This is a genomic window from Herbaspirillum sp. GW103, assembly GCF_000261365.1.
Classification (GTDB): Bacteria; Pseudomonadota; Gammaproteobacteria; order Burkholderiales; family Burkholderiaceae_D; genus Herbaspirillum.
Window position 1 is genome coordinate 55,125 of the sequence record NZ_AJVC01000005.1, and the last position, 226,371, is coordinate 281,495.

Genomic DNA, 226,371 nt, shown 5'->3' on the forward strand with positions numbered 1-226,371 from the left:
GGCCTTGATGGCTTCAGTCAGGGCCTGCATGCGCATGTCGGCGCTGGCATCAAAACGGAAATGCCAGAAGCTGCATTTCTCATTGGTCAGCGCCGGATCGACGGCGGAGTAATTGAGGAACAGGACACGATGATCCGGCTCGCGCTGGTTGTGCTTGTTGACCGCATCGATGAGCGCGGCCGCCACCGCCGAGCTGTTGCCCTCGATCAGAAAGGGGATACGTTCGTCGGTAAGCTGGCGGAACTGTATCAGCGAGTCTTCCACGCCCAGCTTGTTGTCGAAGGTGGAGAGTTGCAGCAAATGCTTGCCATCGGGCAGGCTCACGCCGCCGCGCGCATTGACGCGCTCGATGGCGTAGTTGATGTTGCGCACCACCGCCTCGCCGGCATTGGCGAAGGGACCGGAGAGCCCGTCGATCATGCCGATGCGCACCGGTGGCAAGGGTGCAGCGAAGGTGGAGGCGGTGACCAGCGCCATCAGGGCGGCGACCGGGAACACACGCAGAAGCAAGCGGGAGGACAGGGACAGGTTCATCGGTGAGCAAAGGACAGCAAAAAAAAAACGCATTGTACGTGGTTTGAAATGCCCCTCTCCGGCCAGTTGCCCCCACGACGCCCTGCAACTGATCCGATACACTGGCGGTCATGAGCGAAGTTTCCCGTCCCGCCCGGCGCTGGCCGCGCCTGCTGATCCTGATCGCATCGAGCCTGGCACTGCATGTCGCGCTGGTGGACTGGGGGCGGCGTCACATCATCGTACCGGGCCAGACGCAGGCACCGACCATGACGGTGGAACTGCGCCCGGTCCCACCGCCCGCGCAGCCGGTGGCACTGCCGGCGGCCAAGCCAACACGGCCGAGCTCGGCCAGACCCGCGAACGCTGTCAGGCGCCCGGCTCCCCGCCGCGTACCGGAACCCGCCATCGACCCGCCCGACGAACCCATCCGCGAGACCGTCGAACGCATCCCCATGCCCGCACCGCAAGACCCGCCAGCGGCCTCCCTCCCCACTTCCGCCAGTGGAGCGGGCCAAACAGGTCGAGGGGAGGGAGAGGGAAGCGCAAGCGCCGACCACGGCAACAACGGCAACGGCGAAGCCCCTGATGCCGCCCCCGGCAAGGTCTACCAGACCAGCGCCCCGCCCAGCGCCCTGCTGGAGTACGACGTCACCGGCACCAAGGACCAGCAGCCGGCTTACGGTCGCGGCAGCATCGCCTGGCACAACGAGGGCGACCACTACAAGGTGGAAGGCAAGGCCAAGGCGCTGTTCTTCACACTGCTCAATTTCACCAGCGTAGGCGCACTCGATGCCTGGGGCGTCTCGCCGGAGCTCTACACCGAACAGAAGGGCTTCAAATCGGCCACCAACACCCATTTCAACCGCGAACGCAACGTGGTCAGCTTTTCCGCGTCCACCACGAGTTATCCGCGCCGTGGCGGCGAGCAGGACCGTGCCAGCCTGATCTGGCAGCTGGCCGCCATCGGCCGGGGTGATGCCGGGCAGATGCAGGCTGGTGCGGTGATCGACCTGTTCGTGGCCGGCGTGCGCGACGGCGAAATCTGGCGCGTGCAGGTATTGGGCCAGGAACGCCTCACCCTGCCTGTGGGCGCGCTACAGACCTGGCACCTGGTGCGCATGCCCAAGCCCGGTTCCTATGATGACCGCGTCGATATCTGGCTGGCGCCGCAGCACGAATGGTATCCGGTGCGGGTGCGCTATACCGACCTGCGGCCCAACGGTGACTATACCCAGCTGGACTTGTCCGGCCTCAAACCCGCGGGTCAGTGAGACCAGATCCTGCATGCCCTGTCAAAATCGGAAACAATTGCGCACAATTACGCGCCCGGACGGCAGAACCGTGCCCCGGCATTCTGGTCGTATTCCTTCATATGGCTCGGCCTTGCCTCATCGCCAAGCCCCACAGAGACCAACACGAAGAGCTCGCCATGAAAAAACTTTCACATCGCCTCCAAACCACCCTCGTTGCACTGCCGCTGGCCGCGCTGCTGGCCAGCGGCCCCGTCCTGGCCGCCGACGGTCCGCATCCGGTGGAAAAACGTCCCTACAACCTGCCGCCCTCGGCCGAGCTGCATTACACCATCAGCGCCAAGCAGAGCGGGCTCGACCTCAAGGGCGAGGGGTTGGTGAAGTGGACGCAGAGCAAGACTGCCTACAGCGTCAACACCGAAACCCGCGCCATGCTGCTGGGCAAGATCCTGGAAACCAGCAGTGAGGGCAGTATCGACGCCTACGGCCTGGCGCCGGCGCGCTTCGTGGAGAAGCGTCTGCGCCGCGAACCGACCACCACCACCTTCAACCGTGAGCAGAACAAGATCACTTTCACCGAGTCTGCGGAAAGCTTCCCGCTGCAAGGCGGCGAGCAGGACCGCACTGGTATCACCTGGCAGTTCGTGGCCATCGCGCGGGCCAATGCCGCCCGGATGAAGCCGGGCTCGGAATGGAATTTCTTCGTGGCTGGTCCGCGCGATGCCGAGCAATGGACCTTCAAGGTGATCGGCCGCGAGAAGATCAAGACCGCCCAGGGCGAGACCGAAGCCCTGCACCTGTTCCGCAATCCTCCGCCGAATGACCAGGCCCAGAAGCTCGACATCTGGCTGGCGCCCAAGATGGAGTGGTATCCGGTACGCCTGAAGTTCACCGATCCCAATGGGGACTATATCGAGCAGGTGCTGGATTCGGTCAGGAAAACCAACTAAGCTAGCCGCTGTTGAACGCGCGGGGCCTGGGCCGGCAGCGATGCCGCCAGGCCCCGCGTTGATTCTTGTCAGTCAATTCCCCCTTACGTGTTGAGCCCGCCCATGTCCGCTGCCCCCGCCATCGCCCCGACCCTGAACACCCAGAGCGCCCTGGTGCTCTTCTCCGGCGGCCAGGATTCCACCACCTGCCTGGCCTGGGCGCTGTCGCGCTATCAGCGGGTGGAAACCATTGGCTTCGACTACGGCCAGCGCCATGCCATTGAACTGGAAGTACGCCCGGCCCTGCTGGAGAAGATGAAAGGTTTCTCGCCTCAATGGCAGACGCGCCTGGGGGAGGATCACATGATCGACCTGTCGCTCATCGGCAAGATCTCTGACACGGCATTGACGCGCGATGTCGAAATCGCCATGCAGGACAATGGCCTGCCCAATACCTTCGTTCCCGGACGCAACCTGCTGTTCATGACCGTGGCCGCCACGCTGGCCTATCGCCGGGGCCTGAACGTACTGGTCGGCGGCATGTGCGAGACCGATTTCTCCGGCTATCCCGATTGCCGCGACGACACCATGAAAGCCCTGCAGGTGGCGCTGAATCTGGGCATGGCCACGCAATTGAAGGTGGAAACACCGCTGATGTGGATCGACAAGGCCCAGACCTGGGCCCTGGCCGAATCGCTGGGCGGTGTGCCGCTGGTGGACCTGATCCGGGCCGATACCCACACCTGCTACCTGGGCGAACGCGGCCAACTGCATGACTGGGGCCATGGCTGCGGCAAGTGCCCGGCGTGCGAACTGCGGGCGCGCGGCTATCAACAGTACGCGGCCAGCCAAAGCCCGGGCTGATCGGGCACAATAGGCTCACCACCCCAGGAACGAGCCCCATGCCCCGCACCCGCACCACCACCCTGCTCGCCCGCGGCGCCGCCGCGCTGCTGCTATTGCTGGCCGGCGCCGAGATCGGTCGGCGCATTGCCGACCTGCCCGGCCTGCCAACCTTGATCGATCTGCAGTTCGACCTGACCCCGCACAGCCAGAGCTACAAGGTGTTCGAGGCCAATCCGATTGCGCGCTCCAGCCATCCGCAAGCGCTACCCACGGCGCTGCGCACGCTCGATCTGGAGCTGCCCTGGAAGGACGGCAAGCGACTGCCGTTGATCGACTTCATCAAGGGCACGGCCACCCAGGCCTTCGTGGTGATCCAGGATGGCATTGTGATTTACGAGCACTACCTCGATGGCTATGATGCCAAATCGCGCTTTGCCTCGTTCTCGGTGGCCAAGTCCTTCGTCTCGGCGCTGACCGGCGTGGCCCTGAAACAGGGCAGGATCAAGTCCCTGAACGAACCGATCGGTCGCTATCTCAAGCCCGACGAGATTGCGCCGGCCTACGCCAACATCACCATCGCTCAGTTGCTGGACATGCGCTCGGGCATCGATGTCGAAGAGAACTACGGTGGCTCGCTCGCTTCGCCGGTGGTGCGCATGTACGTCAGCACCGACCTGCAACGATTCATCGCCCGCCGCGACGGCCTGCGCTTTGCGCCCGGCTCACGCTTCGAATACCGCAGCATCGATACGCTGGTGCTCTCGCGCGTACTGGCGCGCGCTACCGGCATGCGGCTGTCCGACTTCGCCCGGCAGGCGCTGTGGGAACCGCTGGGCATGGAACAGGATGCCAGTTGGAGCGTCGACAGCGCCCGCCATGGCGTGGAGAAGGCCTTTTGCTGTCTCAATACCACGGCGCGCGACTTCGCCCGTCTTGGCTTGCTGTACCTGGATGGCGGACGCATCGGTGAACAACAGATCGTCAGCCCCGCCTGGGCTGCCGCACCGCGCCAGCCGGTCAACAACGGCAATGCCCTGGACTACCGCGATGGATGGTGGATCCCGCCGGGCAACGCCGATGATCGCGACTTCTCGGCCATTGGCGTCTTCGGCCAGTACATCTACGTCAACCCGGCCACGCGCACGGTGATCGTCAAACTCAGCGACTACGGCACCGAGCAGGATGAAGTGCTGACCCTGCTGGCCATGCGCAGCATCAGCCATGCGGTGTCCGGAAAGGATTGATCCTGCTGGCACAATATTGATGCCCATGAAAAAACCGCCTGTCTTGCAACAGGCGGTTTTCATTTGGAGCGACGATCAGCGGAAAAATTTTAAATGATATAAATCGTTTATATTTTTTATCCGAACATCGGAAATCAAAAACCGGAAATCAGACATCAGAACAGCTCGTTCTTCATCTGCGTCTTGGCCTTTTCTTCTTCCGGCGTCATCCCACCGCGATCGCCCATGCCCAGATCACGCACCATGGCGCTGGGCGGGAACTCCGCATAGTAGTACTCGCCGCCCGATTCGATCACGCCATCCGGCACCTTGCGGTCCACATTGGGCACGTCCTTGAGGGCCTTGGACATGTAGCTGATCCATACCGGCAGAGCCAGGCCGCCACCGGTTTCGCGGTCGCCCAGGCTCTTGGGCTGGTCGTAGCCGATCCAGGCAATGGCGGTCAGGCCGGGTTGATAGCCGGCGAACCAGGCATCCATGGAATCGTTGGTGGTACCGGTCTTGCCGGCCAGATCGGTGCGCTTCAACGACAGTGCCTTGACGGCCGTGCCATGACGTACCACGTCGCGCAACATGCTGTCCATGATGAAGGCATTGCGGGCATCGATGACGCGGTTGGATTCATCGTCGGCAGTGGCCGGCTTGGCCTGGGAGAGCACCTCGCCGTTGTTGTCGGTGACCTTGGTGATCAGGTAGGGATTGATCTTGTAGCCGCCGTTGGCAAACACCGAGTACGCGCCCACCATCTGCAAGGGCGTGACGTTGCCCGCCCCCAGCGCCAGGGTCAGGTAGGGCGGATTCTTGTCGGCATCGAAGCCGAAGCGGGTGATGTATTCCTGCGCATACTTCACACCCACCCGCTCGAGGATGCGGATGGAGACCAGGTTGATCGACTTCTGCAAGGCGCGGCGCATGGAGATCGGACCTTCGAACTTGCCACCGTAGTTCTTCGGTTGCCATACCTGGCCGCCGGTCTGGGTGAAGGTCAGCGGCGCATCATTGATGATGGTGGCCGGCGACAAGCCCTTTTCCAGCGAGGAGGAATAGATGAAGGGCTTGAAGGACGAACCCGGCTGGCGCCAGGCCTGCGTGACGTGGTTGAACTTGTTGCGGTTGAAGTCGAAGCCGCCCACCAGCGAACGGATCGCACCATCATGCGAATTCACCGAGACGAAGGCCGATTCCACTTCCGGCATCTGGGTGATGATCCAGTTGCTGCCATCCTGGAACACCCGGATGATGGCGCCACGACGAATCTTCTTCTGCGGCGGTGCCTTGTCCGACAGCAGGTTGGCGCCAAAGCCCAGACCGGCGCCGGAGATGCTGATCTCCTCGCCGGTGGCCAGCATGGCGGTGATTTCCTTGGGCTTGGCTTCCAGCACCACGGCCGAGACCATGTCGTCACTGTCGGGGTGATCGGCAAGTTCCACGGCCACCGCATCTTCCACGACCTCCTTGGTGGCCTTCTCGGGCAGGTCCATGTAGCCTTCCGGACCCCGATAGCCATGACGGCGCTCGTAGTCGATGATGCCACGGCGCAGGGCGATGTAGGCGGCGTCCTGGTCGGCCTTGGTGATGGTGGTGAAGACGTTCAGGCCGCGCGTGTAGGTCTCGTCCTTGTACTGCGCGTAGACCAGCTGGCGCGCCATTTCGGCCACGTATTCGGCGTGCATGCCGAAGGCCGAGCTGTCGCCCTTGACGTGCAACTCCTCATCCTTGGCTTGCTGGTATTGCGCATCGGTGATGTAACCCAGCTGGCGCATGCGCAAGAGGATGTACTGCTGGCGCGCATGTGCACGCTTGGGATTGACCACCGGATTGTAGGCCGAGGGCGCCTTGGGCAGGCCGGCCAGCATGGCCGCCTCGGCGATGGTGAGATCCTTGAGCTGCTTGCCGAAATAGATCTGGGCGGCCGAGGCGAAGCCGTAGGCGCGCTGGCCCAGATAGATCTGGTTCATGTAGACCTCGAGGATCTGGTCCTTGGTGAGGTTGTTCTCGATCTTCCAGGCCAGCGGGATCTCGTAGAAGAACTTGCGCACCGCCTTCTGCAGGAAGGTCGGCTCGTTGCTGGTCAGGAAGAAGTTGCGTGCCACCTGCTGGGTAATGGTGGAAGCACCGCCACCGCCGCCGGAGAGGTTGGAGAAGGTGGCGCGCACAATGCCCTGGTAGTCGACGCCGCCGTGTTCATAGAAACGGTCATCCTCGATGGCCAGCACGGCCTTCTTCATGATGTCCGGGATGTCCTTGAAGTGGACCAGGTTGCGCCGCTCCTCGCCGAATTCGCCGATCAGCACGCCATCGGCGGAGAAGATGCGCAGCGGGATCTTGGGACGATAGTCGGTCAGCGTATCGAGGTCGGGCAGCTTGGGATAGGTCAGGGCGACGACGAAGGTCGCGCCCAGGATCACCATCACCACCAGACCCAGCACGGTACCGAACAAACCCAGGATGATGCGCAGCGACCAGTGCAGGCGCTTGCGGGGCGCCTTTTCTGCGGGGGCATCCGCCGATGCCGGTTTGCGTTGATCGCCGCCGTTGGAAGAGGAAGACATTCGAATTAAGCGTTAAAGCAGGCCGAAGCTGCGGGCCGGAGCCGGGTGAAAGAAACAAGCCCGCATTATAGCGGCTCGCCCTGACGGGCCGCGTGGCGAGGTGTTGCAAATAGACCAAAGGACAACGGGCCGGTTCCGGGCAGGATGCGGGGAAGTGCGGCATTGGGGGCAAATTGCTGAAAATTGGCGGGCATTCCTCAAGTTTTCGCTATTCCCACCCTGCCGAACAGGCCGGAGAATCCGAAGCTTCCCTTTGCATGAGAATGGCATATGGCAGGCTTCTCCCTCTTCTTTGGTCGCAGCAACCCACGCCTGTGCGCTGGCCTCGACATCGCGCCCGACCGTGTGCGACTGGCGCTGCTGCGCCGCATCGGCCAGCGCGCGCAACTGCTCAAGCTCACCCAGCGGCTGACCGGCGGGGTGATCTGCCAGGACGGGCAGATCACCGATTTCGAGGCGCTGACGCTGATCTGTCGCTCCCTGCTGGACGAACCCGGTTGCGAGGGCGCTGCCGTCGCGCTGGCGGTACCGGCGCGCTGCCTCACCGGCCAGCGCCTGGTGCTGCCGGCCGACGCCCATCCGCTGCAACGGCAGCAGCAGGTCCACGCCGAGATGGCCGCCTACGGCATCAGTGCCGAGGACCATGCACTGGATTACCGCGAGCTCGGCCCGCAGCCGGGCTCGCCGCTGGACCGGCAGGTACTGGCGGTGGCCGCTTCGCGCCTGGCCATCGAGGACCGCCTGTCGCTGGCCGCGGCCATCGCCCGCCCGCTGGCCACGCTGGCGCCGGAAGACCTGTGTCTGGCGGCCTGGCTGCGTGAGGACAGACGTACCGACCAGACCGCCATACTGCGACTGGATCGCGACGCGCGCTGGCTGCTGCATGGTGATGGGCCCAGCCATGCCCTGCCCGAGGTCAGCGCGCGTGGCGCTCACCTGGCGCTGCTGGCCTGCGCTGCGCCCCTGCTGAAGCCCTTGCCACGCCGGCTGCTGTTGAGCGGCGACCATCCCGCCCTGGGGCCGATCGCCCGCGCCTTCGCCAAATACGGCGGGCTCGATGCCCAGATAGCCGCCCCGCCTTCCGCGTTGATGCTGGCTCCGCAGATCGCCGCGCAGATGCCGCCCGATTATCAGCTTGCCCTGGCCCTGGCATGGGAGGGACTGGCATGAGATGCGGAATGGATTTTTCGCGCTCCCCGGCGCAGCGGCGGCGCGCGCGCGAGCGCGGCTTTTATCGGATGCTCGCCTGCGCCCTGCTACTGGGCGCTGCGCTGGCAGCCCTGCCCGGCTGGCGCGTTCGCCTGCACACGGCGTCGCTGCAAGAGGCCAATGCGCTGCTGACCGGACAGTTGCACACCCTGACTCCCCAGGCCCGGCAAAGCGCCGCGTTGCGCAACCAGATTGCGGCGCTGGAAAAGCAGGTCACCGCGCACCAGCAGTTGACCCGACGTCGTCAGCAGGCTCCCCACCTGATGCGAATCGCGGCGCAGGCGGCCCAGTCCACCCCCGGGCAAATCCGGCTGCACCGGCTTCTGTTGCAAGGGGAGCGCGGCGAGTTGCGCGGGCAGGCCGCCAGCGCCCAGGCGGTGCGCGACTTTGTCGTCGCCCTCGACGCCGCCGGACTGGACGGCACCGCCCTGCATGACCTGCAGGCTGAGGACGGTGCCTATGCCTTCACCCTGGCCATCCCCTTGCAGCCCTCCCCGTCGCCCGCGCAAGGAGCTGTCCGGTGAGCCAGGTCCGCTGGCGCACGCATCCGGCGCACTGGCCCCGGTTGGCGCGCCTGGCCCTGTGCTTGCTGGTGGCGCTGTCATGCGCCGGCAGTGGACTGCTGCTGGCCGTGAGCGATCTGGAAGACAGCCGCCAGGCAGCGCGCCAGCGCCAGCAGGATTTGCGTGCGCAGTATCAGGCGGCACTGACGCAGCGGGCGCAGCAGCCTGCCCTGCGATCACGTGAAAGCGCGCTGCTCATGCAGCTGACCGCACAACAGGCGCAGTTATGGTCGGCCGACCAGTTGCAGCCGGATCTGCTGCACACCAAGCTGGCCCGTCGCGCCAGTGAATGCGGACTGACACTGGAATCCTTCAAACCGCTCAGCGGCAAGCTGGCCGCCACCATCGCACTGCGCGGCAGCCACGCCGGCCTGCTGCGTTTCGTCGAACTGGTCAGCAGCCTCCCCCTCCCGGTGCTGTTCGAGCGGCTCGACATCAACGTGAGCGAACAGGACGACCAGGCAATACTGCAGCTACATGCCACCGTGAGCGCCCCCGGGGCTGCTCTCGTTTCCGGAGGTGACACGAAGGAGTCCGCACCATGAGCCTGCCCTGGCTGGTCTTGCTGCCGCTGTCGCTGGCGGGGATCGTGGGGGGCGTGTTGCTGACCATCGATCCTCCCGATGAAGTGCAGGCCACGCGGGCCTGGATCGCGCAACTGCAGGCGCGGCCCGCGTCCCCCCTGCCCCTTCCGGCTGCTGCCGGACTGTCCGGACCGGCGACGGATGACGCACAGCCTGCCGAGCATGCGGACTTGCCCGATCCCTTTGCGCTGAGAGAAGCCCCACCCGCCAGCCCGCACCGGCAGACCATCTCCCATGTTGACGCCCGCGACGATGAAGACGAGGAGCAACACAGCGGGCACCAGGCCGCGGCCGGCACCGCCACTCCACCCGTCCCGACGCCGGCACCCGAGCTGCGACTGCTGGGCACGCTGCGGCGCGACCAGCAATGGATCGCCATCGTCGAACTGCAGGGGAGCACCCGGCAGTTGCAAACCGGCGACGAGCTGCCCGGCAGCCTGGGCCGGGTGCTGGCGGTGCGTGAAGAGGAAATCGATATGGGCCGGGAAGACGGTGCCCGCCAGACCATGACCATGGCCAGCCTGCCGACGGCCAGTGCGCCAACGATGGCGGCGACGCGCCTGGCCCCGACCCGCGGGCCGATGCGCAGCGTCCGGCGCCGCCTGATCCGACCCGGAGTATCCCCATGAAGATGATCCTGCTCCTGCTCGCCCTGCTGGTGAGCCAGCTTGCCAGCGCAGAGAACCGACTGCTGTCCCTGCACCTGCATCCGGGTGCCTACGGCACGATGCTGGAACTGCGGCTGCAGGCACCGATGGACCCGGCACAAATCGGGACCTTCCATCTGATCAATCCACCGCAACTGGTGCTGGACCTGCCACGGACCAGCGCCGTCGACACGCTTGCCCGCACTCTGGCCGGCAGCGGTCTGGTCAGGCGCATCCAGCTCGCCGCCGATGATGAGCGGCTGCGCCTTCAGGTTTCGCTCAAGCAGGCCGTCACCTATCAACTGCGCGCCGATGGGGATCGTCTGATGGTGGAACTGGCGCAGCGTCCTGCGGCGGATCCGGTCGCGCTGCAATCGATTGAGCTGCGCCGTGGCCCACTGGGCGAGGCGCGCATGACAGTGGAACTGGGCGGCAACGAACACACCGTGCAGGTACGCCAGCTGGGCTCACGCCTGATCGTCGACATCGCCGGAGCCAAGGTACCGCTGGCCTTGCGGCGGCAGGTGGAGACCGGCCAGTTGGGTACGCCGGTCCAGCAATACCGGGTACTTGGCCATCAGGACGGCGCCCGCCTGGTGCTGGAGATGCAGGGCGCGTGGCGCTACCAGGCTTACCAGACCCGGCGGCAGCTGATGATCGATGTCCTGCCGGTCAGTCCGGGCGCTGGCGGCAGGAGCGCGGAGACGGGCTTGCAGGAGGGCAAGACCTATGGCGGGCAGCGGCTCTCGTTGAACTTCCAGAACATTGACGTGCGCACCGCCCTGCAAGTGCTGGCCGAGCAGGGCGGTGTGAACATCATGGCCAGTGACACGGTCACGGGACAGTTGAGCCTGCGCCTCAAGGATCTGCCCTGGGACCAGGTGCTGGATCTGATCCTGCAGGCCAGGGGGCTGGAAATGCGACGCCACGGCGAGGTCCTCTGGGTTGCGCCACGCGACGAGATGCTCGCGCGCGAACGCCTGGAGCTGGAGCAGAAGGCCAGCATCGCCGACCTCGAACCACTGCACGCCGAAAGCTTCCAGCTCAATTACCAGCGCGCCGATACCTTGCGCAAGGCGCTGGGCATCGGCGAAGACGGCAGCACCCAGGCCAATCGCCGCAACGCCCTGCTCTCGCGACGGGGCAGCGCCATGATCGACGGCCATACAAACCAGTTGCTGGTCACCGATACCCTGGCCGTGCTGGCCAACGTACGCAAGCTGATCGAGCGCATCGACGTGGCCTCCCGCCAGGTCCTGATCGAAGCCCGCATCGTGGAAGCCGATGACAGTTTCTCGCGCAACCTGGGCGTCAAGCTCGGGCTGGCCGCCACCACCCGCGGGGCCGCCGTGGGCAATGGCTACGCCGCCATCGGCGAGCGCAGCGGCCAGACACCCGCCACACCTGATCTGTACCTGCGCGAACCGGCCCTGAACTTGCCTGCCGATGGACTCAGCGGTGCCGCCCCCGGCAGCTTCGCCTTCACCCTCTTCAATGCCGCCGCGCAGCGCTTTCTCAACATCGAATTGTCGGCGCTGGAGGCCGAAGGCCGCGGCAAGATCGTCTCCAGCCCGCGCCTGGTCACCGCCGACCAGCAGGCCGCGCTGATCGAACAGGGCGAAGAAATTCCCTACCAGCAAGCCGCCGGTAACGGCAGCACCGCCACCGCCTTCAAGAAAGCCAACCTGAAGCTGGAGGTCACCCCCCAGATCACGCCGGATGGCAACGTCATCCTCGATGTGGACGTCAACAAGGACAGCCGGGGCAGCGTCACGCCCGGCGGACTGGCCATCAACACCAAGCACATCAAGACCAAGGTCCAGGTGGAGGATGGCGGCACGGTCGTCATCGGCGGCATCTATACCCAGACCGACAATGACCATGAGACGCGGGTGCCGCTGCTGGGCGACATCCCGGTGCTGGGGGCGCTGTTTCGCAGCCAGAGCAAGGTGCGGGACAAGACTGAACTGCTGATCTTCCTGACCCCACGCATCGTCGCCGCGCCGCGCCCGTATTGAGCCGCAAGGCCCTGACCACGGGATTTTTCCCCGGTGGCGGGGCAAAGAACGGTAAAATCGCTGTTCCAGGCCCGTGGCGCCGGGCGCGAGCCCGCCAGCAGCGGGCAACACAGCCGTCCACCGGGCGGCAGGCGACCGTGCCGGCAGACGTGCGGCGCCATGACATTGGCCAGTAGCGCAAAGCGCAGAATTCTTAGATATGACGGGAAGCATCTTCCTTGTCGGCCTGATGGGAGCCGGCAAGACCACCATAGGCCGGGCCCTGGCCAAAAAGCTGAACAAGCGTTTCGTCGATTCGGACCACGAGATCGAAGCGCGGACCGGCGCCACCATCCCGGTGATCTTCGAGATCGAGGGCGAGGAGAACTTCCGTCGCCGCGAAGCCGAGGTCATCCGCGAGCTCGCAGCCCAGCCCGACATCGTGCTGGCCACGGGCGGCGGTGCGATCCTGCGTGCCGAGAATCGCGAGAATCTCAAGAAAGGCGGCACCGTCGTCTACCTGCGTGCCAGCATCAACCAGATCCTGCAACGCACCGGGCGCGACAAGAACCGTCCGCTGCTGCAAACCGCCGACCCGCGCCGCAAGCTCGAAGAGCTGTCGCGCCAGCGCGATCCGCTGTATCGCGAAGTGGCCGACTTCGTGGTCGAGACCAACCGGCCCAATGTGCAGTTCCTGGTACAGACCATCATCAGCCACCTGGAACTCTCGCCCAAGGAAGGTGCCTGGCAAGCGGTACCGGCACCTGAGGAAACCATCGTCCTGGAAACCGCCAGCGCAGTCCTGACCCAGGCTGCCGATGGCACCACCACACTCTCGCGCAGTCATTCCACCCAGATCCTTCATGGCGCTGCCAGCGCCGAACCCAGCCTTCGCAGCATGAACCAGAACATCGCCTCCGCCGCCACCACGATCGCCTCCCTGACCCTCAACGTCGACCTGGGCGAGCGCAGCTATCCCATCCACATCGGCCGCGGGCTGCTGGACGACCCCACCCTGCTGCCGCAATACGTCAAGGGCAAGCGCGTGGCCATCGTTACCAATGACAAGGTCGGCCCGCTCTACCTGGACAAGGTAGCGCAGGCCCTGCGCGCAGCCGGCAAGCAGGTCACCGAAATCGTGCTGCCCGATGGCGAAGAGGAGAAGAACTGGGCCAGCCTGATGAAGATCTTTGATCGTCTGCTGGCCGACAAGTGTGATCGCAAGACCACTCTGGTCGCGCTGGGTGGCGGCGTGATCGGCGACCTCACCGGCTTTGCCGCGGCCTCCTACATGCGCGGCGTGCCCTTCGTGCAAGTGCCCACGACCTTGCTCTCGCAGGTGGATTCGTCGGTCGGCGGCAAGACCGGCATCAATCATCCGCTGGGCAAGAACATGATCGGGGCCTTCTACCAGCCGCAGGCCGTCATCGCCGATACCGCCACCCTGCACACCCTGCCTCCGCGCGAGCTGGCGGCCGGCATAGCCGAAGTCATCAAGCACGGCGCCATCATCGATGCGCCCTTCTTCGACTGGATCGAAACCAATATGGCGCGCCTGGTCTCCAAGGATGACGCCGCCCTGGCCTATGCCATCCAGCGCTCCTGCGAGATCAAGGCCGAGGTGGTGCGCCAGGACGAGCGCGAAGGTGGCCTGCGCGCCATCCTCAACTTCGGCCACACCTTCGGCCACGCCATCGAGAATGGCCTTGGTTATGGTCAGTGGCTGCATGGTGAAGCGGTGGGCTGTGGCATGGTGATGGCGGCGGACCTGTCGCAGCGCCTGGGCTACATCGATGCCGCCACGTGCGAACGCATTCGTGCCGTGACCGCCGCCGCCGGCCTGCCCACCGTGGCTCCCGACCTGGGCACGGAACGCTGGCTGGACCTCATGGAAGTGGACAAAAAGAATGAAGGTGGCGCGATCAAGTTCATCCTGATCAAGCCGCTGGGCAGTCCTCTGATTACCAACGCGCCGCAGGAGTTGCTCTTGCAAACCCTGGCGGCCTGCACCGGAGCATGAACATGCACACTGAAGCGCCTGACCATCTCGCCCCCTATGCCGCCCACTCGGCAAGTTCGCGAGGTCGGCGCTACAGTGAAACCCCGCCCGGATCGCGCAGCGAGTTCCAGCGCGACCGTGACCGCATCGTCCACTCCACCGCCTTCCGCCGTCTCGAATACAAGACGCAGGTCTTCGTCAATCATGAGGGCGACCTTTTCCGTACGCGCCTGACCCACAGCATCGAAGTCGCACAGATCGCCCGTTCGTGCGCGCGCAACCTGCAACTGAACGAAGACCTGGTGGAAGCCATCTCGCTGGCACACGACCTGGGCCACACTCCCTTCGGTCATGCCGGGCAGGACGAGCTGAACCACTGCATGAAGCATCACGGCGGCTTCGAGCACAACCTGCAGAGCCTGCGCGTGGTCGATGAACTGGAGCAGCACTACGCTGCCTTCGATGGCCTGAACCTCACCTTCGAGACGCGCGAGGGCATCCTCAAGCACTGCTCCCTGCACAATGCCCGGCAGCTGGGCGAGATCGGCGTGCGTTTCCTGGAAAAGAAACAGCCTTCGCTGGAAGCGCAACTGGCCAACCTGGCCGACGAGATCGCCTACAACAATCACGACATCGACGATGGCCTGCGTTCCGGACTGCTGACCATGGAACTGATGAGCGAAGTCGATTTCTTCGCGCGCCATCTGCGCGAGGTCGAACAGACCTACCCCGGCATCACTGGCCGTCGCGTCATTCATGAGACGGTGCGTCGCATGATCAATGCACTCATCATCGATCTGAACCAGACCTCGCGCAGCCGCATCGCCGAGATCGCACCGCGCGACATCGAAGATGTACGCAATGCACCGCAGTTGATCGCCTTCTCCGATGCCATGGCTGCCGAAGCCGCCATCCTGAAGAAATTCCTGCGCGAGAAGCTCTACCGCCATTACCAGGTCAACCGCATGACCGCCAAGGCACGCCGCATCATCGCCGAGATGTTCGACACCTTCATCGGCCAGCCCAACCTGCTGCCGCCGGATTATCAGGTCAAGGGCATCGTCGATGAAACCCAACGGCTGGACAAGCAGGCGCGCAAGGTGGCCGACTACATCGCGGGCATGACGGATCGCTATGCCATCCGCGAACATCGACGCCTGTTCGTGATGGAGTGAGGCGTGAGCGAGTGGGTGCAAAGCCCACGTTGAACGCAGTGTCTCGAGACGTTGCGTTTTCGTTCAGCTCATCCGTGCGCGCTCATTGTCTTGCTGCCAGCACGATTTCATTACCTCACTGCAATTGAAATCCCGCTGCCAGCAACTTGCGCACATTTCGTTACATTTTTTCTTGATTGCCTGTGCCCATCTCAGGCCGCCCGACGGCACGCACGGTATCGCCGCAAATCCTTTTCCAGCAAGGCTCTTCGAAAGATTGCGCGAATGCAATGCAGACTTGTCAACGAACTGCCCCAGAAACTGAAGGATGTAAATTTCTGTCAACATCAAGTCCGCTTTGAACGGGCCGTTATGCAGCAATGGAGTGGATGCGCATGGTGCGCAGTTTCGCTTCCGTGGATCCGTCTCCCCCTTGATGCCCGGATCCCCTTTCTTTTTCAGGAGACCGTCATGGCAATCGGCAACACCACCGGCGTGGACACCAAGTCCCTGCTGCCCACCACCTCCGCTTCCCCCTCGTCGAGCTCTGCAGGGGCGTCTGGCAACGACCAGCTGTCCGCGACCTCGGACGACAGCGCCAGCAGCGACAAGATCGCCCAGGCCAAGCAAGCCAACCTGCTCACCGTGAGTGGTGCCAAGGCCCAGTTCAACCTGTCCATCGTGCAATCATCGCTGGAGGTGTCGCTGCAGACGCAGAACGATCCGCTGTCACTGGTCTACAAGACGGCCATCGAGAACATCAACGACATCCTGCGCCCGCAGCTGGGCGACAACGCAATCCAGACGGCGGCAACGCAAGACAATTCGCCCGAGGCCACGGCCGGGCGTATCGTTTCCTTCATCACCAACATGTTCGACCTCTTCAAGCAGAACAACCCGGACAAGGAAGACGCCAGCAACATCGATGACTACATGAATCTCATCTTCAAGGGCGTCGACCAGGGCTTCAAGGAAGCCCGCGGCATTCTCGATAGTCTCAACGTGCTGCAGGGTGACATCGCCGGCAACATCGACAAGACCTACGACCTGGTTCAAAAGGCGCTGGGCGACTTCATCAACAAGGTCAAGGGCGGCAAGCAGGAGGGTGAGGATGGCACCGGCAGCCATGGCAATGCGGATGGACAGGGCGGCACGCTGGTGGCCAGCGAGACGACGGTGAGCATTTCCGTCTCGGTGAGCCAGACGCGGATCAGTACCAGCGCGTGATGCGATCCGGCGCCAAGCTGGACATCACCCTGCTGACGGTCGCCAACGTGCGGCCGTTTTTTTTATCGGTCTTTGGAGAGGCCATCGAGCCATTCGGCTGTCTCGTCAAAGCCGCTGTTCTGCGCATGGACGTTGACGGCCCTGAACAACAGACAGTGAAAGACCAGGGAGAGAATCTGGGCCGCGAAGAAGAACAGCCATTTTCCGGGGCCACCGGAAAATTGGAATTCCGGCTCGAAGATGAGAAAGAGCTCAACCGCGCTGGCCGCGGCCTGGATCACGCACAGTATCTTCATCACCACGGCGCCGATCCGGCTGGGATGGAGGTAATGAATCCACGGTATGGCGGCGATCACAAGGAGCAGCAGAACATCGAAACCGATCGGCGGACCGAACCGCCTCATGATCAGGCGCAAGATGGTATTGAAAGTACCGAAGGCGATGAAGGCAAGCAAGGCCTTCAGCAGACGGGGATGATCGAGTTGATACACGGACCTTGATTCCAAATCACGCTCCTTGACATATTGAAGCGCATGGTCTGGATGAGAGGATGCAACGCTGTGTCATCTCATCGACAGACTGCGCATAGGCGGGCAGCCATAGTAATGAAAGAGGAGATGAGCCCTAGCAGAAGCGATGCTTTACCTTCCAAAACTAAAAATAGTTGGAGAAGATGAACACGCTGAAGTGCACATGGTGAACAGCCGCAAAAAAAACTGCTCCCGTCAGGAGCAGCCATCTTCCCTACCTAGCAGCACGGTACGGCAGGTATGGGCATGAACATCCACAAACGCGGAGGCCGATCACACGCCCATCAATCGATCACATCACCCACGCAACTTGGCAAACGCCGCCGCCATCGCATTGTTGGCCGGTGCCTGCTCACGCCCGCGCTGGTTCTGGTGTTGCGACAGACGGCGCGAATCGGTGCGATCACCGCGCTGTTCGTTGCGCGCGCCCGGGGCAGGCGCGGTGTCGTTCAGGCGCATGGTCAGGGCGATGCGCTTGCGCTTCTCGTCCACTTCCAGCACCTTGACCTTGACCACCTGGCCCGCCTTGACCACGGTGTGCGGGTCCTTCACGTAGCTGTTGGACAGCGCCGAGATGTGGACCAGGCCATCCTGATGCACGCCGATGTCGACGAAGGCACCGAAGGCCGCCACGTTGGTGACCACGCCTTCCAGGATCATGTCCACGCGCAGGTCCTTGATCTCTTCCACGCCTTCCTTGAAGGTCGCGGTGGTGAATTCAGGACGCGGGTCGCGGCCCGGCTTGTCGAGCTCCTTCAGGATGTCGGTGACGGTGGGCACACCGAACTTCTCGTCGGCATACTTGGCCGGAGACAAGCCCTTGAGCAGCGAGGTCTGGCCCAACACGCTCTTCACATCCTTCTTGATGTCGGCCAGGATCTTTTCCACCAGCGGATAGGATTCCGGGTGGACTGCCGAGGCATCCAGCGGGTTCTCCCCATTCATCACGCGCAGGAAGCCGGCCGCCTGCTCGAAGGTCTTCTCGCCCAGGCGCGGCACCTCGCGCAGGGCTGCGCGCGAATTGAACATACCCTTCATATCCCGATAAGACACGATGCTCTGTGCCACGCTGGCGTTCAGTCCTGAGACGCGCGCCAGCAGCGGCGCGGAAGCGGTGTTCACATCGACCCCAACCGCGTTGACGCAGTCCTCGACCACGGCATCCAGCGAGCGCGCCAGTTGCGACTGGCTCACGTCGTGCTGGTACTGGCCCACGCCGATGGACTTGGGATCGATCTTGACCAGCTCGGCCAGCGGATCCTGCAGGCGGCGCGCAATCGAGACCGCGCCACGCAGCGACACGTCCAGGTCAGGCAATTCCTTGGAGGCGAATTCGGAGGCCGAATACACGGATGCGCCCGCTTCGGATACCACGATCTTGGTGAGCTTGAGCTCCGGGCGCAGCTTGATGAGGTCCTGGGCCAGCTTGTCGGTTTCACGCGAGGCGGTGCCGTTGCCGATCGAGATCAGCGAGACATTGTGCTTCTCGGCCAGTTGCGACAGGGTGTGCAGCGAACCGTTCCAGTCATTGCGCGGCTGGTGCGGATAGATGGTGTCGGTGGCCACGACCTTGCCGGTGGCGTCCACGATGGCGACCTTCACGCCGGTACGCAGGCCGGGGTCCAGACCCATGGTCGAACGCGGGCCGGCCGGTGCAGCCAGCAGCAGATCCTTCAGGTTGCGGGCGAAGACGTTGATGGCTTCGGCCTCGGCCTTCTCGCGCAGATTGGTCATCAGCTCGGTTTCGAGGTGCATGAAGACTTTCACGCGCCAGGCCCAGCGCACCGTGTCGGAGAGCCACTTGTCGGCCGGACGGCCCTTGTTGGACACACCGAAACGTGAAGCAATGCGACCTTCGCAGGGATTGTGCGGGGCATCCCACTTCGGCTTCTCTTCTTCGGTATCCAGGCGCAGGATGACGTTCAACATCTCTTCGCGGCGGCCACGGAACAGCGCCAGCGCACGGTGCGAGGGGATGGTGGAATAGGTCTCGGAGTAATCGAAATAGTCGGCGAATTTTTCACCGGCATCCTGCTTGCCCTCGATCACCTTGGATTCGACCACGCCATGCTCGGTGAGGTATTCGCGCAGGCTTTGCAGCAGCTCGGCATCTTCCGAGAAGCGCTCCATGAGGATCTGGCGCGCGCCATCCAGGGCAGCCTTGGTATCAGGCACGCCGGGGTTGTCGCCGTTGTCGGTGGTGAAGGCGGGCTTGATGAACTTGGCCGCTTCTTCTTCCGGATTCAGGGTCGGGTCATTCAGGAGCGCATCGGCCAGGTCGGTCAGGCCGGCTTCGGCGGCGATCTGGGCCTTGGTGCGGCGCTTGGGCTTGTAGGGCAGGTAGAGGTCTTCCAGGCGGGTCTTGTCTTCCGCGTGGGTGATGGCGTCCAGCAGCACGGGCGTCATCTTGCCCTGCTCTTCGATGGAGGCGATGATCGCGGCGCGGCGGCTTTCCAGCTCGCGCAGATAACGCAGACGTTCTTCCAGCAGACGCAGTTGGACATCGTCCAGTCCGCCGGTGACTTCCTTGCGATAGCGGGCGATGAAGGGAACGGTGGCACCTTCGTCCAGCAAGGCGATGGCGGCAGCGACCTGAACCGGCTTGGCGGCGAGTTCAAGGGCGAGTCGTTGTTCGATAGAAGGCAGCATGGTGAAACCCAGTCAACAGTTGAGCAATTAAGCAGTTAAGCGTTTATGCAGTAAGGAAAAACAAGCGTTGGATGATACGCAATTCGGCCAGCCAAGCCAATCTTGACATTGCCCGATGGCACTCCGAAGCGAGGCCGCATGGGCTTCATGGGGTCATACCCGGCCACGCGCGGATTGGACGCGCGGCCGCAAAGCCGGGATAATCGACGCTTTCGCACTGCGCGTCCTCGTCTTTTTGCACAATGTCCATCCGCCTCATCGTCGGTCTCGGCAACCCCGGCCCGGAATACGAACAAACCCGCCACAATGCCGGCTTCTGGCTGGTCGACAACCTCGCCGGCCCGGTGCGCCTGGCGCGCGAGCAGCGCTTCAACGCGCTGGCGGGCAAGACCAGCATCGCCGGCAACGAAGTCTGGCTGCTGGAACCACAGACCTACATGAACCGATCGGGCCAGTCGGTGGGCGCACTGGCGCGTTTCTACAAGATCAATCCGGACGAAGTGCTGGTGGTGCATGATGAACTGGATCTGCCACCGGGCGTGGCCAAGATCAAGAAAGGCGGTTCCTCGGGCGGGCACAATGGCTTGAAGGACATCACCGCCGCCCTCGGCACCCAGGACTACTGGCGGCTGCGCCTGGGCATCGGTCACCCGCGTACGCTGGGGCTGCAACAACCAGTGGCCGACTTCGTGCTGCATCGGCCGCGCAAAGAAGAACAGGCGCTGATCAACGAGGCGCTGGACAAGAGTCTGAACGTCATCCCTCTACTGGTGCAGGGCAAGTTCGAACAGGCCATGATGGAACTGCATACCGGGAAGTAAGCCCCTGCAGAGCAAAGCACGGATGAACGAAGGGCGCCCGCCATGCGAGCGCCCTTTGCTTTATCTGCTTACTTCAGCGAGGACAGCTTCTGTTCCAGTCCCTTGGCATCGACTGCACCCGGGATGCGCGAGCCATCGGTGAAGAAGATGGTCGGTGTACCGGTGACCTTGAGCTTCTTGCCCAGCGCCAGCACTTCTTCATGCGGTGCATTGCAGGAGGCCGGGGCCGCCGGAACTTCCTTGCCGTTGAGCATCCATTCGTTCCATGCCTTGCTCGGATTGGGCGCGCACCAGATGTTACGCGACTTCACGATGGAGTCCGGCGAGAGGATGTTGTACTGGAAGGTGTAGTAGGTGATGTTGTCCACTTCCTGCAGGGTCTTGTGCAGGCGCTTGCAGTAGATGCAGTTGGGATCTTCGAAGATGGCGATGACGCGCTTGCCATTGCCCTTGACGGTCTTGATGGCCTTGTCCAGCGGCAGCGCCGAGAACGGCACCTGGTTCAGCGAATCGATCTTTTCCTTGGTGTAGTCGCGATAGGTCTGCGAATCGACCACGCGGCCGATGAAGAGGTACTGGGCCTTGGCATCGGTATAGATGACGTCGCCGTCGACCTGGATTTCATACAGGCCGGCGTAGGGGGTCTTGGTGACGGACTCGACCTTGGCATCCTTGCCCAGGCGCGGTTCAATCAGTTTCTTGATGGTGGCCTCGGTGCTGTCGGCGGCCCCGGTTTGCGCATGGGCGGTCACGCCCACGAGGGTGGATGCCAGCAGACATGCTGCCATGCTCAGATGGCGCAAGGAGCTCGCACCTGCGGTCAAAAAATTTTTCATACTCATCCTGATTCAAATCAAACGCGCTTCCAATCTTCGGAACATCGGCCGCAAAGCCGCGCCGGAACTGGGGTTGCACATGTCTATCAACAAAGTCGGGGGAAGCTGTCTTGCTGGCAAAGACGCGCATCGATGCTGTCGTGCTTCACCAGAGGCCCTACCTTACCTGAAATCGCCCTCTCTTACTGCCCCAGCGCGTGGGCAATCAGGCGGCGTTTCAGGAGGGGCAGATGGTTGACCAGGCTCATGCCGATGTTGCGCACCAGGCGCACCGGCTCGGCCTCGGTGGAGAAGAGGCGATGCAGGCCGTCGGTAGCGATCTGCATGAGCAGCACTTCTTCCTTGCGGGCGCGGGCATAGCGTCGCAATACGCGCTCGTGGCCACAGTCGTACTGCGGCTCGCGCTTGAGCAGGATATCGATCAGTGCGGCCACATCGCCGAAGCCCAGGTTCATGCCATGGCCGGCCATGGGGTGCACCACATGGGCGGCGTCGCCGATCAAGGCCACGCGCGGGGCGATCATCGCGTGCGGCTTGATCAGGCGCAGCGGGAAGGCCTTGGCCACTTCCGGCTGTAGCGGGGCAAGCGCCCCCAGCACCGGTGCGGCCCACTGGGCCAGGCGTTCGGCCAGGGCCGACAGCGGCAGCTGCAACAGCTGGTCAGCCAGCGCCTGCGGTGCGGACCAGACCAGCGAGACGCGTTGGCCGGGAAGTGGCAACAGTGCGATCACGCCGTCGGTAGGGCTGAACCATTGATAGGCCACACCGCGATGGGGCAGTTCGCAGGAGAAGTTGGTGACGATGGCGTTCTGTCCGTAGGCGCGGTAATCGAGTCCGATATCGCACTGGCCGCGCACCCAGGAGTTGGCGCCATCGGCGCCGACCACCAGCGCGGCCGACAGGGGCTGACCGGACTCCAGCGTCAGGGTGGCGGACTGCTCGGACACGGTCAGCGCGGTGGCGCGGCCTTGCGCCAAGCGCACATTGGGCGCGAAGCGCAGGGCCGCGTCCAGCGCCTGGTCCAGATTGCGATCCTCGACGATCCAGGCCAGGGCATCGGTGCGGGCCGCGTAGGCATCGAAGGAGAGCAGGCCGGGACTGGCCTTTTCGGGCAGGCCGTCGCCTTGCACGGTCATGTTGTCCACGGGCGCGATGCGTGCGCCATCCATGGCATCCCAGACGCGCAGGGAAGACAGCAGGCGGTGCGCGGTATGGTTGAGTGCGTAGACACGCACGTCCCAGCTGGCTGGATCGGGGGCAGCGGACTTGGCCGGAGGGGCGAGCAGGGTCACCTTGAAGCCCGCCTGGGCCAGCCCCAGCGCCGCCGTCTTGCCGACCGCGCCGTCGCCGACGATGCAGATGTCAGTGCCAGCCGCGGCCGGCGAAGAGGAATGGGTGTGTGCTTGGGTAGTCATGCTGGCGATTATAAACGGGGTGGCGGAAACTATTTTTCAAAAAGGACTTGCATAATTTCTTAAAGTGTCTATACTTGTCCGTCTTGGCCTGGTAGCTCAGTTGGTAGAGCAGAGGATTGAAAATCCTTGTGTCGGTGGTTCGATTCCGCCCCGGGCCACCAAGTTATAGAAAACGCCAACCTTCGGGTTGGCGTTTTTCGTTTCTGCTGCAGAAACCCGTCTGCTCGCGGCTGCTGGTTCCGATTAGCCTTATCCCCTCCTCGAATCGCATAAGCGCTAATTCACGAACTCCCCGAACATCTTTCCGATATGGCTGCTTTCAGCCTTGCCATCGACCCGCGAATAACATACGTTACCGGCATCGAATGGTCACGTGTGGATATGTGTCGACAAGTTGGGTGGGGCCACTATGATGAAATTAATCATCGTCGTGCCCTGGCTGTGCCTTAAATCAGGGGGCGCCAGCAATTCTGGCGTCGAGACTAAATACCAACCACAATTCGTCTTCACGAGATCGACTTTGAGGATACTTGCCTGCCTCTTGATGCAGGTTTTGGAACTCAGCAGTTAGCAGTCAGTCTGATCGCGGTTTGATGAGCAATCCCGCCTTATAACAAGCGAAGACTACGAAATCGTTGAGTGGCATTTGCTGCTTAACAGTCGCCGTGTTCACATCGGCCGTCATCATGCTGACACTCACTGAAGATCAATATAAAAAATTCCTCGCTAGCGATATTCAGAATTTCATCGCTGCTGTTGCCGATGAATTTCTTTCTGAACGTGAAGATATGCTCGGCAATCCAGGGCGTAGCGAGGTTATCTTGCGTATGCAATCTGCATACGACAATGGCCTTAATCTCGGATTCACGTCTACAGGACACCTCATTTACATGATGTACGTGTCTGCTGACTACCCAAAGTTATTTGAACGCCCAGAGACACAACGCTATCTGAATAAATCCGGTGGCTCCCCTGAACAGCGTCTGGATGAAATGAAATCCGTGTTGCGGCATTTAGGCAGTACGGTTAAGCAACGAGAAGAGAGGAGCCGAGAATGGTAGCCTTACCAGCGATTCCATTAGTTGGGGAAGTCCTCACGTGGCTCGGTTTGGGTGCGGCTGGTGTTGGAACCGCTGCCATCCTAGAACGCAATAAACGTGCAGAGCAAGCTCAAAACTCGGAATTATCAAAAGCGGAGGTTACAACGCTGTCGAAAGAGAAGTGCAGAGACTGTCCTCCGATGAATGGTTTCCTGTCACATCCAAATTACAGTATGTCTGATGTCTCGCGGGAGTATCAGGCTAGGGTTACGGGTTATGCGCCGGGAACTGAATGGAATTATGAAAACCGAGATTTTGATGGCTTTCAACCAGAAAAATGCTTGCTCCAAGAAGCCAAAGCGCAGTACACAAACTTCTTTGATGAGAAGACTCTACGACCCAAAGTCTGGTACGTACTGAGTGGAAAATATGAAAAATTGATGGAACAAGCTAGAGCACAACATCGTATCGTTAGCGTAAGTTTTCCTGCCGCGTTGAACTGGTATTTCATGGAAAAGACTATGTACCTCAGCATGAAGAGCGCATTTACAGATGATGGTCTTATTCGCATCAATTCAATCTATATGCCCTAACACTCATGGACATTAAGTTTACTTATCGTTACGACCAAAACGTGCTTCCGGATGTTGCTGGGCAGTTGAATCCGCTATGGCGCACGGCTATTTTATTGGATCAAGTTGGCTTGCCTATAGCTGATTGGTGCCCTCCGGCAGATAGTCCAGAAAACGCATTAAGAAATCACGCGTTCGAGGATGATGGCCCGTCTAACGCTGCTATCGCAATTTTCAAAGAGAAAGATAAGGAGCGGGAGGAGAAGGATGTTAGGTCAATGGTCATCTGGAATGGAGTCTTGGAAGAGGGCTCTATTTTGATGAATCACACTTTGGCCGTGCGTGAATATCCTTCGAAATCTTCTTTTAGCCTGCAATCTACGTCTGTACCGGTTCTAATGGATAAGTCGAGAATGGTTCAGGTAATCAAGGGATTATTAGCAATATGGCCTGCACCGTTCATTTCCATCACCGATCCTCCGTACGATGTCATACATAAGGTATTTGATGATCGACCAGGTGTCGGTTGGATGCTTTATCTTCCCAAAGTAATTAAAGCTTCTCAGGTTCCTGAAGCGCAGGAATTGATTCCCGTTGAGGACAGCACTGGGAAGCAAAAAGGGACTATCGTCGTCAGTATCTTGGATGAGCCCTTTTCGGTTCAAAACGAGGAGCACATCAAGGTGGCTACCTCCATTGAAATAAGGCTCGTTGAGCAGGATTTGCTTCCTCGCCGTAGTGAAATGTGATTTGGGCAAAGTGCTCACTTGCTTTTGACTTTAAGCAGTGTGCGTTTTCAAAAATTAAAAAAATGCCCCGATGAAAATTCGGGGCATTGCGCTTCTGGAAACGTCAGGTGAAGACTAGTGAGCATATCTGCAATTCAGGGTATTTTTACGGCGTTGCTGATAGGAAATAGAGTATCGGATTGAAAATCCTTGTGTCGGTGGTTCGATTCCGCCCCGGGCCACCAAGAATGTTTCAGCAAAAACGCCAGCCCTCACCGGCTGGCGTTTTTCATTTCCGAGACTGGAATCCGTGGCTTGATGCACTCCGCACTTCATAAGCGTGCTGCGGCCACCAAAACTTGCGAGGCCCGAGAGCCGCTGCTTACAACGCGCAGCACTCTGAGCGCCTCGCCGTCTCTTCCTTCCCGACATGCCCACCCGCAAGCTCAGGCGCACAACACTTCATTGACGGAATTGCTTTTCGTGCACCCATCCTTTGTTGGTCAATAAAACGGTATCCATCGCCTTGAGCGGCTTGTCCCTGGATCCCGCATCAGCCTTCAGCTCCTTGAATTGCGCTTGAACCTGCTCGCTTTGTGCCCAATCAGGCAGGTCACTGACGCTGTACTCGTAGTTCACACGCGAGAGTTTGTGCCCGAGAATATCACCCGGCTCGCTGAACTGCTTCACCGCTGTGACCGTCGCCTTGCCGAAGCAGAATCCCCCGTGAGAATCACCAGAGAGTCCCTTGACGGCATCTTGCTTGTAGAACTTCCGGCCGAGTTCGGTGAGCTCATAGGTTTTTTCCTTGTTACCTGCATCCGTCGCACTCACCACGCCGACGCTGACCAGTGCATCCAATTGCCTGGAGGTATTCAACCAATCACTTCGCGATGAAAACGGGAATTTGACCGTTAGATAGCAACGCGGATAAACCACATCCAGATGCTGCTGAATCGCCACCTTGAAATTGCTTTCGTTGGCCGTCTTCGGATCGCTACATCCGGCAACAGCAGCTACCAGCACCAACAACATCAAACCTCTGCGCATATTCGCCCCTTGAACAATGAAGAGGGCACAGAAGTTAACAGCTTGAAACTGCAGTGCACATCGCGGAAGTTTGAGATTGTTCATCTATAACGCAATGAGAAGCGGATGCGCTCACGATGAGCTGATCAGCTCAATTCTTCTCCCCCCCATTGACGAACCGCACCTCCACCCTCCTGTTGCGCTCATCACTGGCCGGCAATCCCGGCAGCGGCTGTGAATCCCCATACCCCGCCACGATCACCCGGCGCGCCGCTTCCGGTGCACTGCGTCCGATCAGCAGCAAGCGTGCCTCGCGCGCACGCGCCGCCGAGAGCGTGAAGTTGTCATCGTAGACCGTGCAATACGCACGCACATCGGTCACCGGTGCCTTCACCGGCTTGTCGTCCGTATGCCCTTCCACATAGATGCGCCCCGCCGGATGCTGCTGCAGATACTCCGCAATGCGCTCCTCGACCTGCGCAAAAGCCGCCCGCGCTTCAGGTTCCACGCATGCACTGCCACGACGGAACGCTCCTTCCTTCAAGGTGATCTTGCCAGCCTCGGTATCCACCGCTACCAGCCTGGACGCCCCCTGCTGCGCAAACACGGTCTGCACCTGGCGCAGGACGACCGTCAACCCGGGACCGTCAGCTTCGCGCCGGGCAGCCACCGTGGGTGCAGCCGGCGGCGCAACGGGTTCAGCCCCCGCAGCAGGCGCAGACGGGATGGCCGCAGCGGCCGGCAAAGGTGCCGGGGGCGCTGGAGATGCCGGAGATGCCGCCACCGGCGTCGCCTCGGCCCGCACCTGTGCAAGCGTCGGCCCACCTGCCCGGCTCACCGCCAGCAGCACGATCAATACCCCCGCCAGCGCCGCCATCAGGCCCGTGGCGGCAATCCACTCGTGATCGGATTCCCTCATCACAACCTCAGGAAGAACGCCCGGACTGGCGCTGCAGCGCCTCCATCCACTCGCCATGACGCAGATGCGCCCGTTGCGCCTCGGCCTGTTGTGCAGCCAGCAGAGCCTGTCCGCTCTGCGTGATGGCCTCGACCAGGCGCTGCAGATCTGCCGCCTGCTGACGCACCTGCTCTTGCTCCGCCGTAGCCGCCACCTCCTTGAGCTTGGCCATGCACCACGCCAGACGTGCCTGCTCGTGCGCACGCAGCGTCATCCATGACTTCAGGATCAGAAACGCCAGCATGCTCCACGCCGCAATCTTGAACTTGCTGCCCAGCGCATCGATGACGGCCGCCAGTGCGCCCGGCGCAGCTTGCGCACTGAGTATATCCGCGGTGGCAGTCAGCGCCAGCCCCAGCCCCACGAAAGTGCCCAGCAATCCCAGCATCAGGATCAGCCCCGGCATCACGGCGGCCCAGCGTTCCGGGGCGGTGGCCACGGCCTGGCTCAATTGCTCCGGAGTGGTGGTCGGCGGCAAAAGCCCTCGCTCGCCCGTGAGCCCGGCCAGGCGCGCTTGCCAGTGCAATGGACGGGCATTGCGCGCCAGCAGCAGCGGCAGCACGATCACGACCACCAGCAATAGCAACGCAAACAGCCATTGCAGCCCGCCATAGGCCGAACCGTCCCATTGCGGCAGCAGGAAGCCCCATACCGACTTATCCATGGCCAGCCCCCGCCTGCATGACGAAGCTTTTCATTCTTGTTCTCCCCTTGTTCTTTACATGGTCAGCGTCTTGTTAGGACTGGAGATTATCAGAAAGACCACACCGAGGGACAAAAAGCCCCGTTCACTCCGGATTACCCTGGCACCTCACCCATCCAGGAGCGCGCTGATACACCAGCTCACCGCCCGCGCAGGCTGGCTGTTCTGATACCGCATCCCCCCCTGCCGCATGAGACCCGGCCCGCAGCGAAGGCTTGCGGGCCGATTCCAGTCCGGCGACAATCGCGCGATGCGCCTCCCATCCCTGCTCCGGTTCCGACACCTTGTCCTCACCCTCACCAGCATCGCCCTGCTGACCGGCTGCGCCACCGACCTGGTGCAGCGCGCCGATGCACTGGCTGCGCCCGCCGGCCTGCAACGCGAGCAGGTTCAGGGTGGTCCTTTCCTGCTGACGGCCTATGTCCACGCCCGCCCCAACGCGCCCCTGCTGCGCGTCTATCTGGAGGGCGACGGCCGCGCCTGGATCACCCGCAACCAGGTCTCGCCCGATCCGACCCCGCACACGGCCATGGGGCTGCGGCTGGCCGCCAGCGATGGTGGTGATGTGGTGTACCTGGCGCGCCCCTGCCAGTTCACGCCGATGGCGCGCAATCCCGCATGCCAGCCGGCCTACTGGACCGGCCTGCGCTATTCCCCGGAAGTGGTCAGTGCCATGGATGAGGCTCTGAGCCACTATGTCACGCGCCTGCAACCGGCGCGGCTGGAACTGGTGGGATATTCGGGAGGCGGCGCCCTCGCCGTACTGCTGGCGGCGCGACGCAAGGATGTCAGCGCCATTCGCACCGTGGCCGGCAATCTCGATCATGTGGCCGTCAATCGCTGGCATGCCGTCTCGCAGATGCCCGGCTCGCTCAATGCCATCGATGTCGCATCCCGGGTGGCAGGCATCCCGCAACGACATGTGAGCGGTGCCGACGATACCGTCGTCCCCACCGCCATCACGCGCAGCTATGTCGACCGGGTGGGACGCTGCGCCGCACTGACGATCGTGCCGGACATGGCGCACGAAAGCGACTGGGACCGCGCCTGGCCCAGCCTGCTGGCGCTGCCGCTACCCTGTACTGCCCAGCGGCCATGAGCCATGGATGGACCGGCTTGCACCGGCTCCCGGTTTTTCCAACAAAACTTCATATTCGCATGACCAAAAGAACAGCTGAAACCGCCGTCAGGGCCTGCTGACGGGCAGTGCCCTGTCTTTTGGCCTGACGATGCTGCCACCGGGCCCATGCAGGCCGGTTTCCGGATAGGGAATTCCCCGATATCGGCACCACCATGCCTGGCTGACAATGCAGGAACAATCAACACTCACCGTCCCTCACCGGGACGCGGAGAAAATCCATCAGGGGCCCGCATGCAGACCGTCATCAACAAGCCGGAGAATTTCGCGTCGTATCGGTATCACGACCGGGCCTTCAATTGCGACACCGCCAAGATCCTGCCGGGCGAATATTTCTATACCGGCGAGGACATGATGATCGTGACCGTGCTGGGCTCGTGCGTGTCGGCCTGCCTGCGTGATCGCGTCACCGGTGTGGGCGGGATGAATCACTTCATGCTGCCCGATGGCGGCGGCGAGGCCGACAGCCCGGTTTCGGCCTCCATGCGCTATGGCACCTATGCCATGGAAGTCTTGATCAACGACGTCCTCAAGGCCGGTGCCCGGCGCGAGAACCTGGAATGCAAGGTCTTCGGCGGCGGCGCGGTGCTGCGCGGCATGAACGCCATGAACGTGGGCGAGCGCAATGCCGCCTTCGTCAAGAACTATCTCTCGGCCGAGAAGATCCGCGTGGTGGCCGAGGACCTCAACGACATCTGGCCGCGCAAGGTGCATTTCTTTCCGCGCACGGGCAAGGTGCTGGTCAAGAAGATCAAGGATGCCGCTGCCGATCTGGCCAGCCGTGAACGTGAATATGCGTCCAAGCTGCAGGCCAAGCCGGTGGGTGGGGAAATTGATTTGTTCTGACCTTTTCGGAACGCTTTCAACGCCACTCATCTTCCGCACATAAGTCCTTCCATCGCATGCAGGAAGGCTCGTCAATTCACGATATTGAACGCAATAAAAGAGAGTGATTCGGGCCTATTGTATCCAAGTGGATACAATCCTGAGCGATATCGCATACAATGCTTCCATCGCTCCCCATGTACATCATCAAGGAAACAGGCAAGTTTCAGTCGTGGCTGACCCGCCTGAAGGATCCGCAGGCGCGAGCGCGTATCCTGGCTCGTATCTGGCGTGCCAGCCAGGGCAATTTCGGTGACTGCGAACCAGTTGGCGATGGCGTCAGCGAAATGCGGATAAATTACGGACCCGGATATCGCGTCTATTTTGCAAGAGAGGCCGAAGTGACCTATCTCTTGCTATGCGGGGGGAACAAATCCACCCAGGCGCGCGATATCGCGGCCGCAAGGGAATTATGGAATCAATTGAAGAAATCATGACATTGACCGGGATATCAAGGGAGTCACCATGACCAGCCGAAAACTTAGCAACAAGGATCTGCACGTTTCTACCTTTGATCCTGCCAACTATCTCGACAGCAAAGAGACCATGGCAGCCTATCTGCAGACTGCGCTCGAAGAGAACGATCCTGACTTCCTGATGGCCGCACTCAATGACGTCATCCGCGCGCAGGGTATCGCGGAGGTAGCTGGAAAAGCAGGCTTGGGGCGTGAAAGCCTCTACAAGACCCTCAAGCCGGGTGCGGAGCCCAGGCTGGGCACCGTCCTTCGCTTACTCGGGGCACTCGACCTGCGCTTGAGCATTGCCGCACCTCAAGGGGCGCGCAAAACCAAACGATCCGGCACCGCAGAGAAATCGTCAGGCCAATCTCCTGCGACAAAGAAACCGACACCGCGACGCGCCGCCATCACCAAGAGGGCACCGGTGAACAAGCCCGGCACGACGCGCGCCACCAAGAGCCGAAAACAAGGCAACCAGATCTGCGCTTGAGTCCTGCCCCATCAAAGAAAATGCCGTCCGGCGCAACACCGGACGGCATTCTCACATCTCAGGCAGCTCCGGTTCCGGAGCCGTCCAGCCTTCACTTCTTGAGCGTGGTCAGGCCTTGCTCAGCCAGCGCCTTCAACCATCCCAATCCCGCAGAGGTCGCCCCCGCCGGGTTGTATTCGCAACCGATCCAGCCCTGGTAACCCAAGCTATCGATCAGCTTGAGCAGATACGGATAGTTCAGCTCGCCCACATCCGGCTCGTGGCGCTCGGGCACACCGGCAATCTGGATGTGACCGATGCCGGGCATGTCGCGCTTCAACTTCACGGCCACGTCGCCTTCGACGATCTGGCAGTGGTAGCAGTCGAACTGCACCTTCAAATTGGGCGCGCCCACTTCGGCGCAGATGGCTTGCGCATCGTCCTGGCGATTGAGGAAGAAGCCGGGAATGTTGCGCGTGTTGATCGGCTCGATCACCACGGTCAGGCCAGCCGATTCGGCCTGGTGCGCGGCATAGGACAGGTTGTCCAGATACACGGCGCGGTGGCGTGCACGGTCCTGCTCGGGCTTGATCAGGCCGGCCATCACGTGCAAGGTCTTGTTGCCGATGACGGAGGCGTACTTCAGCGCAGTCTCGATGCTGCGCTTGAATTCGTCCTCGCGGCCCGGCAGCGAGGCGATGCCGCGCTCACCGGCGGCCCAGTCGCCCGGGGGCGCGTTGAACAGCGCCTGGGTCAGGCCATTGGCCTCCAGGCGGGACTTGATCTCTTCAGGCTGGTAGTCGTAGGGGAACAGGAACTCGACGCCGGAGAAGCCATCCTTGGCGGCGGCGGCGAAGCGATCCAGGAAATCGTGTTCCACATACATCATGCTCAGGTTGGCGGCAAAACGCAGCATCGGATTCTCCTTGGTAACGAGGGAGCCAGTGTAGCGCGAACACGCTTGCGCGCGCCCACACCGGCAGAAGGTGCAGAAAACGTCAAAGCCCGCAGGCACAGGCATGCGGGCTTTGAACGGGACATCACATTACTTGTTGACCATGCCCGGCTTGGTAGCCAGGGTGGCAATCGAACCCACCACCAGCATCACCGCCAGCATGTACATGCCGGTAGCGTTGTTGTGGGTCAGGTCCTTCAGGTAACCGATCAGGTAGGGACTGACGAAACCGGCCAGGTTGCCCACCGAGTTGATGGCGGCAATACCGACGGCCGCCGCCGCACCCGACAGGAAGGCGGTCGGCAGCGACCAGAACAGCGGTGCGCAGGTCAGCACGCCGGCTGCGGCCAGCGACAGCGAAGCGATCGAGATGGCGGTGTTGTCGGCGAACAGTGCTGCACCGACGAAGCCCACGCCGCCCATCAAGGCCGGAATCACCAGGTGCCAGCGACGCTCACGCATGCGGTCGGCGCTGCGGCCGATCAGGTTCATCGCCACGATGGCGCAGCCAAACGGAATGGCCGACAGCAAGCCGATTTCCAGGTTGCCCTTCACGCCGGTGGCCTTGACCAGGGTCGGCATCCACAGTGTCAGGCCGTATTGGCCCATGACGAAGGAGAAGTAGATCAGGCACATCAGCCAGACACGCGCATCCTTGACGATGGCGCCGAAGCCGTGCTTGCTTTCCTTGCCCTTGGCGTCGCCATCGATATCGGCTTGCAGGCTGGCCTTTTCTTCGTCGGAGAGCCACTTGGCGCTCTTGACGTCGTTGTCCAGATACAGGATCGTGGCCACGCCGATCAGCACGGCCGGGATCGCTTCGATCAGGAACATCCACTGCCAGCCTTCCAGTCCACCATTGTGATGGAAGGCATCCATGATCCAGCCCGACAGCGGGTTGCCCAGGATGCCGGCCACCGGAATGCCGGACATGAAGACCGCGATCACCTTGGCACGACGGTGCGAAGGGAACCAGTAGGTCAGGTAGAGGATGATGCCAGGATAAAAACCGGCTTCAGCCAGGCCCAGCAGGAAGCGCAGGATGTAGAACTGCGTGGCGTTCTGCACGAACATGAAGACCGCCGACAGGATGCCCCAGGTGATCATGATGCGGGCGATCCAGATGCGCGCGCCGACCTTGTGCATGAGGATGTTGCTGGGCACTTCGAAGAGGAAGTAGCCGATGAAGAACAGACCTGCCCCCAGACCGAAGACGGTCTCGGAGAAGCCCAGGTCCTGCGACATCTGCAGCTTGGCGAAGCCGACGTTGACGCGATCCAGATAAGCGATCACGTAGCACAGCATGAGGAACGGCATGATGCGCCAGAAGACTTTCTTGTACAGTCCGTCCTTGGATTTGTCATTGACGTCGAGTCCGACGCCGGTAGTGCTTGCGGTGGTCATGGTGTTACATCTCCCGAAGAGTGTCGCGGCTGTCTATGCACGGCCGCTGGTTGCTTGGTGCCCGTGGTCTGACGGGCAATTTATGGATTCAATCGGACCCGCGTACCGCTCTTTTCGGAACGATACGAAGGCCGGCATTGATTGGCCGGTCTGGTGCCGGCTTGGCTGCACCCACCACCTTCCGTTGGGCGCAAGCGGGGCATGGCGGGCCAACATCGGCCGCCATGACGCGTTGTTGCTATGGGTTGCTGAAGCTGCCTGAGCGCTATCGCTACTGCTACCAGCGCGCCTTGAAGGTGTCGCGCAGATCCTGCAGCGCGGGCTCTTCCAGCGGCGTGGCACGGCCACCGGCCAGGTGCCACAGTTTGGCGGTTTCTTCCAGCTCTTCGAGTGCGAAAGCGGCCTTGGAGACCGAGCTTTCCCACACCACCGGACCGAGCCGCTCCAGCAGCACGCCGCGCACCTGCGTGGCGATCTTTGCCACCTGCTCGGCCACTTCCGGCGCACCCGGACGGGCATAGCGGATCAGCGGGATGTGACCGACCTTCATCACGTAATACGGCGTGATGGGCGGCAATACATCCTGCTCGCTGTAGACGCCATTGATGGTCAGCGACACCAGATGTGTGGAGTGCGTATGTACCACCGCGTGCATCTCGGGATTGTTGTCGTAGATGGCGCGATGCAGGACCAGGGTCTTGGAAGGCTTGTCGCCCGAGACCCATTCGCCGGCCGCGTTGACCTTGGCGATGGCCGCCGGATCGAGGAAGCCGAGGCAGGCATCAGTCGGCGTGATCAGCCAGCCGTCATCCAGGCGCGCACTGATGTTGCCGGCCGAACCGACGGTATAGCCGCGCTGGTAGAGAGAAGCGCCGATGCGGCAGATCTCTTCGCGCAGGGCGCTTTCGTTGGTGTTGCGGCTCATGCCGTCTTCCCGTCGAGATAGCGCAGTGCCTTCTCGAAGAAATCGACGCTGCCGAAATTGCCCGACTTCAGGGCCAGCGCCACCGGTTGCTCATCCAGCGTGGCGGTCGCCGGCACGCCCGGATCGATCTGCGGGCCGATGCGCAGGGCGCGCACGTCCAGCGCCTGCACCACCGCACCGGAAGTCTCGCCACCGGCCACCACGAACTGGCGCACGCCACGTTGCTTGAGACCTGCGGCAATCGATGCCAGTGCCTGTTCGACCAGGTGACCGGCCTTGGCCACGCCCAGCTCCTTTTGCACCGCCTTGACTTCGTCGGGGGTGGCGGTCGCGTAGATCAGCACCGGCTCGTTCTTGATGTGCTCATCAGCGAAGGCCAGCGCCTGTGCCACCACGTCTTCACCACGGGCCAGGGCCAGCGGATCGATGCGGAAGGCGGGACGCTTGGCTTTCCATTCGGCCACTTGCGCATTGGTCGCCTTGGAGGCGGAACCGGCCAGCACCACCGACAGGCCATCGACCTTGGGCAGTTGCGCGGCTTCACCGGCGGCAGTGAGCAGGCCGGCGCGGCGGAAGTTCTCGGGCAGGCCCAGGGCCACGCCGGAACCACCGGTGATGAGCTTCAGTTCCGCGCAGGCTTCGCCCAGGGTGAACAGGTCCTTGTCGGAGACGGCATCGGCAATGGCCATCTTCACGCCTTCGCCGCGCAGCGCAGTGAAGCGCTCCTGCGTGGCCGCCGCACCGCGCGCCACGGTGTCGTAGCGCACCAGCCCGACCTTGGAGTCGGTCTGGCGCTGCAATACACGGACCAGGTTGGCATCGGTCATCGGAGTCAGCGGATGGTTCTCCATGCCCGATTCATTCAACAGCGCATCGGCCACGAACAGGTAGCCGCGATAGAGGGTGCGGCCGTTTTCCGGGAAGGCCGGGCAGGCAATGGTGAAGTCCACGCCCAGCTCCTTCATCAGCGCATCGGTCACCGGACCGATGTTGCCTTCGTCGGTGGAGTCGAAGGTGGAGCAGTACTTGAAGAAGAACTGCGTGCAGCCCTGCTGCTGCAGCCAGCGCAGTGCTGCCAGCGATTGCTCGATGGCCTCAGTAGCGGCAATGGTGCGCGACTTGAGCGCGATCACCAGCGCATCGGCCGCCACGGCCGGCATTTCACTGGGCACGCCGATGGTCTGCACGGTGCGCATGCCGCCACGGACCAGCATGTTGGCCAGGTCGGTGGCACCGGTGAAGTCATCGGCGATACAACCGAGCAAGGGACGGGATGTGGACATGAAAACTCCTCGATTCAGATGCAGGGACGACGCTGGATCACTTGGACTTGGCCGGCGGCAGGTCGATGCCGGGGAAGATCTTGATGACGGCCGAATCATCCTCGCCGCCATGACCGGCGGTGGAAGCCATCATGAACATCTGGTGTGCAGCAGCCGACAGCGGCAGCGGGAATTTGCTGCGGCGGGCGGTATCGAGCACCAGGCCCAGGTCCTTGACGAAGATGTCCACGGCCGACAGCGGGGTGTAGTCGCCGTTCAAGATGTGCGGCACGCGGTTTTCGAACATCCACGAATTGCCCGCGCTGTGGGTGATGACGTCATACAGTGCATCCGGATTGACGCCTTCGCGCAGGCCCAGTGCCATGGCTTCAGCGGAGGCAGCGATGTGGACGCCCGCCAGCAGCTGGTTGATGATCTTGACCTTGGAGCCGATGCCGTGCGTGTCGCCCAGGCGATAGACCTTGCCGGCCATGCCGGCCAGCACGTCTTCGATCTTGGCGTAAACCTCGGCGGGGCCGGAGGTCATCATGGTCATCTCGCCGGAAGCGGCGCGGGCAGCGCCACCGGAAACGGGCGCGTCCAGCAGCAGCAGGCCCTTGTCGGCCAGGCGCTTGCCCAGTTCGACGGCGAAGTCCGGCGCCACGGTAGCACTGGAGATGACCACGCTGCCCGGCTTCATGGCGGAGACGGCACCGTTCTCACCGAAGAGCACCATCTCGGTCTGGGCGGCATTGACCACCAGGGTGATGACCACATCGACCTTGCCGGCCAGCTCGGCCGGATTGGCGCAGGCCACGCCACCGGCGGCGGCGAACTTGTCCAGGACTTCCTTGCGCACGTCGCAGGCATGCACATTGAAACCGGCACGCAACAGCGAGCTGGCCACGCCATAACCCATGGCTCCCAAACCGATCACACCTACATTCCTGGACATAATTGCCTCCGCATTGATGACGCCGCTGCCGCTCTTGACGGGCAGAACATTGCGCCGGGTTGATGATGCAACGCCGGCAGAGGCCGGCGTCAGAATTTCAAAATTTCGTAAAACTTATAAATCGTTTAAATCGTTTAGAACATTTAAATCATTTGCTGCCGTTCAAGCCGGGACACTCTCTTCAGGACTGTCCCTGGCTCAAGCGCCGTGCCGCATTGAACATGTGGGTCTGGGCGGCATTGCGGGCCGCCATTTCATCACCGGCGCGAATGGCCGCGACGATGGCCTCATGTTCTTCGCGCACCTGGCGCGAGAAATCCTCATACCGCGCTTCATTGCCACGCGTCACCGCCGTGGCCGCCTCCAGATACTGGGACAGGAACTCCAGCGTCTTGATGAAGTACGGATTGCGCGTGGCCTGTGCCAGTGCGCGATGGAAGGCCACATCGGCGGCCACGCCATCACCGCCTGCGGCGACATCCACACCGATCTGCATCAGCGCCGCCTCGATGGCCTGCAAGTCGTCGTCGTTGCGGCGCTTGGCCGCCTGCGCGGCGACCTCGGCTTCGATGGCGCGGCGCAGCTCGACGATCTGCAGCACCGCGTCGGGCGAACTGACCTCGGTGTAATCGATACGCAGCGGCTTGATCCCCGCCTGCTCGGTCACGAAAACACCGCTACCCTGACGCGGCTCGACCACGCCCTCATGCTTCAGGCGCGCAATGGCTTCACGCACCACCGTGCGGCTCACACCGAACTGTTGCGCCAGCACCGCCTCGGTGGGCAGCTTGCTGCCCCGGGGGAAGGCCCCGGCGTCGATGTTTTCCAGCAATTGCCTGGCCACAGTGTCGCTGAGCGCCTGGGCGGGGATCTTCTGAAACATGCTGTCTCGCGGTCGTTGTCGTAAAGTTATCCGGTCATCATACAAATTTATTTTGAGCTGGGCAATCCGATTTTTTCTCTTTACGCGGAGTAACAGCCTCGTTTGGCAAATTTTGTCGACTGATGACGGAAATTGAGGTGATATATGCAGCAGTTCGCTCCAGACATCAAGAATACGAATATCTGCGCGAAAGCTGCGTGGGCGGGCCGGGGGCTCTACAATCAGGGCTTTCCTGCCACGGATGTGTGCCGCATGCCTTACGATCTCTCGGACAAGCTCGTTATCGGAATTTCTTCGCGCGCCCTCTTCGATCTCGAAGTGGAGAACGCCATCTACGACGAGCAGGGCGTGGATGCCTATGCGCAATACCAGCGCGACCACGAGAACGATCCGTTGCAACCCGGCACGGCCTTCCCGCTGGTCAAGGCGCTGCTGCAACTCAACGAACTGATCCCGGAACGTCGTCTGGTGGAGGTGGTGGTCATCTCGCGCAATACGCCCGACACCGGCCTGCGCGCCTTCAACGCCATTGCCGCCCACAAGCTCGACATCAGCCGCGCCGCCTTCACCGGGGGCGGGCCGACTGCGCCCTATCTGCAAGCCTTCAAGATCGACCTGTTCCTCTCGCGCGACACCGGCGACGTACAGGAAGCCATTGATGCCGGGGTAGCGGCTGCCCAGCTGTATGCCGCCCCGCTGGACTACAGCGCGCCGGACAAGCAGATCCGCATCGCCTTCGATGGGGATGCCGTGCTGTTCTCGGCGGAGTCCGAACGCATCTTTGCGGAGAAGGGGCTGGAGGCTTTTGCGCGGCACGAGCAGCGCCATCGCAAGAAGGCCATGAAGGAAGGTCCGTTTGCCAAGCTGCTGCTGGCCTTGTCGGCGATCCAGAAACAGTTTCCGCCCAAACAGTGTCCGGTGCGCATCGCCATCGTCACCGCGCGCAACAGCCCGGCGCACCAGCGCGTGATCCATACCCTGCGCACCTGGAACGTGACGGTCGATGAGGCCTTCTTCCTGGGCGGGCTGAACAAGGCCGAGGTCTTGCAGGCCTTCGGCGCGCACATGTTCTTTGACGACCAGGAAGGACATGTGCAGAAGGCGGCCGTGGTGGTGCCGTCGGGGCGGGTGCCTTACAAGGGGGGATCGCTCAAAGGGAGAGCACGCCCCTAGGGTCGAGGGACCGCATCCGTATTGCTCATGAATGCCCGCGTGCTCAGATACAGCACGAGCCCATTCAACACATGCCAGAACATGTGCGTCCCGATGCTCATGGTCGGGCACACCGCCATATCCATGGACCGCAATACCAGCGACAGCGTGAACAAGCTCGCCGCCAGCAACAGGCTCATGGGCTCATGCCTGCCCGTGCGCCAGTGATACAGACCGAGTCCGCCGATGAACAGCCAGGCCGATCCATAGGACGCCACCGATCCATTGAGCCACTGTTGCGGCAGCATGCCGACGCCATAGGTGAGCACAAGGAAAAACAGCACCCAGCCCATCGTCACAGCCCAATTGCAGCGCGCCACCTTGCGCACGTAGAAGGCCAGGAACAACACCTGATAAATGGAAATGGGAATGACATCGGCAAACAAGGCCCAGCGCTGTGCAAAGGTGTGGAAAAGAAAACTGCCCACACCGATCACGGCCACCATCAGCGTGAGTAGCCGCGACATCACCATCGTGCTGCGGTCCTGCGGCAGCGGCAGGCACCACAGGAAATACGCCGCCAGCAGGAAGGCAATATTGGAAATCGCGTTCACGGGTTCCGCCCAGAAAGCAGTACCGATCCGTTCGCAATACAGGTCTACCGGAGAAAATAAAGAATCAATCATGGTGGGCATTACCAGCAAGTCGTCGCAGATCAGGAAGGCCAGGAACCAGCGACCATCAGGTCACCCGTTCACGATGCAGCCGCCATCATCGGCGAAGCCGCCGACTTTTTCCAGTCGCGTAGCGACCCTCTACACCTGCGCCCCGATCACCCTCCCCGGCCGCCCCGCCAGCCAGCCCAGCACGCCCATGCACACCGCCCCGCCGGCGCACAGGGCCAGCACCGGCGTCCATCCCCCGCTGGCATCATGCAGCCGCCCCATGAGAATGGGCCCGGCTGCTGCCAGCAGATAGCCTACACTCTGCGCCATGGCCGACAGCGCGGCGGCCTGCGGCGGCGTCGATACCCGCGTGCCGACGAAGGCCAGCCCCAGGATCAGCACCGCCCCCGTGCCGAATCCGAACAGCGGTACCCACACGATGGACGCCTGCGGCCAGGCCATCAGGCCGACCAGGCTGAGGACGGTGGCGGCAGACATGCCGACGGCGACCGGACGATGATCGCGGATGCGCGGCCCCAGCGGGACCAGCAACACTCCCGGCAACGCCGACGCCAGCTGCATCAGGCCGTGCAGGTTGCCCGCTTCCACCGCACTGTGGCCGTTGGCCGCGAGAATGGAGGGCAGCCACGCCGTCACCACGTAATACACCAGCGAATTGCTGCCCAGAAAGAACGTGACCTGCCACGCCAGCGGCTGGCGCCACATCGACGCGCTTCGCATCGAAGCGGTGGCCGGGCGCGTATCACGCCGCAATTGCGGCAGCCAGACCAGTATCGCCAGTGCGGGCAGCGCGATGAACGCGGCCAGTGCCCACGCCCAGCCCAGACCGGCTGCCAGCGGTACTGCGCAGACCGAGCCCAGCGCCGAGGCAGCGCCCATGGTCAGCGCATAGATGGCCGTCATCCGGGTAAGGTCATCGGGGAAGTCACGCTTGAGCAGGCTGGGCAAGAGCACATTGCCACCCGCAATGCCGCAACCGATGATGCAGGTGCCCGCCAGCAGGGCCAACAGCGATCCGGAAGAACGCAGCACGATGCCGCCCGCGATCAGCAGCAGGGCCAGTAACAGCGTGCGTTCCAGTCCCAGGGCGCGCGCCACGCGGGCAGCCATGGGCGACACCAGGGCGAAACACAGCAGCGGCAGGGTCAGCATCAGCCCTGCCGCACCCGCTGAAAGGGCAAAGGTCTGCTGCAGCAATCCCATCACCGGCCCGACGGCAGTGACCGGGGCGCGCAGGTTGGCGGCGATGAGCAGGATGCCGGCAATGAGCCAGAGACCACGATGAACGGGGCGAACGTGAGGGGGGTGCGTAGCGTGCATGGCCGGCCTGAAGAAAGCAGAAAGAGTGATCGAAAGCAGGGAGCACCCAGCTTAGCCAATCGCCGCTTGCACGTATTTGGCTACAATGCCAGCTTATTGCTAAAAACGGTCAACCCCCGCTCACCATGGCCACTCTCTACGCCAGCCTGATCGACCATGATCCGGACCGTCTCGATGCGCCGGTCACGGCTCTGCGCGTGCATACCTGCCAGCATGAGCGCGAGACGCCCTTCCACAGTCATCGCAAGGGCCAGCTGGTGGTGGCCCTGCATGGTGCGGTCACCTGCGAGACGGCCCTGGGCCTGTGGATCGTGCCGCCGCAATCGGCGGTCTGGATTCCGCCGGGCATGCCGCACAGCAACCGGGTCACCCTGGACGGGCAGCTGTGCTTCCTCTTCATCGCGCCCCAGGCGGCCAGCATGCCGGACCAGTGCTGTACTCTGGCACTCACGCCCCTGCTGGTGCAGATGATCTGTCACCTGGCCGAGCAGCGCCAGGACTACGCCCCGCACGAACGCACCGCCCGCCTGGCGGCGGTGCTGGTGGAAGAACTGGAACACAGCCAGCGTCACGCCCTGCCCCTGCATCTGCCGGTGCCACAGCATTCGCGCCTGCGCGCCATTGCGCGTCACCTGGCCGAGCATCCGGCCGATCGCAGCACGGTGGCCGAATGGGGCCAGCGCCATGCGATGAGCGAGCGCAGCTTCGCGCGTTTCGTACAGGCCGAGACCGGCATGAGCTTTGGCCGCTGGCGGCGCCAGATCCACCTGATGCTGGCCCTGCAATGGCTGGCCTCGGGCCGCTCGGTGCAGCGTGTTTCGCAGGATCTCGGCTATGACTCGGTGAGCGCTTTCATCACCATGTTCCGGAAAACCCTGGGCAAACCACCCGCGCGCTACATGGCGCAACGCCAGGTGCCACTTGCCCGCTCAAACGCTGTGCCGCCACTCAGTCCGACGGCGCCCTACTTCCAACCGATACGGCAAGCCTCATGGAAACCGAACTGAAACTCTTGCTCGCCCCCGAGCACACCAAGGCCTTCATCCGTCATCCGCTGATCAAGCGCCATGCCCAGGCCGCACCACGCATCAAGGACCAGACCGGTACCTACTTCGATACGCCGGACCTGCTGCTGCGCCAGAACGAGGCCGGCCTGCGGGTGCGCCGGACCGGAAATGAATTTGTTCAAACCCTCAAGGCCGGCGGTGGCGTCCATGGCGGCCTGCACCAGCGCAATGAATGGGAGTCGTTGGTGGAAGGTGACGCGCCTGACCTTCCGGTGCTGCGCGACCTGGTCGCCTCCGACGACGACTGGGCCAGGAAGATCTTCTCCGAGCGCACCGCCGCGCAACTCACGCCCATCTTCAGTACCCGCATCCAGCGCATGGTGTGGGACCTGGTGCTGGACGAGGGCACGCAGGTCGAATGCGTGCTCGACCAGGGTACGGTGGAACACGGCGACCTCAAGGCGCAGGTCTGCGAGATCGAACTCGAACTCAAAGAGGGCAATGCCAGCGCCCTGTTCGACTTCGCCCTGCAACTGCTGCAGGACCTGCCGCTGCGCATCGGCATCCAGAGCAAGGCGCAGCGCGGCTATGGCCTGTTCCACCAGGCGATCCGAAAACAGAACGGCCTTGCCGCCGTTTCCTCCGCCAGCCACGCCAGGCCGCTGCGACTGGCGCGCAAGATGACGGTGGAGCAGGCCTTCCTGGCCGTGCTCGGCAATTGTGTGGAGCAGATCCAGGCCAACGACATCGCCGACCAGGACAGCCACGATATCGAACGCCTGCACCAGATGCGCGTGGGCCTGCGCCGCCTGCGTTCGGCCTTCACCCTGTTTGATGAGGTGATCGCTCTGCCGGCCTCCCTGGCGACCGAATTCGAGTGGGTGTCGCAAGCCATCGGCCACGCGCGCGACTGGGATGTGCTGGCGACCCAGACGCTGGGCAAGCTGCCCCCGCAGGCCATCGGCGCCATCGATCTGGAAAGGGTGCGCCACGCGGCGCTGGTGGAGGCCGGCAAGGAACATGCGCATGCCGTACAAGCCGTAGCCTCCCCGCGCTATACCGCACTGGTCTTGCAGTTCAGCCGCTGGCTGCTGCTGGCGGGCTGGCGTGATGGTCGCGATGAGGACGCCCAGGAAGCCCTGGCACAAACACTCTCGCGTTTTGCGCGGCAGATGCTGCGACGGGATGAAAAGCGACTCAACAAGCGCGGCGCACATCTTGAAGAAAACGACCGTGCCCGGCACCGCACCCGCATCGCGGCCAAGAAGATGCGCTATGACATCGAATTCTTCCAGGCCCTGTATGGGGAGAAGAGCAGTCGGCCCTACCTGAAGGCCCTGTCGCGCCTGCAGGAACAGTTGGGACTACAGAACGACCTGGTGGTGGCCGATGCCCTGCTGCAGCAACTGCAGCAGAAGCAGGCGCGCCTGGCACCCAGCATCGCCTACGCGCGGGGCTACCTGGCCGGCCAGGTCAAGGACGGGCATGCGCGCATGCACCGCCGGTGGAAAAAATGGCAGGCCCGGGAACTGCCGCGATGACCGGGCCACCATTCACTGCCAAAAACAGACAACTTCCTTCATATCAGCTAACGCGCTGCACAAAAGCGGGGCAGCCAGCGCCCGCCTGAAATGGGGTCAGGCGCACCAAAAGCAGGCAATAGCGATGCCTGAACCTTCATTTGAGTGTTGCCGCACCGCATCAGCGCTGTCGATGCCACCGTGACCACGCTGCCACACCCGCCGCAAACCCTTGCCACATCGGCCTCTGGCCGCCAATAATCGTCGCGGCTTGTTGTATGCCAATCTTGTATATCAGCGTGGCACACAACTTGCTGATGAGAGCTCATGAGCATCGATCCTTCCGCCAAGTCGTCGTCGCAGATTGCGGTCCGCATCACCGAGGCCATCCTCGCCAAGCAACTGGCGCCGGGGACCCGGTTGGGCGAACAGCAACTGGCCGACCTGTTCAGCGTCTCGCGCACCCAGGTACGCGAAGCGCTGACCCGGCTCATGGCGCGCGGCATCGTCACCGTCAGTGCGCGGCGCGGCTGGTTCGTCATCGAGCCGACTGCCGAACAAGCGCGTGAAGCCTTCGAGGCGCGCCGCGTGATCGAGCTGGGCCTGCTGCGCCAGGCGCGTGTGCGACCCATCAGTGCCCAGGCCATCGGCCAGCTGCGCGATCACATTGCACGCGAGGAGGCCGCCATTGCCGGGGCCGACGTGGGAGCACGCAGTTATCTGCTGGGCGACTTCCATGTCTGCCTGTGCGAATGCCTGGGCAACTCGCTGCTGTCGGAGACGCTGCGCGACCTGACCGCACGCACCACGCTCACGGCCATGCTGCACCAGTCGTCGGAACAGGCCGAGGATTCGTGTTCGGAACATGTATTGATCGTCCAGGCGCTGGAGCGCGGCGATCTGGAACAGGCGGAGCAACTGATGCAGGACCACCTGCAACACGTGGAATCAGGGCTCACCCAGGTGCGCAGCAGCGATCCGCTGGAACCGCTGCGGCAGGCGCTGGCGTCCGTCTCGCGGCAGGGGGCCGCCGGCGAGAGCGGACCAACGCGTCAGGAAAACAAACGGCCTTAGCCAGCGCATCGCACGGGCCACTCATCAACGTAGTCAACCAAGGGAAACTGCTATGAAACTGACCAAACTCCTGCTCGGCCTGATGGCCGGCGCCATGATGTTCTCCGCTTCGGCCGCCCGTGCCGACGCCCTGGACGATATCCAGAAGCACGGCACGCTGCGCGTGGCGGTGCCGGCCGACTTCCCGCCGTTCGGCTCGGTTGACAGCGACCTCAAGCCGCAGGGCCTCGACATTGACGTGGCCACCCTGATCGCCAAGAAGATGGGCGTGAAGGTCGAACTGATCCCGGTCTCCAGCGCCAACCGCATTCCCTACCTGACCACCAAAAAGGTCGACCTGGTCATCTCCAGCATGGGCAAGAATGCCGAGCGTGAAAAGGTGATCGACTTCAGCACTGCCTATGCTCCCTTCTTCAATGGTGTCTTCGGCCCGGCCGACCTGCCCGTCAAGAGTGCAGCCGATCTGGCCGGCAAGACCATTGCGGTGACCCGTGGCTCGGTGGAAGACCTGGAACTGACCAAGATCGTGCCCGCCTCGGCCACCGTGAAGCGCTACGAGGACAACAACAGCACCATCAGTTCCTTCCTCTCCGGTCAGGTGCAGCTGGTGGCCACCGGCAACGTGGTGGCTGCCGCCATCATCGCCAAGAACCCGCCCAAGAAGCCCGAGACCAAGTTCCTGATCAAGGATTCGCCTTGCTTCATCGGTCTGAACAAGGGTGAGAAGAAGCTGCAGGACAAGGTCGATGCCATCCTGGCCGAAGCCAAGAAGGATGGCAGCCTCAACGCCATCTCGCAGAAGTGGCTGGGCCTGCCCCTGCCGGCTGGCCTGTAATTTGCTGTATTGCCGTATTGCTGTATTGCTGCACACCTCAGGGGGTGCAGCAATACAGTGGCCAAAGAGCTCCGGTACAGTCTCGACACGACAGCAATACAGTAGCAGTACAGTAAAAATATAGTAGCGATACCTCCGCAATACAGCAGCAATACAGCAGCAATACAGTTTGATCCAGGCAGCAGGCAGGCGGACAACCCGGCAAACGCAGCATTTTCGAGGCAGGGCAGACACGACATCATGGCTTATCAATTCGATTTTCTTTCCACGCTCGACTACACCGACGTCATCGTCAAGGGTGTGGCGACCACCATCGAGCTCATCGCCATCGGCGGCGTGCTGGGCGTGGCCGTGGGCATCTTCGGTGCCTGGGCGCGCACGCAGGGGCCGGGCTGGCTCAAACCCATCGTCAGCGGCTATGTGGAGATCATCCGCAATACGCCCTTCCTGGTGCAGTTGTTCTTCATCTTCTTCGGTCTGCCTTCGCTGGACATCCACATCAGTGAAATCACGGCGGCGATCCTGGCCATGGTGATCAACCTGGGTGCCTACAGCACCGAAATCATTCGTGCCGGGGTGCAGGCGATTCCGCGCGGACAGATCGAGGCGGCGCAATCGCTGTCGATGTCGCGCGGGCAGATCTTCCGTCACATCATCCTGCGTCCGGCGCTGCAGAAGATCTGGCCGGCACTGTCTTCGCAGGTGGTCATCGTCATGCTGGGCTCGGCGGTGTGTTCGCAGATCGCGGTGGAAGAATTGTCCTTCGCGGCCAACTACATCCAGGGCCGCAACTTCCGCGCCTTCGAAGCCTACATCGTCGCCACCGCCCTCTACCTGGTGCTGGCCATCCTGCTGCGCCAGCTGCTGCGCCTGATCGGCAACTACTTCATCACTGCCCGGAGGTCCGCATGATCTCGTTTACCACCTGGGACATCGTCCGCAACCTGATGCTGGCGTGGCGCTGGACCATTCTCCTGTCACTGGTCACCTTCCTGCTCGGCGGGACGCTGGGCCTGATCATCCTGTTCATGCGCACCTCGCGCCAGAGCTGGCTGCGCATGACGGCGCGGCTCTACATCGAACTGTTCCAGGGTACGCCGCTGCTGATGCAGTTGTTCCTGGTGTTCTTCGGCATCGCGTTGTTCGGTCTCGAAGTGCCTGCCTGGCTGGCGGCGGGACTGGCGCTGATGTGCTGGAGCGCCTCCTATCTGGCCGAGATCTGGCGCGGCTGCGTGGAAGCCATTCCCAAGGGGCAGTGGGAAGCCTCCTCGGTGCTGGCCATGGGTTACTTCCAGCAGATGCGCTACATCGTGCTGCCGCAGGCTTTCCGCATTGCGATTGCACCGACGGTGGGATTTGGCGTGCAAATCATCAAGTCCACTGCGGTGACCTCCATCATCGGCTTCATCGAATTGTCCAAGGCCGGCACCGTCATCACCAACGCCACCTTCCGCCCCTTCACGGTGTTTGCCATCGTGGGTGCCTTCTACTTCGTGCTTTGCTGGCCGCTGTCCAAGTACAGCCAGTCTTTAGAAAGGAAATACAATGCCGCTCATCGCCATTGACAACGTCAAGAAACGCTTCGGCGACAACGAAGTCCTCAAAGGCATCAGCCTGGACGTCGAACCGGGTGAAGTGATCGCCATCATCGGCAAGAGCGGCTCGGGCAAGTCCACCCTCCTGCGCTGCATCAACGGCCTGGAGAGCATCGACGAAGGCAACATCAGCGTGGCCGGTGCCAAGCTGGGGGCGAGTGAACTGGAACTGCGCAACCTGCGCCTGAAGGTCGGCATGATCTTCCAGCAGTTCAACCTGTTCCCGCACCTCTCGGTGGGTCGCAACGTGATGATTGCGCCGATGATCGTCAAGGGCACGACCGAAGCCGAGGCCATGGCCATTGCCAAGGCCAATCTGGAGAAGGTCGGACTGGGTCACAAGTTCGATGCCTATCCGGATCAACTCTCCGGCGGCCAGCAGCAGCGCGTGGCGATTGCGCGTGCGCTGTCGATGAATCCTCAGGCGCTGCTATGTGACGAGATCACTTCGGCGCTGGATCCGGAACTGGTCAACGAAGTGCTCACCGTCATGCGCGGCCTGGCCAAGGAAGGCATGACGCTGCTGATGGTGACGCACGAGATGCGTTTTGCACGCGAGGTGTGCAACCGCCTGGTGTTCATGCACCAGGGCAAGGTGCATGAAATCGGACCGCCGGAAGAATTGTTCGGCAATCCCAAGACGCCGGAATTGCAGCAGTTCATCGGGATGACGCAGGGGGCTTGAAGCGGCAGCCGAAAGATCGTCAGAAAAAAGCCGAAGGCATGTTTTGCCTTCGGCTTTTTCATTCTTGGTCGGGGAGCATGCAGCCTCCCCCTGGAGAAGAGCCGGGATATCACCGTGCCACTTCACACACCTTGCTGTCATTCTCATAAAACACCACCGGCCCCGTGGTGAACCGGTCCTTGGGAATGGACACCATCAGATAGTCCTTGACGCGGTACGAGGCGCCCGAAGCAGGTGCGCGGTAGAGATAGTTCAGGCGCAGGGAGCCATCGCGCAAACGCACCGACAGCGGGGTGAAGATGTGTGGACGCTCGGCCGCATCCGGAGCGGTCATGCTGCGCGCCACCACCAGATATTGCTTGCGTTCGAAATGATCGGCCGAGGGACCGAAGGGGCGCTTGTCCTCCATCACCGGTGCCGGCTGCATCCAGCGATCCCAGTCGGCGCGGCTGCGGATGAGGGCGCAGAAGACCGGCTGGCGCTGCTCATCCCAGTTCTTCAGGAACCCCTGATACGAACCGCTCAGGACAGTCTTGTAAGGCACGACCGTCGGGTCCTCGGGCTCCGTCCACGGCATCATGGAACAGCCCGCCATGGCCGCCAGTACGGTGCCACCCAAGACCCACTGCATGCTTTGCGTGATCGACTTGCGCATTCGTTTCCCCCAAGAAGCTTAGCATTTAAACATGGCTGGCCCGATGCTGGCGAGATTTAGTTGCATCCCGGCCAAAGTCCCGCCCCGCGGGAGGCACAGCACTGCTGCTCAGAGCCCATGGCACCTCATTTGGTTCAGTGACCTGACGGCCTTTGGCTTTGTGGAGCCAGGTATGCGATTTGCGTGATAATGCGGGGTCCGGAAGGCGGCTATGCTGGCGCGGCGAGGTGTCGCGCGGTGCCAAGGAACACTCTCCCTGCGCACGCCTTCCCTGTTTCTGCCATTTTTGAAGGGTCGTTTCCATGAGCTCAGCTGTCATTTCTTCCTCCGCTACCGGCGCCGCGCTGGACGGTTTCATCGCCGGTCTGCCGAAAACCGAACTGCACCTGCACATCGAAGGCACGCTGGAACCCGAGCTGATGTTCGCCCTGGCCCAGCGCAACAACGTCGCCCTGCCCTACGCCTCGGTAGAGGACCTGCGTGCGGCCTACAACTTCAGCGACCTGCAGTCCTTTCTCGATCTGTACTACGCTGGTGCCAACGTGCTGCGCACCGAGCAGGACTTCTACGACATGACCGCCGCCTACATCGCACGTGCGCAAGCCGACAACGTGCGCCATGCCGAGATCTTCTTCGATCCGCAAACCCATACCGAGCGCGGCATTCCCATTGCCACCGTATTCGCCGGCATCGCCGCCGCCCTGCGCGATGCGCGCCGCCGCGATGGTTTCGGTAGCGTCATGATCATGTCGTTCCTGCGCCACCTGTCCGAAGAAGACGCCTTCGCCACGCTGGACGCAGCCCTGCCGCTGCGTGAGCAATACGCCGACCTGTGGCTGGGCATCGGCCTGGATTCTTCCGAACGCGGCAACCCGCCGGAGAAGTTCGAACGCGTCTACGCGCGCTGCCGCGAACTGGGCTTGCGCCTGGTGGCCCATGCCGGTGAAGAAGGTCCGGCCGCCTACGTGATCGGCGCACTCGACGTGCTGCACGTCGAACGCATCGACCACGGCGTGCGCAGCGAGGAAGATCCGGCCCTGATGCAGCGCCTGGCGCAACAGCGCACCCCACTGACGGTGTGCCCGCTGTCCAACCTCAAGCTGTGCGTGGTCAAGGACATGGCCGAACACAACCTGGCACGCCTGCTCGATGCCGGCCTGGCCGTAACCGTCAACTCCGACGATCCGGCCTACTTCGGCGGCTACATGAACGCCAATTACCACGCCGTCACCCGCGCGCTGAACCTCTCGCGCGAGCAGGTGCTGCAACTGGCCCGCAATGGCATCGATGCCTGCTTCCTCTCCGACGAAGACAAGACCACCCTGCATCAGGAGCTGGAACAGTACGCCGCCAGCCACTGAGCAAGCCACGTCGTCAATCACCACGCCCGGCCCTGCGCCGGGCGTTTTCGCATCCCCGACGGTCAAGCACACTTCTTGCATGAGTGTGCGTGGGGATTGGCAACGGTCCGGACGCCGTTTTGCGGCGCACCTCCTGCGCCATTGACCACACATTTTTGCCGCAATCGAACACACAGATTGACAACAATTTCTGAAATAAAGATTACGCCATGCAGCATGGGCTCCACTATTGGCTACAAGGGAAGATTGCGTTATCGGCGCTGCGCTGCAGCATCGAAAGTCTTGCCTGCGCTGACCCAAAGCGGGTCACACGCCTCTCTTTTTGGTGCAGAATGAGCCCCATTTTGTTGCAAATATTTTTTCAGATTGTTGACGATCCATGCGCCTCGTTGTTGACCGGCAAGACCCTCCCGACAGTCATTCCAGCCAGAGCATGAGCATCATGAACAAAGCCAGCAAAACCGCACGCTCCCCTGCCGCCCCGGCGCGTGCCAGTGCGCGCGAGCGCGAAAGTACGGGCGCGGTGGAGGAAAGGATGTACCAGGACATCTACGACGCCATCATGGAACATCGGCTGCCGCCGCGAACCAAGTTGACCGAGCAGACCCTGTGCCAGATCTACGATACGGCCCGCCACACGGTGCGCAAGGTGCTCTCGCGCCTGGCCTCGGAGGGCATGGTCGATCTGGAGGCCAACCGTGGCGCCTTCATCGCCAGTCCTTCGCATGCCGAGGTGCGCGACATGTTCGAGCTGCGCAACATCCTCGAACACGCAGTGCTGGAGAAGGTCGGGCGCGAGGCCGGTACGCGCCAGATTGCCGGCTTGCGGCGCATGGTGGAAGAGGAGCGGGATTGTTACCTCAACGGTGACCGGCCGCGCTGGATCCGGCTTTCCGCCCAGTTCCACCTGGCGCTGGCGGAGCTGACCGGCAATGCGCTGCTGGTGGAGACGCTGCGCAAGCTGGTCTCGCGCACCACGCTGATGATCGCCAAGACGGAGGCACCGGGCCACAACGCCTGCTCCTTCGATGAACACGAGACCGTGCTGGAAGCGCTGGAAAAAGGTGACGTTGCCGCTGCCCAGTCGCATATGGCACATCACTTGCATTTGTGCGAGGACCGGGTGCGGCCGGATGCGGATGATCAGTTCGATCTGCGCGCCGTGCTCGGCAAGGGACTGTGACCCACGGGCCGGCGCGCACACCCTGACCTTTCCGACAGGAAGCGTCAGGAAGATGGAAGAAGGAAGTGAGAAACAGAACAGGGCCACGTCGCGCGGCTCGATACAGACCGTGTGACCACCACCATGCCGACAAGAGCATGCAGGAAGTCCGTTGAACAGCCCGGCTGAGGCCGGGCGTGATTCGTTTCGCCCCACCCTTTCTCTTTGATGGAGACCGGCCATGACTACCGATGCTTCCCCCTCCGCTGCACCCGGCGCCTATATCGCCGGCGCCGACGACGCGCGCCTGATCAATGAAGACCTTGCCCCGCTGAAGAAGCAGACCTGGGGTTCCTACAACATCTTTGCCTTCTGGATGTCCGACGTGCACAGCGTCGGCGGCTACGTCTTTGCCGGCAGCCTGTTCGCGCTGGGCCTGACCAGCTGGCAGGTGCTGATCTCGCTGCTCATCGGCATCAGCATCGTCTATCTGCTGTGCAACCTGGTGGCGCGTCCCAGCCAGGCGCATGGCGTGCCCTATCCGGTGATGAGCCGGCTGTCCTTTGGCGTCCTGGGTGCCAACGTCCCGGCCATGATCCGCGGCCTGATCGCGGTGGCCTGGTACGGCATCCAGACCTACCTGGCCTCGGCCGCCTTCGTGGTGGTGGTGCTGAAGTTCTTCCCTGAACTGAAGCCCTATGCCGATGTTCACGTGCATTCCTTCGCCGGTCTCTCTACGCTGGGCTGGGGCGGCTTCCTGCTGCTGTGGGTGCTGCAGGCACTGGTGTTCTGGAACGGCATGGAAACCATCAAGAAGTTCATCGACTTTGCCGGTCCGGCGGTCTATGTGGTCATGTTCATCCTGGCCGGCTGGATGATCTACAAGGCTGGCTGGCAGAACGTGGGCCTGAACCTGGGCGAGATCAAGTACAGCGGCTGGGCGGCCGTCTCGGTGATGATTACGGCCATCTCGCTGGTGGTGTCCTATTTCTCGGGGCCGATGCTCAACTTCGGCGACTTCTCCCGCTACTGCCATACTTTCGCCGATGTGAAGCGCGGCAACTTCTGGGGCCTGCCGGTCAACTTCCTGGCGTTCTCGATAGTAACGGTGGTGACGACTTCGGCCACCATTGCCGTGTTCGGAGAACTGATCACCGACCCGGTGGAAACGGTCTCGCGCATCGACAGCACCACAGCTGCGGTGATTGGCGCGCTGACCTTCCTGACGGCCACCATTGGCATCAACATCGTGGCCAATTTCGTCTCTGCGGCGTTCGACTTTTCCAATCTCTCGCCCAGCCGCATCAGCTGGCGTGCCGGCGGCATGATCGCGGCCACCGCGTCGATCTTCATCACGCCCTGGAACCTGTTCGGCAATCCGGAAGTGATCCATTACACGCTCGATGTGCTGGGGGGCTTCATTGGCCCGCTGTACGGCATCCTGCTGTCGGACTACTACCTGGTCAAGCAGCGCCAGGTAAAGGTCGAGGACCTCTACACCATGCGTCCCGAAGGCCGCTACTGGTACACCAATGGCGTCAACCGTGATGCGGTCAAGGCGCTGGTGCTGGCCGCTGCCGTCTGCGTGGCCTGCGTGATGCTGCCGCAGCTGCGAAAAGCAGCGGACTTCTCCTGGTTCATCGGTGCGGCGCTGGGCGCGGTGTTTTACCTGATGTTCGCGCGCAAGCGCTGAGCGTCGCTGACCTGGACTTCATTGCATCGAGGAACAAGCATGCGCATCAAGCTGATCAATCCCAACACCACCATGAGCATGACCGAGGCCATGACGGCCTGTGCCCGCCAGGTGGCGGCCCCCGGCACCGAGATCACGGGCGTGAGTCCGCAGATGGGACCGGCCTCGATCGAGAGCCACTATGACGAGGCGCTGGCCGTGCCGGGGCTGCTGGAGGAAATCGAGCGGGGTGAGCGCGAGGGCGTGGATGCCTACGTGATTGCCTGTTTCGGCGATCCTGGTTTGTCAGCGGCGCGTGAGCTGGCGCGGGGACCGGTGATCGGGATTGCGGAAGCGGCGATGCACATGGCCAGCCTGGTCGCCCCCTCCTTCTCGGTGGTGACCACGCTGGCGCGCACCAGCGGCATGGCCTGGCATCTGGCCGAACGTTACGGCATGCAGCGTTTTTGTCGTAACGTGCGGGCCTGCGAGATTGCGGTGCTGGAGCTGGAGAATCCGGCGTCCGATGCGCGGGCGCGCATTACCGAGGAGTGCCGGCGGGCGCTGGCCGAGGACGGGGCCGAGGCCATCGTGCTGGGCTGTGCCGGCATGGCCGACCTGTGTGCGGCCATTGGCCGCGACATTGGTGCGCCGGTGATCGATGGCGTGACCGCAGCGGTCAAGCTGGCGGAGTCGCTGGTGGCGCTGGGGCTGGGCACGGCCAAGGGTGGTGAATGGGCGCGGCCCTTGCCCAAGGCTTATCATGGATTGCTCAGCGGTTTTGCCCGTGTCTGATTTCCCATGCGGTGCTGTTGTCCGGCGCTGCGATTTCTTTTCTTGACAGCCAAACGAAGAACTTATGTCACAGCAACAAACTTATCCTCGCGACCTGGCCGGTTATGGCCGCAACCCGCCGCATGCGCGCTGGCCTGGCCAGGCGCGGGTGGCTTTGCAATTCGTGCTCAATTATGAAGAAGGCGGCGAGAATTGCGTCTTGCATGGCGATCCTGCGTCGGAGCAATTCCTTTCCGAGATCGTGGGCGCGGCGGCTTATCCGGCGCGGCACATGTCGATGGAATCGATTTACGAATATGGGTCGCGGGTGGGGGTGTGGCGCATCCTGCGCGAGTTCGAGAAGCGTGGTCTGCCGATGACGATCTTTGGCGTGGCCACGGCCTTGCAGCGTTCGCCTGATGTGACCCAGGCGTTCCAGGAATTGGGGCATGAGATCGCTTGCCATGGCTTGAAGTGGATTCATTATCAGAACATGGATATCGAGACCGAGCGGGCGCATATGCAGGAGGCGGTGCAGATTTTCCGTGAGCTCACCGGGAGCGCGCCGCTGGGCTGGTATACGGGGCGGGATTCGCCCAATACGCGGCAGCTGGTGGTGGAACACGGTGGCTTTGCGTATGACTCGGATTATTACGGGGATGATCTGCCGTTCTGGATGGAGGTGGAAACCAGTGCCGACGTGAAGGTGCCGCATCTGGTGGTGCCTTATACGCTGGACTCCAATGACATGCGGTTTGCTACGCCGCAAGGGTTCAACACCAGCGAGCACTTCTACCAGTACCTGAAGGATAGTTTCGACGTGCTCTATGAAGAGGGTGAAGAGGCTCCGAAGATGCTATCCATCGGGATGCACTGCCGCCTGCTCGGACGGCCCGGACGATTCCGTGCTCTCCAACGCTTCCTCGATTACGTGCAGTCACACGACAAGGTCTGGATTTGCCGACGCATCGATATTGCTGAACATTGGAAGAAGACGCATCCTTTTTCGGAGCGCTGATTTATTCTTTTTTGGAATGAGTCTGTACCGCCTGGGGGTTTATCCTTGGGCGGTATTTTTTTGGTTCAGCGGTGGTTTTCAGGTTTGGGGTAGTCTGCACGGAATTTCTTCCTGCGCTCTAGCTTAATTCTTATCTCTCTCCGGTCGGGAGGACGCGCCGGGGGCGGCCCGGCAGCCGCTCACTTTTCTTGTCTCGCCAAGAAAAGTAAGCAAAAGAAGGCGACCGCAACTGCACCGCCCTCCTTCGGAGGGTCCCCGCTTCAGAGACCAATAAAACGGGAAAAATAGAGTCGCTTCGCTCCGACTATTTTTCTGATCCGTTTTATTGGTCTCTGAAGCGGCGGCGCAGATGCGGACGGCCGAGACGGCTCGCCTTCGGCATCGCAATATCTCCGACTCGCCTTCGGCTTTGCCTTGGTGTTCTTTAGCCTTCAATACGTCGCTGCGCGACTACTCAGGACGAACGGACGGAAATTATTTAAACAAAAACCAAAACCAAAAAAACAAAAAAACAAAAGAACAAAAAAGGAAAAACCCAAAACCCAGAGCGGGAGTTGGAAGGATCAAAAGGTCGATGCCGCAGGCGAGCCAACCCAAAGCCGAAGGCGAGTCGGAGACCGGGCGAGGCCGCAGGCGAGCCCGAGTGGACTTTCCCCATAGAGCCAGCCGTCGCAGCGGAGCGAAAAGTGGATCAGAAGGATAGTCGGAGCGAAGCGACTCTATCCTTCCCACTTTTCGCTTCGCTGCGACGGGGACCCTCCGCAGGAGGGCTGGCTCTTTGGGGTCGCCTTCTTTTGCTTACTTTTCTTGGCGAGACAAGAAAAGTGAGCGGCTGCCGGGCCGCCCCCGGCGCGTCCTCCCGACCGGAGAGAGACAAGAATTAAGCTAGAGCGCAGGAAAGCAATCCGTGCAGACTACCCAAAAACAAAAAACAAAAACCAAGCCCGCCAAGCCCCCCCCAAAAAAAACATCACTTAACGGGAGCACCATTTTCAAACCACTTCCCGATGATGGCGCGTTCATCATCGGTGATATGGGTCATGTTCCCGAGAGGCATGGCCTTCTGCACGACGGCCTGTTGATAAATCTGTTGTGCATGCTGGGAGATATGTTCAGGAGAGTCCAGCAAGATGCCTTTGCCGGGAACGGGCATGAGGGTAGGTTGAGCGGCATGGCACTGAATACAGCGTGCCTGGATGACTTGTTGAACCTGAGCGAACGATCCGACGGGTTCATTGCTGGCTGCGCCGGTCGCCGATGTATTGGTCGCTGAAGGAGCCGCTGGCTTGGCCTGCATGGCCGGACTCATCCACAGGATCACTGCCAGCAGCAAGCCCACGGCGATTCCCGGGTACCACCAGTTGTAGACGCCCTTGTGCCGCAACACGAAGAACTGCCGGATCAAGGCACCGGCGGCCATGATGCACAACAAGACCACCCAGTTATGCGGCGCGCTGTAGGTCATGCTGTAGTGATTGGACAGCATGGCAAACAGCACTGGCAAAGTGAAGTAGGTATTGTGGACGCTGCGCTGCTTGCCCCGCTTGCCGTGAATTGGATCAGGCGCCTGCCCGGCCCGCATGGAAGCCACCATCTTGCGCTGCCCCGGAATGATCCACACCAGCACGTTCGCGCTCATGATGGTCGCCAGCGAAGCCCCGCTGATGAGGAAGGCAGCGCGCCCCGAGAACAGATGACAAGCCGCCCACACCGACACGATCACCTGCAAGCCCACCAACAGATTGACCAGACGATCCGCCCCCGGCCGATCCCCGATGGTGCTGCAGATCGCGTCATAGATCAGCCAGTTGAAGACCAGGAAGGCAATCGCCGTTCCACCCGCCATCGACGCCGACATGTCGAACACATTGCGATCCACCAGGAACACGTTCGCATTGAAGAGATACAGCAGCGAGAACAAGGCAAAGCCTGACAGCCACGTACTGTAGGACTCCCAATAGAACCAGTGCAGATGCTCCGGCAACACCTTGGGTGCAAGCAGATACTTCTGCGGATTGTAGAAACCTCCCCCATGCACCGCCCACAACTCGCCCCCCACCCCCTTCTCCTTCAACTCCGGATCGGTCGGTGCCACCAGACTGTTGTCCAGCCAGACGAAGTAGAACGAAGACCCGATCCAGGCAATCGCCGTGATCACATGCAGCCAGCGCAGCAGCAGATTGAGCCAGTCAAGTAGGTATGCTTCCATGATGCTCCGCTCTCAAATCCCTATCGATGACGAAGGCCGCAACACGCGCACCTCCACCCTGTTCAAAACCCAGCAATTAGATATCAGCCCGGCCGATACCATATGCCTGCAAACATATAGACAGCATATGTCTGCACCCATATCAACATGAGCACGCCCGGCCCCACCTGCTGCAATACAGTGTAGCCAATCGCCACCCGACTCACATGTCACTGCCTGCACTGCACCGGACGCCCAACAAAAATGCCGGATCCGAAGACCCGGCATCGCCATGATGCTGCAAGCAGCCGGATCGACCGGACGCTTAGAAGTGGTACTCCGCGCGCACCATCGGGGTCTTGGCCAGCGAACCGGCGACAGTGTTCGGATTGCCGAACTTGTTGCGCCAGTACTGGTACTCCAGACCCACGCGCAGCTTGTTCTTGCCCAAGCCCATCGAGGTACCCAGGTCATACATGACCTGACCATCGAAGTTCACTTCGGGCGAGGTCGGACCACCGAACTCGTTCTTGCCCTTGGCCGCAATATAGTTCATGTAGCCTTCGAAGGCCCAGCCCGAACCACCCAGCGGGATACCCCAGGCCAGGTTCAGCATCGGGTGAGTAGCGTACTCGTAGCGACTCGTCACACCGATGGGCTTGTTGCTCTCGAACAGCGCCAGCACGCTCACGTTCAGGAAACCAGGCACATCCATCATCAGGGTCGGACCGACCACCCACATGCGCTTCTTGGAGGCGTAGCTGTTGTCGTTCTTGGTGTTCCAGTCAAAGCCCAGGGTCAGACCGACACCACGTGCCGGGCCGAAGGAAAGGTCCTTGCCGCTGATCTTGCCGATATCCAGCGTATTGCGATAGACGACGTAGAATTCCGTGGCATTGTCATTCTTGTTGTCCGACAGCAGCATGTCGATGTTGAGGAAATTGGTACCGTACTTGTAACCATCGGAGTGCTGGAGGTTGACGATGTTCTTGCTGATGTCCTTCGAATTGAAGGGCTCGGCAAACTTCGTGCCGTAACGGTAGCCGATCGAGGTGTCCGACCAGTCCAAGGCATGAGCCGACATGCTGATTGCGGACGAAGCAACCACCGCCGCCATCATCCAGTACTTCCCCTTGATACCCTTCTTCATAAGTTTCTCCCTGTATTGCTTGTCTAAAAAAAATGGCTGTTGATCCGGTGCCCGGTTCGCATCCTGCGGCGCACTGCGCTCTCCCCGCCACAGCATCGAGATCCGGACACCTCGTGTGCTTGCCTTCGTCAAATCAGGTCTGGCCCATTGCTGACAGCGCTGCCGACACCCGCACCGACGGCAGCGTTTACGCAAAGCCCGTGCCAGCCCCCAGACCGGCCCCTCCGGCCGGCACGCGGCCATGCCCAACGCGAGTGAACTGCCGCCCCGATGGTCAAGGTCGCGCGCGCGCCGGGGCGCAATCCTAGCCGAGTCCGGCCACTTTCCCAAGCCCTCTCACCACTTTCCCCAGCTTGGCTACTCGCATTGTCGACAATCACAACAAGCCGATGCGATACGACAAAAGCCGCCAGGAGGCGCACACCATCGGCCTTCCAGCCCTGCAAGTCCATTTTTTTTAGTGCATCTTTTTCTACTTAGGTGCAGACAAGCACCAAATTGTTGCAAATGAATTTTTTGATTGTCGACAAAAATAACGGGCGCTGTCGATCATCCGGACCGGCTCTTGCCGACGTCCTTGCGCCTGCAACGGCAGGGCAAGGAGCGCGGACGCGAACTGTCCCCAGGCTTGGCACATTAAATGCTATTGAAGCTGCAGGATCCGACATTCAAACGACCAGGGAAGGAAGTCCACCGTGCAATCCAGCAAGCTCTTCAAACTCGGCATCAGCCTCTTCAGCCTCATGCTGGCCGCCAGCTCCTCGCTGGCCCAGGCGCAGGACACCAAGATCAAGTTCCAGCTGGACTGGCGCTTCGAAGGGCCGGCCGCCCTGTTCCTGGTGGCCAAGTCCAAGGGTTACTTCGCGCAGGAAAAACTGGATGTCACCATCGACGCCGGCAACGGTTCGGGCAACGCCGTCAATCGCGTGGCCTCCGGCACCTATGACATGGGCTTTGCCGACATGGCCGCGCTGATGGAATTCACGGCCAACAACCCCGATGCCCCTGGCAAGCCGGTGGCGGTCATGATGGTCTACAACGACACGCCGGCGGCCGTGTTCTCGCTCAAGAAATCCGGCATCAAGAAACCGGCCGATCTGGCCGGCAAGAAACTGGGCGCACCGGTGTTCGATGCCGGTCGCCGTGCCTATCCCATCTTTGCCAAGGCCAATGGCCTGGACGCCGCCAAGGCACAGTGGACCAGCATGGACCCGCCGCTGCGCGAGACCATGCTGGCGCGCGGCGACGTGGATGCCATCACCGGCTTCTACTTCACCTCGCTGCTGAACCTCAATGCGCGCGGCATCAAGGATGAAGACATCAACGTGATGATGTATCCGGACTACGGCGTGCGCCTGTATGGCAATGCCATCATCGCCTCCGACACCATGATCAGGAACAAGCCGGAAGCCATCAAGGGCTTCCTGCGCGCCTTCGCCAAGGCCAGCCGCGACGTGATGGCCAACCCGGAAGCGGCCATCAAGGTCTTGAAGGAACGTGACGGCCTGATTGACGAGAAACTGGAACTGCGCCGCCTGAAGCTGGCCATCGCCAGCGCCATCGCCACGCCGCACGCAAAATCGGAAGGCTATGGCCAGGTCTACGGCCCGCGCCTGACCCTCATGGCCTCCCAGGTTTCGGACGCCTATGGCACCAAGACCCGCGTCAACGCCGACAAGATCTGGAATGGCAGTTTCCTGCCCTCCAGGACCGAGCTGGACGTGTTCCCCAAGTAAATCATTTATATCGTTTACTCAACCCATCTTCACCCGACTGCATTCATGAGCGAACCCTTCGTCGATTTCCGCCACGTCTACCTGGCCTATGATGGCGCCGCCGACTTTGCGGTGGAAGACATCGACCTGCAGACCCGCGCCGGTGAATTCATCGCCATCGTCGGGCCCTCCGGCTGCGGCAAGTCGACCTTCATGAAACTGGCCACGGGCTTGAAACAACCCAATCGCGGCAGCGTGGTGATCAATGGCCAGACGGTCAGCGGGCCGCTCAAGTTCGTCGGCATGGCCTTTCAGGCGCCCACCCTGTTGCCGTGGCGCACGACACTGGAGAACGTGCTGCTGCCGCTGGAAATCGTCGAGCCCTACCGGCACGACTTCAAGCAGAAGAAGGCCGAATACATCGAGCGTGCAAAGAAGTTGCTCAAGACCGTGGGGCTGGACGGTTATGCCGACAAGTTTCCCTGGCAACTCTCGGGTGGCATGCAGCAGCGTGCCTCGATCTGCCGCGCGCTGATCCATGAACCCAAGATGCTGTTGCTGGACGAGCCCTTCGGCGCGCTCGATGCCTTCACCCGCGAAGAACTGTGGTGCGTGCTGCGCGACCTGTGGGCCGAGCGCCGCTTCAACGTCATCCTGGTCACGCACGACCTGCGCGAGGCGGCCTTCCTGGCCGACACCATCTACGTGATGAGCAAGCGGCCAGGCCGTATCGTGGTTCGACGCGACAATCCGCTGCCGCGCCCCTGCCCGCTGGAAACCACCTATACCGACGGCTTCAACGCGCTGGTACATGAGCTGCGCGAGCACATCGGCCACGTGCGCAATACCTGACCACCCACGGCCCGGCCAAGGAAACTCATGAAAACTCCGTTCAACGGCAAACTCAATCGCGCCGCCACCACGCTGGCGCCCTGGTTCCTGCTCGTCGCCATCCTGGGCGTGTGGCAGTTCATCTGCAGCGTGTGGCAGGTCTCCGACTTCATCTTCCCCAGTCCGGCCTCCATCCTGCAGGCCATGGTGGATTACGCCGGCCCGATTACCGAGCACGCGCTTTCTACCTTTTGGGTCACCATGGTGGGCTTCGCCATCGCCGTGGTGGTCGGTGTGACGCTGGGCCTGGTGATCGGATCTTCACCCATGCTGTATGCCGCCGCCTATCCGCTCATGACGGCCTTCAATGCCTTGCCCAAGGCGGCTTTCGTGCCGGTGCTGGTGGTCTGGTTCGGCATCGGTGCGGGACCGGCGATCCTGACAGCCTTCCTGATTTCCTTCTTCCCGATCATGGTCAACATCGCCACCGGCCTGGCCACGCTGGAACCGGAGCTGGAAGACGTGCTGCGGGTACTGGGTGCGCGCCGCATGGACATCCTGCTCAAGGTCGGCCTGCCGCGCTCCATGCCCTACTTCTTTGCCTCACTGAAGGTGGCCATCACGCTGGCCTTCGTGGGCTCGACCGTCTCTGAAATGAATGCCTCCAACCAGGGCATCGGCTACCTGCTGGTCTCGGCCGGCTCCTCGATGAAGATGCCGCTGGCCTTTGCCGGGCTGGTGGTGATCGGTGCCATGGCCATGGCCATGTACGAGCTCTTTGCCATCATCGAGAAACGCACCACCGGTTGGGCGCATCGCGGAAAATGAGGTAAATCCGGCTTTGCGCTGCTGTCGCGGCGGAAATCCCGGCAAAAGCGGTATGCGGCGCAGCGCAATTTGTCTATGATGTCGCGCGTGCGAGCCGCCGGGGGCGCTCGCGGTGGCCGCAGGCACGCGGACCGCTGCAGTACGACATGACGACAACCATCACCACAGGGAAATCACGTGAGCGCAGTTCCACTCCGTCTTGAAATCAACCAGGTACGCAAGGCCTATCCGGGCGTGCTGGCCAATGACGATGTCAGCCTGGCGGTGGCGCCCGGCGAGATCCACGCCGTGCTGGGGGAGAACGGTGCGGGCAAGTCCACCCTGATGAAGATCATCTTCGGCGCGGTCAAGCCCGATGCCGGCGAAATCCGCTGGAACGGCGAGGCGGTACAGATCGCCAATCCGCAGGTGGCGCGCAAGCTGGGCATTGCGATGGTGTTCCAGCATTTCTCGCTGTTCGACACCCTCACCGTGACCGAGAACATCGCCCTGGGCCTGGACGCCAGGACCGATCTGAAGGAACTGGCCGAACGCATCACCCGCACCGGCGAAAAATACGGCCTGGAGCTGGAACCGCAGCGCCACGTCCATACCTTGTCGGTCGGCGAGCGCCAGCGCGTGGAGATCGTGCGCGCGCTGCTGACCGAACCGCAACTGCTGATCCTGGATGAGCCGACCTCGGTGTTGACGCCGCAGGCGGTGGAGAAACTCTTCGTGACCCTGCGTCGCCTGGCCGATGAGGGTTGCAGCATTCTCTACATCAGCCACAAACTCGACGAAATCCGCGCACTGTGTCACAGCGCTACCGTCATGCGCGGTGGCCGCGTGACCGGCAACTGTGATCCGCGCAATGAAAGCAGCGCCAGCCTCTCGCGCATGATGATCGGTGACGAACTGGTGCGCCTGCAGCGCGAGCGCAATCCCGATTCGCTGCGCAACGAGCGCAAGCTGCACGTGAACCGTCTCTCGCTGCCCAAGGCGCATCTGTTTGCCACCGAACTCAAGGACATCGAATGCGAAGTGCGCGCCGGTGAGATCGTCGGCATCGCCGGGGTCTCGGGCAACGGCCAGCAGGAACTGCTGGCGGCGCTGTCCGGGGAAGACCAGCGCGCCGCCCCCAACATGATCCTGCTCGCCGGCAAGACGGTGGGCAATCTCTCGCCCAATCCGCGCCGCGCGGCGGGTCTGGGCCTGGTGCCGGAAGAACGCCTGGGACGCGGCGCCGTGCCGACTCTGTCGCTGACGGCCAACATGCTGCTATCGCATCAGAAGGCCCCTTACGTGAAGCGCGGCATGATCGATTTCGGCTTCACCCGCCGTGCGGCGGCATCCATCATCGAGCGTTTCAAGGTCAAGGCGGCAGGACCGGATGCGCCGGCCAAGAGCCTCTCGGGCGGCAATCTGCAGAAATTCATCGTCGGCCGCGAAATGGAGCGCAAGCCTGCGGTCTTCGTGGTCGCCCAGCCGACCTGGGGCGTGGATGTGGGCGCGGCGGCCCAGATCCATGGCGAAATCTTGAAACTGAAACAGGAAGGTTGTGCCGTGCTGGTGATCTCGGAAGAACTGGATGAATTGTTCGCCTTGTGCGATCGACTGCACGTCATCGCCAAGGGGCGCCTGTCGCCCTCCATTCCGATTGAACAGGCCACGCGCGAGCAGGTCGGCGTGTGGATGAGCGGCTTGTGGGATGAACCGGCGGCAGCCGCTACGGAGGTGCGTCATGGCTGAACGCTTGAGCTTCCCCCTGCGACTGGAACTGCGCGGTGCGCCGTCCAGGACCATGACCTATCTCTCGCCGGTGATCGCCATCATCGCCACGCTGTTGCTCGGTGCGCTGCTGTTCCTGGCGCTGGGCAAGGATCCGCTGGCCGGGCTGAAGGTGTTCCTGGTCGATCCCTTCAATGGCAAGCGCGCCATCAGCGAACTGCTGTTGAAATCGGTGCCGCTGATCCTGTGCGCACTGGGGCTGGCAGTGTGCTTCCGCGCCAGCATCTGGAATATCGGTGCCGAAGGCCAGTTCACGGTCGGTGCGCTCTGTTCGGGTGCCATGCTGGTGTGGCTGGATGTGCCGGGGCATGGCATCTCCGGCGGCATGGGGCTGGTCCTGATGATCGTGGCCGGCATCATCGGCGGCGCCTTGTGGGCAGCCATCACGGCCTTCCTGCGCGACCAGTTCAATGCCAATGAGATCCTGGTGTCGCTGATGCTGACCTATGTGGCGCAGCTGCTGCTGATGTGGGCCGTGAACGGTCCGCTGAAGGATCCCAATGGCATGAACTTCCCGCAGTCCAAGGTGTTCTCCAGCGAATTCATGTTGCCCATGCTGATATCCGGCACGCGCCTGCACATCGGCTTTGCGGTGGCCATCGTAGCGGCCGTGTTGATGGCGATCTTCATGATGCGCAGCCTGCGCGGCTTCTCGCTCATGGTCGGTGGCGTGGCTCCGCATGCGGCGCGCTATGCGGGCTTCTCGGCGCGCTCGGCCTTGTGGGTGTCGCTGCTGATCTCGGGTGCCTTTGCCGGGCTGGCCGGAGCCTTCGAGATCGCCGGTCCGATCGGCCAGTTGTTGCCCTCGGTGTCGCCGGGCTATGGCTTTGCGGCCATCATCGTGGCCTTCATCGGGCGCCTGCATCCCATCGGGGCAATCCTCGGCGGACTGATCATGTCGCTGCTGTATCTGGGCGGCGAGCTGGCGCAATCGCGTCTGGGGCTGCCCTCGGCCATCACCGGGGTGTTCCAGGGCATGCTGCTGTTCCTGCTGCTGGCCTGCGATACGCTCATCGATTACCGCCTGGCGTGGAAAAAGAAAGTCTAAGGAATCAGGACAGGACATGGAACAACTCGCTCCTCTCATCGCAGCCTCCATCAATGCCGGCACGCCCCTGCTGCTGGCGGCCATCGGGCTGTTGATCAATGAACGCTCCGGCGTGCTCAACCTGGGCGCCGAGGGCATGATGCTGGTGTCGGCCATCGCCGGCTTTGCGGTCGGCTATGCCACCAAGAGCCCGCTGCTGGGATTTGCTGCCGGGGCGGTGTGCGGCATGCTCATGGCCACGCTCTTTGCCTGGCTGGCGCTGCGCCTGGCCACCAACCAGGTGGCCACCGGCCTGGCGCTGTCGATCTTCGGTGCTGGCCTGTCGGCGTTCGTGGGCCAGCGCTTCGTTGGCCTGGCACTGCCGGCGCAACCGAATTCGATTCCGCTGCTGGGCGATATTCCCTTCCTGGGACAGGCGCTGTTCCATCAGCACTGGATGAGCTATGTCGCCTTCGCACTGTGCCTGGCCAGCATCTGGTTCCTTTATCGCACGCGCGCCGGGCTGGTCTTGCGCGCGGTGGGCGAGTCGCCTGAATCGGCGCACGCACTGGGTTATTCGGTGCGCGGCATCCGCTATCTGGCGCTGCTGTTCGGCGGCGCCTGCTGCGGTCTGGCCGGCGCCTACATGTCGCTGGTCTATACCCCGATGTGGGTCGAGGGCCTGGTGGCCGGCCGCGGCTGGATCGCGCTGGCCCTGACCGCCTTCGCCACCTGGCGTCCGGCACGGGTCTTGCTGGGGTCGCTGCTGTTCGGTGGCGTCACCATCGCCCAGTTCTACCTGCAGGGCATGGGGGTGACGGTGCCCTCGCAGATCCTGTCGATGGCACCTTACCTGGCCACCATCGTGGTGCTGGCGCTGATCTCGCGCAACCCTGACTGGATCCGCCTGAACATGCCGGCCTCGCTGGGCAAACCGTTCCGCCCGGGCGCTTCCTAAATTTTTTATATCATTTATATCGTTTATTTCGTTTAGTCGTTTTTGTAGCAGCACCTGCATTTATCCACTGACCTTGAGGGAGAACACAATGAAGATTTCGCGCAGGGCATCCTTGACGATGCTCGCCACCCTGGCGGCGGCAACCCTGATCGGTTGCGGCAAGAAGGAAGAACCCGCTGCCGCCGCGCCCGCTGCTGCGCCGGCTGCAGCTGCTCCGGCGGCTGATCCGCTGAAGGTCGCCTTCGTCTACATCGGCCCGGTCGGTGACGCCGGCTGGACCTTCGCGCATGACAAGGGTCGCAAGGCGGTCGAAGAGAAGTTCGGCGACAAGGTCAAGACCACCTTCGTGGAAAACATTCCTGAATCCGCCGCCGACGCCGAGCGCGTTTTCCGCCAGCTGGCCACCGATGGCAACAAGCTGATCTTCGGCACCACCTTCGGCTACATGGAAGCCATGCTCAAGGTCGCCAAGGAATTCCCGGACGTGAAGTTCGAACACGCCACCGGCTTCAAGACCGCCGACAACCTGGCGCAATACGACGTGCGCACCTATGAAGGCGCGTACCTGGCCGGCGTAGTCGCGGGCAAGATGAGCAAGTCCGGCAAGCTGGGCGTGGTGGCCTCGGTGCCGATTCCGGAAGTGATCCGCAACATCGACTCCTTCACCCTGGGCGCACGTTCGGTCAATCCGAAGGCGACCACTGCCGTGGTGTGGGTCAACAAGTGGTTCGACCCGGGCAAGGAACGTGAAGCGGCCACCACCCTGATCGGTCAGGGCGTGGACGTGCTCATGCAGAACACCGACTCGGCCGCCGTGGTGCAGACCGCGCAGGAAAAGGGTGTGTATGCCTTCGGCTGGGACAGCGACATGACCAGCTTCGGCCCCAAGGCCCACCTGGCCGCCTCGATGATCAACTGGGGCGTGTACTACACCGCCCGCGTGCAGGCCGTGCTGGATGGCACCTGGAAGAGCAGCACCAGCTGGATCGGCCTGAAGGACAACGGCATCGACCTGGCTGCCTTCAATCCTGACCTGCCGGCCGACGTGAAGACGCTGGTCGAAGAGCGCAAGAAGGCCATCATCGACGGCAGCGCGCCGATCTGGAAGGGTCCGATCAAGGACAATACCGGCAAGGAAGTCCTGGGCAAGGATGCCGTGGCGGATGACGGCTTCCTGCATGGCATCAAGTTCTACGTCGAAGGCGTGGACGGCAAGGTACCGGGCTGATCGATGGCCCATGCCGGGCGCTGCCATCCGGCGCCCGGATCGCGTTTGGTGAAGACCGCTGGCATCGTGAGGTGCCGGCGGTTTTGCATTGTCATGCCGTAATGCGTTCTATCACGGGACGCGCCAGCTTGCCGGCTGCATGCAGGTCGTACTGCAATTGCATGCCGGCCCAGAGCTCGGGACTGGTGCCGAAGGCCGCCGCCAGTCGATAGGCCATGTCCGGCGAGATGCCGGCAGCGCCATTGACGATCCGCTGCAGCGTGACACGGGCGACGCCCAGACGCATGGCTGCTTCCGTGACGGTCATCTCACCCAGATATTCCCTCAGGACCTCGCCCGGGTGCGGCGGGTTGAACATGCGCGTCATGACTGAGCTCCGTTGATTTGCATTAGGGCCTGTTCACATTCAATCTGTGAGATGCGTTGCCCCTTCAGAGCACCTTTGAGTGGATGCAGCGCCCATGCAGGCGCTGAGAGATCTTCCGGCCGGATGGCCTGTTCCAGCGCAGCCAGCTGCAACCGCAGCCTGCCCGCATGGGCGGCCTGAATGCCTGCCTTGCTGCCCGTCTCAAAGAAACGTTGCAGCCCTTTGTGTCGGGAACTCTTGATCATGGCGATCGATGTATCTTGTAGCGATACAACTTACAAGACTGGCGTTGCGTGTTCCGGGGCACTGGCTTTTTGCCACAAATATTTGGCAAATCGTCGACACCCACTGCGCCCCATCCTTGCCTGCCGAAAAGCCCCGCTCCACCGCTATCGCAGCCGCATCCAGCCTGTATAATGCACAGCCATCCCGGCTGGGAGGTCTGTATTTTTCTTCACTTTCCGCTGCATTGAACTACTGGATTTATGCAAAAAGCGCGCAAACCGATCGAAATCAAAATTTCCACTGTAGTTGCTATTTCAGCAATCTTGCATGAAACCGATCCGACTTCGCTGGAAAAAGCCCTGAAGGAGATGACTGGCGGCGTCGCCGATTTCTTCGAAGACGAATTCGCGGTGCTCGATATCGGCACCCTGGAGGCGACCGCCGCGGCGGCCATTGACTGGACTGCCGTGGTGGCGCTGTTCAAGCGCTTCCGCTTGAATACGGTGGCCGTGCGCAACGCGCCGGAAGAGTTGCACGGCGGCATCGTTGCCCATGGCCTGGCCATCGACAACTCGGCCGTGGCCGGTGCCGGTGCAGCCAACGCCCGTGCCCATGAAGCGGCCGCGCAGGAAGCCGCGCCGCCGCCCGCACCGGTGACCGCTGCCGCGCCGGCTGCGCCCGCTCAGCCCGCTGCGGTGGCCAACACCATCGTCATCGATACCCCGGTACGCGCCGGCCAGCGCATCTACGCGCGCGGGGCCGACCTGGTGGTGCTGGCCGTGGTCAACAATGGCGCCGAGCTCATCGCCGATGGCTGCATCCACGTCTACGCGCCGCTGCGCGGGCGGGCGCTGGCCGGTGCGTCGGGCAATACGGCTGCGCGCATCTTCGCCGCTTCACTGGAAGCGGAACTGGTTTCCATTGCGGGGGTCTATCGAACCTTCGAGAACGGTCATGCACCGGAGCTGGCCGGCAAGCAGGTGCAGGTGCGCCTGCAGGGCGAACGGATCGACGTGCTGCCGATGTCGGCCGCGTAAGGCGACGGTGTAAATCATATAAACGAATCCAGCCGGAACCGCCGGCGTACTGTTCTTCTTAAGGAGTTTTTCGTGGCAAAAATCATCGTTGTGACTTCGGGTAAGGGCGGCGTCGGCAAAACGACGTCCAGCGCCAGTTTCGCATCGGGCCTGGCCATGCGCGGCCACAAGACGGCCGTGATCGACTTCGACGTCGGTCTGCGCAACCTGGACCTGATCATGGGCTGCGAACGCCGGGTGGTCTACGACCTGATCAACGTGATCAACAAGGAAGCCACGCTGAACCAGGCCCTGATCAAGGACAAGCACTGCGACAACCTGTTCATCCTGCCGGCCTCGCAGACCCGCGACAAGGACGCCCTGACCGAAGAAGGCGTGGAGCGCGTGCTGACCGACCTGGCCAAGATGGACTTCGACTACATCATCTGCGACTCCCCCGCCGGGATCGAGCACGGTGCGGTGATGGCGCTGACCTTCGCCGACGAAGCCATCGTGGTCTCCAACCCGGAAGTGTCTTCGGTGCGCGACTCGGACCGCATCCTCGGCATCATCCAGGCCAAGTCGCGCCGCGCCTCCTCGGGCGGCGAGCCGGTCAAGGAGCACCTGCTCATCACCCGCTACGCGCCCAAGCGCGTGGAAGACGGCGAGATGCTGTCCTATACCGACGTGCAGGAAATCCTGCGCATCCCCTTGATCGGTATCATCCCCGAATCGGAAACCGTGCTGCAGGCTTCCAACCAGGGCTCCCCGGCCATCCACATGAAGGATAGCGACGTAGCCCAGGCCTATCAGGACGTGGTGTCGCGCTTCCTCGGCGAGACCGTCGAGCTGCGTTTCACCAACTATGAAAAGCCGGGCCTCCTGCAGCGCATCTTCGGAGGTAAGTGACATGTCCCTGCTTTCTTTCCTGTTCCCCAGCAAGCCCAAAAGTGCGGTGGCGGCGAAGGAGCGGCTGCAGATCATCATCGCCCGCGAACGTTCCAACGGTCGCCAGGGTCCGGACTTCCTGCCGGCGCTGCACAAGGAACTCATCGAGGTGATTTCCAAGTACACCAAGGTCGACGCCGACGACATCAAGATCTCGCTGGACCGCCAGGGCAACCTGGAAGTGCTGGACGTGAACGTGGTGCTGCCCGACAGCGACGTACCGGCTGCCTGAGCAGGCAGGTGCGCCATCCATGCTGGAAAAGGGCAGCCGCGGCTGCCCTTTTTGCCAATGCGGTCCACCCATCCGGGGCGCTGCGCGTTGACTGCCTTTGACTGCTGCCCCGAACTGATGCGATGAAAATCGGAATTCTTTCCAGAGACGCCGATACCGTGACCCTGGTCACGCAACTGGCCGATCGCCATGACTGCCAGGTCTACAGCGGCGTGGAGGGCTTCGCAGCCGCCTGTGCCGAGCGCGCCAATCTGGTCGTGCTGGACCTGGACGACCTGCAGCGCCATCAACATGCGGTGACCATGCTGGTCCAGCAGCACCGCCCTCCGGCGGCGTCCAAGGCGCGGCCGGTGGTGTTGCTGCTGTGTACGCCGGCCCACCAGCACTGGCTGCGCAATCTGCGCATGGCCGGAGCCGACGACTTCCTGGTCAAGCCGGTGGAGCGCCAGGAACTGGCCCTGCGGCTGGATCTGCTGTTGCTGGCTGCGCAACCCTATGAAGCCCCGCCCAGCGTGGTCGAAGCCGGTGGCTTCATGGTCGACCTGGCGCGCCTGCGCATCACCCATCCCGAGCGCCCCGGCCTGGACGCCACGCTCACCCGCAAGGAAGTCGAACTGGCCCTGCTGTTCATGCAGCACCTGGGCCGCCCGCTGTCGCGCGCCTTCCTGCGCGAACGCATCTGGGGCGCCGAGCCGGATACGCCGACCCGCACCATCGATACCCACGTCTCGCGCATCCGCACCAAACTCAAGCTGCATCCCGGCAACGGCTACCAGCTGGCTACCGTCTATGGCTACGGCTACCAGCTGGAACGCCTGGAAGGGATGGAAGAACCGCACCCGTCGGCATAGGCCCCGGCAGGAAAAGCTCGGCCCAAGCTGTTGCCGCCGTGCACAGCCATCTGTGCCAAGCCTGATCCATGTCAGGGACATATACCGATTATCAGGACACGCCCCAACCCCTCAATGGGCAAAGAGTATAATTATTCCCAAAACCGGGGCCGAATCTGTCTGATTTTGTACGAATTGCATGACATCCTACGTTTTTCATTCAGTTTCGCAGCCATAGAAGTGTATTTTCCCAGCTCATCGGCACTGCTGCCTTACTAGTCGATTCTTTCATGAATTTGCTCGCCGTCGGACTCAACCACACTACCGCGCCGGTCTCGCTGCGCGAAAAAGTGGCTTTCCCTGCTGACCAGATCGGTCAGGCGGTGGCGTCCGCACGCGCATGGTTTGGCGGGCATGACAAGATCGTGGCCTCGGGCGAGGCGGCCATCCTTTCCACCTGCAACCGTACCGAGCTCTATGCCGCAGCGGCTGCCGGCCCGGATGGTGTGGAATTCGCCATCGACCGTACCGCGCAGTTCCTGGCCGAGTACCACCAGATTGCCTACGCCGACCTGCGTCCGTATCTCTACTCGCTGCCGCAGGACAATGCCGTGCGCCATGCCTTCCGCGTCGCCTCCGGGCTGGATTCGATGGTGCTGGGCGAACCGCAGATCCTGGGCCAGATGAAAGATGCGGTGCGCCAGGCCGACGCCGCCGGTGGTCTGGGCACTTACCTGCATCAGCTGTTCCAGCGTACCTTCGCGGTAGCCAAGGAAGTGCGCAGTACCACCGAGATCGGCGCACATAGCGTCTCCATGGCGGCAGCGGCGGTGCGCCTGTCGCAACGCATCTTCGATTCGATCTCCGGCCAGAACGTGCTCTTCATCGGCGCGGGCGAGATGATCGAGCTGTGCGCCACGCACTTTGCGGCCCAGAATCCCAAGACCCTGACGGTGGCCAACCGCACCATGGAGCGCGGTGAAACCCTGGCCCATCGGTTCAGCGGTCGCGCCATCCGCCTGGCCGACCTGCCGGCACAACTGGCCAGCTTCGACATCGTGGTGTCCTGTACCGCCTCGCAGTTGCCCATCATCGGCCTGGGGCTGGTGGAACGGGCCGTCAAGGCACGCCGCCACAAGCCCATCTTCATGGTCGACCTGGCCGTGCCGCGCGATATCGAGGCCGAGGTCGGGCGCCTGGATGACGTCTTCCTTTACACCGTGGACGATCTGGCCTCCGTGGTCCAGAGCGGCGTGGAAAACCGCCAGGCGGCGGTGGCCCAGGCCGAAGCCATCATCGAAACCCGGGTGCAATCCTTCATGCACTGGATCGACAGCCGCGCCATGGTGCCGCTGATCCAGGACCTGCACGAAACCGGCGAGGCGCTGCGCCTGGCCGAACTGGAGCGCGCACGCCGCATGCTGGCCAAGGGCGAGGATGTGGAAGCGGTGCTCGACGCCCTCTCCAAGGGCCTGACCGCCAAGTTCCTGCACGGCCCGCAACAGGCCCTGCATCACGCCCAGGGCGAGCAGCGCAGCCAGCTGGTCTCGCTGCTGCCGCAACTGTTCCGCGCCAAGCGTTAGCGCTTCCCTCCCGCGTCTGACCGCTACCTGCGGCGGGTCATCCTGGGCCGTTCCTGCATGATGGCCGTGGCCTCCCTCATTGCTCACCGTTACCGAATTCCGACTCCATGAAACCCTCGATGCTCGCCAAACTCGACCAGCTCGCCGAACGGCTGGAAGAGCTCAACAGCCTGCTGGCGCAGGAAGATGCCACCGCCAGCATGGACAACTTCCGCAAGATGACCCGCGAACACGCCGAACTGGGCCCGCTGGTGGCGCTGTACCACGACTATGTGCAGGCCAGTGAAGATATCCGCACCGCTGGCGAACTGCTGTCGGACCCCGATATGAAGGCTTTCGCGCAGGAAGAAATCGACGCCGCCAGGGCACGCATGGAGGCGCTGGAGCTGGATCTGCAGAAGATGCTGCTGCCCAAGGATCCCAATGATGAACGAAACATCTTCCTGGAAATCCGCGCCGGAACGGGAGGTGACGAATCGGCCCTGTTTGCCGGCGACCTGCTGCGCATGTACACCCGCTATGCCGAACGCCAGCGCTGGCAGGTGGAAATCGTCTCGGCCTCCGAATCGGAACTGGGCGGTTACAAGGAAGTGATTGCCCGCATCGCCGGCTTCGGGGCCTATTCGCGCCTGAAGTTCGAATCCGGCGGCCACCGCGTGCAGCGCGTGCCGGCCACCGAGACCCAGGGTCGCATCCACACCTCCGCCTGCACGGTGGCGGTCATGCCCGAGGCCGACGAAGTCGAAGATGTGGACATCAACCCGGCCGACCTGCGCATCGATACCTATCGTGCCTCCGGTGCCGGCGGGCAACACATCAACAAGACCGATTCGGCCGTACGCATCACCCACTTGCCTACCGGCATCGTGGTGGAATGCCAGGACGACCGCAGCCAGCACAAGAACAAGGCGCAGGCCATGAAGGTGCTGGCCGCCCGGATCAAGGATGTGCAATTGCGCGAGCAGCAATCCAAGGAGGCCGCCACCCGCAAGTCGCTGATCGGCTCGGGCGACCGCAGCGAGCGCATCCGCACCTACAACTTCCCGCAGGGGCGCATGACCGACCACCGCATCAACCTGACGCTCTACAAGCTCGATTTCATCATGGATGGCGATCTGGATGAGCTGACCAACGCCCTCATCACCGAGCATCAGGCCGAACTGCTGGCGCAACTCGGCGACGACTAGGGCCTGCGCTCAAAATTGCCTGCGCGGGCAGCATGCACGCAGGCAAGGACTTCTCTACAATCGCGTCATGGCGAAAAAGCCGGTCAGGTTTCCGCCTGGCTTTGCGCTCCGAAGGTCCCGATGCCGTATCCCCATTAATGAATCACTGAATCCTCAACCATGAAATCATCCAAAGCGGTTTTCCTGCTGGTAGCGCTGGTCTGCGCCGCCCTGCTGGGCGTTGCCATGTACCTGCAGATCGTCGAAGAAATGCAGCCCTGCCCGCTGTGCGTGATCCAGCGCTACATGTTCATGCTGGTGGGCGCCTTCGCCCTGCTCGGTGCCCTGATGCCGGAAGCGGCCCGCCGCGGCAGCGCCGGTCTGGGCCTGCTGGCCGCACTGGGCGGCGCCGGCACGGCGATCTGGCATCTGTACGTGAAGGCGCATCCGGGAGTCTCCTGCACCACCGATCCGCTGGAAACGGCACTCAACCAGTTGCCCACCGTCAAGCTGTGGCCGCAGATGTTCACCGCCGACGGCTTCTGCTCGGCGCCCTGGCCACCGGTGTGGGGCTTGCAGATTCCGACCTGGTCGCTGATCTGGTTCGGCGTGCTGGCGCTGGTGCTGGCCGTGCAACTGTTCAAGCGCGCACCGCGCACCACGATCTGGAAGTGATGGAGCCGCTCTCCAGCTATGCCGGCTGCACCCTGGCCACCGTACTGAAGACGGCGCCGCTGGATCCGCTGGAGAACCGCATCCTGCTGTGCCACGCGCTGCGCATCACGCGTGTGCAGCTGATCACCCAATCCGAGCGCCGTCTCACCGCCGACGAGTCGGTGCTGCTCACGGCCCTCTACACCCGCCGCCTGCGCGGCGAGCCGATTGCCTACATCGTCGGCCAACGTGAATTCTATGGACTGGATTTGCGCGTCACGCCAGATGTGCTGATCCCCCGCCCCGATACCGAGCTGCTGGTGGAACTGGCGATGGAACGATTGCCGCAGGACGGCGCGCTGCTGGACATGGGCACCGGTTCGGGCGCGATTGCCATCGCCATCGCCCGTACGCGGCCCGATGCGGTGGTAACGGCACTGGACGCGAGTGCTGCTGCCCTGGCCATCGCGCGCGAGAACGCCACGGCCAACCAAGTCCGCGTGACGTTGCTGGAAAGCGACTGGTACGCCGCGCTGCCCCGCGATCAGCGCTTTGCGGTGATTGCCTCCAACCCGCCGTATATTGTCGCAGGCGATGTTCATCTCTCGCGTGGTGACCTGCGTTTTGAGCCGGTTGATGCGCTGACCGACCACGGCGATGGCTTGAGCGATCTGCGCAGCATCATCGATGGCGCGCCGGCGCATCTGCTGCCCGGTGGCTGGCTGCTGATGGAGCATGGCTATGATCAGGCTGCCGCAGTACGCGGACTGCTCTGCGGCACCGGCTTCGCCGAAGTGCAGAGCTGGCGGGATCTGGCCGGTATCGAACGGGTCAGCGGTGGCCGCCTGGCCTGATCCGCTGACCGTTCCTGACCTCACCACAACTTTCTCAGGCGGCCCGCTTGCCGCCTCCTGGCGGCGAATGCGGCTGCTCAGACGATCCCTCTTCCAGCTGTGCCAGCAAGGCGGCCTGTTTCTGCAGAGCCGCTTTCAGATGGCGTTCCTTGACGTGACCGTAGCCGCGAATGTCTTCCGGAATCCGGGCCACGGCAATCACCTGCTCCAGGTTCTCGGGCGTGAGCCGCGCCAGCAGGCGTGAGAGCGTGGCGCGATAGTCGGTGATCAGGGCCCGCTCCTGCTTGCGTTCGTCGGTGTAGCCGAAGGGATCGAAGGCCGTGCCGCGCAAGAAGCGTAATTTCGCCAGTACGCCAAAGGCCGGCATCATCCAGCTGCCGAAAGCCTGCTTGCGCAGATGCCCCTTGTCATCGCGCCTGGCCAGCAGCGGCGGTGCAAGATGGAAGCGCAGCTTGTAATCGCCCTCGAACATGCCGGCGATCTTGGCGCGGAAGGCGGGCTCGGTGTAGAGGCGCGCAACTTCGTACTCATCCTTGTAGGCCATGAGCTTGAAGAGACCGGTCGCTACTGCGCGGCTCAGTTTGAGGCCGCGTCCGGCCTCACCCAGCGCGCTCTCGCGTGCACGCACTTCTTCCACGGCATCGCGATAGCTGCGCGCATAGGCGGCATTCTGGTAATCGGTCAGGAAGGCCACGCGACGTTCCACCAGTTCCTCCAGACTCGGCGTGCGCTTGAATTCGATCACCTGCGCCGTCATGCCGTTGCGGCCCGCAGCGGCCAGTACGAAGTCGACATCGTGCGCGGCCACGCGGCCCCAGGCGAAGGCCTGCTGGTTGAACTCCACCTGCAGCGCATTGAGCTCGATGGCGCGCAACAGCGCCGCTTCGGACAAGGGCACCCAGCCCTTTTGCCAGGCATAGCCGAGCATGAACATGTTGGTCGCGATGGCATCGCCCATGAGCGCCGTGGCGATGCGGCCCGCATCGATCAGGGACAGATTGTCACGACCACAGGCTCTGGCGATCTCGCCTTCGCTGGAGGCGGTGGGGAATTGCCAGTCCGGATTGCGCACGAAGGCAGCAGTCGGCATCTGCGTCGAATTGACCGCTGCATGGGTACGTCCCTCGCCCATCCGAGAGAGCGCATCGCGCCCGGCGGTGACGATGACGTCGCAGCCAATCACCAGATCGGCCATGCCGGTGCCCACGCGGGTGGACTGGATGTGGTCCGGGTCTTCGGCCACGCGCACGTGCGACATCACCGGCCCGCCCTTCTGGGCCAGTCCGCTCATGTCCAGCACGGAACAGGCACGCCCTTCGACATGGGCGGCCATGGCGATGATCTGGCCGATGGTGATCACGCCCGTGCCGCCCACGCCGGTGACCACGATGCCGTAAGGCTGGGCCAGACCCGGCAGCACCGGCTCGGGCAGCGTCGGCAAGGCCGGACCGGATTGTGCCTTGGCGCGCGCGGGCTTCTTCAACTGGCCGCCTTCCACCGTCACGAAGCTGGGGCAGAAACCGTTTACGCAGGAATAGTCCTTGTTGCAGGACGACTGATTGATCTGGCGCTTGCGGCCGAACTCGGTTTCCAGCGGCTCCACTGAGAGGCAGTTGGACTGCACGCTGCAATCGCCGCAACCTTCGCACACTGCCTCATTGATGACGGCACGCCTGGCCGGGTCGGGATAGGCATTGCGTTTGCGACGACGGCGCTTTTCCGATGCGCAGGTCTGGTCATAGATCATGGCCGACACACCCGGCTGCTCGCGCAGTTCGCGCTGTACCGCATCGAGTTCGCTACGGTGACGGATGGTCACGCCCTCGGCCCATTGGGTGCCGGCCGGATACTTGTCGGGCTCGTCGGTGACCACGATGATGGGCCGAACGTTTTCGGCCGCCAGCTGGCGCGAGATCATGGCCGGATCGAGCGGACCATCGAACTCCTGGCCACCGGTCATGGCCACGGCATCGTTATAGAGGATCTTGTAGGTGATGTTGACCTTGGCCGCAACCGAGGCGCGCACCGCCAGCAGACCGGAATGGAAATAGGTGCCATCCCCCAGGTTGGCGAAGACGTGTTTCTCCGTTGTGAACGGCGCCTGCCCGACCCAGGTCACGCCCTCGCCACCCATGTGGGTGAAAAGCTGGGTCTCGCGGTCCATCCAGGTGACCATGTAGTGGCAGCCGATACCGGCCAGGCCACGGCTGCCCTCGGGCAGTTTGGTGGAGGTATTGTGCGGACAGCCCGAGCAGAAATGCGGTATGCGGTCCTTGTCGGGATCGGGCTTGCTGCTGATATTGAGGGCGGCTTCCTTGGCTTCGAGATAGGCCACGCGGGTGCGTACGCGCTGCTCCACCGGATGGCCGGCGAAATAGCGCGAGATGCGCGTGGCAATCGCGCGTGCGATCTGCGCCGGATTGAGTTCATAGGTGGCCGGCAGCAACCAGTTGCCATGGCCTTCGCGCTGCGAACCGCTCCACTCGCCGGTGTCATCGAATTTGCCGACCACACGCGGACGGACATCGTCGCGCCAGTTGTAGAGTTCTTCCTTTAACTGGTATTCAAGAATCTGACGCTTCTCCTCGACCACCAAAATCTCATCCAGACCCTGCGCGAATTCACGCACACCTTCGGCTTCCAGCGGCCAGGTCATGCCGACCTTGTAGAGGCGAATACCGATGTCGGCCGCGACCTGTTCATCAATGCCCAGATCTTCCAGCGCCTGTCGCGTATCGAGATAGGACTTGCCGGCGGTGATGATGCCGATGCGCGCACGCGGGCTGTCCCAGATGATGCGATTCAACTTGTTCACGCGCGCATAGGCCAGCGCGGCATACCACTTGTAGTTGATCATCCGCGCTTCCTGGCCCAGCACGGTGTCGGGCACGCGGATATTGAGGCCATCGGGCGGAAGTTCGAAGTCCGGTAACTGGATCTTCACGCGCTCCGGATCGATCATCACCGACATGCCCGATTCGACCAGGTCGGTCACGCATTTCATCGCCACCCACAAACCGGTGTAGCGGCTCATGGCCCAGCCATGCAGGCCGTAGTCGAGATACTCCTGCACCGAGGACGGATAGAGCACCGGAATGCCGCAAGCCTTGAGGATATGCTCGCTCTGATGTGCAGCGGTGGAGGACTTGGCGGCGTGGTCATCGCCGGCAATCACCAACACACCACCATGCTTTGACGTGCCGGCCATGTTGGCGTGCTTGAAGACGTCACCGCAACGATCCACCCCCGGGCCCTTGCCATACCACAGCGAGAACACGCCATCGTATTGCGCACCCTTGAAGAGATTGACCTGCTGCGTGCCCCACACGCTGGTGGCAGCCAGGTCTTCGTTCATGCCGGGATGGAACCTGATCTGCCTGGCTTGCAGGTATTTGCGCGCCTTCTCGGCGGTCTGGTCCACCGAACCCAAGGGGGAACCGCGATAGCCGGTGATGAAGCCGGCGGTATTCAGTCCGGCGCGTTCATCGTATTGCCGCTGCAGCATCGGCAGGCGGATCAGCGCCTGGATGCCGGTCATGAAGACGCGGCCGCGCTCCAGCGCATATTTGTCATCCAGGGATACATCGTCCAGCAGCAGGCGTTGCCCGGCGGGTAGGGGTGCGTTCATGTGGTCTCCGTGCCAAAAATCTTGTTTTTGCCTTGCACATGCCCCCGTCAGTGACGCGCCATGCAGTGTCGCCGCAGGACTACGCCGGTCTGTCGGGAATCGGGAACACCTCGGTCTTGTGGATCGGGTGTCTTCAAGTTGTAGTGTCAAGTTAGCACAAGGGTGACCGGCCCGCTACGCGCGCCGCAGCAGGGTTTCCGGGCCGTTTTGGCATGCAGGAAACACTTTCCGCAAGTCCTGCGGCGTTTGGCAGGATGCAGAGAAGAAAATGCCGGAAAGCTGAAAACAACAATATTTCCGGCTGAAAAAAAAGGGCGGCAAGCGGCCCAAGTGTTACAAGCAAGACGCGAATGTAACAGCCCGTAAAAGCCATTGGAACGGCCCGGTGGCTGGCGTTTAATAGACCTCACTTGAACAGCGATTGATTGGTATCCGTTACTGTGCAAGGTTCCTCCCCTCTAGTGTTGAAAGCACCACTAGCTCGCGGATCCGGCCTCCCCTGTCGGATCCGCTTTTTTTATGTGTGATTGTTCCGGCCACGAAAAAGCCGGGCGCATGGCCCGGCTGTGCTGGAGGTGTGCTGCACTGTCGTCGTCAGCGGTTGGGGGCGAAGCTGGTCTCGCCCGGCAACAGCGTATTGGCCGGCAAAGCTTCCTGCTGCTTGAGCCTTTCATAGAGCGGCGTGAAGTCCGGCGCGGTATCGTTGAAGAGCTGCTCGAAATCCTTGATGACGAAATAGGTCTCCTGATAGGTATCGATCTTGTAGAGCGTGCGCATGATGCGCTCCACTTCAAACGGCACGCGGCGCGGCTGGTCGCTGGAGAGGCAATACTCGACCTCGCCGCCCGAGGACAGGATGCCGGCGCCATAGATGCGCAAACCCTCCTTGCTCTGGATCAGACCGAACTCGATGGTGTACCAGTACAGGCGCGCCAGGTAGGCCAGGCCGTCGAGCTTGAGGGCCTTCAAGCCACCCTTGCCGTATTCCTGCAGGTGATTGGCGAAGACGGGATTGAACAGCAGCGGCACGTGACCGAAGAAATCATGAAACAGGTCGGGCTCGACGATGTAATCGAACTCGTGCTCTTCACGCAGCCACACCGTGACCGGGAAGCGGCGATTGGCCAGGTGCTCGAAGAAGGTGTGATCCGGCACCAGACCGGGCACAGCCACCAGTTGCCAGCCAGTGGCCTTGTAGAGCGCTTCGGTAGTGCGATCAAAGCGCGGGATGCCTTGCGAGACATCGAGGGCCTTGAGGCTGTCGATGAAGACATCACAGGCGCGGCCGGGAATGAGCCGGGCCTGGCGTTCATAGAGACGACGCCACAGCGCATGCTGGGCCGGCGTGTAGCTGTCCCAGTTCTGGGCCACGACGTAGTTGGCGTCGGCCTGGCTGTAGTCGCCGCGCAAGGCGCCGCTATCGGACTTGGTGGCGACGGTGGCGAAGAAATCATCGGTGTTGGGATTGGTGCTCATGGCATACCCGTTATCAAAGTGAGGCGCATATTATGCGCTCCCTGCAGGGGATGGTCATGTGCGCTTGCGCAAGAAGCGCGTCAGGCAGGGGGCGGTGGCGCGCCGTCGCCTTTCTTCTTCGCGCCGATGCCGGTCACGCGCGCTCCCCATTTCAACAGGGCCTTGAAGTTGGCCTTGACGATGTAATCCAGCATGGCGACCTGCTCTTCCAGCGCTTCCTGAAACACGGTGGCCGAATTGGCGGGCTTGATCTTGAGATAGGCATCGGCCTCGCCGTAGTCGCGGTGGATCTCCATGCCGGCCTTCTTGGCGATGTGCATCATCACCTTGTTCGACGAGAGACAGTGCATGTACAGCGTATCGACGTCGGCATTGCGACAGTGCATCGACGCCCGCATGAACAGGCGCGTGCCAACACCGAGCCCGCGCGCGGCCGCCGTTACCGACACCCCGAACTCGGCTACCACCGGCTTGATGGTGGCACCGCTGATGCGCGTACTCTCCTTGGGCGCAAAGGCCAGGTGGCCCACACCCAGAAGACGCAGGCGGCGATCATACACACCGAAGACGGTATCGCGTTCGAAGTTGATGCCTTCCACGTAGCGCGTGACCATCTCGTCGGAGAGCTTGGAACCGAAACGCAGCAGGCGGTCCTTCTCTTCCAGCGCGAGGAAGTGGCGCAGCAAGTGGCGACGCGCGCGCGGCGAGAGTTCCTTGACGAAGACATTGGGCTTGTCCGGCTTCTCCTCATGCGCTTGCGGTGGCGCCCCATGCCGGCCACGCAGGCGCTGCAGAAACCGGGACAGGGGATGGCTCATGGTGCAGTCTCCCTCAAGGCTGTGCCGGACGATGCTGCTCGACGTAAGTCGCCACCTGCGCCGTACGCGCCGCCAGGATGGCATCGGCAATGCGCTGCGGCTGGGTCTGCTGCTGCGCGATGGCACCGGCATCGATGGCGCTGGCGGCCTGCAACGCGCCTTCCAGATAGGCCGCCTGCGGGAAGGGCTGCAACTCCAGTCCGGTGCGGCCACGATGATCGCATTCCGAGGCGCGCAGCATGTCGAGGAAGCGCTGCGGTTTGCGGAAGGCGTCACAGCGTGCGAAGAACTTGACCAGGGTACCGGGACGCATCTCGAAGCAGCGTCCCACATTGCCATGTTCGCGTGCGGTCATGAGTGCCAGATCGCGGCACTCGCCGGGGACTTTCAGGCGCGCACAGACCTGCTCGACAAGCCGCTCGCTGCGCGCTTCATGACCATGATGGCGCGGCCAGATCTCGGGCGGCGTGGTGCCTTTGCCGAGGTCGTGCAACAGCGCGGCAAAACGGATCGGCAATGAAAAATCCTGCGCGGCGGCCCAGTCGACCACCAGCATCACATGCACACCGGTATCGATTTCCGGATGCCACTTCTCCGGTTGCGGCACACCCCACAAGGCATCGAGTTCGGGCAGGATGCGCTGCAAGGCACCGCAGACGCGCAAGACCTCGAACATGCGCGAAGGCTTGTGCTCCATCAATCCGCGCGACAGTTCCTGCCAGACGCGTTCCGGCACCAGCGCATCGACTTCGCCCTCATCGACCATGCGCTGCATGAGCGCATTGGTTTGCGGCGCCACCGTGAAATCGGCGAAGCGCGCCGCAAAGCGCGCCACACGCAGGATGCGGACCGGGTCTTCGACGAAGGCGTCAGAGACATGGCGAAATACGCGCGCCTCAAGGTCGGCACGACCGTGATACGGATCGACCAGGGTACCATCCTCATCCTGCGCCATCGCATTGATGGTGAGGTCACGGCGCGCAAGATCATCTTCCAGCGTCACATCGGGCGCGGCGTGGAAATCGAAGCCCTTGTAACCGGGCGCGGTCTTGCGCTCGGTGCGGGCCATGGCATATTCCTCGTGGGTCTCGGGATGGAGGAACACCGGGAAGTCCTTGCCCACCGGGCGGAAACCCAGTGCCAGCAACTGCTCCGGCGTAGCACCGACGACCACGTGGTCGCGGTCCTTCACCGGCAGGCCCAGCAAGCCGTCGCGCACTGCGCCGCCGACGGTGTAGGTCTTCATCGGCTGCGCCTCACTGGTGATCCGGAAGGATTTCCTTCTCGGCCAGCGCCTCGGCGATCCAGCGCGCCACCGCCGGGTGCTCGCGCACGCGGTCGGCATAGGCTTGCAGGGCCGGTGCCAGCGGCACCTGGTAGCTGACGAAGCGCATCACCACCGGCGCATAGAAGGCGTCGGCAATGGAGAAGTCACCGAAGAGGAATTGATGATGACCGAATTGCGAGAGGCACTCTTCCCAGATCTCGCATACCCGCGCGATATCGGCCTGCGCCTCGGCGGTACGTCCCTTGCCCGGATGGCGGCCACGAATATCCATGCTCATGGCAGTACGCAGGCCGGTGAAACCGGAGTGCATCTCCGCACAGATGCTGCGCGCGATGGCGCGCGCGTCGGTGCGCGCCGGCCACAGGTGGCGGTCGGGGAATTGCTCGGCCAGGTATTCGCAGATGGAGAGCGAATCCCAGATCGCGATGTCGCCATCGAGCAGCACCGGCACGCGGCCCGAGCCGGTGTAGCGGGCGATTTCGTTGGCGGTCTCGGGCTGGTCCAGCAGCACGCGCACTTCCTTGAAGGGGATGTCGAAGGCCACGGCAGCAACCCAGGGGCGCATCGACCAGGACGAATAATTCTTGTTGGCGATCACCAACGTGGGCATGTGGCGTCCGGCTTTTTGCAGCGTTTCGGACAGGACAGGATCCAGTTCTGTATCTTGCATGAGGGCTCGTTTCTCGAAGATCAAAGGCGCAGCGACTGAACCATTCAGCGCCGCGCGGTGCTACGGAAGAAGTCGAATTGCTGTTGCGGGCTGCGCGGCAGGAGATAACCGGGGACGATATCTTCCAGCGCGCGTGGCGTGAGCTGCAGTTCGGGGGCAACAGGTCCGTGCAGGACGTTGTCCACCTTCATCGAGGCCACATTGTCGCGGCTCATCAGTTTGCCCGGCAGGTGTTCCAGCGCGAAGGCCTGCAGCCAGCCGGCCGCATCGGGCAAGCCGATCACCGGGCGCGGATGACCGCTGTACCAGCCCGACAGGCGCACCAGCTCGCGCAGCGTATATTGCTTGGGTCCGCCCAGTTCAAACACCTTGCCGCCCAGCCGCGGCAGCGCCAGGGCATTGACGAAGGCCTGTGCCACATCACCCACGTAGACCGGCTGGAAGCGCGCATCAGGACTGCCCAGCGGGATCACCGGGAACATGCGGTTCAACCCGGCGAACATGTTGATGAAATTGTCGCCCTCGCCAAACACTACCGAGGGACGGAAGATCGCCACGTCCAGCGCGGGTGAGGCCAGGGCCTCCTGCTCGCCGGCCGCCTTGGAACGCAGATACATCGACGGCGCTTGGGCATCGGCGCACAGTGCGCTCATGTGCAGGTAGCGCGCCACGCCCTGCTGCGCGCAAGCGGCGACGATACGGCGTGGCAGCACCACGTGCTGGCGCTCGAAATCCGGACCGTAGGACGCACCGCCCCGGGCCGGGCGCGACTGCAGGATGCCGACCAGATTGATGACCACATCGGCCTCGGCCACCAGGCGCGCCAGCACGGCATCGTCATGGATATCGGCCTGGACCACGCTGACCACGGGCGAGACCAGCAGATGCTTGGCGCGCTCGTAGCGGCGCGTGGGTACCATGACGCGATAGCCGGTGGTGCTGCCCAGCAGTTCGATCAAGCGGGTGCCGATGAAGCCGGAACCACCGATGACGAGGATCTTCTTGACTGCCATTTATCACTCTCCGATTTCCAGGAACCGCTGGCGGCCGCCTCCGCCGGGGACGTCGGCCGGCGTGATGGGATCAGGGCAGGTCGGTGGCGACGTTGGCATTGGGTGCCACCGTTCCCAGGCGCTGCTTCAGGGATTGCGGGCGGTTCTCGAACATGGCCGCATAGTAGGTCGCATTGGACATCACGTTCTTGACATAGCCCCGGGTTTCATTGAAAGGAATGATCTCGGCAAAGATGGCCCCTTCCACCGGACGCGGCAAGGTCGCGCGCCAGCTGCGCGGACGACCGGGGCCGGCATTGTAGCCGGCGGTGGCCAGGATCTCCGAGCCTTCCAGGTTGTTGAGCACCATGTCCAGATAGCTGGTGCCCAGCAGCAGGTTGGTGTTGATGTCGTTGACCTGATCGGCGGTGAACTCGGTCATGCCGATCTTCTTGGCGACGAACCTGGCAGTGGCGGGCATGAGCTGCATGAGGCCGGAGGCCCCCACGTGCGAACGGGCCGACTTGATGAAGCGCGACTCCTGTCGGATCAGTCCATAGACCCAGGCGTTTTCCATCCCCAACGGGCGCGTGGCCGCATTCATCTCGGGCAGGTGCGGGGCCGGGAAACGCTGGGTGAAATCGAACTCGCTCCTGGTGCGATCGGACGTATTGACCATGCGGTCCAGCACGTCGTTCTGGCGCGCGTATTCGGCCGCGGCCAGCAACTGGCGGTCATTCATGTTGCGCAGTTCCCAGTTCCATTCGCGGATGGCTTCGAAACGCAGGTTCAACTGATAGAACTTGAGCGAACGCTTGAAGCCGGCATTCTGCGAATACAGCGCCACCTCGCCCGCGCCCGGCGGCGTCGGGCCCGGCGGGATGGTAATCTGCTGGCCCAGTTCCTCCTGCGCCAGCTGACCATAGAAACTGAAGTTGGGCGCGATCGATTCGAACAGGCGGCGGGCTGCCTCGTTCTGGCCTTCGGCCTTGAGCGCCCGGCCCAGCCAGTAGACCCAGGTGGTATCGCTGCGCAGCGGGGCCGGCATGGCTTCGATGGTCTTGCGCACGGTCTTCCAGTCGCCGTCGCGCAGGGCCATGCGCACCTTCCATTGCATCGCGTCCTGGGTCAGGGGCGCATCCTTGGCTTTGCGCCAGTACTCCGAGGCTTCCGGCGCCAGCTTGTAGGAGGCCGACAGGGCGATCTGCGCCCAGCCCTGCGCGACTTCCTGCGGGCTCAGGGTGCGCGCGGCATCGCTGAGGTAGGTGGCAGCCTGGGACGGATTGCTCCTGGCGATGCGACCCAGGGCAATGATGTAGAGCTGGTGGTTGGCGGCGCCCCGGCCAGGCCCCTTGGCCAGCATCAGTGCCGGGCGTTCCATCACCCGGGTCACGCTGACATCGCCATTGTCGACCAGCACGGCCGCGCGGCGGGCCACGGTGGCATTGCCATTCTCGGCGGCCTGGCGGATCTGGAACCAGACGTCGGCATCGCTGAACTGGCCATTCTGCGCCAGCGTGGCGATGAGGTCGCTGCAACCCTGGCCGTAGTCCTTGGGATTGGTCAGCAGAGCCCGCGCCTCCTCGGCGACGTTGGCACCCTTGAGCGCGCGCGAGTTCAGGGCGAAGCACTTGACCTGGGTATCGTCGTTGAGCACGAACAGGAGATACTGCTCATCGAAAACGGTCCAGTTGCCGGTCTTGCCCAGGGCCAGCAACCAGTCGTTGCGCAGGCGATCGACGATGGCCTGGCCATCCCAGCGAGCCAGGAAATCGCGGATCTCCTGTTCGCTGGCGCTGTAGTCGCGCACACGGGGCTTGAGGCGATAGTAGTCGACATAGGATGCCAGCTCGTAGCCCGAGAGCCGTGAGGCCAGGTCTTGCGCCAGCGCGGCATTGTCGCTGGCGGCGGCCTGGCGCAGGGCCAGGAAGAGATCGTCAGGGGAGGCGTCCGGCGCCACACGCTTCTGGGCGTGGGCAGCAGGCGCAACACCAAGCATGGCAGCGCTGGCCAGTGCCAGGGGGAGCGCCAGGGAGGCGGCCAGCGCACGCAGGCGCTGGTTGAACGGATGATTCTTCGGACGCATACTCATGCAGGCTTCTTCTTGCAGATTGGTGAAACAGAAAATGAACCCAAGCATAGCACGCGACACGCCGCCTCCACAGACGCAAGAGGAGGCGGCCGCCCTTCACAAACAACGGCTGCGCGCCGAACTGCTGGCGCGCCGCAAGGCACTGACCGAGGAGGACAAGGCCGCCGCCGATGCGCTCATCGGGCAGCGCGTGCTGCACTGGTGCGCCGCACAGGCGATCCACAGCCTGGCGGTCTACCAACCGATCCGGCGTGAACCGGATCTGTCTGCGGCCTATAACGCACTGGCCGCGCGCGGCGTGCACCTGTGCCTGCCGGTGGTGGTGGACAAGCAGGCGGCGCTGGAATTTCGTGCCTGGCATCCCGGCGATGCGCTCGAGAAAGACGCACTGGGCACCCTGGTGCCGCCGGCCGGCACGGCCGTGGTGCGGCCACAGGCTCTGCTGATCCCCTGCCTGGGCGCGAATGCCGCAGGCTTCCGGCTGGGCTATGGGGGCGGGTTCTATGACCGCACGCTGGCAGCCACCCCTCGACCACTGGCCGTGGGGGTCTGCCATGGATTCGGACGGGTCGAGTTCGAGGCGCAACCCCACGACATCGCGCTGGATAGCGTCATTTTCGACGATATATGAAGAAAAAAGCCGGACCACAGTCCGGCTTGGCGGGGCAGGCGCAGCCTACTTCACCAGCTGCTGCCAGATGGCCTCGGTCGGGCCCGCCTGATTCAGTGAATAAAAATGCAAACCTGGGGCACCGCCTGCCAGCAAGCGCTGGCACAGCTGGATGACCACATCCTGGCCAAAGGCGCGGATGGATTCGGTATCGTCGCCATAACTGGCCAGCTTCAGACGGATCCAGCGCGGGATCTCGGTGCCGCACATATCCGAGAAGCGCATCAGCTGGGTGTAGTTGGTGATGGGCATGATGCCGGCGATGACCGGCACGGTCGCGCCCAGTTTGGCGGCCTCGTCCACGAAGCGGAAATAGGCATCGGCATTGTAGAAATACTGGGTGATGGCCGAATTGGCGCCGGCCTTGACCTTGCGCACGAAGTTCTGCACGTCGTCCTGGGGCGAACGGGCTTGCGGGTGCATCTCCGGGTAGGCGGCCACTTCGATGTGGAACCAGTCGCCGGTCTCGGCGCGGACGAACTCGACCAGTTCGTTGGCATGGCGGAACTCGCTGGAGGCCTGGTCCATGGCGCCATAGCCGCTGGGCAGGTCACCACGCAGGGCCACCAGGCGCTTGATGCCGTGGGCGCGATAGTCCTCCAGGATGGCGCGCAGGCTGGCGCGCGAGCTGCCGATGCAGGACAGGTGCGGCGCGGCGTCATGGCCTTCGCCGATGATTTCCAGCACGGTATCGCGCGTGCCTTGTTGCGTCGAACCGCCCGCACCGAAGGTCACCGAGAAATACTTCGGTGCCAGCGCGGCCAGCCGGGCGCGGGTGGCGCGCAGCTTTTCGGTGCCTTCTGCAGTCTTGGGCGGGAAAAATTCGATACTGAAATTATGTGTACTCATTGATTCGAACCCGATTTCAGCAACAGTGTGGACAGGGCCCAGGACACGATGCTGTAGAGCAGTGCGCCGCCCACGGCGGACCAGAAGCCGGCCACGTGGAAGCCACCGACCAGTTGCGCCACGACCCAGAACATGAGGCCATTGATGACCAGGATGAACAGGCCCAGGGTGAGCATGGTCACCGGCAGGGTCAGCACGACCAGCACCGGGCGCACGATGGTATTGACGAACCCCAGGATGAGCGCGGCCAGCAGGGCCGAGCCGAAGCTGTCGACCTGCACCGAGTGCATCAGGTAGGGAACGGCCAGCAAGGCCAGGGCATTGATGAGCCAGGTCAGCAGCAGGCGCATGGATAAACCTTTCGACCCCGTCAGGGAGTCATGAAGATACCCGTGAAGCTTGCATCACCGACAGCAGCGATGCAAGGGTCCGCAGGCGGGAGACGATGCTGGCACTGCCGGGCCAGCCCGCGATGGAGCCAGCCCGGGCAGGGATCAGTAGCGGTAGTGTTCGGGCTTGTAGGGGCCGTCAACTTTCACGCCGATGTAGGCAGCCTGTTCGGCAGTGAGCTCGCTCAGTTGCGCATTGAGCTTCTTCAGCTGCAGTCGGGCGACCTTCTCGTCCAGATGCTTGGGCAGCGTGTAGACGCCGACCGGGTAGTCCTTGGTGTTGACGAACAGTTCGATCTGGGCAATGGTCTGGTTGGCGAAGGACGAGCTCATCACGTAGGACGGGTGACCGGTGGCGCAACCCAGGTTGACCAGGCGGCCTTCGGCCAGCAGGATGAGGCGCTTGCCGTCCGGGAAGATCACGTGGTCGACCTGCGGCTTGATGTTTTCCCAAGTGTACTGCTTCAGGGCGGCGACTTCGATTTCATTGTCGAAGTGGCCGATGTTGCAGACGATGGCCTGGTCTTTCATCTTCTTCATGTGCTCATGGGTGATCACATGGTAGTTGCCGGTGGCGGTGACGAAGATGTCGCCGTGTTCGGCGGCGTAGTCCATGGTGACCACGCGGTAGCCTTCCATGGCGGCCTGCAGGGCGCAGATCGGGTCGATCTCGGTGACCCACACCTGGGCCGACAGGGCACGCAGCGCCTGTGCCGAACCCTTGCCGACGTCACCGTAACCGGCCACGATGGCGACCTTGCCGGCGATCATCACGTCGGTGGCGCGCTTGATGCCGTCCACCAGCGATTCGCGGCAACCGTAGAGGTTGTCGAACTTGGACTTGGTGACCGAGTCGTTGACGTTGATGGCCGGGAAGGCCAGCTTGCCTTCCTTGAACATCTGATACAGACGGTGCACGCCGGTGGTGGTCTCTTCGGTGACGCCCTTGATTTCCTTGATGCGCTTGGAATACCACTGCGGGTCCTTGGCCAGGGTGCGCTTGATGGCGTTGAACAGGCACACGGCTTCTTCCGAATCCGGCTTGTCCAGCACCGAGATGTCGGCTTCGGCACGGGTGCCCAGGTGCAGCAGCACGGTGGCGTCGCCGCCGTCGTCGAGGATCATGTTGGAATAGCCACCGTCGGCCCATTCGAAGATGCGGTGGGTGTATTCCCAGTATTCATCCAGGGTTTCGCCCTTGACGGCGAACACCGGGGTGCCGTTGGCGGCGATGGCGGCGGCAGCGTGATCCTGGGTCGAGTAGATGTTGCAGGAAGCCCAACGCACCTTGGCGCCCAGTGCCTCCAGGGTCTGGATCAGCACGGCGGTCTGGATGGTCATGTGCAGCGAACCGGTGATGCGTGCGCCCTTCAGGGGCTGGGATGCGGCGAATTCCTCGCGGATTGCCATCAGGCCCGGCATTTCGGTTTCGGCGATCTTGATTTCCTTGTGACCCCAGTCGGCCAGCTTGATGTCGGCGACGATGTAGTCTTGCTGATTGGTTTGAGTAGTCATGGCAATGGCGCTGTTCACGCCCTCCTTTCATGAAAAAGCCAGAAAAAAAGTAACGTGAGCGCGGTTGCCAGGCGACATGCGCCTGTTCATCGCTTCAAGCCTGGCAGGGGATGTCCCTGTCGCAACGCTCCTTGCAGCGGTGAGGCATTGTGAGATTTGACTTTCCAGACGCAATGCCGACATCGGAAAAATGGCGCGAATCTTCATTCGCGAGGAACAGCATTGTAGCGCGGGGCCGCCGTTAGTCAATCCTTGGAACAGGCGCGTGAATTGATCTTCACCCGCCCGTTTTCCGGCTTCATTCGCGCCTCACCCGGCCCGCGCCGGGTAGGCTTTCTTACAGACCAGCCGAAGCGCGCAGGGCAGCCACCTTGTCAGTGCGCTCCCAGGTGAATTCCGGCTCTTCACGGCCGAAGTGGCCGTAGGCGGCAGTCTTGGCGTAGATCGGACGCAGCAGGTCCAGCATCTGCACGATGCCCTTGGGGCGCAGGTCGAAGTGTTCCTGCACCAGTTGCGCCAGCTTTTCATCGCTGATCTTGCCGGTACCGAAGGTGGTCACCATCACCGAGGTCGGTTTGGCGATGCCGATGGCATAGGACACCTGGATCTGGCAACGCTCGGCCAGGCCGGCGGCGACGATGTTCTTGGCCACGTAGCGGCCGGCGTAGGCGGCCGAACGGTCGACCTTGGACGGGTCCTTGCCGGAGAAGGCGCCGCCACCATGGGGTGCGGCACCGCCGTAGGTATCGACGATGATCTTGCGGCCGGTCAGGCCGCAGTCGCCTTGCGGGCCACCGATGACGAAGCGGCCGGTCGGGTTGATCAGGTAGCGGGTGTTCTTGAGCCACTCGGCCGGGAGTACCGGCTTGATGATTTCCTCGATGGCGGCTTCGTGAATGTCCTTCTGCTCCATCTCGGGCGCATGCTGGGTCGACAGCACGACGGTATCGATGGCCACCGGCTTGCCATCCACGTACTTCAGCGTGACCTGCGACTTGGCGTCCGGACGCAGCCAGGGCAGGCGGCCATCCTTGCGCAGCTGCGACTGGCGCTCGACGATGCGGTGCGCATAATAGATCGCCGCCGGCATCAGTTCCGGGGTTTCGTTGCAGGCGTAGCCGAACATCAGGCCCTGGTCGCCGGCACCTTGCTCCAGGTCAACGCCGCGACCTTCGTCGACGCCCTGGGCGATGTCGGGGGATTGCTTGTCGTAGGCGACCAACACGGCGCAGCTCTTGTAGTCAATGCCAAAGTCGGCGTTGTCGTAGCCGATGCGCTTGATGGTTTCACGGGCCACATCGATGTAGTCGACGTTGGCGCGCGTGGTGATTTCACCGGCCAGCACCACCAGACCGGTGTTGCACAGGGTCTCGGCGGCAACGCGGGAATAGGGGTCCTGGGTGAAGATCGCGTCCAGGATGGCATCCGAGATCTGGTCGGCGACCTTGTCGGGATGGCCTTCGGAAACGGATTCGGAAGTGAAGAGATATTCTGTGGTCATGCAAGCCTCTGACTGAAAACGATTTACCAATGTCGCGGCCCATCGTTAGTCGTGCCTGCGACGCTTTAGCGAAATTTGTACCCCGTCTCGCAAGTTGTCATTAACTCGACGGCATGTGCTATTTTACGCCTCTTGCATTTTTCTGCAATGTAACGGCGGAGCAACTCCGCCTTTCTGTTATCGGCAAGTATGCTCGTTTCTTTATTCCGCCTGCTCTCTTTCCTGCCGTTACCGGCCTTGCATGCCCTCGGCGTGGGGGTGGGATGGCTGGTGTTCCTGCTCTCGCCGTCCTATCGCCGCCGCCTGACCGACAACATCACCCTGGCCGGTCATCGCGGCAGTCTCTGGAAATCCGTCGGCGAAGCCGGCAAGGGCATGTTCGAGCTGCCCTTCATCTGGTGCGCGAGCCCCAAGCGGGTACTGCGCACGGCGCGCATCGTCAACTGGGAGCTGGTCCAGCAAGCGCTGGATGCCAAGGCCGGCATCGTCTTCCTGACCCCGCACCTGGGCTGTTTCGAGATTTCGGCGCAGTCGGTAGCGCGCCATGACAGCCTGAGCGTACTGTACCGCCCGCCGCGCAAGGCCGCGCTCAAGCCGCTCATCGAAGGTGCCCGTGCCCGCGCCAACCTGCATCTGGCGCCGGCCAACCTGTCCGGCGTGCGTATCCTGCTCAAGGCCTTGAAGAATGGCCAGGCCATCGGCCTGCTGCCGGACCAGGTGCCGCAGAACGGCGAAGGCGTGTGGGCCGACTTCTTCGGCAAGCCGGCCTACACCATGACCCTGCCGGCCAAGCTGCAGCAGATGAGCGGTGCGCCCATCATCCTGGCCTATGCCGAGCGCTTGTCCTGGGGACGGGGTTATGCCATCCACTTCGTGCCCTTCGAGGGAGAACTGGGCCAGACGCCCGAACAGCAAGCCCGCGCCATCAACGCGGCCATGGAAAAGCTGATCGCCCGCTGCCCGGCGCAATACATCTGGAGCTACAACCGCTACAAGACGCCCCCTGGCGTCACCCCGCCGGGAGCTGCGCAATGAGGCTCCTGATCGGGCTGATGTGGCTGCTGCACTGGTTGCCGCTGCCCATCCTCGGGCGGCTGGGCGAGGCGCTGGGCTGGCTGCTCTATCTCTATATGCGGCCGCGCCGCCGTATCACGCTCATCAACCTGCGCCTGTGCTTCCCCGAGAAGACCGAGCAGGAGCGTCGCCTGATCGCCCGCCGCCACTTCCAGGCCTACGCCCGCAGCGCCCTGGAACGCGGCATCCTGTGGTGGGCGCCAGAGTCTCGCTTGAAGCGCCTCATCCAGGTCGAGCCCGGCATTCCTTTCGAGACGCTGAACAAGGGTCCCACCATCCTGCTGTGTCCGCACTTCGTCTGCCTGGAAATTCCCGGTATCGCGCTGGTGCTCAATTCGGATTATTCGGTCTGCACCATCTACGCCCGCCAGCAGAACGAGGTGGTGGATCAGGCCCTGTTAAAGGGCCGCTCGCGCTTTCGACCAGTCACGCTGCTGGCGCGCGAGAAGGGGGTCAAGCCCATCATTCGGGCCATGCGCGAAGGGCTGCCCTTCATCATGCTGCCCGACATGGATTTCGGCACCCGTGATGCCGAATTCGTCCCCTTCTTCGGGGTGCCCGCCGCCACCCTGACGGCCACTGCCCGCATCGCCGCAGCCACCGGGGCCTCGGTGGTACCGGTGATCACGACTTTCCTGCCCGGCTATCGCGGCTGGAAGACCACCTTCCATCCGGCCTGGGAAAACTATCCGGGCGACGATATCGTGGCCGCCACGCGGCGCATGAATGCCTTCATCGAAGAACGCGTATTGGAAGCCCCGGCTGAATATTTCTGGGCGCACAAGCGTTTCAAGAACCGCCCGCCGGGTGAACCAGACCTCTACCGCAAGGGCCAGCACTGACACCGGCCATCCTGCAGCCCTTTGAAAAGGGCCGCACGTACTTATAATGAAGTGATGAAAATCAAATTTACCAAGATGCACGGTGCCGGCAACGATTTCGTCGTGCTTGATGCCGTGAACCAGGCCATTTCGCTCACGCCCGCCCAGTGGCAGTTCATCGCCGATCGTCGCTTCGGCATCGGTGCCGACCAGATGCTGGTGGTGGAAAAGGCGCAAGGCGCCGGTGTGGATTTCCGTTATCGTATCTACAACGCTGATGGCGGCGAGGTCGAGCAATGCGGCAATGGTGCGCGGGCTTTCGTGCGCTTCGTCACCGAAAAGGGGCTCACCGACAAGCGCGCCATCCGCGTGGAAACCATGTCCGGCGTGATTGAGCCGCGCCTGGAAGAAGATGGCCAGATCACCGTGGACATGGGCGCCCCCATCCTCACGCCCGCTGACGTGCCCTTCGACAGCCGCAACCTGCAGTACCGGACTGAAGCCGACGATACGCTGTGGCCACTGGAAGTGGCCGGCAAGACGACGTGGATCTCGGTGGTATCGATGGGCAATCCGCACGCCGTGCAAGTGGTGGAAGACAGCGAAGCCGCCCCGGTACTGGTGGACGGCCCGCTGATCGAACACCATGAACGCTTCCCCAAGCGCGTCAATGCCGGCTTCATGCAGGTCGTGGACCGCCACCACATCAACCTGCGCGTCTACGAACGCGGCGCGGGCGAAACCCTGGCCTGCGGCACCGGTGCCTGTGCGGCGGTGGTGGCGGGTGTGCGCCGTGGCCTGCTGGATTCGCCGGTGGCGGTCCAGACGCATGGCGGCGTGCTCAACATCGCCTGGGCCGGCCCGGGCGAACCGGTGATGATGACCGGGCCGGCGGTGACCGTCTTTGAAGGCGAGATCGAACTGCCCGATTCGCTCTGATCCTGCAGCGACCGCAGGGTGCGACCATGAGAAAACGGCTTGCCGAGCGGCAAGCCGTTTTTCGTTGACCGGGCAGCATCGGATTCAGGCAGCCAAATCCTGCGCCTCGGCTTCCTCGTCTTCCTGCGACTGAGGCAAAAGGGTCTTGAGGCGATACAGCCGCTGGCGGTAGTTGCCTTCAGGGCCGCTAGGCCCGCAGTCCATGTCTTCGAAGAGTCGTCCGATACGGTTGAGCGCACCGCGCTGTTCGCCGGTCTCCACCATGATGAGCCGCCGCTTGCTGCGTGCGTACTGGCTGCGGATGTCGATCATCAGACAGTGGCCGCAATCGGCCTGTTTCAGGTCGACCAGCAGAGCTTCCGGGCGGGTCAGGCCGAACAGCATGGCCAACTCGATGCGCGCGGCCAGGAAAGGATGGGCGTTGACCTGCTCGCGGCTCATCTGCGCGCGCGCCTGGACGGCCCAGGCGGCGGCCTGCGGGCGATCGGCCACCTTGTCCAGCAGGGCCTGGGCTTCTTGCGCGCCTTGGGTGGCGGCCTTTTGCAGCCAGTACAAGGCGCGTACATCGTTGGCAGGATCATCGCGCCGGTTGCGCCAGGCGCCCACGCCACATTCCAGCTGGGCGTCCACATGGCCCATCTCGGCGGCGCGTTCCAGGTAATGCTGCACGTCGGCAAGATTGCGCTGCGAAAATTCGGGCTTCAGATAAATACGCGAGAGCACATACCATGCCGCAGCCATCCCCTGCTCCCCGGCCAGGGTCAGCCAGCGGATCGCCTTCTTGTAATTGGCCGAACCCTGCCCGGCGAAACGCCGCGCGCCGGATTCATCGACCCGGCCATACAGCAGGCCCAGGGCCAGTTGCGCATCGCGATCACAGGCCAGCGCAGCCAGTTCCAGCAATTGCTGCGCCCGCGGCAGGTCGGGACGCTTGTCCTCCAGATGAACCTGCGCCAGGCGACGCAGCAGAAGGATGTTCTGCTGGCCCAAGGCAGCGGCCAGCGCCTCGGACGGTGCATTGAGCTGGGCCATGCCGGATTCGTGTTGACGCAACAGGGCATCGGCCAGCGGTTGGGCGCGCTGCTGGAAGGCGGTCGCGTCGGACTGACGCCAGGCACTGTCAGCCAGCGCATGCTGGGCCTGCTCGATGCCGGCATCGGCGGCCTTTTGCGTCCACTGCTGCAATTGTTCAGGTTTGAGCGCGACGGCGGCCGCTTCCGGGGCCGGCATGCGCTCGCCCTGGCGCGCCAGCAGCCACTGGGCATCGGCATTGCCCTCGCCGGCCACCACTTCCAGCGCACGCAGGGCATGCGCCTTCTGTTCGGCGCTGGCAGCGGCCGTGCCGGACGGATGCTCCAGCACCAGTCGGGCCAGCACCAGGCCGGCCCGGGTGAAACCATCGTCGAACGCACGTTCATACCACTGTGCCGCTTCGTGCGGCCGGGCAAGCTGGAGCACCACTTCATACGGAATATGTTGGGCTATGAGCATCCAGGCATCGGCCTGCCCCTGCCGTGCGGCCCGCTCCAGCCAGTGGTACGCAGTCCCGGGACTTTGCGGCAAACCATTGCCGCCAAACAGATAACGCTTGCCCAGGGTCAGTTGCGCCGCTGCCTCTCCGGCACGTGCTGCGCGGATGATTGCAAGGTCCTCGCGGTTGGCCATCCACCCTCCACATCAGGTCAGAAAGCCAAAATTATGACCCACAATCGACATTTTTTTAAAATTCCCTCGAAAAGTATCTAAATGAATCGTTTTAACAACAGATCGATTGACGAGACGGGACGGATCAAGTTCTCCCCTGCCATGCCGTTAATGAGTGACAAGGTGCAAGCCAAAATTTGCCTGTCCGGCATTGACGGGCAGGAAAGCGTTTGAAAAAAACAACACTCCTCCAGTGGATTGACGCTTTCAACCAAAATTCCGCCCTCCACGTGACCAATCTGCGGCCACGCCAAATGAGAACCCTTAATGTCTCACCATCCGACCAGAAGTACGGATCCTCAAGACTATTTTTATAGAAGGATGTCAAATGAAAAAATCTCTGCTGGCACTGGCCGTCCTCGGCGCGTTCGCAGGTGCTGCTCAAGCACAAAGCTCCGTTACTATCTACGGTATCGTTGATACCGGTCTCGCTTACACCAGCAAGGCTGTCAACACTGCCGGCACCGGCAGCACCGGCAGCAAGTTCGGCGTGAACTCCGGCGTCATCCAAGGTTCGCGTATCGGCTTCAAGGGCGTGGAAGATCTGGGCGGCGGTCTGTCGGCCCTGTTCCAACTGGAAACCGGCTTCAACAATGACAACGGCGCTCTGAACGGTCAAGATGGCACCACCGGTACCACCAACCTGTTCCGCCGCAAGTCGATCGTCGGTCTGTCGGGTGGCTTCGGCTCCGTGACCCTGGGCCGTCAAACCGACTTCGCTGACACCATCTCCGCTTACACCTCCGTGAACGACTTCGGTAGCGTGGTTGGCGCCGTCGGCCACAACCTGGATCGCCTGGAAGGCACCCGTACCAACAACTCGATTGCCTACACCACCGCCAACCTGAGCGGCTTCACCGGCAACCTGATCTACGGCTTCGGCGAAACCGCTGGCAAGACCACCGCTGGTCAGTCCTTCGGCATCGGCGGCAAGTACGACAACGGTCCTCTGGGTCTGGGCGTCACCTACTACCAGTCCAAGCAAGGTGCAACTCCTTCGGATACCGCCCTGCTGTCGACCGCTAGCGCCACTCAAGCTGGCAACAGCGCCCTGAAGGCCCTGAACGTCGTGGCTTCCTACCAGTTCGGCCCGGCCCGCGTGTACGGTAACTACTCGCGCGTCAAGCAAGACCTGAACACCACTTCGCCGACCGCTCTGGCTTCGAAGACCCTGGGCGTGGCCAACAAGGCCGATATCTATGAACTGGGTACCGCCTACTCCCTGAGCCCGTCGCTGAAGCTGCTGGGCGCAGTGACCCACACCCGTGCTGACTTCAACTCGTCCTCCAAGGGCAAGCTGACCCAAGTTAGCCTGGGCGCTGACTACTGGCTGTCCAAGCGTACCGACCTGTACGCATTCGTCGCCAACATCCACGCCAAGGACATGGCCAACACCGGCGTGTTCGGTGATGCAACTGGCACTGCCACCATCGGCAGCGCCGACAACAGCCAAACCGCTGTTGCCGTTGGTATCCGTCACAAGTTCTAATTCATGGAGCTGAGACCGGTGTGAATACATCGGTTTCAACCTGATCTGAACCTGAGTCGTACCGAAAGAGGCCTGCATGAGCAATCATGCAGGCCTCTTTCTTTTTGCTCCCATCCGGCACGATCGCCCCGTGCTTCTGCGGAGAACGGCGCCGATGATTGTCAGTGTGTCCGATAGCGAGGATAATCTCGCGATATTTCCGGCGCACCCTCCCCGCGCGCAGCCGGCACTCCAACACAGACCCCGCGAAGATGACCACCGAACTGGATTCCAGCCTGATTGCCGACTACCTGCTCGACCACCCGCACTTCTTCGAGGAGCATGCGGAACTGCTTTCGACGGTCAAGCTGACCAGCCCGGTCATGGGCCGTGCCGTCTCGCTGCAGGAACGCCAGATGGAAATCCTGCGCGAAAAGATCCGGGTACAGGAACTGCGCATGGCCGACCTGATGCGCATCGCCCAGGAAAACGACGAGATCACCAGCAAGTTCCAGGCATGGAGCCGCGCACTGCTGTTGACGCGTGATGCCGCCGACCTACCGCGCGTGCTGGTGGACCGGCTGCAGGAAATCTTCCACGTGCCGCAAGTGACGGTACGCCTGTGGAACCTGGGCCCCACCCACGCCGACAACTGGGCCACACAGGAAGTCTCGGAGGACGCGCGCATCTTCGCCAATGGCCTGGCTGCGCCCTTCTGCGGCCCCAACAAGGATTTCGAAGCCGCCACCTGGCTGGACGATGCGAGCTCCGTCAAATCGCTCGCCATGCTGCCCCTGCGCGTGGGCGCGGCCCCCGAAGCCTTCGGCCTGCTGGTCCTGGGCTCGCCCGATCCGAATCGCTTCACGGCCGACATGGGGACCGACTTCCTGACCCGCATCGGCGAAACCGGCAGCGCCGCCCTGGCCTGCCTGCTGCGCTGAGCGCTCTCACCCAGGGGGAGTCACGGCATGGATGGCGGCACTTCCCCGGCTTCTTCCCTGATCGCACAGTATCTTTCTTTCCTGCGCAGCCAGCGCAAGCTGTCGCCGCATACGCTGGATGGCTATGCGCGCGACCTGCAGGAGTTGCGCGCCCTGCTGGCGCCTGCGGATGCGCCGCCGGATGCCCCTGAACCTGCGCTGCAGCGCGTGACCCAGGTCCAGATCCGCAAATGCGCCGCGCGCCTGCATGCGCGCGGACTCAATGCGCGGTCCATCTCGCGCAAGCTGTCGGCATGGCGTGGCCTGTTCGCCTGGCTGGCGCAGGAACAGGCGATGCCGGCCAACCCGGTCGATGGCGTCAAGCCTCCCAAGAAAAGCAAACCCCTGCCCAAGGCCCTGCCGGCCGATGACGCCATCCGCCTGGTATCGCAGGCCGATCCGGCGCGCGATCCCGACTCCACCCTGGCCGCCTGCAACCGGGCCATGTTCGAGTTGCTCTATTCGAGCGGATTGCGTGTCTCGGAGCTGGTCGGCATCGATGTGGCCGACCTCCGCGAGGGCAGCTATGAATCCGCTGGCTGGATCGACCTGGACGAGGCCGAGGTCACGGTCACAGGCAAGGGCGGCAAGAAGCGCAAGGTCCCGGTGGGCCAGGCTGCCCTGCAGGCAATCCGCGACTGGCTGCCCTTGCGCGCCGCTCTGGTCAAGGCCGATGGCGGCACGGATGTGCATGCGCTGTTTATCAATGAACGCGGCGCCCGCATGTCGCCCCGGGTCACGCAGCTGCGCCTGAAGGCCCATGGCAAAGGGGTGGACATGCCTGCCGACGTGCATCCGCACATGCTGCGCCACTCCTTCGCCTCGCACGTCCTGCAAAGTTCGGGCGACCTGCGGGCGGTGCAGGAAATGCTGGGCCACGCCTCCATCACCGCGACCCAGGTCTATACCGCACTGGACTTCCAGCGCCTGGCCCAGGTCTATGACCAGGCCCATCCGCGTGCCCGCAAAGGCGGCGGGAAATAGCCGCCGACCGATACCGAACGAGCGCCGGGCCGGCATCGGCTAGAATGGAGGCTTGCGCGTGTCGCGCGCCTCGTTTCTTTAGCTTCTTTCGCCAGTCCCCTGGCCCAGCCCAACCGCCCATGCCGACCATGAAAGCCAAAGCCGCCGTTTCCGCTCCCGCCAGCACCGCCGTCCAGGCCGCGACGGTGACTGCGCTCGCCGAGGCACAGTTGCGCGAGGCCGGGGTGCGCGTGACGCAAGCCCGGGTCAACGTGCTGGGCGCCCTGCTGGAAACCCGCAGCGCTGCCTCTCATCAAGATATCCAGGATCGCTTCGCCGAAATGGACCGGGTCACGCTCTACCGTGCCCTCGATTGCCTGACCGAAGCCGGTCTGGCGCACAAGATCTCCAGCGACGACCGCATCTTCCGCTACAGCGCCGGCGCCGATCATCCTGAGCACGGCCTGCACGACCATCCGCAGGGCAAGCAGCACCAGCACGGCCATTTCAAATGCACCCGCTGCAATCGCGTGTTCTGCCTGGATGCCAGCGATGGCACCGACTTCCTGGCCACCGTCCTGCCCGACGCCGACCGCCACCGCTCCACCGCCGCGCAACTGCAATCGGCCTTGCGCAAGACCCTGGGCAAGGGCTTCCAGAGTCACGAAGTGGAACTGACCATCAAGGGTTGGTGCGCCGATTGCGCTGACTGACTTTTGACAAATCCCTTCACGTCAGCGAGCAGCCCCCAGCGCCGCCAGCCGTCGCGGCAACTGCCGCACTGAACGAACCTTCACATCGACAAAACCCGGCAAGCGACTCAGCGCGCGCTGCCCGCCCATGTGCCCCAGCAGGGCCTGGCTGCCGCGCAGGTACTGGGTCACCCACGCCGTGCGCACACCCAGCTCGCGGGCGCTCTTCAGGTTATCCACCGTATCTTCCACCAGGATGCAGCGATGCGGGGCCACCTTGTGGCGCGCCAGCAGCTTGCGCAGCATGATGCGCGAGGGCTTGGGCCGCAGCTGGCGATGCACGTGCATGGATTCGATGGAGATGTGATGCGAGAAATGCCGGTGCAGTCCCAAATGGCGCACCAGCTCCCGAGAATAACGACGCGGTGCATTGGTCAGCAGGATCTTCTGCCCCGGCAACTGCGCGAGCCAGCGCCCGATGCCACGCTCGGCACGGACCATGCCGGGCAGGTCATCGAAGAGATGGGCTTCGTGCAGAAACTCATCCACGCCCAGGCCATGGTGGCGCACCAGACCCAGGAGGGTGGCGCCGTAGAGCTTCCAGTAATGCCGCCGCAGGTAATTGACCGCCGCCTCGTCGCTCGGCTGCCCATCGTTGTCCAGCACGCGCTTGATGATGCGGTTCATGTTGGTATTGATGGCGGGGAAGATCGCGTGCGAGGCGTTGTGCAGGGTGTTGTCGAGATCGAACAACCAGAGCGGTGTAGTATTGGACGCCATAAAAAGACCGGCGCGCCGCCATGACGGGGGCGCACCTTCAGCAAGCTAGGAAAGAAAGGCCAGCAGTGACCGGATTGATGCAACGCTTGATTATAGTGAGTTTGACCTGGCTGTCCTGCCTGAACTTGCTCTGCCCTGCCCGCGCGGCCACGCCTGCGGAGACCTCCCCACCCGCCCCGCCGCGCGGCGCGCTCTACCAGGTCTCGGATGGCCGCCACACGCTGCTGCTGTTTGGCACCATCCACGTCGGCGCCCCTGATTTCTACCCGCTCGAACCGACGCTGCAACAGGCTTTGGCCACCACCCCCATGCTGGCGCTGGAGCTGGACCCGCAGAACGCCGCTGCCATGCAGAGCGCGGTGCAGCGCCATGCGCTCTATCCCGCCGGACAGCACCTGCTGGATCAGCTCGACCCGGCGCTGCGTCAGCGCACCGAGACCACGCTGCAGCGTTTCGGTCTGTCCCCCGAGAGCGTACAGCAGATGCGCCCATGGATGCTGGCCATGGCCCTGACGGTGCAGGAATATGTGCGCCATGGCTATCGTACCGACCTGGCCGTGGACAGCCACCTGGCCGCGACCGTGCGCGCCCATGGTGGCAAGATCGTGGAACTGGAAAGCGCCGAGCGCCAGATGAGTCTGTTGAGCCAGTTGACCCCGGCCCAGCAGGGGCAATTCCTGGCCGACACCCTGCAGGAACTGGACGATGCCGACCTCACCCGCAAGCTGGACCGCCTGGTCGGCGCCTGGCGTCGCGCCGACAGTGCCGGCTTTGCTGCCGCCTTGCAGGAGATGCAGCAGGATGACAGCTTCACCAGCCGCTTTGCGGTGGACACGCTGCTGCGCAAACGCAATCCGGGCCTGGCCGCAGGCATTGCCGAACTGCTCGGTGAGCACGATCATGCGGTCGCGGCCATCGGTATCCTGCATCTGGTCGGACCTGACAGCGTGCCGGCCTTGCTCGCCAAGAAGGGATTGCAGGTAACGCAACTCTATTAACTCTATTGGAAGCGCTGTGGATAAATAAAAAGGGATGAGCGCAAACTCATCCCTTTTTCGTCACCTCTGCGCTGCAGGGCGATCGATGCGATCAGTGCGAACGGATCATGGTCCCGAAAGCCTGTTCGGTCAGCACTTCCAGCAGCAGCGAGTGTTCGATGCGGCCGTCGATGATGTGCACCGTGTTCACGCCCGACTTGGCCGCATCCAGGGCCGAGGAAATCTTGGGCAGCATGCCGCCGGAGATGGTGCCGTCGGCAAACATCTCGTCGATCTCGCGCGCCGACAGGTCGGTCAGCAGGTTGCCGGCCTTGTCTTGCACGCCGGCGATGTTGGTCATCATGATCAGCTTTTCGGCATGCAGGATCTCGGCGATCTTGCCGGCCACCACATCGGCATTGATGTTGTAGGCCTGGCCATCGTCACCAAACCCGATGGGCGAGATGATGGGGATGAAGGCATCATCCTGCAGCGCCTTGACCACCGCCGGGTTGATCGCCTCGATCTCGCCCACGTAGCCGATGTCCAGGAAGGCACCGGGATGCTCCTTGTCCGGCATCTGCATCTTGCGCGCGCGGATCAGGCCGCCATCCTTGCCGGTCAGGCCCACCGCCTGGCCGCCGTAGTGATTGATCAGCATCACGATGTCCTGCTGCACCTCACCGCCCAGCACCCATTCCACCACTTCCATGGTTTCTTCATCGGTAATGCGCATGCCCTGCACGAAAGTACCCTGCTTGCCGATCTTCTTGAGCGCTGCATCGATCTGCGGGCCACCGCCGTGGACCACCACCGGGTTCATGCCCACCAGCTTCAACAGGATCACGTCGCGGGCGAAGCCGTGCTTCAGGCTTTCTTCCGTCATCGCATTGCCGCCGTACTTGACCACGATGGTCTTGCCGTGGAATTTGCGGATATACGGCAGCGCCTCGGCCAGGATTTCGGCTTTGATCTGGGGGGCTACGTGGGTGAGGTCGGTGGTCATGGCAATGTCCTGTCGATGCGATGAGGAAAAAGTGATGGGTGATGGGGTGATGCGGTTAGGGACGCGATTTTACATGGAAAGCCGCCCGGCTTCGCACTGCAACATGGGACGTGTGCGATCCAGACAACGCCGCCGCGCTCAGGCGCCGCAGGCGCGGATTTCCTGATCCGGGAAGGCGCTCTTGATATTGTCCAGCGCGGTGCGAGCTTCCGGGCTCAGATCACGCAGCTGGAACACCTGTTTGCCGGCCCCCGAACGACGCGCGATGATGCGCGCGCTGCGCACGCCGCGCGAGATCAGCTGGCCGACATACGCCTTGGCCGCCTCTTCGGTACGGAAGATGCCCAGCGAGACGCCGTTACGCAGCGCCGGATTGGGGAAGCTGTCCGGAATGACATAGAAATCGCCGATCCCCAGGCGCCGCAGCTCGGCAATACGCCGCTCGGCACCGTCGCGACCATCCTGAGGCGGGATGAAGACCATATGGCTGGTGACGTCCTGGGTCAGCTTCTGGACCACCTTGTCGCCCAGCTTGAGGCTGGCCAGTTGTTCCGAGAAGCGGCGGGCATCGGCGGCAGTGAAGTTGCCGACTTCGGTACAGGAAGGGGTGACCGCAGCAAGCTGCGGGGTCGCCGCTGTCGGTGCTGTCGGTGCTGTCGGTGCCGTCGTTGCCGCCGTCGCGGCTGTCGCGGCCGGCGTCGGTGCATCGGGGGCCACAGGCGTGGCCGTCGCAGCGGCATCGGTACCGGCGGCGGGCGCCGTCGCAGCTTGCGCGCGCAGTTGCGAAGCCAGCTTCTCGCTATTGGCCGGCAGCAGGCTCAACAGCTCGGGCCGCAATTGTTGGGTCAGGCGCTGCGGTTCACGCCGTTCGGTCGCGCTGGCACCAAAATAACCGCGTGAGAGCCCGAACAGGACCACGTTACCCACCAGCAACAGCCAAAAAAGCAGTTTCAGCTTCATCCGCGCCCAGTCTTCCTTGCCCTGATTGATTTGTCTGCCTGCATGGACAGGCGTTCAGCGTCCATGGTTCATGGCCGTATAGAGGCCAATGAGCACCAGATTATCCACCTTTTCCAGCGGCGTATCGCCCAGCGCCAGGTAAGGCGCCAGCAGTATCCCCGCGCCACCGGCCAGCAGGCAGCGCAAGGCTGCGCCGGGATGCCGGCGGCGGCGCTCGGCCAGCGCGTGCTCGATGGCCCCGACCTGGGCTGCGATGCAGCCGGCGACGATGGCATCGACCGTATTGTCGGCAAACATCCGCTCGGGTGGCGCCGCGCCATCGATGCGGGGCAACTGGGCCGTATTGAGGGCCAGCGAGGTGGCCATGGTGCCAAAGCCCGGCAGGATCATGCCGCCTTCGAACACGCCCTCGGCGCTGATGACGTCGATGGTCGTGGCCGTACCGCATGTGGCTACCAGCAACTGCTCATCGGGAAACAGCGAGCGCGCACCGATGGCTGCGGCAAAGCGGTCACAGCCCAGCTGGCCGGGATGGCGGTAGCCATTGCGTATGCCGGCCCGCTCGGGCGCGGAGGCAAACCATTCGATGATCACACGCGGCCCGAAGACAGCGTACAAGATGGCCTGCAGGCGATCCCGCAAGGCCGGTCCGGCGACATTGGAGACGGCGACCTGCAGGTCCGCATCGCTGGCCATCAGGCCGGTGAGCGCCGCCCAGTCCAGCGCCAGCGCCTCGACCTCGGCACGCTCCACCGCGCCTTGCTGCCGCCACGGCAAGGGCGGGGCGGCGCCACGGTCCGCATCGGCCACCAGCGCCCACTTGATGCGGGTATTGCCGGCATCGACCAGCAGCATCATGCGTCTTGCAGCCGCAACGAGACATCCCCGGCCAGGATCTCGACCTGTCCGCTCCCGGTCTCGATGAGGAAGCGGCCCATCATGTCCACGCCCATCGCGGTGCCTTCCTGCAGGACGCGGCCATTCTCGACGATCTTGACGGCCTGCCCGGCATAGGCGTGGAAGGCTTCCCAGCGCTTGACGAAGGCCCCGAAGCCGCGCGCCTCGAACTCCTCCAGAACGCCGGCGAGGGCGCTGGCGATGATGGCCAGCACGGTCTCGCGCGGCGGCTTCTTCAGTTCGGGCGCAGCCCCGACCGCGCGCTGCAGTTCATCTTCCAGGCCTGGTGGTACCGCCAGGTTCAGGCCGATGCCGATGACGGCCCAGGTGGCCTCGCCCTGGCGGCCGTCGGCGGCGGTCTCGATCAGGATACCGGCCAGCTTGGCGCCATCGCGCAGGACGTCATTGGGCCATTTCAATTGCGGGCGGATACCGAACACTTCCAGCGCCTCGGCCAGGGCCACACCGACGGCCAGCGGCAAGCCCAGCAGCGCGTGCGTGGGCCGCTGCAGGCGCCAGGCCAGTGAGAAGGTCAGCGAATCTTCCGCCGCGGCACGCCAGGGGCGTCCCGCGCGGCCACGACCGGCGCTCTGGCGATCGGCCACCAGCAGCAGCGGGCGCTGCAAGGTGGACAGGCGCTGCATCAGGTCGACATTGGTGGAGCCGGTCACGGCCACGGCTTCGACATCGATACGTTGCTGGCCCTGGGGGTCGGAACCGGCCAGAAGCATGCCGATGCGCTCTGGGCGCACCAGCGGCGCCGATTCAGGCTCGGCGGGCATGGGAAAAGTCAGTGTCATGCGCGCATTGTAACGGCAGAGCGGGCTGACGCGGGATGCCGGATGCCAGACAAACGCAAAGGTAAAGACGATGGCCGGCAGCGACCACCTCTTGCGAAATCGGTTACCCTCTGGCCCATGCCCGTTCCACCCGACTCCCGCTGCGAGCCTCCTGCTGCCCCGGCCAGTGCGCCGGCGGCCTCCTCGTTCGCGCGCGTGAGCCTGCTGGTCTATACGCTGCTGATCGTCTATGCCAGCTGGTATCCCTTCTCCGGCTGGCGTGACATGGGGCTCATGCCCTTTGATTATCTGGGCGCGCGCCTGCCCTACTACTGGACCGTGTTCGATGTCTGGACCAACGTCGCCGGTTACGTGCCGGTGGGCCTGCTGCTGGTACTGGCCCTGCATCCGCACCTGCGTCCCTGGTGGGCGGTGTGGCCGGCCATACTGGCCGGCACGCTCCTGTCGGCCTGCATGGAGGCGGTGCAGACCTATCTGCCGACCCGTGTACCCTCCAACCTCGACCTGTTGACCAACGCGCTGGGCGTGGCCCTGGGCGCCCTGCTGGGAGCGGCCTGCAGCCGTTATTTCCTGCACGAGAGCCGCTTCCTGCTGCTGCGCCGCCGCTGGTTCTCGGGCGAAGCCAGCCGGGGCCTGGTGGTGGCCGGCCTGTGGCCGCTGGCGCTGATCTTTCCACAGAATCACCTGTTCGGTCTGGGCCATCTGGTGCCGCCGCTGTCGGCCTTGTTCTCCGATCTGTTCGATACCCCCATCGACCTGGCCACCACCTGGCTCAACAGCGTGCAGCCGAGTGCCGAACAATACTGGCTGGCCGACGTCATCGTCACCGCCTGCGGCCTGACCGGCGCGGCCCTGCTGGTGCTGCTGCTGATGCGGCGTCAGGCTCCGCGTCGCCGGCTGGTGGCGCTGTACCTGCTGGCCTGCATCGCCACCAAGTCACTGGCCTGCGCCCTCTTCTTCGCACCGCAGAACGCCTTCGTGTGGATCTCGCCCAGCGCCGTGGGTGGCATCATGCTGGGGACCATGATGATCGTCGGGCTGGCCTGGGCACCGCCCACGGCACAGCGTCGGGTGGCCGCACTGGCGCTGATTCTGAGCCTGATGGTGACCAATGCGGTCCCGGCCAATCCCTATTACATCTCCACGCTGGAAACCTGGGTGCAGGGCAAATTCCTCAACTTCGACGGCGCCGCGCAGTTCCTCTCGGTGCTGTGGCCCTTCCTGGCGATCTGGTTCCTGCTCCATCCGGTGCACCGCAGGCCGGCTTGAGCGAGGTGTATCATTGACGCTTTGCCGGCCCGCACCGGCACCGTCGCCACTCTCCACAGGTCATCCCATGAGCGATCAAGAGCAACCCTATTACGAACATCACGTCTTCTTCTGCCTGAACCAGCGCCAGCCGGGCGAACGTACCTGCTGTGCCGACAAGGGCGCGCAGGCCGCCCAGGAACATGCCAAGAAGCGCATCAAGCAACTGGGCCTGTCCGCGCCCGGCAAGGTCCGCATCAACAAGGCCGGATGCCTGGAGCGCTGCGAGGAAGGCCCGGTCGTGGTGATCTACCCGCAAGGCACCTGGTACACCTACGTCGACAATGAAGACATCGACGAGATCATCGACAGCCACATCGTCGGCGGCAAGGTCGTGGATCGCCTGAAAATCTGACGATATGAAACTTTGAGCATGCTGCGGCCCGCCATGCCCGTCGCAGCAAGCTTCCCTCATCCGTTTTCCCGCACGCCATGAACGTACATACCCAACACTTCCAGATCGCCGGTGCCGTCGGCCAGCTCGAATGCGCGCTCGATCTGCCGGACCCCGAGCAATTTGCCGCGCCGGTCGGCCTGGCCCTGGTGGCCCATCCGCATCCGCTCTACGGCGGCACCATGGACAACAAGGTCGCGCAAACCCTGGCCCGCACCTTCCTGGCGCTGGGCTACGTAGCGGTGCGCATGAATTTCCGCGGCGTGGGCAAGTCCGAAGGCGTGCATGACCATGGCGCCGGCGAGACCGACGACATGGCCCTGCTGCTGCAGCACATGCGCACCCAATATCCCGAGCTGCCGTTGGCGCTGGGAGGATTCTCCTTCGGCACCTTCGTCCAGGCGCAATTGCAGCAGCGTCTGCAGCAGCAGGATGCGGCCAGCGCCGCCGAGCGACTGGTACTGGTGGGCACGGCGGCCGGAAAGTGGCCCATGCCACCGGCACCGGCCAATACCATCCTGATCCACGGCGAGCAGGACGACACCATTCCCCTGTCCGCCGTGCTGGACTGGGCGCGCCCTCAAGAGCTGCCGGTCGTAGTGATTCCGGGCTCGGATCACTTTTTTCACCGCAAGCTGCAACATATCAAAAATGTCGTGGTCGAAAGCTGGCATCGCCGCCCGGCGCAGCTTCAGGCCTGAACGTTTCCGACAAGTCCGACGTCCATCCCGAAGCCATGGCGGCGCTGCGCGAGGCGAGCCCAGGGCGCCATGCCGGTATCGTGAGGGGATTTTCGGGGATGAAGATTCATTCAATTGGGAACGATGCCGCATGACGTTTTATAATTCAGTGCGACCAGCCAGTCAGAAGCAGCGAGCCTTTGCCAGGCTGTTCACACTGATTGAACCCGACTGATCCGTCCTGCCTCACCCTCTTTTCAAACCAACAGCTACGATGTCCCCCCGTGCTGGCAATTTTTCTTAGGCACCGATGAAAAAGCTTCTCGCGGCATTCGCCGCAACCGTCCTTTCCCTTTCCGCCGTCACCGCCTCCGCCCAAAGCCTGCCGCCGCCGACCGTGGCGGCCAAGAGCTGGCTGCTGCTCGATGCTTCGGCCAACCAGGTGATCGCCTCCAGTGAGGCCGACACCCGCGTGGAACCGGCCTCGCTGACCAAGCTGATGACCGCCTACCTGGCCTTCGCCGCGCTGCGCGACAAGCGCCTGAGCCTGGAGCAGGAAGTCAATGTCTCGGTCAATGCCTGGAAGGTTGATCCGAGCAGCTCCAAGATGTTCATCGAGCCCAACAAGCCGGTCTCCATCGACAATCTGCTCTATGGCCTGATCTCGGTGTCGGGCAACGATGCCGCCGTGGCCGTGGCCGAAGCGGTCTCCGGTACCGAAGACGCCTTCGTGCAGCTGATGAACCGTGAAGCCCAGCGCCAGGGCCTGACCAACACCCATTTCAGCAACCCGCATGGTCTGCCCAGCCCGGACACCTATACCACGGCGCGCGACCTGTCGATTCTGTGCCGCAACCTGATCAACGACTTCCCCGACTATTACAAGCGCTACTACTCGGTCAAGAAGTTCACCTACAACAACATCACCCAGCCCAACCGCAACCGTCTGCTGTGGCTGGACCCGACGGTGGACGGCATGAAGACCGGTCACACTTCCAGCGCCGGTTATTCGCTGATCACCTCGGCCCATCGCCCGGTGCCCAACGGCGAGCGTCGCCTGATCTCGGTGGTGATCGGTACCGTCTCCGACGCGGTCCGCACTCAGGAAAGCCAGAAGCTGCTCAACTGGGGCTTCCAGAACTTCGATGCCGTCAAGCTCTACGCCAAGGGCCAGGCCGTCGACACGCCTGACGTGTGGAAGGGTTCGCAGAGCAAGATCAAGGTCGGCTTCAAGAACGATGTCTACATCACCATCCCCAAGGGCACGGCCGACAAGGTCAAGACCAAGCTGGAGCGCAATGATCCGCTGATCGCCCCGATCTCGGAAAACGCCAAGGTCGGCACCCTGAAGGTGACCATCGACGACAAGACCGTGGCCGAACTGCCGGTGATCGCACTGGAATCGGTGGGCCCGGCGGGCTTCATCGGTCGTGCCTGGGATTCGCTGCGTCTGATGTTCAAGTAACCGAGCCACAGGCAGTTGCACCATGCAAAACGCCATCGGGAAACCGATGGCGTTTTATCATGCCCTCGTGCGAGCTTCGTCCGCGCAAAAAAACGCCACCGTCTCAGCGGTGGCGTTTCAACTTGTGGACGTCCAGACTGAGCTGGCTCAGGCAGCCACGGCTTCCTTGGCCACTGCCGGAGCCACGTCATCGGCCGACGAACGGATCAGGTGATCGAAGGCCGACAGGGCTGCCGTCGCACCTGCACCCACGGCGATGACGATCTGCTTGTACGGCACGGTGGTCACGTCGCCTGCGGCGAAGACGCCCGGAATCGAGGTCTGTCCCTTGGCATCGATCTCGATCTCGCCGTGTTTGGACAAGGCCAGGGTTCCCTTGAGCCATTCGGTGTTGGGCACCAGGCCGATCTGGACGAACACGCCTTCCAGTTCCACATGCCTGATCTCGCCGCTCTCGCGCTCCTTGTAGCTGATGCCGTTGACGCGCTGGCCATCGCCGGTGATCTCGGTGGTCTGCGCCGAGGTCACGATGGTCACATTGGGCAGGCTCTTCAACTTGCGTACCAGCACGGCATCGGCCTTGAGTTCAGCCGCGAACTCGATCAGGGTCACATGGGCGACGATACCGGCCAGGTCGATGGCCGCTTCCACGCCCGAGTTGCCGCCGCCGATCACCGACACGCGCTTGCCCTTGAACAGCGGACCATCGCAGTGCGGGCAATAGGCCACGCCCTTGTTCTTGTATTCCTGCTCGCCCGGCACGTTGACGTTGCGCCAGCGGGCACCGGTGGAGAGGATCACGGTCTTGCCCTTCAACACGCCGCCATTGGCCAGCTTCACTTCGATCAGCTTGTCGCCCGGCACCAATGCCTCAGCGCGTTGCACGTTCATGATGTCGACGTCATAGGCACGCACGTGCTGTTCCAGCGCGGTCGCGAATTGCGGACCTTCGGTTTCCTGCACCGAGATGAAGTTCTCGATGGCCAGCGTATCGAGCACCTGCCCACCGAAACGCTCGGCCACCACGCCGGTACGGATGCCCTTGCGCGCTGCATAGATGGCAGCGGCTGCACCGGCAGGGCCACCGCCGACGATGAGCACGTCGTACGGCTCCTTGGCGCTCAGTTCTTCACCCTTGCGGGCAGCGGCACCGGTGTCGAGCTTGGCGAGGATCTCTTCCACGCCGGTACGGCCCTGGCCGAAGACTTCACCGTTCATGTAGACGGTCGGCACGGCCATGATCTGGCGTTGCTCGACTTCACCCTGGAACAGCGCGCCGTCGATGGTGACCGACTGGATGCGCGGATTGATGATGGACATCACGTTGAGCGCCTGCACGACTTCCGGGCAGTTCTGGCAGGTCAGCGAGACGTAGGTCTCGAAGCGATAGTCGCCGTCCAGGTTCTTGATCTGCTCGATGACCTTGTCGTCGAGCTTGACCGGGTGGCCGCCGACTTGCAGCAGCGCCAGCACCAGGGAGGTAAATTCGTGGCCCATGGGGATCGCGGCGAATTCGACGCTGATGTGGGTCCCGGGGCGGTTCAGTTTGAAGGACGGGGTACGTCCCTGGGCATCGGCACCGCGTTGCTCGACCAGCTTGATGCGGTCCGACAGCAGCACGATGTCTTGCAGGAGTTCCTGCATCTCACGGGACTTGGCGCCATCATCGAGCGACGCGACGATCTCGATCGGGTGGCTGACCTTTTCCAGATAGGCCTTCAATTGGGTCTTGAGATTGGCATCAAGCATGATGATTACTTCCTCGTTGAGAGATTCTAGGGTCGCCCTGACCACGGCCTCGCCCTTGTGAGGGTCGGCCGCTTGCCCGGGGGGGAGCGGGTCAGGACGGATACTGCGGGATATTCAGTGCAGCGCCAGCCGGAGAACAGCGCTTGGCTGGCGCGATACGGCGGGATGTTGCTTAGATCTTGCCGACCAGGTCCAGCGAAGGCTTCAGGGTGGCGGCGCCTTCTTCCCACTTGGCGGGGCAGACTTCACCCGGGTGCGATGCGACGTACTGGGCGGCCTTGACCTTGCGCAGCAGTTCCGAAGCGTCACGGCCGATGCCGTTGTCATGCACTTCCATGACCTTGATTTCGCCTTCCGGATTGATCACGAAGGTGCCGCGCAGTGCCAGGCCTTCTTCTTCGATCAGCACTTCGAAATTGCGTGCCAGGGTCGCGGTCGGGTCGCCCACCAGCGGGTACTGGACCTTCTTGATGGCTTCCGAGGTGTCGTGCCATGCCTTGTGAGCGAAGTGGGTGTCGGTGGACACGCCGTAGATTTCAACGCCCAGCTTCTTGAATTCAGCGTAGTTGTCGGCCAGATCTTCCAGCTCGGTCGGGCACACGAAAGTGAAGTCGGCCGGGTAGAACACGAACACGGACCACTTGCCCTTCAGGGTGGCTTCGGTGATGTCGACGAACTTGCCATCGTGGTAAGCGGTTGCCTTGAACGGCTTGATAGTGGTGTTGATCAGGGACATTGTCGATTTCCTTTTAAAGGGGGTTGAGTGAAGCGATGGGATGAATAGTAGAACGCCCAACAAAATAGATCAATTTTATTTAATCAATACTTTTGATTGGATTTAACTATCAGTCTTGAGGATCCGGCTATCGGCAGCGCCGGCGAGCGCAAACGGCGCGGTCACCACAAACACATGGCGTCGGCCCGCGCAGATGCAAGCACGACACTGGCCAATTGCCAACCATGATCGCTTAAGATGGAACACTTCCGGCAGCGCCCTGCAGCGGGCACGACCGGAAGTGGAAGCAATGTTACTGCAAGCACGCCATTCTTGTGCAGGTGCACAAGCCGACCAATCCTGACTCTGATGAACCGATGAGCGAGCACCGTCCCCAACCCGGCCGCCGCGCCGATTTCCCGCATTTTCACGCCATTGCGACGCGCTGGATGGACAACGACGTTTATGGCCACGTCAACAATGTCATCTACTACAGCTGGTTCGATACCGCCGTGAACCATTATCTGGTGCAGCAGGGTGTGCTGGATATCGAGCGGGGAGAAGTGATCGGGCTGGTCATTGAAACGCATTGCAACTATTTCGCTTCCGTCGCTTTTCCGGACCTGATCGAAGTGGGTGTTCGGGTGGCGCATCTGGGGCGCAGCAGCGTGCGTTACGAGCTGGGCATCTTCAAGGCGGGTGAAGACACTGCCGCTGCGCAAGGCCACTTCGTGCACGTGTACGTGGATCGTGGCAGCCGCAGGCCGGTGGCGTTGCCGGAGGCATTGCGGGCGGCGCTCATGCCGCTGACCTTGCCCATGGCTGGCTGAACGAACACTCGCGCCAGGTCTGCCCGGCAAAAAGAAAACGCCCGCCGCATCACTGCGGCAGGCGCTTCCTGTCTTCTCCGAACCGGTCAGCTTAGGCTGCCAGCTTCTTCTCCAGCTTGTCCTTGACGCCTTGCAGTTCAGCCGGCAGCTTGTGCTTGAGCTTGTCGAACAGTTCCGCATGCAGCTCCAGTTCCTTGACCCAGGCGGCCTTGTCGATGGAGGTGATGGTGGTGAACTGTTCGGCGCTGAAGTCCAGGCCTTCCCATTGCAGATCCTCGAAACGCGGGGTGATGCCGAAGAGGTGCTCGACACCGCCGGTCTTGACGCCCTGCGGATCCTCGATGCGGTCCAGCATCCACTTCAGCACGCGCATGTTGTCGCCGAAGCCGGGCCAGACGAACTTGCCATCGGCATCGGTGCGGAACCAGTTCACGCAGTAGATCTTGGGCAGCTCGGCGGGCGAAGCAGCGATCTTCTTGCCGATGTCCAGCCAGTGCTGGAAGTATTCGCTCATGTTGTAACCGGCGAACGGCAGCATGGCGAACGGATCGCGGCGCACCACGCCCTGCTGGCCGACGGCCGCAGCGGTGGTTTCCGAACCCATGGTCGCGGCCATGTAGACGCCTTCAACCCAGTTGCGGGCTTCAGTCACCAGCGGCACGGTGGTGGAACGGCGACCACCGAAGATGAAGGCCGAGATCGGTACGCCGGCCGGATCGTCCCAGGCCGGATCGATCACCGGGTTCTGGGTGGCTGCGACGGTGAAGCGGGCGTTCGGGTGCGCTGCCTTGCGGCCGGTTTCCTTGCCGATTTCCGGGGTCCAGTCCTTGCCCTGCCAGTCGATCAGGTGCGCCGGCGCTTCCTTGGTCATTCCTTCCCACCAGACATCGCCATCATCGGTCAGCGCCACGTTGGTGAAGATGGTATTGGCCGACACCGAGGCCATGCAGTTGTAGTTGCTCTTTTCGTTGGTGCCCGGGGCCACGCCGAAATAGCCGGCTTCCGGGTTGATGGCATACAGGCGGCCATCGGCACCCGGCTTGATCCAGGCGATGTCGTCACCGATGGTGGTGACCTTCCAGCCGCCGAAGGCCTTGGGCGGGATCAGCATGGCGAAGTTGGTCTTGCCGCAGGCCGAGGGGAAGGCCGCTGCCACGTAATGCTTCTTGCCTTCGGGCGACTCCACACCCAGGATCAGCATGTGCTCGGCCAGCCAGCCCTGGGCGCGGCCCATGGTGGAGGCGATGCGCAGGGCGAAGCACTTCTTGCCCAACAGCGCGTTGCCGCCGTAGCCCGAACCGTAGGACCAGATCTCGCGGGTTTCCGGATAGTGGACGATGTATTTGGTGGCATTGCACGGCCAGGCCACATCCTTCTGACCAGCCGCCAGCGGCGCGCCCACGGTGTGCACGCAAGGCACGAACTCGCCATCGCTGCCCAGCACGTCGTACACGGCTTTGCCCATGCGGGTCATGATGCGCATGTTCACCGCCACATAGGGCGAGTCCGACAGTTCCACGCCAATGTGCGCGATGGGCGAACCCAGCGGACCCATCGAGAACGGCACCACGTACAGGGTGCGGCCGGCCATGCAACCGTCGAAGAGACCATTCAAGGTCTGGCGCATCTCGGCCGGATCGGTCCAGTTGTTGGTCGGGCCAGCGTCTTCCTTGTTCTTGGAGCAGATGAAGGTGCGGTCTTCCACGCGCGCCACATCCGACGGATCGGAACAGGCCAGGTAGCTGTTGGGACGCTTGGCTTCGTTGAGCTTCTTCATGGTGCCGGCGGCAACCATTTCCGCGCACAGGCGATCGTATTCTTCCTGCGAACCATCGCACCAGTAAATGCGAGCCGGCTTGGTCAGCGCGGCGATTTCGGCGACCCAGTTGATCAGTTTCTGGTGTTTGACGCAGGCGGGCGCATTGACTGCGGGAATGCCTGCCATGAGGGGTTGGTTCATATGCTACCTCCAATGCCACAAGTTGATGAATTCGGTTGGCACGGCAGGATCGTCGTTGCACGGAGCCGGCGGGATGCACACGCCAGTCGGCAGTACGGCGGTCTTGTCGGTGGCGACCGGCTCAGAGAGCCCGGTCACCCTGCCCGCCCCCTTGCTGGCGGCGGGTTTTGCTCACTCTTCGACAGTCGAGAGTGCAGGAAAGTGGCAGCGATTGTACCCCGATAAAACGGAATTTACGCAAATTTGTAGCGAAAAATACCCGACTTATGTAGTAGGTAATTACAAATCAAAAAAATTCTGTTTTTTCATTACTGTGCCGCATAACAGCAATTCCAGGACAATCCGCATGAATACTGGATTTGCGCGGCATTGCGGCAGATCAGCCATTCACACCGTGAATATCTCCTGTAAAAAGGCGACGAAAACTTTCACCTTGGCCGTCTCCCGGCGTGTCGGCTGGTAAAGCGCCACGATGTTCGGACCGGGCACTTGCCATTCGGGCAGCATCGGCACCAGGCTGCCCTCCTGCAGGGCCGGATCGAGGGTCACCGACATCTGCTGGATGATGCCGCCGCCGGCCCCGTGCGGCGGCCCCCGAGGAGCCCCACCCCCTCCTGGTCGGACGTCCCCCATCAATATGCGAGCTTTTTGACGCGCAAGGGCGGCATCAGCAATCCCGCCCGTGCCGAATCTCGGCAATCGCTTTATGATGGACGCCCACGCCAGCCACACCCGTGGCCGACGACCGCCCCTCAAGAGTGCCAGGAGACTTCCCATGAAAATCGCCATCCTCGACGACTACCAGGATGCCGTGCGCCACCTCGATTGCTTTGGCCTGCTCGACGGCCACGACGTCAAGGTCTTCACCAACACCGTGCGCGGCATCGGGCAACTGGCCGCCCGGCTGGCACCGTTTGACGCCGTGGTCCTGATCCGCGAACGCACCGCCCTCACCCAGCCCCTGCTGGAAAAGCTCCCCCTGCTGAAACTGATTTCCCAGACCGGCAAGGTCAGCGGCCATGTGGACGTGGCCGCCGCCACCGCGCGCGGCATCGCCATCGTCGAAGGCGTGGGCGACCCCACCGCACCGGCCGAATTGACCTGGGCCCTCATCATGGCCGCCATGCGCCGCGTGCCGCAATACTGCAGCGCCCTGCGTGCAGGAGCCTGGCAACAGGTCTCGCCGACGCCGCATCACAACCTGATCGGTACCGCCCTGAAGGGGCGCACCCTGGGCATCTGGGGCTACGGCAAGATCGGCAAACTGGTGGCCGGCTATGGCCGCGCCTTCGGCATGCAGGTAGTGGTGTGGGGACGCGAGGCCAGCCGCGAGCAAGCCGTCAAGGATGGCCTGCAGACCGCCGCCAGCAAGGAGGATTTCTTCGCCCAGGCAGACGTGCTGAGCCTGCACCTGCGCTTGAACGACACCACGCGCGGCATCGTCAAGGCCAGCGACCTGGCCCGCATGAAGCCGACCGCCTGCCTCGTCAACACCAGCCGTGCCGAACTGGTCGAGGCCGACGCGCTGGAAGCGGCCCTGCAAGCCGGCCGCCCCGGACTGGCTGCGCTGGACGTCTACGAGCGCGAACCGCTGCCGGTGGATTCAGCGCTGCTGAAGATGGACAACGTGGTAGCCGCCCCGCACCTGGGTTACGTGGAAAAAGACGGATATGAACTTTACTTCCGCGCGGCCTTCCAGAACATCGTCGACTACGCCGCCGGGTCGCCCAGGAACGTCCTCAATCCTGAGGCTCTGGGGTGATACGGTGAATGGTTTTGACCGGCGGGTCATAGGTCAGCTGGGGCATGGCCCCGGCACGCTTCCACAGGTGCCGCCAGCCCGGCGGCCAAGGTAGCGGCGGCCCGGCGTATTCGGGAACATTGCGCCGGATCGGGATCACCGGCAGGTGTTCCGGGATGCTGCCGTTGCTGTGCCAGCCGAGGCTGAAGGCGTAATCCGGCAGGAGCGTGGCGCAGACCAGTTCGAACCAGCTGGCGTGGGCCTCGTCCTCGCCCAGCGCCTGGGCCAGTCCTTGCGGGTCGAACTGGGCCAGCAGGCGCGCCAGTTCCTCGGGTGACGAGGAGGGCCCATCTCCCCAGCCCATCACCGGATTGAAGTTGTAATCGGCCCCAGAGCCATACCAGCCCTCGCGCCAGGGCCGTTCGATCCAGTTGCGCGGGCCGCTGAAGAGATGCCAGCGCCAGTGCAGTCCGGACGGCTTGGGCCAGCTGTACAGATACAGGCGCTGGTAACCGGCACGATGCAGCTCGCGCACCATGGCCATCAGGCGCGCATGCGGCATGCGGTCCGGCGGGGCGCGACGGAACAGGATGGGCGTGCCATCGGCGTGCTGCACTTCGTCCGAGGACAGGTTCAGATCGAGCGTACGCACCTCGCTGCCGAAGCGCGCAGAAATCCAGCCCGTCATCAGGTTGACGAGCACGATCACGCCATAGCCGCGATGGCGGTGGAAGATGACGGTGCCGGGTGCCAGAGGTTTCATATCCGGTCCATTATAAATGTCCTGAGAAAATCGCTCCGGGCCGACCTGTCTCCCGGCATAAATGAAGCTTCCTGCGTGTAAGATAGCGCCTGCCAGCGGCCATTGCGGCGGCTATCCGGGGGGAAGCGGCTGGCACGCGGCGTCCGGGAGCGCATCTTGCTTATCCCGCGATGTGAACATTTTTGACCAGTTGGAAGATAGGAACCCATGAGCCTGCGCATCATCGCCACCGGCGGCACCTTCGACAAGCACTACGACGAAATCGCCGGCCAGCTTGGCTTCAGTGAAAGCCATTTGCCGGACGTCATCGCCCGTGCCCGCATCACCACCGACGTCTCCCTGGAAACCCTGCGCCTGCTGGATTCGCTGGAGATGCAGGACGGCGACCGCCAGCGCGTGCTGCAAGCCTGCCAGGCCTCGACGCAGCAGGCCATCGTCATCATCCACGGCACCGACACCATGCAGCAGACCGCCCAGGTGCTGGGCCCGGCGCTGACCGACAAGACCGTGGTGCTGACCGGCGCCATGATCCCCTACGAGATCGCCAACTCCGACGCCTTCTTCAACTTCGGCTTTGCCTGCGGCGTGGCCCAGGTGCTGCCTCCGGGCGTGTATGTGGCGATGAATGGCCGCATCTTCGCCTGGAACAAGGTCGCCAAGAACCGCAGCGCCGGCGTGTTCGAACCGATCTGATCCCGGCCGTGGGCAGGTTCCGCCCTTCAGCGCGGTGCCTGCCGCTGCGCCCAGTCGCGGCAGAACGACAGCAGCGCCGTCAGGCTGGGCGACGGCGCCCGGTGACGGCTGACCACCATGTAGAAATGCCGGCGCAAGGTCGGCAGGGGCGTGTCCAGTTCGACCAGCTTCCTCGATTCGATCAGGTCTTCCACCACCGAGCGTGACAGGCAGCTGATGCCCAGCCCTTCGGCGGTGGCGCGCTTGATGGCTTCCGAATTGCCGAACTCGAACGACGAGGGCAGGTAATGCAGGTAGGGAATGAGCGCATGCTCGACCGCCTCGCGCGTGCCGGACCCGGCCTCGCGCAGCAGCCAGTCGGCCTGGCGCAGCATCTTCAAGGTGATCTTGCGGCGCGCACGGACAAGGGGATGCCTGGGGGCCGCGACCACGATCAGTTCATCGGTCATCCACGGCTCCACCTGCACATCATCGGCGTGGCAGGGGCCTTCGATCAATCCCGCATCGACCTCGAAATTGACCACCGCCGCCACGATATCGGCCGTATTGGCCACCAGCGCCCGCACCCGCGCACCGGCATGCACCCGCCGGTAGGCGGCGATCATGGCCGGCAGCAGATAGCTGCCGATGGTAGTGGAGGCCCCCAGATGCAGATCGCTGCCGGCCGCCGGATCGCTGAACTGACGCTCGATGGTCTGTGCCGCGTCCAGCATGTGGCGCGCCTGGGGCAGCAACTGACGGCCACTGTCGTTCAACACCAGCCGCTTGCCGACGCGATCAAAGAGCTGCACGCCCAGCAGACTCTCCAGCTCGTTCAATGCGGCACTGGCGGCCGACTGCGACAGCGCCACCAGCCCGGCCGCCGCCGTGGTCGAACCGGACTGGGCCACGGCCAGGAAAATCTGCAATTGCCGCAAGGTGATCCGCATCGATGACTCCTTTCATGATTCCCGACGGCCGGGAGCGCGCAGAGGCCGGCCCGCCATCAACCCATTGAACAGGTAGATATTAGCAAAATAACTCGTTTTTCTTTTAATTGCACGACGCGTACAGTGCACTCCATCGACAGCAACGACCTTTTTGGAGAGCCTCATGCGTACCGCCATCCAGACATCCCCCCTGCATCCCGCCGCCGCCGGGCTGGCGCTTTCGGGCGCCGTGGCCTGGGCCGCCATGCGCCTGGGCGACATCGGCTGGCTGCAGAACCACGGCTTCTCGGCGCTGACGGTGGCCATCGTGCTGGGCATCGTGATCGGCAACACCGTCTATCCACGCCTGGGTGCATACTGCGGCGAGGGCGTGCGCTTCTCCAAGCAGACCCTGTTGCGCGCCGGCATCATCCTCTACGGCTTTCGCCTGACCTTCCAGGACATCGCCCACGTGGGACTGGCCGGTGTGGCGATCGACGCCGTCATGCTGCTGTCCACCTTCGGTCTGGCCTGGCTGGTCGGCACCAAGCTGTTGAAGCTGGATCGCGAGGCCGCGCTGCTCATCGGTGCCGGCAGCTCCATCTGCGGTGCCGCCGCCGTCATGGCCACCGAGCCGGTACTGCGCGCACGCAGCGAGCAGGTCACGGTGGCGGTCTCGACCGTGGTCATCTTCGGGTCACTGGCGATCTTCCTGTATCCGCTGCTCTACACGCTGCAGGGCGAAGCGATGTGGGGATTGCGGCTGCCGGACTTCGGCGTCTACATCGGTTCCACCGTCCATGAAGTGGCACAGGTGCTGGCTGCGGCCCGCTCCATCGACCAGCACACGGCCGACGTGGCCGTCATCACCAAGATGGTCCGCGTGATGATGCTGGCGCCCTTCCTGCTGATGTTGTCGATGAAGGCGGCACCGTCCCTTTCCGGTCACCAGCATCAGCACCGCAAGCTGTCCATTCCGTGGTTCGCCTTTGCCTTCATCGGTGTGGTGGTATTGAACTCCTTCTTCCCGCTGCCGGCCCAGGTCAACCAGTTGGTGCTGCAAGCCGATACGCTGATGCTGGCCATGGCCATGGCGGCCCTGGGATTGTCCACCCACCTCTCGGCACTGCGCAGTGCCGGCATGAAGCCGATGATCCTGGGTGCGATCCTGTTCGCCTGGCTGATCATCGGTGGGGCCCTGGTCAATGGTGCACTGGGACGCCTGCTGGCCTGAACCTGAAGCCCCGATACCGACACCGAAGAAAAAAAGGCGCGGTCCTTGCGGATCGCGCCTCTTTTTTGTGGCTTCAGGAAACCTGATGCAAGCAAGCAATTCGTTCAGTTTCTTCAATGCAGCTCGCCGCGCTGGGTCAGCTCGCGGATGATGCGCACCGTATCGATATCGGCTTCCTGGTAGGCCGAGCGACGGAAGTTGTCGTAGAAGGCTTCTTCGCCGCTCACATCCTCGGGCTTGCCATCGTCATATTCGAAGCGCACGAAGAGTACATCGGTCTGCGGTTCCTCGATGGTCATGCTCATGCGCGAGGCCGCAATCTCGCCCTGCGCGGGCACTTCATAGAGCACCTGGATCTGCGGCAGGTAGGTGACCTTGTCGATGATGACCAGTTCGCCATAACGCAGCTCGCGGCGCACGCTGTCCAGGCTCTTCTCGGAGAGGCGGCAGTCGTCCAGGTGCGGCATGAACAGGCGCGGGGACTCTGCGCGCAGGACCAGGCCGCGCCAGAGCTGCTCGCGGCTCAGAGGATCGATGAGCGCATTGAGCGGATCGTTGATCTGGATGAGATGGTTGAATTTCATGGTTGCTCTCGTGATGTTGTTGCCACCGGCAATGCGGGCATTGTCCCACAGGCACCGCCGGGTGGCTCGGGCGGGCTGCTACAATGGCGCCTCGTTTCTTCTCCTGCCCACGCCGATCGCCTCCGTATGTCCGCCCCCTCCTTCGGCCTGAACAAGCCGCAAAGCGAAGCCGTCCACTACATGGCCGGGCCTTGCCTGGTGCTGGCCGGCGCAGGTTCCGGCAAGACCCGCGTGATCACGCAGAAGATCGCCCACCTGATCGAAAACTGTGGCTACGAATCGCGCAACATCGCCGCGCTCACCTTCACCAACAAGGCCGCGCTGGAAATGCAGGAGCGCATTGCCAAACTGCTCAAGGATCCCAAGCAGGCCAAGCACCTCACGGTGTCGACCTTTCACTCCCTGGGCGTGAAGATCCTGCGGCAGGAGTCCAAGCATCTGGGGCTGAAGGATCGCTTTTCAATCATGGACAGCGACGATTGTTTTTCCCTGGTGCAAGAACTGGCGGTCACTACCGACAAGGCCATCATCCGTGGCATCCAGAATGCCATCTCCTTGTGGAAGAACGGCCTGATCGACCCCGACCTGGCCGAGAAGAATGCCCGCACCGAAGACGAAGCCCAGGCCGCGCGCATCTACCGCAGCTACGTGGCCACGTTGAAGGCTTACCAGGCGGTCGATTTCGATGATCTGATCCGTCTGCCGGTCGAGCTCTTCCGCAGCAACGAGGAAGTGCGCGACCGCTGGCAGCGCAAGCTGCGCTATCTGTTGATCGATGAGTACCAGGACACCAACACCTGCCAGTACGAACTGGTCAAACTGCTGGTGACCGGCGTGGGCAAGAAGCCGATGTTTACCGCCGTGGGCGACGATGACCAGGCCATCTATGCCTGGCGCGGCGCGACCATCGAGAACCTGAAACTGCTGGGCGTGGATTTTCCCAACCTGCACCTGATCAAGCTGGAGCAGAACTATCGTTCGAGCACGCGCATCCTGCAGGCGGCCAACGCGGTGATCTCCAACAATCCCAAGCTGTTCGACAAGACCCTGTGGTCCGAGCACGGGCTGGGCGACCCGATCACGGTCATGGCGATGGATGATGAAGAAGCCGAAGCCGACCAGATCGCCATCACGCTCTCGGCGCATCGCTTCGAGCGGCGCGCCAAGTTTGCCGATTACGCCATCCTGTATCGCGGCAACCACCAGGCGCGCATCCTGGAAAAATCGCTGCGGCGCGAACGCATTCCGTACGTGATGTCGGGCGGCCAGAGTTACTTCGACCGCGCCGAGATCAAGGACATCATTGCCTACCTGCGTCTGATCGCCAACCAGGATGATGACCCGGCCTTCATCCGCGCCGTCACGACGCCGCGCCGAGGCGTGGGCCAGGCCACGCTGGAAGTGCTGGGTACGCTGGCCGGACAGTGGCAGTGTTCCTTGTTCGAAGCGGTCTACAAGGGAGGACTGGAAGACAAGCTGACCGACCGCCAGCTGCTGCCGCTGCGCAAGTTCTGCGACTTCATCAATGCGCTGGAATCCCGCGCCACCCGCCCCGGCCCCTCCGGCAGCGGCGCCGAGGCCGGCAAGGTGCTGGACGACATGATGGAGGCCATCAACTACGAGTTCTACCTCTACGACAGCTTCGAGGAGCGCGCTGCGCAGGCGCGCTGGCAGAACGTGGTCGACTTCATCAATTGGCTCAAGGAACGCGCCTGCGGTGGACGTGATGGCGAGGGCGAAGAGAAGAACCTGCTGGAAATCACCCAGATGGTGGCGCTCATGAGCATGCTCGAAGGGCGCGACGAAGAGCAGGATGCGGTGCGCATGTCGACCCTGCATGCCTCCAAGGGACTGGAGTTTCCGCACGTGTTCCTGGTCGGTGTGGAGGAAGGCATCCTGCCGCACAAGGGCGATCCGGATACCCCACCGGAACAAGCCGCTGCGCGCGTGGAAGAGGAGCGTCGTCTGATGTACGTGGGCATCACGCGCGCGCAGCGCTCGCTGCACGTGTCCTGGTGCAAGCGCCGCAAGCGCGCCAAGGAAGTGATCGATTGCCAGATCTCGCGCTTCGTCAAGGAGATGCGCCTGGACGAAGGCGAGGCGGTGCCGCAGGAGAGCGAGAAGATCACGCCGCAGGCGCGGCTGGCCAATTTGAAGGCCTTGTTGCAGAAGCCGCGCAATACGCCGGAACAAGGTTAGCACCTGCCGTATCGGGGACTGACAGGGCCGGCTCCCTTGTCCAGCTGCATCCATCCGGTTGACAGTCATTGCTTCACAACGGATTGACTGCCAATCAAAACTGCCAAAATGATTTGGCGAAAAAATCGAATTACTTCCATTGAGAAAGTGCCTCGTGCAACGGAGACTGTCGCCTTCGTCGCTCGGGGCCTCAGCTGCATCGATGAGTCCATGGGCATAGGCCGCATCCGGAACTTCCTCATTCAAGCAGAGCGTGTGCTCACTTCGCAAGAGGTGCTGCGATTTTCTCCTGTTTGTTCACTGGCATGTTTCGGAATGCGCGAATTCTCTCTGGAAGCCGCATCGCATGCCCTCCCCCTCGCCGAATCATTCACCACGCTCCCAAGCGCGCATTACGCAGCATCTCACGCAGCATCGTCGGCTGCTCCAACTGGACTCGCCACTCGGGCCAGACGTCCTCTTGCCACAAAGGCTGATCGCCACCGAGCGACTCAATGAAGGCTACGAAGTCACCATCGATCTGCTGAGCACGCACACTGGTCTCGCACTGGAACAGTTGATTGCGCAGCCAGTCACGCTGTGGATCCGACAGCATGAAGGCGACACCCTGCCCTGGCACGGCTACGTGCATACCGCAAAGCGCCTGGGCAGTGACGGCGGACTCGATTTCTGCCAGCTCTCGTTCTCTTCGTGGCTGCATTTCCTGCGCTTTCGCAAGGATGCCCGGATCTGGCAGGACAAGAGGACCGAGGACATTCTCGCCGACGTCTTCAACAACCATCCGCAAGCACGTGGCCATTACCGTTTCGCACTTGAACGAACTTATGTCCCGCGATCCTATTGCACCCAGTACGAAACCGACTGGCATTTCGTCCAGCGCCTGATGGAAGAAGAAGGCTGGTTCGCCCATCACGAACAGCGGGAAGATGGCAACGGCCACGTCCTGGTCATCACCGACAATACGTGGAGCCTGCCCGGCTTGCCCCAGCAAGGCATCGCCTTCCACGGTGCAGCCCCCCGCGATGAGCTGGACAAGATCCTCCATTGGAGCGCCAGCCGCACGCTTTCCTCCAAGACATGGCGGGGCCGCAGCGACAACTACAAATCGCCCCGCATGCAGAAGGAGGCCGAAGAACAGGTGATGCCCGAATACGGCCAGCTGCCCGCGCAGCTGGAGATGTATGAGTACACCGGTGCTTACAGTTTTGCGCAGCAGGCACAAGGCAATCGACAGGCCGACCTGCAAGTGGAGCAGTGGGAATCCTCCATGCAGCGCTACGCTGCCGTCTCGGGTGTACGCAATCTGGCTTGCGGACGCTGGTTCAGGCTGGAAGAACATCCCCTGCACCGGGCCGAGCCCGACAGGGAACGCCAGTTCGTCATCCTGGCCATAGATTGGTTCATCGAGAACAACCTTCCCCTGTCGCATCAGGCACTGGATTTTCCGGGCAGCCTGAGCGCCACGCTGGCAGCATTCAAGGACTCGATCCGGCGCGAACGGCAGGTCGATGAAACGGACAACGAACACACCGGCCATTGCTTCAACCGCTTCGAGGTACAGCGCCGCAAGCTGCCGTTTCGTGCTGCGCGCACGCATGCCAGGCCGGTCATCCACCTGTGGGACAAGGTGATTCGCACACTACGCACACGCCCCGGCGCATTCTGATCCCATCTTTGTCGATGATCATGAATACGAAGCACATAGCACTTGCTCAGTTTGATTCGTCCGTTCGCTTGTTGCTCATTGATCTTGCTGGGTTAGAAAGACAGCTCATTCCCGCTGCGACAATTGATACAAAAAAGATCTGCTTTGGCTTTTATGAGATGGAAAGCGAGTCACCTGCTCTGAATACAGTAGCGCTATTCGCCACGCCAGAAGGTCCAGTAATGCTACTTAACGATCGGCTCTATCCACTCTCTTTAGGAAAAACAAAAATAAAAATATCAGATGACGGAAAACACACTCATTTCCGCGTTCTTCATGAGAACCAACATATCTTTGGAATGTTCATGGAGCCAAAATTCGGGATCGGACTACACCCGTATAGCAACGAGCGCGAAGACATCGATTTCTATTATTGGTTAAGCACGAAGGTAGGAAATCCAGATTTCTATTCAACCTATACAAGAGCGATCGTGTACGCCGATCTGGATGACGAATAAGGTAGTCATGAAAAACACATATCTCCGGCAAGCTGGAATTGTGCTCATATTGATCTTGCTGACATTCTTTGCATGCCAAGCCAAATCACCAGTACTCACGTCGGTGGAAAAAGAGCATATGCGGTCGATCAGCGAAAAAATGACCCCGAGATGTTTTGGACGCTATCTGATTGACTTGCCGGAAAGCTTCGTTCTCAACACCGAGGGCGGACAGGAAATAGACGGTGTCACCATTGATATCAAAGCGCAGTCAGAAACAGAGTTTCGGCAAGCGCTGGAGGCAAGAAAGAGAGTGCTTGAGTCGGAAAGCCACGCATGCCACTACCCATCATCCGTCTCGGCGACTCCACTTCCCATGGCGGCAAAGTGATCTCCGCCGCCCCCACCCACACCCTCCACGGCATCGGCATTGCCCGCGTCGGTGACCTGGTCAGTTGTCCCAAGGATGGGCACGGCACCAATCCGATCATCGAGGGGGCGCCGACCTGGCTGATCGGTGATCGCATGGTCGCCCTGCAAGGGCATCGTGCTGCCTGCGGGTGCAGCCTCGTTTCCAGCCTGGCCACGGCCTCCTATGGCTGACAGCCAGCGCCGCCGGTCCGGAGCAGGGCAACATTTGCGCATATCCGCCCTGAAAATTGCACCGACACCACGCTTTGCGCCATTTCCTGCCCCTTTTTGACGCACCATTGCCCGCCACCACCCCCGGGCGGTTTACAATGCCGCCTGCAAAAAAATCCCCGAGTTTCACACAAGCAACACCGCCCGCCGCGCTACCCGCTCGCCTGCCCCTGTTGCCCCAACCATTCCAGACAAGGAAATCAAGCAATGATCAAGATGTTCTCCCGCCACGCCCGTACGCTGGCGCTGACCGCCGGCTTCGTCGGCATGCTGGGCCTGGCCGCCTGCGGCAAGCAGGAAGACAAGAGCGCCGCTGCCCCTGCACCGCAAGCCGCTGCCGCCCGCGTCTACGTGGTCGGCGTGGAATCGGCCTACGCCCCCTTCTCCTCCGAAAACGAACAGAAGGAAGTGGTCGGCTTCGACATCGACGTCATGAAGGCCCTGGCCAAGAAGATCGGCATCGAAGTCAAGTTCGTGCCCACGCCCTTCGAAGGCTTCTTCAATTTCCTCGCCCAAGGTGACCGCGACCTGCTGATCTCGGCCATCACCATCACCGATGAACGCAAGAAGTCGGTGGCCTTCTCCGATCCCTACTTCGTGGCCACCCAGACCATCGCCCTGCCGGCCGCAGAATCCAAGGTCAGCAAGATGGAAGACCTGAAGCCCCTGACCGTGGGCACCCAGAGCGCCACCTCCGGCGACGAACTGGTGCAGCAGGTGCTGGGCAAGAACAGCGCCAAGATCAAGCGCTTCGACTCCACCCCGCTGGCCCTGAAGGAACTGGAAAACGGCGGCGTCGATGCCGTCGTGGCCGATGAACCGGTGGTCAAGAACTACATCGCCAACAACCCCAACAGCAAGCTGCGTACCGTCACCGATCCGAGCTTCCCCAAGGAAGACTACGGCATCGCCGTGCGCAAGGATGATCCGGAACTGCTGGCCAAGATCAACAAGGGCCTGGCCGAAATGAAGGCCGATGGCAGCTTCGCCGCCATCAGCGCACACTACTTCGGCAAGTAAGCGCCGTCCGCAGACTGTCGGCAGCCCTCCCCCGGTGACGGCGGCAGTTTGCCGCCGTCCTGTCCTTCCAGAAACTGATTTTTCCAATCACCAATCGAGTCCGACATGGATTTCCGCTGGAGCATCATCCAAGGCTACGCGCCGCTGTTCGCCAAGGGCGTTCTCATGACCTTGCAGGTGTCGCTGATCAGTATCCTGATCGGTACCGTGATCGGCTTGCTGGTGGGCATGCTGCGCCTGGCCGAGATGCCGCACGGCCCATGGAAGTGGCCGCTGAAGGTGCTGCGCTGGCTGGCCGGCTTCTACGTCGCCTTCTTCCGGGGCACGCCGCTGTTCGTGCAGATCATGCTGATCCACTTCGCGGTGATGCCACTGCTGGTGCAACAGGAACACGGCCTGCTCATCACCGGGGAACTGGCACGCACCATCAAGCAGGACTACGGTGCCTTCCTCTCGGGCACGGTGGCGCTGTCGCTCAATGCCGGCGCCTACATCTCCGAGATCTTCCGTGCCGGCATCCAGTCCATCGAGCGCGGCCAGTCCTATGCTGCGGCCAGCCTGGGCATGAACTATGGCCTGACCATGCGCTACGTGGTGCTGCCGCAGGCGTTTCGCCGCATGCTGCCGCCGCTGGGCAACGAAGCCATCACGCTGCTCAAGGATTCCTCGCTGGTCTCGGCCATCGGCCTGGCCGAACTGGCCTATGCCGCGCGCACCGTGGCGGGCACCTATGCCCGTTACTGGGAACCGTACATCACCATTTCCATCCTGTATTTCTCCATGACCATCTGCCTGGCACTGGTGGTGGCGCGACTGGAAAACAAATACAGCACCCCGCATCGCCGCTGAAGGCAGGGATGACGTGCGCTAGTGGCAAGCGGGCGGTATCATGCCGCGCATGACATCGATGCACACTCTTCCCCAACTCGCTCCCGGCAGTCGCCGCGTGGCCGTGATCGGCGCCGGTCCGGCCGGCCTGATGGCCGCCGAAGTCCTGGCCGCACAAGGCGCCGCCGTGGACGTCTACGACGCCATGCCCTCGGCCGGTCGCAAATTCCTGCTGGCCGGACGCGGCGGCATGAACATCACGCACTCCGAAGCGCAACCCGACTTCCTGCCACGCTACGGCAATCGCCGTGAACAGGTGGCGCCCTTCGTGCGCCGCTTCGATGCCGACCAGTTGCGCGCATGGATACACGCCCTGGGCATAGAGACCTTCGTGGGCAGCTCCGGCCGCGTCTTCCCGCGCGAGATGAAAGCCGCACCGCTCTTGCGCGCCTGGCTGCATCGCCTGCGCGAGGCCGGCGTGCGCTTCCACATGCGCCATCGCTGGCTGGGCTGGCAGGAAGACGGCGCACTGCGCTTTGCCCATCCTGATGGCCACACCGATGTCCAAGCCGATGCCGTGGTGCTGGCACTGGGCGGGGCCAGCTGGCCGCGCCTGGGTTCGGACGGCAGCTGGGTGCCGCTGCTGCAAACCCGTCAGGTGGAAGTCGCCCCGCTGCTGCCGTCCAACTGCGGCTTCGAGCTGGACTGGAGCGAACATTTCCGCAGCCGGTTCGCCGGCGAACCGGTCAAGCCGGTGGTGGCCAGCACGGCGCTGCCCAGCGGCGGCGTGCAGAATCGTCGCGGCGAATTCATCGTCACCGCCGAGGGCATCGAAGGCAGCCTGGTCTATGCGATGTCCTCGGCCTTGCGCGACACCATTACCGCAGAAGGCTCGGCGCGCCTGTACCTGGACCTGCTGCCCGACTGGCCGCTGGAAAAAGTGGAGGCTGAACTGGCCCATCCGCGCGGTGCGCGTTCGCTCTCCAGCCACCTGCAAAGCCGCCTGCATCTCAAGGGCGTGAAGGCCGGACTGTTGCGCGAGCTGGTGAGCAAGGAGGATTTCGCCGACATGGGCAAGCTGGCGCGCACCATCAAGGCTCTACCGCTGACGGTGCTACGCCCGCGCCCCATCGCCGAAGCCATCAGCAGCGCCGGGGGCGTGAGCTTCGAGGCGCTCGATGATGCGCTGATGCTGCGCGCCCTGCCGGGCGTATTCTGCGCCGGCGAGATGCTGGACTGGGAAGCGCCCACCGGCGGCTACCTGCTCACCGCCTGCTTTGCCACCGGCCGCGCCGCGGCGGCTGGTGTCCTGCACTGGCTCATCAGCGACGACCGTGCCGCCAGTCTGAGCAACACCTCCAAGGAAGAACACAAGTGACCCAAGACGACCGCCTCATCGACCTGGAAATGAAGATCGCCCATCAGGAACACCTGCTGGACGAACTGAACCAGACCGTCTATCGCCAGGAAAAGAAGATCGAGGAGCTGGACATGCTGCTGCATGCCCTGGCCAAGCGCTTCAAGGAATTGTCCGACACCAGCCAGGACCGCGCGGCCGCCAACGAGAAGCCGCCGCATTACTGATCGCACCGCTTACGCTTTCTCTTCGCTGCCCGCACCACCATGGCCCACGAACGCCGCATCGCCCACCTCGACATGGATGCTTTCTATGCCTCGGTGGAACTGCTGCGCTATCCCGACCTGCGCGGCCAGGCTGTGGTCATCGGCGGCGGCTCGGCCACGCGGCCGGTGGAATTGCCCGACGGCTCGCGCCAGTATTTCCGCATGCGCGATTACGCCGGGCGCGGGGTGGTCACCACCTCCACCTATGAGGCGCGCGCGCTGGGCGTGTTCTCTGCCATGGGCATCATGAAGGCGGCCCAGCTGGCACCGGACGCGATCCTGCTGCCGACCGACTTCGAGGCCTATCGCAAGTATTCGCGCCTGTTCAAGGAAGCGGTGCGCAGCATCGCCCCGCTGATCGAGGATCGCGGTATCGATGAGATCTACATCGATCTTTCTGCGTGGCCCGATACCGCGCATGAGGTCGCGCGCCAGATCAAGGATGCGGTGCATGCGGCTACCGCCCTGACCTGCTCCGTCGGTGTGGCCCCTAACAAAATGCTGGCCAAGATCTCTTCCGAACTGGACAAACCCGATGGGCTCACCATCCTCACGCCCGAGGATATCGAGCGCCGCATCTGGCCGCTGCCAGCGCGCAAGATCAATGGCATCGGACCGAAGGCCGCCGAGAAGCTGGCGGCCTTGGGCATCGAGACCGTGGCCGACCTGGCACGTGCCTCGCCTGAATTGCTGCGTGCGCATTTCGGGCGCAGCTATTCGGAGTGGCTGGGACGCGTGGCGCAGGGCGTCGATGATCGCCCGGTGCAGACGTATTCCGAACCCAAATCCATCAGTCGGGAAACCACCTTTGAACGCGACCTGCATGCACGTGCCGACCGCGCGCAACTCTCGGAAATCTTCACGGCCCTGTGCGTGAAGCTGGCCGGCGACCTGGAGCGCAAGGGCTATGTCGGCCGCACCATCGGCATCAAGCTGAAATACGCCGATTTCCAGGGTGTGACGCGCGATGTGACACTGCCCTCGCCCACCGGGGACGCCGCCACCATCCGCCAGGCGGCCGGGGAATGTCTGAAGCGCGTACCACTGGAAAAGAAGCTGCGCCTGCTCGGTGTGCGCGTGGGTGCGCTCTCGCGCAAGGATGAGCTTGCGGCGGCCGCACAGGCGGTGCAGGCGGAATTGCCGTTTGCCGGCTGATCCATTTCCCCGCGAACTTTCTGTGCGTTTTTCCGGCGAGCTCTGCGTCCAGCCCGGCCATGGAAAATTTAACTGCAAGCGTGGACAATCCGACATCGCTTGCGGCAGGACGGGCGTGTAAAATCTCCTCCTTTCCCTCTTTGCCCTGCTCCGGAAACCTATGTGGTTCAAGAATCTCCAGATCTACCGTCTGCCCGCACCGTGGGCGATCCATGCCGACGAACTCGAATCCCATCTCGCGCCGCAGGCCTTCACCGCCTGCTCCAGCCTGGACATGCAGAGCCAGGGCTGGGTGCCGCCGCGCAACAATGAAAAACTGGTGCATGTGGTCAACCGCCAGCTGCTCTTGAAACTCGATACCGAGAAGAAACTGCTGCCCTCGACCGTCATCAACCAGGTCACCAAGGCCCGTGCCGCCGAGCTGGAAGAACAGCAAGGTTTCCCGCCGGGCCGCAAGCAGACCAAGGAATTGAAGGAGCAAGTCACGGATGAGCTGCTGCCGCGCGCCTTCTCGGTGGTGCGCAGCACCTGGGTCTGGATCGATCCGGTCAACGGCTGGCTGCTGGTCGATGCCGGCTCGCCCTCCAAGGCCGAGGAAGTGTTGAAGCTGCTCTTCAAGGCCATCCCCAAGTTCCCGCTGGAAACGCTGCGCACCGTCATGTCGCCGGCAGCGGCCATGACCGACTGGCTGGCCAGCGACGAAGCGCCCAACGGTTTCACCGTGGACCAGGATACCGAGCTGCGCTCCACCGCCGAGAGCAAGGCGACCGTGCGCTACGTGCGCCACACGCTCGAAGCCGACGACATCCGCCGCCACATCGAAGCCGGCAAGCAGTGTACGCGCCTGGCGCTGACCTGGGCCGACAAGGTCTCCTTCGTGCTGACCGAGAACCTGTCGGTCAAGCGCATCGCGCCGCTGGACGTGCTCAAGGAAGACAGCGAGATCGCCGGCAAGAACGACGATGAGCGCTTCGATGGCGACTTCATGCTGATGACCGGTGAGCTGGCCAAGCTGCTCTCGGCGCTGGTCGATGCGCTGGGCGGGCAGTTGAAGGAGAACGAAGGGACGCTGGCGCAGGCTGCCTGAACTCAAGCGGCCCTATTTGCATCACGACAACGGGAGCCCATGGGCTCCCGTTTTTCATGCGCGTCGTTGCGCCTCGGTGATCCTGGCAGGGGGCGCCACGAGCACATTTTCCAGCGGCAGCATCGCATGCGGCAGCGTGGCGGCCAGTCGCGCGCTGGAGACACCATCGCGCGCACCCAGCGCCAGGCCATTGAGAAAGCTGGTGTAGAAATCGCCCAGCGCCGTGACATCGGCATCGGCGCGGATCTCCCCTTCGCGCTGCGCCTGCAGCAGCCGCGCGCGGATTTCATTGCGGCGCTTGTGGCGGCGTTGCGAGAGCGCATCACTGTGCTGGCTGTTCTCGGGCGCACAGTTGATGGCTGAAATCACGACCATACACCCCTTTCCCGCCGGCAAGCCCGGCACCGTCGTCTTGCCCGAATACATGCGCACGCTGGCGCGCAGCATGGCTTGCAGGTCTTCGCGAATACCCTTGCCGGCCTGCAACAGGCGCAGCGGTTCGGCACTGATGGTGCGCGAGTAAACCTCCATGACTTCGCGGAAAAGCGCATCCTTGTCGCCGAAGGCCGAGTAGAGACTGGGAGCCTTCACGCCGATGGCCTCGCACAGATCGGCCATGGTGGTGCCTTCATAGCCCTTGCTCCAGAACACTTGCATGGCCTGCTGCAGCGCCTGGTCGCGGTCGAAGCTGCGCGGACGGCCACGGGTTTTTATCATCGGTTTCCTTTGCGGGGCATTACCCCTTGCGGTAATGGTGTTGCGCAGAAGTGTAGTTTAATTTAGTCGACATTACAAAATTAAATCGCCAGCCCTTGAACTTTGGGGAAGACGTTCCTATTATCTAATGCTCATTACATAAATAAACGGTAATGAGCAACATCATTAATCAAACATTAACCCGGCAGTACTGAATCCAGCATTTGACGGCACCCATCGAAAGGACATGCCATGAGCCGCAAGACCCGAATAGAAAACTACCGCAACATCGGTATCAGCGCGCATATCGACGCGGGCAAGACCACGACCACCGAGCGCATTCTTTTTTATACGGGTGTGAACCACAAGATCGGTGAAGTGCACAACGGTGCGGCCACCATGGACTGGATGGAGCAGGAGCAGGAACGCGGCATCACCATCACCTCGGCGGCCACCACGGCCTTCTGGAAGGGCATGGCCGGCAATTATCCCGAGCATCGCATCAACATCATCGACACCCCCGGTCACGTGGACTTCACCATCGAAGTGGAGCGCTCCATGCGCGTGCTCGATGGCGCGGTGATGGTGTACGACTCGGTGGGCGGCGTGCAGCCGCAGTCCGAGACCGTCTGGCGCCAGGCCAACAAGTACAAGGTGCCCCGCATTGCCTTCGTCAACAAGATGGACCGCATCGGTGCGGACTTCTTCCGCGTGCAGAAACAGATCGAGGAACGCCTCAAAGGTAAAGCCGTCCCCATCCAGATTCCGGTGGGCGCGGAAGACCATTTCTCGGGTGTGATCGACCTGGTCAAGATGAAGGCCATCATCTGGGACGAAGCCAGCCAGGGTGTGCTGTTCAAGTATGAAGACATCCCGCTGGAGCTGGAGGACATCGCACGCCACTGGCGCGACCTGATGGTCGAGCAGGCTGCCGAGGCCAATGAGGAACTGCTGGAGAAGTATCTCTCCGGCAATCCCTTGAGCGAAGACGACATCAAGCGCGGCCTGCGCCTGCGCACGGTGGCCAACGAGATCGTGCCGATGCTGGCTGGCAGCGCCTTCAAGAACAAGGGCGTACAGGCCATGCTGGATGCGGTAATCGACTACCTGCCCTCGCCCGTCGACGTGCCGGCCATCGCCGGGCATGCCGAGGACGACAGCGAGATCGAGCGCCATCCCTCGGACGAGGAACCGTTCTCGGCGCTGGCCTTCAAGATCATGACCGATCCCTTCGTGGGGCAGCTGACCTTTTTCCGCGTGTATTCCGGCATCGTCAATTCGGGCGACACGGTCTACAACCCGGTCAAGGGCAAGAAGGAACGCCTGGGCCGCATCCTGCAGATGCACGCCAACGAGCGCAAGGAAATCAAGGAGGTGTTCGCGGGCGATATCGCGGCCGCCGTGGGCCTGAAGGATGTGACGACCGGTGACACGCTGTCGGATCCGGAACATCCCATCATCCTGGAACGCATGATCTTCCCTGAGCCCGTGATCTCGCAGGCGGTGGAACCGAAGACCAAGGCCGACCAGGAAAAGATGGGCATCGCCTTGAATCGCCTGGCGCAGGAGGATCCGTCCTTCCGCGTGCATACCGATGAGGAATCGGGCCAGACCATCATGTCGGGCATGGGCGAGCTGCACCTGGAAATCCTGGTGGACCGGATGAAGCGCGAATTCAACGTCGAGGCCACGGTGGGCAAGCCGCAGGTGGCTTACCGCGAAGCGATCCGCAAGGGCGTGGAGGATGTGGAAGGCAAGTTCGTCAAGCAGTCCGGTGGACGCGGGCAGTACGGCCACGTGGTGATCAAGCTGGAGCCGCAGCCGGCCGGCAAGGGCTATGAATTCGTCGATGCCATCAAGGGTGGCGTGGTCCCGCGCGAGTTCATCCCGGCGGTCGACAAGGGTATCCAGGAGTCGCTGAAGGCGGGCGTGCTGGCCGGTTACCCGGTGGTTGACGTGAAGGCTACGCTGACCTTCGGTTCGTACCACGATGTGGACTCCAACGAAAACGCCTTCCGCATGGCCGGCTCCATGGCCTTCAAGGAAGCGATGAAGCGTGCCGGTCCGATGCTGCTGGAACCGATGATGCAGGTCGAGGTGGAAACGCCCGAGGAATTCATGGGCAACGTGATGGGCGACCTGTCCTCACGGCGCGGGATGGTGCAGGGCATGGAAGACATGGTGGGCGGCGGCAAGCTGGTGCGTGCTGAAGTCCCGCTGTCGGAAATGTTCGGCTACTCGACCACGCTGCGCTCGCTCTCGCAGGGGCGCGCGACTTACTCGATGGAGTTCAAGCACTATGCCGAAGCGCCGAGGCAGGTGGTGGAGCAGTTGTCGGGGAGCAAGGGCAAGGGTTGATTGGACTTGCTGGCTGCTGGCTGTATGAAGAAGCCGATGCGTCTTGGGGTGCATCGGCTTTTTTCTTATTGCAGATGGCGCAGAAAAAAACGCGCAAAAACAAAAACGCCCCATTCTTGCGAATGAGGCGTTTTATCTGGCGGAGCGGACGGAGCTCTCCTACACAAGCGCAGGCCGCGGAATCGCTTGCAAGCGATTCCCTTCTCGCCCCGCCGGGAGCCGCGCAGGCGGCTCCCTCCACTCCGCAGTTTTTGCTGCGCAAAAACAAAAACGCCCCATTCTTGCGAATGAGGCGTTTTATCTGGCGGAGCGGACGGGGCTCGAACCCGCGACCCCCGGCGTGACAGGCCGGTATTCTAACCAACTGAACTACCACTCCTAAAACCGTTTCAGCTGTCCTTGCTTGCTGAAAGATCGCTATTATAGGAGAGACTTTTTCAAAAAGCCAGGCCTTTTTTAGAAAATTGCGAAATATTTTACGAGCAGGCCTTACGCCTTGAACTTGCCCTCGAATGCCAGCTTGGAGAGCGGCTCACGCGGGCTGGGCACTTCACGTGCCTGCAACCCTTCCGGCAGGACCGACTTGTCACCCAGCTTGCCCACCACCACCATGGCTTCCACCGAGAATTCAGCCGGCACATTCAGTTCAGTGCGGGCGCGGTCCTTGTCGAAACCGGCCATGCCGTGCGCATGCCAGCCCGACAGCGACGCCTGCAAGGCCAGATAACCCCAGGCCGAGCCGGTGTCGAAGGAATGGGTCGGCGCCGGTACCGCGTCGGTGGCACCCGGCGGCACCATCACGGTCCGCGACAACACCACGATCAGCGCCGAAGCATTGGCGCACCAGCTACGGTTGAATTCGTTCAACAGACCCAGCAGGCTGTCCCAGGCCGGCGTGCCACGACGCGCGTAGACGAAGCGCCAAGGCTGCGCATTGTAGGCCGAGGGCGCCCAGCGGGCGGCTTCCAGGAAAGTCAGGACGGTTTCTTCAGAGATCTCGGCACCGTTGTAGGCGCGCGGAGACCAGCGGTTCAGGAATTGCGGATCAATGGGATAGTCAGCGTTGCGCGGATTGGCGGACATGCTCTTTTTCCTATGGTGATGTGAGAGGGATGAATTCAGGCAGCTGGCATCTTAGCAGCGCCGCCCCTTTGCTGCAGAGCCTGGACAGATCGGTATGGATATAAAAAAACCCGCGCACCTTGCGGTGGCGGGTTAAATCCAATTCTCAGGGGTGATGAATTGGAGGGGGAGGAACTTCAGAATAACGATGCCCCTCTTGCGCCTCCAACGTTTTTACACGCTGTAACATCCGTTGCAATTGTGCAGTGGACTGTGAGCTATCTGTCAGGATTGGGTAACTTGTTGTCGCCCTAACACGACATGCTCCGATTTGGGAGCAAGCTCATTTCCCGATACAGAAGCGCGAAAAGATCACCCCCAGCAAATCATCCGGCGTGAACTTGCCGGTGATGCTGGACAAGCGGTCCTGCGCCAGCCGCAGTTCTTCCGCAAACAGATCCAGCGCATGTTCACCGGCCTCATTGTCCAACGCCGCATGCGCCGCCGCATGGGCCAGGTGCTCATCGGCCGCCTTCAACGCCAGCAAGTGACGCTCGCGGGCCAGATAGCGCGACTCCACTGTCTGCTGCCAGCCAGCAATGCGCAGCAATTCGGCCCGCAACAAGTCCACGCCCTGTCCTTCGGCCGCCGAAAGGTAAACGTGCGTGGCATCGGGCATGGAATCCACGGCCGGCTTGTGGCCGGAGCGGTCGATCTTGTTCCAGATGCGGATGATGGGTACGCCTTCGGGGAAGCGCGCAGTGATCTTTTCATCTTCCAGCGTCGGGCCACGGTCAGCGTCCAGCATGTGCAGGATCACATCGGCCTTGGCCACCTCGGCCCAGGTGCGCTCGATGCCGATGCGCTCGACTTCATCCGGGCCGCTGCCATCCTCGCCGGCCTCGCGAATGCCGGCGGTATCGATGATGTTCAGCGGCATGCCCTCGATCTGGATGGTCTGCGTCACCTTGTCGCGCGTGGTGCCCGCGATGGGCGTGACGATGGCCACATCCGATCCGGCCAGTACGTTCAACAGCGAGGACTTGCCCACGTTGGGCTTGCCGGCCAGCACCGCCTTCAATCCATCACGCAGCAAGGCCCCCTGGGCCGCATGCCTGAAGACCTCTTCCAGCGTGGCGCGGATAGTGGCCAGCTGACCGCGGGCGTCACTCTGCTTGAGGAAATCGATTTCTTCCTCGGGGAAATCCAGCGTCGCTTCCACCAGCATGCGCAGGCGCGTGACCTGGTCCACAAGCTCATGAATCACCTTGGAGAAGGCGCCCGAGAGCGATTCGGAGGCCGACTTGGCCGCCGCCTCGGTGGTGGCTTCGATCAGGTCGGCCACGGCCTCGGCCTGGGCCAGGTCGATCTTGTCGTTCAGGAAGGCGCGCTGGGTGAATTCACCCGGCTCGGCCAGGCGCAGACCGATCTCGCTGCCGGCCTGCACACAGCGCGCCAGCAACATCTGCATCACCACCGGGCCGCCGTGCCCCTGCAGCTCCAGCACATCCTCCCCGGTGTAGGAATGCGGGGCCGGGAAATGGATCGCCAGGCCCTGGTCGATCGGACTGCCATCCTCGTTGAGGAAAGGCAGATAGGTGGCATGACGCGGCGACAGGCTGTCGCGACCACATACGGCGCGCATCACCGGCGCCAGGTTCTTGCCGGAAATGCGGACCACGCCAATGCCTCCGCGTCCGGGTGCGGTGGCGATGGCGGCAATGGGAGAAGAATCGAAAGTCATCTGCGAGTACTTGTTGTTGTGTTGAGGTGAGACCGCCGCTGCTCCCCCTCGGAGCAACGACGTAAAGCCATGTTAAACCTGCCTGCCCGGTACGACCGAAAAAAAACCCGTGGATTCCACGGGTTTTTCCTTTGATGGCCTGCAAGAACCGGATTACTTGGTCTTGCCGCTCTCGATGTTGCGGGTGATCACCCATTGCTGCGCGATCGACAGGATGTTGTTCGTCACCCAGTACAGCACCAAGCCGGACGGGAAGAAGAAGAACATGAACGAGAACACCAGCGGCATGAACATCATCACCTTGGCCTGGACCGGGTCCGGCGGGGTCGGGTTCAGCCTGGTCTGCAGGAACATCGATGCCGCCATGATGATCGGCAACAGGCCGATGGGCATGTTGAAGTAAGGGATGGTGCCGAACAGACGGTCAGGTGCGGTCAGGTCATGCACCCAGCCCAGCCACGGCGCGCCGCGCATTTCCACCGATGCCAGCAGCACCGAGTACAGCGAGATGAACACCGGAATCTGGATCACGATGGGCAGGCAGCCCCCCAGCGGATTGATCTTCTCGGTCTTGTAGAGCGCCATCATCTCGCGGTTCATGGCTTGCGGATCACCCTTGTGGCGTTCGCGGATGGCCTGCATCTTCGGCGAGACCGCCTTCATCTTGGCCATGCTGCGATAGCTGGCGGCCGACAGCGGGAAGAACACCAGCTTGATCAGCACCGTCAGCAGGATGATGGTCCAGCCCCAGTTGCCCACCAGGTTGTGGATGTGGGTCATCAGCCAGAAGATGGGCTCGGCGATCACGGTCAGGTGGCCGTAGTCGCGCACCAGATCCAGGCCCGGGGCAATGGCCTGCAGGGTCTTGGAAATGGTCGGGCCGGAATACAGCTGGCTGTCCATGGTCACGCTGGCGTTCGGTGCCACGGTGCCCAGCGGCAGGATGGAACCGACCGCATACAGGTTGTCGCCGACCTTCTTGCTGAAGATGTCGCGCTGCGCCTTCTCGGGCGGGATGAAGGCCGAGACGAAGTAATGCTGCACCATGGCGAACCAGCCATTGTCAGCCTTGTTGACGTGCTGCTGCTTGCCGTTGGCGATCTTCTCGAAGTCCAGCTTCTCGAAATGCTCGGCGTTGCTGTACACCGCAGGACCGGTGAAGGTGCTGTAGAAGTGCGATTCGCCACCGGGCTTGTTGCCGTCGCGCACCAGTTGCAGGTACAGCGAAGGATTGATCGCCGCGCCCGTGGTGTTGGTCACGGTGTGCTTGACGTCGATCAGGTAGCTGTCGCGCTTGAAGGTGTAGGTCTTGGTCAGCTTCACGCCACCCTGCTCGGCCACCAGCACCAGCTGGATTTCATTGCCATTGTCCAGCGTACGCGGACCGGCCTGGGCAGTGAAGAGGGTCTTGTGGTTGGGGAAGGGACCGCCGATCAGGCCCGACTCGGCCAGGTACATGTGGCCCGGTTCGGAATCGAACAGCACCACGTTCTTGGTCGGGTCGACCACGTCCGGTTGCTTCAGCAATTCCAGGCGCTTCAACTCACCGCCCACGGTATCGATGCTGGCCTTGACCAGGTCGGTGGTGATGGTGATGGTTTCGCCCTTGGTGGCGGCAGCCACGTCAGCCCCCGGCACGGCGCCAGGTGCCGGTGCGGGCGTGCCGGCCTGCGGCACGGGGGACCCGGTCGGGCTGGCGGTGGGTGCGGCCGGATTGGCGGCGGCTTGCTCCTGAGTCGGGGTGGCCGACGGGAAGAACATCGACTGATGTCCGTTATGGCGCATCCAGCCATCCCACAGCAGTAGCAGGGAGAAGGAGAATACAACCCACAGGACGGTACGTTTGATATCCATATGCGTATTGATGAGTTCAGGAGTGGCTGCAACCGTCAGCGGCCACAGGGGGAGACAGCCGCGCTACCGAAGACGGCAGCGCAGTGGTCGGGGAATCGGGAACGGCAATCGAAGAAGACGGGCCTCTTGCCTCTGCCTCTGCCTCGGCATGCGCACGTGCCTCGGCCGAACCCGGCACGAAATCCAGGCCGCCGGCATGCCAGGGATGGCACTTGCACAGGCGCTGGCCGGCCAGCAGGCTGCCCTTGAGCGCGCCATGCAGGCGCACCGCCTCGGCGGCATAGTCGGAACAGCTGGGATAGAAACGGCAATTCTGCCCCAGGAAAGGGCTCACTCCCAGCTTGTAGGCACGTAACAGCAGGAGCAGAGGGGTCTTCATCACTTCCTGTTTTCCTGGCTATTTCCTGGCGAACGCGGGGGCGCTCGGCAGGAAGGCGAACAATTGCGTCAGTTCGGCGCGCAGCATGAGCTTGACTGCCACACTGCGGGCAGGATCCTTCCTGGTATTGACCGGGCGCGACAGCCGCACGATGCAGTCCACGGCAGGCAGTTCAGCCTGGCGAAACAGCTCGCGCGTGGCCCGCTTGATCGTGTTGCGGGTGACCGCACGGGGTGCCAGCCGCTTGGCCGCCACCACGCCCAGACGGGCTTGCGACAGGCTGTTGCGGCGTGCGTACAACACGAAATGCTCGGTACGATACACGGGGCGCAAACGAAAAACGGATGAAAACTCATCCGTTTTAACGATTCGCCGATCGCGTGGGAAGTCGCCTGCTTGACGTGCTGGAAGCGATGTACGGACGTCCGTCACACGAAACGGCTGCGCAAGGCCCCGGCTTAAACAGCAGCCAGACGCTTGCGGCCCTTGGCGCGACGGGCGTTGATCACGGCGCGGCCGCCACGGGTGGCCATACGGGCACGGAAACCATGGGTACGCTTGCGACGCACGACGGAAGGTTGGTAAGTACGTTTCATGTTGGACTCGCTAAGTTGGGCTGCCTTGGAGCAAACAGCAAAAATAAATCGGAATTCTGGAACCGCTTTCGGTGTGCCTGTTCCGCATCACCGATGCCCTGCCGCCCAACAAGCCGGCAGCCCCTGCATCGCTGACACCATTAACTCTGTTGGCCTCTGCCGCCTCCCGGTGCAATACCTGGGTAATCGACCGGTGGGCAACTGAAACAGCACTGCGTCGGCACCGCGCGCAATTCTTCAGATGGTGAACCCTGAATTAGACTGCATTTTCCCCTTGGCTGTCAATGACTTATGCGCTTTTGCGCCCTCCCCGCCCCCGCAACGGCCGGCGTCAGAGGCAGAACGTGGCGGAATTGCCGCATCCCCTCGCAATCCCGGCCTCTCCCGGGGCCCCGCCTGCCCGGGAAAAACACGATATGAAGTTGCTTGCAAGACATCTCCCGTGATCCTGCCAATACCTTCATCGGATGGGGAGAAGGCATGAAGAAAACGCAAACAGTCCATGCGCCCGGCGCATGAACAAATCTGTAAATCATCTAAAGCATTTTTTCAGCGGCGCTGGACATCGGTGCGCCGGGGATGCGCACCGGCTGGGGATGAGGCGGATCAGCAACAGAGCAAGAGCGCAATCGTCGCCGTTACAAAAAAGATGGTTCATGCGGGCGGCACCCTGCAATATGACAAACATGCCTGGCACGATTCCAGCTATAAGGGGATATGAAGGAAAGAGATCGGTGCACAAGCATGCGCAAAAGGCACCGGGAGGAGGAGGACCACCGCATCGGCAGGACCAGCCCGTCCGGCCTGCTCTGAATGGCCCCACGGGCATTGTCCGCCTGTTCTCTTGCGTCGGCTATCAGGGATTTCACCATGGTGTCCTGCGCGAAAATAGCGCACCGTATGGTCAACCGCTGACGCGCTGCGCACATTGAAAGAGCATGATGTGAACGAGGCTTCCAATATCCCTGTGTCGGCAAGGGGATCAGAGCGTCAGCTCAACGCACGGGAACATGCAGTGAAAATCCTGGGCCTGGTGAACGAAGCTGCACTAATGGGATCATCAAGAGGAAGCAAAAAAAGGAATAGAATAAAAACACGATCCGAAAAGATCTTCGCATCACGCTGTGGATGCTACGGCTTTCAAAGAACACACCGGCAATGACGCAATACAGAGTCACCGACGCGTTCTTCGATAACCGCAGATGGCAAGTCCAGACATATGAATCTGTTTCGTACTTTTTTGAGAGCGACGGAGGTGGTATGGATATCTACAGCAGCTTTGCAAGCCGGTTCGACAAGACCAGAGAAGAAGAATTATCGCTTGAAGAGTATCTGAATCTTTGCAAGAACGACCCGGCAGTCTACGCATCGGCTGCCGAACGGATGCTGATGGCCATCGGCGAACCGGAGAAGGTCGACACCCGGGAAGATCCGCGCCTCTCGCGCATCTTCGCCAACAAGGTCATCAAGGTCTATCCCGCCTTCAAGGAGTTCTATGGCGCGGAAGAAGTCATCGAGCAGGTTGTTTCGTATTTCCGCCATGCTGCGCAGGGCCTGGAAGAGAAGAAGCAGATCCTTTATCTGCTGGGCCCGGTCGGTGGCGGCAAGTCCTCCATCGCCGAACGCTTGAAGCAATTGATGGAGCAGGTGCCCTTCTATTCCATCAAGGGTTCGCCGGTCAATGAATCGCCGCTGGGCCTGTTCGATTACGACGAAGACGGCCCCATCCTCGAAGAGCAGTACGGCATCCCGCGCCGCTATCTCAAACCCATCCTGAGCCCCTGGGCGGTCAAGCGCCTGCACGAGTACAACGGCGACATCCGCCAGTTCCGTGTGGTCAAGCGCTATCCGTCCATCCTGCGCCAGATCGGCATTTCCAAGACCGAGCCGGGCGATGAAAACAACCAGGACATTTCCACCCTGGTCGGCAAGGTCGACATCCGCAAGCTGGAACAGTATTCGCAGGACGATGCCGACGCCTACAGCTACTCGGGCGGCCTGTGCCTGTCCAACCAGGGCCTGCTGGAGTTCGTGGAAATGTTCAAGGCCCCCATCAAGGTGCTGCACCCGCTGTTGACGGCCACGCAGGAAGGCAACTTCAAGGGCACCGAAGGTTTTGGTGCGATCCCCTTCGATGGCGTCATCCTGGCCCACTCCAACGAATCGGAATGGAAGGCCTTCCGCAACAACAAGAACAATGAAGCGCTGCTGGACCGCATCTTCATCGTCAAGGTGCCTTACTGCCTGCGCGTATCCGAAGAAATCAAGATCTACGAAAAGCTGATCCGCAGCTCTTCGCTGGGCAAGGCCACGTGCGCACCGGGCACGCTGAAGATGATGGCGCAGTTCTCGGTACTGACGCGCCTGAAGGAGCCGGAGAATTCGAGCCTCTTCTCCAAGATGCAGGTCTATGACGGCGAGAACCTCAAGGATACCGATCCGAAAGCCAAGTCCTATCAGGAGTACCGCGACTATGCCGGTGTGGATGAGGGCATGAACGGCATCTCCACGCGCTTCGCCTTCAAGATCCTTTCGCGCGTGTTCAACTTTGATACCACTGAGGTAGCGGCCAATCCGGTGCACCTGATGTACGTGCTGGAGCAGCAGATCGAGCGCGAGCAGTTCCCGCAGGAAGTCGAGCAGAAATATCTCTCCTTCGTGAAGGACACGCTGGCCTCGCGCTATGCCGAATTCATCGGCAAGGAAATCCAGACCGCGTATCTGGAATCGTATTCGGAATATGGCCAGAACGTCTTCGACCGTTACGTGACCTATGCCGACTTCTGGATCCAGGATCAGGAATACCGCGATCACGATACCGGCGAAAGCTTCGACCGCGCGGCCCTGAATGCGGAACTGGAAAAGATCGAGAAGCCGGCCGGCATCAGCAACCCCAAGGACTTCCGCAACGAGATCGTCAACTTCGTGCTGCGTGCGCGGGTCAACAACGGCGGCAAGAATCCGCTGTGGACCAGCTATGAAAAACTGCGCGTGGTGATCGAGAAGAAGATGTTCTCCAACACCGAAGACCTCTTGCCGGTGATTTCCTTCAACGCCAAGGGCTCCACCGAAGAAATGCAGAAACACGAAGACTTCGTCAACCGCATGGTCAGCAAGGGCTACACGCCCAAGCAGGTGCGCCTGCTGTGCGAATGGTACCTGCGCGTGCGCAAGTCCTCGTAAGCGCCGCTGTTGCGCATCGCCCGCAGACCGCGTGGCGATGCGCGCGGCGACCCTTCGGCGCCGTGCGCCTGGCGCACCGCCGACCACTAGCAGGAGAACCGAGTGCTGCATCAGATCATCGACCGCAGGCTGGCTGGCAAGAACAAGAGCATCGCCAACAGGGAGCGCTTCCTGCGGCGCTTCAAGGGGCATATCCAACGTTCGGTGGCGGACGCCGTGCGCGACCGCAGCATCACCGACCTGGAAAAATCGAAGAGCATCAGCATCCCGCGCAAGGATGTCTCGGAGCCCTTCTTCCATCACGGCAAGGGTGGCAAGCGCGAAGCCGTGCATCCCGGCAACCAGGATTACCTGCAGGGTGACCGCATCCCGCGCCAGAACGGCGGCAGTGGCGGCGGTGGCGGCAGCAGTGCCAGCAACGAGGGGGAAGGACAGGACGATTTCACCTTCGAGCTGACCCGCGAAGAATTCATGCACTACTTCTTCGAGGATCTGGAACTGCCGCGTCTGGTGGAAACCAATCTGCTGCAAGTACCCAACTGGAAGAACCAGCGTGCCGGGTATTCGGTCGATGGATCGCCCAACAATATCGACGTGGTGCGTTCGCTGCGCTCTTCGCTGGGCCGCCGCATCGCCCTGGGCGGGCCGCTGCAGCGCCAGCTCGATGCCGCCGAAGAAGCGCTGGCCGAGATGAAGCGCAAGCCTCAGGAGCACAGCGCCGACATCCCGCTGCTGGAAGAGGAAGTGAAGCATTTGCGCGCCCGCATCCTGCGCATCCCCTTCATCGACCCTTTCGATCTGCGCTATGTGAACAGGGTGCGCCAGCCGCAGCCCTCCAGCCGTGCGGTGATGTTCTGCGTGATGGACGTATCGGGCTCGATGGATGAGCAACGCAAGGATTTGTCCAAACGCTTCTTCATCCTGCTGTATCTCTTCCTCACGCGCAATTACGAACACATCGAAGTGGTCTTCATCCGCCATCACACCCGCGCCGATGAAGTCGATGAAAACACCTTCTTCCATTCGCAGGAAAGTGGCGGCACGGTAGTCTCCAGCGCGCTGGAACTGATGCACGACATCATCACCAAACGCTATTCGCCCAGCGAATGGAACATCTACGGGGCGCAAGCCTCGGATGGCGACAACTGGAACGACGATTCCCCCAAGTGCCGTGAACTGCTGGAGTCCGCCATCCTGCCACTGACGCGCTACTTCGCCTACATCCAGGTGGCCGAGCCGGAACAGAACCTGTGGACCGAGTACATGCAGCTGATCGAATCGCATCCGCACTTCGCCATGAAGAAGGTGCAATCGGCCGCCGAGATCTATCCGGTCTTCCGCGAACTCTTTGAAAAGCAGGTGCACGCATGAACAGCCGCTTCAAGCATGACCCGCTGCCTTGCCCCTCGGACTGGAGCTTTGATCTCATCGAGCGCTACAACGAGGAAATCGCACGCGTGGCCAAGGGTTACGAGCTGGACATCTACCCCATCCAGCTGGAGATCATCTCGGCCGAGCAGATGATGGATGCCTATGCCTCGCACGGCATGCCGGTCAACTATCGCCACTGGTCCTACGGCAAGCATTTCATGCTGACCGAGCGCGACTACAAGCGCGGGCAGATGGGCCTGGCCTACGAGATCGTGATCAATTCCGATCCCTGCATCGCCTACCTGATGGAAGAGAACACGATGACCATGCAGGCCCTGGTCATCGCCCATGCGGCCTATGGCCACAACTCCTTCTTCAAGGGCAATTACCTGTTCCAGTTGTGGACGGACGCCAGCGCCATCATCGATTATCTGGTGTATGCGCGCAATTACATCGCCGAGTGCGAGGAACGGCATGGCTTCGAACGCGTGGAGGAATTGCTGGACTCCTGCCATGCGCTGATGAACTACGGCGTGGACCGCTACAAACGTCCGCAACGCCTGTCGCTGGCGCAGGAGAAGGCGCGCCAGCGCGAACGCGAGGCCTATATGCAGTCGCAGGTCAACGAGCTGTGGCGCACCTTGCCGGCAAAAAAGGAAACGGCGGCCGCCGCCGTGGAAGGCCGCTTCCCTTCCGAACCGCAGGAAAACCTGCTGTATTTCGCCGAGAAGAATGCGCCCCTGCTGGAGCCCTGGGAACGCGAGGTGATCCGCATCGTGCGCAAGGTCGGCCAGTATTTCTATCCCCAGCGTCAGACCCAGGTGATGAACGAAGGCTGGGCCACCTTCTGGCATTACACGCTGTTGAATACGCTCTATGACCAGGGCCGCCTGACCGATGGCTTCATGATGGAATTCCTGCACTCGCACAGCAATGTGGTGTTCCAGCCGCCCATCACCAAACCGTATTACAACGGCATCAATCCGTATGCACTGGGCTTCTCGATGATGAGCGACATCCGCCGCATCTGCGAGAATCCCACCAATGAAGACCGCGAGTGGTTCCCCGACATCGCCGGGCGCAACTGGCTCGATACCCTGCAATACGTGATGCGCAACTACAAGGACGAGAGCTTCATTGCGCAATATCTCTCGCCCAAGCTCATGCGCGACATGCGCATGTTCGCCGTGCTCGATGACGAGGCGCGCAGCGAGATCGAGGTCTCGGCCATCCACAACGAGCGCGGTTTCCAGTACGTGCGCCAGGCCCTGTCCCGGCAGTACGACATCAACCATCGCGAACCCAACATCCAGGTCTGGTCGGTCAACACGCGCGGCAATCGCAGCCTCACGCTGCGCCACTTCCGCAGCGATGGCCGCTCGCTGGGCGACAGTACCAACGAGGTGCTGCGCCACATGGCGCGGCTGTGGCAGTTCGACGTCTATCTGGAGAGCGTGGACGACAACGGCTACATCGTGCAGCGCTATGAATGCGTGGCCGAGAACCGGTATGCTCTGCGTTCGTGAGTGACCGCCGCCAGGAGTAACCATGCCCGCCGCCCCCGCTACCCCGCGCCCGCCGATCTCGGCCCAGACCATCCCGCTGTTTCCGCTGGCCAGCACGCTTTTCCCGGAAGGGCGGCTGCCGCTGCAGATCTTCGAGGTGCGCTACCTGGACATGATAGGCAAGTGCATCGCCGAGGGCAGCAGCTTCGGCGTGGTGGCCCTGACGGAAGGATCAGAAGTACGGCGCCCCGGCCAGAGCGAACGCTTCGTCGGCGTGGGCACGCTGGCGCGCATCCAGGAATGGAGCACGCCCTCGCCCGGTCTCATGCGCATCGCCTGTCTGGGTGGCGAACGCTTTCGCATCGTGCAGGCCGAGCAGCAGAAACACGGACTATGGACCGCGCAAGTGGAGATGATGGAAGCGGACCGCGCCGTGACAATCCCCGAGGAGTTGCGCAATACCGCGCAGGCGCTGGAGAATCTGCTGCAATCGGTGTTGCGCCAGGGCCTGCCGGACAGCGAAGTGCCCATCGCCGCGCCTTACCGGCTGGACGATTGCGGCTGGGTGGCCAACCGCTGGGCAGAGATGATGCCCATTTCCGTGAACCTCAAGCAGAGCCTGCTGGCGCTGGACAATCCGCTATTGCGGCTGGAGCTGGTGCAGGATGCACTGGATGAGTTGGGCTGGCTGAAATAGTTAGTTATTTCCATATTGCAACTAACTATCCCGTTTCAGATTTTTTGGCTTTCCCGCATTCCCATCACGGCGCCACGCCACTGATCCCCGCCTCGGCCAGCAGCGCCGACATCCCCGACCAGAAGATCTGGATCCCGATACACAGCAGGATGAAGGCCGACAGGCGCAACACCACCATGGTGCCCAGGCGCCCCATCAGCAGCACCAGCTTGTGCGCATAGTTGTAGCAAAGGAAGATCACCAGCGCCGTGAGCGCCGCGCCCAGGGCGGCACTGCCGACCGAGATGACCCAATCCAGCAGGCGGGTCGGCGTATTGGCGCCCAGCGTGATGGAAGCGGCGATGGTGCCGGGACCGACGGTCAGGGGGAAGCTCATGGGATAGAAGCTGCGCGCCTTGATTTCGTCGTCGGGCAGGTCTTCGTCATAGGACTTGGCCACTTGCGTGGGGATGGAGCTGTCCTGACTGTTGTCGTTGAGCAGTTTCCAGCCCGAGACCGCCACCAGCAGGCCCCCGCCCACACGCACGATGGGCAGCGAGATGCCGAAGAAGGTCAGCACGTGCGAACCGATGAAGATAGCCGCCACCAGCATGAACCAGCAATTGATGGCGACCTGGCGCGCGATGCGCTTTTCGGTGCTGCGGCTGACGTTGCCCAGCAGGTTGGCGAAGACCGGCGCGATGCCCAGGGGATTAAGGATGGGCAAGAGCGTGATCGGGATCAGGACGACCGCCTTGAGGAAGAGGATGAACATGGCGCGATGAGAAAAAACGGCATTGAAGGTTGACCCGGCAGCGTAGCTGAAAGCCGCTACGCTGCCAACCACGGCGCCATCTGCCGTTGCGCCGTTGCGCTCTTTTCTCTCAGGCGGCGCGCAGCTGCATGCCGCGCACCCTTGTCAACAGCAGTACGGCGATACTCAGGTTCAACAGGTTCCAGGCGATGCCGTTGGCAAAGGCGGCGTGGTAATTGCCGGTGAGGTCAAAGATCTTGCCCGACATCCATCCGCCCAGGGCCATGCCGAACATGGTGGCCATGATGACCGCGCCCACGCGCTGACCCGCTTCGGCGGCGGGGAAGTATTCACGCACGATGATGGCATACGAGGGCACGATGCCGCCCTGGAACAGACCGAACAGGGCCGAGATGAGATAGAGCGAGGCCAGGCTGTCGAAGGGGATGAACAGCAGCAGCGACAGGCCCTGCAGCGCCGAGCCCAGCAGCAGCGTGCGCAGGCCGCCGATGCGGTCGCAGATGGCGCCGGAGACCAGACGGCTGACCACGCCGCAGGCCAGCATCAGCGAGAGCATCTGGGCACCGCGCGCCGGGCCGTAGCCGAGGTCGCCGCAGTAGGCGACGATATGGACCTGGGGCATGGCCATGGCGACGCAGCAGGCGACACCCGCCACGCACAGCAGCAGCTGCGCCGAGCCCGGTGCCAGGCCGAAGGGGCGCGGGCCGCCGCCGGGGCGGGCGGTGACAGTCGCGCTGTCCTGCACCGGCGGGCGGGCGCGCATGAGCAGGGCCAGGCTGCACATGATGAGGCTGCAGGCGATGCCCATGCCGATGTAGGTCTGCTGCCAGCCGACGCTATCGACAAAGTGCTGGACGATGGGCGGCCACAGCGCGCCGCCCAGGTAGTTGCCGCTGGCGCACACCGCCACGGCAATGCCGCGCCGCTTGCGGAACCACAGCGAGGTATCGGCCACCAGCGGCGAGAAGGTACAGGCCGTGCCCAGCAAGCCGATCAGCAGGCAATGGGCGGCCATGAAGCACCAGATGTTGGGCGCCAGCGCGGCCGCGATGAAGCCTGCACCCAGGCAGGCCCCGCCTAGCAGCAGCGGGCGCATGATGCCGTAGCGGTCAGCCATGCGGCCCATGAAGAGGCCGCCGACGCCCACGCCCAGCATGGTGAGGGTATAGGGCATGGAGGCCAGTCCGCGATCTACCTGGAAATGCGCCTGCACCGCCGGCAGCACCACGGCCATCACGTACATGCCGCTGGCGCCCACGATCATGAGGACCAGGGTGATGCACAGGCGCAGTACGGCATAGGAGGAATCGACCTGGTAACGGTCAGTGGCAGCGGGCTGCGCGGGCGAGGAAGGGGGCATGGGGGTCTCCGGGTTCATTTTTTTATGTGGTCAACAGTGTGTGCTTGGGCTCGGAGGCAATTTCCAATTGCGCTGCGAGGAACAATGCACAGATGAACTGCCATTACGGTGTCTCTGGCCGATTGCGAACAATGAACTTGATCCGGTCAGCCTTGATTCTCATCTTTTTTATAAGGATAGTAATCGATGCAGATTCCCAGGCTTGCTTCGGCCAGGCGTCGCATCAGCGCTGGTTCCAGCTCAACGACGATATTGAAATCGCTGAAGAGTCCGACAAACAATTCGGCCCTTCCTCCTTCTGCACGAACTTTCCTGAAAAACAAAGCTTGTTGGGAAAACGCTTCGACTTGCCGCACTATCTCCTCTTCTACCCACATGGTATCGGAGAGCACTGTTTTCTTCGTTAGTCTTTCGGTCCAGTAGGAGAAATCATAGGCACCTCCCAAAGGTTTTCCATGAATCGAGAAGCGGGGACTTCCCACAGTCCAACTGCGATTGGGCGTGCGCTCTATCGTTTTTGAAATCTCTTCGTGAGGCATAGCCGGATGCCAAATCCGAAGCGAAATATCGTACTGATAAGAACAGGGATCGGGTTTTTGCATGTTCATGACACCACGTTTTTGTTCAAAGGGTCGGTATCGGACCAAGCCGCTTCAGTCGAAGGAAGATTCAATCTTGCGCAATAATAGTCGCCTTCTTTCGCCTATTTGTTCCAAGAAATTCAACTTCAAGAAGTCGTCGCTTCGAAAACCTGATCAGCAATTCCCCGACGTCTCTGCGACCCAAAGGCAGCTGTTTTACCAAGTGCTGGATGTCATGGCCCGTTGACTATTGCCGCCCCATCTTGCCAGCAAGCCACAGTAGCGGAATCACTGCCATCGAAAACAGGAGCACTGGCTGACTGCGTACCCGTAGTCTTGGTGTTGCTCACAATTGGCCTCGAGTGATTTCATGGATCATCTTTAAATCTCGGGATGGAGCCAAAATCCGCGAGCAACTTCTCCTTCAATTGATTTGCCTTTTCCATATCCGCGTCATCCATTTTGCCAGCCAGCCTCTTTAAATTCGATGCGAGGAATTGTTTTAGCTCTGCTTTTTCTTCATGACTTTCCGCGACAGAGAACCAAGCGTAGGCAAGTGGTAGATTCTTGATCGGAGAGCCTTCGCCATAAGCGAACGCAAGGTCAACTTCAGCTAAACGGAAGCCTTTTTGTGCGGCTTCAAGGAAAAACGGAACAGCTTCCTGGATACTGCGCTCTTTGCGAAGAATGACACCAAGGATATGAATTGCGGGCGGATATCCACTCTCGGCCGACTTGGTTTCCAGCTTGACGCCTTCATCACTATCTTTTCTTCCGCATTGACCCGTCAAAAGCTGAGTGCCCAATAAATATTGGGCCTTGGGATTCCCTTGCTGAACTTCTGCCTCCAGCAACTTTTGTGAGGCATCGCTGCAATCGCGGGGGAGTTGCGCATGAGCGCAGTTCAACAGAAATAACAGTAGAAAAAAAATTGCCGGGTAAATTTTCATTTTGAATCTCCGTGATTACTTGAATTCTTGGTTCCGGATAAATGGGATGTCTGCTTCTGGCCGATACCAGCCACCTTCAGCGATTCACAAGCAGAACGATCGCAGAAAAGATCATTCCCCAAAATACCAACACGCCTGCCAATCCCATCAACATGAGAATCTGGCTCAGATAACGAAGAGCTGACCGGACTTGGTGGAGTTTGTCATTCATCTTTGCCAGGAACAGGATGGCGAGCCCCGAACAAATGGTGAAGAAGATGGTGCCGCCGATACCGGCCGTGACAACCCGATCCCCCGCCTTCAACCACCAGGAATAGGAATGATCCATGAAGCTCACTACTGTCAGCCATTGAATCGCGATAACGATGCCCGCAAGGACCAGTGCGATTTTTGTCTTCATTGAAGATGAGAAGACAGATTTCAAGCCATTTGCCTGCAGTACTTCTACGGCGGCTTCTCGGCGATTTAACTGGGCGATCTCCTGTACAAGAGCTTGCCATGTTGGGAAATTCATGAGTTCTCACGAATGCCCGAACGCGATTCGAGACAACCCCTCTCGCTGACTTTTACATACCGCCGAGATAATGAGCGAGAAGACCGTCAGAACTGCTGATTCCCAAAATATCCATGAGCAATTCAATTTCCATGCCGAAATGCTCACGAGCCTCGGTGTCTTCATACTCCACTGCCTCCAATGAAGGTTGAAATTGTGCCAGCACCCAACGTTTTGATGGGTTTTCCTCGACACCTTCAATCAGACGACCCACTAGACCGTCGAGATTTTTTACAAGTCGTTCACGCTCCTCGGTCACGTCAGTACCTGGCAGGTTCGCAAGCTTCACCGCCAGCCGATAGACTCGCAATTGTTCCGTGACGCCTGCATCTAAGGCAAGCGGTTCATCCATGACTTGTGAGAGAGGATCGTAGGTCATATGGCTTCTTTCGATATGTCGGTTGGGCCGCAGTCCGTTCCGGGCCCATGGTGGGCATCGTGCGCAAGAACAATTCTTGTCACTCGCGCTTGCACAGGACTCCGATTACATCGTTATAGGTACCGATTGGCCAACTCGTGGAGCGCCACCGATAGGTTCCGGGACCGATGAAACGCATCTCCCATTCACGATATTGCTCTGGAATTCCGGTCAGGTCGGCGTTGTATTTGATGATCAAAACATTTGGGCTGCTGCTGATGATGGTCGCCGAATAGCGCTCCAACTCCTGACCATTCGAGGATTTCCATTTTCTGTCATTCTCGAAGAACAAGGTCATGAAGTCGCGCGAGGGAGACAATCTCTGGTGCAGATTATCAGGGCTGCAGCCAAATTTCCCTTGCGCACTTTCTGCCCAAGTTCACTTTAGCAGGGTCCAATCAAATCCTTCGGCATGGGATGTGGAAAGCCCACACCAGATGAGAAAAATCGCAAGATAGCGAATGAGTCGTTGAGTCATCACGGGATAAAAGTTTTAGCTGGTTATTGGTTGGGGCAAGCAGACTATACAGCCACTGAAGCATGATGCCATTTGAGAAGGTGGATGCGCGCTTCTGGCCGAATTTAGCCGTTCACGCCAGCATCGCAAGTTGCTGCGCTGAAAAAAGTTACGGAGACGCGACCGGCGACGATCGACACCAAGCGGACCTACAGCTACAGGCATTTGACGTTTGTCGGAACCGAGCCTGTATGTGAGATCGCGAACGAGCCGCCCGAACTTCGTTGCATCAGTTCTCGCCAACATCTAGGCGCCAGGGAGCAAGTCGAATGCGGGCAATGATGCAAATGTCGCATCGTCTGGAAATCCCACTGTGAGGTATCGGGGAGGATAGCTGTCGTCTTTGAGGAGAAGATTGCCGGCCATGGCCTGCACGTCTTCCCAGAGAACGCTTTTCATGACGGACTCAGCTTCCGTTTGGCCGGACTGGAACAGCGTGATGACGTCCGCCTGGGGAAGCAAGGACTTTACGCCCTTGGACCATGTCGCATGTGAAGTGAGGGCACCGGTAGCCTCGTTTTTAAAAACGACGAACTTTGCAACATGAAGATCTTTGCCTTCCTTCTGGTGAATTTTATCCAACATGTCCTTCTGAGAAGAGTGATCGTCGATGAGATATATCTTCTGAAGATCTGCAGCTGTTTCCCTGACGGTCGGATCGTCAGGTGAATAAACTAGTAAAACGCTATTTTCGATCTTGTACATGAAAGCGGAAACCGGACGCCCGTCTTGCTCCAGGAAATATTTGGCCGTAGACAGCATCAGCAGAAGGCCGTCTGCATTCCTGCCGCTCGCGACAAGAATCCGTCCGCGTGTCGGGATCATGACGATGGGGTCCGAATCTCCGCTCATACGAAAGAGCAGATCAGTGAGAAGAATACGGGATGAGTCATACGAGTCATTCCATGTTCCCAGTGTGACGCCAGAGCCCAGGTCCGAGAAGCTCGAAGACGTGCGGTCGCGCAAATTGTCGACAGCAATCTGTAGTGCCTGGTCAAACGACAAGCCCCATTCGGACAGCTGGGATGCATCGATATGGCGCATGTCCGTATCGCTATCGTACACAATGACCGTGGCGGTATCGCCATCCCATGCACGATGTGCGCTCATAAAGCTCTTGCCAGGATCAGATAGCCGGGCACTTAGGCGAAGGTACTCGATCTGGGACATCCGCCGAATGCTCGGCATCAGGCGGGCTTTAGCGATCTCGATATTCTTGGGAATGGCAGGAACATCGAGGCCCGCAACATAGCGATCCATTACATCACTACGTCCTTTTTTCGGAGCATTGCAATACTCTCTATAGGCGTTGTGGAGATTAAATACATGATTTTTCCCCAGCAGTACTTGGAATTCTTCCTTGTTGAACTGCATAGGCGGCGGAAAACCTTTCTCCATCGCGCGCTGGATGAACAATCTTGCAAATTTCGCCGGACTTGGCTTTTCCCGAAAAAGATCCAACAACCCCATACCACTCCCTTTACGTTATTTTTGATTGAGCTGAAGTGTAACTGAACTACTTGGCAAAGGCGGCTCCTGGCCGATCACCGACTTGGATAAGACTAGAACCCATTTCATAAATAGGCGTGAGTGCGAGCGAATCCCGTTTGGGATGAAGTGCAAGGCGCGAATTTGGGTCAAGACTGGACGTCTTGACCCAAATTCGTAACGCAGCAATTCGCCCAAACGGGCCGCTCCCTCCGGGTTCTGTCCAGAAAGGGCGCTGGCCGCGTTGCGCTCCTTGCGTGTGGCACCGCCACACGACGCGTCACGCGCCTTGCCAGCGCCCTTTCTGGACAGAACGCATCTCACGCCTATTTATGAAATGAGTTCTAGTTTCAGGCCCTAGCCTTTCCAAAACCGCCACCAATGCCTCTTCTTTTCCATGGCTTTTAAGCAGTAGTAGCTTGGTTCAAGATTAGTGTCCCAAGGACAGACGCCGAAGTTTTTAACCATACTTTCTTCCAGAATGCGTTTGGTAAGGAAGTATTCGGGCACTTCAATTTCTCGATTGCCTTGAAAATATATTTTCTGCCACTCTTCCCTGGGACAGTCGTCCTCTTCGAGGTAGAAGTTAGCCGACAGCCAGTTACGTTCAAAGTCCTTTGCTGCGCCGTACTCAATGAGTGGCTGTCGATGTGCACTACCGACAGTTTGTAATCGAGAGCGCGTTCTTTTACCGTTTCAAAGAAGGCATATCCATAGCTGCCACCGGAATTGTAATGACAGAAGGCCATGAACATTTGAGGAGAGCCGAGTCTCCAGGCTCACCGGCAAGATTGTCCCGCCACAGATGATTGGCAGCGGCAAGGCCGTGGCGATGCAGCGCTGGGCGGACCAACGTGGCACTCAACTCAAGCGTTGTGCTGGGTGCGGCGACCATATTTCCGACCTCCAAATGTTGGAGAGCGTCGGAAGTGCCTGGGTGGTAGCGGACGATCCGGACCCCTCCGCTGGGCCGTCGATGGTCAACGCCCGCAATGGTGGGTCTGGATCGCAGCCTGCCTTGCATTGACTGGGGTGAGCTTCGTAGCCGGAGTGTGGACGCTACAGGACCGTGGAACGCTCAAGGGTGACTTGATGGCATGGCTCGGTACGGTGGGCTGGATCTTGTACACCCGCGGTCAAGCAAAGTTGCCACATATTTCGGTGCTGGAGTTCACAGCGTATACGGCCTTGCTAGCCTTTCCTGGTCTGATCTTCATCGCTGTACTCGCCACCGGGCTTGGTTTCGCGCATTATCCGAGCGCTCAGGCAATGTCGGAGGTTGCGCCCGCCGCAATCTACATCATCGCCGTGGGCACTGTGCTGGCCGCGCTGGCCTACAACCTGGGGATACGACTCCTTGGAATCACCACCGGAATTCTGTTCATCAACTGGGTACCCGTTTCAGCGATGGCAATTGGGGCGGCCTTGGGCCACCTGCCGCAACCGACGGAATTATTGGGGACAGGGCTCGTGATCGGAGCGCTTGTATTGGTGGCGACGATGATGGGTAACAGGCAAAGACGCGGCGCATGACCAAAAGGTTCAGGAAGCGAGCATCCTGTCGTGAGCACGCTACTATCTGCTGCGCGGCGTTGACGTAGTAGGCCTGCGAGCTGAAACCGACCTCGGCATCCGTTTGATCGCTGGTGACGAACATGCCGAAGCCGTGCATGGGGCGCACACGGCCAAGCTGTTCCACCGGGTCCCAGATCTCGGCCATCGACTTTCCGGTGTAGTCGCTGTTACGCCCCGCCGCCAGGATCCGATGCTTGACGGCAGTCGCACCCGAGGAGGAAACCGCGCACAGCACCTCACTGCGCTCGGCGATCAAGGCGGCAACCAATCCACCGCCGCCGGATTGACAGACCGGACCATACTCTTTGATGTCGTACCTTTTCTTGCCGCCGGCCTGTGTCCCACGCTGCTGATGTGCCAATGATTCATTTGACCGGAACGATGACGACGGGCTGGATATCGCGGATTGTCGTTCTGCCACCTTCCCATGTTCCGAGTGGCAGCAGCCTGATTTCCATGCGGTCGGCAAATTGTGGATACTTCTTTTTGATGATAGGCAAGTCTCGGTCCTGGCGATCCCGGATCTCAGGAGAAGCGTCTGCCACCATCCTAAGGCCAAGCATGTTTTTTCCCTCGACGAGGTTCAGATGCAGGTTGCCAATGTATTGGACCTTGCCGGCTGCCACATGAAATTCAAGCGGGGGCATCTTCTCTGATGGCGAAAGGCTATATGCGGCGCTCCGAACCAGGCGCCATGACGAAATAGTATGTCTGCCAGCGGGTAGTGAGATGGCAAGGACCTGCCCATAACTATCCTTGAACTGACTTCCCATGCGAATCGTCGCGTGTTCAGGGAGCGCCTCCAGACGCCTGGCCGGAACAGGTGCGCCGGGGATGCCTTCGTCAAGGTAAAACATGGCCTGAGAATTTCGGGATCCGGCGCGATCAAATGAAACGGAGGCGATAACGATACCTTGATCCGGATTGTTCTCCAGCGAAAAGTCGCGATCAACGTTCGATGCGGCACAAGCCGTCAGCAACAGGACAAGCAGGCATATAAAGGTGCTTCTGCAAGACATGTTTCTTTTCCTCCTGAATTTTTGTTGGGGAACTGTAGCAGAAAATTAGAACCCATTTCATAAATAGGCGTGAGATGCGTTCTGTCCAGAAAGGGCGCTGGCCGCGTTGCGCTCCTTGCGTGTGGCACCAGGACAGAACGCATCTCACGCCTATTTATGAAATGGGTTCTAGAAATGCCTGGGAACGGCGAGCAGGAAGGAACGCGGGCAGCCTCAGCCCACGTGATAAAGATGCACCGGCCGAAACCCCAACCGCTCCTTGTGCCGCGCAATCTTCTGCAGCATCCGCAAGCCCTCCTCATGCCCGGCCACCACCACCCGGCGCACCGCGCTGCGGCCTTCGATGCCGTCCCAGGCTTGCGTGAGCACCCAGTCGCCCAACAGATCCTGCACCAGGTCGACGGTGAAGATGGCGCGCGTGTTGCCATCGGTGAAGTGCAGGCGCGTAGCCACGGTCACGGGCAGTGCATGGGTGACGTGGTCAGCAGAATCAATCATGGAAAAAACGAGGCGACGGAACGGCGGGCGTGGATGATAGCAGGACGACGGCGCAATACAAGAACCAGCGAGAAAGGTTCAGGAATGAAACAAACCGTCCGGCACAGGGGCCGGACGGTTTGCTTCATTCCGTAAATCATTTACAGATTAGGGGCCAGCCAGCGTTCCACGTCTTGCTTGGGCACATGGCGGCGCTCTGCCATGTCGACCACCTGATCCTCGCCGATCTTGCCGACCACGAAGTACTTCGACTGCGGATGCGCGAAGTAGAAGCCCGACACCGAGGCACCGGGGAACATGGCGTAAGACTCGGTCAACTGCATGCCGATCTCGTCGCACTGCATGACGCGGAAAGCGTCCGCCTTGACGGTGTGCTCCGGGCAGGCCGGATAGCCGGGCGCGGGACGGATGCCGAGATATTTTTCCTTGATGAGATCGGTGCTGCTCAGGTTCTCGTCAGCCGCATAGCCCCACAGGTCCTTGCGTACGCGCTCATGCAGGTATTCGGCGAAGGCTTCGGCCAGGCGGTCGGCCAGGGCCTTGAGCATGATGGACGAGTAATCGTCATGCGCATCCTCGAAACGCTTTTCGTATTTCTCGATACCGAGGCCAGCGGTCACGGCAAACATGCCGATGTAATCCTGCACGCCAGACTCCTTGGGTGCGATGAAGTCCGACAGGCACTGGTTGGGGCGCGCCACGCCATCGACCACCGGCTTCTCGGTCTGCTGGCGCAGGCCGTAATAGGTGAAGGCGACCTGGCTGCGGCTGTCGTCGGTGTAGATCTCGATGTCGTCATCGTTGACGGTGTTGGCCGGCAAGAGCGAGATGACGCCGTTGGCGGTGAGCCAGCGGCCATCGATGATCTTCTTCAGCATCGCCTGGGCTTCCTGGAAGACCTTGGTCGCGGCTTCGCCCACGACTTCATCGGTGAGGATGGCAGGGTAAGGACCGGCCAGGTCCCAGGTCTGGAAGAACGGACCCCAGTCGATGTAGTTGGCCAGCAAACCCAGGTCCACATTCTTGAACAGGCGACGGCCGATGAACTTGGGCTTGACCGGGGCGAATTCCAGCTTGGTCTTGTTGGCACGGGCTGCGGCCAGCGACAGCATGGGCGCGGCCTTCTTGCTGGCGTGCTGTTCGCGGATGCGTTCGTAGTCAGCATTGAGGTCGGCCACGTACTGCGTCTTCTGCTCGTCGGCCAGCAGCGATTGCGCCACCGATACGGCGCGCGAGGCGTCCGGCACGTAGACCACCGGGCCTTCATAGTTGGGGGCGATCTTGACGGCCGTGTGGGCGCGCGAGGTCGTGGCACCACCGATCATCAGCGGCATCTTCAATCCGGCGAAATACGGATCGCGCTGCATTTCCTTGGCGACATACGCCATCTCTTCCAGCGAGGGCGTGATCAGGCCGGAGAGTCCGATGATGTCGGCCTTCTCTTCCTTGGCCTTGGCCAGGATCTCGGCGCAGGGCACCATCACGCCCATGTTGACCACTTCGAAGTTGTTGCACTGGAGGACGACGGTGACGATGTTCTTGCCGATGTCGTGCACGTCGCCCTTGACGGTGGCAATGACGATCTTGCCCTTGGGCTTGGCGACTTCACCGGTGGCGATTTCGAGCTGGCGCTTCTCTTCTTCGATGAAAGGGATCAGGTGCGCCACGGCCTGCTTCATCACCCGCGCCGACTTGACCACCTGCGGCAGGAACATCTTGCCCTGGCCGAAGAGGTCACCGACCACGTTCATGCCGTCCATCAGCGGACCTTCGATCACGTGGATAGGACGACCACCATCGGCAGCGACCTGCTGGCGCACCTCTTCGGTGTCTTCCACGATCCACTGCGTAATGCCGTGTACCAGCGCATGCGAGAGGCGCTTGGCCACCGGCAGGTTGCGCCATTCCAGGGTGGCTTCTTCCTTCTTGTCGCCAGCCTTGAGCGTGGCGGCGTACTCGATCATGCGCTCGGTAGCGTCTTCGCGGCGGTTCAGGACCACGTCTTCGACGCGCTCGCGCAGCTCGGCCGGCAGGTCGTCATAGACGCCGATCATGCCGGCGTTGACGATGCCCATGGTCATGCCGGCCTTGATGGCGTGATACAGGAAGACGGTGTGGATCGCTTCGCGCGCCGGGTCATTGCCGCGGAAGCTGAAGGACACGTTGGAGACACCGCCGCTGATCTTGGCGTAGGGCAGGTTCTGGTGGATCCAGCGGGTGGCTTCGATGAAGTCGACCGCGTAGTTGTTGTGTTCCTCGATACCGGTGGCGACCGCAAAGATGTTGGGGTCGAAGATGATGTCTTCGGGTGGGAAGTCCAGCTTGTCCACCAGCAGGCGATAGGCGCGTTCGCAGATCTCGATCTTGCGGGCGAAGGTATCGGCCTGGCCCACTTCGTCGAAGGCCATGACGATGACGGCGGCGCCATAGCGACGGCACAGCTTGGCTTCGCGCAGGAATTTTTCCTCGCCTTCCTTCATCGAGATGGAGTTGACGATGGACTTGCCCTGCACGCACTTCAGGCCCGCTTCGATCACTTCCCACTTGGAGGAGTCGATCATGATGGGCACGCGCGCGATATCGGGCTCGGAGGCGATCAGGTTGAGGAAGCGCGTCATGGCGGCGACCGAATCGAGCATCGCCTCATCCATGTTGATGTCGATGATCTGCGCACCGTTTTCGACCTGCTGGCGCGCCACGGCCAGGGCTTCATCGTACTGTTCGTTCAGGATCAGGCGGGCAAAAGCCTTGGAACCGGTGACGTTGGTGCGCTCGCCGACATTGACATACAGCGAATCGTCATTGATGGTGAAGGGCTCCAGGCCCGACAGGCGCATCTCGTGCGTGGGCTCGGGGAGCTTGCGCGGCGCAATCGTGGCGACCGTCTCGGCAATGGCCTTGATGTGCGGCGGCGTGGTGCCGCAGCAGCCACCGGCGACGTTGACGAAACCGCTTTCGGCGAATTCCTTCAACAGGGCCGAGGTGACATCGGGGGTTTCATCGAAACCGGTGTCGCTCATCGGATTGGGCAGGCCGGCATTGGGATAGATGCAGACGAAGGTGTCGGCGATCTTGGAAAGCTCTTCCGCATAGGGACGCATCAGCGCCGCACCCAGCGCGCAGTTCAGGCCCACGGTGAGCGGACGCGCGTGGCGGATGGAGTTCCAGAAGGCGGTCACGGTCTGGCCCGAGAGGATGCGGCCGGAGGCGTCGGTGACGGTGCCCGAGATCATGATGGGCAGGCGCTTGCCGCTCTCTTCGAAGAAAGTATCAATGGCGAACAAAGCCGCCTTGCAGTTGAGCGTGTCGAAGATGGTCTCCACCAGCAGCACGTCGGCACCGCCTTCGACCAGCGCGCGGGTCTGCTCCAGGTAGGCGGTGACCAGTTGATCAAACGTGACGTTGCGGGCAGCCGGGTCGTTGACGTCCGGCGAGATGGAAGCGGTCTTGGGCGTGGGGCCCAGGGCACCGGCCACGAAGCGCGGCTTGTCCGGGGTCGAGTACTTGTCGCAGGCGGCGCGTGCCAGACGGGCCGATTCCACGTTCATCTCGTAGACCAGATGCGCCATGTGGTAGTCGTCCTGGGCCACGCTGGTGGCGCCGAAGGTATTGGTCTCGATCAGGTCGGCACCGGCGGCCAGGTATTGCTCGTGGATTTCCTGGATGATGTGCGGTTGGGTCAGCGAGAGCAGTTCATTGTTGCCCTTGACGAACATCTCCTTGCCGGGAACGCTGAAGTCGGCGAAACGCTGGCCGCGATAATCCTCTTCAGTCAGCTTGTAGCGCTGGATCATGGTGCCCATGGCGCCATCGAGGATGAGGATGCGCTGCGACATCAGGTCGCGCAGCAGCAATTCGGTCTGGCACAGTTCGTTCGGCTTCATCTGGCGTTTTTCTCTGGTTACGGCAACAATGCGAGGCCTGTTCCCGCGCGCAGGCGCGCTGCGGATAAAAAAACCGGCCAGAAACGGACCGGTTCAACAGGCAAAAAGTGAACCCGATTATACGTCAAAGCACCCTTCCCCCGCCTCCCGGCAGGCTTTGCGGGCTGTGCTTCGTTGCAAACCGTTAACTATTTATACCGATGCCCGATCAAGCGCCCATCCTCATCCTGACCGCCCTGGAAAGTGAACTCGACGCCGCAGCGGCCCCGGCAGGCGTACAGGTGGTCTATTGCGGCGTGGGCAAGGTCAATGCCGCGCTGCATACGACGCAGGCCATCCTGACGCATCGTCCGCGCGCGCTCATCAATTTCGGCACGGCCGGCAAGATCGATCCCCTGCATGATGGCTTGCTGGAAGTGGCCGCCGTGCTCCAACGCGACATGGATGCCACTCCGCTGGCGCCGCGCGGGGTGACGCCGCTGATGAACCAGGAGCAACAACCCTCCCGATTGGTCTCCGGCTATCCGGGCGTCTTGTGCGGCACCGGCGACAGCTTCGTGACAGCCGCCGATGACTGGCTGCGGCAGCAGAAGGTGGATCTGGTGGATATGGAATTGTTTGCCATCGCCCGGGTATGCAGCCACTTCGGCATCCCTTGGCGGGCCTTCAAGTTCATCACCGATGGCGCCGATGACGATGCTGCCGATGACTGGCAGGCGCGCGTGCATCTGGGAGAGGAACTGTTCTGGCGGCATCTGCCGCTGGTGCTCAGGCAGTTCGATGCAGAACCTGCGCGTTGAGGCGCGCAGGCATCCAGGCCCGGATGGAAGACTTTGTCCGCGTTTGAAACTAAGTCATCATTCGCGCCGGAATTGCCTGCCGGATGGGCTCAGGCGAAGCGCCCGCCTTCGAGTGGGAAGCCCTTGAGGAATTCTGCGGCGGCCAGGCGCTTGCCGCCCGGCTTCTGCAATTCGGTCAGCAGCAACGCCCCTTCACCGCAGGCCACCACGATGCCGCCCTGGGCATCGGCCGACAGCACCTGTCCCGGCTCGCCCTGTTGCGCCACCTTGACCGGACGCGCCTGCCATAGCTTGACGACCGTATCGCCGAAACGACCGGTGGCGCCGGGGAAGGGATTGAAGGCGCGGATGCGGCGGGCCAGCTGGTCGGCGCTCTGGCTGAAGTCGAGCGCGGCCTCTTCCTTGGCGATCTTGGCGGCGTAATTGGCGCCCTCGTCGGGCTGCGGGGTGGCTGAGAGCTCGCCGCGCTCCAGCTTGGCAATGGCTTCCACGATCATCTTGCCGCCCAGCGCGGCCAGCTTGTCATGCAGGCTGCCGGTGGTGTCGTCCCCGGCGATGGGGACGCTTTCAATCAACATCATGGGGCCGGTATCGAGCCCCTCTTCCATCTGCATGATGGTGATGCCGGTCTCGGCATCGCCCGCCTCGATGGCGCGATGAATGGGCGCGGCACCGCGCCAGCGCGGCAGGAGCGAACCATGGATGTTGATGCAGCCGTAACGCGGGATGTCGAGCACGCTGCGCGGCAGGATCAGGCCGTAGGCCGCCACCACCATCACGTCATGCGGGGTCGATTGCAGCAGGGCATGGGCCTCCTGCGCCACCTCCGGATACTTGCCGTTCAGACGCAGCGAGACCGGCTGCGCTACGGGTGTGCCATGCTTGATCGCGCATTGCTTCACGGGCGAAGCCTGCAGCTGCATGCCGCGTCCGGCCGGGCGGTCGGGCTGGGTCAGCACCAGGGTGATCTCGTGACCGGCGGCGTAGAGTGCTTCGAGCGCAACGGCGGCAAATTCCGGCGTGCCGGCAAAAATGATCTTCATGAAAAACTCCAAAGGCGAGCAAGGCCGCCAGATTTACGGATTGCGTTGCTTGTGCGGGGCGCGGGCGAAGGCCATATCGTACAGCCAGTTCGGCAGCAATCTCAGCAGCTTGGCCACCACGCCCATCTGCCAGGGAATGACGCGATAGCTCACGCCCTCGGTAATGCTCTCGACAGCGCGCTCGGCAAAGCGCTCCACCGGCATCAGGAAGGGCATGGGATAGGTGTTCACGCGCGTCATCGGGGTATCGATGTAGCCGGGCGCGATGGTGACGACCTGGATGCCGCTGCCGCGCAATTCCACCCGCAGCGATTCGCAGTAGCTGATGACGGCGGCCTTGGAGGCGCTGTAGGCGCCCGCCCCCGGCAGGCCGCGAATGCCGGCCACGCTGCCGATGCCGACCAGGCGGCAGCGGCGGCGCTGGTCCTCGGGCGCCGCCTTCATGCGCGCCACGAAGGGCGTGAAGGTGGCAAAGGTGGCCGTGACGTTGACGGCCAGGATGCGTTCGAAGGCCGGCAGGTCTTCCTGGTATTCGGTCAGCGTGCCCTGCGAAATGCCGGCGTTGGCAATGACCACGTCGGCCCCGCCGAACTCGGTCAGGAAGGCGTCGGCGGCCGCAGCCAGCGCGGCGTGGTCGGTCACGTCGACGGCATAGACGCGGTGCCGCTCAGCATGCGGCAGGCTGGCGCACAAGGCCTCCAGCTCGACCTTGCGCCGTGCGACCAGGCCGAGGATGGCGCCACGCCGGGCATAGGCCCGCGCCAGCGCCATGCCGATACCGCTGGAAGCTCCGGTCAGGAACACGCGTTCCTGGGCTGCAACGACGGGAAGGTTGGCCATGCCTGCTCCTGAGGTGATATGAAGGTTTAGGTAATTCCTGCTGCCCAAATGACAACGGTCCGCGGCCTTGCGGACGCGGACCGTGCGGAACGGGTGAAGCTTATTTCTTTTTTGCGTGGCTGCTGCCGGCGGCCTTCTCGGCGGCCACCTTGGCCACCAGATGGTCCATCACCTGCAGGGCAGCGGCTTGCTGCATCGATTCCGGCTGATTGGCCAGGGCCACGCCGACCACGGCGGGCGAGGTGACATAGCGGCCATCGATGGCAATCATGGGTACGCCGTCGACCTTGTAGGCTTCCTGGAGCTGGGCTGCGCGACGAGCCTTGGTCTGGATGCCGAAGGAGTTGTAGAGGTCGAGGAATTTCTGCTTGTCCAGGCCGATCTTTTCGATGTAGGCCAGGATGGTCTTGTCGGTATTGATGCGCTGGCCTTCGACGTGGATGGCGTGGAAGATCTTGGGGGTCAGCTCTTCAGCCTTGCCCATGGCTTCCAGAGTGTAGTAGAGCTTCTGCTGCGGCACGAAGCTGTCGCGGAAGGCCACCGGCACCTTCTTGAAGTTGATCTTGTCACCCTGCTTCTTGACCCAGGCCGTCAGCGACGGGTCCCAGGCGGCGCAGTGCGGGCAGTCGAACCAGAAGAATTCGGTCACCTCGACCTTGTTGCCGGAATCGGTCGGCTGGGCCTGCTCCAGCACGCGGTAGTCGCTGCCCACTTGCGGATTGGCCGGCGAGGCCGAGGCGCCAACGCTGGCGGTGAAGGCCAGTACGCCGAAGCTGACCGCGGCCAGCAGCTTTTGATGGAAACGCATGGTATTACCCTCTCTGATGGATAGTCGGTGGGACAGGCCGGTAGCCGTCCCGCGCCCGTCGTGCCGGTCGGTCATCCCCTGCCGCCGGCATCCACGGGTGCATTCTGATTATTTGGGAATGCGCACGATGGCAGCATCGACCCCGTTATCGGACAGCTTGCTGCGCGTACGGTTCATCGCGTCGGCATGCTCGAAGGGACCGATGCGCACGCGATAGAGCACGCCGCTGTCGGCAGTGCGTTCGCTGACCTTGGCCTCAAAGCCCAGCAGGGCCAGCTTGGCACGGCCACTTTCGGCGTCGGCCTGGTCGCGGAAGGCACCGGTCTGCAGGAAGTAGGTCCACTTGTCGTCGTTGGTGTCGTTCTTGGAGGTAGCAGACGTGGCCGCCGGGGCCTTGGCGTCGGGCCTGGACGGTGCCGGGCTGGCCTGCGGGGTCGGCGCCACCGGCGGGACCGGCTGCGCCGATGCCGTGTTGGGCGGCACCGGCGTCTGCGACTGCTGCTGGTCGCGCGCGGCATCGCGGGCGATGTCGCGGTTACCGTAGAGCGGCCGGTTGGGGTCGGCCGCCTGGGCCGGGGTCGGATCGGTGCGCTCGGGGCGCGCGACCTTGTTGACGAAGGGGATGGGCGACTTGGTGATCATCAATGCCACACCCACGGCGATCCCCAGGCCGACGATCAAACCCAGGATCAGGCCGAGCAGCGTACCGCCGGCCTGCTTGTGATATTTCGCGTTCAACGGTTTCACGTTTCTCTTTAGCTGCTTGTTTTAGCTTGTTTTACATTCTGGCCGGAGCCGATACGCCCAACAGTGCCAGGCCGTTGCGCAGCACCTGGCGGGTGGCGGACAACAGCGCCAGGCGTGCGGACCTGGTTGGGACATCATCGACCAGCACGCGTTCCGCATTGTAGTAGCTATGCAGTTCGCCTGCCAGATCGCGCAGGTAGAAGGCGACCTGGTGCGGTCCCAGCTCTTGCAGGGCGTGCGCCAGCATGTCCGGATACTCGGCCAGCTTGGCCAAGAGCGACGCTTCGCGCGGGGCCGTCAGCAGCGACAGGTCAGCCGTGCTCTTGAGCGCCTCTTCATCCACGCCCGACTTGCCCAGCACGGTGCAGATGCGGGCGTGCGCATACTGCACGTAATAGACCGGGTTTTCATCGGACTGCGCCAGCGCCAGGTCGACATCGAAGACGAACTCGGTATCGGCCTTGCGCGAGATGAGGAAGAAGCGCACCGCATCGCGGCCACGCGTGAGGTCGCGCTGCTCGCCCTCGACCGGCTCGCCGGCGGACCATTCGATGAGGTCGCGCAGGGTCACGTAGGAACCGGCACGCTTGGAGATCTTGACCTCTTCGCCATTGCGCATGACGGTGACCATCTTGTGCAGCACGTAGTCGGGATAACCCTGGGGAATGCCCACGCCGGCGGCTTGCAGGCCGGCGCGCACGCGCGCGATGGTGCCGTGGTGGTCGCTGCCCTGGATATTGATGACCTTGCCGTAGCCGCGTTGCCACTTGTTGATGTGATAGGCGACATCGGGCACGAAGTAGGTATAGGTGCCGTCGGTCTTCTTCATGACGCGATCCTTGTCGTCGCCATAGTCGGTGGTACGCAGCCACAGCGCGCCATCCTGTTCATACGTCTTGCCGGCGGCGACCAGCGCGTCCACGGCGGCGGCCACCTTGCCGTCGGCGTAGAGCGAGGATTCCAGATAGTAATTGTCGAACTTCACGCCGAAGGCCTGCAGGTCCAGGTCTTGTTCATGACGCAGGTAGGCCACGGCAAAGCGACGGATCGATTCGATGTCGTCGACCTCGCCGCTGCCGGTGACGGGCTCGCCATCGCTGGCCGAAACGGTCTTCTTGTCGAGGAAGTCGCGCGCGATGTCGGCGATGTAGTCGCCGTTGTAGGCCGACTCGGGCCACGCGGCGTCACCCGGCTTGAAGCCACGTGCACGCGCCTGCACCGAGGTGGCCAGGGTGGCGATCTGCACGCCGGCATCGTTGTAGTAGAACTCGCGCAGCACATCAAAGCCCTGGGCTTCCAGCAGCGACGACAGCGCATCGCCCAGCGCGCCCTGGCGGCCATGGCCCACGTGCAGCGGACCGGTGGGGTTGGCCGAGACGAACTCGACCAGCACCTTCTTGCCGGCGCCCAGGCTGCCACGGCCGAAGGCCTCGCCCTGTTCGTGGATCACCTTGACCACCGCCTGCTTGGCAGCGGCCGCCACACGCAGGTTGATGAAGCCCGGGCCGGCGATCTCGACGGATTCCACCAGCCCCTCGCGCGCCGGGTCGGCCATGACGGCGGCGACGATGGCTTGCGCCAGCTCGCGCGGATTCTTCTTGAGCGGCTTGGCCAGCTGCATGGCGATGTTGCAGGCGATGTCGCCGTGCGAGGCATCGCGCGGACGCTCCAGGGTGATGGTCGGGGTCAGGCCGCTATCAGCCAGCAGCGGCTGCAAGGCGGACGAGAACAGGTCGGAGATGCGTTGTTTCTGTTGTGCGAGCATGGGAATGAGGGGTAAAGCGGAAGCGGCCGAGGCGCTGGTCTGGCAGGCTGCGCCGCGCGGAGGGATCGCTTGCAATTGGTTGAGCAACCGAGATTATACCGGCTAGGCGCACCCTGTAGACTGCCCGAGCAAGCAGCTTGCGTGCGGGCAAGCTCTCTGCGCCAGAAAGATGCCTCAATCACAACAAATCTGTTACCCCGATTTTTGCAAAAAGCTTCACCCGCAACTTCACAACCGCCCTGCCGCCCGCCTGCTGCGGCCCTGTCTTCATATATCGACCGGATCGACTTCCAGCGACCAGCGGGCGCGGGTTTTCAGCTGCCGCAGCGCGGCCAGCCATTGTTTCAGGAAGCCCTGCAGGGCGGGGCGTGACGGGCACTCAACGAGCAACTGCGCGCGCTCGACATTGGCCACCCGCATCAGGGTCATCGGGATGGGCTCGTTGATGGTGATGGCGGGCGCCTCCAGCAGGGTGGCGGCTTGCTTCAGGAAGGCCAGGGCCGTGTCCAGTTCGCGCGCCTCGGCGCGCAGCAGCGCCTGATACATGAAGGGCGGGAAATGGGCCTGGCGGCGCTCCTCCAGCAGCTCGTCGGCAAAGCCGTCGTAGTCGTGGCGCATCACGGCCTGGTACAGCGGGTGATGCGGGTAGCGGGTCTGAATGAGCACCTCGCCCGAGCTGCCGTCGGCCGACAGCCCGGCCCGGCCGGCGCGGCCGGCCACCTGCATGAGCTGGGCGAAGAGCCGTTCGCTGGCGCGGTAATCGTGCGAGAACAGCGCCGTATCCGGATTGAGCACGCCCACCAGCGTGAGCTTTTTGAAGTCATGCCCCTTGGCCACCATCTGGGTGCCGACCAGGATATCCACCTCGCCCCGGTGCACGCTGTCGAAGGCGCTCTGGGCCGAACCTTTCAGGCGGGTCGAATCGGCATCGATGCGCAGCACGCGGGCGCCGGGGAAGATCGCCTGCAAGCCCTCTTCCACCCGCTGGGTGCCGCGCCCCAGCGGCTGCAGATCAACATTGCCGCAGGTCGGGCAGGCGCGCGGGATGGCCAGTTCCAGGCTGCAATGGTGGCAGCGCAGGCGCCGCTCGGGGCGGTGCACCACCATGAAGGCATCGCAGCGCATGCAGTTGCTGATCCAGCCGCAGGCATCACAGGCCAGCACCGGGGCATAGCCGCGGCGGTTGAGGAACAGCAGCGACTGCTCGCCCTGCTCCAGGCGCTTGCGCACGGCGGCGATCAGGCCGGCGGTGAGGCCATCGACTGGCTTGTCGCGCTCCATGTCGATCACCTTGACGGTGGGCAGCACCGCCTGCTGGGCGGCGCGCTGGCGCAGTTCCAGGCGGCGGTAGCGGCCGGCCTGGGCGTGATGCCAGGTTTCCAGCGAAGGCGTGGCCGAGCCCAGCACCACCGGGATGCCGAGCTGGTGCGCCCGCCACACGGCCAGGTCGCGGGCGGAATAGCGAAGACCCTCTTGCTGCTTGTAGGAAGGATCGTGCTCCTCGTCGATGACGATGAGCTTGAGCGCAGGCAACGAAGACAGGATCGCCAGCCGTGTACCCAGCACGATGTGGGCCTGCCCCAGGTGCGCGGCCAGCCAGTTGCGGGCGCGCTCGCCCTCGGCCAGGCCGCTGTGCAGCGCGACCACGTTCAGATGCGGGAAGCGCGCGCGGATATTGCCTTCCAGTTGCGGCGTGAGGTTGATTTCCGGCACCAGCACCAGGATCTGGGCCGGGGCCACGGCGGGATCGACGGGCGCAGCTTGCGATGCGGCAGCCTCATCGGCAGCGCGACGCAGGATGGCAGCGGCCGCTTGCAGGTAGACCTCGGTCTTGCCGCTGCCGGTGACGCCGTACAGGAGCAGCGGCGCAAAGTCCTTTGCGCCGGCGATGGCGTCCACGGCCTGCTGCTGCGCCGGGTTCAGCGCAGGCGCTTCACCCAGATGCAGCGGATCAGGGGCATCCGGCGGCACTAACTCCGCCACCGCCGGAGGAATGGCTTCTGCCTCGGTGCGGGTCTTGCGCCTGGCCTTGCTCTTCTTGGGTGCGGCCAGACGGCCCAGGGCCTTGAGCGCCTTGTCCAGCGCGACCGTGGTCAGGGCGCGCAGGTTCTTGGGCAGGCCCGGCAGCATCACCTCGCCCAGCGGGCGCTGGTAATAGTTGGCAGCAAAGCCGCACAGCGCCAGCCAGTGCGCTGACATCGGCGGCAACTGATGGCGCACGGCAATGACATCCTTGATCTTGTCGGCCTGCAGGTCGGTCTGCGCCGCATGACCGACCACCACCCCCACCGCCTCACGGCGGCCGAACGGTACCACCACCAGTTGGCCAATGGCCGGCATGGGTTCGTCCGGCGTGGCGGGTTGCCAGCGGTAATCGAAGACGGTATGCAGGGGCGTATCGAGCGCCACCTGAAGCAGACATTGTTCCACGAACTTAAAGTCAATCCTGAAAAACCCGGCTAAGCCTCGGTTTCATCATCATTTTTGGACCTATCCACACAGGCTGTGGATAACTTTGGGGACAAGTACCCCTTGACATTTCGCCACGCAGACTGGCTCTGGCCTGCGGCGCACTGCCCAACGGCGAGGCAAAAAATAAAGCCAACAAAATCAATGACTTGGACTCATCTCTTGTCCTGCAGAAAAAAAATTTGCAGCGAAGTATTGTGCAGGTGCCAAAATCATCCAGTGTGCATAAGTCCTTCCGGCGGCACCACGGAGCCGGCGTTTGTCAAGCCCTGAGCGGCAAAAATTTGTCGGCTTTGGCTTGCAGGCTGCCGCCTCCTTGTCCTACAAACTTAAAGTAAACCTTCAAAGATTTCGATAAGCGGCGGTTTTGTAAACGCTTTTCGATCTTATGCACAGCAGCTGTGGATAACTTTGTGGGCAAGTGCCTCTTGACAAGGCCGAAGCCCACGGCCAGCGCGGTTTCCCGCAAAAACGCGTCAAGACGGCGAAAAAATAAACCCAATAAAATCAATGACTTGTGCAACACCCTTCTGCACAATCCTTCATATTCAAATAAATTTGATTCTCAACAAGAAAATGGGCCGCCATGTGCATAAGTCCCGGTGCACTGGCAAGGATGTGCATCGGGACTTGCCCATCCGCACAAATACGAACAGATAACGACAGATATACGCACGTTCAACCGCGCAGAGCGCGGCTGATCTCGTGGACGGCCTGGGCGAGGGTTGCCACGGCTTGCGGCGGGGTGTGCTGGGAGATGCCGTGACCGAGGTTGAAGACGTGGCCGCTGCCGGCGCCGGGGCGGCCGAAGGATTCCAGCAGCTTGCGCACTTCCGCCCGGATGGCGTCGTCGCCGGCGAAGAGCACGTTGGGATCCAGATTGCCTTGCAGTGCCACCTTGTCGCCCACGCGGCGACGGGCCTCACCCAGGTTGACGGTCCAGTCCAGGCCGACGGCGTCGGCACCGATGGCGGCGATCTGCTCCAGCCACAGGCCACCGCCCTTGGTGAAGACGATCACCGGAATCTGCTGACCATCTTGCAGGCGCTGCAACTGGCTGACCACCTGCTCCATGTAGGCCAGCGAGAATTGCTGGTAGATGCCATCGGCCAGGGCACCGCCCCAGGTATCGAAGATCATCACGGCCTGTGCACCGGCGGCGATCTGCGCGTTCAGGTAGGCGGCCACGGCATCGGCGTTGGTCTTGAGGATGTGGTGCATCAGGTCCGGACGACGGTAGAGCAGGCTCTTGACCAGGCGGAAGTCATCCGAGCCGCCGCCCTCGACCATGTAGCAGGCCAGCGTCCAGGGACTGCCGGAGAAGCCGATCAGGGGCACGCGGCCATCGAGTTCGCGGCGGATCTGGGTGACGGCCTTGAAGACGTAGTCCAGCTTGTCCAGGTCCGGTGCCCGCAGGGCCTGGATGGCGGCCTCGTCGCGCAGCGGGCGCTCGAACTTGGGACCCTCACCTTCAGCGAAATACAGGCCCAGGCCCATGGCGTCGGGCACGGTGAGGATGTCGGAGAAGAGGATGGCGGCGTCCAGCGGATAACGTTCCAGCGGCTGCAACGTGACCTCGGTGGCGTAGTCGGGATTGGTGGCCAGACCCATGAAGGAACCGGCGCGAGCGCGCGTGGCGCGGTATTCGGGCAGGTAGCGACCGGCCTGGCGCATCAGCCACAGCGGCGTGTAGTCGGTGGGCTGGCGCAGCAGCGCACGCAGGAAGGTATCGTTTTTGAGCGGAGCGAAGGTGGACATGGAAGAGGAAGAGGACATGGTCGGCCTGCAATGCGGTCTGACGACAATCCGGCATTATCTCATCCTCCGCGCATGGCTTCCGGCTAATTGTCGCTATCGGCGTGCGCTGATATTGATGCAGGTCCTGGCGCGCGGTTTTGCTATGATCTGGCAGCAGTATTTAAGCGGCCCATCCAATCAACTAGAACCCATTTAGAAGCGGGCCGCGTTCATCATTGATCATCCATCATCACATCCACGAGGAGACTCCATGAAGTCCATCATCCGTACCGCCCTGCTGGCGGGTCTGGCGGTTCTGTCATTTTCGCTGTCGCTGTCGGCGGCACAGGCCGACGAGGCGCTCCCCGCTTCGCGCCTGGACCAGGTCATCAAGGCTGGCAAGCTGCGCATCTGCATGACCGGTGACTACAAGCCCTTCACCTATTACCGCCCTGACCAGACTTTCGAAGGCATGGATGTGGAACTGGGCCAGTCCCTGGCCAAGTCGCTGGGCGTGGAGGCGCAGTTCGTCAAGACCACCTGGAGCAACCTGATGAACGACTTCGTCGCCCAGTGCGACATCGCCATGGGGGGCATCTCGATCACCCTGGACCGCGCCCGCAAGGCAGCCTTCTCGGAGCCGGTGATGGTCGATGGCAAGGCGCCCATCATCCGCTGCGCCGACAAGGACAAGTTCCGCAACTTCGACATGATCGACCAGCCTGGTACGCGCGCCATCGTCAACCCCGGCGGCACCAACGAGCGCTTTGCCAAGGCCCGCTACAAGAATGCCACCCTGACGCTGCATCCGGACAACGTCACCATCTTCCAGCAGATCGTCGACGGCAAGGCCGATGTGATGGTCACCGATGCCAGCGAGACGCGCTGGCAATCCAAGCTGCATCCGGAGCTGTGCCCGGTACAGCCTGACCAGCCGCTGCAGTTCGCTGAAAAGGCTTACCTGCTGCCGCGCGGTGATGTCGCCTTCAAGGCCTATGTGGATACCTGGCTGCACCTGGCCAAGGCCACCGGCGAATATCAGCGCATCTTCGACAAGTGGCTGAAATAAGCCAGAGCGCGGCGGCCCCGCCCCTCTTGTTCAGTCGAACTTGAGATCCTTGAGTTCGGGCTTGGGGTCGGGGAAGCGCAGCTTGAGCTTTTGCAGAGTCTCCAGGACCACATTGGCCACCAGCAGGTTGCGATGGGTCTTGGAGTCGGCCGGTACCACGTACCAGGGTGCATGCAGGGTACTGGTCTGGCGCAGCACCTCCTGGTAGCGCTGCTGGTAGGCGTCCCAGAACTTGCGCTCGGCCAGGTCTTGCGGATCGAATTTCCAGTGCTTCTCGGGATCATCGATGCGCGATTGCAGGCGTGACTTCTGCTCGGCCTTCGAGATGTGCAGGAAGAATTTCAGCACCACGGTCCCGGTTTCCCACAGCATGCGTTCGAAGTCGTTGATCTGACGATAGCGACGTTTGCATTCCTTCTCATCGATCCAGTCGTGCACGCGGGTGATGAGCACATCCTCATAGTGACTGCGGTTGAAGACCGCGATTTCCCCGGCCACCGGTACCTGCGCATGGACGCGCCACAGATAGTCGTGCGCCAGTTCGATGGCCGTCGGCCCCTTGAAGTTGGCGATACGGATGCCCTGCGGATTGACGGCGGCAAAGACGTCATTGACGGTGCCATCCTTGCCGCTGGTATCCATGCCCTGCAGGATCACCAGCACCTTGTGCTTGTGGCCGGCATACAGCATCTCCTGCTGCAGGCCGATCTGTGCGGCCAGACGCTGCACGGTGGCACGGTCGGTTTCCTTGTCGCCGCTGGAGAGCGGTTTGGTGGAGGCGTCGCTTTCCTTGAGGACGAACTTGGGATGGACGATGAATTGCGGCCCGATCTTCTTAGCCATGCTGTCTCGCTTTTCTCGTTATAAATGATTTACGGATTTCACCAGCCTGGCACTACAACACGCCATGCGACTGCCCCATGGCATGTTCGATCTTGATGCACTTGTCCATGACCACCTTCAACCCGGCCGCACGCGCGCGGGCGGCGGCTTCTTCGTGAACGATGTCGAGCTGCATCCACACGCATTGGGCGCCGATGGCGATGGCCTCGTCGACGATGGGCGGGATGTCGGCTGACTTGCGGAAGCAATCGACGATGGCGATGCGCAGGCCTTCCTGGGCCAATGCCGCGCTGGCCTCCTGCAGGTTGGCATGGCAATGCTCACCGAGGATGGTCTGGCCGGCATACATGGGATTGACGGCGACGATGCGGTATCCCGCTGACTGCAGATAGGCGGCTACCTCAAAGCTGGCACGCTCGGGGCGGTTGGACAGGCCGACCACGGCAATGATGGGCTTGCCATGCTGGCGCGCGGTGGGCGTCGAAGGGGATGCGGAAGATGCGGGTGCAGCTGACGACATGGGGGCTCCTGTCCGGCTGATGGAAATGAGGCTAATGCTATCAATGATTGGGTCGGACAGAATTGGTTCTATCCTTCACGTCCGCGCACTTTACCCGAGGATGAAAGTTGCCGCAGCGCCAGTGCGCGCGACATGCGGGCAAACTTGATCCAGGTTGATTCATACGGGCCGCAAGCCGCCAGATCTGGTCAGCCTTGGCGCCGCAGACGAGCCCCGGATCTGCAAGGAGGAACTCACTACGCGCATCAGAGGAAATGAGCGCGCATGAAAAAAGGCAGCCGAAGCTGCCTTTCATCTACTGCTGTACTGCTGTACTGCTGTGCTGCCGTGCCGGAGCACTCTTCGCCGGGAAGAACGCTACCAGCGATCAGCGCTTCTGACGCAACTTCTGGATCGCGGCCAGCTGTGCCACAGCGGCGGCCAGTTCGGCCTGGGCTGCAGCGTGGTCGATCTTGGAGTCGCGGTTGACCAGCGCTTCCTCGGCCAGACGCTTGGCTTCGGCGGCCTTGGCTTCGTCCAGGTCGGCACCACGGATGGCGGTGTCGGCCAGCACGGTCACGGCGTCGGGCTGCACTTCCAGGAGGCCGCCGGCCACGAACACGAATTCCTCGTGCGCCTGACCCGCGACCTTGATACGGACAGCACCTGGCTTGATGCGCGTGATCAGCGGGGTGTGACGGGGATAGATACCCAGCTCACCCGCTTCGCCCGGCAACGCGACGAATTCTGCCTCGCCGGAGAAGATTTCCTCTTCCGCCGAGACCACGTCCACGTGAATAGTATGTGCCATGTCGTTTCCTAGTCGATTGACCGCTCCTGCGAACAGGAGCGGCGCCAATGAATCAATGATGACTTACCGGCCGCTGCCACCCCGGATGAAGCATCCGATGCGGCAACGGCGTGGCGCGTCTTAGTTGATCTTCTTGGCCTTTTCGATTGCTTCGTCGATGGTACCGACCATGTAGAACGCTTGTTCCGGCAGGTGGTCCAGTTCGCCGCTGGCGATCATCTTGAAGCCCTTGATCGTGTCCTTCAACGAAACGTACTTGCCCGGGGAACCGGTGAACACTTCGGCGACGTGGAAGGGCTGCGACAGGAAACGCTGCATCTTGCGAGCACGTGCGACGATCAGCTTGTCTTCCGGTGCCAGTTCGTCCATGCCCAGAATGGCGATGATGTCACGCAGTTCCTTGTAGCGCTGCAGGGTGCCCTGAACAGCGCGTGCGGTCTCGTAGTGCTCCTGGCCGACCACTTGCGGGTCCAGCTGGCGCGAGGTCGAGTCCAGCGGATCGACGGCGGGGTAGATACCCAGCGAGGCGATGTCACGCGACAGAACGACGGTCGAGTCCAAGTGGGCGAAGGTGGTTGCCGGCGACGGGTCGGTCAAGTCATCCGCAGGGACGTACACGGCCTGGATCGAGGTGATCGAGCCAGTCTTGGTCGAGGTGATACGCTCTTGCAGGCGGCCCATTTCTTCGGCCAGCGTCGGCTGGTAGCCCACGGCGGACGGCATACGGCCCAGCAGCGCGGACACTTCGGTACCGGCCAGGGTGTAACGGTAGATGTTGTCGACGAAGAACAGCACGTCCTTGCCTTCGTCACGGAAACCTTCCGCGATGGTCAGGCCGGTCAGCGCCACGCGCAGACGGTTGCCCGGCGGTTCGTTCATCTGGCCGTAGACCATGGCGACCTTGGAGTTGGTCGGGTTTTCCAGGTCCACCACCTTGGCTTCTGCCATTTCATGGTAGAAGTCGTTACCTTCACGGGTACGCTCACCAACACCGGCGAACACGGACAGACCGCTGTGCGCCTTGGCGATGTTGTTGATCAGTTCCATCATGTTCACGGTCTTGCCCACACCGGCGCCACCGAACAGACCAACCTTACCACCCTTGGCGAACGGGCAGACCAGGTCAATGACCTTGATGCCGGTTTCCAGCAGCTCTTGCGAGGGCGACAGTTCGTCGTACGCGGGAGCCTTGCGGTGGATCGAAGCGGTTTGCTCGTGCGAGACCGGACCGCATTCGTCGATCGGGTTGCCCAGCACGTCCATGATGCGACCCAGGGTCGCGGTACCGACGGGCACAGTGATCGGCTTGCCGGTGTTCGAGATGGTCAGGCCGCGGCGCAGACCGTCCGACGAACCGAGCGCAATGGTACGAACCACGCCGTCGCCCAGCTGCTGCTGGACTTCCAGGGTCAGATCCGAACCTTCCAATTTCAAGGCATCGTAAACCTTGGGCATCGCATCGCGCGGAAACTCCACGTCCACCACAGCGCCGATACACTGAACGATTTTGCCATCAGCCATTTTCGTTCCTTCAATAGATAAAATTTAAATTCTGTTTCGCTACGCTACGCCAGCTGATCAGCCGACCGCAGCCGCACCGGCGACGATTTCCGACAGCTCTTTGGTAATGGCGGCCTGGCGAGTCTTGTTGTAGACCAACTTCAACTCACCGATCACGCTACCTGCGTTGTCGCTGGCGGCCTTCATCGCGACCATGCGCGCCGATTGCTCGGAGGCCATGTTCTCGGCGACGGCTTGATAGATCAGCGCTTCGACGTAACGCACCAGCAGTTCGTCCACCACGGATTGCACATCGGGCTCATAGATGTAGTCCCAGGAGTGCGCACCCTCGTCAGCCTTGAGCTTGTCGCTGGTCAGCGGCAGCAGCTGCTGCAGGGTGGCTTCCTGCTTCATCGTATTGATGAACTTGGTGTACACCAGGTACACCGCGTCCAGCTTGCCTTCCTGGTAAGCGTCGAGCAGCACCTTGACGGGGCCGATCAGCTTTTCCAGGTGCGGCGTATCACCCAGTTGCGTCACGTTGGCGGCCACACGGGCGCCGATGCGATTCAGAAAACCCAAACCCTTGTTGCCAATGGCGACGGTTTCAATGGACTTGCCCTGACCTTCCAGTTCACGGAACTTGTTGGTCAACAGACGCAGCGAGTTGGTGTTCATGCCGCCGCACAGACCCTTGTCGGTCGTGACGACGATGAAACCAACGCGCTTGGCCGTGTCTTGCTGGACCATGAACGGGTGCACGTACTCCGGATTGGCCTGCGACAAGTTGGCCGCAATGTTGCGGATCTTGTCGCTGTACGGGCGGGCTGCGTGCATCCGGTCCTGCGCCTTGCGCATTTTGGATGCCGCGACCATTTCCATCGCCTTGGTGATCTTCTTCGTATTTTCTACGCTCTTGATCTTGCCACGTATCTCTTTACCTGTAGCCATGAGTAAGACTCCTTATAGCTTCAGTAAGAATTAGTACGCGCCGGATTTCTTGAAGTCAGCGATGGCGGCTGCCAGGGCTGCCTCAGCATCCTTATCCAGTTGCTTGGTGTCTTCGATCTTCTTCAACAGCTCAGCGTGGCTGGTCTTCATGAAGTTGTGCAGAGCCGACTCGAAGGCCAGGATCTTCTTCACTTCGACGTCGTCCATATAGCCCTTGTTGACGGCGAACAGGGTGACGGCCATGATCGAGATCGATTGCGGGGTGTACTGAGCCTGCTTCAACAGTTCGGTCACGCGCGCACCACGGTCCAGCTGCTTGCGGGTGGCTTCGTCCAGGTCGGAAGCGAACTGCGCGAAGGCAGCCAGTTCACGGTACTGTGCCAGGTCGGTACGGATACCGCCGGACAGGCCCTTGATGACCTTGGTCTGAGCAGCGCCACCGACGCGCGACACCGAGATACCGGCGTTGATCGCAGGACGGATACCGGCGTTGAAGAGCGAAGTTTCCAGGAAGATCTGGCCGTCGGTGATCGAGATCACGTTGGTCGGAACGAAGGCCGACACGTCACCCGCCTGGGTTTCGATGATCGGCAGTGCGGTCAGGGAACCGGTCTGGCCCTTGACTTCGCCGTTGGTGAACTTCTCGACGTAGTCGGCGTTCACGCGGGCTGCACGTTCCAAGAGGCGGCTGTGCAGGTAGAACACGTCGCCAGGATAGGCTTCACGGCCCGGCGGACGGCGCAGCAGCAGCGAGACCTGACGGTAGGCAACGGCTTGCTTGGACAGATCGTCATACACGATCAGGGCATCTTGACCGCGGTCACGGAAGTATTCGCCCATGGCGCAACCCGAGTAGGCCGACACGTATTGCATCGCTGCCGATTCGGAGGCGGTCGCGGCCACGACGATGGTGTATTCCATCGCGCCGTGCGCTTCCAGTGCGCGCACCACGTTCTTGACCGACGAAGCCTTCTGGCCGATCGCAACGTAGATGCAGGTCATGTTCTGACCCTTTTGGTTGATGATGGCGTCGATCGCAACAGCGGTCTTGCCGGTCTGGCGGTCACCGATGATCAGCTCACGCTGGCCACGGCCGACGGGCACCATGGAGTCGATCGACTTCAGGCCAGTCTGCATCGGCTGCGACACGGACTGACGTGCGATCACGCCCGGGGCGATCTTTTCGATCGGGGCGGTCAGCTTGGCGTTGATCGGACCCTTGCCGTCGATCGGCTGGCCCAGTGCGTTGACGACACGACCCTTCAGTTCAGGGCCGATGGGCACTTCCAGGATACGGCCGGTGCACTTGACCAGGTCGCCTTCGGAGATGTGTTCGTATTCGCCCAGGATAACGGCGCCCACCGAGTCACGCTCCAGGTTCAGCGCCAGGCCGAAGGTGTTGCCCGGGAATTCCAGCATCTCACCTTGCATCACGTCGGACAGACCATGGATACGGCAGATACCGTCGGACACGGAGATGACCGTGCCCTGATTGCGAATCTCAGCGGTATCGCCAAGGCCTTGGATCCGGCTCTTGATCAGCTCGCTGATTTCAGATGCGTTGAGTTGCATACTAACTCCTAAAAATTGTTCTTTCGCTTAGCCAGCCAGAGGCACTTACGCGGCCAGAGCAGCTTGCAGCTGCTGCAGCTTCGCGCGCACGGAGGTATCGAACACTTCGTCGCCGACCACGACGCGCACACCGCCAATGAGGCTGCTGTCGACCGTCACGGAGGGGTTCAGCTTGCGGCCGAACTTCTTCTCCAGTGCCGAGACCACATCCTTGACCTGGGCATCGCTGAGCTCAAAGGCGCTCACGATGTTGGCATCGGCCGAACCTTCCGACGCGTTCTTGAGCGCGTGGAATTGTTCGGCGATCTGCGGCAGCAGGACCAGGCGGCCGTTGTCGACCAGCGTCTTGACGAAATTGCTCGCCTCGACGGACAGCGGAGTCTTCACGGCGGCGGCAAACACTTCGGCCAGCTTGTCGTGCGTTACGGAAGGATTCTGCGCCAGGGCCTGCACCTCGGGATGCGCTGCCACCTGGGCCATCTCGTCGATGAGATCGGACCAGGCTGCCAGGCTGCCTGCCTTGGCCACACGGAACAAGGCTTCGGCGTAAGGACGAGCGATCGTTGCGAGTTCGGCCATATTACAGCTCTGTCTTCAGTTGATTCAGCAAGTCGGCGTGAGCAGCCGCATTCACTTCGCGCTTGAGGATCTGTTCCGCGCCCTTGACGGCGAGCGTTGCGACCTGGCCGCGCAGTTCTTCGCGCGCCTGGTTCACTTGCTGTTGAGCGTCTGCACGAGCGTTGGCGATGATGCGGGCAGCTTCTTCAGCAGCCGTCTTCTTGGCTTCTTCGATGATCAGCTGCGCGCGCTTTTCGGCTTCGCCGATGCGCTTCTGGCCTTCATCACGAGCCGATGCCAGTTCGCCCTGGATACGCTTTTCGGCGGCGGCCAGATCGGCGCGACCGCGGTCAGCGGCTGCCAGCCCGTCCGCAATCTTCTTGGCGCGTTCGTCGAGCGCCTTAATCAACGGCGGCCACACGAATTTCATCGTGAAGCCGGCGAGGATGAAGAAGACCACGAACTGTGCAATCAATGTTGCATTTAAGTTCACGGTAATTTCCTTCTCAGAATAACGAGTGCCGGAACCAATCGTCCGGCAGATGAGAATCGGCTATGAAGCGCGAATTACTTGGCGATGAACGGGTTTGCGAATGCGAACAGCATGGCGATACCAACGCCGATCAGGAAGGCGGCGTCGATCAGGCCAGCCAGCAGGAACATCTTGGTTTGCAGGGTGTTCATCAGTTCAGGCTGACGTGCGGATGCTTCGAGGTACTTACCGCCCATGATCGCGATACCGATACAAGCGCCGATAGCACCCAGGCCAATGATCAAACCGCAAGCCAGAGCAACGAAAGAGACATCAGTCATGACAATTCCTTAAGAAAAGTTAAATTAAATACAAAACCAAAAAACAAACTGAAAAACAGGTACTGCAAGCCTTGTGTTAGTGCGCTTCGTGCGCCTGGCCCAGGTAAACCAGTGTCAACATCATGAAGATGAATGCTTGGAGCAACACGATCAGGATGTGGAAAATTGCCCAGATAGAACCGGCGATCACATGGCCGATGAAGCCGAATGCGGTCGCGGTCGATCCCAGCAATGCGATCAGCAGGAACAACAGTTCGCCTGCATACATGTTGCCGAACAGTCGCATGCCCAGGGACACGGTCTTGGCGGCGAATTCGATGATGTTGAGCAGCAGGTTGAACGGCGCGAGCCAGATGCCGAAAGGTGCTGCGAACAGTTCGTGGATGAAGCCACCAGCGCCCTTGATCTTGACGCTGTAGTACAGCATCAGGGCCAGCACGCCCAGGGCGATGCCCAGGGTGCCGTTGAGGTCGGCGGTGGGGACGATGCGGTGGTGCATTTCACCCAGACCGAACAGGCCCAGGATGCTGGAAGCCAGGTCCACCGGCAGGAAGTCCAGCGAGTTCATCAGGGCCACCCAGACGAACACGGTCAGCGCCACCGGGGCGATGAAGGTGCGGTCGCCATGGACGATGGCCTTGGACTGGTCTTCCACCATTTCCACGACCATCTCGACGAAGGCCTGGAAGCGGCCCGGCACGCCGGAAGTCGCCTTGCGGGCAGCCAGGAACATGAACAGGCAGCCCACCACGCCACAGAACACGGACCAGAAGATGGTGTCCACGTTGAGAACGGAGAAGTCGACGATCTTGGTCTGATGATGGGTGGAGAGGTGTCCGAGGTGGTGGACAATATATTCAGAGGCTGTCAGCGCGTGCTCTGCGGCTTCTACGGTCATGGTCGGTGTCTAAACAGTAAAATGAAATAACTCTTAAGCACCACGATGAAGCTCAGCAAAAATGCGAGCCAGTGCACACCGTGGTACAACCAAACGATCGCGCCCATGAGCGCAAAAGTCGTAGCAATCTTGATAAATTCCCCGAAGAAAAACGTCATCGGGTTGGTACCACCGGGTTTCTGCGCACTGACATGAAGTCGCAGTGCAAACAGGGCATTGGGGACGACACAGCAGACGCCTCCCAACAATGCGGACCAAAGCGCCGGAAGTCCGCCCAGCATGCCCGCCACCAAGGTGGCGATGACCGTGGCTACGAGCTGCAACAGAATGATGCGCAGCATATCTATCCAATATCGTGCATGCGCCGCACTCTTTACGAGCAGACGGCAGCTTAAAAGCCCGGCGATTATAAAGGTTCGTTTTCCGGTAAGTCAAACCTTTTACAGCCAGATCAAGGGCTTATCTGGGGCACTTCGCGGTGAGTTGTGGCAAATAAGCAGCCACTTCGATTTTTTGCAGTGCAGCATGAGAGCCTTCGTTCCGTTTCCGGTCAACTGCCCCTTCCGGATCCCGAGGGATCATTCCTTCTTGTTAATTTATTCAGATCTGTGCGCGAGGCAGTGAATTTGCTGGCAGGCCAACGGCCTGGCCGGGAAAATTGCCCCGGTTTTTGAAACAGCGCCCAATTTAATCAAAAATGTGCTGCCACGCCAGAGAAATATCCCGCAAATTCAATGATTTACGGAAATTCTCAGGCCGCTCGCAAACGTTGACGGACAATGCTGACATTTTGTCAGGAAATCGGAAGTGATCAGACGACCTGGCTCGCTTTTGGTGTCTCATGTTGCAGCACAGCGCAAGCCGTGCAAAAAGTGAGCCGACTCACCAGACCGGTGCAGTGGTCGGACCGCCGATGCCGTAGAAATACGGCATCGGGTCGGTGTCAGGACTACCCCTCCCGGGCGGCGTCCGCTCACCGATATGCTATGGCCGCCGAAACAGCAGCAAATGAAGAAAATGGACGGTCCATCGACGCTTGGTCAGCGGCTTCCGCCCCCTCCCTGTGCACTGCGCCAAACGACGCGTCCGGACCGAAGAAAGCGTAAGGATCATGCAGAGTCTGAGATAATCACGAGGTTGCCAACTTATCAAGCGAAGCTCATATGAACATTCTCGTCACCGGCGGTGCCGGCTACATTGGTTCGCACACCTGCGTGGAATTGCTCAAGGCCGGCCATGAAGTCATCGTCTTCGACAATTTCTGCAACAGCAGCCCGGAGTCGGCGGCGCGGGTCCAGCAGATTGCCGGGCGCACGCTCTCGCTGGTAAAGGGTGACATCCGCAATCGCGAGCAGCTGGAAAGCGTGCTGCGCGAATTCAAGTGCGAGGCCGTCATCCATTTCGCCGGGCTCAAGGCCGTGGGCGAATCGGTTGAGCAGCCGCTGATGTACTACGACAACAACGTGGTCGGCACCGTGCGCCTGCTGGAGGCCATGGAGGCCACGGGCGTGAAGACCATCGTCTTTTCTTCTTCGGCCACGGTCTATGGCGATCCCCAGTACCTGCCGCTGACCGAGGCGCATCCGCTGTCGGCCAGCAATCCCTATGGCCGCAGCAAGATCGTCATCGAGGACATGCTGCGCGACTACCATCGCGCCCATCCCGACTGGAAAATTGCCTTGCTGCGCTACTTCAATCCGGTGGGGGCGCATGAGAGCGGGCTCATCGGTGAAGATCCGGGCGGCATCCCCAACAACCTGATGCCCTTCGTGGCCCAGGTCGCGGTGGGTCGCCGCGAGAGGCTCAACATCTGGGGCGGCGATTACGCGACCCCCGATGGTACGGGCGTACGTGACTTCATCCACGTCGTCGACCTGGCCGTCGGCCATCTGGCGGCCCTGCAGGCGCTGACCGAACCGCAATGCTTTGCGGTCAACCTGGGCACCGGCAACGGCTACAGCGTGCTGGACGTGGTCAAGGCCTACGAGAAAGCCTCGGGCAAGCCGATTCCCTACATCATTGCTGCACGCCGCCCGGGCGACATCGCCTCCTGCTATGCCGATCCGGCCGAAGCGCGCCGCAAGCTCGGCTGGGAAGCCAGGCTGGGGCTGGACGCCATGTGTGCCGATTCGTGGCGCTGGCAGCAGATGAATCCCAACGGTTTCAGGTCCTGATCCGCCCGTCTGCATCATGATCTTCGTCACTGGCGGCGCCGGCTTCATGGACAACAGTTCCTGGCCGCCGATCTTGGACGACTGTCAAGAACTGAAGATCGCTTTTCCGGAGGAGATCGCCTATCGACGTGGCTACATCGACGCGGCGCAACTGGGACAACTGGCCATGCCGTTGAAGAAGAACGCCTACGGGCGGTATCTGCTGCAACTGCTTTCGGACCCGGACATCTGAACATGCAGATTTTTCCTACCTCACTGGATGGCGTACTGCAGATCGCACCGCAGGTGTTCGGTGATGAACGCGGCTATTTCTACGAGAGCTTCAACGCCCGCACATTTGCCGAGCTCACGGGGCTGCATCCGGACTTCGTTCAGGACAACCATTCTCGTTCCATGCGCCATGTGCTGCGTGGCCTGCATTACCAAATCCGGCATCCGCAGGGCAAACTCGTCCGCGTCACCATGGGCGAGGTACTCGACGTGGTGCTGGACATCCGTCGCAGCTCGCCGACCTTTGGCAAGTGGCAAAGCTTGCGTCTGTCAGCGCAGAACAAGCATCAGTTGTGGATTCCTCCCGGCTTTGCACACGGTTTTGCGGTGTTGAGCGAGTGGGCCGAGGTGCAGTACAAGACGACGGACTACTGGATGCCGGAGCATGAACGCTGTATCGCGTGGAATGATCCCGCCCTCGGCATCGACTGGGAGCTGGACGGCCCGCCCAGCCTGTCTGCCAAGGATCAGCAAGGAAAGCCGCTGGCCCAAGCCGAGGTGTATCCGTGAAGATCATGCTCACCGGCGCGACCGGCCAGGTCGGCCATGCCCTGGCCGAAACGCTGGGAGGCCACACGCTGGTAATGCCTGGTCGTGATGCCCTGGACTTGTCCAGGCCGGACCGGATCGCTTCCTGCGTGGAGCGCATCGCGCCTGATCTGATCATCAATCCGGCCGCCTATACGGCAGTCGACAAGGCCGAAGACGAACCGGAACTGGCCAGGCTCATCAACACCGAAGCGGTCCGCGCACTGGCGCAGGCGGCCGCCCTTCACGGCATCGGGCTGGTACATTTTTCCACCGATTACGTCTTCGATGGCACCAAGGAAGAGGCCTATCGCGAATCCGACCCGACTTGCCCGATCAACGTCTATGGACGCACCAAACGGGACGGGGAATCCGCCATCATCGACAGCGGCTGCGCCTTCTGGATCCTGCGCACCAGTTGGGTGTATGGCCGGCATGGGGGCAATTTCATGAAGACCATCCTGCGGCTGGCGCAAGAACGTGACGCGCTCTGCGTCGTCAATGACCAGTTTGGGGCACCCACCTTCGACGAGGTGATCGCGCAGACGCTCAGGCAGATGCTGGAAGCGGGCAAAGGCCGGATCACGGAGCACATGCGGGCCAGCACCGGGATCTATCACCTCACCTGCGGCGGCCAGACCAGCTGGCATGCCTATGCTTGCAAGCTGATCGACGCCATGCCCTCCCTGGGCCTGGTATCGCGCATGAGCAGCCGGAACGTGCAGGGCATTGCCAGCGCGGCCTATCCGACGGCGGCACGACGCCCGGCCAATTCGCGGCTGCATACCGACAAACTGCGACACACCTTCCATCTGGATCTGCCCCACTGGGCCGAGGCGCTGGATCAGTGCCTTGCCCTGATGACGTCTTCGCCGTCATCACATTGACCGCGCAGCATGGCTGCGGGTTGATATCGCGCAAAGCATCGGTCCGGCAACGCCTGCATACTGTTTCCCAGCAGAATACGTTGCTGTTTTTACAATTTTGTATCTATCCTGATGCCGGGTTGGAGCGTGGAAACCTGCTCCTGTCGCGGTGAGCCGGAAGGGTGAAGCGGGCGGACGCCGATGTTGCGGCGGGGAGTTCAGAAGCTGAACCGCAAGGAAGAAGGTGGCGCGGCTGGCGGGGATCGAACCCACGACCCTTGGCTTCGGAGGCCAATACTCTATCCACTGAGCTACAGCCGCGCTGATGGGGAGAACCCCGGAAAGGCCTGAAGGATACCGTCTTTCCAGCGGGACGTCCATGGCGCTGGCGGTTTTTCCGTGTCAAACGGAAAGCATTGTGACTATAATCAAGAGTTCGGCGAGAGAGCGCAATGAAAGCCCTGCCTGATCCCAGTTCCACGCAATGCCAGGCGATAAGGCGATACAAAGGGAACCGACGTTTTCCGCCCCAATTTCGAGGAAACATTACGGAGGGACGCCCATGAGCTCAGCTCAGCATGAACACGAGTCGGCAATCAAGACTCCCAAGCAATTGATCGCAGCCGTCGTCGCAGGTTTCATGGTGCCCATCGTGTGCATCGTGCTGCTCGTGCAGTACGTGACCAACGGCCAGAAAACCGGGGCCGGCTCCGACGGCCAGACGCCCGAGATGATCGCGGCACGCATCAAACCCGTCTCCGACGAAGGCTTCACCTTCCGTGATGCCAACGGTCCCAAGCAACTGCTCTCTGGTGAAGAAGTCTACAAGACCACCTGCGCCGCCTGCCACGGCGCCGGCGTGGCCGGTGCCCCCAAGGTCGGTGACGCCGCCTCCTGGCAGGCCCGCATCGCACAAGGCTATGACACCCTGGTCTCGCACGCCATCAACGGCCTGCGCGCCATGCCCGCCAAGGGCGGCAACCCGGACCTGGACGATGTCGAAATCCAGCGTACCGTGGTCTACATGGCCAACCAGTCCGGCGCCAAGTTCAAGGAACCCGAAGTGAAGGCCCCGGCAGCCGCCGAAGGCGCTGCACCCGCCACCGAAGCACCGGCCAAGTAATCGCCGCAACGCCGGCGTCCCGGCGGTCGGCCTGAACAAAAAATCCCCGAACCAGGCGTCGGGGATTTTTTTCATTTCCATTCACCTGCATGCGGAGCTGAAAAACGGCCCCGCACATCAGCCGCTTCGGCTGCGCCCGTTCACCGGACGCTCCGAAGCATCCTTCATATCGCCTCAATACCGCTGTGGTGGCGGGGGCGGCGGATAGTTGCCCGGTGCGGCGGCCTGCTGCTCGGCCACGAAGATTTCCACACGGCGGTTCTTGGCGCGGTTGGCATCGCTGGTGTTGGGCACCAGCGGCTCATGCGAGCCACGCCCCATGATGCTGAAGCGGCTGGCGGCCACGCCACGCGCGGTCAGGTAATCGCGGGTACGCGCTGCGCGCTGCTGCGACAGCGGGTCGTTGATGGCATCGTTGCCGGTGTTGTCGGTGTGCCCCACGATGGTCACGGTGGTGGCCGGGTTCTCCACCAGGGTGGCGGCGAAACGGTCCAGCACCGGACGCATCTCCGGCTTGATGTCGGCACGGCCGGTATCGAAAGAGATATCGCTGGGGATTTCCAGCTTCAGGCGGTTGTCGGCGGTCTGCGTGACTTGTACGCCAGTACCCTGGGTCGCCTGCTCCATGGCACGCTTCTGGTTTTCCATGCGGTTGGACCAGATGTTGCCGGCCACCGCACCAATGGCACCACCAATGGCCGCACCGCCCAGTGCACGTCCGCCACCGCCGCCGCCGGTGGCCGCACCGATGATGCCGCCCAGGCCCGCGCCAATACCTGCACCGGTGGCCGTACCGCGCTGGGTCGGGCTCATGTCGGCGCAGCCGGAGAGCGCCAGTACGCCGGCGATCGCTGCAATTGAAATTTTCTTCATGTCATGTCCTTTCTTGCCTTCTCAGTCTTGTTGTCCAGGCCATGGGCCGGTGTCCTTCAGAGCGCATCGGGGCCGATATGTTCCTGCCGCGCTTGGCAACGCGCCACGCATAAACGACAAAGGCATCCGGAACTCCGGATGCCTTCGGGGAAACCTCACGGCCCGGCAGCCCGTAGTGCAGCCATCATTCCTGCTCGGGCGGCCCTTGCAGTGCGGGCGCGTCGGCCTCCTCGCGGGCGCTGCCACGCTGGCTGAAGTAGTAGGTCAACCCGCCCGCCGCGGCGATCACGGCACCCATCATCAGCGGCTTGCGCAACCAGCGGCGCGACAACAGCGATGCGCCCGTCATCAGCAATGGGGTCACCGTCTGCAGGTTCAGGTTGCCCAGCCCGCCGCCAAGCGATTTCAGCGACTTGATCGACTGTACCGTTCTGCCGCCACCAAACAGCGAGGCGGCGAAATGGCCCACTCGGCTCAAGGCGCCCTTGGCGAGCGACTCGGCGCTCAGATTCTCGCGCACCACTTCGCGCGCCTCCATCACGCCCAGCCGGTACAACGCGCCCTGCGCCAGCACCTTGCGCTTGCGTTCCTCATGGGTCATGCCCTGGTCCTGATCGCTCATGCAGTCCTCATTGAACTAGGAAAATTGCCACAGACATCACGTGCAGGCCGTCTCATCACAACAGCGCATCGCGATCCTTGCGCAGCTCGGACATGGTCTGTGGCAACGACAGCTTGCCCTGCATCAGCACCGACCTGGCGTAGTACACCAGACCCACGGTCGCCACGCTGAAGACCACACCCAGCAGTGCCAGGATCTTCCAGCCCCAGGTGTCCCAGGCCAGCATGACCACCAGCACCGACCAGAAGGCGATGGCGAACCACAGCGCCACCGCCGCCAACACGAAGATGACGGCGAAGCGGACCAGATTGGCACCGATCTCCGACATCTCCAGCGAAGCCAGTTCGATGCGGCTGATGATGAGGCCCAGCAGGTTCTTGGCCAGACCCAGCAAACCCGCCGTCAGACCTGGGTTGGCGGCGTGGGCGGTCGGGCCTTCCTTGTGGGGAGTCGCCATCGGCGCGGCGCTTACTTGCTGCGACCGATGACCAGGCCCACCAGCAGGCCCAGGCCTGCCGAAATGGCCACGGCACGCCACGGATTCTCATGGACGTAGTCGTCGGTCTTGGCAGCGACTTCCTTGCCCTTCTCGATGGCGGCGGTCTGGGCGGTCTGGGCGGCTTCGGCAGCGGCCTCCAGCAGGGTCAGGCCGCGTGCGCGCAGCTCGTCAGCCTTTTCGCCGGTGGCGGCGGCGGCTTCGGCGAACAATGCCTGGGCGTCCTTGACCAGTGTCTTCATGTCATTGCGAACGGTCTTCAATGCGGGGGATTGAGGCATGTAAATTCTCCTTTTTTGCCGGTGATGAAAAAGACAAGCAAGTCGCCGCTCCCTGAACGCTGCACCTCGACAGATGCTGCATTGCGACGACCTTTTGATTCTACAGAGTCCGCAACGAAGCGGATAGCGCATTGCAGCCATGCTGCAAAGGCGATGCAGCTGGCTTGCGCCCGCGCAAAGAGGGTTCGATGACGCCGGCGGGCTTAGGTTCCGGCCAATCCGGCAGGATCAGAAACGGGTTTCGCGTGCTGCCCGCAGGAAACTGTCCAGAATCGGCGTGCAGTCCAGCAATTCGGGACCGCCGGCCCGGTGGAATTCCGGGTGCCACTGCAGGCCCATGACGAAAGGCGCCTTGCGATAGCGGATCGCCTCCACGATCTGGTCCGGCCCCGACACGGCCTCCACCGACAGATCCCGTCCCAGGTTGTGTACCGCCTGGTGGTGGATGGAGTTGACGATCGCATTCTCGGTCTTGACCATGCCCGCCAGGGACGAACCCTGCGGGAAATGCAGGGCGTGGTAATTGCTGTCGTACTGCTCGTTGACGTGCGGGATGGCGGTGGGCACGTCAGTGGCAATGTCCTGGTAGAGCGTGCCGCCGAAAGCCACGTTGATCAGCTGGCAGCCACGGCAGATACCCAGTACCGGCTTGCCGGCCTCGATGAATTCATGCAGCAGTTCCAGCTCGTACATGTCGCGCACGCGGTCGCCGCTCCATTCGGGGCGGGTCGCGGCCTGCGCATAACTCTGCGGCGAAACGTCGGCACCGCCCTGCAATACCAGGCCATCCAGATGCTTGGCATAGTCACGCAGGCGGATGTTGCTGGGGTGGACCAGGCCATTGGTATTGACGGTCGGGATCATGAACACCAGCACGTCACGCGACATCACCCATTGCGCGATCGATTCTTCCAGGTACTGCAGGGTCTTGCTGCGCAAGCCCTTGGCGCCGCTCTCAGGATGGAAGATGCGTGCCGACACGCCGATCTTGAGGGTACGCTGCATGACGCGGCGCCCGGCCTTGTCCGACAGCTGGCGCAGGCGCGCCGTCAGGAAGCGCCAGGTCTGCGCCCAGGGCGCATCGCCCGCATGATGGGGCGGCGGCGGCAAGGAGGTGTAGACGCTCTGCTGCGCCTGACCTGTCGCCTGGGCCTCGGTCGCCTCGGCAACGGTTTGCGCGCCCGGTCCCGGCTGGGCCGGCGTGGTCGGGGTCCCGGCCGTTGCCGCTGCGGCTACCACCGTGGTAGCCGGTGCGACGGAAGGCTGTGCAGGCGTCTGGGAGGCGGCCGGCGCCCCGGAGGCATCGGCGGAGACTGGCTTGGCCGGCGCCGCACCCGGGGTGCGGTCTGGCGGCAGGTTGGCTTCGGAATCTTGGATGTCGGACATGGCTGCAATAAGTGATCAGGATGAATGAACTGCGGCCAGTGGCATCGTCGGCAAGCTAGCCGGCGATGGCGCGACGGGCCCGGGGAGTGGCTGAGTATAAGCGCATTGCCCGGCTTTGGACACCTGCCCGCCAGACAGTGGGCGAGCAGTTTCATACAAGCCGGCCCATGTGCTTTCATGGCACACTCCCTTTGCTCATCATGGCAGACAACACAAAGGCCACGCATGTTCCGGCCATTTGCGCCGCAGCCGCAAGTGTCCGCCCTGCCCGCCACCTACCTAGCCCGCACCGCCACCATGTCCAAGGTCCTGATTCTGTATGCCCATCCCGCCGCCGAGCTCTCACGCACCAACCGCCTGATGCTCCAGGCCGCCACGCGCCTGCCCGGCGTGACCGTGCATGACCTCTACGAGCACTACCCCGACTTCCACATCGATGTGCCATACGAGCAGCAGTTGCTCAGTCAGGCCGAACTGATCGTCATGCAGCATCCCATCCACTGGTACAGCATGCCGCCCCTGCAGAAGCAATGGCTGGACAGCGTACTGGCGCGCGGCTGGGCCTTCGGTCACGACGGCCATGCGCTGGAGGGCAAGCGATTCTGGCTGGTGGCCTCCACCGGCGGCGAGACGGCGTCCTACCAGAGCAGCGGACGCCACGGCCATCACTTCGCCGACTTCCTGCCGCCCTACCAGCAGACCGCGCGCCTGTGCGGCATGCAGTGGGTGGAGCCGCTGATCCTGCATGGCGCCCATCACGTCCCGCCGGTAGCGTTCCAGCACCATGTGGATCGCTACCTGGAGGGCCTGCAGGCATGAGCCACGCCGCTGCTTTCTCACCAATCCTCGCGCATGCCCGCGCGACTGCTTCAACTGACCGGACCTCACCATGGATGAACAACTGCTGATCGCCCTCGTCTACCTGCTGGCGGCGGTGGCGGCCGTGCCCATCGCCAAGCGCCTGGGACTGGGCGCGGTACTGGGCTACCTGCTGGCCGGCATCGTCATCGGCCCGTGGGGACTGGGGCTCATTACCGAGGTCAAGCACATCCTCGAATTTTCTGAATTCGGCGTGGTACTGCTGCTGTTCCTGATCGGTCTCGAACTGGACCCCAAACGTTTGTGGGCCTTGCGCCGTTCCATCTTCGGCTGGGGCAGCGTGCAGGTGGCCGCCGTATCGCTGGCCCTGTTCGCCGCTGCGCTGGCGGCGGGGGTACCGTGGCGCATCGGGCTCATCGGCGCGCTCGGCATGTCGCTTTCGTCGACCGCCATCGCCCTGGCCACGCTGGGCGAGCGCAAGCTCACCGCCACGCCGGCAGGCGCGGCCGGGTTTTCCATCCTGCTGTTCCAGGACATCGCCGCCATCCCCATGATGGCCGCCGTCCCCCTGCTGGGCGTGGCCGCCAGCCAGGGCAGCGGGCAAGGCTGGCTGCATGCAGGCCAGGTAGCACTGGTGATCGCGCTGCTGATCTTCGGCGGGCGCGTGCTGATCCGCCCCATCCTGCGCATCATCGCCAAGACCGACATGCGCGAGATCTTCACCGCCTTCGCCCTGCTGCTGGTCATCTCCACCTGCCTGCTGATGCAGTCGGTGGGCATGTCGATGGCGCTGGGCACTTTCCTGGCCGGCGTGCTGCTGGCCGATTCCGAATACCGCCATGCACTGGAAAGCGACCTGGAACCCTTCAAGGGCTTGCTGCTGGGTCTGTTCTTCATAGCCGTGGGCATGTCGGTGGACTTTGGCGTCTTCCTCGCCCAGCCCTGGCGCATCCTCGGCATGGTGGCGGGCTTCCTGACCATCAAGACGGGGGTGATGTGGTTCCTCGGACGCTGCTTCGGCATCCCGCGAGGACAGCAATTATTCTTTGCCTTCCTGCTGTCGCAGGGCGGGGAATTCGCCTTCATCGTCTTTGGCGCCGCCGTCACCGCCAAGGTACTGACCCCGGAGGTCTCCTCCATGCTGGTGGTCGTGGTGGCACTGTCGATGCTGGTCACGCCGCTGCTGTTGCTGGTGCATGACCGCCTGCTGGTGCGCTGGCTGGAAGGCGGCAAGCGCCGCCCGGAAGACCGGATCGGCCCGCAGGACAATGCCGTCATCATCGCCGGCTTCGGACGCTTTGGCCAGATCGTGGGACGTCTGCTGGCAGCCAACGACATCGGCGCCACAGTGCTGGATCATGATCCGGACCAGATCGATTTCCTGCGCAAGTTCGGCTTCAAGGTGTTCTATGGCGACGCCACCCGCATCGACCTGTTGCGCACCGCCGGTGCCGACAAGGCCAAGGTCCTGGTGATCGCCATCGACGATGCGCAGGCCGCACTGGACATGGTGGAAAAAGTGCGCGAGGAATTCCCGCACCTGCAGATCGCGGCCCGTGCCCGCAACGTCACGCACTACTATGACCTGATGGACCGGGGCGTTACGGTACTGGAACGCGAGACTTTCGAAAGTGCCCTGCACATGGGGCGACAGGTGTTGCAGCAACTGGACTTCGGCGCCTATCGTGCGCGCGAGGCCGCCATGAAATTCCGCTCTCACAATCTGAAAACCCTGGCAGCGCTCTACCCGCACTACAAGGACCAGGCACAGATGGTATCGATGGCCGTGCAGGCCCGCGAAGAATTGCAGGCCATGTTCGCCGGTGACCGCGAAGCCATGGAGCGCGACCATGCGCATGACCAGTGGCGCGAGAAACCAGCAGCAACCCCGCCATCGTCGGCAGAATAAAAAAAGGCCGGACACGCTTGCGCACATCCGGCCAAATCCCTCACTGCTTACTGCTTACCACTTACTACTCACTACTCACTGCTTACTGCTCACCGGTACTACTCACTGCTAAACCTCAAGACTTCAACGACGTCGATCGCATGAACCGTCCGGATCAATTCAGCGTCAGCGGGACGAAGATCTTCTCGTCACCACGTTCCACCAGCAGGGCCACGTTCTTGCCTGCCTCGCTGGCCAGCTTGCGCAGTTGCGCCACACTGGAGACCGGGCTGCCGTTGAGCGCCAGGATCACGTCACCGCTCTCGATGCCGGCGATGGCCGCAGGACCACTGGCATCTTCCACCAGCAAGCCCTTCTGTCCGCCCAACTGGGCCTGCTCATCCTTGGTCAGCGGGCGTACCGACAGACCCAGGCGTCCCTGATCATCGGACTTGCCGGGCTTGGCCTCGTTCTTGGCCTGCTTCATTTCGCCCACGGTCACGTTCAAGGTCATCACCTTGCCGCCGCGCATGACCTGCATCGGCTTGTTGCTGCCCGGTGCGGTATCGGCCACCAGAGTGGGGAGGTCCACCGAATGATTGATGGCATGACCATCGAAACTGAGAATCACGTCACCCGCCTGCAGACCCGCCTTGTCAGCCGGGCTGCCCTTTTCCACCGAACTGATGAGTGCACCCTCGGCCTTCTTCATGCCGAAGGATTCAGACAAGGCCTGGTTCAGATCCTGCACCGAGACCCCCAACCGTCCACGGGTCACCTTGCCGTGCGTGACCAGTTGCTGCTCGACCTTCATCGCCACATCGATGGGGATGGAGAAGGACAGCCCCTGGAAGCCGCCGGTCTGGCTGTAGATCTGCGAGTTGATACCGATCACCTGCCCGTTCAGATCAAACAGCGGCCCCCCGGAGTTGCCGGGATTGACGGCCACATCGGTCTGGATGAAAGGCACGTAGTTGTCGTCCGGCAGGCTGCGCGACTTGGCGCTGATGATGCCGGCCGTGGCGGTGTTGTCGAAACCGTAGGGTGAGCCGATTGCCAGGACCGGCTGACCGACCTTGACCCGGGAAGGATCGCCGATCTGCACCGTCGGCAGGTTCTTGGCATCGATGCGGATGACGGCGATGTCGCTCTGCTTGTCAATGCCCAGCACCTTGGCCTTGAACTCGCGGCGGTCGGTCAGCTTGACCACCACTTCCTGGGCACCATCGACCACGTGGGCATTGGTCAGGATCAGGCCATCGGGCGAGATGATGAAACCGGAACCGAGCCCGTGCATGATGCGCGGCTGCTGCGGCATCTGCAGCTGCGGGCCGAAGCGCTTGAAGAATTCGGAGAAGGGATCGTTGGGATCGAGGCCGTTGTCTTCATCATCGGACACCTTGCGGGCCTTGCCGGTGACACTGATGTTGACCACGGCCGGGCCATAGCGCTGGACGATGCCCGAGAAATCGGTCGGCGCCGCGACCACCGGTCCGGCCGGGGCAGCGGACGCGGTGCTGGAGGCCACCACCGGGGCGTTGAGCGCGGCCGCGTGCGCCGACGGCAGGTCGACGCCGCGAAAATAGACGTAGCTGCCGCCGACCACTGCGGCAATCATGACGGCCAAAGTGTTACGAACAAAAACGATACGACGGCTCATCTTCTTCTCCTTGATCGAACGGGATATCGATGGCTGAACCCTGGCAGCGCCGCTTGCAGCGCCTGTTGGCCTCAACCGTTGGAGTGAAGATTAAGCAGTGAAAATTAAGAGAAACTTAAGGCTGAAAAAAGCAGCATTCATCTGCGCTTAATGCTCGCCGGCTGCCATCCCCTCAGGACTTCAGCAGCGTGAACACCACCCGGGCCTGCAGGCCATGCCCGGTATTGCGCAAGTCCACCGGCAAGCGGTGCAGATCGGCAATCTGGCGCACGATGGCCAGCCCCAGCCCGCTACCGAAAGCACCCCGCGCGCTGGTCTGCTCCTGGCTACGCCTTGCCCGATAGAAGCGGTCGAACACGCGCGGCAGTTCGCTCTCTGCGATCCCCGGCCCGCTGTCCTGGATCACCACCGTGCACTGGTCGGCCGCGCCAAACTCGAAGCCGACATCGACCACACCTCCCGTCGGGGTGTAGCGCAAGGCATTGTCCACCAGATTGTTGAAGAGAATGCGCAGGGCGTCGGCGTTGCCCTGTACCCGCAGCGCACGACCATCATCACCCTGTTCCGACAGACCCAGATCGATGCCACCATGCTCGGCTACCGTGGACAGGTCCCCCACCACGCTGCCCAGCAGTGCGCGCAGGTCGACCTCGGCAAAACCCATGGCATCCGGCTCCTGGCGCGCCAGCGTGAGCAGCTGGTGCACCAGATGAGTGGCGCGCTCCAATCCGTTCTTCAGGTCGTCGAAGGCTGCGCGTCGCTCCTGTTCATCGGTGGCGCGCTCGGCCAGTTGGGCCTGCAGACGCAGGGCCGTCAGCGGCGTGCGCAATTCATGGGCGGCGTCGGCGACGAAGGCGCGCTGCGTTTCGGTGGCGTGCTTGAGGCGCGTGAGCAGATCATTCAAGGCATGCGTGAGCGGCTGTATCTCCTGGGGCATGCCCACGTCCGACAAGGGTTGCAGCGAATTCATGTCGCGCGCCGCCACTTCGGCGGCGGCCTTGCGCACCGGCGCCAGCCCCCGGCTCACCGCCACCCACGACAGCACACCGATCAGCGGGAACAACAACAGCAAGGGCACCACCGTCTTGACCGCCATCTGCGCCGCGATCTCGTCGCGCGCACTCTGCGGCTGGGCCACCTGCACCACGGTACTGCCGATCTGGGCGCTGTAGACACGCCACATGCCATTGGGTCCGCGCACATTGGCAAAGCCCAGTTCGGCCTGGCGCGGCATGGCACCGCGCGCATGGGAGTGATAGATGACTGCGCCGCGACTGTCCCAGATCTGCATCATGATCTCGTCTTCCAGCTCGGGGAATTGCTGGCCGGGAGAGATGGGAGAAAATGCCTGGCGCGGCAGCGAGGCCGCGATCTGACGCATCTGATAATCGAAGATCTGATTGGCTTCGCCGCGCGCCTGGAAGTACAGCGCCACCCCGGCCATCACGATGATGGAAAACAGTCCCAAGCCCAGCCACAGCAACAGCTTGTTGCGGATCGATTTCATGCCGGCACCAGGTAGCCCACGCCGCGCACGTTCTTGATGAAGTCGCTGCCGACCTTCTTGCGCAGCGCATGAATGTGGACTTCGACGGCATTGCTCTCGATGCTGTCATCCCAGCCGTAGAGTTTTTCTTCCAGCTGGGCGCGCGAGAGCACCACACCGGGCCGGTCCATGAAGGCATGCAGGAGGGTGAATTCGCGCGCCGACAGGTTGACCGGCTTGCCGCTCACGGTCACTTCATGGGTGGCCGGATTCAAGACCACCTCGCGCACCTGCACCAGGCTTTCGGCGCGTCCGGCCTGGCGGCGCGAGAGGGCGCGCATGCGGGCCGAGAGTTCTTCCAGGTCGAAGGGCTTGATGAGGTAATCGTCGGCACCGGCATCGAGTCCGGCCACGCGGTCGGCCACCGCATCGCGGGCCGTGGTGATGAGGACGGGAATGACGCTGCCCCGTTCGCGCAGGGTGCGCAGCACGGCCAGGCCATCCTTTTGCGGCAGGCCCAGATCCAGCAGCAACATGGCGTAGTCCTCGGCGCGCAGGGCGACGTCGGCCGACTTGCCATCCTGCACCCAGTCGATGGTGAAGCCATCCTGGCGCAAACCCTTGCGCACGGCCTCACCCACCATGGGATCGTCTTCCACCAGCAATACGCGCATGTCTACAACTCCTGATCGGACTCAGAGAATCTTCGCCAGCAGGAACACCACCATGGAAATGAGGATGGTCGAGGCGAAGGGCAGCGAAAAGATGCGGCCGAACAAACGGAAACGCAAGTCCCCCGGCAAGCGCCCGATGCCCAGCTTTTCCAGCCAGGGCAGCAAGGTCGAGAACACGATGACCGAAAGAAAGATGACGACGATCCAGCGAATCATGCGTGGCTCCTCACAGGCGATGAGTGCGGTCATGGCGCAACATGCGCGTGGGCCACTCAACGTTCTTGCCGACGGCCAGCACCTTGAAGAGCTCGCCCATCTCGGCCGGGGAAATCAGTTTCTGCATGCCGTTGGCCAGCGGCAGATAACGCAGGCTGTCCTCGGGCGAAGTACGCAGCAGCAGCTCACCGATGCCGGCATTGAGCAGGAAGGCACCCTGGCTGGTGTAGGCCAGCACTTCAGCCCCCTCTTCTACGGCGGCCACCGCCATGGCCGTGAAATCCACGTGCGCGGTGATGTCCTGCAAGCCCGGCCAGTAGAAGGGATCGGTGTGGGCGTGATGGCGATAGTGGCACATCAGCGTGCCCTGGTCGCGATCATGCAGATAATATTCTGCGGCGGGGAATCCGTAATCCGGAAGGATCGCCAGCGCGCCGGGACCGCTGCTCAGCATGCGGCCCAGCGTACGCATGAAGCCGATGGCCACTGGCGACAGTTCGGTGAGATAGCCGGTCGGCAATGCGTCGGCATCAGGAATCTGCGCCACCGGCAGATCGCTCGCGGCGCGGTCCGAGAACTGCAGGCGGCCGGTGGCATCGACCGTGACGCCACGTTCCTGCCAGCCCTCCTCGGCCTTGACGACCAGCCGCACCGGCATGGCATCGAGCACTTCGTTGCCGATCACTACGCCCGAGAACGTTGTCGGCAGAGCATCGAGCCACTCGACCAGCGGTGCGAAGGCGGCCAGGGCTTCCTGCTGGCGGGCGCGCAACTGGGCCGAGATTTCCACGATGAAATATTTCTCCGGCAGGGCGCCGCGCGTCTGCAATTCGGTGAGGATGTCGCGCGCCAGCTTGCCGGTGCCGGCACCGAATTCCAGCAGCACATTGGCCACCTGCGGACTGGATGCGATCACTTCGGCAGCCAGATGGGCCAGGGTCGCGCCGTACAAGGGCGAGATTTCCGGGGCGGTTGTAAAATCCCCTTCCTTGCCCAGTTTGGAAGAACCCCCGCTGTAATAGCCGACCTGCGGCGCATACAGGGCCAGTTCCATGTAACGTTCGAAGGAGATCCAGCCGCCGGCTGCGGCGATCTCGTCCGCAATCAGGTGCTGGAGGGTCTGCGAGGCGGACTGTGCGTCAGCGCCGGGGTCGGGTAGTTGCAGTTGCATGGGCCGTATTGTATTGGACTATTGGAAACCGGGAACATGACTTCATCCTCTTCTGCAGGCGTTGCGCTGGTCACCGGCGCAGCACGCCGTATCGGCCGTCACATCGCCCTGGCCCTGGCGCACGCTGGCTGGGACGTGGCGGTCCACTACAACCGTTCGCGCGAGGAAGCCGACACGCTGGTGCGCGAGATCGAAGCCCTGGGCCGGCGCGCCCTGGCGGTGCAGAGCGAGCTGGGCGACGAAGCCCAGGTGCGCTCCCTGCTGCCCCAGGCCGCGCCGCTGGGACGCATCACCTGCGTGGTCAACAACGCCTCGCTGTTCGATTACGATGACGCCGCCAGCTTCGGCAACGACCGCCTGCTGCGCCACATGAGCGCCAACGTCGGCGCTCCCGTGCTGCTGGCACAGGCCTTGTTCGAGGCTACGCCGGAGGGGCAGCAGGCCGTGGTGATCAACCTGCTGGACCAGAAACTGTACAATCCCAATCCCGACTTCCTGTCCTACACCCTCTCCAAGGCCGCCCTGCACAGCGCTACCACGCTGCTGGCACAGGCACTGGCGCCCAAGGTGCGGGTGGTCGGCGTGGCCCCCGGGCTGACCATGGTCTCGGGCGACCAGACCGAGGAGCAGTTCGACAAGGCGCACACGGTCACCCCACTGGGCCGTGGCAGCACGCCCGAGGACATTGCCGCTGCGGTCTGCTACGTCGCTTCGGCGCGGGCCGTCACGGGCACCACCCTGCTGGTCGATGGCGGCCAGCATTTGCTTCCCCTTTCGCGCGACGTCATGTTCGTGGCGAAATAACCTTAATTTTTTCTGATCATGCTCTTTCTCTCCCATCCTTCCCTGCAAGATTGCCGCCGCCTGTTCCTGCGCAACTACGAGGTGTTCATCAACATCGGCGTGCACGAGTTCGAAAAGAAGGGTGAGCAGCGCATCCTGATCAACGTCGACCTCTACGTCCCGCTGGCCGAGACCACCCCGACCGCCGACCACCTGGACGAAGTGGTGGACTACGACTTCATCCGCTCCACCATCGCCGAGCGCATGGCGCGCGGCCACATCCATCTGCAGGAAACCCTGTGCGACGACGTCATGACCGCCATGCTGGCCCACCCCAAGGTGCGCGCAGTGCGGGTGTCGACCGAGAAGCCGGATGTGTATCCGGATTGTGATTCGGTGGGGGTGGAGACTTTCCGGATCAAGGCTTGAATCAAGGTCGCATCCAGATGGCCGTTCGGACTGAGTAGCGAAGCGTATCGAAGGCGCGCCGCTGTCAGATGAGTCCATTCGCCTTCGATACGATCCTTCGGATCTACTCAGTCCGAACGGAAAGCAGTAGCGCAGCAGAGCCCCGACCATCAAAAAAAATGCCGTCCAGTCTGCACTGAACGGCATTCATTCCGGCAAGGCGATCCCGCCTTCCCTTCTTACATTCCCATATACCTGCCCGCCCGGTGATTCAAGGCAATCACCAGATTGGCCGTCACCGCCCCGAGGATGGACGCCAGCAGCACGCGCGGCGTCACCACGAACAGCGAACACAGAACGATCACCACATCCACGCCCATCTGCAGCTTGCCCGCGCGCAGGCCGTAGCGGTCCTGCAGGAACAGCGTCACCACATTGATGCCACCCAGGCTGGCACCATGGCGGAACAGCATCACGAAACCCACACCCATCAGCAGTCCACCCAGCACCGCGCTGTAAAACAGGTCCAGCTTGGCATAGCCGATGAAATGCGGGTGCATCAGCGAAAAGCCCGACACCAGCGCCACCGCACAGAAGGTCTTGCCGGTGAAGCGCAAGCCCATGCGGCGAAACGCGAAATAGTAGAACGGGATGTTGATGGTGAAGAACACCACGCCAAAGGGCAGCCCCGTCAGGTAATGCGTCAGGAAGGCCAGGCCGGCAGTGCTGCCGGTCAACAGGCCTACCTGGCTGTACATGTTCACCGCCAGCGAGACAAAGAGCGTACCGGCCACCAGGGCCAGCACGTCCTCATAACTCTTGTGGCGCAGGTCGGCCGCAGAAACGGCGGCCTTGCTTGCCACTTCAGCCACGCAGCACCTCGGCCATGGTCTCGGCCACGCGTGCAACGTTGCTGTCGTTCAAGCCCGCCACGCAGATGCGGCCGGTGCCCACGGCGTAGACGCCGAACTCGTCACGCAGGCGGTCCACCTGGGCCGAGGTCAGGCCGGTGTAGCCGAACATGCCATTCTGGCGCAGCAGGAAGGAGAAGTCCTGGTCCGGCACCGCGCTCTTCAATTGCGAGGCCAGCTTGACGCGCATGTCACGCACGCGCACGCGCATCTCTTCGACTTCGGCACGCCATTGCGCGGCCAGCTTGTCGTCGTTCAGCACATGCGCCACCAGCAGCGCACCATTGCGTGCAGGGCTGGAGTAGTTGCGGCGCACGGTCAGCTTGAGCTGGCCCAGCACGTTGGCGGCCTGACCCGCTTGCGGGCAGAACACCGACAAGGCACCGATGCGCTCGCTGTAGAGCGAGAAGATCTTGGAGAAGGAGTTCGACAGGAAGAAGGGAATCTGGCGACGCACCGCTTCACGCACCGGCCAGATGTCCTCGTCCAGGCTCTCGGCAAAGCCCTGATAGGCCAGGTCGAAGAAGGGCAGCAGGCCGCGCTGCTCGACCACGGCGATGATCTGCTCCCACTGCGCGCGGGTCGGGTCGACGCCGGTCGGGTTGTGGCAGCACGGGTGCAGCAGTACCACGGCGCCCTTGGGCAGGCTTTGCAGCTTGTCCAGCATGCCGTTGAAATTGAGGCCCTTGGTCTGGGCATCGTAGTAGGGATAACGCTCGGTCTTGAAGCCCGCACCTTCGAAGATGCCGACGTGGTTGTCCCAGGTCGGGTCCGGCAGCCAGATGGTGGGCTGCGGGAAGAAGCGCGCGATCAGGTCGGCACCGACCTTGAGTGCCCCCGACCCGCCCAGGGTCTGGACGATGGCCAGGTGCTCGGAGGACGGCAGATCAGCACCGAAGAGCAGTTTGGCCACGGCCTGACGATAGGCGGCATGACCTTCCATGGGCAGATAGACGTAGGGTGCGCCGATCTCGGCCACCGCAGCCGAAGCGGTGCGCACGGAGGGCAGCACCGGCACCACGCCACGGCCATCGGTGTAGATGCCGATGCTCAGGTTGACCTTGTTGCTGCGCTCGTCGCGCTGGAATTGTTCCATCAGGCTCAGGATGGGATCGCCGGCATACGGCGGGAGATGCGAAAACATGAGGACCTCGTCAATGTGGGAAAACGCCGGTGCCGGCAGCGTTGAACTTGTCCGGCAAGACCGCCATGGTAGCGCGGCACGGGAAAAAATTCCCGTGCCGTGTGCCACCTGTGCGTTTTTTCACAGGTATTTTTTCAGGCGGAAGTGATAAATGCTCACGCACACCAGGCTGATGGCCGCGCAAATCATCAGGTAATAGCTGGGCGAGACCGGGTTGCCGGTCCTGCCCACCAGCCAGGTCACCATGAAGGGGGTGAAGCCGCCGAAAATGGTGGCCCCCAGGCTATAGCTGATCCCCATGCCGCGCACCCGCGTGGCCGGCGGGAAGATCGAGGACAGCACCACGCCCAGCGAGCCGAAATACACCGCCTTGAGGATGCCGGCCCAGATCATGATGGCCATCATCACCCACACCGTCGGCACGGCGATCACCCAGACGAACGATGCGTAGATGGTGGCCAGCGTCAGCACCGTGGACACCACCATGATGCGGGTCCGGCCCACGCGGTCAGCCAGCATGCCCATGAAGGGTGCGCCAATCATCAGGATGGCACCGGTCACGGCGGCAGCGGCAAAGGCAGTCGATTGCGGCAGATGCAGTTGCTTGATGGCAAAGGTGGGCATGTACAGCAGCATCAGGTAGGTGGCGGCGGTAGAGACCGAGAGAATGCCCATGGTCACCAGCACCCGCGTGAGCTGCAGGTCCCAGCTGGCATCGTCCTCGCCAGCCACTTGCACCTTCTTCGCCATCGGCACTTCATCGATATGACGGCGGATGTACAAACCCACCGGCGCGATCAGCAGGCCGAAGGCGAACGGCAGACGCCAGCCCCAGGCGGCGATCTGCTCGGGCGTGAGCCACTGATTCAACAAGAACCCGGCCAGTGCCGCCATCAGCGCGGCGGCGCCCTGACTGGAGAATTGCCAGCTGGCCATGAAGGCGCGGCGCTTGGAGCCGGTCTCGGTGAGCAGAGCAGTGGCCGAGCCGAACTCGCCGCCGGCCGACAGCGCCAGCAGGATGCGCGCCACCAGGATGCCGATGGGCGCAGCCACGCCGATGCTTTGGTAGGTCGGGATGACGGTGCAGATGAGGGTACCGACCACCGTCATCGAGAGAGACACCAGCAGCGCCGGCTTGCGGCCGACCTTGTCGCCATACCAGCCCAGCAGGATCGCACCCAGCGGACGGAACAGGTAGGACAGGCCGAAGGTGGCAAAGGTCACCAGCAGCGAGACCGTATCGTCCCCGGTGGGAAAGAAGAGTTTGGAGATGGTCACCGCAAAGAAGCCGTAGGCCACGAAATCGAACCACTCCAGCGCATTGCCGATGGAGGAGGCGACGATCAGTCGCCGCGTGCGCGCGGCCGACATCGGCGCGGGGGACGCTTCTGCTGCTGGAGAAATTTCCGGTGTTGCCGAGGGTGACGCTGCGTTCATGGTCGTGTTCCCGTTGGAAGATGGACTGCGCTGGCTTGCGTTCGCGAAAATGAAAAATGAAAAAGGGAGGGATTCAGGCAGCCGCAGACTGCGCCCGCTGCTGGCGCACCTGCCGTCCCTGCTGGCCGATATCCCACAACAGGCCCGCCATCAGTTGCAGGCCTTCGCGCGCCACCGGAGCGAGCAGGTGTTCGTCAGGCGCATGCTGCGAGCAGGAGGGATAGGAGTGCGGCATCCACAGCGTGGGCAGGCCCAGCGCTTCCGAGAAGCAGTGATTGGGGATGGTGCCGCCCAGGTTGGGCAGGATGGTCACGGGCTTGCCACAGGTTTCCTGCAGGGAGCCGGTGGCCAGGCGCACCCAGGCATCGTCCGGATCGAGCCGCGTGGCGGGTGCAGCGGCCTGGATCTCGATCTGTACATCGGCATAGCCGTGTTCATCGAGATGGCGGCGCAGGCTCTGCTGGACGTCTTCCCAGACGGTGCCGACCACGAAGCGCAGCTGGAACACCGCCTGTGCCCGCGCCGGAATCGCCCCCACCGGGCGCTGCGCATTGCCGGCCTCGAAGGCAATCAGCTCCAGCGTATTCCAGGCAAACAGGCGTTCACCGGCGCTCAGGCCCGGCTCCCCCCAGTGCGCATCGAGCACCGGATCACCAGCATCGCTGCCCACCGCAAAATCGCGCACCAGCGAGCGCACGCGCTCGCTCACATTGCGCGGACGCAGACCCGGCACCCGGATCACGCCGCGCCCATCCACCAGCGAGGCGGCCGCATTGGCCAGGACGGTGGCCGGATTGCGCAGCACCCCGCCCCAGTTGCCGGCGTGGTGCGCGCCATTGCCGGTATCGAGCACCAGCTTGAATTGCAGCGCCCCGCGCGAACCGAGAAACAGCGTCGGACTGGACGCGGCCAGGCGCGGGCCATCCGAGGCCAGGAACAGATCGGCCTCCAGATAATCGGCATGATCGCGGCAGGCCTCGTAGAGACCGGGCGAGCCCAATTCCTCGCCCATTTCGAAAATCATTTTCAGGTTGCAGCCCAGCTTGCCATCGGCGGCCGGGATGGCTGCGGCCAGCGCGCCCAGGTTGATGCTGTGCTGGCCCTTGTTGTCAGCCGTCCCGCGCCCGTACCAGCGCTCGCCGTCCGGACTCAGCTGCCAGGGGGAGCGATCCTGCTGCCAGCGGCCTTCCTGGCCGTTGACCACATCGCCGTGGCCGTACATGAGCACCGTCACCGCCTCGACTGATTCGATACGGCGTGCCAGCAGCAGGGGCGGCGCGCCCTCGACCGGATTGACGATCTGCCGCGTCTCGAAACCCAACGCGGCCAGCGCCGGTGCGATCTCTTCACACAGGTAGGTGGCCAGCTCGTCGGCGCGCGCCGGGTTCTGGCTTTCGGTTGGCAGTGCAATGCGACGTTGCAGATCACGCTGGAAACGGCCCGAATCGAAATACTCGGTGGCCAGGCGAAGGGCGCTGCTGCGGGACATGAAGGACTCCAGGTGAACTGTCATTGGAGACGATTCTAGAAGCCACCATGGTTTCCAACAATGTCAATTTTTAAAACGATTCTTTCTCAAATTGGCAAAATAATTTATTGTGTTGTATACGGCGTTTCAGCCCAAGAAGCGTGCACGAATACAGTAGTATGCGGATCATTTTGTGCACCATTGTTGTTGCGCACCATGATGGTCTTGCGCAGCTTTGCAATGATTTTCTCTTCACCTTGCCAAATTCAGAAAGCTATTTCTGCCATGCAAAGTACCGCTCTGCGCTATTTCTATCAGGTTGGTCGCACTGGCTCACTGACCGCCGCCGCCGAACGGCTGCATGTGGCGGTCTCGGCGGTGAGCCGCCAGATCGCCAAGATGGAAGAAGAAACCGGCGTGCCCCTCTTCGAGCGCCGCGCGCGCGGGATGGTGCTCACGCCGGCGGGCGAAGTGCTGATGGCCTTCGCGCGGCGCAACCTGCTGGAGGTGGAGCAGGTCATGGCCGAGGTCAAGGGCCTGCATGCCGTGGGCCAGAGCGTGGTCACGCTGGCCTGCTCGGAAGGCTTTGCCTGGGACCTGCTGCCCAACGTGATGGCGCACTTTCGCGAACAATATCCGGGCATGCAGTTCAAGCTCAACGTGGTGGGTGCGGCCAAGGCCTCGCAGATGGTCATCGATGGCGAGGCCGATATCTCGGTCACCTACAGCCTGGGGCCGGTGGAAGGTCTGAACATCGCCTACCGCGAATCGGGACCAATCTTCGCATTGATGCGACGCGACCATCCGCTGGCCGCGCGCACGCTGCTCGCCCTGAACGATCTTTCACCCTACCCGCTGGCCTTGCCGGAACAGGGCTCCACGGTACGCCAGCTGTTCGACATTGCCTGCGGCATGCGCGGGTTGCTGTTCGCGCCCGTCTTCACCAGCCACTCGCTGGGCGCGGTCTACCGCTTCACCGCCCGCTCGCCCGACACCGTGGCGCTGGGCGGCTTCCTCACCGTACAGGAACGCGCCGAGGAAGACGGCATGGCCCTGGTGCCCATGGCCGAGAGCGAACTGCATCAGCGCACCCTGCAGGTCCAGACCATGGCTGGACGCAAGCTGCCGCCGGCGGTAGCGGCCTTCATCGACTTCCTGGTGGCGGCGATCCGGCAGATCCGTACCCGCCACGAACTGGGCGGGCTGCAAGCCGACAAATGAGCCGGACCCAGCAGCGATATGAGGCATCCATGCGACGCTTGCCGCGCAGCAAGCCACGCAGAAATGGCGGGATCCGGCGCTGCATGAGAAAATGCCGGTCCTCCGCCCGCACGCAGCCTTCCGCCCCTATCCCCTACGGACATGGATGAGCGGCAACATTGCTCGTCCGGCAGCAACAGCCTACCGATTGAAGGAATATCCCATGAACGACATTGCCGCTGCAGTGCAACTGTCCGACCTCGCCGACCTCGATGCCTCCTCCGCACAGGAGCAGGAAGAACGCGGCCAGCCCGAAGTGACCGCGCGCGGTTCGCGCCGCTTCGAGCTGCTGGAAAAGAACATCCGCCGCCTGACCGGTCGTGCCATCGCCGACTTCGACATGATCCGCGACGGCGACGTCATCATGGCCTGCATGTCGGGCGGTGCCGACAGCTACACCATGCTCGATACGCTGCGCTACCTGCAGACGGTAGCACCGGTGAAGTTCGAGATCATCGCGGTCAACCTGGACCAGAAGCAACCGGGCTTCCCCGAGCACATCCTGCCGGAATACTTCGAACGCATCGGCGTGCGTTATCGCATCGTCGAGGAAGACACCTACAGCATCGTCAAGGAAAAGATCGCCCCCGGCAAGACCACCTGCTCGCTCTGCTCACGCCTGCGTCGCGGCATCCTGTACCGCGTGGCCAAGGAACTGGGCGCGACCAAGATCGCACTGGGCCATCACCGCGATGACATCCTGCACACCTTCATGCTCAACATGTTCTACGGCGGCAAGATCAAGACCATGCCGCCCAAGCTGATTGCCGATGACGGCGAGAACGTGGTGATCCGCCCGCTGGCCTACGTGCGCGAGCCCGACATCAAGAAATATGCGGCGGCCATGGAGTTTCCCATCATCCCCTGCAACCTGTGCGGCTCACAGCCCAACCTGCAGCGCCAGGCCATGCGCGAGATGCTGAACCAGTGGGAGAAGACCAATCCCCTGTGGATCAAGAGCATGTTTACCGCCATGGCCAACATCACGCCCTCGCACATGCTGGACCGCAGCCTGTTCGATTTCACGAACTTCACCGCCGGTGCAGGCAAAGAGGCACAGGGCGACACCCTCTTCGACCGTGACGACAAACTGGACCAGGGCCAGTCTGTCATCAACCTGGTGTGAGCCGGCGAGACGCTTCGGCTCATCGCGGCGTCTCGCAAAAAAACTTAGTCCGACGAGACACTGCGTTCCACCTCATCCGGGCGAAATCCCCCTGCGGCGCGGCTTTCGCGCCCATCGCCGATTCCCGGGAGATGATGCAAAAGTAAATTTTTGTTGTCGTCCGGCTATAGTCGGGGATTGGGCATCAAATACCCTCCTCTTCCGCGCTTGAAGGCCAAAACACGCATGTTCTAATCTGTCCCATCGCAATGCCGAGCCGCGAGGCTGCATTGCCAGGGAAAGAAAAAACATAACCATGCAGTCGTGGTTTCGCAGGGAAACGTGGTCCCGGCCAGTGTCACGGCCGGACTGCGTGGTATCGCCATCCGCGTCATTGAACGGCTTGCCGCCGTCATGCCTCTGCACCCCGAACGACTCTCTGCCATACGTGTAAGAGGCTGCCTGATGGCTAACTTTTGGCGCGACAAGCGCGTTTTCATCACCGGTCATACCGGCTTCAAGGGAAGCTGGCTGACCCTGTGGCTGCACCTCATGGGAGCCCGGGTGAGCGGTTACGCGTTGCCGGCGCCGACCAATCCCAGCCTGTTCCATCTGGCGCGTCTGCAGAACTGCGTGCAGACCACTACCGGCGACGTGCGCGACCCCAAGCATCTGGCCGACACGCTGGCGGCCGTGCAACCCGATGTGGTATTCCATCTGGCCGGACAACCGCAGATCAGCCAGGCGTTCCTCAATCCGCTGGATACCTTCGCCACCAACATGATGGGCACGGCCCATCTGCTGGAGGCTGTGCGTTTGACGCCCAGCGTGCGCGCCGTCGTGATCGCCACCAGCAACAAGTGCTACGAAAACCGCGAATGGCTGTGGGGATACCGCGAAGATGATCCCATGGGCGGACGTGACCCCTTCAGCAGCAGCAAGGGAGCGGCCGAACTGGTGACCTCGGCCTATCGCCGCTCCTACTTCTCGCCCGAGAAGGGCAGCCAGGTCGGCGTGGCCACGGTGCGCACCGGCAATGTCATCGGTGGGGGCGATTTCTCGCCGGAGCGGCTGGTCCCCGATTTCATCCGCGCGCTGGAAAGCCAGGAGCCGGTCATCATCCGCCAACCGCGCGCGGTACGTCCCTGGCAATTCGTGCTGGAGCCGCTGTCGGGTTATCTGCAGATTGGCAAGCTGCTCTACGAGCACGGCAGCGCCTATGCCGAAGCCTGGAATTTCGGACCGGCCGAAACCGACCTGCAGACCGTGGCCCAGATCTGCGCCACCTTCAACCACTCGCTGCAGAAGAACGATGTGGAACCGATCGAAGTGCGGCTGGAACCGGAGGAAGAGCCGCAGGAAGCCGTGCTGCGCCTCGACATTTCCAAGGCCCGCCAGCGCCTGGACTGGATCCCGCGCATGGAACTCTATACCGCTCTTGAGCTGACCGCGCAGTGGTATGCCGGCTATCTCAACAACGAAGACCTGCGCACCCTGAGCGAGAACCAGATCGCCTTCTACCAGAGCCTGACTTAGTCGCCTCAGCCTCCCCTGCCCGGCGGGCGCATCCTCAGGACAGATAAGGGTCGACGACGCGCGCAGCAAAACCCGACTTGCCGGCGATTTTCATCATGTTGAGCCGGGTCAGCGCCGGTCTTGGGGTAATGACCACCGGCATGGAAGCTGCGCTGAGCAAATCCGAACTCTGTATCAAGGCACCCGCCAGGCGTTCGCCGGCGCGTTCGCGATCATGGGGGATGATCCTTCCGGCTCCTACCCGCTCGGCGAGCACGGTATCGCCAGCCGTGGCCAGCAGCAGATCGGTACCCGCTCCCCAGGCTGCCACCGGCCCGCTCTCGCTGAGCCGCAACAAGGTCTGGCTCAGGCGGGCATTCAGGTCTGCCCTGAACGTCAGGAAGCGTCGGGTACAGCCGATGGCATCTCTGCCGCCCTCCCGATGCAGCAGCAGACGGGCTCGGGGCACAAACCCGAACAGGCTGACCTCTTCACGCATGACGGTCCAGCCACAGGAACGCGCCAGGGCCGCCAGTCGGTCCACGGTGAAATAATGAAGATGCTGCGGACAGATCTGGTTGCTCATGCTGAGTACCTCATCGTTGAGCAAACTGTGGTCGGGCGTCTCGAGGTAGAGATAGGCACCAGGCCGTGCCTGGTTGCGCAAGCCGCGCAAGAGACGACGCGGGTCGATGATGTGCTCGAATACATGGCTGCAGAATCCCAGGTCGAACTGCGCATCTTGCTCTGCATGTTCATCCAGCACATCCAGCCGCAAGGTTCTCGTAGAGATTCCATCCAGCGGCAATGGCGCAAAGTCGTAACCCGTCAGTTGTTCGCGCGGCACGCCGAAGCGCTGATGCAGCGCCTTGAGCACCTCCCCGCGCCCGTAACCGAAGTCGGCAATGCGAGGGGATTGCTGAGTTTTTCTGACCGTTTCCAGGGCATCGGCGGCAAACGCCACCATGTCTTCGTAAGGTGAACTGCCGTCCGTCGACCAGACCTGCTCGTCCAGCGGGCGCGCATACAGGTCGGCGATCAGTTCTTCGGTGATGACGCGCAGATCCACCATGACATGCCCGCACGTTCGGCATCCCATGATCTGATGCTCGTGCATCTTGCTGCCCAGCATGAAAGGAACGCGGCCGACAGGATCAAAGGCGCTGCCGACGCAAATGGGACACTGAAGTGACATTTCTGCTCCTGATCAGGAGGATGAAGCCGCCGGACTGGCGACTTCCACGATCTCGCAATACTGCAACGGCGCTGTCCGCCATGCAGCCGAGGCCCAGCGCCAGCCTACACCGAAGCCGCTCATGAGCAGATTGAGCGGCGCCGTCGCCTGCACTGCCGGGCCCGCCAGGGCCGAGGCGATCGCCAGCGGGATCGATGCCGAACTGGTATTGCCGAAGCCGTCCAGTGCCAGCACCATCTGCTGCTCGCTGAACCCGACCTTGTTGGCCAGATGCCGCAACATGGTTTCGTTGGCCTGGTGCAGCAGCAGGTAATCGACGTCAGCGTTGTTCCAGCCGGCTACCTCCATGGCCGCGGCGATATTTTTCGGGACCTGGCGCAAGGTGAAGGCGAAGACCTGGGCACCGTCCATGAACAGATGACCGAAACAGGCATCATCTACCGGATGACGCGCAGCGCCATCGCGCACGGTCAGATAGGGCGCGCCACTGCCGTCCACCCCCGGCACCACGGCCAGGAAACCGCTGTCCTGGTCGCCGCGCTCCAGCGCGATTGCGCAGACGGCATCACCGAACAGGGGACGGGTATTGTGATCCTGCGGCGGGACGAACTGGGTAGTGGTATCCCCCACCACCAGCAGGGCACGGCGGCCATTGCTGCTGGCCAGCAGACTGGACGCAACCCACAGGCCGTCAACGAAACCGGAACAGCCACTGGTGATATCCAGGCTGCCACAATGCTTGCGCAACCCCAGCCGATGCTGCAGCAAAGGCGCATTGCCGGGGAGCGGGTAGTCAGGGGTCTGCGTCACCACGATCAACAGATCCACACTGTCGGCCGGCCACTGCAGGCCCTCCAGCAACTTGCGTGCCGCGGCCTCGCCAAGATCGCAGGCGGTCATGCCGGGCGGGACCAGGTGGCGGGTGTGGATCCCGGTGGCGGCGGCGACCTTGTGCGCATTCTCGTAGCCCCACTGACGGGTGAGCGTGTCGGCGTCTTCGGTCTGCGCTGGCAGGGCGGCCACCAGGCCCCGCAGGTGGATGCCGGCCAGACGGCTGTGCAGGGCGGATGTGGTATCAGGCATTGATGCCACCATCGATGGTGATGACCTGCCCTGTAATGAATGCCGCCTCGGGAGAGAGCAGGAAGCGCACCATCGGCACCACGTCATCGACACGGCCCAGGCGACCCAGCGGGGTTCTGCGCACGATCTGCTGGCGTCGCTCCGGTTGCAGCGATGAGGACATGTCGGTTTCCATGTAGCCGGGCGCGACCGAATTGACCGTGATGCCGCGTCGGCCCACTTCGCGCGCCAGCGAACGGGTGAAGCCATCGAGCCCGGCCTTGGTCGCGGAATACGGACCGAGGCCGTTATAGCCATGACTGCCGATGATGGAACTGATGTTGATGATGCGACCGGCTCCGCCATGACGCAACATCAGCTGCACGACCGCACGCGTCATCTCGATGGCGCCGACCAGGTTGACGTCGATCATCTTCCTGATTTCGACACTGGGCAGCGTGGCCAGCACGCCATCGCGTGCCACACCGGCATTGTTGATCAGGGCATAGGGGCTCTTGACCTGGTGCCGGGTGCAAGCCTGCCTGACGAACACGGGCACCGCATCTGCATCGGCCACGTCCAGACGACTGTAGCTGAGGCGCGCGCCGAAACGGCTCGCCAGCGCGTCAAGCCCGGCCCCCGGTTCCTCGCTGCGCGCGCAGGTAGCGACCTCATATCCGGCTTCCAGCAGGGCGGTGGCAAACGCCAGGCCCAGGCCCTTGCTGGCACCGGTGACCAGCACCAGTTGGACATCCTGTCCTTGCTCATTGGGAGACATGTTTTCTACCTTTCTTTCCGGACTCCAGGACCACACTGTCCACGAATCGATAGCGCGCCGGTCTGGCTACCGCAGGCAGCAGTTCCACGGCACGCGCCCTGAGTGCCGCTTCCACGACGGCTGGATCACTGCCCTCGCGGGCGCACACCTGAACCACCAGAAGATGGCCGAGAATGGGATTGGGATGCGCAATCACGCACAGGTCGGCCACCCCATCCACGCCTTCCAGCAAGGCTTCCACCTTCTCCGGTACGACCTTGGTCCCGCCGATATTGACGACCGAATCGCGTCGGCCCACGAACTGCACGCGATCGGCCTGCAGCTCCACCAGATCCCCCGTACGCAGCCAGCCATCAAGCTCTGCCGCTGTACTGCCGGCATAGCCCAGCATGCCGCGCGCACTGCGGATCTCCAGTTCTCCTTCATGGATGCGCAAGTGCACCCCTTCCACCGGATGGGTCAGCCACTGTGCCGGAAAGCCGGCCTTGCCGTCGGCAACGGTGAAGCCGACGCCGGCCTCGGTGGAGGCGTAGATATGTCGCACGCTCGCCTGCGGGAATCGCTGGCTCAGCGCGTCCAGCAGGGGCTGTGAGCAAGCCTCGCCGCCCAGGGTAATCACCTTGAGCGTGGAGGTCGGATCGGCGGGCAAGGCCGCCAACAGGGCGCGCCAGAAGGAAGGAGTGGCGCTCACGTGGGTGGCGCCACTTTGCAGGGCGCTGCAAAGTGCGTGGATGCTGCGTTCGGGTGCCAGCAGACGGGCGCCGTTGACGGCTGCCGTCAACAGCACCTGCAGACCGGCGAAGGATGCGGGTTCATAGCTGAGCAGCCAGACCGCCTGGCTGCCGTGCGGATGATGACGGACGCCGGCCAGCAGCCGTTGCAGCGAATACACCGCAGACTTGGCGCGTCCGGTCGTGCCGGACGTAAACAGCCGCAAGCCGGGCTGCGCGTCGGACTGCTCAGGATCGATCCAGGCCGGCACGCCCGGCGCCAGCTCGCGCGACATCAGGCCGGCATACTGCTCGACCGTGCCTTCGCGCGCCAGGGCGATATCCAGCGGCGCAAGCTGCGCCATGATCACTCCCACCAGAGCTGCGCGCGCACTGCGGGCATCGAGCGTCAGCCTGACGGTGTCGCCCAGCGCCTGTACGGCCTGCTCGGCCAGGCCCAGCAGTTCCTGCAGAGCACACTCGCCCCTGTCATCCTGGAGGACCAATGCTGGCGCAAAGTGCAGTCTGGACGACGCCACGACAGGCCTCAACGCTCGGAATAGATCGCGGCCAGATCACCGACCGTGACGAAGGAGCGAAAGCCTTCGCGGAACGGATCGTGTCCGATCTTCTCTTCCAGAACCAGCAGGAATACCGCAAGGTCCAGCGAATCGATCGGCAGTTCACCATGCAGGAACACCGTATCGGCGTCCAGGGTGGCGGGCACCGGGAAGTTCTTCTGTGCCAGCAACTCGCGCAGGCTTTCAATGATGACGTCGAGAACGTCGGAATTTACGGCTGACACTTGTTCTCCTCTATGCCGAATGCTCTGAGGCTATCAGCGATGCTTTGGGTATTCCAGCGGCGCGCCTCCCACTCCTGGCGGAGCAGTTCGAAGACATGGACGTCCCGATACACGCCGTTCTTGATTATATGCTCTTTGAGTACACCGACTTCCCGCATTCCCAGCAGTCTCTGCAGCTTCAGCACGCGCTGATTGGCGTCGATGATCTGGATGACGTTCTTGTGCATGCCCAGCACGTAGAACAGGTAATCCATGAAGTAGGCATGCACATGTCCCCCGAACTTGCGGGCAGCCTCGACGGTGCCAAAGTAGGAGCCGCAACTGCAGCGACCATTGACACGATCGATATCGGCATAGGAAAGAAAACCGACCGGTTCGCCATCGCCCAGGATCAGGAAATGTTCGTAGTCGCTGCGGGCTTCGCAGCCGGCCAGCCAGCGACGCTGCTGTTCGAGCTGGTCCGGCTGTACATCCGAAAACATCATGTCGTTGATGCGTGGCTGCGAGCGCCAGCTCAGGATCAGCGCGGCGTCATCCAGGGTGGGGCGTCGGAAGGTGATGCTCATGCGGGTTGCCTTTGCAAAGATGCGAGGAAGTCGCCGATCCCCGCCGTCAGCCAGGCAGGCCGCAGAATGTGGGGAATGTGACCGCCATCCTCGTTGAGCACGAGGTCCGGCTCAGGCGGGAAGGACGAACTCTCCGGCAGGGGAACGATACGATCATCGCGACTCCAGAAGAATCGCAACGGCATGGGCAGCGCCTCCCAGTTCACGGTCCGCGCTTCACCGGAGGCGGCCGTCACGATCATGTCCTCCAGCATCTCAGTCAGGATTGACCGGCGCTCGGCACTGCCCATCTGTTCCAGGTGATGACGCGCCATGCGCGGTACGCTGTCGCAGCTCCTTCCGGCCAGCGATTGTGCATACGCCAGCGCCTTGTCGAGATCATCGGCCGCCAGCGCCTGGCGCAGCAGGGGAAGATTGAAGCGGCTGTCCAGTCCGGCGCAGGCCACCAGCGACAGCGAGGCGAATCGATCCGGCGCACGCAATGCCCCCTGCAAGGCAATCCAGGCGCCGAAGGAATGGGCCACGACATGGCAGCGCGACACCTCAAGAGCGTCCAGCGCATCCTCCAGCCAGCCGGCCGGATGACCGGACCATGAGGCCAGATTGCGCCCATGACCGGGCAAATCCAGCGCCATGATCCTTCCGTACCGCGCCAGAGGCACGATGCAGTACTGCCAGGAAAACATGTCGCCCAGAAAACCGTGCAGCATCACGATCGGCAAGGAGCTCTCCCGGCCATGAGTGAGCACATGATGCCGGGCGCGCCGACCGGAAACCGTCGTGACTTCCATGAAAGACCTAGCCGACCATATGACCGCCATCTACGGTCAGGTTGGTGCCGGTGATCCACTTGCTGGCGTCCGAGAGCAGGAAGGCGATGGGTGCCGCGACGTCCTCGGGCTGCCCCATGCCCATGGGATGGCGTTGCAGGATGGAGGCGACCTGGGACTCGTTCATCTCGGCAAAGGCCTTGCGCGACATGGCCGTATCGATCATGGCGGGCGCCACGGAATTGACCCGGATACCATCGCGCAACAGCTCCATGGCCAGGCCGCGCGCGGCAGACATCAGGCCGGCCTTGCTGGCACCGTAGACCACATTGCCCGGCTGACCGAGAAAACCACCGATCGACGACACCAGGACCATGGAGGCAGCAGGCGCGGCACATCCTTTCTGCCGCATGCCTCGGGCCAGGGCCAGGGCCGAGCCCAGGTTGGTGTGCATGATTCTGTCGAAATGCGCAGTACTGAAACTGCGTACGGGAAGCGTCTGCTGCACGCCTACGCAATAGACCATGCCATGCAGCGGCCCTTGCCGGCACACTTCGTTCTTGAACCAGGCGGGCACCTCATCGAGGCGGGTAACGTCAAAGGGAGCAATGGCATGGCCCTCGCCGGCGAGTTCGGGCAGCACGGCCTCGAGGCGCTCGCCGTCACGGCCGTTGAGGATCACGCTGGCGCCAAGGCTGGCGACCAGGATGGCGGCAGCACGTCCGATGCCGGCCGAGGCGCCTGCGATGAGGATGCGCCGACCGGCAAGATCGAAGGGATCAGTCATGGCACCGCCGCAACAGCAGCCGGTTCAGTTGCCAGCCTTGGCCAGTGCGACCAGGTCACCGATGGTCTTGGCCTTTTGCAGATCGTCGCCCGCCAGGACGTGACCGGCCTTTTCATCGACCAGGGCGATGAAGCTGATGGTCGCCAGCGAATCCCAGGTATCGAGGGTATCGAGCGGCGTGGCAGCGGAAATCTCGCTGGCATCCACTTCGAGAATTTCGGCGAGTGCGTTGATGATGTCTTGATCGTTCACTATGGGCCTCTGTACGCAAATTGACTGGAAGGCATCTTAACACCCGCATCACGGCTTCATACAAGTAAGAAACGCCGGTTTTCCCGGCCAATTCTAACGGGGCCAGGCCGGGCGGAAACCCGCTCAGCCAGCCAGATAGCCGCCATCCACGGGCAGCGTTGCCCCGGTGATCCAGGCACTGTCAGGCCCCAGAAGAAAGGCGCATGCCTTGGCGATATCAAGCGGCCGCACCAGTCCCAGCGGATGGGCCTGCAGCAGCGCCTGACGCTGCGCCTCGGCCAGCAGCTGAAACTGTTCATCGGCCTTGGGGCCCTGCACGACGGCGGGGGCCAGGCAGTTGACGCGAATCGGCTTGTCAGCCAGCTCCAGCGCGAGCGACTGGGTCAGCGACACCAGCGCGGCCTTGGACGCCGCATACAGGCTACGGGCTTTCTGCCCGCGCAGCCCGGCAACGGAACCGATGAGCACCATGCTGGCACCGGCCGCAGAGACTCCCTTCTGACGCAGGCCCTTGGCCAGCATCAGAGGCGCGGCCACGTTGACATGAAAATACCGGTCGAACTGCTCGGCATTGATGCGGCTCAAGGGCGAATATCCCTGGAACGACGCCGAATGCACCAGCCCGTTCAGAGCAGTCTCAGCGGCGATGGCCTTGATCCGTGCCGGGATTGCATCCAGCTCGGCCAGGTCCATCACTTCCACGGTGTGACGCTCAGGATGGGCGATGGTATCCCGCGTCTGTTCCAGCGCATCCCTTCGCCGCCCCAGCAGGACCAGCGCAGCGCCCAGGTCGGCCAGCTCCCGGCAGATGCTCAGCCCGATGGCCGAATCGGCGGACGCGCCGGTGACCAGGATGCGCTGTCCCCGCCATTTCCCTGACTCGCTCATCGTCCGCCGAGCCGCAGTGGCGGGAAATCGTCAGGGATCTCGATGACCGCCGGTGCCGGGATCGGCCCGACGTCGGCGACCAATGAGGCCCACGACCAACCGACCCCGAAGCCGGCCAGCATGAGCTTGCGGGTGCCCTTGCCCAGTTGTTCGGCCAGACTGCTGCAAATGGCCAGTGGAATCGACGCCGAACTGGTATTGCCGTAATCGTGAAGATCAACGATGAAGCGCTCGGCATCGACGGCGATCTTGCGGCGGATCTGGTCGAGCATCAGCTTGTTGGCCTGGTGCAATACGAAATGATCGATCTGCTCGCTGCTCACCCCGGCCAGTTCCAGATTGGCCTTGACCAGGGGCGGCACTGCACGCAAGGAGAAGGAAAATACCTCGGGGCCATTCAGGCTCAAGCGGGCATCGCGATAGGCCGCTTCATGCTGCTCCGCATTCATCGGCTGCTCTTGCGGAATGAGCGGGTTGCGACGGCCACCGGCCTTGACGACGATATGCGGTGCACCCCGTCCGTCGGTGCCCATGACCACGTGCATGGCGCCACTGCCCGGCCGTTTCTCCAGCGCGACGGCGGCACCGGCGTCACCGAACAGGGGGCGGGTGGAGCGGTCATCGGGCATCAGATGCCTGGTGCTGGTATCGCCGCACAGCACGAGTGCCCGCTTGCCACTGGCCCCGGAGAGCATGGTGGAGGCGATCCAGGTCGCATAGATGAAGCCCGAGCAACCGAGGTTGATATCAAGCGCTGCGCAACTGGTTGGCAAACCCAGACGATTCTGGATCAGACAGGCCGTGGCGGGGAGGTTGTAATCGCTGTCCTGGGAAACGAAGATCAGCACTTCCACCGTCGACGGATCCCATTGCAGCGACTTCAGCAGATCCTCCGCTGCGGCCACGCACATGTCGGAGGCACACAGATGCGGCGGCAACACGCGGCGCTCGTAGATGCCGGTACTCTGCTCCAGCTTTTCCGCCTCGGCGGGAGTGAAGATGCCGGGTTCCCTGACGTAGGAATGACGATGGACCGGGACGGCGACCCGGAACCCTGCGAAAGCGATGTCTTGGACTGTGGCGTGCATGGCGGCGATCCTGAATATCAGAGTACGTTACTGGGCATAGAGGTCGACAAGTCTAGCGTCGAACTCTTCAGACCGGGCAAAATTAATCATGCTGCGGCGGGTACCGGAATAGGCGGGCATGAGGATCACCGGCCCCTCCTGATTCCGGATATCGGACGAGGACAGTATCTGCTGGCCATGGATCGTCGCACCGGCCAGCGCACGATCGACAATGCGTACCCGACCGCTTTCCAGCAGGGCCCCTGTCTGCGGGTGCTCTTCGAGCATGCGCCAGAGATCACCACCGGCGCCCCACAGCAGGACCGGACCGGCGCACATCAGACTGCGCGCGATCTGCGCCCTGGTCTCGACACCCGCTTGCAGACTGGCGCGCAGCCTGGCCGCCGGTTCGTCGGCGGACGCGGCGCGCGCCCGCATACGCAAGCGCGGGATTCCCCCGGTGACCTGTGTATCGACATGCTCGACCAGCAAGCCGACCGATGCCATCAGTTTTGCCAGCGAGTCTGCGGTGAAATAGTTGATATGCTGCGGATGGATCAGATTGCACACATCCGGACGACCGACGTCGACGGCGGAGAAGTCCGGCGTCTCGATGTAAATCACCCCGCCGCAATGTTGCACCAGCTTCTTGAGCTGCCGCAGGAAGCGACGCGGATCGAGGACGTGCTCGATGACATGGGAGGACATGACGGCATCGACGGGTGTGCCGGCCTCCACCAGCGCCATGAGATCCGTGGTGTTCAGATCGGCCTGCCGGAACGCAAACCGGTCCGGCAGCATGCGATTGAAATCAATGCCCAGCAGGCGTGGCAAGGCAATGTCGAAGCGTTCGGCCAGCGTGACCAGCAGCGGACCATTGCCGCACCCCACGTCGATGATCAGCCCTGCCGAGGACTTCAGCGCCGCGCCACCGGCAAGCTCCACCATCTCCGCATAGGGCTGCAGGGCATCGGCCCCCTTGAGGTCGCCCCAGGATACCGGTTGCTGACTCTCCTGTGCATAGAGCCTGGAAAAGACGGCGGCATCGTATTGCTCAATCGTGCGGACATGCCCGCAATTGCGACACGCACCCAAGGCGAATTCCTGCTCGACGCGTTGCAGTGAGGTCCCCTCGCGGCGGGTCTCGCCGGCGTGGACCGCACCAATGCGATCCCATTCATCGCCATCACAGATGACGCAACGGATGCTGTTCATGCGCTTTCTCCTTTCTGCCGGACATGCTGGTTCAATTGCCCCCAGTCGGGATGCTGTCGCATCACCGCATCGCAATCGCGCCAGGAGAAATCCGGGTGCCCGGGCAACAATACTTCCATGATCCGGGAGACCAGTTCAAAATCGGCCGGCTCATCCACACACCACCGCCAACCCGGCGCTCCGGCGGGATCGCTTGCTCCCGCCGCTACGGCGCGCAGCTGATAGCGTTCCGGACGATGATAGATATAGGGCGTGACGTGCTCGCGCTCATAGGGAGTCGTCGCACTGTCCTGGTCGGCCTGATCGAGCAATGCACGTCGGAAGACCTCCACGTCCAGACCGCGGGGATAGAAATTCATGTCCAGATGCGCATAGTCCACCTGCGGATCCTCAAGCACGGCCGCGACCACCTGATCGAGCAAGACCGGATCGATCAGCGGACAGTCCGAGGTCACGCGCACGATCACCTCAGCCTCGGCCATCCTGGCGGCGATGACGAAACGGGCCAGGACGTCATGCTCGGGACCGCGCGCCACCTTCACGCCCAGCCTTGCGCCGAGCGCGGCGATTTCATCATCGCTGGCGTTGGTCGTAGTGGCCAGCACCACCTCATCAACCGTGACGCTGCGTTGCAGGCGCCCGATGTGGTGCGCCAGCAGGGTCTTGCCCATGACGTCGAGCAGGACCTTGCGTGGCAGTCGGGTCGAGGTAGTCCGTGCCTGCGTGATGCAGACGACCTTGGGTCGATGGCTCATCAGCGCTGCTCGGAAAGCCTTACCATGGGCCAGGCCAACGGCTCGCCCCGCTTGATGTCGCGGCTGGCGCTGGCACCGATGACCGTGTCGAGATGCTTGGGCGGCAGCCCCAGTCCCGGGCGGATGGAGCGCACGTTCTCGGCGGTGAAGGCGGCACCGGCGGCGATATCCTGCACGGCATAGAGCGAACGGCGATAGTCGCGTCCCTTTCCTTCGCCCGGCGTCGGACCGTAGGTCACTTCGCCCAGGCAATCGAAGGCCGTGCGCGCCGCCACCACCAGTTGACGCAGTTCTTCCGGCTCCAGCGAAAACGCCGAATCCACGCCGCCGTCAGCGCGCGCCAGGCACAGGTGCTTTTCGATGACGTTGGCGCCCAGAGCCACCGCAGCGGTCGGCACGGCAGTGCCATGGGTATGATCGGACAGGCCGGCCGGTGCCTGGAAGGCTTGCGACAGATGAGGAATCGTGCGCAGATTGCTCTCGCGCGGATCGCTGGGATAAGCGCTCACACAATGCAGCAGAATGACGCCATCGGCGCCTCCCTGGCGGGCTGTCTCCACCGCTTCCTCGATCTCGGCCAGCGTGGCCAGACCGGTCGACATGATCAGCGGCTTGCCGAAACTGGCCGCATAGCGGATCAGGGGCAAGTCGTTGAGCTCGAAGGAGGCGATCTTGAAGGCTGGCGCCCCAAGCTCATCAAGCATCTTCACTGCGGCGCGGTCAAACGGACTGCTGAACAGAGCAATGCCGCGCTTGCGCGCATGTTCGAACAACGCAGGGTGCCACTCGTAGGGCGTGGCCGCTTCCTGGTAGAGGTCATACAGGCTGCGCCCGGCCCACAACCCGCCCTCGATGACAAAGCCGGGCGCGGTGGAGTCGATCGTCATGCTGTCTGCCGTATAGGTCTGCATCTTGACGGCATCGGCCCCCGCATCGGCGGCTGCATCAATGAGCGCGATGGCGCGCGCGATCTCTCCGTTATGGTTGCCCGACATCTCCGCAATGATGTACGGAGGATGTCCCGGCCCAATCACGCGATCGGCGATCTTGACATGATTCATGACGCAAGTCTTTCCCTAAAATGTGTTGTAAGAAGCGCGTTGGCCACACGCACGGCACCCTGGCCATCGACCACACCGCGCAGCCCCTGCACGAGGCGTTCCCGTCCCGGCAGATCTTGCCACATTGCCGCCGCCATCGTGGCGATGTGTTCCGGCGCTGCGGCCGTGCGGCCATCCACGCAGGGATACGGACCATCGACACTGGCGGCCACCTGATTCTGCGCCACCACCACCGACAGCGCCGGCAGCCCCAGTGCCACCAGTTCGCCGATGGTGCCACCGGCTGCCGACACCACCAGCCCGGCACCAAGAAACAGCGGCACCACCGACGGCGGATTGACCACAACCCGTACTGCCGGACTTAGTTTATCGGCCAGGTCCTGCAAATCTTGATGATGCGCATAGGCTGCACCGGCCAGCACGGTCAACCCGACGTTGGCCGGCAAGCGTTCACGCAACAGTGGCAGCAAGGCCATCGAGAGATTGAGCGGATCCGACCCGCCAAAGCTGATGAGCACCTGCTCACGCGCAGCCAGCGCCTGCTGCGGCTGTGCGGCGGCGTGGCGGATGTCGCGACGGATCAGCGCCATCCTCGGCCCCAGCAGCAGCAAGGCTTGCGCCGAGATCGCCGCGTAGGCGTCCCGGGGCGCGTTGGGGGAGGCATCGATGATGAGATCGGCGGCCACGTCCTGATGCTCGGCACTGTCCCACAGCACCCCGAGCGGGGCCTCCCGGGCCACGGCACGCAGGTAGGCGTCATCGAGATGATAGCCGTCCACGACGGTGATACGCGGCCTGAGCACGCGCATCAATTCCCGCAGAGCGACCAGGTCATCTTCACTGTTGGCCGGCCCCGGCAGCGCGATCAACTGGGCGGGGATGGCCGCCATCATCGCCTGCGCCGCCGGCAGCGGATCGACCATGGCAAACACGACCGTGCCGCCCTGTTCAGTGATGGCTTCGGCAATCGCACGGCAGCGCATCAGGTGGCCCATGCCCATCGCCGCAGTTGCATCGACCCGAAACAGGACCAGGGAAGAGGACATGACGGGCTCTCAGTCGCGCCTGGCATTCTCACCGGAAGCCAGACTCATCCAGTGATGCCAGTGTTGATGGAACTTGCGGATGCGCGCTTCGTTGCTGCCGTGAACCGGGGCCATGCTCATCTGCGCGTTGCCCTTCTGCACCTGCTCCATGATGTGCTGATCTTCCCCGAGAATGACCCGGTTGAAGGTGGTCACGTTCTCCACCACCGCCTTGCGCACCGCGGCCTGACGCCCCGCTTCGAGGTCGCTGGCGGCCATGAAGATACGGTAATGCAGCTCATTGGTCTGCGGTGTGAGCGGCGTATAGGTCTGCACGCTCATGAGGCAGCCATGGGACAGACCGATGGCCAGGTTCGGGAAGATGAAGAAGTGGTCATAGTTCGGGAAACGCTGGCTCTGGTGCAGCTTGAGGCGCTGACGCACCCCATCCCACCATTTGGCGCTGTTCTCGGAAAGATAGGCCACACCGTTGTTGAAGCCTTCGCCGACATCGATCTCCCAGCGTGCCTGCACGTAATTCTTGAAACTCTCCGGGTGCACCAGGCCCACATGGTAGACCTCCAGCACACTCTCCACGCCCAGCTTCCAGTTGGCCTGCCAGAGGCTGCGCTGGTCATCGACCTGGTCCGTGAATATCTCCGAGAGATGCAGCAGGATGTCCGCGTAGGGCCCCAGGTATTGCGGCAGGGTCGGTCCCTCTTCGGCCAGCCGCACGAACAGGAAGCGACCGCACTGCTCCAGCTTGAAACTGCGCAGCGCACGGGCCTTGCGGCCGGCGTCATCGAGCTGGAAGTACTTGGCATTGCCGGGGATGAAGGGCGTGCCCTCCTTGTCGTAGGTCCAGCCATGATAAGGACAGGTCAGCGCGCGCTTGCCGCATTTCTCTTCCTGGATCTTGGCGAAACGATGCGTGCAGACATTGTGCAGCGCGCGCAGCTCGCCCTGAAAATTCTGGACCACGACCGAGGTGCCGCCGATCTCCACCGTCAGGAACTGACCATGCTCGGCGACCTGTTCGGCAAAACCGACGAAATTCCAGCAGCGGGCAAAGATGCGTTCGCGCTCCTGTTGCTGGACGCTGTCTTCGAAATAATAGCCAGGCTGCATCGAGACATCCTGGTCCGTTGCAGCCGGGAAAGCGTCAGGAAATGGCGACGAAGAAGTCATTGAAGTTTCCGTATTCGTATCAGATTGAGTGGGCTTGCCGTGCCCGGCGCAGTGGCCATCTCGTCACCGGTCAGCAGCTGCAACATTATCGTTGCCGGCACAAGCCACGCTCAGCAAGACTTCACGCCGGGTTGCAGCACCTCAACTGAAGCGAAAATAACAGCGCTAGGCAAGGTAAAAAGCCAGTCGTTCGCAGATGAAATCCTGCTGCGCCTCACTGAGACCCGGATACATGGGCAACGAGATCGCATGGGCGTAATAGTGCTCGGCATGCGGGAACTGGGCAGGATCGCAACTCACCCGTTGGCGGTAATAGGGCTGCCGGTAGACCGGCAGGTAATGCACGTTGACCAGGATGCCGTCCGCGCGCAAGCCATCGAAGACGGCCTTGCGATCACGCCCGGCTTGCTCGCCCACCAGCACGACGTAGAGGTGCATGCCGGAATAGGTCTGCGGCAACTGCCACGGAAGCTGCAGTGGCAAGTCGGCCAGCAGGCTATCGTAGCGCTGCGCGATACGGTGCCGCTGCGCCACCACCTGCTCCAGGCGCTTGGCCTGGCTGCTGCCCAGGGCGGCCTGCATATCGGTCATGCGATAGTTGAAGCCCAGATCGATCTGCTCGTAATACCAGTCGCCATGAGGGGGCTCCTGCATCAGCCCGGCCTCGCGCGTAATGCCGTGGCTGCGCAGCAGACGCAGGCGGCTCGCCAGCAGGTCGCTCCGGGTCAGCGCGGCGCCACCCTCCCCGGTCGTGATGATCTTGACCGGATGAAAGCTGAAGACCGTGATATCACTGTGGCGGCAATTGCCGATGGGCTCGCCCGCGTATGTTCCACCGATGGCATGGGACGCGTCTTCGATCACCTTGAACCCATATTGCGCAGCCAACGCGCCGATGGCACGCATGTCGCAAGACTGGCCACACAGGTGCACGGGGATGACCACCTTGGGCAGTCGTCCGCTGCGGCTGGCCTGCTCGAGCTTGGCCGCCAGGGCTTGCGGGTCCATGTTCCAGGTGCGCGGATCGATATCGACGAAGTCGACCTCGGCACCGCAATACAGTGCGCAATTGGCGCTGGCCACAAAGGTGATCGGCGAGGTCCAGACCAGGTCGCCCGGTCCGACCTCCAGCGCACGGCAGGCGATGTGCAGGGCCGCCGTGGCATTGGAGAAAGCCACGGCATGACTGGCCTGGCAATGCGCCTGCAGCGTCTGCTCAAAGGCAGGGACGGCAGGTCCCTGGGTGAGAAAGTCCGATCGCAGGATCTCGACCACGGCATCGATATCGTCCTGCGTGACGTCCTGTCGGCCGTAAGGAATGGGAGTCATCAGAGTTTTCCGACGACATTGCGATGCGCCGCAATCCACCCTGCCAACTCTTGCGAGGACATCCACTCCTGGTTGTTGTCGGACGAATAGACGAAATCGGCAGCGACCTTGTGACCATCGCGAATCCGGGCCGGATCTTCGCTCCATTTGTGAATGGCCGGCAGGATCTTGAAATGCTCGGGATATTCGTAGGTGTAGGGCGCATCCTCGATGCCGATCATCTGCTCATGCAGCTTCTCGCCGGGACGCACGCCGACGATGTCGAACTCGGCATCGGCACGCACTGCACGGGCGATATCCGGCAGTCGCATCGAGGGAATTTTCTTGACGTAGATTTCCCCGCCCACCATGTCCTCGAAGGCATGCCATACCAGTTCCACACCCTGCTCCAGCGTGATCATGAAGCGCGTCATGCGCTCATCGGTGATGGGAAATTTTTTCCCGCTCTCCGCCAGCGCCATGAAATGAGGAATCACCGAACCGCGCGACCCCATGACGTTACCGTAACGCACCACCGCAAAGCGGGTCTCGTTGCCGCCCGAATACGAATTGCCGGCCACGAAGAGCTTGTCCGAGGCCAGCTTGGTGGCACCATAGAGATTGGCGGGACTGCTGGCCTTGTCGGTAGAAAGCGCCACCACGCGCTTGACGCCGTGATCGATGCAGGCGTCGATGAGATTCATGGCGCCGATGACATTGGTCTTGACGCATTCGAAGGGATTGTATTCCGCCGTCGGCACGATCTTGGTGGCGGCGGCGTGGACAACGTAATCGATGCCGGAGAGGGCGCGTCCCAGACGATCCTTGTCGCGCACATCACCGATGAAGAAGCGCACGCGGCTATCGTCGGCATACAGCTTGGCCATTTCCCACTGCTTCATTTCATCGCGAGAGAAGATCACGAGTCGGCGCGGGTTGTATTTGGCCAGGGTCATCGGAACAAAGGTATGGCCGAATGACCCGGTACCACCGGTAACGAGAATGGACTGGTTGGTAAGCATGATGTGCCGTTGCGGTAAGTGAGATGACTGCGATGCCGGGCGCGTGGATCAGGGATCCGTCTTCAGTCCAGTTTGACCGGGACGACGCTGTCCTCCCCGCGGAACTGTCGGACATACAGCAAGGCGGAAGAATCGTTGACCACGATGAACTTCGTGAAGTTGTACAAGGCCGGTTCATAGCCGACGGGGAAATCGTTCATGTCGAAGAAATCACGGTAGCCGGTCCCCATCGCATAGAAATTGTTCTTGAACCCTTCGTTGAAATACGCGTCATCAGCCGGGTGGAACTTGATGACCAGTGCACCGCCGACGTTTTTCACCAGGGCCGCCTGCATGCGCACCATCATCAGCAGGCCATACAGGAACTTGTCCAGCAGGGGCTTGTTCTTCTCGTGCTCGGCAACGAAGTTGATCAGGCACGGCAGCAGACACAGCCAGACGGTCTCATTGGCCGGAATGATCTCGCGCGTGCTCATCGGCAGCACCGTGACCTCGGAGAGCGTTGGGAAGGCCTTGTCCGAGACGCAGAAGGCACCTGCAAAACCGGGCAGGCGCGGATTGAAGAACCAGGAATCCATCGCATTGAGACCGGCCAGACGCTGGCGGTCGATCTGGAGCACATCCAGGATGCCTCGACGCTCGAGCTCATCGGTGAGCAGACCGACATCGATCTCCGGGCTGGTCCATGGCGTGAGAACGTTGGAGGGATCGTAGGCGGCCGTCCCTTCCTCGATGTAGTGCACCTTGCGCACCACCCCGGCCATGCTGAAGAGCTTGCCCACCAGAAAACCACTGTGCGGCACGTAGAGGTTCAGGCCGATCGCGGCATAGCCCTTCAGGACTGCACAGATCTTTTCCAGATAATCGCAGGTGCGCGAGATCGACCACACACCATCATTTTCCACGCTGATGAAGGGCCCGTCCCATTGCGTGTTGCGCCCGCAGACCACGAGCAGCTCGTTTTCCAGATAGCCATTCTCGACAAGATGACGCCCGATCGAATAGGTGATCGGACTGTGCATGTAGAGCAGATCAAAAGTTTTTTCAGTTGCCATGGAGTCGCCTGGGCGCCAAAGGTGGGCGCAACCGTAAGAAGGAAACATTGAAGACGCAATGCCTCACGGGTAGACGCATCAACATTGTTTTTAGTCATTTAATCATGGTCGTCTGCAACTACATCAGGAGATTAATATGACTTTTGAGGTTTATTCCTGATTTATGAAATTGCCACCAATGCAACATCCAGACCGGGATACCGGGCGCTCAATCCCCTGGGGAATGGATGGTGCGCATGGTAGACTCCGCGCTCCAGTTTCGGTCCTTTTTTCTTTTGCCTCCTTGGCTTCACACTGCCATGAACATCGTCATTCTCGCCGCCGGCATGGGCAAACGCATGCAATCCTCCCTGCCCAAGGTCCTGCATCCGCTGGCCGGCAAGCCCCTGCTGGGCCATGTCATCGATACCGCGCGCCAGCTTGCGCCCACGCAGCTGTGCGTGATCTACGGCCATGGCGGCGATGCCGTACCGCAGGCTTTCGCCGGCCAGGGCCTGGCCTTTGCCCTGCAGCAACCGCAGCTGGGTACCGGGCATGCAGTCATGCTGGCCGCGCCGCATCTTGACGATGACGTACCCACCCTGGTGCTGTATGGCGATGTGCCGCTGACCACCGCAGCTTCCCTGCGGCGCCTGCTGGAGGCCGCCGGCCACGACAAGCTGGGCGTGCTGACCGTGACCCTGGACGACCCCACCGGCTATGGCCGCATCGTGCGCGAGGACGGCCGGATCAAGCGCATCGTCGAGCAGAAGGATGCCAGCGCGGCCGAGCGCGCCATCCGCGAAGTCAATACCGGCATCATCGTTGCGCCCACGGCGCGGCTGCGCCAGTGGCTCGCCAATCTCTCCAACAACAATGCCCAGGGCGAGTACTACCTGACCGACGTGATCGCGGCCGCCGTGGCCGATGGCGTGGAAGTGGTCTCGGCCCAACCCGACGACGTAACCGAGACCCTGGGCGTGAACAGCAAGGTGCAACTGGCCGAGCTGGAGCGCGTCCACCAGCGCAACATCGCCCATGGCCTGCTGGAAACCGGCGTGACCCTGGCCGACCCGGCCCGCATCGATGTGCGCGGCGTGCTGGAATGTGCACGTGATGTGAGCATCGACGTCAACTGCGTCTTCGAAGGCCAGGTCAGCATCGGCGCAGGCAGCAGCATCGGTGCCCACTGCGTGATCCGCAATGCGCGCATCGGTGCGGGCGTGACCATCAAACCCTTCACCCATATCGAAGATGCGGTGGTCGGCGCCGGCGCACAGATCGGCCCCTACGCGCGCCTGCGCCCCGGCACCGAACTGGCGCAGGACGTGCACATCGGCAACTTCGTCGAGGTCAAGAACAGCATCGTGGGCGTGGGCAGCAAAGCCAATCACCTGGCCTACGTCGGCGATGCAGACGTGGGCAGCGGCGTCAATGTCGGCGCCGGGGTGATTACCTGCAACTACGACGGCGCCAACAAATTCCGCACCATCATCGAAGACGACGCCTTCATCGGCAGCGACAGCCAGTTGGTTGCTCCGGTGCGCGTGGGCAGGGGTGCCACCATCGGCGCGGGCACCACGCTGACCAAGGACGCCCCGGCCGGGCAACTGACCTTGTCGCGCGCCAAACAGCTGTCGCTGGCGGGCTGGCAACGACCGGTCAAGATCAGGAAATAGGCGCGGCGAAGTGAGCCTGCCCTGTGGATAACGCCAACTGAGGGGTGGTTTTAGGGCGATATGAAGGAAAAATCCCGGAAATACGCTGCTTCCTGACTTGTCCACAAGCCCGTACGGCCGATGCCTGAAGGTATCGGCCGTTTTTCATGGGGCGGCGCCGAGCTCGAGGGGGATGGCGGTCTCGAACTTGCTGCGGTGGATGGAGAAGTAGCTGCGCACGTTGCGCACATTGCGCTGCGAAGCGAAGAGCCGATGCGCCAGGGCGTGATAGGCGGGCATGTCGCGCACCAGCACCACCAGCACGAAATCCGGCCCCGGCGACACCCGGTAACACTGCTGCACCGCCGCCTCCCCGGCCACCAGCGCTTCGAAGGCCTGCTGTTCTTCCTCGCCCTGACGGTCCAGCGTGATTTCCACCAGCGCCGTGAGCGTGGCAGAAACCTGGGCCGGATCCAGCAAGGCCACCTGGCGCGCGATCACCCCCGCCTCCACCAAGCGCTTGACCCGGCGCAGGCAGGTCGGCGGCGAGGCATGCACCTGCGCGGCCAACTCCTGGTTGGTCTGGCTGGCATCGCTCTGCAAGGCTTGCAGAATACGGCGGTCGAGATCGTCCAGATCGAGGGGTGCTTTCATGGGCGCAAAGGAAAACTTGTGAATTTGCCTGGCATTGCCTGACTACAAGCCAGCACACATGACATATAAATTCAAAAAACTTACATGAATTTAATAATATTTCATCACCAAGCAATGAAGCAATAATAATTCAAAACTCTGATTTTTTAGAAATCTTATTTCACATCGCCTCGCCTAATATGCAGGCACATCTTTTCCAGCGAGGTATTCCATGTGCGGCATCGTCGGCGCGGTAGCGCAGCAAAACGTCACTCCCATTCTGCTCGAGGGCCTCAAGCGCCTTGAATATCGGGGTTATGACTCCTGCGGCGTGGCGCTGCACGTGGATGGCAAGCTGCAGCGTTCGCGCAGCACGTCGCGGGTAGCCGAGTTGCAGCAGCAGGTGGCGCAGAGCGGGCTGTCCGGCTTCACCGGCATCGCTCATACCCGCTGGGCCACCCATGGTGCTCCGGCCACGCACAATGCGCACCCGCACTTCTCGCGCGACCGCATTGCGCTGGTGCACAACGGCATCATCGAGAACCATGACGAGCTGCGTGCCGAACTGCAGGCTGCCGGTTACGTCTTCGAGAGCCAGACCGATACCGAGGTGATCGCCCATCTGGTCGACCACATGTATGACGGCGATCTTTTCCAGACCGTGCAGCAGGCCGTGCGTCGCCTGACCGGTGCTTACGCCATTGCGGTTTTCTGCGCGGATGAGCCGCATCGTGTGGTAGCGGCGCGCCAGGGTTCGCCGCTGATCGTGGGCGTGGGTGAAGGACAGAACTTCGTGGCCTCGGACGCGATGGCGCTGGCCGGCACGACCGACCAGATCATCTATCTTGAGGAAGGCGACGTAGTGGACCTGCAGTTGCAGAGGGTGTGGATCGTCGATGCGGCTGGCCGTTCGGCCGAGCGTGAGGTGCGCACCGTACAGGCCTACACCAGCGCGGTCGAACTGGGACCGTATCAGCACTACATGCAGAAGGAAATCTTCGAGCAGCCGCGCGCCATCGCCGACACGCTGGAGGGGGTGGTCGGCATCATGCCCGAGCTGTTTGGCGACAAGGCCTACAAGGTCTTCAAGGAAGTGGATTCGATCCTGATTCTGGCCTGTGGCACCAGCTATTACGCCGGGCTGACGGCCAAGTACTGGCTGGAATCGATCGCGAAGATCCCGGTCAACGTCGAGATTGCGAGCGAATATCGTTACCGGGACAGCGTACCCAATCCGAAGTCGCTGGTGGTGACCATCTCGCAGAGCGGCGAGACGGCCGACACGCTGGCGGCCTTGAAGCATGCGCGCGGCCTGGGCATGCAGCATACGCTGACCATTTGCAATGTGGCCACCAGTGCCATGGTGCGCGAATGCGAACTGGCCTACATCACCCGTGCCGGTGTGGAAGTGGGCGTGGCCTCGACCAAGGCGTTCACCACGCAGCTGGCGGCGCTGTTCCTGCTGACGCTGGCGCTGGCACAGACGCGCGGCCTGCTCAGTGAAGCGCAGGAGGCCGAGCACCTCAAGGCCATGCGCCACCTTCCGGCGGCGCTGCAGAGCGTCCTGGCGCTGGAGCCCTCCATCGTCGCCTGGGCCGAAGCCTTTGCGCGTCGCGAGAATGCGCTGTTCCTGGGACGTGGCCTGCATTACCCGATCGCCCTGGAAGGTGCGCTCAAGCTCAAGGAGATCACTTACATCCACGCTGAAGCTTATGCCGCGGGCGAACTCAAGCATGGTCCGCTGGCGCTGGTGACGGACCAGATGCCGGTGGTGACCATTGCCCCCAATGATGCGCTGGTGGAGAAGCTCAAGTCCAACATGCAGGAAGTACGGGCGCGTGGCGGTCAGCTGTATGTGTTTGCCGATGGCGATTCGCGCATCACCTCGGCAGAAGGTCTGCACGTGATCCGCATGCCGGAGCACTATGGCGTGCTCTCGCCGATTCTGCACGTGGTGCCGTTGCAGTTGCTGTCGTATCACACGGCACTGGCCAGGGGGACGGATGTGGACAAGCCGCGCAATTTGGCTAAGTCGGTGACGGTGGAGTGAGGGTGTTTTGCGATTCCTGACTACAATGAATAAAGTTGGTCGGGATTTAATGCCGCTGCGCCCCAAAATTAAAAGCCACTTAATACAGGTGGCTTTTCTTTTGCCCGCCACCACAACGGAGATCTTAGA

General features: G+C 62.2%; 215 protein-coding genes, 3 tRNA genes, 2 pseudogenes and 1 riboswitch (1 of these 221 cut by a window edge). Of the genes and pseudogenes, 102 read left to right on the forward strand and 118 right to left on the reverse strand.

From position 1 onward, the window contains the following. Positions 1-534, reverse strand: the beginning of a protein-coding gene (locus GWL_RS17415; protein WP_008332654.1) for a branched-chain amino acid ABC transporter substrate-binding protein. It extends 762 nt beyond the left edge of the window; the window shows 534 of its 1,296 coding nt (coding positions 1-534); the start codon lies at positions 532-534; its stop codon lies beyond the left edge, outside the window. Positions 535-644: 110 nt separating this feature from the next. Here GWL_RS17415 and GWL_RS17420 point away from each other — a divergent pair, with 110 nt between their 5' ends. The 4 genes from GWL_RS17420 (at position 645) to GWL_RS17435 (ending at position 4,785) form a co-directional block, all read left to right on the forward strand. Continuing rightward, positions 645-1,787: a DUF3108 domain-containing protein gene (locus GWL_RS17420; RefSeq protein WP_008332656.1), complete on the forward strand. Its 1,143-nt coding sequence runs from the start codon at positions 645-647 to the stop codon at positions 1,785-1,787. Between the two features lie 158 nt (positions 1,788-1,945). Continuing rightward, positions 1,946-2,716, forward strand: a complete 771-nt coding sequence (locus GWL_RS17425; RefSeq protein ID WP_008332658.1) for a DUF3108 domain-containing protein — start codon at positions 1,946-1,948, stop codon at positions 2,714-2,716. Positions 2,717-2,818: 102 nt separating this feature from the next. Then, positions 2,819-3,559, forward strand: a complete 741-nt coding sequence (queC, locus tag GWL_RS17430) for a 7-cyano-7-deazaguanine synthase QueC (protein WP_008332659.1) — start codon at positions 2,819-2,821, stop codon at positions 3,557-3,559. A gap of 38 nt (positions 3,560-3,597) precedes the next feature. Continuing rightward, entirely contained in the window at positions 3,598-4,785 is a 1,188-nt protein-coding gene (locus tag GWL_RS17435) for a serine hydrolase (RefSeq protein WP_008332662.1), read from the forward strand. 155 nt (positions 4,786-4,940) lie between these two features. Here GWL_RS17435 and GWL_RS17440 read toward each other — a convergent pair whose 3' ends face one another. Continuing rightward, positions 4,941-7,256, reverse strand: coding sequence for a penicillin-binding protein 1A (locus GWL_RS17440; RefSeq protein WP_081486099.1), 2,316 nt, complete (start codon positions 7,254-7,256; stop codon positions 4,941-4,943). A gap of 351 nt (positions 7,257-7,607) precedes the next feature. Here GWL_RS17440 and pilM point away from each other — a divergent pair, with 351 nt between their 5' ends. From pilM to GWL_RS23475, 9 genes are all read left to right on the forward strand, one after another. Then, positions 7,608-8,507, forward strand: a complete 900-nt coding sequence (pilM, locus tag GWL_RS17445; protein ID WP_008332667.1) for a pilus assembly protein PilM — start codon at positions 7,608-7,610, stop codon at positions 8,505-8,507. Positions 8,508-8,515: 8 nt separating this feature from the next. Next, positions 8,516-9,070: a hypothetical protein gene (locus tag GWL_RS17450; protein ID WP_008332669.1), complete on the forward strand. Its 555-nt coding sequence runs from the start codon at positions 8,516-8,518 to the stop codon at positions 9,068-9,070. Next, positions 9,067-9,654, forward strand: coding sequence for a type 4a pilus biogenesis protein PilO (gene pilO, locus GWL_RS17455; RefSeq protein ID WP_008332671.1), 588 nt, complete (start codon positions 9,067-9,069; stop codon positions 9,652-9,654). The genes GWL_RS17450 and pilO overlap by 4 nt, the downstream gene beginning before the upstream one ends. Further along, on the forward strand, positions 9,651-10,322 hold the full coding sequence (locus GWL_RS17460; RefSeq protein ID WP_008332672.1) for a hypothetical protein: 672 nt from the start codon (positions 9,651-9,653) through the stop codon (positions 10,320-10,322). The genes pilO and GWL_RS17460 overlap by 4 nt, the downstream gene beginning before the upstream one ends. Continuing rightward, positions 10,319-12,358: a type IV pilus secretin PilQ gene (gene pilQ, locus GWL_RS17465; RefSeq protein WP_008332673.1), complete on the forward strand. Its 2,040-nt coding sequence runs from the start codon at positions 10,319-10,321 to the stop codon at positions 12,356-12,358. The genes GWL_RS17460 and pilQ overlap by 4 nt, the downstream gene beginning before the upstream one ends. Positions 12,359-12,557: 199 nt before the next feature. After that, the gene (gene aroKB, locus GWL_RS17470) at positions 12,558-14,357 is read left to right on the forward strand and encodes a bifunctional shikimate kinase/3-dehydroquinate synthase AroKB (protein ID WP_008332674.1); all 1,800 of its coding nucleotides are present in this window, start codon (positions 12,558-12,560) and stop codon (positions 14,355-14,357) included. Between the two features lie 2 nt (positions 14,358-14,359). Beyond that, a complete protein-coding gene (locus GWL_RS17475; RefSeq protein ID WP_034351432.1) occupies positions 14,360-15,511 on the forward strand; it encodes a deoxyguanosinetriphosphate triphosphohydrolase in 1,152 nt (383 codons plus the stop codon). 450 nt (positions 15,512-15,961) lie between these two features. Continuing rightward, positions 15,962-16,717, forward strand: a complete 756-nt coding sequence (locus tag GWL_RS17480; RefSeq protein ID WP_008332676.1) for a DUF5610 domain-containing protein — start codon at positions 15,962-15,964, stop codon at positions 16,715-16,717. Continuing rightward, positions 16,717-17,217, forward strand: a complete 501-nt coding sequence (locus GWL_RS23475) for a hypothetical protein (RefSeq protein ID WP_157174277.1) — start codon at positions 16,717-16,719, stop codon at positions 17,215-17,217. Before GWL_RS17480 ends, GWL_RS23475 begins: the two co-directional genes overlap by 1 nt. A 327-nt stretch (positions 17,218-17,544) precedes the next feature. Here the strand turns inward: GWL_RS23475 and GWL_RS17490 are convergent, their stop codons facing one another. Beyond that, positions 17,545-19,896: a Tex family protein gene (locus GWL_RS17490; RefSeq protein WP_008332679.1), complete on the reverse strand. Its 2,352-nt coding sequence runs from the start codon at positions 19,894-19,896 to the stop codon at positions 17,545-17,547. A gap of 242 nt (positions 19,897-20,138) precedes the next feature. On the opposite strand from GWL_RS17490, the gene pth reads away from it, so the two are divergent. Continuing rightward, entirely contained in the window at positions 20,139-20,717 is a 579-nt protein-coding gene (gene pth, locus GWL_RS17495) for an aminoacyl-tRNA hydrolase (protein ID WP_008332680.1), read from the forward strand. Positions 20,718-20,785: 68 nt separating this feature from the next. Here the strand turns inward: pth and GWL_RS17500 are convergent, their stop codons facing one another. Both GWL_RS17500 and GWL_RS17505 read right to left on the reverse strand, forming a co-directional pair. Continuing rightward, the gene (locus tag GWL_RS17500) at positions 20,786-21,553 is read right to left on the reverse strand and encodes a DsbC family protein (protein ID WP_008332681.1); all 768 of its coding nucleotides are present in this window, start codon (positions 21,551-21,553) and stop codon (positions 20,786-20,788) included. 182 nt (positions 21,554-21,735) lie between these two features. Further along, complete coding sequence (locus GWL_RS17505; RefSeq protein WP_008332682.1) at positions 21,736-22,968, reverse strand: UbiH/UbiF family hydroxylase; 1,233 nt, start codon at positions 22,966-22,968, stop codon at positions 21,736-21,738. Between the two features lie 85 nt (positions 22,969-23,053). Between GWL_RS17505 and GWL_RS17510 the strand changes: the two genes are divergently transcribed. From GWL_RS17510 to GWL_RS17525, 4 genes are all read left to right on the forward strand, one after another. Further along, positions 23,054-23,129 (forward strand) — tRNA-Phe (locus GWL_RS17510). A 525-nt stretch (positions 23,130-23,654) separates the two neighbouring features. Beyond that, on the forward strand, positions 23,655-24,029 hold the full coding sequence (locus GWL_RS17515) for a hypothetical protein (RefSeq protein ID WP_034351433.1): 375 nt from the start codon (positions 23,655-23,657) through the stop codon (positions 24,027-24,029). Continuing rightward, complete coding sequence (locus tag GWL_RS23950) at positions 24,023-24,601, forward strand: Tox-REase-5 domain-containing protein (RefSeq protein WP_237713596.1); 579 nt, start codon at positions 24,023-24,025, stop codon at positions 24,599-24,601. Before GWL_RS17515 ends, GWL_RS23950 begins: the two co-directional genes overlap by 7 nt. A 5-nt stretch (positions 24,602-24,606) precedes the next feature. After that, positions 24,607-25,329, forward strand: coding sequence for an immunity 52 family protein (locus GWL_RS17525; RefSeq protein WP_034351350.1), 723 nt, complete (start codon positions 24,607-24,609; stop codon positions 25,327-25,329). A 441-nt stretch (positions 25,330-25,770) separates the two neighbouring features. Here GWL_RS17525 and GWL_RS17530 read toward each other — a convergent pair whose 3' ends face one another. The 3 genes from GWL_RS17530 to GWL_RS17540 are packed head-to-tail and all read right to left on the reverse strand — an operon-like array spanning position 25,771 to position 27,959. Continuing rightward, the gene (locus tag GWL_RS17530) at positions 25,771-26,442 is read right to left on the reverse strand and encodes a hypothetical protein (RefSeq protein WP_050978149.1); all 672 of its coding nucleotides are present in this window, start codon (positions 26,440-26,442) and stop codon (positions 25,771-25,773) included. A gap of 46 nt (positions 26,443-26,488) precedes the next feature. After that, entirely contained in the window at positions 26,489-27,256 is a 768-nt protein-coding gene (locus GWL_RS17535; protein ID WP_008332686.1) for an OmpA family protein, read from the reverse strand. Positions 27,257-27,263: 7 nt separating this feature from the next. After that, complete coding sequence (locus GWL_RS17540) at positions 27,264-27,959, reverse strand: hypothetical protein (protein WP_008332689.1); 696 nt, start codon at positions 27,957-27,959, stop codon at positions 27,264-27,266. Between the two features lie 289 nt (positions 27,960-28,248). Here GWL_RS17540 and GWL_RS17545 point away from each other — a divergent pair, with 289 nt between their 5' ends. From GWL_RS17545 to GWL_RS24120, 4 genes are all read left to right on the forward strand, one after another. Then, positions 28,249-29,097, forward strand: a complete 849-nt coding sequence (locus GWL_RS17545) for an alpha/beta hydrolase (protein ID WP_008332690.1) — start codon at positions 28,249-28,251, stop codon at positions 29,095-29,097. Between the two features lie 273 nt (positions 29,098-29,370). Continuing rightward, a complete protein-coding gene (gene cheD, locus GWL_RS17550) occupies positions 29,371-29,982 on the forward strand; it encodes a chemoreceptor glutamine deamidase CheD (protein ID WP_008332701.1) in 612 nt (203 codons plus the stop codon). A 176-nt stretch (positions 29,983-30,158) separates the two neighbouring features. Further along, entirely contained in the window at positions 30,159-30,458 is a 300-nt protein-coding gene (locus GWL_RS17555; protein WP_008332707.1) for a type II toxin-antitoxin system RelE/ParE family toxin, read from the forward strand. Positions 30,459-30,486: 28 nt separating this feature from the next. Then, positions 30,487-30,969, forward strand: coding sequence for an addiction module antidote protein (locus GWL_RS24120; RefSeq protein ID WP_008332709.1), 483 nt, complete (start codon positions 30,487-30,489; stop codon positions 30,967-30,969). Between the two features lie 91 nt (positions 30,970-31,060). On the opposite strand, the gene otnI is transcribed toward GWL_RS24120, so the two are convergent. The 6 genes from otnI to GWL_RS17590 form a co-directional block, all read right to left on the reverse strand. Next, entirely contained in the window at positions 31,061-31,864 is an 804-nt protein-coding gene (otnI, locus tag GWL_RS17565) for a 2-oxo-tetronate isomerase (protein ID WP_008332711.1), read from the reverse strand. A gap of 129 nt (positions 31,865-31,993) precedes the next feature. Then, positions 31,994-33,307, reverse strand: coding sequence for an MFS transporter (locus tag GWL_RS17570; RefSeq protein ID WP_008332712.1), 1,314 nt, complete (start codon positions 33,305-33,307; stop codon positions 31,994-31,996). A 277-nt stretch (positions 33,308-33,584) separates the two neighbouring features. Next, positions 33,585-34,232, reverse strand: a complete 648-nt coding sequence (locus tag GWL_RS17575; RefSeq protein ID WP_008332714.1) for an aldolase — start codon at positions 34,230-34,232, stop codon at positions 33,585-33,587. Next, a complete protein-coding gene (otnK, locus tag GWL_RS17580; protein ID WP_008332716.1) occupies positions 34,229-35,515 on the reverse strand; it encodes a 3-oxo-tetronate kinase in 1,287 nt (428 codons plus the stop codon). The genes GWL_RS17575 and otnK overlap by 4 nt, the downstream gene beginning before the upstream one ends. A gap of 37 nt (positions 35,516-35,552) precedes the next feature. Further along, positions 35,553-36,449 (reverse strand): L-threonate dehydrogenase, encoded by an 897-nt coding sequence (gene ltnD / locus GWL_RS17585; RefSeq protein WP_034351352.1) that lies wholly within the window; start codon positions 36,447-36,449, stop codon positions 35,553-35,555. A gap of 181 nt (positions 36,450-36,630) precedes the next feature. Next, positions 36,631-37,332, reverse strand: coding sequence for a FadR/GntR family transcriptional regulator (locus GWL_RS17590; protein WP_008332719.1), 702 nt, complete (start codon positions 37,330-37,332; stop codon positions 36,631-36,633). A 252-nt stretch (positions 37,333-37,584) separates the two neighbouring features. Between GWL_RS17590 and GWL_RS17595 the strand changes: the two genes are divergently transcribed. Continuing rightward, positions 37,585-38,505 (forward strand): 5'-nucleotidase, encoded by a 921-nt coding sequence (locus GWL_RS17595; protein WP_008332721.1) that lies wholly within the window; start codon positions 37,585-37,587, stop codon positions 38,503-38,505. On the opposite strand, the gene GWL_RS17600 is transcribed toward GWL_RS17595, so the two are convergent. Beyond that, the gene (locus GWL_RS17600; RefSeq protein ID WP_034351356.1) at positions 38,502-39,179 is read right to left on the reverse strand and encodes a ceramidase domain-containing protein; all 678 of its coding nucleotides are present in this window, start codon (positions 39,177-39,179) and stop codon (positions 38,502-38,504) included. The two genes, GWL_RS17595 and GWL_RS17600, sit on opposite strands and share 4 nt — an antisense overlap. A gap of 120 nt (positions 39,180-39,299) precedes the next feature. After that, on the reverse strand, positions 39,300-40,490 hold the full coding sequence (locus GWL_RS17605) for an MFS transporter (RefSeq protein WP_008332726.1): 1,191 nt from the start codon (positions 40,488-40,490) through the stop codon (positions 39,300-39,302). A gap of 125 nt (positions 40,491-40,615) precedes the next feature. Between GWL_RS17605 and GWL_RS17610 the strand changes: the two genes are divergently transcribed. The 7 genes from GWL_RS17610 (at position 40,616) to GWL_RS17640 (ending at position 47,206) form a co-directional block, all read left to right on the forward strand. Beyond that, complete coding sequence (locus GWL_RS17610; RefSeq protein ID WP_008332728.1) at positions 40,616-41,497, forward strand: helix-turn-helix domain-containing protein; 882 nt, start codon at positions 40,616-40,618, stop codon at positions 41,495-41,497. Next, positions 41,482-43,038: a CYTH and CHAD domain-containing protein gene (locus GWL_RS17615; RefSeq protein WP_008332729.1), complete on the forward strand. Its 1,557-nt coding sequence runs from the start codon at positions 41,482-41,484 to the stop codon at positions 43,036-43,038. Before GWL_RS17610 ends, GWL_RS17615 begins: the two co-directional genes overlap by 16 nt. 306 nt (positions 43,039-43,344) lie before the next feature. Then, complete coding sequence (locus GWL_RS17620; RefSeq protein ID WP_008332731.1) at positions 43,345-44,091, forward strand: GntR family transcriptional regulator; 747 nt, start codon at positions 43,345-43,347, stop codon at positions 44,089-44,091. Positions 44,092-44,143: 52 nt separating this feature from the next. Next, positions 44,144-44,926: a transporter substrate-binding domain-containing protein gene (locus GWL_RS17625; RefSeq protein ID WP_008332732.1), complete on the forward strand. Its 783-nt coding sequence runs from the start codon at positions 44,144-44,146 to the stop codon at positions 44,924-44,926. Positions 44,927-45,166: 240 nt separating this feature from the next. Continuing rightward, positions 45,167-45,838, forward strand: coding sequence for an amino acid ABC transporter permease (locus GWL_RS17630; RefSeq protein WP_008332733.1), 672 nt, complete (start codon positions 45,167-45,169; stop codon positions 45,836-45,838). Then, positions 45,835-46,491 (forward strand): amino acid ABC transporter permease, encoded by a 657-nt coding sequence (locus tag GWL_RS17635; RefSeq protein WP_008332734.1) that lies wholly within the window; start codon positions 45,835-45,837, stop codon positions 46,489-46,491. Before GWL_RS17630 ends, GWL_RS17635 begins: the two co-directional genes overlap by 4 nt. Then, positions 46,472-47,206: an amino acid ABC transporter ATP-binding protein gene (locus GWL_RS17640; RefSeq protein WP_008332735.1), complete on the forward strand. Its 735-nt coding sequence runs from the start codon at positions 46,472-46,474 to the stop codon at positions 47,204-47,206. The genes GWL_RS17635 and GWL_RS17640 overlap by 20 nt, the downstream gene beginning before the upstream one ends. A 109-nt stretch (positions 47,207-47,315) precedes the next feature. On the opposite strand, the gene GWL_RS17645 is transcribed toward GWL_RS17640, so the two are convergent. Next, the gene (locus GWL_RS17645) at positions 47,316-47,861 is read right to left on the reverse strand and encodes a hypothetical protein (RefSeq protein ID WP_008332736.1); all 546 of its coding nucleotides are present in this window, start codon (positions 47,859-47,861) and stop codon (positions 47,316-47,318) included. Positions 47,862-48,163: 302 nt separating this feature from the next. On the opposite strand from GWL_RS17645, the gene GWL_RS17650 reads away from it, so the two are divergent. From GWL_RS17650 to puuE, 5 genes are all read left to right on the forward strand, one after another. Then, a complete protein-coding gene (locus GWL_RS17650; RefSeq protein ID WP_008332737.1) occupies positions 48,164-49,222 on the forward strand; it encodes an adenosine deaminase in 1,059 nt (352 codons plus the stop codon). 442 nt (positions 49,223-49,664) lie between these two features. Further along, positions 49,665-50,405: a GntR family transcriptional regulator gene (locus tag GWL_RS17655; protein WP_008332749.1), complete on the forward strand. Its 741-nt coding sequence runs from the start codon at positions 49,665-49,667 to the stop codon at positions 50,403-50,405. A 220-nt stretch (positions 50,406-50,625) separates the two neighbouring features. Beyond that, a complete protein-coding gene (locus tag GWL_RS17660) occupies positions 50,626-52,077 on the forward strand; it encodes an NCS1 family nucleobase:cation symporter-1 (RefSeq protein ID WP_008332751.1) in 1,452 nt (483 codons plus the stop codon). Between the two features lie 39 nt (positions 52,078-52,116). Further along, entirely contained in the window at positions 52,117-52,851 is a 735-nt protein-coding gene (locus GWL_RS17665) for an aspartate/glutamate racemase family protein (protein WP_008332753.1), read from the forward strand. A gap of 64 nt (positions 52,852-52,915) precedes the next feature. Beyond that, positions 52,916-53,848, forward strand: coding sequence for an allantoinase PuuE (gene puuE / locus GWL_RS17670; protein WP_008332755.1), 933 nt, complete (start codon positions 52,916-52,918; stop codon positions 53,846-53,848). 970 nt (positions 53,849-54,818) lie between these two features. Here the strand turns inward: puuE and GWL_RS17675 are convergent. Further along, positions 54,819-56,057, reverse strand: coding sequence for a urate hydroxylase PuuD (locus tag GWL_RS17675; RefSeq protein ID WP_008332757.1), 1,239 nt, complete (start codon positions 56,055-56,057; stop codon positions 54,819-54,821). Between the two features lie 304 nt (positions 56,058-56,361). Next, positions 56,362-57,186 (reverse strand): outer envelope protein, encoded by an 825-nt coding sequence (locus GWL_RS17680; RefSeq protein WP_034351360.1) that lies wholly within the window; start codon positions 57,184-57,186, stop codon positions 56,362-56,364. Positions 57,187-57,881: 695 nt separating this feature from the next. Between GWL_RS17680 and GWL_RS17685 the strand changes: the two genes are divergently transcribed. The 7 genes from GWL_RS17685 to GWL_RS17715 all read left to right on the forward strand — a co-directional run bounded on the left by GWL_RS17685 (position 57,882) and on the right by GWL_RS17715 (position 65,540). Continuing rightward, positions 57,882-58,922 (forward strand): ABC transporter substrate-binding protein, encoded by a 1,041-nt coding sequence (locus GWL_RS17685; RefSeq protein WP_008332763.1) that lies wholly within the window; start codon positions 57,882-57,884, stop codon positions 58,920-58,922. A 45-nt stretch (positions 58,923-58,967) separates the two neighbouring features. Then, positions 58,968-59,753, forward strand: coding sequence for an ABC transporter ATP-binding protein (locus tag GWL_RS17690; RefSeq protein WP_008332765.1), 786 nt, complete (start codon positions 58,968-58,970; stop codon positions 59,751-59,753). A 27-nt stretch (positions 59,754-59,780) separates the two neighbouring features. After that, a complete protein-coding gene (locus GWL_RS17695) occupies positions 59,781-60,560 on the forward strand; it encodes an ABC transporter permease (RefSeq protein ID WP_008332768.1) in 780 nt (259 codons plus the stop codon). 177 nt (positions 60,561-60,737) lie between these two features. Beyond that, complete coding sequence (locus tag GWL_RS17700; protein ID WP_008332769.1) at positions 60,738-62,288, forward strand: ABC transporter ATP-binding protein; 1,551 nt, start codon at positions 60,738-60,740, stop codon at positions 62,286-62,288. Further along, positions 62,281-63,375 carry an ABC transporter permease gene (locus GWL_RS17705; RefSeq protein ID WP_008332771.1) on the forward strand — a complete coding sequence of 365 codons (1,095 nt, stop codon included), beginning with the start codon at positions 62,281-62,283 and terminating at the stop codon, positions 63,373-63,375. The genes GWL_RS17700 and GWL_RS17705 overlap by 8 nt, the downstream gene beginning before the upstream one ends. A 16-nt stretch (positions 63,376-63,391) precedes the next feature. Further along, entirely contained in the window at positions 63,392-64,312 is a 921-nt protein-coding gene (locus GWL_RS17710) for an ABC transporter permease (RefSeq protein WP_008332772.1), read from the forward strand. Between the two features lie 88 nt (positions 64,313-64,400). Beyond that, entirely contained in the window at positions 64,401-65,540 is a 1,140-nt protein-coding gene (locus GWL_RS17715; RefSeq protein ID WP_008332774.1) for a BMP family ABC transporter substrate-binding protein, read from the forward strand. A gap of 91 nt (positions 65,541-65,631) precedes the next feature. Here GWL_RS17715 and GWL_RS17720 read toward each other — a convergent pair whose 3' ends face one another. After that, on the reverse strand, positions 65,632-65,907 hold the full coding sequence (locus GWL_RS17720) for a HigA family addiction module antitoxin (protein WP_008332775.1): 276 nt from the start codon (positions 65,905-65,907) through the stop codon (positions 65,632-65,634). Beyond that, a complete protein-coding gene (locus tag GWL_RS17725) occupies positions 65,904-66,152 on the reverse strand; it encodes a type II toxin-antitoxin system RelE/ParE family toxin (protein WP_081486095.1) in 249 nt (82 codons plus the stop codon). The genes GWL_RS17720 and GWL_RS17725 overlap by 4 nt, the downstream gene beginning before the upstream one ends. A gap of 240 nt (positions 66,153-66,392) precedes the next feature. Between GWL_RS17725 and minC the strand changes: the two genes are divergently transcribed. From minC to prmC, 8 genes are all read left to right on the forward strand, one after another. Then, positions 66,393-67,169 carry a septum site-determining protein MinC gene (gene minC / locus GWL_RS17730; RefSeq protein ID WP_008332777.1) on the forward strand — a complete coding sequence of 259 codons (777 nt, stop codon included), beginning with the start codon at positions 66,393-66,395 and terminating at the stop codon, positions 67,167-67,169. Positions 67,170-67,241: 72 nt separating this feature from the next. After that, a complete protein-coding gene (gene minD, locus GWL_RS17735; protein ID WP_008332778.1) occupies positions 67,242-68,057 on the forward strand; it encodes a septum site-determining protein MinD in 816 nt (271 codons plus the stop codon). 1 nt (position 68,058) lies between these two features. Further along, a complete protein-coding gene (gene minE / locus GWL_RS17740; RefSeq protein ID WP_008332780.1) occupies positions 68,059-68,328 on the forward strand; it encodes a cell division topological specificity factor MinE in 270 nt (89 codons plus the stop codon). Between the two features lie 122 nt (positions 68,329-68,450). Further along, positions 68,451-69,179, forward strand: a complete 729-nt coding sequence (locus GWL_RS17745; RefSeq protein ID WP_008332783.1) for a response regulator transcription factor — start codon at positions 68,451-68,453, stop codon at positions 69,177-69,179. 269 nt (positions 69,180-69,448) lie between these two features. Beyond that, positions 69,449-70,741 (forward strand): glutamyl-tRNA reductase, encoded by a 1,293-nt coding sequence (gene hemA, locus GWL_RS17750; RefSeq protein ID WP_008332785.1) that lies wholly within the window; start codon positions 69,449-69,451, stop codon positions 70,739-70,741. Positions 70,742-70,848: 107 nt separating this feature from the next. After that, the gene (gene prfA, locus GWL_RS17755) at positions 70,849-71,928 is read left to right on the forward strand and encodes a peptide chain release factor 1 (protein ID WP_034351363.1); all 1,080 of its coding nucleotides are present in this window, start codon (positions 70,849-70,851) and stop codon (positions 71,926-71,928) included. A 159-nt stretch (positions 71,929-72,087) separates the two neighbouring features. Next, the gene (locus GWL_RS17760) at positions 72,088-72,582 is read left to right on the forward strand and encodes a disulfide bond formation protein B (RefSeq protein WP_008332789.1); all 495 of its coding nucleotides are present in this window, start codon (positions 72,088-72,090) and stop codon (positions 72,580-72,582) included. Continuing rightward, positions 72,582-73,415: a peptide chain release factor N(5)-glutamine methyltransferase gene (gene prmC / locus GWL_RS17765; protein WP_008332797.1), complete on the forward strand. Its 834-nt coding sequence runs from the start codon at positions 72,582-72,584 to the stop codon at positions 73,413-73,415. The genes GWL_RS17760 and prmC overlap by 1 nt, the downstream gene beginning before the upstream one ends. A gap of 34 nt (positions 73,416-73,449) precedes the next feature. Here prmC and GWL_RS17770 read toward each other — a convergent pair whose 3' ends face one another. From GWL_RS17770 to GWL_RS17800, 7 genes are all read right to left on the reverse strand, one after another. Continuing rightward, positions 73,450-77,043: an indolepyruvate ferredoxin oxidoreductase family protein gene (locus tag GWL_RS17770; protein WP_008332799.1), complete on the reverse strand. Its 3,594-nt coding sequence runs from the start codon at positions 77,041-77,043 to the stop codon at positions 73,450-73,452. A gap of 594 nt (positions 77,044-77,637) precedes the next feature. Beyond that, entirely contained in the window at positions 77,638-78,519 is an 882-nt protein-coding gene (gene phhA / locus GWL_RS17775; RefSeq protein WP_008332802.1) for a phenylalanine 4-monooxygenase, read from the reverse strand. Positions 78,520-78,599: 80 nt separating this feature from the next. Continuing rightward, positions 78,600-79,337 (reverse strand): GNAT family N-acetyltransferase, encoded by a 738-nt coding sequence (locus tag GWL_RS17780; RefSeq protein WP_008332805.1) that lies wholly within the window; start codon positions 79,335-79,337, stop codon positions 78,600-78,602. Positions 79,338-79,350: 13 nt separating this feature from the next. Continuing rightward, positions 79,351-80,583, reverse strand: a complete 1,233-nt coding sequence (locus tag GWL_RS17785; protein ID WP_008332807.1) for a multifunctional CCA addition/repair protein — start codon at positions 80,581-80,583, stop codon at positions 79,351-79,353. A gap of 10 nt (positions 80,584-80,593) precedes the next feature. Next, entirely contained in the window at positions 80,594-81,295 is a 702-nt protein-coding gene (locus GWL_RS17790) for a glutathione S-transferase family protein (RefSeq protein ID WP_008332809.1), read from the reverse strand. A gap of 44 nt (positions 81,296-81,339) precedes the next feature. Then, positions 81,340-82,308, reverse strand: a complete 969-nt coding sequence (locus GWL_RS17795) for a complex I NDUFA9 subunit family protein (protein WP_008332811.1) — start codon at positions 82,306-82,308, stop codon at positions 81,340-81,342. A 70-nt stretch (positions 82,309-82,378) separates the two neighbouring features. Beyond that, complete coding sequence (locus GWL_RS17800; protein ID WP_034351366.1) at positions 82,379-84,379, reverse strand: lytic transglycosylase domain-containing protein; 2,001 nt, start codon at positions 84,377-84,379, stop codon at positions 82,379-82,381. Between the two features lie 34 nt (positions 84,380-84,413). Between GWL_RS17800 and GWL_RS17805 the strand changes: the two genes are divergently transcribed. After that, positions 84,414-85,010 (forward strand): 5-formyltetrahydrofolate cyclo-ligase, encoded by a 597-nt coding sequence (locus tag GWL_RS17805; protein ID WP_008332814.1) that lies wholly within the window; start codon positions 84,414-84,416, stop codon positions 85,008-85,010. Positions 85,011-85,055: 45 nt separating this feature from the next. Here GWL_RS17805 and metF read toward each other — a convergent pair whose 3' ends face one another. From metF to metK, 4 genes are all read right to left on the reverse strand, one after another. After that, a complete protein-coding gene (gene metF, locus GWL_RS17810; RefSeq protein ID WP_008332817.1) occupies positions 85,056-85,898 on the reverse strand; it encodes a methylenetetrahydrofolate reductase [NAD(P)H] in 843 nt (280 codons plus the stop codon). Beyond that, positions 85,895-86,248: a phage holin family protein gene (locus tag GWL_RS17815; protein ID WP_008332818.1), complete on the reverse strand. Its 354-nt coding sequence runs from the start codon at positions 86,246-86,248 to the stop codon at positions 85,895-85,897. Before GWL_RS17815 ends, metF begins: the two co-directional genes overlap by 4 nt. Positions 86,249-86,392: 144 nt before the next feature. Next, a complete protein-coding gene (gene ahcY, locus GWL_RS17820; protein WP_217509980.1) occupies positions 86,393-87,802 on the reverse strand; it encodes an adenosylhomocysteinase in 1,410 nt (469 codons plus the stop codon). 49 nt (positions 87,803-87,851) lie between these two features. Continuing rightward, positions 87,852-87,941: riboswitch (S-adenosyl-L-homocysteine riboswitch) on the reverse strand. A 198-nt stretch (positions 87,942-88,139) separates the two neighbouring features. Continuing rightward, a complete protein-coding gene (gene metK / locus GWL_RS17825) occupies positions 88,140-89,303 on the reverse strand; it encodes a methionine adenosyltransferase (RefSeq protein WP_008332820.1) in 1,164 nt (387 codons plus the stop codon). Between the two features lie 189 nt (positions 89,304-89,492). Here metK and GWL_RS17830 point away from each other — a divergent pair, with 189 nt between their 5' ends. The 3 genes from GWL_RS17830 to dapF are packed head-to-tail and all read left to right on the forward strand — an operon-like array spanning position 89,493 to position 92,137. Continuing rightward, entirely contained in the window at positions 89,493-90,338 is an 846-nt protein-coding gene (locus tag GWL_RS17830) for a lysophospholipid acyltransferase family protein (RefSeq protein ID WP_008332821.1), read from the forward strand. Beyond that, positions 90,335-91,219: a lipid A biosynthesis acyltransferase gene (locus GWL_RS17835; RefSeq protein WP_008332822.1), complete on the forward strand. Its 885-nt coding sequence runs from the start codon at positions 90,335-90,337 to the stop codon at positions 91,217-91,219. Before GWL_RS17830 ends, GWL_RS17835 begins: the two co-directional genes overlap by 4 nt. A gap of 54 nt (positions 91,220-91,273) precedes the next feature. Further along, positions 91,274-92,137, forward strand: coding sequence for a diaminopimelate epimerase (gene dapF, locus GWL_RS17840; protein WP_008332823.1), 864 nt, complete (start codon positions 91,274-91,276; stop codon positions 92,135-92,137). A gap of 84 nt (positions 92,138-92,221) precedes the next feature. Here dapF and GWL_RS17845 read toward each other — a convergent pair whose 3' ends face one another. Further along, positions 92,222-93,802: an SEL1-like repeat protein gene (locus tag GWL_RS17845; protein WP_008332824.1), complete on the reverse strand. Its 1,581-nt coding sequence runs from the start codon at positions 93,800-93,802 to the stop codon at positions 92,222-92,224. Positions 93,803-94,169: 367 nt separating this feature from the next. On the opposite strand from GWL_RS17845, the gene GWL_RS17850 reads away from it, so the two are divergent. The 4 genes from GWL_RS17850 to GWL_RS17865 all read left to right on the forward strand — a co-directional run bounded on the left by GWL_RS17850 (position 94,170) and on the right by GWL_RS17865 (position 97,965). After that, on the forward strand, positions 94,170-95,330 hold the full coding sequence (locus tag GWL_RS17850) for a porin (protein ID WP_008332827.1): 1,161 nt from the start codon (positions 94,170-94,172) through the stop codon (positions 95,328-95,330). A 251-nt stretch (positions 95,331-95,581) separates the two neighbouring features. Beyond that, positions 95,582-96,250 (forward strand): DUF484 family protein, encoded by a 669-nt coding sequence (locus tag GWL_RS17855; protein ID WP_008332829.1) that lies wholly within the window; start codon positions 95,582-95,584, stop codon positions 96,248-96,250. A 27-nt stretch (positions 96,251-96,277) separates the two neighbouring features. Beyond that, positions 96,278-97,273, forward strand: a complete 996-nt coding sequence (locus GWL_RS17860; RefSeq protein ID WP_008332832.1) for a tyrosine recombinase XerC — start codon at positions 96,278-96,280, stop codon at positions 97,271-97,273. Positions 97,274-97,392: 119 nt separating this feature from the next. Then, on the forward strand, positions 97,393-97,965 hold the full coding sequence (locus GWL_RS17865) for a Fur family transcriptional regulator (protein WP_008332834.1): 573 nt from the start codon (positions 97,393-97,395) through the stop codon (positions 97,963-97,965). A gap of 21 nt (positions 97,966-97,986) precedes the next feature. Here GWL_RS17865 and GWL_RS17870 read toward each other — a convergent pair whose 3' ends face one another. Beyond that, positions 97,987-98,724 (reverse strand): HAD-IA family hydrolase, encoded by a 738-nt coding sequence (locus GWL_RS17870; RefSeq protein ID WP_008332836.1) that lies wholly within the window; start codon positions 98,722-98,724, stop codon positions 97,987-97,989. Between the two features lie 95 nt (positions 98,725-98,819). Here GWL_RS17870 and GWL_RS17875 point away from each other — a divergent pair, with 95 nt between their 5' ends. Further along, positions 98,820-99,722, forward strand: coding sequence for a TraB/GumN family protein (locus GWL_RS17875; protein WP_008332838.1), 903 nt, complete (start codon positions 98,820-98,822; stop codon positions 99,720-99,722). 91 nt (positions 99,723-99,813) lie between these two features. Here GWL_RS17875 and argB read toward each other — a convergent pair whose 3' ends face one another. From argB to GWL_RS17895, 4 genes are all read right to left on the reverse strand, one after another. Beyond that, positions 99,814-100,707 carry an acetylglutamate kinase gene (gene argB / locus GWL_RS17880; RefSeq protein ID WP_008332843.1) on the reverse strand — a complete coding sequence of 298 codons (894 nt, stop codon included), beginning with the start codon at positions 100,705-100,707 and terminating at the stop codon, positions 99,814-99,816. 138 nt (positions 100,708-100,845) lie between these two features. Further along, positions 100,846-101,667, reverse strand: coding sequence for a hypothetical protein (locus GWL_RS17885; RefSeq protein WP_008332845.1), 822 nt, complete (start codon positions 101,665-101,667; stop codon positions 100,846-100,848). Positions 101,668-101,721: 54 nt separating this feature from the next. Beyond that, positions 101,722-102,525, reverse strand: a complete 804-nt coding sequence (locus tag GWL_RS17890) for a type III pantothenate kinase (protein WP_034351374.1) — start codon at positions 102,523-102,525, stop codon at positions 101,722-101,724. Beyond that, entirely contained in the window at positions 102,522-103,364 is an 843-nt protein-coding gene (locus GWL_RS17895; protein ID WP_008332847.1) for a biotin--[acetyl-CoA-carboxylase] ligase, read from the reverse strand. The genes GWL_RS17890 and GWL_RS17895 overlap by 4 nt, the downstream gene beginning before the upstream one ends. 117 nt (positions 103,365-103,481) lie before the next feature. Between GWL_RS17895 and GWL_RS17900 the strand changes: the two genes are divergently transcribed. From GWL_RS17900 to GWL_RS17915, 4 genes are all read left to right on the forward strand, one after another. Next, positions 103,482-104,633, forward strand: coding sequence for a VanZ family protein (locus GWL_RS17900; RefSeq protein ID WP_034351376.1), 1,152 nt, complete (start codon positions 103,482-103,484; stop codon positions 104,631-104,633). A 67-nt stretch (positions 104,634-104,700) separates the two neighbouring features. After that, positions 104,701-105,027, forward strand: coding sequence for a ferredoxin (locus GWL_RS17905; RefSeq protein WP_008332860.1), 327 nt, complete (start codon positions 104,701-104,703; stop codon positions 105,025-105,027). Positions 105,028-105,104: 77 nt separating this feature from the next. Beyond that, a complete protein-coding gene (locus tag GWL_RS17910; RefSeq protein WP_008332862.1) occupies positions 105,105-105,767 on the forward strand; it encodes an alpha/beta hydrolase in 663 nt (220 codons plus the stop codon). A 289-nt stretch (positions 105,768-106,056) separates the two neighbouring features. After that, positions 106,057-107,211, forward strand: coding sequence for a D-alanyl-D-alanine carboxypeptidase family protein (locus GWL_RS17915; protein WP_008332864.1), 1,155 nt, complete (start codon positions 106,057-106,059; stop codon positions 107,209-107,211). A 147-nt stretch (positions 107,212-107,358) separates the two neighbouring features. Here GWL_RS17915 and ahpF read toward each other — a convergent pair whose 3' ends face one another. Together ahpF and ahpC are read right to left on the reverse strand one after the other, a co-directional pair. Next, positions 107,359-108,960 (reverse strand): alkyl hydroperoxide reductase subunit F, encoded by a 1,602-nt coding sequence (gene ahpF / locus GWL_RS17920; protein ID WP_008332866.1) that lies wholly within the window; start codon positions 108,958-108,960, stop codon positions 107,359-107,361. 172 nt (positions 108,961-109,132) lie between these two features. Beyond that, positions 109,133-109,696 carry an alkyl hydroperoxide reductase subunit C gene (gene ahpC / locus GWL_RS17925; RefSeq protein WP_008332872.1) on the reverse strand — a complete coding sequence of 188 codons (564 nt, stop codon included), beginning with the start codon at positions 109,694-109,696 and terminating at the stop codon, positions 109,133-109,135. A 356-nt stretch (positions 109,697-110,052) separates the two neighbouring features. Between ahpC and GWL_RS17930 the strand changes: the two genes are divergently transcribed. Beyond that, on the forward strand, positions 110,053-110,505 hold the full coding sequence (locus GWL_RS17930; protein ID WP_034351379.1) for a thioesterase family protein: 453 nt from the start codon (positions 110,053-110,055) through the stop codon (positions 110,503-110,505). Between the two features lie 91 nt (positions 110,506-110,596). Here GWL_RS17930 and GWL_RS17935 read toward each other — a convergent pair whose 3' ends face one another. Continuing rightward, the gene (locus GWL_RS17935) at positions 110,597-112,465 is read right to left on the reverse strand and encodes a phosphoenolpyruvate carboxykinase (GTP) (protein WP_034351380.1); all 1,869 of its coding nucleotides are present in this window, start codon (positions 112,463-112,465) and stop codon (positions 110,597-110,599) included. Positions 112,466-112,852: 387 nt separating this feature from the next. After that, complete coding sequence (locus tag GWL_RS23100) at positions 112,853-113,014, reverse strand: hypothetical protein (RefSeq protein WP_192811591.1); 162 nt, start codon at positions 113,012-113,014, stop codon at positions 112,853-112,855. A 226-nt stretch (positions 113,015-113,240) separates the two neighbouring features. On the opposite strand from GWL_RS23100, the gene GWL_RS17945 reads away from it, so the two are divergent. Continuing rightward, positions 113,241-114,227, forward strand: coding sequence for a D-2-hydroxyacid dehydrogenase family protein (locus tag GWL_RS17945; protein ID WP_008332890.1), 987 nt, complete (start codon positions 113,241-113,243; stop codon positions 114,225-114,227). Here the strand turns inward: GWL_RS17945 and GWL_RS17950 are convergent. Continuing rightward, positions 114,205-114,969 (reverse strand): hypothetical protein, encoded by a 765-nt coding sequence (locus tag GWL_RS17950; protein WP_008332891.1) that lies wholly within the window; start codon positions 114,967-114,969, stop codon positions 114,205-114,207. The genes GWL_RS17945 and GWL_RS17950 overlap by 23 nt on opposite strands. 207 nt (positions 114,970-115,176) lie before the next feature. On the opposite strand from GWL_RS17950, the gene GWL_RS17955 reads away from it, so the two are divergent. After that, positions 115,177-115,662, forward strand: a complete 486-nt coding sequence (locus GWL_RS17955; RefSeq protein ID WP_008332892.1) for an asparaginase domain-containing protein — start codon at positions 115,177-115,179, stop codon at positions 115,660-115,662. A gap of 26 nt (positions 115,663-115,688) precedes the next feature. On the opposite strand, the gene GWL_RS17960 is transcribed toward GWL_RS17955, so the two are convergent. Then, positions 115,689-116,591, reverse strand: a complete 903-nt coding sequence (locus GWL_RS17960) for a LysR family transcriptional regulator (protein WP_008332894.1) — start codon at positions 116,589-116,591, stop codon at positions 115,689-115,691. Positions 116,592-116,754: 163 nt separating this feature from the next. On the opposite strand from GWL_RS17960, the gene GWL_RS17965 reads away from it, so the two are divergent. Continuing rightward, complete coding sequence (locus GWL_RS17965; RefSeq protein WP_008332895.1) at positions 116,755-117,804, forward strand: YeiH family protein; 1,050 nt, start codon at positions 116,755-116,757, stop codon at positions 117,802-117,804. A 113-nt stretch (positions 117,805-117,917) separates the two neighbouring features. Here GWL_RS17965 and GWL_RS17970 read toward each other — a convergent pair whose 3' ends face one another. Further along, positions 117,918-118,388, reverse strand: coding sequence for an SRPBCC family protein (locus GWL_RS17970; RefSeq protein ID WP_008332896.1), 471 nt, complete (start codon positions 118,386-118,388; stop codon positions 117,918-117,920). A gap of 126 nt (positions 118,389-118,514) precedes the next feature. Here GWL_RS17970 and GWL_RS17975 point away from each other — a divergent pair, with 126 nt between their 5' ends. The 11 genes from GWL_RS17975 (at position 118,515) to GWL_RS18020 (ending at position 129,084) form a co-directional block, all read left to right on the forward strand. After that, a complete protein-coding gene (locus GWL_RS17975; protein ID WP_008332897.1) occupies positions 118,515-120,587 on the forward strand; it encodes a UvrD-helicase domain-containing protein in 2,073 nt (690 codons plus the stop codon). 346 nt (positions 120,588-120,933) lie between these two features. Beyond that, complete coding sequence (locus GWL_RS17980) at positions 120,934-122,253, forward strand: type VI secretion system Vgr family protein (protein ID WP_255347975.1); 1,320 nt, start codon at positions 120,934-120,936, stop codon at positions 122,251-122,253. Between the two features lie 20 nt (positions 122,254-122,273). Beyond that, positions 122,274-122,750 (forward strand): hypothetical protein, encoded by a 477-nt coding sequence (locus GWL_RS17985; protein WP_157174278.1) that lies wholly within the window; start codon positions 122,274-122,276, stop codon positions 122,748-122,750. Positions 122,751-122,757: 7 nt separating this feature from the next. Further along, the gene (locus GWL_RS23710; protein WP_192811592.1) at positions 122,758-123,120 is read left to right on the forward strand and encodes a hypothetical protein; all 363 of its coding nucleotides are present in this window, start codon (positions 122,758-122,760) and stop codon (positions 123,118-123,120) included. Continuing rightward, positions 123,066-123,332, forward strand: a complete 267-nt coding sequence (locus tag GWL_RS17990) for a PAAR domain-containing protein (RefSeq protein ID WP_008332899.1) — start codon at positions 123,066-123,068, stop codon at positions 123,330-123,332. The genes GWL_RS23710 and GWL_RS17990 overlap by 55 nt, the downstream gene beginning before the upstream one ends. Before the next feature lie 246 nt (positions 123,333-123,578). Further along, positions 123,579-124,391: a basic amino acid ABC transporter substrate-binding protein gene (locus tag GWL_RS17995; RefSeq protein ID WP_008332908.1), complete on the forward strand. Its 813-nt coding sequence runs from the start codon at positions 123,579-123,581 to the stop codon at positions 124,389-124,391. A 105-nt stretch (positions 124,392-124,496) separates the two neighbouring features. Further along, complete coding sequence (locus tag GWL_RS18000) at positions 124,497-125,240, forward strand: amino acid ABC transporter permease (RefSeq protein ID WP_008332909.1); 744 nt, start codon at positions 124,497-124,499, stop codon at positions 125,238-125,240. 58 nt (positions 125,241-125,298) lie between these two features. Next, positions 125,299-126,597, forward strand: a complete 1,299-nt coding sequence (locus GWL_RS18005) for a TIGR03862 family flavoprotein (RefSeq protein WP_034351388.1) — start codon at positions 125,299-125,301, stop codon at positions 126,595-126,597. Further along, positions 126,594-126,803, forward strand: a complete 210-nt coding sequence (locus tag GWL_RS18010; RefSeq protein WP_008332911.1) for a SlyX family protein — start codon at positions 126,594-126,596, stop codon at positions 126,801-126,803. The genes GWL_RS18005 and GWL_RS18010 overlap by 4 nt, the downstream gene beginning before the upstream one ends. Before the next feature lie 39 nt (positions 126,804-126,842). Continuing rightward, positions 126,843-127,997, forward strand: a complete 1,155-nt coding sequence (locus GWL_RS18015) for a helix-hairpin-helix domain-containing protein (protein ID WP_008332912.1) — start codon at positions 126,843-126,845, stop codon at positions 127,995-127,997. Between the two features lie 160 nt (positions 127,998-128,157). Then, complete coding sequence (locus GWL_RS18020) at positions 128,158-129,084, forward strand: recombination-associated protein RdgC (protein ID WP_008332913.1); 927 nt, start codon at positions 128,158-128,160, stop codon at positions 129,082-129,084. A gap of 54 nt (positions 129,085-129,138) precedes the next feature. Here the strand turns inward: GWL_RS18020 and GWL_RS18025 are convergent, their stop codons facing one another. After that, complete coding sequence (locus GWL_RS18025; protein WP_008332915.1) at positions 129,139-129,801, reverse strand: TetR/AcrR family transcriptional regulator; 663 nt, start codon at positions 129,799-129,801, stop codon at positions 129,139-129,141. Positions 129,802-130,032: 231 nt separating this feature from the next. Here GWL_RS18025 and fusA point away from each other — a divergent pair, with 231 nt between their 5' ends. After that, positions 130,033-132,138, forward strand: coding sequence for an elongation factor G (gene fusA, locus GWL_RS18030; RefSeq protein WP_008332917.1), 2,106 nt, complete (start codon positions 130,033-130,035; stop codon positions 132,136-132,138). 302 nt (positions 132,139-132,440) lie between these two features. Here fusA and GWL_RS18035 read toward each other — a convergent pair. The 7 genes from GWL_RS18035 to rpmH form a co-directional block, all read right to left on the reverse strand. Then, positions 132,441-132,517: transfer RNA gene (locus GWL_RS18035), tRNA-Asp, on the reverse strand. Positions 132,518-132,627: 110 nt separating this feature from the next. Beyond that, a complete protein-coding gene (locus GWL_RS18040) occupies positions 132,628-133,221 on the reverse strand; it encodes a nitroreductase family protein (RefSeq protein WP_008332918.1) in 594 nt (197 codons plus the stop codon). Positions 133,222-133,543: 322 nt separating this feature from the next. Next, complete coding sequence (gene mnmE, locus GWL_RS18045) at positions 133,544-134,944, reverse strand: tRNA uridine-5-carboxymethylaminomethyl(34) synthesis GTPase MnmE (protein ID WP_008332921.1); 1,401 nt, start codon at positions 134,942-134,944, stop codon at positions 133,544-133,546. Between the two features lie 153 nt (positions 134,945-135,097). Continuing rightward, positions 135,098-136,798, reverse strand: a complete 1,701-nt coding sequence (gene yidC, locus GWL_RS18050; protein WP_008332923.1) for a membrane protein insertase YidC — start codon at positions 136,796-136,798, stop codon at positions 135,098-135,100. A 16-nt stretch (positions 136,799-136,814) separates the two neighbouring features. Then, the gene (gene yidD / locus GWL_RS24125; protein WP_008332925.1) at positions 136,815-137,177 is read right to left on the reverse strand and encodes a membrane protein insertion efficiency factor YidD; all 363 of its coding nucleotides are present in this window, start codon (positions 137,175-137,177) and stop codon (positions 136,815-136,817) included. 18 nt (positions 137,178-137,195) lie between these two features. Further along, a complete protein-coding gene (gene rnpA / locus GWL_RS18060; RefSeq protein WP_081486096.1) occupies positions 137,196-137,609 on the reverse strand; it encodes a ribonuclease P protein component in 414 nt (137 codons plus the stop codon). Between the two features lie 26 nt (positions 137,610-137,635). Beyond that, on the reverse strand, positions 137,636-137,773 hold the full coding sequence (gene rpmH, locus GWL_RS18065) for a 50S ribosomal protein L34 (RefSeq protein ID WP_006461360.1): 138 nt from the start codon (positions 137,771-137,773) through the stop codon (positions 137,636-137,638). Positions 137,774-138,275: 502 nt separating this feature from the next. Between rpmH and GWL_RS23480 the strand changes: the two genes are divergently transcribed. The 5 genes from GWL_RS23480 to GWL_RS18085 all read left to right on the forward strand — a co-directional run bounded on the left by GWL_RS23480 (position 138,276) and on the right by GWL_RS18085 (position 144,529). Then, positions 138,276-138,494 carry a hypothetical protein gene (locus GWL_RS23480; RefSeq protein ID WP_157174279.1) on the forward strand — a complete coding sequence of 73 codons (219 nt, stop codon included), beginning with the start codon at positions 138,276-138,278 and terminating at the stop codon, positions 138,492-138,494. 539 nt (positions 138,495-139,033) lie between these two features. Beyond that, on the forward strand, positions 139,034-140,956 hold the full coding sequence (locus GWL_RS18070) for a PrkA family serine protein kinase (protein WP_008332931.1): 1,923 nt from the start codon (positions 139,034-139,036) through the stop codon (positions 140,954-140,956). Positions 140,957-141,058: 102 nt separating this feature from the next. Further along, the gene (locus GWL_RS18075) at positions 141,059-142,327 is read left to right on the forward strand and encodes a YeaH/YhbH family protein (RefSeq protein WP_008332932.1); all 1,269 of its coding nucleotides are present in this window, start codon (positions 141,059-141,061) and stop codon (positions 142,325-142,327) included. After that, complete coding sequence (locus GWL_RS18080; protein ID WP_008332933.1) at positions 142,324-143,853, forward strand: SpoVR family protein; 1,530 nt, start codon at positions 142,324-142,326, stop codon at positions 143,851-143,853. The genes GWL_RS18075 and GWL_RS18080 overlap by 4 nt, the downstream gene beginning before the upstream one ends. Before the next feature lie 22 nt (positions 143,854-143,875). Continuing rightward, the gene (locus tag GWL_RS18085) at positions 143,876-144,529 is read left to right on the forward strand and encodes an LON peptidase substrate-binding domain-containing protein (protein WP_008332938.1); all 654 of its coding nucleotides are present in this window, start codon (positions 143,876-143,878) and stop codon (positions 144,527-144,529) included. A gap of 64 nt (positions 144,530-144,593) precedes the next feature. Here GWL_RS18085 and GWL_RS18090 read toward each other — a convergent pair whose 3' ends face one another. The 8 genes from GWL_RS18090 to GWL_RS18125 form a co-directional block, all read right to left on the reverse strand. Next, positions 144,594-145,283 carry a MarC family protein gene (locus tag GWL_RS18090; protein WP_034351390.1) on the reverse strand — a complete coding sequence of 230 codons (690 nt, stop codon included), beginning with the start codon at positions 145,281-145,283 and terminating at the stop codon, positions 144,594-144,596. Between the two features lie 109 nt (positions 145,284-145,392). Then, positions 145,393-146,643 carry an MFS transporter gene (locus GWL_RS18095; RefSeq protein WP_008332942.1) on the reverse strand — a complete coding sequence of 417 codons (1,251 nt, stop codon included), beginning with the start codon at positions 146,641-146,643 and terminating at the stop codon, positions 145,393-145,395. A gap of 146 nt (positions 146,644-146,789) precedes the next feature. Next, positions 146,790-147,251: a hypothetical protein gene (locus GWL_RS23485; RefSeq protein WP_157174280.1), complete on the reverse strand. Its 462-nt coding sequence runs from the start codon at positions 147,249-147,251 to the stop codon at positions 146,790-146,792. Positions 147,252-147,592: 341 nt separating this feature from the next. Continuing rightward, positions 147,593-148,174 (reverse strand): tetratricopeptide repeat protein, encoded by a 582-nt coding sequence (locus GWL_RS18105; RefSeq protein ID WP_034351395.1) that lies wholly within the window; start codon positions 148,172-148,174, stop codon positions 147,593-147,595. A gap of 76 nt (positions 148,175-148,250) precedes the next feature. Next, positions 148,251-148,688, reverse strand: coding sequence for a hypothetical protein (locus GWL_RS18110; RefSeq protein ID WP_237713597.1), 438 nt, complete (start codon positions 148,686-148,688; stop codon positions 148,251-148,253). Between the two features lie 52 nt (positions 148,689-148,740). Then, positions 148,741-149,106 (reverse strand): DUF4844 domain-containing protein, encoded by a 366-nt coding sequence (locus tag GWL_RS18115; RefSeq protein ID WP_008332950.1) that lies wholly within the window; start codon positions 149,104-149,106, stop codon positions 148,741-148,743. Between the two features lie 79 nt (positions 149,107-149,185). Then, the gene (locus GWL_RS18120; RefSeq protein ID WP_034351400.1) at positions 149,186-149,443 is read right to left on the reverse strand and encodes a hypothetical protein; all 258 of its coding nucleotides are present in this window, start codon (positions 149,441-149,443) and stop codon (positions 149,186-149,188) included. A gap of 465 nt (positions 149,444-149,908) precedes the next feature. After that, entirely contained in the window at positions 149,909-151,132 is a 1,224-nt protein-coding gene (locus GWL_RS18125) for a DUF1444 family protein (protein WP_008332958.1), read from the reverse strand. A gap of 796 nt (positions 151,133-151,928) precedes the next feature. Here GWL_RS18125 and GWL_RS24130 point away from each other — a divergent pair. Together GWL_RS24130 and GWL_RS18130 are read left to right on the forward strand one after the other, a co-directional pair. Then, a pseudogene (locus GWL_RS24130) lies at positions 151,929-152,177 on the forward strand (haloacid dehalogenase-like hydrolase); the annotation flags it as partial. A gap of 65 nt (positions 152,178-152,242) precedes the next feature. Then, positions 152,243-152,683, forward strand: a complete 441-nt coding sequence (locus GWL_RS18130; RefSeq protein ID WP_157174282.1) for an EamA family transporter — start codon at positions 152,243-152,245, stop codon at positions 152,681-152,683. Between the two features lie 407 nt (positions 152,684-153,090). On the opposite strand, the gene GWL_RS18140 is transcribed toward GWL_RS18130, so the two are convergent. The 3 genes from GWL_RS18140 to metH form a co-directional block, all read right to left on the reverse strand. After that, complete coding sequence (locus GWL_RS18140; RefSeq protein WP_034351404.1) at positions 153,091-153,744, reverse strand: hypothetical protein; 654 nt, start codon at positions 153,742-153,744, stop codon at positions 153,091-153,093. A 213-nt stretch (positions 153,745-153,957) separates the two neighbouring features. After that, positions 153,958-154,242, reverse strand: coding sequence for a WGR domain-containing protein (locus GWL_RS18145; protein WP_008332962.1), 285 nt, complete (start codon positions 154,240-154,242; stop codon positions 153,958-153,960). Positions 154,243-154,382: 140 nt separating this feature from the next. Continuing rightward, positions 154,383-158,126, reverse strand: coding sequence for a methionine synthase (gene metH, locus GWL_RS18150; protein ID WP_008332965.1), 3,744 nt, complete (start codon positions 158,124-158,126; stop codon positions 154,383-154,385). Between the two features lie 200 nt (positions 158,127-158,326). Between metH and GWL_RS18155 the strand changes: the two genes are divergently transcribed. After that, on the forward strand, positions 158,327-158,926 hold the full coding sequence (locus GWL_RS18155) for a 5'-methylthioadenosine/S-adenosylhomocysteine nucleosidase (RefSeq protein WP_008332967.1): 600 nt from the start codon (positions 158,327-158,329) through the stop codon (positions 158,924-158,926). Positions 158,927-159,015: 89 nt separating this feature from the next. Here the strand turns inward: GWL_RS18155 and fmt are convergent, their stop codons facing one another. The 8 genes from fmt to hemE form a co-directional block, all read right to left on the reverse strand. After that, positions 159,016-159,969, reverse strand: a complete 954-nt coding sequence (gene fmt / locus GWL_RS18160; protein WP_008332968.1) for a methionyl-tRNA formyltransferase — start codon at positions 159,967-159,969, stop codon at positions 159,016-159,018. A gap of 33 nt (positions 159,970-160,002) precedes the next feature. Beyond that, the gene (locus tag GWL_RS18165) at positions 160,003-160,809 is read right to left on the reverse strand and encodes an SDR family oxidoreductase (protein WP_008332969.1); all 807 of its coding nucleotides are present in this window, start codon (positions 160,807-160,809) and stop codon (positions 160,003-160,005) included. 100 nt (positions 160,810-160,909) lie between these two features. Beyond that, entirely contained in the window at positions 160,910-161,617 is a 708-nt protein-coding gene (locus tag GWL_RS18170; RefSeq protein ID WP_008332970.1) for a thiol:disulfide interchange protein DsbA/DsbL, read from the reverse strand. A 108-nt stretch (positions 161,618-161,725) separates the two neighbouring features. Then, positions 161,726-162,364, reverse strand: a complete 639-nt coding sequence (locus tag GWL_RS18175) for an SPOR domain-containing protein (protein ID WP_008332971.1) — start codon at positions 162,362-162,364, stop codon at positions 161,726-161,728. Positions 162,365-162,395: 31 nt separating this feature from the next. Next, a complete protein-coding gene (argS, locus tag GWL_RS18180; RefSeq protein WP_034351406.1) occupies positions 162,396-164,129 on the reverse strand; it encodes an arginine--tRNA ligase in 1,734 nt (577 codons plus the stop codon). Between the two features lie 267 nt (positions 164,130-164,396). Further along, positions 164,397-166,559, reverse strand: a complete 2,163-nt coding sequence (locus tag GWL_RS18185) for a primosomal protein N' (protein ID WP_008332973.1) — start codon at positions 166,557-166,559, stop codon at positions 164,397-164,399. A 301-nt stretch (positions 166,560-166,860) separates the two neighbouring features. Then, positions 166,861-167,121 (reverse strand): hypothetical protein, encoded by a 261-nt coding sequence (locus GWL_RS23495; RefSeq protein WP_157174283.1) that lies wholly within the window; start codon positions 167,119-167,121, stop codon positions 166,861-166,863. 155 nt (positions 167,122-167,276) lie between these two features. Continuing rightward, positions 167,277-168,374 (reverse strand): uroporphyrinogen decarboxylase, encoded by a 1,098-nt coding sequence (gene hemE / locus GWL_RS18190; RefSeq protein WP_008332974.1) that lies wholly within the window; start codon positions 168,372-168,374, stop codon positions 167,277-167,279. 232 nt (positions 168,375-168,606) lie between these two features. Between hemE and GWL_RS18200 the strand changes: the two genes are divergently transcribed. Continuing rightward, positions 168,607-169,404 (forward strand): transporter substrate-binding domain-containing protein, encoded by a 798-nt coding sequence (locus GWL_RS18200; RefSeq protein WP_008332975.1) that lies wholly within the window; start codon positions 168,607-168,609, stop codon positions 169,402-169,404. Positions 169,405-169,434: 30 nt separating this feature from the next. Here the strand turns inward: GWL_RS18200 and GWL_RS18205 are convergent, their stop codons facing one another. The 11 genes from GWL_RS18205 to GWL_RS18255 all read right to left on the reverse strand — a co-directional run bounded on the left by GWL_RS18205 (position 169,435) and on the right by GWL_RS18255 (position 178,190). After that, a complete protein-coding gene (locus GWL_RS18205) occupies positions 169,435-170,247 on the reverse strand; it encodes a polyphosphate kinase 2 family protein (RefSeq protein WP_008332976.1) in 813 nt (270 codons plus the stop codon). A 52-nt stretch (positions 170,248-170,299) separates the two neighbouring features. Beyond that, positions 170,300-170,767, reverse strand: a complete 468-nt coding sequence (locus tag GWL_RS18210) for a CoA-binding protein (RefSeq protein WP_008332977.1) — start codon at positions 170,765-170,767, stop codon at positions 170,300-170,302. A 367-nt stretch (positions 170,768-171,134) separates the two neighbouring features. Then, a complete protein-coding gene (locus GWL_RS18215; RefSeq protein ID WP_008332978.1) occupies positions 171,135-171,557 on the reverse strand; it encodes a F0F1 ATP synthase subunit epsilon in 423 nt (140 codons plus the stop codon). Positions 171,558-171,677: 120 nt separating this feature from the next. Then, positions 171,678-173,078, reverse strand: a complete 1,401-nt coding sequence (gene atpD / locus GWL_RS18220; protein ID WP_008332979.1) for a F0F1 ATP synthase subunit beta — start codon at positions 173,076-173,078, stop codon at positions 171,678-171,680. A gap of 57 nt (positions 173,079-173,135) precedes the next feature. Beyond that, positions 173,136-174,008, reverse strand: a complete 873-nt coding sequence (gene atpG, locus GWL_RS18225) for a F0F1 ATP synthase subunit gamma (RefSeq protein WP_008332980.1) — start codon at positions 174,006-174,008, stop codon at positions 173,136-173,138. Between the two features lie 30 nt (positions 174,009-174,038). Beyond that, positions 174,039-175,580, reverse strand: coding sequence for a F0F1 ATP synthase subunit alpha (gene atpA / locus GWL_RS18230; protein ID WP_008332982.1), 1,542 nt, complete (start codon positions 175,578-175,580; stop codon positions 174,039-174,041). 45 nt (positions 175,581-175,625) lie between these two features. Further along, positions 175,626-176,159 carry a F0F1 ATP synthase subunit delta gene (locus GWL_RS18235; RefSeq protein ID WP_008332984.1) on the reverse strand — a complete coding sequence of 178 codons (534 nt, stop codon included), beginning with the start codon at positions 176,157-176,159 and terminating at the stop codon, positions 175,626-175,628. Position 176,160: 1 nt separating this feature from the next. Beyond that, on the reverse strand, positions 176,161-176,631 hold the full coding sequence (locus GWL_RS18240) for a F0F1 ATP synthase subunit B (protein WP_008332985.1): 471 nt from the start codon (positions 176,629-176,631) through the stop codon (positions 176,161-176,163). Between the two features lie 74 nt (positions 176,632-176,705). Next, entirely contained in the window at positions 176,706-176,951 is a 246-nt protein-coding gene (gene atpE / locus GWL_RS18245) for a F0F1 ATP synthase subunit C (RefSeq protein ID WP_006461334.1), read from the reverse strand. 76 nt (positions 176,952-177,027) lie between these two features. Beyond that, on the reverse strand, positions 177,028-177,849 hold the full coding sequence (gene atpB / locus GWL_RS18250; protein WP_008332987.1) for a F0F1 ATP synthase subunit A: 822 nt from the start codon (positions 177,847-177,849) through the stop codon (positions 177,028-177,030). Next, on the reverse strand, positions 177,846-178,190 hold the full coding sequence (locus GWL_RS18255) for an ATP synthase subunit I (protein WP_008332989.1): 345 nt from the start codon (positions 178,188-178,190) through the stop codon (positions 177,846-177,848). The genes atpB and GWL_RS18255 overlap by 4 nt, the downstream gene beginning before the upstream one ends. An 822-nt stretch (positions 178,191-179,012) precedes the next feature. On the opposite strand from GWL_RS18255, the gene galE reads away from it, so the two are divergent. From galE to rfbD, 4 genes and pseudogenes are all read left to right on the forward strand, one after another. Continuing rightward, the gene (galE, locus tag GWL_RS18260) at positions 179,013-180,023 is read left to right on the forward strand and encodes a UDP-glucose 4-epimerase GalE (RefSeq protein WP_008332990.1); all 1,011 of its coding nucleotides are present in this window, start codon (positions 179,013-179,015) and stop codon (positions 180,021-180,023) included. A gap of 85 nt (positions 180,024-180,108) precedes the next feature. After that, positions 180,109-180,255, forward strand: a pseudogene (locus GWL_RS18265) (glucose-1-phosphate thymidylyltransferase); the annotation flags it as partial. Between the two features lie 2 nt (positions 180,256-180,257). Next, a complete protein-coding gene (gene rfbC, locus GWL_RS18270) occupies positions 180,258-180,803 on the forward strand; it encodes a dTDP-4-dehydrorhamnose 3,5-epimerase (protein ID WP_008332993.1) in 546 nt (181 codons plus the stop codon). 5 nt (positions 180,804-180,808) lie between these two features. After that, positions 180,809-181,708 (forward strand): dTDP-4-dehydrorhamnose reductase, encoded by a 900-nt coding sequence (rfbD, locus tag GWL_RS18275; RefSeq protein WP_034351441.1) that lies wholly within the window; start codon positions 180,809-180,811, stop codon positions 181,706-181,708. Positions 181,709-181,932: 224 nt separating this feature from the next. Here rfbD and GWL_RS18280 read toward each other — a convergent pair. Next, a tRNA-Arg gene (locus GWL_RS18280) sits at positions 181,933-182,008 on the reverse strand. Between the two features lie 241 nt (positions 182,009-182,249). On the opposite strand from GWL_RS18280, the gene GWL_RS18285 reads away from it, so the two are divergent. Continuing rightward, positions 182,250-182,810 carry a cytochrome c5 family protein gene (locus GWL_RS18285; protein WP_008332995.1) on the forward strand — a complete coding sequence of 187 codons (561 nt, stop codon included), beginning with the start codon at positions 182,250-182,252 and terminating at the stop codon, positions 182,808-182,810. Positions 182,811-182,984: 174 nt separating this feature from the next. On the opposite strand, the gene GWL_RS18290 is transcribed toward GWL_RS18285, so the two are convergent. The 5 genes from GWL_RS18290 to GWL_RS18310 all read right to left on the reverse strand — a co-directional run bounded on the left by GWL_RS18290 (position 182,985) and on the right by GWL_RS18310 (position 186,468). Further along, on the reverse strand, positions 182,985-183,683 hold the full coding sequence (locus tag GWL_RS18290) for an OmpA family protein (RefSeq protein ID WP_008332996.1): 699 nt from the start codon (positions 183,681-183,683) through the stop codon (positions 182,985-182,987). Positions 183,684-183,867: 184 nt separating this feature from the next. Beyond that, positions 183,868-184,305, reverse strand: coding sequence for a hypothetical protein (locus tag GWL_RS18295; RefSeq protein WP_008332997.1), 438 nt, complete (start codon positions 184,303-184,305; stop codon positions 183,868-183,870). Between the two features lie 55 nt (positions 184,306-184,360). Further along, positions 184,361-184,762: a phage holin family protein gene (locus GWL_RS18300; RefSeq protein ID WP_008332998.1), complete on the reverse strand. Its 402-nt coding sequence runs from the start codon at positions 184,760-184,762 to the stop codon at positions 184,361-184,363. A gap of 11 nt (positions 184,763-184,773) precedes the next feature. Beyond that, positions 184,774-185,082: a YqjD family protein gene (locus GWL_RS18305; RefSeq protein WP_008333001.1), complete on the reverse strand. Its 309-nt coding sequence runs from the start codon at positions 185,080-185,082 to the stop codon at positions 184,774-184,776. 228 nt (positions 185,083-185,310) lie between these two features. Further along, positions 185,311-186,468, reverse strand: a complete 1,158-nt coding sequence (locus GWL_RS18310; RefSeq protein ID WP_008333003.1) for a gamma-glutamyl-gamma-aminobutyrate hydrolase — start codon at positions 186,466-186,468, stop codon at positions 185,311-185,313. Between the two features lie 255 nt (positions 186,469-186,723). On the opposite strand from GWL_RS18310, the gene GWL_RS18315 reads away from it, so the two are divergent. Together GWL_RS18315 and kefC are read left to right on the forward strand one after the other, a co-directional pair. Next, complete coding sequence (locus GWL_RS18315; protein WP_237713598.1) at positions 186,724-187,287, forward strand: NAD(P)H-dependent oxidoreductase; 564 nt, start codon at positions 186,724-186,726, stop codon at positions 187,285-187,287. Between the two features lie 70 nt (positions 187,288-187,357). Then, positions 187,358-189,196 (forward strand): glutathione-regulated potassium-efflux system protein KefC, encoded by a 1,839-nt coding sequence (kefC, locus tag GWL_RS18320; RefSeq protein ID WP_008333006.1) that lies wholly within the window; start codon positions 187,358-187,360, stop codon positions 189,194-189,196. 154 nt (positions 189,197-189,350) lie between these two features. Here kefC and GWL_RS18325 read toward each other — a convergent pair whose 3' ends face one another. The 5 genes from GWL_RS18325 to GWL_RS18345 form a co-directional block, all read right to left on the reverse strand. After that, positions 189,351-190,835 (reverse strand): DegQ family serine endoprotease, encoded by a 1,485-nt coding sequence (locus GWL_RS18325; protein ID WP_008333008.1) that lies wholly within the window; start codon positions 190,833-190,835, stop codon positions 189,351-189,353. 172 nt (positions 190,836-191,007) lie between these two features. Beyond that, on the reverse strand, positions 191,008-192,342 hold the full coding sequence (locus tag GWL_RS18330; protein ID WP_008333010.1) for an ATP-binding protein: 1,335 nt from the start codon (positions 192,340-192,342) through the stop codon (positions 191,008-191,010). Then, entirely contained in the window at positions 192,339-192,995 is a 657-nt protein-coding gene (locus GWL_RS18335; RefSeq protein ID WP_008333012.1) for a response regulator, read from the reverse strand. Before GWL_RS18335 ends, GWL_RS18330 begins: the two co-directional genes overlap by 4 nt. Positions 192,996-193,016: 21 nt before the next feature. After that, positions 193,017-193,211 (reverse strand): DUF2905 domain-containing protein, encoded by a 195-nt coding sequence (locus GWL_RS18340; protein WP_008333015.1) that lies wholly within the window; start codon positions 193,209-193,211, stop codon positions 193,017-193,019. Between the two features lie 10 nt (positions 193,212-193,221). Further along, positions 193,222-194,382 carry a class I SAM-dependent methyltransferase gene (locus tag GWL_RS18345; protein WP_008333017.1) on the reverse strand — a complete coding sequence of 387 codons (1,161 nt, stop codon included), beginning with the start codon at positions 194,380-194,382 and terminating at the stop codon, positions 193,222-193,224. A gap of 36 nt (positions 194,383-194,418) precedes the next feature. Here GWL_RS18345 and GWL_RS18350 point away from each other — a divergent pair, with 36 nt between their 5' ends. Together GWL_RS18350 and GWL_RS18355 are read left to right on the forward strand one after the other, a co-directional pair. Further along, the gene (locus GWL_RS18350) at positions 194,419-195,186 is read left to right on the forward strand and encodes an SDR family oxidoreductase (protein ID WP_008333019.1); all 768 of its coding nucleotides are present in this window, start codon (positions 194,419-194,421) and stop codon (positions 195,184-195,186) included. 18 nt (positions 195,187-195,204) lie between these two features. Further along, entirely contained in the window at positions 195,205-195,594 is a 390-nt protein-coding gene (locus tag GWL_RS18355) for a dihydroneopterin aldolase (RefSeq protein WP_008333021.1), read from the forward strand. A gap of 218 nt (positions 195,595-195,812) precedes the next feature. On the opposite strand, the gene GWL_RS18360 is transcribed toward GWL_RS18355, so the two are convergent. From GWL_RS18360 to GWL_RS18375, 4 genes are all read right to left on the reverse strand, one after another. After that, positions 195,813-196,445, reverse strand: coding sequence for a YitT family protein (locus GWL_RS18360; protein WP_008333023.1), 633 nt, complete (start codon positions 196,443-196,445; stop codon positions 195,813-195,815). After that, positions 196,438-197,628 carry an amino acid aminotransferase gene (locus GWL_RS18365; protein ID WP_008333034.1) on the reverse strand — a complete coding sequence of 397 codons (1,191 nt, stop codon included), beginning with the start codon at positions 197,626-197,628 and terminating at the stop codon, positions 196,438-196,440. Before GWL_RS18365 ends, GWL_RS18360 begins: the two co-directional genes overlap by 8 nt. Before the next feature lie 120 nt (positions 197,629-197,748). After that, positions 197,749-199,065 (reverse strand): MFS transporter, encoded by a 1,317-nt coding sequence (locus tag GWL_RS18370; RefSeq protein WP_008333036.1) that lies wholly within the window; start codon positions 199,063-199,065, stop codon positions 197,749-197,751. Positions 199,066-199,138: 73 nt separating this feature from the next. Further along, positions 199,139-200,554, reverse strand: coding sequence for a M20 family metallopeptidase (locus GWL_RS18375; protein ID WP_008333038.1), 1,416 nt, complete (start codon positions 200,552-200,554; stop codon positions 199,139-199,141). A 264-nt stretch (positions 200,555-200,818) separates the two neighbouring features. Here GWL_RS18375 and GWL_RS18380 point away from each other — a divergent pair, with 264 nt between their 5' ends. The 3 genes from GWL_RS18380 to rfbG all read left to right on the forward strand — a co-directional run bounded on the left by GWL_RS18380 (position 200,819) and on the right by rfbG (position 204,434). Then, a complete protein-coding gene (locus GWL_RS18380) occupies positions 200,819-201,754 on the forward strand; it encodes a LysR family transcriptional regulator (protein WP_034351412.1) in 936 nt (311 codons plus the stop codon). A 202-nt stretch (positions 201,755-201,956) separates the two neighbouring features. Then, the gene (ttcA, locus tag GWL_RS18385; protein ID WP_085943577.1) at positions 201,957-202,919 is read left to right on the forward strand and encodes a tRNA 2-thiocytidine(32) synthetase TtcA; all 963 of its coding nucleotides are present in this window, start codon (positions 201,957-201,959) and stop codon (positions 202,917-202,919) included. 444 nt (positions 202,920-203,363) lie between these two features. Next, positions 203,364-204,434 carry a CDP-glucose 4,6-dehydratase gene (rfbG, locus tag GWL_RS18390; RefSeq protein WP_008333046.1) on the forward strand — a complete coding sequence of 357 codons (1,071 nt, stop codon included), beginning with the start codon at positions 203,364-203,366 and terminating at the stop codon, positions 204,432-204,434. A gap of 34 nt (positions 204,435-204,468) precedes the next feature. On the opposite strand, the gene GWL_RS18395 is transcribed toward rfbG, so the two are convergent. The 19 genes from GWL_RS18395 to GWL_RS18485 all read right to left on the reverse strand — a co-directional run bounded on the left by GWL_RS18395 (position 204,469) and on the right by GWL_RS18485 (position 221,922). Next, on the reverse strand, positions 204,469-205,512 hold the full coding sequence (locus tag GWL_RS18395) for a class I SAM-dependent methyltransferase (protein WP_237713599.1): 1,044 nt from the start codon (positions 205,510-205,512) through the stop codon (positions 204,469-204,471). 108 nt (positions 205,513-205,620) lie between these two features. After that, entirely contained in the window at positions 205,621-206,691 is a 1,071-nt protein-coding gene (locus GWL_RS18400; RefSeq protein WP_008333052.1) for a 3-oxoacyl-ACP synthase III family protein, read from the reverse strand. Further along, positions 206,684-207,448 carry an SDR family NAD(P)-dependent oxidoreductase gene (locus GWL_RS18405; RefSeq protein WP_008333053.1) on the reverse strand — a complete coding sequence of 255 codons (765 nt, stop codon included), beginning with the start codon at positions 207,446-207,448 and terminating at the stop codon, positions 206,684-206,686. The genes GWL_RS18400 and GWL_RS18405 overlap by 8 nt, the downstream gene beginning before the upstream one ends. Further along, positions 207,435-208,697 carry a class I adenylate-forming enzyme family protein gene (locus GWL_RS18410; RefSeq protein WP_237713600.1) on the reverse strand — a complete coding sequence of 421 codons (1,263 nt, stop codon included), beginning with the start codon at positions 208,695-208,697 and terminating at the stop codon, positions 207,435-207,437. The genes GWL_RS18405 and GWL_RS18410 overlap by 14 nt, the downstream gene beginning before the upstream one ends. Before the next feature lie 8 nt (positions 208,698-208,705). Next, positions 208,706-208,963 carry a hypothetical protein gene (locus tag GWL_RS18415; protein ID WP_008333056.1) on the reverse strand — a complete coding sequence of 86 codons (258 nt, stop codon included), beginning with the start codon at positions 208,961-208,963 and terminating at the stop codon, positions 208,706-208,708. Continuing rightward, positions 208,951-209,529, reverse strand: coding sequence for a GNAT family N-acetyltransferase (locus GWL_RS18420; protein WP_008333060.1), 579 nt, complete (start codon positions 209,527-209,529; stop codon positions 208,951-208,953). Before GWL_RS18420 ends, GWL_RS18415 begins: the two co-directional genes overlap by 13 nt. After that, positions 209,526-210,242 (reverse strand): alpha/beta fold hydrolase, encoded by a 717-nt coding sequence (locus tag GWL_RS22780; protein ID WP_237713603.1) that lies wholly within the window; start codon positions 210,240-210,242, stop codon positions 209,526-209,528. Before GWL_RS22780 ends, GWL_RS18420 begins: the two co-directional genes overlap by 4 nt. Before the next feature lie 85 nt (positions 210,243-210,327). After that, positions 210,328-211,086, reverse strand: a complete 759-nt coding sequence (locus GWL_RS18430) for an SDR family NAD(P)-dependent oxidoreductase (RefSeq protein ID WP_008333065.1) — start codon at positions 211,084-211,086, stop codon at positions 210,328-210,330. 24 nt (positions 211,087-211,110) lie between these two features. Then, entirely contained in the window at positions 211,111-211,338 is a 228-nt protein-coding gene (locus GWL_RS18435) for an acyl carrier protein (protein WP_008333067.1), read from the reverse strand. A 123-nt stretch (positions 211,339-211,461) separates the two neighbouring features. Beyond that, positions 211,462-212,226: an SDR family NAD(P)-dependent oxidoreductase gene (locus GWL_RS18440; RefSeq protein ID WP_008333068.1), complete on the reverse strand. Its 765-nt coding sequence runs from the start codon at positions 212,224-212,226 to the stop codon at positions 211,462-211,464. Continuing rightward, positions 212,223-213,314, reverse strand: coding sequence for a 3-oxoacyl-ACP synthase III family protein (locus GWL_RS18445; protein ID WP_008333070.1), 1,092 nt, complete (start codon positions 213,312-213,314; stop codon positions 212,223-212,225). The genes GWL_RS18440 and GWL_RS18445 overlap by 4 nt, the downstream gene beginning before the upstream one ends. Before the next feature lie 27 nt (positions 213,315-213,341). Beyond that, on the reverse strand, positions 213,342-214,508 hold the full coding sequence (locus GWL_RS18450; RefSeq protein ID WP_008333085.1) for a class I SAM-dependent methyltransferase: 1,167 nt from the start codon (positions 214,506-214,508) through the stop codon (positions 213,342-213,344). After that, a complete protein-coding gene (locus GWL_RS18455; RefSeq protein WP_008333086.1) occupies positions 214,505-215,263 on the reverse strand; it encodes a cytidylyltransferase domain-containing protein in 759 nt (252 codons plus the stop codon). Before GWL_RS18455 ends, GWL_RS18450 begins: the two co-directional genes overlap by 4 nt. After that, a complete protein-coding gene (gene pseI / locus GWL_RS18460; protein WP_008333087.1) occupies positions 215,263-216,324 on the reverse strand; it encodes a pseudaminic acid synthase in 1,062 nt (353 codons plus the stop codon). Before pseI ends, GWL_RS18455 begins: the two co-directional genes overlap by 1 nt. Further along, positions 216,321-217,370: a UDP-2,4-diacetamido-2,4,6-trideoxy-beta-L-altropyranose hydrolase gene (pseG, locus tag GWL_RS18465; protein ID WP_008333088.1), complete on the reverse strand. Its 1,050-nt coding sequence runs from the start codon at positions 217,368-217,370 to the stop codon at positions 216,321-216,323. Before pseG ends, pseI begins: the two co-directional genes overlap by 4 nt. Positions 217,371-217,379: 9 nt before the next feature. Beyond that, the gene (locus GWL_RS18470) at positions 217,380-218,477 is read right to left on the reverse strand and encodes an aromatic ring-hydroxylating dioxygenase subunit alpha (RefSeq protein ID WP_237713601.1); all 1,098 of its coding nucleotides are present in this window, start codon (positions 218,475-218,477) and stop codon (positions 217,380-217,382) included. A 225-nt stretch (positions 218,478-218,702) separates the two neighbouring features. After that, the gene (gene pseC, locus GWL_RS18475) at positions 218,703-219,866 is read right to left on the reverse strand and encodes a UDP-4-amino-4,6-dideoxy-N-acetyl-beta-L-altrosamine transaminase (RefSeq protein ID WP_008333090.1); all 1,164 of its coding nucleotides are present in this window, start codon (positions 219,864-219,866) and stop codon (positions 218,703-218,705) included. Beyond that, positions 219,866-220,867, reverse strand: coding sequence for a UDP-N-acetylglucosamine 4,6-dehydratase (inverting) (gene pseB / locus GWL_RS18480; protein ID WP_008333091.1), 1,002 nt, complete (start codon positions 220,865-220,867; stop codon positions 219,866-219,868). Before pseB ends, pseC begins: the two co-directional genes overlap by 1 nt. A 62-nt stretch (positions 220,868-220,929) precedes the next feature. Continuing rightward, entirely contained in the window at positions 220,930-221,922 is a 993-nt protein-coding gene (locus GWL_RS18485) for a hypothetical protein (RefSeq protein ID WP_008333092.1), read from the reverse strand. Positions 221,923-222,221: 299 nt separating this feature from the next. Here GWL_RS18485 and glmU point away from each other — a divergent pair, with 299 nt between their 5' ends. Beyond that, a complete protein-coding gene (glmU, locus tag GWL_RS18490; RefSeq protein ID WP_008333094.1) occupies positions 222,222-223,580 on the forward strand; it encodes a bifunctional UDP-N-acetylglucosamine diphosphorylase/glucosamine-1-phosphate N-acetyltransferase GlmU in 1,359 nt (452 codons plus the stop codon). 144 nt (positions 223,581-223,724) lie between these two features. Here glmU and GWL_RS18495 read toward each other — a convergent pair whose 3' ends face one another. Continuing rightward, positions 223,725-224,213: an Lrp/AsnC family transcriptional regulator gene (locus GWL_RS18495; RefSeq protein ID WP_008333095.1), complete on the reverse strand. Its 489-nt coding sequence runs from the start codon at positions 224,211-224,213 to the stop codon at positions 223,725-223,727. Positions 224,214-224,424: 211 nt separating this feature from the next. Here GWL_RS18495 and glmS point away from each other — a divergent pair, with 211 nt between their 5' ends. Further along, positions 224,425-226,242, forward strand: coding sequence for a glutamine--fructose-6-phosphate transaminase (isomerizing) (gene glmS, locus GWL_RS18500; RefSeq protein WP_008333096.1), 1,818 nt, complete (start codon positions 224,425-224,427; stop codon positions 226,240-226,242). Positions 226,243-226,371 lie beyond the last annotated feature (129 nt).

Excerpts from the sequence above, each read along its gene's own strand:
- GWL_RS18420 (WP_008333060.1), bottom strand. The coding sequence starts at position 209,529 with ATGAGCATCACCTTCCGACGCCCCACCCTGGATGACGCCGCGCTGATC.
- rfbG (WP_008333046.1), top strand. The coding sequence starts at position 203,364 with ATGGCTAACTTTTGGCGCGACAAGCGCGTTTTCATCACCGGTCATACC.
- GWL_RS17515 (WP_034351433.1), top strand. The coding sequence starts at position 23,655 with ATGCTGACACTCACTGAAGATCAATATAAAAAATTCCTCGCTAGCGAT.
- GWL_RS18115 (WP_008332950.1), bottom strand. The coding sequence starts at position 149,106 with ATGACCTACGATCCTCTCTCACAAGTCATGGATGAACCGCTTGCCTTA.
- GWL_RS17625 (WP_008332732.1), top strand. The coding sequence starts at position 44,144 with ATGAAACTGACCAAACTCCTGCTCGGCCTGATGGCCGGCGCCATGATG.
- hemA (WP_008332785.1), top strand. The coding sequence starts at position 69,449 with ATGAATTTGCTCGCCGTCGGACTCAACCACACTACCGCGCCGGTCTCG.
- GWL_RS18400 (WP_008333052.1), bottom strand. The coding sequence starts at position 206,691 with ATGCCTGATACCACATCCGCCCTGCACAGCCGTCTGGCCGGCATCCAC.
- GWL_RS17860 (WP_008332832.1), top strand. The coding sequence starts at position 96,278 with ATGGATGGCGGCACTTCCCCGGCTTCTTCCCTGATCGCACAGTATCTT.
- GWL_RS17885 (WP_008332845.1), bottom strand. The coding sequence starts at position 101,667 with ATGAAGCTGAAACTGCTTTTTTGGCTGTTGCTGGTGGGTAACGTGGTC.
- GWL_RS18090 (WP_034351390.1), bottom strand. The coding sequence starts at position 145,283 with ATGTTCATCCTCTTCCTCAAGGCGGTCGTCCTGATCCCGATCACGCTC.
- GWL_RS18130 (WP_157174282.1), top strand. The coding sequence starts at position 152,243 with ATGGCATGGCTCGGTACGGTGGGCTGGATCTTGTACACCCGCGGTCAA.
- GWL_RS23950 (WP_237713596.1), top strand. The coding sequence starts at position 24,023 with ATGGTAGCCTTACCAGCGATTCCATTAGTTGGGGAAGTCCTCACGTGG.
- GWL_RS18350 (WP_008333019.1), top strand. The coding sequence starts at position 194,419 with ATGACTTCATCCTCTTCTGCAGGCGTTGCGCTGGTCACCGGCGCAGCA.
- GWL_RS18020 (WP_008332913.1), top strand. The coding sequence starts at position 128,158 with ATGTGGTTCAAGAATCTCCAGATCTACCGTCTGCCCGCACCGTGGGCG.
- cheD (WP_008332701.1), top strand. The coding sequence starts at position 29,371 with ATGCAGACCGTCATCAACAAGCCGGAGAATTTCGCGTCGTATCGGTAT.
- GWL_RS18085 (WP_008332938.1), top strand. The coding sequence starts at position 143,876 with ATGCCCGCCGCCCCCGCTACCCCGCGCCCGCCGATCTCGGCCCAGACC.
- GWL_RS18235 (WP_008332984.1), bottom strand. The coding sequence starts at position 176,159 with ATGGCCGAACTCGCAACGATCGCTCGTCCTTACGCCGAAGCCTTGTTC.
- GWL_RS17555 (WP_008332707.1), top strand. The coding sequence starts at position 30,159 with ATGTACATCATCAAGGAAACAGGCAAGTTTCAGTCGTGGCTGACCCGC.
- GWL_RS18105 (WP_034351395.1), bottom strand. The coding sequence starts at position 148,174 with ATGAAAATTTACCCGGCAATTTTTTTTCTACTGTTATTTCTGTTGAAC.
- GWL_RS17915 (WP_008332864.1), top strand. The coding sequence starts at position 106,057 with ATGAAAAAGCTTCTCGCGGCATTCGCCGCAACCGTCCTTTCCCTTTCC.
- GWL_RS18170 (WP_008332970.1), bottom strand. The coding sequence starts at position 161,617 with ATGCGTTTCCATCAAAAGCTGCTGGCCGCGGTCAGCTTCGGCGTACTG.
- GWL_RS18305 (WP_008333001.1), bottom strand. The coding sequence starts at position 185,082 with ATGCCTCAATCCCCCGCATTGAAGACCGTTCGCAATGACATGAAGACA.
- GWL_RS18405 (WP_008333053.1), bottom strand. The coding sequence starts at position 207,448 with ATGTCTCCCAATGAGCAAGGACAGGATGTCCAACTGGTGCTGGTCACC.
- GWL_RS17970 (WP_008332896.1), bottom strand. The coding sequence starts at position 118,388 with ATGAAATTCAACCATCTCATCCAGATCAACGATCCGCTCAATGCGCTC.
- GWL_RS17665 (WP_008332753.1), top strand. The coding sequence starts at position 52,117 with ATGCGCATCAAGCTGATCAATCCCAACACCACCATGAGCATGACCGAG.
- GWL_RS18330 (WP_008333010.1), bottom strand. The coding sequence starts at position 192,342 with ATGAAATCGATCCGCAACAAGCTGTTGCTGTGGCTGGGCTTGGGACTG.
- GWL_RS17725 (WP_081486095.1), bottom strand. The coding sequence starts at position 66,152 with ATGATCAAGAGTTCCCGACACAAAGGGCTGCAACGTTTCTTTGAGACG.
- GWL_RS24120 (WP_008332709.1), top strand. The coding sequence starts at position 30,487 with ATGACCAGCCGAAAACTTAGCAACAAGGATCTGCACGTTTCTACCTTT.
- GWL_RS18215 (WP_008332978.1), bottom strand. The coding sequence starts at position 171,557 with ATGGCACATACTATTCACGTGGACGTGGTCTCGGCGGAAGAGGAAATC.
- GWL_RS17660 (WP_008332751.1), top strand. The coding sequence starts at position 50,626 with ATGACTACCGATGCTTCCCCCTCCGCTGCACCCGGCGCCTATATCGCC.
- GWL_RS18485 (WP_008333092.1), bottom strand. The coding sequence starts at position 221,922 with ATGGCAACTGAAAAAACTTTTGATCTGCTCTACATGCACAGTCCGATC.
- GWL_RS18290 (WP_008332996.1), bottom strand. The coding sequence starts at position 183,683 with ATGAAGAAAATTTCAATTGCAGCGATCGCCGGCGTACTGGCGCTCTCC.
- GWL_RS17760 (WP_008332789.1), top strand. The coding sequence starts at position 72,088 with ATGAAATCATCCAAAGCGGTTTTCCTGCTGGTAGCGCTGGTCTGCGCC.
- GWL_RS18285 (WP_008332995.1), top strand. The coding sequence starts at position 182,250 with ATGAGCTCAGCTCAGCATGAACACGAGTCGGCAATCAAGACTCCCAAG.
- yidC (WP_008332923.1), bottom strand. The coding sequence starts at position 136,798 with ATGGATATCAAACGTACCGTCCTGTGGGTTGTATTCTCCTTCTCCCTG.
- mnmE (WP_008332921.1), bottom strand. The coding sequence starts at position 134,944 with ATGACTTTCGATTCTTCTCCCATTGCCGCCATCGCCACCGCACCCGGA.
- GWL_RS17655 (WP_008332749.1), top strand. The coding sequence starts at position 49,665 with ATGAACAAAGCCAGCAAAACCGCACGCTCCCCTGCCGCCCCGGCGCGT.
- GWL_RS17870 (WP_008332836.1), bottom strand. The coding sequence starts at position 98,724 with ATGGCGTCCAATACTACACCGCTCTGGTTGTTCGATCTCGACAACACC.
- atpG (WP_008332980.1), bottom strand. The coding sequence starts at position 174,008 with ATGGCTACAGGTAAAGAGATACGTGGCAAGATCAAGAGCGTAGAAAAT.
- GWL_RS23480 (WP_157174279.1), top strand. The coding sequence starts at position 138,276 with ATGCGCCCGGCGCATGAACAAATCTGTAAATCATCTAAAGCATTTTTT.
- atpA (WP_008332982.1), bottom strand. The coding sequence starts at position 175,580 with ATGCAACTCAACGCATCTGAAATCAGCGAGCTGATCAAGAGCCGGATC.
- GWL_RS18080 (WP_008332933.1), top strand. The coding sequence starts at position 142,324 with ATGAACAGCCGCTTCAAGCATGACCCGCTGCCTTGCCCCTCGGACTGG.
- glmU (WP_008333094.1), top strand. The coding sequence starts at position 222,222 with ATGAACATCGTCATTCTCGCCGCCGGCATGGGCAAACGCATGCAATCC.
- fusA (WP_008332917.1), top strand. The coding sequence starts at position 130,033 with ATGAGCCGCAAGACCCGAATAGAAAACTACCGCAACATCGGTATCAGC.
- GWL_RS17745 (WP_008332783.1), top strand. The coding sequence starts at position 68,451 with ATGAAAATCGGAATTCTTTCCAGAGACGCCGATACCGTGACCCTGGTC.
- GWL_RS17960 (WP_008332894.1), bottom strand. The coding sequence starts at position 116,591 with ATGCGGATCACCTTGCGGCAATTGCAGATTTTCCTGGCCGTGGCCCAG.
- GWL_RS17505 (WP_008332682.1), bottom strand. The coding sequence starts at position 22,968 with ATGACTACCCAAGCACACACCCATTCCTCTTCGCCGGCCGCGGCTGGC.
- kefC (WP_008333006.1), top strand. The coding sequence starts at position 187,358 with ATGGATGAACAACTGCTGATCGCCCTCGTCTACCTGCTGGCGGCGGTG.
- dapF (WP_008332823.1), top strand. The coding sequence starts at position 91,274 with ATGAAAATCAAATTTACCAAGATGCACGGTGCCGGCAACGATTTCGTC.
- GWL_RS17790 (WP_008332809.1), bottom strand. The coding sequence starts at position 81,295 with ATGCAAGATACAGAACTGGATCCTGTCCTGTCCGAAACGCTGCAAAAA.
- GWL_RS23485 (WP_157174280.1), bottom strand. The coding sequence starts at position 147,251 with ATGAACATGCAAAAACCCGATCCCTGTTCTTATCAGTACGATATTTCG.
- GWL_RS18125 (WP_008332958.1), bottom strand. The coding sequence starts at position 151,132 with ATGGGGTTGTTGGATCTTTTTCGGGAAAAGCCAAGTCCGGCGAAATTT.
- GWL_RS23710 (WP_192811592.1), top strand. The coding sequence starts at position 122,758 with ATGAAAAACACATATCTCCGGCAAGCTGGAATTGTGCTCATATTGATC.
- pseG (WP_008333088.1), bottom strand. The coding sequence starts at position 217,370 with ATGTCCTCTTCCCTGGTCCTGTTTCGGGTCGATGCAACTGCGGCGATG.
- GWL_RS17690 (WP_008332765.1), top strand. The coding sequence starts at position 58,968 with ATGAGCGAACCCTTCGTCGATTTCCGCCACGTCTACCTGGCCTATGAT.
- rfbD (WP_034351441.1), top strand. The coding sequence starts at position 180,809 with ATGCTCACCGGCGCGACCGGCCAGGTCGGCCATGCCCTGGCCGAAACG.
- pth (WP_008332680.1), top strand. The coding sequence starts at position 20,139 with ATGTCCATCCGCCTCATCGTCGGTCTCGGCAACCCCGGCCCGGAATAC.
- GWL_RS17845 (WP_008332824.1), bottom strand. The coding sequence starts at position 93,802 with ATGGCCAACCGCGAGGACCTTGCAATCATCCGCGCAGCACGTGCCGGA.
- GWL_RS18200 (WP_008332975.1), top strand. The coding sequence starts at position 168,607 with ATGAAGTCCATCATCCGTACCGCCCTGCTGGCGGGTCTGGCGGTTCTG.
- minE (WP_008332780.1), top strand. The coding sequence starts at position 68,059 with ATGTCCCTGCTTTCTTTCCTGTTCCCCAGCAAGCCCAAAAGTGCGGTG.
- GWL_RS17980 (WP_255347975.1), top strand. The coding sequence starts at position 120,934 with ATGCCCTCCCCCTCGCCGAATCATTCACCACGCTCCCAAGCGCGCATT.
- GWL_RS18455 (WP_008333086.1), bottom strand. The coding sequence starts at position 215,263 with ATGAGCCATCGACCCAAGGTCGTCTGCATCACGCAGGCACGGACTACC.
- prfA (WP_034351363.1), top strand. The coding sequence starts at position 70,849 with ATGAAACCCTCGATGCTCGCCAAACTCGACCAGCTCGCCGAACGGCTG.
- GWL_RS17985 (WP_157174278.1), top strand. The coding sequence starts at position 122,274 with ATGAATACGAAGCACATAGCACTTGCTCAGTTTGATTCGTCCGTTCGC.
- argB (WP_008332843.1), bottom strand. The coding sequence starts at position 100,707 with ATGACCACCGACCTCACCCACGTAGCCCCCCAGATCAAAGCCGAAATC.
- GWL_RS17995 (WP_008332908.1), top strand. The coding sequence starts at position 123,579 with ATGATCAAGATGTTCTCCCGCCACGCCCGTACGCTGGCGCTGACCGCC.
- GWL_RS17975 (WP_008332897.1), top strand. The coding sequence starts at position 118,515 with ATGTCCGCCCCCTCCTTCGGCCTGAACAAGCCGCAAAGCGAAGCCGTC.
- atpD (WP_008332979.1), bottom strand. The coding sequence starts at position 173,078 with ATGGCTGATGGCAAAATCGTTCAGTGTATCGGCGCTGTGGTGGACGTG.
- GWL_RS17935 (WP_034351380.1), bottom strand. The coding sequence starts at position 112,465 with ATGAACCAACCCCTCATGGCAGGCATTCCCGCAGTCAATGCGCCCGCC.
- ahpC (WP_008332872.1), bottom strand. The coding sequence starts at position 109,696 with ATGTCCCTGATCAACACCACTATCAAGCCGTTCAAGGCAACCGCTTAC.
- otnK (WP_008332716.1), bottom strand. The coding sequence starts at position 35,515 with ATGTCCACATCCCGTCCCTTGCTCGGTTGTATCGCCGATGACTTCACC.
- GWL_RS18140 (WP_034351404.1), bottom strand. The coding sequence starts at position 153,744 with ATGTCTTGCAGAAGCACCTTTATATGCCTGCTTGTCCTGTTGCTGACG.
- GWL_RS18165 (WP_008332969.1), bottom strand. The coding sequence starts at position 160,809 with ATGGCCAACCTTCCCGTCGTTGCAGCCCAGGAACGCGTGTTCCTGACC.
- GWL_RS17800 (WP_034351366.1), bottom strand. The coding sequence starts at position 84,379 with ATGAGTATGCGTCCGAAGAATCATCCGTTCAACCAGCGCCTGCGTGCG.
- GWL_RS17460 (WP_008332672.1), top strand. The coding sequence starts at position 9,651 with ATGAGCCTGCCCTGGCTGGTCTTGCTGCCGCTGTCGCTGGCGGGGATC.
- GWL_RS17780 (WP_008332805.1), bottom strand. The coding sequence starts at position 79,337 with ATGAGCCATCCCCTGTCCCGGTTTCTGCAGCGCCTGCGTGGCCGGCAT.
- galE (WP_008332990.1), top strand. The coding sequence starts at position 179,013 with ATGAACATTCTCGTCACCGGCGGTGCCGGCTACATTGGTTCGCACACC.
- GWL_RS18295 (WP_008332997.1), bottom strand. The coding sequence starts at position 184,305 with ATGAGCGATCAGGACCAGGGCATGACCCATGAGGAACGCAAGCGCAAG.
- GWL_RS18495 (WP_008333095.1), bottom strand. The coding sequence starts at position 224,213 with ATGAAAGCACCCCTCGATCTGGACGATCTCGACCGCCGTATTCTGCAA.
- GWL_RS17965 (WP_008332895.1), top strand. The coding sequence starts at position 116,755 with ATGCGTACCGCCATCCAGACATCCCCCCTGCATCCCGCCGCCGCCGGG.
- GWL_RS17865 (WP_008332834.1), top strand. The coding sequence starts at position 97,393 with ATGCCGACCATGAAAGCCAAAGCCGCCGTTTCCGCTCCCGCCAGCACC.
- metK (WP_008332820.1), bottom strand. The coding sequence starts at position 89,303 with ATGACCACAGAATATCTCTTCACTTCCGAATCCGTTTCCGAAGGCCAT.
- GWL_RS17425 (WP_008332658.1), top strand. The coding sequence starts at position 1,946 with ATGAAAAAACTTTCACATCGCCTCCAAACCACCCTCGTTGCACTGCCG.
- GWL_RS17710 (WP_008332772.1), top strand. The coding sequence starts at position 63,392 with ATGGAACAACTCGCTCCTCTCATCGCAGCCTCCATCAATGCCGGCACG.
- GWL_RS18325 (WP_008333008.1), bottom strand. The coding sequence starts at position 190,835 with ATGAGCCGTCGTATCGTTTTTGTTCGTAACACTTTGGCCGTCATGATT.
- GWL_RS17590 (WP_008332719.1), bottom strand. The coding sequence starts at position 37,332 with ATGTTTCAGAAGATCCCCGCCCAGGCGCTCAGCGACACTGTGGCCAGG.
- GWL_RS17890 (WP_034351374.1), bottom strand. The coding sequence starts at position 102,525 with ATGATGCTGCTGGTCGATGCCGGCAATACCCGCATCAAGTGGGCGCTG.
- ahpF (WP_008332866.1), bottom strand. The coding sequence starts at position 108,960 with ATGCTTGATGCCAATCTCAAGACCCAATTGAAGGCCTATCTGGAAAAG.
- GWL_RS17795 (WP_008332811.1), bottom strand. The coding sequence starts at position 82,308 with ATGGCAGTCAAGAAGATCCTCGTCATCGGTGGTTCCGGCTTCATCGGC.
- GWL_RS18345 (WP_008333017.1), bottom strand. The coding sequence starts at position 194,382 with ATGCAACTGCAACTACCCGACCCCGGCGCTGACGCACAGTCCGCCTCG.
- GWL_RS18335 (WP_008333012.1), bottom strand. The coding sequence starts at position 192,995 with ATGCGCGTATTGCTGGTGGAAGACGATCCCATGGTGGGTGAGGCCGTG.
- pseC (WP_008333090.1), bottom strand. The coding sequence starts at position 219,866 with ATGACTCCCATTCCTTACGGCCGACAGGACGTCACGCAGGACGATATC.
- GWL_RS18000 (WP_008332909.1), top strand. The coding sequence starts at position 124,497 with ATGGATTTCCGCTGGAGCATCATCCAAGGCTACGCGCCGCTGTTCGCC.
- GWL_RS17855 (WP_008332829.1), top strand. The coding sequence starts at position 95,582 with ATGACCACCGAACTGGATTCCAGCCTGATTGCCGACTACCTGCTCGAC.
- GWL_RS17945 (WP_008332890.1), top strand. The coding sequence starts at position 113,241 with ATGAAAATCGCCATCCTCGACGACTACCAGGATGCCGTGCGCCACCTC.
- GWL_RS18155 (WP_008332967.1), top strand. The coding sequence starts at position 158,327 with ATGCCCGATCAAGCGCCCATCCTCATCCTGACCGCCCTGGAAAGTGAA.
- GWL_RS17640 (WP_008332735.1), top strand. The coding sequence starts at position 46,472 with ATGCCGCTCATCGCCATTGACAACGTCAAGAAACGCTTCGGCGACAAC.
- GWL_RS18395 (WP_237713599.1), bottom strand. The coding sequence starts at position 205,512 with ATGGGATGCCGAACGTGCGGGCATGTCATGGTGGATCTGCGCGTCATC.
- GWL_RS18095 (WP_008332942.1), bottom strand. The coding sequence starts at position 146,643 with ATGCCCCCTTCCTCGCCCGCGCAGCCCGCTGCCACTGACCGTTACCAG.
- GWL_RS17930 (WP_034351379.1), top strand. The coding sequence starts at position 110,053 with ATGAGCGAGCACCGTCCCCAACCCGGCCGCCGCGCCGATTTCCCGCAT.
- atpE (WP_006461334.1), bottom strand. The coding sequence starts at position 176,951 with ATGACTGATGTCTCTTTCGTTGCTCTGGCTTGCGGTTTGATCATTGGC.
- yidD (WP_008332925.1), bottom strand. The coding sequence starts at position 137,177 with ATGAAGACCCCTCTGCTCCTGCTGTTACGTGCCTACAAGCTGGGAGTG.
- GWL_RS18040 (WP_008332918.1), bottom strand. The coding sequence starts at position 133,221 with ATGTCCGCCAATCCGCGCAACGCTGACTATCCCATTGATCCGCAATTC.
- GWL_RS17635 (WP_008332734.1), top strand. The coding sequence starts at position 45,835 with ATGATCTCGTTTACCACCTGGGACATCGTCCGCAACCTGATGCTGGCG.
- pseB (WP_008333091.1), bottom strand. The coding sequence starts at position 220,867 with ATGCTTACCAACCAGTCCATTCTCGTTACCGGTGGTACCGGGTCATTC.
- GWL_RS18430 (WP_008333065.1), bottom strand. The coding sequence starts at position 211,086 with ATGACTGATCCCTTCGATCTTGCCGGTCGGCGCATCCTCATCGCAGGC.
- GWL_RS17900 (WP_034351376.1), top strand. The coding sequence starts at position 103,482 with ATGCCCGTTCCACCCGACTCCCGCTGCGAGCCTCCTGCTGCCCCGGCC.
- GWL_RS18365 (WP_008333034.1), bottom strand. The coding sequence starts at position 197,628 with ATGTTTTCGCATCTCCCGCCGTATGCCGGCGATCCCATCCTGAGCCTG.
- GWL_RS17530 (WP_050978149.1), bottom strand. The coding sequence starts at position 26,442 with ATGAACAATCTCAAACTTCCGCGATGTGCACTGCAGTTTCAAGCTGTT.
- GWL_RS17535 (WP_008332686.1), bottom strand. The coding sequence starts at position 27,256 with ATGAGGGAATCCGATCACGAGTGGATTGCCGCCACGGGCCTGATGGCG.
- GWL_RS18370 (WP_008333036.1), bottom strand. The coding sequence starts at position 199,065 with ATGAACGCAGCGTCACCCTCGGCAACACCGGAAATTTCTCCAGCAGCA.
- minC (WP_008332777.1), top strand. The coding sequence starts at position 66,393 with ATGCAAAAAGCGCGCAAACCGATCGAAATCAAAATTTCCACTGTAGTT.
- pilQ (WP_008332673.1), top strand. The coding sequence starts at position 10,319 with ATGAAGATGATCCTGCTCCTGCTCGCCCTGCTGGTGAGCCAGCTTGCC.
- GWL_RS17435 (WP_008332662.1), top strand. The coding sequence starts at position 3,598 with ATGCCCCGCACCCGCACCACCACCCTGCTCGCCCGCGGCGCCGCCGCG.
- GWL_RS17540 (WP_008332689.1), bottom strand. The coding sequence starts at position 27,959 with ATGGATAAGTCGGTATGGGGCTTCCTGCTGCCGCAATGGGACGGTTCG.
- GWL_RS17615 (WP_008332729.1), top strand. The coding sequence starts at position 41,482 with ATGGAAACCGAACTGAAACTCTTGCTCGCCCCCGAGCACACCAAGGCC.
- GWL_RS18025 (WP_008332915.1), bottom strand. The coding sequence starts at position 129,801 with ATGATAAAAACCCGTGGCCGTCCGCGCAGCTTCGACCGCGACCAGGCG.
- GWL_RS17675 (WP_008332757.1), bottom strand. The coding sequence starts at position 56,057 with ATGGAAGCATACCTACTTGACTGGCTCAATCTGCTGCTGCGCTGGCTG.
- pilM (WP_008332667.1), top strand. The coding sequence starts at position 7,608 with ATGGCAGGCTTCTCCCTCTTCTTTGGTCGCAGCAACCCACGCCTGTGC.
- glmS (WP_008333096.1), top strand. The coding sequence starts at position 224,425 with ATGTGCGGCATCGTCGGCGCGGTAGCGCAGCAAAACGTCACTCCCATT.
- GWL_RS18300 (WP_008332998.1), bottom strand. The coding sequence starts at position 184,762 with ATGGCGACTCCCCACAAGGAAGGCCCGACCGCCCACGCCGCCAACCCA.
- GWL_RS17990 (WP_008332899.1), top strand. The coding sequence starts at position 123,066 with ATGCCACTACCCATCATCCGTCTCGGCGACTCCACTTCCCATGGCGGC.
- GWL_RS17705 (WP_008332771.1), top strand. The coding sequence starts at position 62,281 with ATGGCTGAACGCTTGAGCTTCCCCCTGCGACTGGAACTGCGCGGTGCG.
- GWL_RS18470 (WP_237713601.1), bottom strand. The coding sequence starts at position 218,477 with ATGCAGCCTGGCTATTATTTCGAAGACAGCGTCCAGCAACAGGAGCGC.
- GWL_RS17955 (WP_008332892.1), top strand. The coding sequence starts at position 115,177 with ATGAGCCTGCGCATCATCGCCACCGGCGGCACCTTCGACAAGCACTAC.
- GWL_RS17575 (WP_008332714.1), bottom strand. The coding sequence starts at position 34,232 with ATGAGCCGCAACACCAACGAAAGCGCCCTGCGCGAAGAGATCTGCCGC.
- GWL_RS18355 (WP_008333021.1), top strand. The coding sequence starts at position 195,205 with ATGCTCTTTCTCTCCCATCCTTCCCTGCAAGATTGCCGCCGCCTGTTC.
- phhA (WP_008332802.1), bottom strand. The coding sequence starts at position 78,519 with ATGAGCACCAATCCCAACACCGATGATTTCTTCGCCACCGTCGCCACC.
- otnI (WP_008332711.1), bottom strand. The coding sequence starts at position 31,864 with ATGCTGCGTTTTGCCGCCAACCTGAGCATGATGTATGTGGAACACGAT.
- GWL_RS17695 (WP_008332768.1), top strand. The coding sequence starts at position 59,781 with ATGAAAACTCCGTTCAACGGCAAACTCAATCGCGCCGCCACCACGCTG.
- ahcY (WP_217509980.1), bottom strand. The coding sequence starts at position 87,802 with ATGACTACTCAAACCAATCAGCAAGACTACATCGTCGCCGACATCAAG.
- GWL_RS18440 (WP_008333068.1), bottom strand. The coding sequence starts at position 212,226 with ATGAGCGAGTCAGGGAAATGGCGGGGACAGCGCATCCTGGTCACCGGC.
- GWL_RS17905 (WP_008332860.1), top strand. The coding sequence starts at position 104,701 with ATGAGCGATCAAGAGCAACCCTATTACGAACATCACGTCTTCTTCTGC.
- argS (WP_034351406.1), bottom strand. The coding sequence starts at position 164,129 with ATGCTCGCACAACAGAAACAACGCATCTCCGACCTGTTCTCGTCCGCC.
- rfbC (WP_008332993.1), top strand. The coding sequence starts at position 180,258 with ATGCAGATTTTTCCTACCTCACTGGATGGCGTACTGCAGATCGCACCG.
- GWL_RS17645 (WP_008332736.1), bottom strand. The coding sequence starts at position 47,861 with ATGCGCAAGTCGATCACGCAAAGCATGCAGTGGGTCTTGGGTGGCACC.
- GWL_RS17910 (WP_008332862.1), top strand. The coding sequence starts at position 105,105 with ATGAACGTACATACCCAACACTTCCAGATCGCCGGTGCCGTCGGCCAG.
- GWL_RS17475 (WP_034351432.1), top strand. The coding sequence starts at position 14,360 with ATGCACACTGAAGCGCCTGACCATCTCGCCCCCTATGCCGCCCACTCG.
- GWL_RS17620 (WP_008332731.1), top strand. The coding sequence starts at position 43,345 with ATGAGCATCGATCCTTCCGCCAAGTCGTCGTCGCAGATTGCGGTCCGC.
- GWL_RS18070 (WP_008332931.1), top strand. The coding sequence starts at position 139,034 with ATGGATATCTACAGCAGCTTTGCAAGCCGGTTCGACAAGACCAGAGAA.
- rpmH (WP_006461360.1), bottom strand. The coding sequence starts at position 137,773 with ATGAAACGTACTTACCAACCTTCCGTCGTGCGTCGCAAGCGTACCCAT.
- aroKB (WP_008332674.1), top strand. The coding sequence starts at position 12,558 with ATGACGGGAAGCATCTTCCTTGTCGGCCTGATGGGAGCCGGCAAGACC.
- GWL_RS17450 (WP_008332669.1), top strand. The coding sequence starts at position 8,516 with ATGGATTTTTCGCGCTCCCCGGCGCAGCGGCGGCGCGCGCGCGAGCGC.
- GWL_RS17595 (WP_008332721.1), top strand. The coding sequence starts at position 37,585 with ATGCCTTACGATCTCTCGGACAAGCTCGTTATCGGAATTTCTTCGCGC.
- GWL_RS18210 (WP_008332977.1), bottom strand. The coding sequence starts at position 170,767 with ATGTCGTCAGCTGCACCCGCATCTTCCGCATCCCCTTCGACGCCCACC.
- GWL_RS18375 (WP_008333038.1), bottom strand. The coding sequence starts at position 200,554 with ATGTCCCGCAGCAGCGCCCTTCGCCTGGCCACCGAGTATTTCGATTCG.
- GWL_RS18310 (WP_008333003.1), bottom strand. The coding sequence starts at position 186,468 with ATGTCCGACATCCAAGATTCCGAAGCCAACCTGCCGCCAGACCGCACC.
- GWL_RS17545 (WP_008332690.1), top strand. The coding sequence starts at position 28,249 with ATGCGCCTCCCATCCCTGCTCCGGTTCCGACACCTTGTCCTCACCCTC.
- puuE (WP_008332755.1), top strand. The coding sequence starts at position 52,916 with ATGTCACAGCAACAAACTTATCCTCGCGACCTGGCCGGTTATGGCCGC.
- GWL_RS18145 (WP_008332962.1), bottom strand. The coding sequence starts at position 154,242 with ATGATTGATTCTGCTGACCACGTCACCCATGCACTGCCCGTGACCGTG.
- GWL_RS17770 (WP_008332799.1), bottom strand. The coding sequence starts at position 77,043 with ATGAACGCACCCCTACCCGCCGGGCAACGCCTGCTGCTGGACGATGTA.
- GWL_RS17605 (WP_008332726.1), bottom strand. The coding sequence starts at position 40,490 with ATGCACGCTACGCACCCCCCTCACGTTCGCCCCGTTCATCGTGGTCTC.
- prmC (WP_008332797.1), top strand. The coding sequence starts at position 72,582 with ATGGAGCCGCTCTCCAGCTATGCCGGCTGCACCCTGGCCACCGTACTG.
- hemE (WP_008332974.1), bottom strand. The coding sequence starts at position 168,374 with ATGTCCTCTTCCTCTTCCATGTCCACCTTCGCTCCGCTCAAAAACGAT.
- atpB (WP_008332987.1), bottom strand. The coding sequence starts at position 177,849 with ATGACCGTAGAAGCCGCAGAGCACGCGCTGACAGCCTCTGAATATATT.
- GWL_RS18445 (WP_008333070.1), bottom strand. The coding sequence starts at position 213,314 with ATGCACGCCACAGTCCAAGACATCGCTTTCGCAGGGTTCCGGGTCGCC.
- GWL_RS17525 (WP_034351350.1), top strand. The coding sequence starts at position 24,607 with ATGGACATTAAGTTTACTTATCGTTACGACCAAAACGTGCTTCCGGAT.
- metF (WP_008332817.1), bottom strand. The coding sequence starts at position 85,898 with ATGAGTACACATAATTTCAGTATCGAATTTTTCCCGCCCAAGACTGCA.
- GWL_RS17570 (WP_008332712.1), bottom strand. The coding sequence starts at position 33,307 with ATGACCACCGCAAGCACTACCGGCGTCGGACTCGACGTCAATGACAAA.
- GWL_RS17805 (WP_008332814.1), top strand. The coding sequence starts at position 84,414 with ATGAACCCAAGCATAGCACGCGACACGCCGCCTCCACAGACGCAAGAG.
- GWL_RS17830 (WP_008332821.1), top strand. The coding sequence starts at position 89,493 with ATGCTCGTTTCTTTATTCCGCCTGCTCTCTTTCCTGCCGTTACCGGCC.
- GWL_RS17630 (WP_008332733.1), top strand. The coding sequence starts at position 45,167 with ATGGCTTATCAATTCGATTTTCTTTCCACGCTCGACTACACCGACGTC.
- GWL_RS18005 (WP_034351388.1), top strand. The coding sequence starts at position 125,299 with ATGCACACTCTTCCCCAACTCGCTCCCGGCAGTCGCCGCGTGGCCGTG.
- GWL_RS17720 (WP_008332775.1), bottom strand. The coding sequence starts at position 65,907 with ATGACGCGCATGTTCAACCCGCCGCACCCGGGCGAGGTCCTGAGGGAA.
- ttcA (WP_085943577.1), top strand. The coding sequence starts at position 201,957 with ATGAACGACATTGCCGCTGCAGTGCAACTGTCCGACCTCGCCGACCTC.
- metH (WP_008332965.1), bottom strand. The coding sequence starts at position 158,126 with ATGAAGCCGAACGAACTGTGCCAGACCGAATTGCTGCTGCGCGACCTG.
- GWL_RS18340 (WP_008333015.1), bottom strand. The coding sequence starts at position 193,211 with ATGATTCGCTGGATCGTCGTCATCTTTCTTTCGGTCATCGTGTTCTCG.
- ltnD (WP_034351352.1), bottom strand. The coding sequence starts at position 36,449 with ATGTCCAGGAATGTAGGTGTGATCGGTTTGGGAGCCATGGGTTATGGC.
- GWL_RS17680 (WP_034351360.1), bottom strand. The coding sequence starts at position 57,186 with ATGAAGAAGGGTATCAAGGGGAAGTACTGGATGATGGCGGCGGTGGTT.
- GWL_RS18380 (WP_034351412.1), top strand. The coding sequence starts at position 200,819 with ATGCAAAGTACCGCTCTGCGCTATTTCTATCAGGTTGGTCGCACTGGC.
- GWL_RS17895 (WP_008332847.1), bottom strand. The coding sequence starts at position 103,364 with ATGACACTGACTTTTCCCATGCCCGCCGAGCCTGAATCGGCGCCGCTG.
- GWL_RS17850 (WP_008332827.1), top strand. The coding sequence starts at position 94,170 with ATGAAAAAATCTCTGCTGGCACTGGCCGTCCTCGGCGCGTTCGCAGGT.
- GWL_RS17500 (WP_008332681.1), bottom strand. The coding sequence starts at position 21,553 with ATGAAAAATTTTTTGACCGCAGGTGCGAGCTCCTTGCGCCATCTGAGC.
- GWL_RS17600 (WP_034351356.1), bottom strand. The coding sequence starts at position 39,179 with ATGCCCACCATGATTGATTCTTTATTTTCTCCGGTAGACCTGTATTGC.
- GWL_RS17715 (WP_008332774.1), top strand. The coding sequence starts at position 64,401 with ATGAAGATTTCGCGCAGGGCATCCTTGACGATGCTCGCCACCCTGGCG.
- pseI (WP_008333087.1), bottom strand. The coding sequence starts at position 216,324 with ATGAATCATGTCAAGATCGCCGATCGCGTGATTGGGCCGGGACATCCT.
- GWL_RS17490 (WP_008332679.1), bottom strand. The coding sequence starts at position 19,896 with ATGCTGCCTTCTATCGAACAACGACTCGCCCTTGAACTCGCCGCCAAG.
- GWL_RS17835 (WP_008332822.1), top strand. The coding sequence starts at position 90,335 with ATGAGGCTCCTGATCGGGCTGATGTGGCTGCTGCACTGGTTGCCGCTG.
- queC (WP_008332659.1), top strand. The coding sequence starts at position 2,819 with ATGTCCGCTGCCCCCGCCATCGCCCCGACCCTGAACACCCAGAGCGCC.
- GWL_RS17785 (WP_008332807.1), bottom strand. The coding sequence starts at position 80,583 with ATGAAGACCTACACCGTCGGCGGCGCAGTGCGCGACGGCTTGCTGGGC.
- GWL_RS17650 (WP_008332737.1), top strand. The coding sequence starts at position 48,164 with ATGAGCTCAGCTGTCATTTCTTCCTCCGCTACCGGCGCCGCGCTGGAC.
- GWL_RS17480 (WP_008332676.1), top strand. The coding sequence starts at position 15,962 with ATGGCAATCGGCAACACCACCGGCGTGGACACCAAGTCCCTGCTGCCC.
- GWL_RS18110 (WP_237713597.1), bottom strand. The coding sequence starts at position 148,688 with ATGAATTTCCCAACATGGCAAGCTCTTGTACAGGAGATCGCCCAGTTA.
- GWL_RS18015 (WP_008332912.1), top strand. The coding sequence starts at position 126,843 with ATGGCCCACGAACGCCGCATCGCCCACCTCGACATGGATGCTTTCTAT.
- GWL_RS18450 (WP_008333085.1), bottom strand. The coding sequence starts at position 214,508 with ATGAACAGCATCCGTTGCGTCATCTGTGATGGCGATGAATGGGATCGC.
- GWL_RS17950 (WP_008332891.1), bottom strand. The coding sequence starts at position 114,969 with ATGAAACCTCTGGCACCCGGCACCGTCATCTTCCACCGCCATCGCGGC.
- GWL_RS23475 (WP_157174277.1), top strand. The coding sequence starts at position 16,717 with ATGCGATCCGGCGCCAAGCTGGACATCACCCTGCTGACGGTCGCCAAC.
- GWL_RS18205 (WP_008332976.1), bottom strand. The coding sequence starts at position 170,247 with ATGGCTAAGAAGATCGGGCCGCAATTCATCGTCCATCCCAAGTTCGTC.
- GWL_RS17815 (WP_008332818.1), bottom strand. The coding sequence starts at position 86,248 with ATGCGCCTGCTGCTGACCTGGCTCATCAATGCCCTGGCCTTGCTGGCC.
- GWL_RS17610 (WP_008332728.1), top strand. The coding sequence starts at position 40,616 with ATGGCCACTCTCTACGCCAGCCTGATCGACCATGATCCGGACCGTCTC.
- fmt (WP_008332968.1), bottom strand. The coding sequence starts at position 159,969 with ATGAAGATCATTTTTGCCGGCACGCCGGAATTTGCCGCCGTTGCGCTC.
- GWL_RS18255 (WP_008332989.1), bottom strand. The coding sequence starts at position 178,190 with ATGCTGCGCATCATTCTGTTGCAGCTCGTAGCCACGGTCATCGCCACC.
- GWL_RS17420 (WP_008332656.1), top strand. The coding sequence starts at position 645 with ATGAGCGAAGTTTCCCGTCCCGCCCGGCGCTGGCCGCGCCTGCTGATC.
- GWL_RS18120 (WP_034351400.1), bottom strand. The coding sequence starts at position 149,443 with ATGACCTTGTTCTTCGAGAATGACAGAAAATGGAAATCCTCGAATGGT.